Origin of the sequence: Burkholderia diffusa, from assembly GCF_902499115.1 — a bacterium.
GTDB classification, from domain to species: domain Bacteria; phylum Pseudomonadota; class Gammaproteobacteria; order Burkholderiales; family Burkholderiaceae; genus Burkholderia; species Burkholderia diffusa.
The window spans coordinates 1-227253 of the sequence record NZ_CABVPN010000001.1; the positions used below are offsets into that span (position 1 = coordinate 1).

Annotated in this window: 208 protein-coding genes, 1 tRNA gene, 1 pseudogene and 1 riboswitch (1 of these 211 only partly in view); of the genes and pseudogenes, 99 read left to right on the top strand and 111 right to left on the bottom strand. The window is 67.4% G+C overall.

From position 1 onward, the window contains the following. From BTE28158_RS00005 to queG, 4 genes are all read right to left on the bottom strand, one after another. A partial coding sequence (locus tag BTE28158_RS00005; RefSeq protein WP_174919598.1) for a helix-turn-helix domain-containing protein occupies positions 1–314 on the bottom strand: 314 nt, incomplete at its 3' end. A gap of 71 nt (positions 315–385) precedes the next feature. Continuing rightward, complete coding sequence (xerD, locus tag BTE28158_RS00010) at positions 386–1348, bottom strand: site-specific tyrosine recombinase XerD (RefSeq protein WP_151050075.1); 963 nt, start codon at positions 1346–1348, stop codon at positions 386–388. Next, positions 1348–1815 (bottom strand): methylated-DNA--[protein]-cysteine S-methyltransferase, encoded by a 468-nt coding sequence (locus tag BTE28158_RS00015; RefSeq protein ID WP_059608017.1) that lies wholly within the window; start codon positions 1813–1815, stop codon positions 1348–1350. Before BTE28158_RS00015 ends, xerD begins: the two co-directional genes overlap by 1 nt. Positions 1816–1878: 63 nt before the next feature. Next, the gene (gene queG, locus BTE28158_RS00020; RefSeq protein ID WP_151050077.1) at positions 1879–3114 is read right to left on the bottom strand and encodes a tRNA epoxyqueuosine(34) reductase QueG; all 1236 of its coding nucleotides are present in this window, start codon (positions 3112–3114) and stop codon (positions 1879–1881) included. A 17-nt stretch (positions 3115–3131) separates the two neighbouring features. On the opposite strand from queG, the gene tsaE reads away from it, so the two are divergent. After that, on the top strand, positions 3132–3683 hold the full coding sequence (tsaE, locus tag BTE28158_RS00025) for a tRNA (adenosine(37)-N6)-threonylcarbamoyltransferase complex ATPase subunit type 1 TsaE (RefSeq protein ID WP_151050079.1): 552 nt from the start codon (positions 3132–3134) through the stop codon (positions 3681–3683). Next, complete coding sequence (locus BTE28158_RS00030; protein ID WP_124621478.1) at positions 3665–5191, top strand: N-acetylmuramoyl-L-alanine amidase; 1527 nt, start codon at positions 3665–3667, stop codon at positions 5189–5191. Before tsaE ends, BTE28158_RS00030 begins: the two co-directional genes overlap by 19 nt. A 44-nt stretch (positions 5192–5235) precedes the next feature. Here BTE28158_RS00030 and BTE28158_RS00035 read toward each other — a convergent pair whose 3' ends face one another. Next, positions 5236–6114, bottom strand: a complete 879-nt coding sequence (locus tag BTE28158_RS00035) for an EamA family transporter (protein WP_174906360.1) — start codon at positions 6112–6114, stop codon at positions 5236–5238. A gap of 248 nt (positions 6115–6362) precedes the next feature. On the opposite strand from BTE28158_RS00035, the gene BTE28158_RS00040 reads away from it, so the two are divergent. Beyond that, entirely contained in the window at positions 6363–7244 is an 882-nt protein-coding gene (locus BTE28158_RS00040) for a pirin family protein (protein ID WP_151050081.1), read from the top strand. 52 nt (positions 7245–7296) lie between these two features. Next, on the top strand, positions 7297–8145 hold the full coding sequence (trxA, locus tag BTE28158_RS00045; protein WP_124621474.1) for a thioredoxin: 849 nt from the start codon (positions 7297–7299) through the stop codon (positions 8143–8145). 102 nt (positions 8146–8247) lie between these two features. On the opposite strand, the gene tcdA is transcribed toward trxA, so the two are convergent. Beyond that, positions 8248–9105, bottom strand: coding sequence for a tRNA cyclic N6-threonylcarbamoyladenosine(37) synthase TcdA (gene tcdA / locus BTE28158_RS00050; protein WP_124900993.1), 858 nt, complete (start codon positions 9103–9105; stop codon positions 8248–8250). A 128-nt stretch (positions 9106–9233) separates the two neighbouring features. Here tcdA and pdxH point away from each other — a divergent pair, with 128 nt between their 5' ends. The 3 genes from pdxH (at position 9234) to BTE28158_RS00065 (ending at position 12572) form a co-directional block, all read left to right on the top strand. After that, positions 9234–9878 carry a pyridoxamine 5'-phosphate oxidase gene (gene pdxH / locus BTE28158_RS00055; protein ID WP_059607983.1) on the top strand — a complete coding sequence of 215 codons (645 nt, stop codon included), beginning with the start codon at positions 9234–9236 and terminating at the stop codon, positions 9876–9878. A gap of 130 nt (positions 9879–10008) precedes the next feature. Continuing rightward, positions 10009–11229, top strand: coding sequence for a class I SAM-dependent methyltransferase (locus BTE28158_RS00060; RefSeq protein ID WP_124621470.1), 1221 nt, complete (start codon positions 10009–10011; stop codon positions 11227–11229). Between the two features lie 23 nt (positions 11230–11252). Continuing rightward, positions 11253–12572, top strand: coding sequence for a DUF72 domain-containing protein (locus BTE28158_RS00065; protein WP_151050083.1), 1320 nt, complete (start codon positions 11253–11255; stop codon positions 12570–12572). A gap of 40 nt (positions 12573–12612) precedes the next feature. Here BTE28158_RS00065 and msrA read toward each other — a convergent pair whose 3' ends face one another. Then, positions 12613–13173, bottom strand: coding sequence for a peptide-methionine (S)-S-oxide reductase MsrA (msrA, locus tag BTE28158_RS00070; RefSeq protein WP_151050084.1), 561 nt, complete (start codon positions 13171–13173; stop codon positions 12613–12615). Positions 13174–13718: 545 nt separating this feature from the next. Between msrA and BTE28158_RS00075 the strand changes: the two genes are divergently transcribed. From BTE28158_RS00075 to BTE28158_RS00085, 3 genes are all read left to right on the top strand, one after another. Further along, positions 13719–15125, top strand: a complete 1407-nt coding sequence (locus tag BTE28158_RS00075; RefSeq protein ID WP_124900991.1) for a selenium-binding protein SBP56-related protein — start codon at positions 13719–13721, stop codon at positions 15123–15125. After that, a complete protein-coding gene (locus BTE28158_RS00080; protein WP_151050086.1) occupies positions 15122–15787 on the top strand; it encodes a hypothetical protein in 666 nt (221 codons plus the stop codon). Before BTE28158_RS00075 ends, BTE28158_RS00080 begins: the two co-directional genes overlap by 4 nt. Positions 15788–16061: 274 nt before the next feature. Continuing rightward, the gene (locus tag BTE28158_RS00085) at positions 16062–16571 is read left to right on the top strand and encodes a flavin reductase family protein (RefSeq protein WP_059465659.1); all 510 of its coding nucleotides are present in this window, start codon (positions 16062–16064) and stop codon (positions 16569–16571) included. Here BTE28158_RS00085 and BTE28158_RS00090 read toward each other — a convergent pair. Continuing rightward, positions 16558–17058 (bottom strand): Lrp/AsnC family transcriptional regulator, encoded by a 501-nt coding sequence (locus tag BTE28158_RS00090; protein WP_059607977.1) that lies wholly within the window; start codon positions 17056–17058, stop codon positions 16558–16560. The genes BTE28158_RS00085 and BTE28158_RS00090 overlap by 14 nt on opposite strands. Before the next feature lie 130 nt (positions 17059–17188). Here BTE28158_RS00090 and kynB point away from each other — a divergent pair, with 130 nt between their 5' ends. The 3 genes from kynB (at position 17189) to kynA (ending at position 20145) form a co-directional block, all read left to right on the top strand. Further along, the gene (gene kynB, locus BTE28158_RS00095; RefSeq protein ID WP_151050088.1) at positions 17189–17830 is read left to right on the top strand and encodes an arylformamidase; all 642 of its coding nucleotides are present in this window, start codon (positions 17189–17191) and stop codon (positions 17828–17830) included. Between the two features lie 40 nt (positions 17831–17870). Beyond that, positions 17871–19124 (top strand): kynureninase, encoded by a 1254-nt coding sequence (gene kynU, locus BTE28158_RS00100; protein WP_059607975.1) that lies wholly within the window; start codon positions 17871–17873, stop codon positions 19122–19124. A 94-nt stretch (positions 19125–19218) separates the two neighbouring features. Further along, positions 19219–20145 carry a tryptophan 2,3-dioxygenase gene (gene kynA / locus BTE28158_RS00105; protein ID WP_151050096.1) on the top strand — a complete coding sequence of 309 codons (927 nt, stop codon included), beginning with the start codon at positions 19219–19221 and terminating at the stop codon, positions 20143–20145. Positions 20146–20172: 27 nt separating this feature from the next. Here kynA and BTE28158_RS00110 read toward each other — a convergent pair whose 3' ends face one another. From BTE28158_RS00110 to mdlC, 4 genes are all read right to left on the bottom strand, one after another. Then, positions 20173–21570 (bottom strand): MFS transporter, encoded by a 1398-nt coding sequence (locus BTE28158_RS00110; RefSeq protein ID WP_151050090.1) that lies wholly within the window; start codon positions 21568–21570, stop codon positions 20173–20175. A 262-nt stretch (positions 21571–21832) separates the two neighbouring features. Continuing rightward, positions 21833–22777, bottom strand: coding sequence for a ketopantoate reductase family protein (locus tag BTE28158_RS00115; protein WP_151050092.1), 945 nt, complete (start codon positions 22775–22777; stop codon positions 21833–21835). A gap of 13 nt (positions 22778–22790) precedes the next feature. Next, complete coding sequence (locus BTE28158_RS00120; protein ID WP_174919600.1) at positions 22791–24242, bottom strand: aldehyde dehydrogenase family protein; 1452 nt, start codon at positions 24240–24242, stop codon at positions 22791–22793. Positions 24243–24271: 29 nt separating this feature from the next. Continuing rightward, entirely contained in the window at positions 24272–25888 is a 1617-nt protein-coding gene (gene mdlC, locus BTE28158_RS00125; RefSeq protein WP_174919602.1) for a benzoylformate decarboxylase, read from the bottom strand. Between the two features lie 99 nt (positions 25889–25987). On the opposite strand from mdlC, the gene BTE28158_RS00130 reads away from it, so the two are divergent. The 5 genes and pseudogenes from BTE28158_RS00130 to BTE28158_RS00150 all read left to right on the top strand — a co-directional run. Beyond that, positions 25988–26899: a LysR family transcriptional regulator gene (locus BTE28158_RS00130; RefSeq protein ID WP_059607970.1), complete on the top strand. Its 912-nt coding sequence runs from the start codon at positions 25988–25990 to the stop codon at positions 26897–26899. A gap of 157 nt (positions 26900–27056) precedes the next feature. Further along, entirely contained in the window at positions 27057–28451 is a 1395-nt protein-coding gene (dalD, locus tag BTE28158_RS00135; protein ID WP_059607969.1) for a D-arabinitol 4-dehydrogenase, read from the top strand. 101 nt (positions 28452–28552) lie between these two features. Further along, on the top strand, positions 28553–30034 hold the full coding sequence (xylB, locus tag BTE28158_RS00140) for a xylulokinase (RefSeq protein WP_124621446.1): 1482 nt from the start codon (positions 28553–28555) through the stop codon (positions 30032–30034). A gap of 37 nt (positions 30035–30071) precedes the next feature. Beyond that, positions 30072–31094, top strand: a complete 1023-nt coding sequence (locus BTE28158_RS00145; protein WP_174919604.1) for a sugar-binding transcriptional regulator — start codon at positions 30072–30074, stop codon at positions 31092–31094. Positions 31095–31114: 20 nt separating this feature from the next. Next, a pseudogene (locus BTE28158_RS00150) lies at positions 31115–31308 on the top strand (LysR substrate-binding domain-containing protein); the annotation flags it as partial. 13 nt (positions 31309–31321) lie between these two features. On the opposite strand, the gene BTE28158_RS00155 reads toward BTE28158_RS00150, so the two are convergent. The 8 genes from BTE28158_RS00155 to BTE28158_RS00190 form a co-directional block, all read right to left on the bottom strand. Further along, entirely contained in the window at positions 31322–32431 is a 1110-nt protein-coding gene (locus tag BTE28158_RS00155) for an ABC transporter ATP-binding protein (RefSeq protein WP_151052022.1), read from the bottom strand. Positions 32432–32490: 59 nt separating this feature from the next. After that, complete coding sequence (locus tag BTE28158_RS00160) at positions 32491–33219, bottom strand: HAD family hydrolase (RefSeq protein WP_124900984.1); 729 nt, start codon at positions 33217–33219, stop codon at positions 32491–32493. After that, a complete protein-coding gene (locus tag BTE28158_RS00165) occupies positions 33216–34067 on the bottom strand; it encodes a carbohydrate ABC transporter permease (RefSeq protein ID WP_151051482.1) in 852 nt (283 codons plus the stop codon). Before BTE28158_RS00165 ends, BTE28158_RS00160 begins: the two co-directional genes overlap by 4 nt. Next, complete coding sequence (locus tag BTE28158_RS00170; RefSeq protein ID WP_059607960.1) at positions 34064–35011, bottom strand: carbohydrate ABC transporter permease; 948 nt, start codon at positions 35009–35011, stop codon at positions 34064–34066. Before BTE28158_RS00170 ends, BTE28158_RS00165 begins: the two co-directional genes overlap by 4 nt. A 102-nt stretch (positions 35012–35113) precedes the next feature. Further along, complete coding sequence (locus BTE28158_RS00175; RefSeq protein WP_124621435.1) at positions 35114–36439, bottom strand: ABC transporter substrate-binding protein; 1326 nt, start codon at positions 36437–36439, stop codon at positions 35114–35116. A gap of 89 nt (positions 36440–36528) precedes the next feature. Continuing rightward, a complete protein-coding gene (locus tag BTE28158_RS00180) occupies positions 36529–37881 on the bottom strand; it encodes a D-tagatose-bisphosphate aldolase, class II, non-catalytic subunit (RefSeq protein WP_059607958.1) in 1353 nt (450 codons plus the stop codon). Beyond that, positions 37869–38825: a sugar kinase gene (locus tag BTE28158_RS00185; protein WP_151051488.1), complete on the bottom strand. Its 957-nt coding sequence runs from the start codon at positions 38823–38825 to the stop codon at positions 37869–37871. The genes BTE28158_RS00180 and BTE28158_RS00185 overlap by 13 nt, the downstream gene beginning before the upstream one ends. Before the next feature lie 72 nt (positions 38826–38897). Further along, positions 38898–39674, bottom strand: a complete 777-nt coding sequence (locus BTE28158_RS00190) for an L-iditol 2-dehydrogenase (RefSeq protein ID WP_059607957.1) — start codon at positions 39672–39674, stop codon at positions 38898–38900. Here BTE28158_RS00190 and BTE28158_RS00195 point away from each other — a divergent pair. The 5 genes from BTE28158_RS00195 to BTE28158_RS00215 all read left to right on the top strand — a co-directional run bounded on the left by BTE28158_RS00195 (position 39658) and on the right by BTE28158_RS00215 (position 43115). Continuing rightward, positions 39658–39894, top strand: a complete 237-nt coding sequence (locus BTE28158_RS00195; RefSeq protein WP_151051484.1) for a hypothetical protein — start codon at positions 39658–39660, stop codon at positions 39892–39894. The genes BTE28158_RS00190 and BTE28158_RS00195 overlap by 17 nt on opposite strands. A 108-nt stretch (positions 39895–40002) precedes the next feature. Further along, entirely contained in the window at positions 40003–40464 is a 462-nt protein-coding gene (locus BTE28158_RS00200) for a Fur family transcriptional regulator (RefSeq protein WP_059607956.1), read from the top strand. Positions 40465–40512: 48 nt separating this feature from the next. Then, positions 40513–41436, top strand: coding sequence for a metal ABC transporter solute-binding protein, Zn/Mn family (locus BTE28158_RS00205; protein ID WP_059607955.1), 924 nt, complete (start codon positions 40513–40515; stop codon positions 41434–41436). Positions 41437–41449: 13 nt separating this feature from the next. Next, positions 41450–42340 carry an ABC transporter ATP-binding protein gene (locus BTE28158_RS33180; RefSeq protein ID WP_059607954.1) on the top strand — a complete coding sequence of 297 codons (891 nt, stop codon included), beginning with the start codon at positions 41450–41452 and terminating at the stop codon, positions 42338–42340. Continuing rightward, entirely contained in the window at positions 42333–43115 is a 783-nt protein-coding gene (locus tag BTE28158_RS00215; RefSeq protein WP_059607953.1) for a metal ABC transporter permease, read from the top strand. Before BTE28158_RS33180 ends, BTE28158_RS00215 begins: the two co-directional genes overlap by 8 nt. A gap of 110 nt (positions 43116–43225) precedes the next feature. Here the strand turns inward: BTE28158_RS00215 and fghA are convergent, their stop codons facing one another. The 3 genes from fghA to BTE28158_RS00230 are packed head-to-tail and all read right to left on the bottom strand — an operon-like array spanning position 43226 to position 45758. Beyond that, positions 43226–44074: an S-formylglutathione hydrolase gene (fghA, locus tag BTE28158_RS00220; RefSeq protein ID WP_151051486.1), complete on the bottom strand. Its 849-nt coding sequence runs from the start codon at positions 44072–44074 to the stop codon at positions 43226–43228. 15 nt (positions 44075–44089) lie between these two features. Continuing rightward, positions 44090–44311: a hypothetical protein gene (locus BTE28158_RS33045; protein WP_170296474.1), complete on the bottom strand. Its 222-nt coding sequence runs from the start codon at positions 44309–44311 to the stop codon at positions 44090–44092. Between the two features lie 10 nt (positions 44312–44321). Continuing rightward, complete coding sequence (locus BTE28158_RS00230) at positions 44322–45758, bottom strand: xylulokinase (RefSeq protein WP_174919606.1); 1437 nt, start codon at positions 45756–45758, stop codon at positions 44322–44324. Between the two features lie 450 nt (positions 45759–46208). Between BTE28158_RS00230 and BTE28158_RS00235 the strand changes: the two genes are divergently transcribed. Next, positions 46209–47585, top strand: a complete 1377-nt coding sequence (locus BTE28158_RS00235) for a nucleobase:cation symporter-2 family protein (protein WP_170296486.1) — start codon at positions 46209–46211, stop codon at positions 47583–47585. Between the two features lie 255 nt (positions 47586–47840). On the opposite strand, the gene BTE28158_RS00240 is transcribed toward BTE28158_RS00235, so the two are convergent. The 3 genes from BTE28158_RS00240 to BTE28158_RS00250 are packed head-to-tail and all read right to left on the bottom strand — an operon-like array spanning position 47841 to position 53857. Next, on the bottom strand, positions 47841–49364 hold the full coding sequence (locus BTE28158_RS00240) for an efflux transporter outer membrane subunit (RefSeq protein ID WP_059607948.1): 1524 nt from the start codon (positions 49362–49364) through the stop codon (positions 47841–47843). Beyond that, positions 49364–52564, bottom strand: coding sequence for an efflux RND transporter permease BpeB (gene bpeB / locus BTE28158_RS00245; protein WP_151052135.1), 3201 nt, complete (start codon positions 52562–52564; stop codon positions 49364–49366). The genes BTE28158_RS00240 and bpeB overlap by 1 nt, the downstream gene beginning before the upstream one ends. 15 nt (positions 52565–52579) lie before the next feature. Continuing rightward, positions 52580–53857, bottom strand: a complete 1278-nt coding sequence (locus BTE28158_RS00250; protein ID WP_124621422.1) for an efflux RND transporter periplasmic adaptor subunit — start codon at positions 53855–53857, stop codon at positions 52580–52582. Positions 53858–54255: 398 nt separating this feature from the next. Here BTE28158_RS00250 and BTE28158_RS00255 point away from each other — a divergent pair, with 398 nt between their 5' ends. Beyond that, the gene (locus tag BTE28158_RS00255; protein ID WP_059607945.1) at positions 54256–54897 is read left to right on the top strand and encodes a TetR family transcriptional regulator; all 642 of its coding nucleotides are present in this window, start codon (positions 54256–54258) and stop codon (positions 54895–54897) included. A gap of 117 nt (positions 54898–55014) precedes the next feature. On the opposite strand, the gene BTE28158_RS00260 is transcribed toward BTE28158_RS00255, so the two are convergent. Beyond that, positions 55015–55668 (bottom strand): cysteine hydrolase family protein, encoded by a 654-nt coding sequence (locus BTE28158_RS00260; RefSeq protein WP_151051269.1) that lies wholly within the window; start codon positions 55666–55668, stop codon positions 55015–55017. A 152-nt stretch (positions 55669–55820) separates the two neighbouring features. Between BTE28158_RS00260 and BTE28158_RS00265 the strand changes: the two genes are divergently transcribed. Further along, positions 55821–56822, top strand: coding sequence for a helix-turn-helix domain-containing protein (locus BTE28158_RS00265; RefSeq protein WP_151051267.1), 1002 nt, complete (start codon positions 55821–55823; stop codon positions 56820–56822). 53 nt (positions 56823–56875) lie between these two features. On the opposite strand, the gene BTE28158_RS00270 is transcribed toward BTE28158_RS00265, so the two are convergent. The 6 genes from BTE28158_RS00270 to BTE28158_RS00295 all read right to left on the bottom strand — a co-directional run bounded on the left by BTE28158_RS00270 (position 56876) and on the right by BTE28158_RS00295 (position 62241). Then, positions 56876–57586, bottom strand: a complete 711-nt coding sequence (locus tag BTE28158_RS00270; protein ID WP_151051265.1) for an SRPBCC family protein — start codon at positions 57584–57586, stop codon at positions 56876–56878. A 28-nt stretch (positions 57587–57614) separates the two neighbouring features. Continuing rightward, positions 57615–57974, bottom strand: a complete 360-nt coding sequence (locus BTE28158_RS00275) for a DUF427 domain-containing protein (protein ID WP_124900972.1) — start codon at positions 57972–57974, stop codon at positions 57615–57617. A gap of 138 nt (positions 57975–58112) precedes the next feature. After that, a complete protein-coding gene (locus BTE28158_RS00280) occupies positions 58113–58550 on the bottom strand; it encodes a carboxypeptidase-like regulatory domain-containing protein (RefSeq protein WP_124900971.1) in 438 nt (145 codons plus the stop codon). Between the two features lie 93 nt (positions 58551–58643). Continuing rightward, a complete protein-coding gene (locus BTE28158_RS00285; protein WP_151051253.1) occupies positions 58644–60128 on the bottom strand; it encodes a DegQ family serine endoprotease in 1485 nt (494 codons plus the stop codon). 100 nt (positions 60129–60228) lie between these two features. Next, positions 60229–61575 (bottom strand): ATP-binding protein, encoded by a 1347-nt coding sequence (locus tag BTE28158_RS00290; RefSeq protein ID WP_151051251.1) that lies wholly within the window; start codon positions 61573–61575, stop codon positions 60229–60231. 3 nt (positions 61576–61578) lie between these two features. After that, entirely contained in the window at positions 61579–62241 is a 663-nt protein-coding gene (locus BTE28158_RS00295; protein WP_059506787.1) for a response regulator, read from the bottom strand. A gap of 183 nt (positions 62242–62424) precedes the next feature. Between BTE28158_RS00295 and dacB the strand changes: the two genes are divergently transcribed. The 3 genes from dacB (at position 62425) to BTE28158_RS00310 (ending at position 66463) form a co-directional block, all read left to right on the top strand. Next, a complete protein-coding gene (gene dacB / locus BTE28158_RS00300) occupies positions 62425–63957 on the top strand; it encodes a D-alanyl-D-alanine carboxypeptidase/D-alanyl-D-alanine endopeptidase (RefSeq protein ID WP_151051249.1) in 1533 nt (510 codons plus the stop codon). A 354-nt stretch (positions 63958–64311) separates the two neighbouring features. Further along, complete coding sequence (locus BTE28158_RS00305) at positions 64312–65226, top strand: sterol desaturase family protein (protein ID WP_151051247.1); 915 nt, start codon at positions 64312–64314, stop codon at positions 65224–65226. A gap of 94 nt (positions 65227–65320) precedes the next feature. Further along, positions 65321–66463: an SGNH/GDSL hydrolase family protein gene (locus tag BTE28158_RS00310; protein WP_151051245.1), complete on the top strand. Its 1143-nt coding sequence runs from the start codon at positions 65321–65323 to the stop codon at positions 66461–66463. Between the two features lie 87 nt (positions 66464–66550). On the opposite strand, the gene BTE28158_RS00315 is transcribed toward BTE28158_RS00310, so the two are convergent. The 6 genes from BTE28158_RS00315 to pyk all read right to left on the bottom strand — a co-directional run bounded on the left by BTE28158_RS00315 (position 66551) and on the right by pyk (position 73347). After that, on the bottom strand, positions 66551–67579 hold the full coding sequence (locus BTE28158_RS00315) for an L-threonylcarbamoyladenylate synthase (RefSeq protein ID WP_174906197.1): 1029 nt from the start codon (positions 67577–67579) through the stop codon (positions 66551–66553). A gap of 11 nt (positions 67580–67590) precedes the next feature. Next, positions 67591–68787: a 5-(carboxyamino)imidazole ribonucleotide synthase gene (locus BTE28158_RS00320; protein ID WP_151052182.1), complete on the bottom strand. Its 1197-nt coding sequence runs from the start codon at positions 68785–68787 to the stop codon at positions 67591–67593. An 88-nt stretch (positions 68788–68875) separates the two neighbouring features. Then, complete coding sequence (purE, locus tag BTE28158_RS00325; protein ID WP_012364611.1) at positions 68876–69397, bottom strand: 5-(carboxyamino)imidazole ribonucleotide mutase; 522 nt, start codon at positions 69395–69397, stop codon at positions 68876–68878. Between the two features lie 17 nt (positions 69398–69414). After that, a complete protein-coding gene (locus BTE28158_RS00330) occupies positions 69415–70305 on the bottom strand; it encodes a phosphoribosylaminoimidazolesuccinocarboxamide synthase (protein ID WP_059607933.1) in 891 nt (296 codons plus the stop codon). A 219-nt stretch (positions 70306–70524) separates the two neighbouring features. After that, positions 70525–71589, bottom strand: a complete 1065-nt coding sequence (gene fba / locus BTE28158_RS00335; protein ID WP_014896168.1) for a class II fructose-bisphosphate aldolase — start codon at positions 71587–71589, stop codon at positions 70525–70527. 321 nt (positions 71590–71910) lie between these two features. Next, the gene (gene pyk, locus BTE28158_RS00340) at positions 71911–73347 is read right to left on the bottom strand and encodes a pyruvate kinase (protein ID WP_059607932.1); all 1437 of its coding nucleotides are present in this window, start codon (positions 73345–73347) and stop codon (positions 71911–71913) included. Here pyk and BTE28158_RS32755 point away from each other — a divergent pair. Next, entirely contained in the window at positions 73346–73474 is a 129-nt protein-coding gene (locus tag BTE28158_RS32755) for a hypothetical protein (protein ID WP_256097633.1), read from the top strand. The genes pyk and BTE28158_RS32755 overlap by 2 nt on opposite strands. 157 nt (positions 73475–73631) lie before the next feature. On the opposite strand, the gene BTE28158_RS00345 is transcribed toward BTE28158_RS32755, so the two are convergent. From BTE28158_RS00345 to BTE28158_RS00355, 3 genes are all read right to left on the bottom strand, one after another. Beyond that, a complete protein-coding gene (locus BTE28158_RS00345) occupies positions 73632–74828 on the bottom strand; it encodes a phosphoglycerate kinase (protein WP_006481732.1) in 1197 nt (398 codons plus the stop codon). A 280-nt stretch (positions 74829–75108) separates the two neighbouring features. After that, the gene (locus BTE28158_RS00350) at positions 75109–75432 is read right to left on the bottom strand and encodes an AzlD domain-containing protein (protein WP_014896165.1); all 324 of its coding nucleotides are present in this window, start codon (positions 75430–75432) and stop codon (positions 75109–75111) included. Then, positions 75429–76184 (bottom strand): AzlC family ABC transporter permease, encoded by a 756-nt coding sequence (locus tag BTE28158_RS00355; RefSeq protein WP_059690615.1) that lies wholly within the window; start codon positions 76182–76184, stop codon positions 75429–75431. The genes BTE28158_RS00350 and BTE28158_RS00355 overlap by 4 nt, the downstream gene beginning before the upstream one ends. A 205-nt stretch (positions 76185–76389) precedes the next feature. Between BTE28158_RS00355 and BTE28158_RS00360 the strand changes: the two genes are divergently transcribed. The 6 genes from BTE28158_RS00360 (at position 76390) to BTE28158_RS00385 (ending at position 80985) form a co-directional block, all read left to right on the top strand. Further along, positions 76390–77313 carry a branched-chain amino acid transaminase gene (locus tag BTE28158_RS00360; protein WP_059447778.1) on the top strand — a complete coding sequence of 308 codons (924 nt, stop codon included), beginning with the start codon at positions 76390–76392 and terminating at the stop codon, positions 77311–77313. A gap of 50 nt (positions 77314–77363) precedes the next feature. Next, positions 77364–77558 (top strand): zinc-finger domain-containing protein, encoded by a 195-nt coding sequence (locus BTE28158_RS00365; RefSeq protein WP_006749970.1) that lies wholly within the window; start codon positions 77364–77366, stop codon positions 77556–77558. Positions 77559–77698: 140 nt separating this feature from the next. After that, positions 77699–78736, top strand: a complete 1038-nt coding sequence (gene waaF, locus BTE28158_RS00370; RefSeq protein WP_151052092.1) for a lipopolysaccharide heptosyltransferase II — start codon at positions 77699–77701, stop codon at positions 78734–78736. A 115-nt stretch (positions 78737–78851) separates the two neighbouring features. Next, positions 78852–79298: a nuclear transport factor 2 family protein gene (locus BTE28158_RS00375; protein WP_006749968.1), complete on the top strand. Its 447-nt coding sequence runs from the start codon at positions 78852–78854 to the stop codon at positions 79296–79298. Positions 79299–79331: 33 nt separating this feature from the next. Beyond that, entirely contained in the window at positions 79332–80369 is a 1038-nt protein-coding gene (locus BTE28158_RS00380) for a hydrolase (protein WP_059607929.1), read from the top strand. Then, entirely contained in the window at positions 80362–80985 is a 624-nt protein-coding gene (locus tag BTE28158_RS00385; RefSeq protein WP_151052095.1) for a DUF2946 family protein, read from the top strand. Before BTE28158_RS00380 ends, BTE28158_RS00385 begins: the two co-directional genes overlap by 8 nt. Positions 80986–81015: 30 nt before the next feature. On the opposite strand, the gene BTE28158_RS00390 is transcribed toward BTE28158_RS00385, so the two are convergent. Further along, on the bottom strand, positions 81016–82710 hold the full coding sequence (locus BTE28158_RS00390) for a M48 family metalloprotease (RefSeq protein WP_138847217.1): 1695 nt from the start codon (positions 82708–82710) through the stop codon (positions 81016–81018). Positions 82711–82950: 240 nt separating this feature from the next. On the opposite strand from BTE28158_RS00390, the gene moaC reads away from it, so the two are divergent. The 6 genes from moaC (at position 82951) to BTE28158_RS00420 (ending at position 90953) form a co-directional block, all read left to right on the top strand. After that, complete coding sequence (gene moaC / locus BTE28158_RS00395; protein ID WP_011657821.1) at positions 82951–83439, top strand: cyclic pyranopterin monophosphate synthase MoaC; 489 nt, start codon at positions 82951–82953, stop codon at positions 83437–83439. A 115-nt stretch (positions 83440–83554) separates the two neighbouring features. Beyond that, positions 83555–86242 carry a type VI secretion system Vgr family protein gene (locus tag BTE28158_RS00400; RefSeq protein WP_151051451.1) on the top strand — a complete coding sequence of 896 codons (2688 nt, stop codon included), beginning with the start codon at positions 83555–83557 and terminating at the stop codon, positions 86240–86242. Further along, on the top strand, positions 86235–87104 hold the full coding sequence (locus BTE28158_RS00405) for a hypothetical protein (protein ID WP_012364620.1): 870 nt from the start codon (positions 86235–86237) through the stop codon (positions 87102–87104). Before BTE28158_RS00400 ends, BTE28158_RS00405 begins: the two co-directional genes overlap by 8 nt. Positions 87105–87183: 79 nt before the next feature. Next, positions 87184–88335: a beta propeller repeat protein gene (locus BTE28158_RS00410; RefSeq protein WP_151051453.1), complete on the top strand. Its 1152-nt coding sequence runs from the start codon at positions 87184–87186 to the stop codon at positions 88333–88335. A gap of 100 nt (positions 88336–88435) precedes the next feature. Continuing rightward, the gene (locus BTE28158_RS00415) at positions 88436–89713 is read left to right on the top strand and encodes a WD40/YVTN/BNR-like repeat-containing protein (RefSeq protein ID WP_059607924.1); all 1278 of its coding nucleotides are present in this window, start codon (positions 88436–88438) and stop codon (positions 89711–89713) included. Positions 89714–89744: 31 nt separating this feature from the next. Further along, entirely contained in the window at positions 89745–90953 is a 1209-nt protein-coding gene (locus BTE28158_RS00420; protein WP_151051455.1) for a hypothetical protein, read from the top strand. Between the two features lie 75 nt (positions 90954–91028). Here BTE28158_RS00420 and BTE28158_RS00425 read toward each other — a convergent pair whose 3' ends face one another. The 9 genes from BTE28158_RS00425 to recA form a co-directional block, all read right to left on the bottom strand. Beyond that, a complete protein-coding gene (locus BTE28158_RS00425) occupies positions 91029–91379 on the bottom strand; it encodes a TonB family protein (RefSeq protein WP_006749941.1) in 351 nt (116 codons plus the stop codon). 415 nt (positions 91380–91794) lie between these two features. Beyond that, positions 91795–93573: a PglL family O-oligosaccharyltransferase gene (locus BTE28158_RS00430; RefSeq protein ID WP_151051457.1), complete on the bottom strand. Its 1779-nt coding sequence runs from the start codon at positions 93571–93573 to the stop codon at positions 91795–91797. 156 nt (positions 93574–93729) lie between these two features. Further along, complete coding sequence (locus BTE28158_RS00435) at positions 93730–94326, bottom strand: pilin (protein ID WP_059607921.1); 597 nt, start codon at positions 94324–94326, stop codon at positions 93730–93732. A gap of 97 nt (positions 94327–94423) precedes the next feature. Then, the gene (locus BTE28158_RS00440; RefSeq protein ID WP_124621384.1) at positions 94424–95125 is read right to left on the bottom strand and encodes a TerC family protein; all 702 of its coding nucleotides are present in this window, start codon (positions 95123–95125) and stop codon (positions 94424–94426) included. 158 nt (positions 95126–95283) lie between these two features. Next, entirely contained in the window at positions 95284–96165 is an 882-nt protein-coding gene (gene sucD / locus BTE28158_RS00445; RefSeq protein WP_010090788.1) for a succinate--CoA ligase subunit alpha, read from the bottom strand. A 64-nt stretch (positions 96166–96229) separates the two neighbouring features. Beyond that, entirely contained in the window at positions 96230–97396 is a 1167-nt protein-coding gene (sucC, locus tag BTE28158_RS00450; protein ID WP_059528034.1) for an ADP-forming succinate--CoA ligase subunit beta, read from the bottom strand. Positions 97397–97464: 68 nt separating this feature from the next. Next, entirely contained in the window at positions 97465–98073 is a 609-nt protein-coding gene (locus tag BTE28158_RS00455; protein ID WP_059528036.1) for a DUF2889 domain-containing protein, read from the bottom strand. A 146-nt stretch (positions 98074–98219) separates the two neighbouring features. Then, complete coding sequence (gene recX / locus BTE28158_RS00460) at positions 98220–99089, bottom strand: recombination regulator RecX (RefSeq protein WP_151052115.1); 870 nt, start codon at positions 99087–99089, stop codon at positions 98220–98222. Next, the gene (gene recA / locus BTE28158_RS00465; protein WP_059607555.1) at positions 99089–100162 is read right to left on the bottom strand and encodes a recombinase RecA; all 1074 of its coding nucleotides are present in this window, start codon (positions 100160–100162) and stop codon (positions 99089–99091) included. Before recA ends, recX begins: the two co-directional genes overlap by 1 nt. Positions 100163–100352: 190 nt before the next feature. Here recA and BTE28158_RS00470 point away from each other — a divergent pair, with 190 nt between their 5' ends. The 5 genes from BTE28158_RS00470 to BTE28158_RS00490 all read left to right on the top strand — a co-directional run bounded on the left by BTE28158_RS00470 (position 100353) and on the right by BTE28158_RS00490 (position 105930). Then, a complete protein-coding gene (locus BTE28158_RS00470) occupies positions 100353–101081 on the top strand; it encodes a response regulator transcription factor (RefSeq protein ID WP_059607556.1) in 729 nt (242 codons plus the stop codon). A 17-nt stretch (positions 101082–101098) separates the two neighbouring features. Beyond that, complete coding sequence (locus BTE28158_RS00475) at positions 101099–102652, top strand: sensor histidine kinase (RefSeq protein WP_059607557.1); 1554 nt, start codon at positions 101099–101101, stop codon at positions 102650–102652. A 222-nt stretch (positions 102653–102874) separates the two neighbouring features. Continuing rightward, positions 102875–104533 carry an MFS transporter gene (locus BTE28158_RS00480; RefSeq protein ID WP_059607559.1) on the top strand — a complete coding sequence of 553 codons (1659 nt, stop codon included), beginning with the start codon at positions 102875–102877 and terminating at the stop codon, positions 104531–104533. Between the two features lie 126 nt (positions 104534–104659). Next, positions 104660–104736, top strand: a tRNA-Met gene (locus BTE28158_RS00485). 144 nt (positions 104737–104880) lie between these two features. Beyond that, entirely contained in the window at positions 104881–105930 is a 1050-nt protein-coding gene (locus BTE28158_RS00490) for a tyrosine-type recombinase/integrase (RefSeq protein ID WP_151049616.1), read from the top strand. Here BTE28158_RS00490 and BTE28158_RS00495 read toward each other — a convergent pair. Next, positions 105901–106881, bottom strand: a complete 981-nt coding sequence (locus BTE28158_RS00495) for a hypothetical protein (RefSeq protein WP_151049615.1) — start codon at positions 106879–106881, stop codon at positions 105901–105903. The two genes, BTE28158_RS00490 and BTE28158_RS00495, sit on opposite strands and share 30 nt — an antisense overlap. A 97-nt stretch (positions 106882–106978) precedes the next feature. Between BTE28158_RS00495 and BTE28158_RS00500 the strand changes: the two genes are divergently transcribed. From BTE28158_RS00500 to BTE28158_RS00520, 5 genes are all read left to right on the top strand, one after another. Then, positions 106979–107215 (top strand): hypothetical protein, encoded by a 237-nt coding sequence (locus tag BTE28158_RS00500; protein WP_151049613.1) that lies wholly within the window; start codon positions 106979–106981, stop codon positions 107213–107215. Positions 107216–107223: 8 nt separating this feature from the next. After that, positions 107224–107826, top strand: coding sequence for a helix-turn-helix domain-containing protein (locus BTE28158_RS00505; RefSeq protein WP_151049611.1), 603 nt, complete (start codon positions 107224–107226; stop codon positions 107824–107826). Between the two features lie 250 nt (positions 107827–108076). Continuing rightward, positions 108077–108463 (top strand): hypothetical protein, encoded by a 387-nt coding sequence (locus BTE28158_RS00510; protein ID WP_151049609.1) that lies wholly within the window; start codon positions 108077–108079, stop codon positions 108461–108463. 629 nt (positions 108464–109092) lie between these two features. After that, positions 109093–109746, top strand: coding sequence for an HAD family hydrolase (locus BTE28158_RS00515; protein ID WP_151049607.1), 654 nt, complete (start codon positions 109093–109095; stop codon positions 109744–109746). 491 nt (positions 109747–110237) lie between these two features. Next, positions 110238–110822: a sce7726 family protein gene (locus tag BTE28158_RS00520; RefSeq protein WP_151049605.1), complete on the top strand. Its 585-nt coding sequence runs from the start codon at positions 110238–110240 to the stop codon at positions 110820–110822. Here BTE28158_RS00520 and BTE28158_RS00525 read toward each other — a convergent pair. From BTE28158_RS00525 to BTE28158_RS00545, 5 genes are all read right to left on the bottom strand, one after another. After that, positions 110788–111861, bottom strand: a complete 1074-nt coding sequence (locus tag BTE28158_RS00525; RefSeq protein WP_151049603.1) for a beta family protein — start codon at positions 111859–111861, stop codon at positions 110788–110790. The two genes, BTE28158_RS00520 and BTE28158_RS00525, sit on opposite strands and share 35 nt — an antisense overlap. Then, positions 111861–112721, bottom strand: a complete 861-nt coding sequence (locus BTE28158_RS00530) for an ImmA/IrrE family metallo-endopeptidase (protein ID WP_151049601.1) — start codon at positions 112719–112721, stop codon at positions 111861–111863. Before BTE28158_RS00530 ends, BTE28158_RS00525 begins: the two co-directional genes overlap by 1 nt. Continuing rightward, a complete protein-coding gene (locus BTE28158_RS00535) occupies positions 112714–113448 on the bottom strand; it encodes a GNAT family N-acetyltransferase (protein ID WP_203249518.1) in 735 nt (244 codons plus the stop codon). The genes BTE28158_RS00530 and BTE28158_RS00535 overlap by 8 nt, the downstream gene beginning before the upstream one ends. 625 nt (positions 113449–114073) lie before the next feature. Continuing rightward, the gene (locus tag BTE28158_RS00540; protein WP_151049599.1) at positions 114074–115045 is read right to left on the bottom strand and encodes a LysR family transcriptional regulator; all 972 of its coding nucleotides are present in this window, start codon (positions 115043–115045) and stop codon (positions 114074–114076) included. A 259-nt stretch (positions 115046–115304) separates the two neighbouring features. Further along, positions 115305–116273, bottom strand: a complete 969-nt coding sequence (locus tag BTE28158_RS00545; protein ID WP_151049595.1) for a GlxA family transcriptional regulator — start codon at positions 116271–116273, stop codon at positions 115305–115307. Positions 116274–116389: 116 nt separating this feature from the next. Between BTE28158_RS00545 and BTE28158_RS00550 the strand changes: the two genes are divergently transcribed. Together BTE28158_RS00550 and BTE28158_RS00555 are read left to right on the top strand one after the other, a co-directional pair. Then, positions 116390–117073: a DJ-1/PfpI family protein gene (locus BTE28158_RS00550; RefSeq protein WP_124621372.1), complete on the top strand. Its 684-nt coding sequence runs from the start codon at positions 116390–116392 to the stop codon at positions 117071–117073. 91 nt (positions 117074–117164) lie between these two features. After that, entirely contained in the window at positions 117165–117476 is a 312-nt protein-coding gene (locus tag BTE28158_RS00555) for a cupin domain-containing protein (RefSeq protein ID WP_124900951.1), read from the top strand. A gap of 9 nt (positions 117477–117485) precedes the next feature. Here the strand turns inward: BTE28158_RS00555 and BTE28158_RS00560 are convergent, their stop codons facing one another. The 3 genes from BTE28158_RS00560 to BTE28158_RS00570 all read right to left on the bottom strand — a co-directional run bounded on the left by BTE28158_RS00560 (position 117486) and on the right by BTE28158_RS00570 (position 118546). Continuing rightward, on the bottom strand, positions 117486–117770 hold the full coding sequence (locus BTE28158_RS00560; protein ID WP_011657840.1) for a PAAR domain-containing protein: 285 nt from the start codon (positions 117768–117770) through the stop codon (positions 117486–117488). Next, positions 117767–118066, bottom strand: coding sequence for a hypothetical protein (locus tag BTE28158_RS00565; protein ID WP_170296437.1), 300 nt, complete (start codon positions 118064–118066; stop codon positions 117767–117769). The genes BTE28158_RS00560 and BTE28158_RS00565 overlap by 4 nt, the downstream gene beginning before the upstream one ends. 87 nt (positions 118067–118153) lie before the next feature. Further along, positions 118154–118546, bottom strand: a complete 393-nt coding sequence (locus BTE28158_RS00570) for an MAPEG family protein (protein ID WP_151049593.1) — start codon at positions 118544–118546, stop codon at positions 118154–118156. Between the two features lie 396 nt (positions 118547–118942). On the opposite strand from BTE28158_RS00570, the gene BTE28158_RS00575 reads away from it, so the two are divergent. Together BTE28158_RS00575 and BTE28158_RS00580 are read left to right on the top strand one after the other, a co-directional pair. After that, the gene (locus BTE28158_RS00575) at positions 118943–122032 is read left to right on the top strand and encodes a biosynthetic peptidoglycan transglycosylase (protein ID WP_151049591.1); all 3090 of its coding nucleotides are present in this window, start codon (positions 118943–118945) and stop codon (positions 122030–122032) included. A 139-nt stretch (positions 122033–122171) separates the two neighbouring features. Beyond that, positions 122172–122417, top strand: coding sequence for a DUF1272 domain-containing protein (locus BTE28158_RS00580; protein WP_059607579.1), 246 nt, complete (start codon positions 122172–122174; stop codon positions 122415–122417). Between the two features lie 21 nt (positions 122418–122438). Here BTE28158_RS00580 and BTE28158_RS00585 read toward each other — a convergent pair whose 3' ends face one another. After that, entirely contained in the window at positions 122439–123122 is a 684-nt protein-coding gene (locus BTE28158_RS00585) for a FadR/GntR family transcriptional regulator (protein WP_059607581.1), read from the bottom strand. Between the two features lie 156 nt (positions 123123–123278). Between BTE28158_RS00585 and dgoD the strand changes: the two genes are divergently transcribed. Continuing rightward, positions 123279–124427, top strand: coding sequence for a galactonate dehydratase (gene dgoD / locus BTE28158_RS00590; protein WP_040144789.1), 1149 nt, complete (start codon positions 123279–123281; stop codon positions 124425–124427). 138 nt (positions 124428–124565) lie between these two features. On the opposite strand, the gene BTE28158_RS00595 is transcribed toward dgoD, so the two are convergent. Next, complete coding sequence (locus BTE28158_RS00595) at positions 124566–125498, bottom strand: CopD family protein (RefSeq protein WP_059607583.1); 933 nt, start codon at positions 125496–125498, stop codon at positions 124566–124568. Positions 125499–125874: 376 nt separating this feature from the next. Between BTE28158_RS00595 and BTE28158_RS00600 the strand changes: the two genes are divergently transcribed. The 3 genes from BTE28158_RS00600 (at position 125875) to BTE28158_RS00610 (ending at position 129524) form a co-directional block, all read left to right on the top strand. Then, a complete protein-coding gene (locus BTE28158_RS00600) occupies positions 125875–126639 on the top strand; it encodes a c-type cytochrome (protein WP_059528087.1) in 765 nt (254 codons plus the stop codon). Positions 126640–126658: 19 nt separating this feature from the next. Then, positions 126659–127957: a c-type cytochrome gene (locus BTE28158_RS00605; protein WP_059528091.1), complete on the top strand. Its 1299-nt coding sequence runs from the start codon at positions 126659–126661 to the stop codon at positions 127955–127957. 127 nt (positions 127958–128084) lie between these two features. Next, positions 128085–129524 carry a DEAD/DEAH box helicase gene (locus tag BTE28158_RS00610; protein ID WP_124621363.1) on the top strand — a complete coding sequence of 480 codons (1440 nt, stop codon included), beginning with the start codon at positions 128085–128087 and terminating at the stop codon, positions 129522–129524. Here the strand turns inward: BTE28158_RS00610 and BTE28158_RS00615 are convergent. From BTE28158_RS00615 to BTE28158_RS00625, 3 genes are all read right to left on the bottom strand, one after another. Further along, positions 129518–130027, bottom strand: a complete 510-nt coding sequence (locus BTE28158_RS00615) for a hypothetical protein (RefSeq protein WP_151048835.1) — start codon at positions 130025–130027, stop codon at positions 129518–129520. The two genes, BTE28158_RS00610 and BTE28158_RS00615, sit on opposite strands and share 7 nt — an antisense overlap. A gap of 71 nt (positions 130028–130098) precedes the next feature. Next, a complete protein-coding gene (locus tag BTE28158_RS00620; protein WP_059684382.1) occupies positions 130099–130926 on the bottom strand; it encodes a ferritin-like domain-containing protein in 828 nt (275 codons plus the stop codon). 312 nt (positions 130927–131238) lie between these two features. After that, positions 131239–132879 (bottom strand): gamma-glutamyltransferase family protein, encoded by a 1641-nt coding sequence (locus BTE28158_RS00625; RefSeq protein ID WP_151048836.1) that lies wholly within the window; start codon positions 132877–132879, stop codon positions 131239–131241. 221 nt (positions 132880–133100) lie between these two features. Between BTE28158_RS00625 and BTE28158_RS00630 the strand changes: the two genes are divergently transcribed. Together BTE28158_RS00630 and BTE28158_RS00635 are read left to right on the top strand one after the other, a co-directional pair. Then, positions 133101–133880, top strand: a complete 780-nt coding sequence (locus tag BTE28158_RS00630) for a DeoR/GlpR family DNA-binding transcription regulator (protein ID WP_040141834.1) — start codon at positions 133101–133103, stop codon at positions 133878–133880. Positions 133881–134182: 302 nt separating this feature from the next. Further along, the gene (locus BTE28158_RS00635) at positions 134183–134380 is read left to right on the top strand and encodes a hypothetical protein (protein WP_059607743.1); all 198 of its coding nucleotides are present in this window, start codon (positions 134183–134185) and stop codon (positions 134378–134380) included. 89 nt (positions 134381–134469) lie between these two features. On the opposite strand, the gene BTE28158_RS00640 is transcribed toward BTE28158_RS00635, so the two are convergent. After that, positions 134470–134838: a hypothetical protein gene (locus BTE28158_RS00640; RefSeq protein ID WP_151048837.1), complete on the bottom strand. Its 369-nt coding sequence runs from the start codon at positions 134836–134838 to the stop codon at positions 134470–134472. A 162-nt stretch (positions 134839–135000) separates the two neighbouring features. Between BTE28158_RS00640 and glpD the strand changes: the two genes are divergently transcribed. From glpD to BTE28158_RS00660, 4 genes are all read left to right on the top strand, one after another. Then, positions 135001–136524 carry a glycerol-3-phosphate dehydrogenase gene (gene glpD / locus BTE28158_RS00645; protein ID WP_151048838.1) on the top strand — a complete coding sequence of 508 codons (1524 nt, stop codon included), beginning with the start codon at positions 135001–135003 and terminating at the stop codon, positions 136522–136524. Positions 136525–136629: 105 nt separating this feature from the next. Next, positions 136630–138132 carry a glycerol kinase GlpK gene (gene glpK / locus BTE28158_RS00650; protein WP_151048839.1) on the top strand — a complete coding sequence of 501 codons (1503 nt, stop codon included), beginning with the start codon at positions 136630–136632 and terminating at the stop codon, positions 138130–138132. Between the two features lie 90 nt (positions 138133–138222). Next, complete coding sequence (locus tag BTE28158_RS00655; RefSeq protein WP_151048840.1) at positions 138223–138939, top strand: MIP/aquaporin family protein; 717 nt, start codon at positions 138223–138225, stop codon at positions 138937–138939. Between the two features lie 261 nt (positions 138940–139200). Next, a complete protein-coding gene (locus BTE28158_RS00660) occupies positions 139201–139887 on the top strand; it encodes an HAD family hydrolase (protein ID WP_059607745.1) in 687 nt (228 codons plus the stop codon). Between the two features lie 90 nt (positions 139888–139977). On the opposite strand, the gene ribB is transcribed toward BTE28158_RS00660, so the two are convergent. The 3 genes from ribB to BTE28158_RS00675 all read right to left on the bottom strand — a co-directional run bounded on the left by ribB (position 139978) and on the right by BTE28158_RS00675 (position 143211). Next, entirely contained in the window at positions 139978–140688 is a 711-nt protein-coding gene (gene ribB, locus BTE28158_RS00665) for a 3,4-dihydroxy-2-butanone-4-phosphate synthase (protein ID WP_124621335.1), read from the bottom strand. Positions 140689–140806: 118 nt separating this feature from the next. Continuing rightward, a riboswitch (FMN riboswitch) is annotated at positions 140807–140955 on the bottom strand. Positions 140956–141139: 184 nt separating this feature from the next. Further along, entirely contained in the window at positions 141140–141823 is a 684-nt protein-coding gene (locus BTE28158_RS00670; protein ID WP_151048841.1) for a helix-turn-helix domain-containing protein, read from the bottom strand. A gap of 212 nt (positions 141824–142035) precedes the next feature. Further along, complete coding sequence (locus BTE28158_RS00675; RefSeq protein ID WP_124621331.1) at positions 142036–143211, bottom strand: MFS transporter; 1176 nt, start codon at positions 143209–143211, stop codon at positions 142036–142038. Between BTE28158_RS00675 and BTE28158_RS00680 the strand changes: the two genes are divergently transcribed. From BTE28158_RS00680 to lnt, 9 genes are all read left to right on the top strand, one after another. Beyond that, entirely contained in the window at positions 143144–143329 is a 186-nt protein-coding gene (locus BTE28158_RS00680; protein WP_170296421.1) for a hypothetical protein, read from the top strand. The genes BTE28158_RS00675 and BTE28158_RS00680 overlap by 68 nt on opposite strands. Positions 143330–143358: 29 nt before the next feature. After that, a complete protein-coding gene (locus tag BTE28158_RS00685) occupies positions 143359–144291 on the top strand; it encodes a LysR family transcriptional regulator (RefSeq protein WP_059607610.1) in 933 nt (310 codons plus the stop codon). A 257-nt stretch (positions 144292–144548) separates the two neighbouring features. Further along, positions 144549–145922 (top strand): tRNA (N6-isopentenyl adenosine(37)-C2)-methylthiotransferase MiaB, encoded by a 1374-nt coding sequence (gene miaB / locus BTE28158_RS00690; protein WP_059528119.1) that lies wholly within the window; start codon positions 144549–144551, stop codon positions 145920–145922. A 38-nt stretch (positions 145923–145960) separates the two neighbouring features. Then, entirely contained in the window at positions 145961–147007 is a 1047-nt protein-coding gene (locus BTE28158_RS00695; protein WP_059607614.1) for a PhoH family protein, read from the top strand. Positions 147008–147156: 149 nt separating this feature from the next. Then, positions 147157–147942: an rRNA maturation RNase YbeY gene (gene ybeY / locus BTE28158_RS00700; RefSeq protein ID WP_059607616.1), complete on the top strand. Its 786-nt coding sequence runs from the start codon at positions 147157–147159 to the stop codon at positions 147940–147942. Between the two features lie 13 nt (positions 147943–147955). Then, the gene (locus BTE28158_RS00705; protein ID WP_059607618.1) at positions 147956–148588 is read left to right on the top strand and encodes a gamma-glutamylcyclotransferase; all 633 of its coding nucleotides are present in this window, start codon (positions 147956–147958) and stop codon (positions 148586–148588) included. Positions 148589–148641: 53 nt separating this feature from the next. After that, the gene (locus BTE28158_RS00710; RefSeq protein WP_170296422.1) at positions 148642–148791 is read left to right on the top strand and encodes a hypothetical protein; all 150 of its coding nucleotides are present in this window, start codon (positions 148642–148644) and stop codon (positions 148789–148791) included. A gap of 285 nt (positions 148792–149076) precedes the next feature. Next, positions 149077–149964, top strand: a complete 888-nt coding sequence (locus BTE28158_RS00715; RefSeq protein WP_059607622.1) for a CorC family transporter — start codon at positions 149077–149079, stop codon at positions 149962–149964. A 52-nt stretch (positions 149965–150016) separates the two neighbouring features. Continuing rightward, a complete protein-coding gene (gene lnt, locus BTE28158_RS00720; RefSeq protein ID WP_151048842.1) occupies positions 150017–151714 on the top strand; it encodes an apolipoprotein N-acyltransferase in 1698 nt (565 codons plus the stop codon). Positions 151715–151751: 37 nt separating this feature from the next. On the opposite strand, the gene BTE28158_RS00725 is transcribed toward lnt, so the two are convergent. Continuing rightward, complete coding sequence (locus BTE28158_RS00725; RefSeq protein WP_151048843.1) at positions 151752–153389, bottom strand: tetratricopeptide repeat protein; 1638 nt, start codon at positions 153387–153389, stop codon at positions 151752–151754. 345 nt (positions 153390–153734) lie between these two features. On the opposite strand from BTE28158_RS00725, the gene glyQ reads away from it, so the two are divergent. The 5 genes from glyQ to BTE28158_RS00750 are packed head-to-tail and all read left to right on the top strand — an operon-like array spanning position 153735 to position 159198. Further along, positions 153735–154739 carry a glycine--tRNA ligase subunit alpha gene (gene glyQ / locus BTE28158_RS00730; RefSeq protein ID WP_082729061.1) on the top strand — a complete coding sequence of 335 codons (1005 nt, stop codon included), beginning with the start codon at positions 153735–153737 and terminating at the stop codon, positions 154737–154739. A 22-nt stretch (positions 154740–154761) separates the two neighbouring features. Continuing rightward, positions 154762–156861 (top strand): glycine--tRNA ligase subunit beta, encoded by a 2100-nt coding sequence (gene glyS / locus BTE28158_RS00735; protein ID WP_124621323.1) that lies wholly within the window; start codon positions 154762–154764, stop codon positions 156859–156861. A 10-nt stretch (positions 156862–156871) separates the two neighbouring features. Beyond that, positions 156872–157435 (top strand): D-glycero-beta-D-manno-heptose 1,7-bisphosphate 7-phosphatase, encoded by a 564-nt coding sequence (gene gmhB / locus BTE28158_RS00740; protein WP_059528142.1) that lies wholly within the window; start codon positions 156872–156874, stop codon positions 157433–157435. A gap of 43 nt (positions 157436–157478) precedes the next feature. After that, positions 157479–158243, top strand: a complete 765-nt coding sequence (locus tag BTE28158_RS00745) for a lysophospholipid acyltransferase family protein (protein ID WP_124621319.1) — start codon at positions 157479–157481, stop codon at positions 158241–158243. A gap of 46 nt (positions 158244–158289) precedes the next feature. Then, positions 158290–159198, top strand: coding sequence for a M48 family metallopeptidase (locus BTE28158_RS00750; protein WP_151048844.1), 909 nt, complete (start codon positions 158290–158292; stop codon positions 159196–159198). A gap of 108 nt (positions 159199–159306) precedes the next feature. Here BTE28158_RS00750 and gloA read toward each other — a convergent pair whose 3' ends face one another. Beyond that, a complete protein-coding gene (gloA, locus tag BTE28158_RS00755) occupies positions 159307–159696 on the bottom strand; it encodes a lactoylglutathione lyase (protein ID WP_011657880.1) in 390 nt (129 codons plus the stop codon). A 360-nt stretch (positions 159697–160056) separates the two neighbouring features. Between gloA and BTE28158_RS00760 the strand changes: the two genes are divergently transcribed. Continuing rightward, positions 160057–160992 carry a DMT family transporter gene (locus tag BTE28158_RS00760; RefSeq protein WP_151048845.1) on the top strand — a complete coding sequence of 312 codons (936 nt, stop codon included), beginning with the start codon at positions 160057–160059 and terminating at the stop codon, positions 160990–160992. A 122-nt stretch (positions 160993–161114) separates the two neighbouring features. Here the strand turns inward: BTE28158_RS00760 and rsmA are convergent, their stop codons facing one another. From rsmA to BTE28158_RS00780, 4 genes are read right to left on the bottom strand one after another with little or no spacing between them, the layout of a single operon-like run. Further along, positions 161115–161945 carry a 16S rRNA (adenine(1518)-N(6)/adenine(1519)-N(6))-dimethyltransferase RsmA gene (gene rsmA / locus BTE28158_RS00765; protein WP_059607632.1) on the bottom strand — a complete coding sequence of 277 codons (831 nt, stop codon included), beginning with the start codon at positions 161943–161945 and terminating at the stop codon, positions 161115–161117. A gap of 55 nt (positions 161946–162000) precedes the next feature. Continuing rightward, positions 162001–162990: a 4-hydroxythreonine-4-phosphate dehydrogenase PdxA gene (gene pdxA / locus BTE28158_RS00770; protein ID WP_151048846.1), complete on the bottom strand. Its 990-nt coding sequence runs from the start codon at positions 162988–162990 to the stop codon at positions 162001–162003. A gap of 11 nt (positions 162991–163001) precedes the next feature. After that, positions 163002–164360 carry a peptidylprolyl isomerase gene (locus BTE28158_RS00775; RefSeq protein WP_151048847.1) on the bottom strand — a complete coding sequence of 453 codons (1359 nt, stop codon included), beginning with the start codon at positions 164358–164360 and terminating at the stop codon, positions 163002–163004. Between the two features lie 51 nt (positions 164361–164411). Continuing rightward, on the bottom strand, positions 164412–166772 hold the full coding sequence (locus BTE28158_RS00780; RefSeq protein ID WP_151048848.1) for an LPS-assembly protein LptD: 2361 nt from the start codon (positions 166770–166772) through the stop codon (positions 164412–164414). Between the two features lie 223 nt (positions 166773–166995). On the opposite strand from BTE28158_RS00780, the gene BTE28158_RS00785 reads away from it, so the two are divergent. Both BTE28158_RS00785 and murU read left to right on the top strand, forming a co-directional pair. Next, positions 166996–168045 (top strand): aminoglycoside phosphotransferase family protein, encoded by a 1050-nt coding sequence (locus tag BTE28158_RS00785; protein ID WP_151048849.1) that lies wholly within the window; start codon positions 166996–166998, stop codon positions 168043–168045. 22 nt (positions 168046–168067) lie between these two features. After that, positions 168068–168790 carry an N-acetylmuramate alpha-1-phosphate uridylyltransferase MurU gene (murU, locus tag BTE28158_RS00790; protein ID WP_151048850.1) on the top strand — a complete coding sequence of 241 codons (723 nt, stop codon included), beginning with the start codon at positions 168068–168070 and terminating at the stop codon, positions 168788–168790. 218 nt (positions 168791–169008) lie between these two features. Here the strand turns inward: murU and BTE28158_RS00795 are convergent, their stop codons facing one another. After that, a complete protein-coding gene (locus BTE28158_RS00795) occupies positions 169009–170880 on the bottom strand; it encodes an ABCB family ABC transporter ATP-binding protein/permease (RefSeq protein WP_151051018.1) in 1872 nt (623 codons plus the stop codon). Positions 170881–171055: 175 nt separating this feature from the next. Here BTE28158_RS00795 and BTE28158_RS00800 point away from each other — a divergent pair, with 175 nt between their 5' ends. After that, complete coding sequence (locus tag BTE28158_RS00800; protein WP_059607646.1) at positions 171056–171451, top strand: acyl-CoA thioesterase; 396 nt, start codon at positions 171056–171058, stop codon at positions 171449–171451. Positions 171452–171497: 46 nt separating this feature from the next. On the opposite strand, the gene BTE28158_RS00805 is transcribed toward BTE28158_RS00800, so the two are convergent. Next, positions 171498–171980 (bottom strand): nitrate reductase associated protein, encoded by a 483-nt coding sequence (locus tag BTE28158_RS00805; RefSeq protein WP_059528173.1) that lies wholly within the window; start codon positions 171978–171980, stop codon positions 171498–171500. Positions 171981–172093: 113 nt separating this feature from the next. Between BTE28158_RS00805 and fdhD the strand changes: the two genes are divergently transcribed. Next, positions 172094–172924 (top strand): formate dehydrogenase accessory sulfurtransferase FdhD, encoded by an 831-nt coding sequence (fdhD, locus tag BTE28158_RS00810; protein ID WP_151051016.1) that lies wholly within the window; start codon positions 172094–172096, stop codon positions 172922–172924. Positions 172925–172942: 18 nt separating this feature from the next. Here the strand turns inward: fdhD and BTE28158_RS00815 are convergent, their stop codons facing one another. The 18 genes from BTE28158_RS00815 to BTE28158_RS00900 form a co-directional block, all read right to left on the bottom strand. Beyond that, positions 172943–173710 (bottom strand): enoyl-CoA hydratase, encoded by a 768-nt coding sequence (locus BTE28158_RS00815; RefSeq protein ID WP_151051014.1) that lies wholly within the window; start codon positions 173708–173710, stop codon positions 172943–172945. 91 nt (positions 173711–173801) lie between these two features. Continuing rightward, positions 173802–175001 carry an acetyl-CoA C-acyltransferase gene (locus BTE28158_RS00820; protein WP_059607650.1) on the bottom strand — a complete coding sequence of 400 codons (1200 nt, stop codon included), beginning with the start codon at positions 174999–175001 and terminating at the stop codon, positions 173802–173804. A gap of 26 nt (positions 175002–175027) precedes the next feature. Continuing rightward, positions 175028–177463 (bottom strand): 3-hydroxyacyl-CoA dehydrogenase/enoyl-CoA hydratase family protein, encoded by a 2436-nt coding sequence (locus BTE28158_RS00825; protein WP_124900921.1) that lies wholly within the window; start codon positions 177461–177463, stop codon positions 175028–175030. Positions 177464–177576: 113 nt separating this feature from the next. Further along, positions 177577–179364, bottom strand: a complete 1788-nt coding sequence (locus tag BTE28158_RS00830; RefSeq protein WP_059607654.1) for an acyl-CoA dehydrogenase C-terminal domain-containing protein — start codon at positions 179362–179364, stop codon at positions 177577–177579. 58 nt (positions 179365–179422) lie between these two features. After that, on the bottom strand, positions 179423–180022 hold the full coding sequence (locus BTE28158_RS00835; protein ID WP_006751498.1) for a TetR/AcrR family transcriptional regulator: 600 nt from the start codon (positions 180020–180022) through the stop codon (positions 179423–179425). 199 nt (positions 180023–180221) lie between these two features. Then, on the bottom strand, positions 180222–181496 hold the full coding sequence (gene clsB, locus BTE28158_RS00840) for a cardiolipin synthase ClsB (protein ID WP_059607656.1): 1275 nt from the start codon (positions 181494–181496) through the stop codon (positions 180222–180224). Continuing rightward, entirely contained in the window at positions 181493–181987 is a 495-nt protein-coding gene (nudB, locus tag BTE28158_RS00845) for a dihydroneopterin triphosphate diphosphatase (RefSeq protein ID WP_124900920.1), read from the bottom strand. Before nudB ends, clsB begins: the two co-directional genes overlap by 4 nt. A gap of 156 nt (positions 181988–182143) precedes the next feature. Beyond that, positions 182144–183946: an aspartate--tRNA ligase gene (aspS, locus tag BTE28158_RS00850; RefSeq protein ID WP_059607657.1), complete on the bottom strand. Its 1803-nt coding sequence runs from the start codon at positions 183944–183946 to the stop codon at positions 182144–182146. A 67-nt stretch (positions 183947–184013) separates the two neighbouring features. Next, entirely contained in the window at positions 184014–184664 is a 651-nt protein-coding gene (locus BTE28158_RS00855; RefSeq protein WP_006477842.1) for a DUF502 domain-containing protein, read from the bottom strand. 61 nt (positions 184665–184725) lie between these two features. Beyond that, the gene (locus BTE28158_RS00860) at positions 184726–185067 is read right to left on the bottom strand and encodes an FmdB family zinc ribbon protein (protein ID WP_174919609.1); all 342 of its coding nucleotides are present in this window, start codon (positions 185065–185067) and stop codon (positions 184726–184728) included. A 95-nt stretch (positions 185068–185162) separates the two neighbouring features. After that, on the bottom strand, positions 185163–185789 hold the full coding sequence (locus BTE28158_RS00865; protein WP_151052460.1) for a class I SAM-dependent methyltransferase: 627 nt from the start codon (positions 185787–185789) through the stop codon (positions 185163–185165). Positions 185790–185806: 17 nt separating this feature from the next. After that, positions 185807–187384: a ubiquinone biosynthesis regulatory protein kinase UbiB gene (ubiB, locus tag BTE28158_RS00870; RefSeq protein ID WP_124621295.1), complete on the bottom strand. Its 1578-nt coding sequence runs from the start codon at positions 187382–187384 to the stop codon at positions 185807–185809. Between the two features lie 12 nt (positions 187385–187396). Next, the gene (locus tag BTE28158_RS00875; RefSeq protein ID WP_151052462.1) at positions 187397–188023 is read right to left on the bottom strand and encodes a ubiquinone biosynthesis accessory factor UbiJ; all 627 of its coding nucleotides are present in this window, start codon (positions 188021–188023) and stop codon (positions 187397–187399) included. 164 nt (positions 188024–188187) lie between these two features. Beyond that, positions 188188–189207 (bottom strand): Tim44 domain-containing protein, encoded by a 1020-nt coding sequence (locus tag BTE28158_RS00880; RefSeq protein WP_174919611.1) that lies wholly within the window; start codon positions 189205–189207, stop codon positions 188188–188190. Between the two features lie 41 nt (positions 189208–189248). Continuing rightward, the gene (gene ubiE / locus BTE28158_RS00885; RefSeq protein WP_059607669.1) at positions 189249–189980 is read right to left on the bottom strand and encodes a bifunctional demethylmenaquinone methyltransferase/2-methoxy-6-polyprenyl-1,4-benzoquinol methylase UbiE; all 732 of its coding nucleotides are present in this window, start codon (positions 189978–189980) and stop codon (positions 189249–189251) included. A gap of 52 nt (positions 189981–190032) precedes the next feature. Then, positions 190033–190446 (bottom strand): gamma-butyrobetaine hydroxylase family protein, encoded by a 414-nt coding sequence (locus tag BTE28158_RS00890; RefSeq protein WP_011886002.1) that lies wholly within the window; start codon positions 190444–190446, stop codon positions 190033–190035. Next, complete coding sequence (locus BTE28158_RS00895; RefSeq protein ID WP_059607671.1) at positions 190443–190886, bottom strand: HIT family protein; 444 nt, start codon at positions 190884–190886, stop codon at positions 190443–190445. The genes BTE28158_RS00890 and BTE28158_RS00895 overlap by 4 nt, the downstream gene beginning before the upstream one ends. 87 nt (positions 190887–190973) lie before the next feature. Then, positions 190974–194999 carry a DUF3683 domain-containing protein gene (locus tag BTE28158_RS00900; RefSeq protein ID WP_059607673.1) on the bottom strand — a complete coding sequence of 1342 codons (4026 nt, stop codon included), beginning with the start codon at positions 194997–194999 and terminating at the stop codon, positions 190974–190976. 575 nt (positions 195000–195574) lie between these two features. On the opposite strand from BTE28158_RS00900, the gene ilvA reads away from it, so the two are divergent. Continuing rightward, complete coding sequence (gene ilvA, locus BTE28158_RS00905; RefSeq protein WP_059607674.1) at positions 195575–197098, top strand: threonine ammonia-lyase, biosynthetic; 1524 nt, start codon at positions 195575–195577, stop codon at positions 197096–197098. A gap of 12 nt (positions 197099–197110) precedes the next feature. After that, positions 197111–197935, top strand: coding sequence for an NADPH-dependent 7-cyano-7-deazaguanine reductase QueF (queF, locus tag BTE28158_RS00910; RefSeq protein ID WP_059607677.1), 825 nt, complete (start codon positions 197111–197113; stop codon positions 197933–197935). 84 nt (positions 197936–198019) lie between these two features. On the opposite strand, the gene BTE28158_RS00915 is transcribed toward queF, so the two are convergent. From BTE28158_RS00915 to BTE28158_RS00925, 3 genes are all read right to left on the bottom strand, one after another. Beyond that, on the bottom strand, positions 198020–198406 hold the full coding sequence (locus tag BTE28158_RS00915) for a RidA family protein (RefSeq protein ID WP_006751946.1): 387 nt from the start codon (positions 198404–198406) through the stop codon (positions 198020–198022). A gap of 124 nt (positions 198407–198530) precedes the next feature. Continuing rightward, positions 198531–200012 carry an N-acyl-D-amino-acid deacylase family protein gene (locus BTE28158_RS00920; RefSeq protein ID WP_059607679.1) on the bottom strand — a complete coding sequence of 494 codons (1482 nt, stop codon included), beginning with the start codon at positions 200010–200012 and terminating at the stop codon, positions 198531–198533. Between the two features lie 2 nt (positions 200013–200014). Continuing rightward, positions 200015–200950, bottom strand: coding sequence for a MurR/RpiR family transcriptional regulator (locus tag BTE28158_RS00925; RefSeq protein ID WP_124900915.1), 936 nt, complete (start codon positions 200948–200950; stop codon positions 200015–200017). A gap of 119 nt (positions 200951–201069) precedes the next feature. Here BTE28158_RS00925 and BTE28158_RS00930 point away from each other — a divergent pair, with 119 nt between their 5' ends. After that, complete coding sequence (locus BTE28158_RS00930) at positions 201070–202350, top strand: amino acid deaminase (RefSeq protein ID WP_059607683.1); 1281 nt, start codon at positions 201070–201072, stop codon at positions 202348–202350. A 156-nt stretch (positions 202351–202506) separates the two neighbouring features. Beyond that, complete coding sequence (locus BTE28158_RS00935) at positions 202507–203088, top strand: DJ-1/PfpI family protein (protein ID WP_059607685.1); 582 nt, start codon at positions 202507–202509, stop codon at positions 203086–203088. Between the two features lie 120 nt (positions 203089–203208). Here the strand turns inward: BTE28158_RS00935 and BTE28158_RS00940 are convergent, their stop codons facing one another. Continuing rightward, on the bottom strand, positions 203209–203655 hold the full coding sequence (locus BTE28158_RS00940; RefSeq protein WP_059607688.1) for a MarR family winged helix-turn-helix transcriptional regulator: 447 nt from the start codon (positions 203653–203655) through the stop codon (positions 203209–203211). Between the two features lie 34 nt (positions 203656–203689). Then, the gene (locus tag BTE28158_RS00945) at positions 203690–205285 is read right to left on the bottom strand and encodes an MDR family MFS transporter (protein WP_059607690.1); all 1596 of its coding nucleotides are present in this window, start codon (positions 205283–205285) and stop codon (positions 203690–203692) included. Positions 205286–205392: 107 nt separating this feature from the next. On the opposite strand from BTE28158_RS00945, the gene BTE28158_RS00950 reads away from it, so the two are divergent. After that, complete coding sequence (locus BTE28158_RS00950; RefSeq protein ID WP_151050401.1) at positions 205393–206235, top strand: EcsC family protein; 843 nt, start codon at positions 205393–205395, stop codon at positions 206233–206235. Here the strand turns inward: BTE28158_RS00950 and BTE28158_RS00955 are convergent. The 5 genes from BTE28158_RS00955 to BTE28158_RS00975 all read right to left on the bottom strand — a co-directional run bounded on the left by BTE28158_RS00955 (position 206205) and on the right by BTE28158_RS00975 (position 211645). After that, positions 206205–207167 carry an alpha/beta hydrolase gene (locus tag BTE28158_RS00955; protein WP_151050403.1) on the bottom strand — a complete coding sequence of 321 codons (963 nt, stop codon included), beginning with the start codon at positions 207165–207167 and terminating at the stop codon, positions 206205–206207. The genes BTE28158_RS00950 and BTE28158_RS00955 overlap by 31 nt on opposite strands. 90 nt (positions 207168–207257) lie before the next feature. Next, entirely contained in the window at positions 207258–207692 is a 435-nt protein-coding gene (locus BTE28158_RS00960) for a CHRD domain-containing protein (RefSeq protein ID WP_059607696.1), read from the bottom strand. Positions 207693–208051: 359 nt separating this feature from the next. After that, a complete protein-coding gene (locus BTE28158_RS00965) occupies positions 208052–208825 on the bottom strand; it encodes a class II aldolase/adducin family protein (protein WP_059607698.1) in 774 nt (257 codons plus the stop codon). Between the two features lie 251 nt (positions 208826–209076). Continuing rightward, the gene (locus tag BTE28158_RS00970; protein ID WP_174919613.1) at positions 209077–210702 is read right to left on the bottom strand and encodes a phospholipase D family protein; all 1626 of its coding nucleotides are present in this window, start codon (positions 210700–210702) and stop codon (positions 209077–209079) included. 226 nt (positions 210703–210928) lie between these two features. After that, the gene (locus BTE28158_RS00975) at positions 210929–211645 is read right to left on the bottom strand and encodes a FadR/GntR family transcriptional regulator (RefSeq protein WP_059607701.1); all 717 of its coding nucleotides are present in this window, start codon (positions 211643–211645) and stop codon (positions 210929–210931) included. 132 nt (positions 211646–211777) lie between these two features. Between BTE28158_RS00975 and BTE28158_RS00980 the strand changes: the two genes are divergently transcribed. From BTE28158_RS00980 to BTE28158_RS00995, 4 genes are read left to right on the top strand one after another with little or no spacing between them, the layout of a single operon-like run. Continuing rightward, positions 211778–212578 carry a (Fe-S)-binding protein gene (locus BTE28158_RS00980; RefSeq protein WP_059607703.1) on the top strand — a complete coding sequence of 267 codons (801 nt, stop codon included), beginning with the start codon at positions 211778–211780 and terminating at the stop codon, positions 212576–212578. Next, positions 212575–213288, top strand: coding sequence for a LutC/YkgG family protein (locus tag BTE28158_RS00985; protein ID WP_151051637.1), 714 nt, complete (start codon positions 212575–212577; stop codon positions 213286–213288). The genes BTE28158_RS00980 and BTE28158_RS00985 overlap by 4 nt, the downstream gene beginning before the upstream one ends. Continuing rightward, positions 213285–214730 carry a LutB/LldF family L-lactate oxidation iron-sulfur protein gene (locus tag BTE28158_RS00990; protein ID WP_124621277.1) on the top strand — a complete coding sequence of 482 codons (1446 nt, stop codon included), beginning with the start codon at positions 213285–213287 and terminating at the stop codon, positions 214728–214730. Before BTE28158_RS00985 ends, BTE28158_RS00990 begins: the two co-directional genes overlap by 4 nt. Positions 214731–214781: 51 nt before the next feature. After that, the gene (locus tag BTE28158_RS00995) at positions 214782–216491 is read left to right on the top strand and encodes a lactate permease LctP family transporter (RefSeq protein ID WP_151051635.1); all 1710 of its coding nucleotides are present in this window, start codon (positions 214782–214784) and stop codon (positions 216489–216491) included. Between the two features lie 113 nt (positions 216492–216604). Here the strand turns inward: BTE28158_RS00995 and loiP are convergent, their stop codons facing one another. The 5 genes from loiP to BTE28158_RS01020 all read right to left on the bottom strand — a co-directional run bounded on the left by loiP (position 216605) and on the right by BTE28158_RS01020 (position 220937). Further along, positions 216605–217366, bottom strand: a complete 762-nt coding sequence (gene loiP / locus BTE28158_RS01000) for a metalloprotease LoiP (RefSeq protein ID WP_059607712.1) — start codon at positions 217364–217366, stop codon at positions 216605–216607. A gap of 150 nt (positions 217367–217516) precedes the next feature. After that, positions 217517–218323: a glycosyltransferase family 2 protein gene (locus BTE28158_RS01005; RefSeq protein WP_059607714.1), complete on the bottom strand. Its 807-nt coding sequence runs from the start codon at positions 218321–218323 to the stop codon at positions 217517–217519. A gap of 110 nt (positions 218324–218433) precedes the next feature. Further along, positions 218434–219723, bottom strand: a complete 1290-nt coding sequence (locus tag BTE28158_RS01010; RefSeq protein ID WP_151051633.1) for a chorismate transformation FkbO/Hyg5 family protein — start codon at positions 219721–219723, stop codon at positions 218434–218436. 97 nt (positions 219724–219820) lie between these two features. Next, positions 219821–220537, bottom strand: a complete 717-nt coding sequence (gene fabG, locus BTE28158_RS01015; RefSeq protein ID WP_124621271.1) for a 3-oxoacyl-ACP reductase FabG — start codon at positions 220535–220537, stop codon at positions 219821–219823. Positions 220538–220652: 115 nt separating this feature from the next. Continuing rightward, complete coding sequence (locus tag BTE28158_RS01020; RefSeq protein WP_082722004.1) at positions 220653–220937, bottom strand: phosphopantetheine-binding protein; 285 nt, start codon at positions 220935–220937, stop codon at positions 220653–220655. A 564-nt stretch (positions 220938–221501) separates the two neighbouring features. On the opposite strand from BTE28158_RS01020, the gene BTE28158_RS01025 reads away from it, so the two are divergent. The 5 genes from BTE28158_RS01025 to BTE28158_RS01045 form a co-directional block, all read left to right on the top strand. After that, entirely contained in the window at positions 221502–222146 is a 645-nt protein-coding gene (locus BTE28158_RS01025; protein WP_174919616.1) for a COG4648 family protein, read from the top strand. Positions 222147–222211: 65 nt separating this feature from the next. Beyond that, positions 222212–223972: an AMP-binding protein gene (locus tag BTE28158_RS01030; protein WP_151052336.1), complete on the top strand. Its 1761-nt coding sequence runs from the start codon at positions 222212–222214 to the stop codon at positions 223970–223972. Then, positions 223969–224943 (top strand): lysophospholipid acyltransferase family protein, encoded by a 975-nt coding sequence (locus BTE28158_RS01035; protein WP_151052338.1) that lies wholly within the window; start codon positions 223969–223971, stop codon positions 224941–224943. Before BTE28158_RS01030 ends, BTE28158_RS01035 begins: the two co-directional genes overlap by 4 nt. Then, positions 224940–225584 carry a LolA-related protein gene (locus BTE28158_RS01040; protein WP_124621261.1) on the top strand — a complete coding sequence of 215 codons (645 nt, stop codon included), beginning with the start codon at positions 224940–224942 and terminating at the stop codon, positions 225582–225584. The genes BTE28158_RS01035 and BTE28158_RS01040 overlap by 4 nt, the downstream gene beginning before the upstream one ends. Next, positions 225584–227253, top strand: the 5' portion of a protein-coding gene (locus tag BTE28158_RS01045; protein ID WP_174919618.1) for an MMPL family transporter. Its footprint extends 811 nt past the window's final position; the window shows 1670 of its 2481 coding nt (coding positions 1–1670); the start codon lies at positions 225584–225586; its stop codon lies off the right edge, out of view. Before BTE28158_RS01040 ends, BTE28158_RS01045 begins: the two co-directional genes overlap by 1 nt.

Here is a 227253-nt window from a genome sequence, read left to right on the forward strand (position 1 = left end):
GTGTGCAGGGTCTTGTGAATCAGTTGGGCCAGCCGTTCGTCGTCGATGGTGCGTGGCTTGCCGGGACGTACTTCGTCATAGAGTCCGTTGATTCGCTGATCCAGAAACCGCAGACGCCACTTGCCCACCGTGGCACGCGTGAGTTGCAGGCGTTGCGCGATCGCGCTATTGGGCTCGCCGTCAGCCGCCGCCAGCACGATGCGCGCCCGCGAGACCAGCGCAGCCGAAATCGAGCGAGAGCGCGCTATCGACATCAGTTGCGAACGCTCGTCTTCGCTCAGCACCAGTTCCGCCTTCGGTCGTCCCATCACCATGCTGACGTCTCCCGTTCCGTTGACGTCAACATGCTACGTGAACATAGACCAGTTAACAACGGAACAGGACACTAGCCGCGCGGGTGGTGCTGCGCGTGCAGCGTCTTCAGCCGCTCGCGCGCGACGTGCGTGTAGATCTGCGTGGTCGAGATGTCGCTGTGGCCGAGCAGCAATTGCACGACGCGCAGGTCGGCGCCGTGGTTCAGCAGATGCGTCGCGAACGCGTGCCGCAGCGTATGCGGCGACAGGTGCGCGCGCACGTCGGCCTGCTGCGCGTGGCGCTTGATGATGTTCCAGAACTGCTGGCGCGTCATCCCGTCGCCGCGTCCGGTCACGAACAGCGCGTCGGCCGCGCGCGCGCCGAGCAGCGCGGGCCGCGCGTCGCGCAGGTAACGCTCGATCCAGCCGTGCGCAACTTCGCCGAACGGCACGAGCCGTTCCTTCGAGCCCTTGCCCATCACGCGCACGACACCCTCGTTGAGCCCGACCTCGACGGTCTTCAGCGTGACGAGTTCGCTCACGCGCAGGCCGCTCGCGTACATCAGCTCCAGCATCGTGCGATCGCGCAGGCCGAGCGGCGTGCCGATATCGGGCGCGCCGAGCAGCGCTTCGACCTGCGCCTCGGACAGCGTCGACGGAAACCGTGCGGCCTGTTTCGCCGACGTGATGCGCAGCGTCGGGTCCGCGCTCGCGCGATGCTCGCGCACGGCCCAGCCGTAATAGCGACGGAACACCGACAACCGCCGGTTCGACGATGTCGCCTTGCCGTCGCTGCGCGCGGCGATGTAGCCGGTCACCATCGCTTCGTCGACCGAGTCGAGCGACGCGTCGTGCGTCGCCGCCAGCCATTGCGAAAACAGCATCAGATCGCGCCGGTACGCATCGAGCGTGTTGCGCGCGAGCCCGTGCTCGAGCCACAGCGCGTCGCAAAACACGTCGATCGACGCGCGGCTCGCGAGCAGCGCGGGCGATGCCGGGGCCTCGTCGCTGTCAGCGCCGGGCGCGGGGTCGGGGGAAAGCAAGGGTTCACTCATCAGTACGGCACGCCTTCGTGCGCCAGCAGCCAGCGCTTCACTTTCTGGTAATAGCCATTGTCGTCGTGGTTCGCGAAGCCGCCGAGGCCGCCTGCCGCCACGACGCGATGACACGGAATCACGAGCGGGAAATAGTTCGCGCCGCACGCCTGACCGACCGCGCGTGGCGCGCTGCCGATCCGCTTCGCGACCTGCCCGTAGGTCAACACCGCGCCCGGCGGAATGTCGCTGATCACGTTCCACACGCGATGCTGGAAGGCACTGCCGACGTCGGCGAGCGGCAGGTCGAAACGCGCCGACGCGCGCTCGAAATAACGTTCGATCTGCTCGACCGCGCGCTTCGCGAGTGGCGAGTCCGGATCGACCGATCTGACCGACTCGGGCAGATAGACGATCTCGCGCACCACCGCGGCATCGGTGCGAATGCCGACCTTGCCGAACGGTGCGTCGATGACTGCGTTGAACATGAGCTTCTCCTCACCGGTGAAACGCGCGGCGCCGCCGCGCGCCGCCGACACTTTACGCCGCCTTCATGCGGCACGCAGCGCCCATTCGACATGCTCGCGCACGACCGGCGACGGATCGCCGGCCCGTGCACGCAACGCGGCGACGATCGCGTCGCGCGCATCGGGCGTGAGCCGGTCGGCCGGCGCGCGCAACGCATTGCCGAGCCCGACCGCGAGATTGCGCAGCCAGCTTTCGTAACCGATGCGCCGGATCGCGCTCCCCTGCATCCGCGTGTCGAACGATTCGGCATCCCAGCCGAACAGCTCGACGAGCGTCGCGCGGTCGAGACCGTGCCGCACGTCGAAATCGGCGACGGGTGCGGCCTGCGCGAACTTGTTCCACGGGCACACGAGCTGGCAGTCGTCGCAGCCGTATACGCGGTTGCCGATCATCGGCCTCAGCGGCTCCGGAATGCTGCCTTTCAGTTCGATCGTCAGGTAAGAAATGCAACGGCGCGCGTCGACGCGATACGGTTCCACGATCGCGCCGGTCGGGCACGCGCCGATGCAGCGCGTGCAACTGCCGCAGTGCGCGCCGGGCGTCTCGGGCGCGACGTCGGGCGCGGTTTGCGCGTCGGTCGGCAGCGGAACGTCGACATAGATCTCGCCGAGGAAGAACAGTGAACCCGCGTCGCGCTGCAGCAGCAGCGTGTGCTTGCCGCGCCAGCCGACGCCGGCCTTCTGCGCGAGCTCGACCTCGAGTACCGGCGCCGAATCGGTGAACACGCGGTAGCCGAACGCGCCGATCTCCTGCTCGATGCGCTCCGCGAGCGTCTGCAGCCGGTTGCGCAGCACCTTGTGATAGTCGCGGCCGCGTGCATAGATGGACACGACGGCCGCCTGCGGATCGTCGAGACGCGCACGCTCGCGAGCGCGCCAGTCGTGCGGCACGAGCGCGCCAGATGACGCATCGGGCGCGTCGGCGGCAAGCGTTTCGGCCGGCAGATAGGCGAGCCGCGCGGAGATCACGCGTCGCGTACCGGCCACAAGTTCGGCCGGCCGCGCGCGTTTCATCCCGTGTTTCGCCATATAATCCATTTCGCCGTGGCACCCGGCTTCCAGCCAGGCGGCGAGGCCTGCTTCGGCATCCGAGAGATCGGTATCGCTGATGCCGATCGCCCCGAAACCCAATTCGCGCCCCCACGCCCTGATGCGAGCGGCGAGCGCTGTCAACGTCGCATCATCGAGCGCGCACGGTGCCGCGCCTTCGGCATGTGTCGAAGGCCTGTCGGATGCGGCGAGTTCCGGTAATCGGTTCATCGCACTATTTTACGAGAATGCCAGCCACGTCCCATACGCCTCATGCCGACACGCTGCCCGCCCCGCTCGCGGAGCGCGTGATCGCACTCGCCGACGAAGCGGCGACCGAGGCCTTCGGCACCCGCTTCGCGCACGCGCTCGACGCGGCACGCAGCGAACTTGCCCATGCACACGCGTTCGACGGGCTGCAAATCCAGCTGATCGGCGACCTCGGCGCGGGCAAAACGACCCTCGTGCGCGCGATCCTGCGCGGCCTCGGCCACCCGGGGCGCGTGCGCAGCCCGACCTACACGCTCGTCGAACCTTACGCATTCGCACGCGACGATGGGGAACTTGAGGTCTATCACTTCGATCTGTATCGATTCAACGATCCGGCCGAATGGTCCGACGCCGGCTTTCGCGAGTATTTCAATTCCAGCGCGATTTGCCTCGTCGAATGGCCGCAACAGGCGGGCACCCTGCTCGGCGTGCCCGATCTGGTTTTCTCGCTCGACGTGGATGGCGACGGCCGCGCCCTCACCGTCCGGGCGTTCAGCGCTTCAGGAAAGGCATGTCTCGAAAGATGTTGATCAAACCGTTCCGCTCGATCGAATCGGCGGCCACCGCGACGCACAACTGGCGGCGCCGCCAGATCCTGCGCGCGGGTGCGTCGACGCTCGTGCTCGGTCTCGTCGCGCCGCGGCTCGCGCACGCATCGTCGGTGCTCGGCGTGCGCGTGTGGCCCGCGCGCGATTACACGCGCGTCACGATCGAATCCGACCAGCCGCTGCAGAATAGCCAACAACTGCTGCAGGGTCCCGACCGGCTGGTCGTCGACCTGAACGGGCTCGATCTCGACCAGGCGCTGCGCGACCTCGTGTCGAAGATCGCGCCGAACGATCCGCAGATCCAGTCGGTGCGCGTCGGCCAGTATCAGCCGCACGTCGTGCGGATGGTGTTCGACCTGAAAGGTTCGGTGAAGCCGCAGGTGTTCACGCTGCCGCCGGTCGGCACCTACAAGTACCGGCTCGTGTTCGACCTGTATCCGGCCGTCGCGCCCGATCCGCTGACCGACCTGATCGCGCAGACGGAGCGCAAGGAGCAGGCGCTCAACGACACGGCGCGCGCGCAGCAGATGCAGCCGCCAAGCGCGCTGAACGGGCCGGCGACGCCGCCCGTCGCGGGCAACGACAACAGCGACGCGTTCTTCCAGCGCTTCGCGCAGAACACGCCGGCCACGCCGCGCACGCCGCCGGCCGCCGCGACGCCTTCCACGCCCGCGAAGCCGGCCACCAAGCCGCCGCCCGTCATCGCACGCCGCGACGACAGCGAAGACGACGGCGACACCTACAAGTTCACCGCGCCGAAATCGGGCAAGGGCGGCACCGTGCGCCTGCTGACGGTCGCGATCGATCCGGGCCACGGCGGCGAGGATCCGGGCGCGATCGGCGGCGGTGGCACGTACGAGAAACACATCGCGCTCGACATCGCGAAGAAGCTGCGCGCGAAGATCGACGGCGCGCCGAACATGCGCGCGATGATGACGCGCGACGCCGACTTCTTCGTGCCGCTGAACGTGCGCGTGCAGAAGGCGCGCCGCGTCGGCGCCGACCTGTTCGTGTCGATCCACGCGGATGCGTTCACGACGCCGTCCGCGCGCGGCTCGTCGGTGTTCGCGCTGTCCGACCACGGCGCGTCGAGCGCCGCGGCACGCTGGCTCGCGAACAAGGAGAACTCGTCCGACCTGATCGGCGGCATCAACATCAAGACACAGGACGCGGCCGTCAGCCGCGCGCTGTTCGACATGTCGACGACCGCGCAGATCCGCGATTCGCTGCGCTACGGCAATTACGTGCTGAAGGAAGTCGGCGGCATCAACAAGCTGCACAAGGGCTCGGTCGAGCAGGCCGGGTTCGCGGTGCTGAAGGCGCCCGACATTCCGTCGATCCTTGTCGAGACCGCGTTCATCAGCAACCCTGACGAAGAACGCAGGCTCAACGACGACAGCTATCGCGACGAGATGGCCGACGCGATCTTCCGCGGCATCAAACGCTACTTCGCCGCGAATCCGCCGCTCGCGAAGAACCGGATGGCCTGACCCGGCTGCCTTCCCGCCGCCGGCACGCGCTGCGTGCCGGCGCGTCACGACGCCGCGAAGCGGCGCACCAGCTTTGCCCCGAACACGTTCACCGCGAGCCCGCCCATCACGAGCGCGGCGCCGATCAGTTGCGCGTGCGTCAGATGCTCGTCGAGCAGCAGCGCCGACGACGCCAGCCCGACGATCGGCACCAGCAGCGAGAACTGCGCGACCTGCGCGGCCGGATAGCGCGACATCAGGCGGCTCCACAAGCCGTAGCCGACGAGCGTCGCGACGAACGCGAGATAGACGACCGCGAAGATCGACGCGCCGTCGAGCCCGGCCAGCGCGGCCCCGATCCGCTGCGGCCCCTCGAACCAGAGCGACAGCAGGAAGAACGGCACGGGCGGCACGAGGCTCGCCCACACGACGAGCGACACCAGATTGGCCTTGCCGACTTTCTTCGTGACGATATTGCCGAACGCCCACATCGCGGCCGAGCAGATGGTCAGCAGGAAGCCCGCGAGCGTCATCGCGCGGCCGCCCTGCGCCGCGATCACGACGAGCCCGCCCGCGGCGATCGCGAGCCCGATCAGGTTCTGCACACGCAGCCGCTCGCCGAGGAACAGCATCGCGAACACGAGCGTGAAGAACGCCTGCGACTGCAGCACGAGCGACGCGAGGCCGGCCGGCATACCGACGTACATGCCGGTAAACAGGAACACGAACTGGCCGAGCTGGATCGTCGCGCCATACAGGATCAGCATCCGCCACGGAATCTGCGGCCGGCGCACGAAGAACACCGCGGGCACCGCCGCGAGCGTGAAGCGCAGCGCGCCGAGCAGCATCGGCGGCATGCCGTGCAGGCCGACCTTGATCACGACGAAGTTCACGCCCCATGCCACGATCACGACCAGCGCGAGCAGCAAGTCCTTCGTGGCCATCATCGGCGTCTCCTCAATTGTCGGATGGTTTCCTGAAGCCGATCAGTCTACCGAATTTCGCCGTGCGGCCCGATACCCGCGCGGCGCGCATGGAATCGGCGACGGGCACAACGACATGGCGCTCGCACGACTCGCGCCCGCACGTCCGCAACACCCGGGAATCAGTTTGCACGCGCCCCCGACACGCGCGTCGCCACCGCGCCGCCAGTACAATGACCGGCATTCCAGCCGTTGCCCACGAGGCCGCCATGACCGATTCGATCAAAGCCCTGCTCAAGCCGCACATCCGCGACATCGGCAACCTGCAGGTGCGCCGCACGCTGCCCGCGCTCGCCGCACGCCTCGTCGGTCCGTTCATCTTCTTCGATCACATGGGGCCCGCGACGCTGCCGGCCGGCACCGGGCTCGACGTGCGCCCGCACCCGCACATCGGGCTCGCCACCGTCACCTACCTGTTCGACGGCGCGATCCTGCACCGCGACAGCCTCGGCTCGCTGCAGGAAATCGTGCCGGGCGACGTGAACTGGATGACGGCCGGTCGCGGCATCGTCCATTCGGAGCGCACGCCCGACGCTCAGCGTGCGAGCGGCCACACGGTACACGGGATCCAGACCTGGGTCGCGCTGCCCGTCGCCCACGAGACCACCGAGCCGTCGTTCGAGCACCATGCGGCCGACACGCTGCCCAAGCGCGACGAGAACGGCGTGTCGCTGACGGTGATCGCCGGCGACGCGTTCGGCCTGCGCTCGCCCGTCAAGACGTTCTCGCGCACACTGTACGTGGCCGCCGAATTCGCGGCCGGCGGCCGCCTCGAACTCGACGCGTCGCACGAGGAGCGCGCGGTCTACGTGGTCGACGGCGACCTCTCGATCGACGGCACGCCGGTGCCGGCCGAGCAGATGGCCGTGCTCGCGCCCGGCGCCACCGTCACGCTCGCGAGCGGCAGCGGCGCGCGCGCGATGCTGCTGGGCGGCGAGAAGATCGACGGCGAGCGCTTCATCGAATGGAACTTCGTCGCCAGCAGCCGCGACGCGATCGAGCGCGCGAAACGGGCGTGGACGAACCAGGAAATGGGCAAGGTGCCCGGCGAAACCGAGTGGATTCCGCTGCCCGAATCGAAGCCGCGTTGAAAAAGGGGCACGCTGCCCCCATCCTGACGACATTCGAACGGAAGAGAACGACATGGACACCACGCTTGCCACTTTCGAGAAAGACGTCATCGAGGCGTCGCTGGACACGCCCGTGCTGGTCGACTTCTGGGCGCCGTGGTGCGGCCCCTGCAAGACGCTCGGTCCGTTGCTCGAAAAGCTCGAAGCCGACTATGAAGGCCGCTGGAAGCTCGTGAAGGTAAACGTCGACGAAAACCAGGAACTCGCCGCGCACTTCCAGACGCGCAGCATCCCGCACGTGATCGCGTTCGCCGACGGGCGTCCCGTCGACCAGTTCATCGGCGTGCTGCCGGAAGGCCAGTTGCGCGCGTTCCTCGACCGGCTGCTGCCGGCGCCCGACGAAGCCGAACGCCGCGCCGCGCAATATGCAATCGCCGAATCGCGCTACGACGATGCGCTCACCCACCTCGAAGCGGCGCTCGCGCTGAACCCCGGCTTCGACGACGCACGGCTCGACCTGATCGAACTGCTCCTCGCGAACAACCAGGTGGACACCGCGCGCGCCGAGGCCGAGCGCCTGTCGCCGCAGACGGTACAAAGCGCCGATCCGCGCTATCAGGCGATCAAGACCCGTTTCGATGCGCTTGACGCGACGGCCGACCTGCCGCCGACCGACGCGCTCGAAGCGCGCATCGCGGCGGACCCCGCCGATCTCGAGGCACGCTTCGACCTCGCGCAGAGCCTGATCGCGCGACGCGCATACGAAGGTGCGCTCGAGCAGTTGCTGGAAATCGTGTTGCGCGACCGCGCGTATGGCGACGACCTCGGCCGCCGCACGATGATCTCGGTGTTCGAGCTGGCGGGCGATCGCCCCGAACTCGTCGCCGCATGGCGGCGGAAGCTGAGCATGGCGCTCAACTGACGAACGACCGGCCGGGCCGCGATGGCCTGGCCGAATCGCGTTGCCGCGCGCGGCAGGTCTGCCGCGCCGCGACATTGCCTTGCGCGTCGACCGGTTCCCCGATCAGCCCGCGGCCCGCGCCGCGATCGCGCGCAGCGCATGCGCGGCGGCCGCGAAGCCGAAGCTCGCGGTCACGCATACGCTCGAACCGAACCCCGCGCAGTTGAGCCCCGCGACATGCGCGGCGGCGGACGGCTCCGCGCCGTCCTCGATGTCGCACGCGGCCGCTTCCGGATAGATCAGCGGCTCGTCCGAATACACGGCGCTGACCTTGAAGCGCGCCTTCGGCCCGCGCGGAAAGCCGTGCTGCTTGCGCAGCTGCGCGCGCACCTTCGACAACAGCGGATCCTGGATCGTCAGCGCGAGATCGTCGATGCGGATGCGTGTCGGGTCGAGCTGCCCGCCCGCGCCGCCGACCGTGACGAGCGGCTGCCCTTTTGCGATGCACCACGCGATCAGCGCGACCTTCGTGCGTACGCTGTCGATCGCGTCGACCACGTAGTCGAAGCCGCCGCCGAGCAGTGCGTCGAAGTTGTCGGGTTCCGCGAAATCCTCGATCCGGTTCACACGGCAAGCAGGATCGATCAGCGCGATCCGCTCGGCCATCGCGTCGACCTTCGGCTTGCCGTAATTGCCGTCGAGCGCGTGGATCTGCCTGTTCGTATTGCTTTCCGCGACGTTGTCGAGATCGATCAGCGTCAGCGTGCCGATCGCGCTGCGTGCGAGCGCCTCGGCCGTCCACGACCCGACGCCGCCGATGCCGATCACGGCGACGTGCGCGCGTTCGAACGCCGCGAGCGCGGGGGCGCCGTACAGGCGCGCGATGCCGCCGAAGCGGCGCTCGCGATCCACGTCAAGCTGGATTGTCGGGCTCGGGGTAAGATCAGAAGAACTGTGCGGGGCAGTGTCGGCAGCGGGCATGGCAGCAAGGAAAACGTAAGTCGTGCAGCCCTCTATTTTGCCTGAACTCCCCGCCGGCACGCGCCCCTGTGCACGCACGATTCTCGCGCGTTCGCTATACTGGCCCCAGATTGAAGCGTTTGCATAACATGACGACTCTCGCCGATCTCCGCATCAATTACTCGCGTGCTTCGCTCGACGAAGCCGACGCCGCCCCGAACCCCTTCGCCCAGTTCGATCGCTGGTTCAAGGAGGCGCTCGCCGCCAAGCTCCCCGAGCCCAACACGATGACGCTCGCCACCGTCGGCGACGACGGCCGGCCGTCGGCCCGCATCGTGCTCATCAAGGGTGTCGACGAACGCGGGTTCGTCTTCTTTACCAATTACGAAAGCCGCAAGGGCCGCGATCTCGCCGCCAATCCGCACGCGGCGCTGCTGTTCTACTGGATCGAGCTGGAGCGCCAGGTGCGCATCGAAGGCCGGATCGAGAAAACCAGCGCCGACGAAAGCGACCGCTATTTCGCGTCGCGCCCGCTCGGCTCGCGCATCGGCGCGTGGGCGTCCGATCAGAGCGCCGTGATCGACAGCCGCGCGACGCTCGAAGCGCGTGAAAAGGCCGTGACCGAACGCTACGGCGAGAACCCGCCACGCCCGCCGCACTGGGGCGGTTATCGCGTCGTGCCCGACGCGATCGAGTTCTGGCAGGGCCGCCCGTCGCGGCTGCACGACCGCCTGCTCTATACGCGCGACGACGCGGCAGGGTCGGGCTGGACGATCTCGCGCCTGTCGCCGTAAGCGCGTCTGCCGTGGTGCCGGCGCGCGTCGGCCGTGTCTCGTGTTGCATCCGGGCGCCCGCCTCGCAAGGGGCGTGCGCCGGTCAAGATACTTGGCTGTATTCGATTCAACGAACAAACGGAGAATCCAAATGTTCTGGGAAAAGAAGCTGGCACAGTGGGCGGACGAAGTACGGGCGAAAGCGAACATACCGGCGCGACTCGTGCTGTGGAACGGCGATCAACTCGATTTCGGCACCTTCAGCGCGCCGCAGGTCACGCTCAAGGTCAACAGCGCGTCGGCATTGCCGCTTCTGCTCGAACCGAGCCTCGACAATCTCGGCGAGGCGTACGTGAAGGGCAAGATCGACATCGAGGGCAGGCTGTCGGACATCATCAACATCAGCTACTCGCTCGCGCGCAGCACGGTCACCAGCGCGAGCAAGCTCGCGCGCGTGAAGCGCTACTTCAATCACACGAAAAACACCGACAAGAAGGCGATCCAGTATCACTACGACGTCTCGAACGCGTTCTACCAGCTGTGGCTGGACGAAAACATGGTGTACTCGTGCGCGTACTTCGAGAACGGCGACGAGGATCTCGCGACCGCACAGATCAAGAAGATCGACCATATCCTGACCAAGATCCGGCTCGAGCCCGGCCAGCGCCTGCTCGACATCGGTTGCGGCTGGGGCGCGCTCGTGCTGCGCGCCGCGCAGAAGTTCGGCGCGACGTGCCTGGGCGTGACGCTGTCGCAGAACCAGTTCGATCTCGCGACCGCGCGCGTGAAAGCCGCCGGGCTCGAGGACAAGATCGAGATCCGCCTGCAGGACTACCGCGAGATCGAGGGACAGTTCGACCGAATCACGAGCGTCGGGATGTTCGAGCACGTCGGCCGCAAGAACCTGCCCCTCTATTTCTCGCGCGTGCGCGACCTGCTGACCGACGACGGCATCGCGATGAACCACGGGATCACGTCGACCGACGCGGAAAGCGGCGAAACGGCGCTCGGCGGCGGCGAATTCATCGACCGCTATGTGTTCCCGGACGGCGAGCTGCCGCACATCAGCCTCGCGCTCGAAGCGGCGCAGCGCGGCGGGCTCGAGGCGATTGACGTCGAAAGCCTGCGGCGGCACTATGCGCGCACGCTCGAAATCTGGACCGAGAACTTCGAGGCGAAGGCGGAAGAGGCGCGCACGCTCGTCGACGACGAAAAATTCCGCATCTGGCGCGTGTATCTCGCCGGTTGCGCGTATGCGTTCGAGCACGACGACGTGTCGATCTTTCAGATCGTGTGCCGCAAGGCCGGACGCAGCGCGAAAACACTGCCGTGGTCGAGGCGCTACATGTACGAACACACGCTGCCGCGCTAGGCGGCACTTCACGCTGGGCATGCATGGGTGACGGCAGGACGCGGCGCAGCACGCCGCCGCAACGACAGCAGCGCGACGAAGCGGACGGGTCGCACGCCGAGGGGCAGTTCGACCTGTTCGGCGCGTCGCCCGACGACGCGCGCACGGCCGCGCCTGCAAACGACGACAACCCTGCAGGCGCCGGCGAACGCGCGACGCCGGACGAACACGACGCTGCGCGACCGGCAAAGTCGCCCGCGCGCACCGGCCGCGCATCGCCCGGCGCGTGCGCCGACCAGGAACCGGAACCGTCCCCTGCTTCCGGCCTGCTGTGGGACGAACCGTCGCCGCCGACCGCGCCGCCGAAGAAGGTCCGGCGTCGGCGCGGCGTGCCGCCAGCACCGGTTTCCGCGGAAGTCGCCGACGCGGCGGCCGCGCTGCCGCCGAACGTGCGCCTCGGCACATCGTCGTGGTATTTCCCCGGCTGGGACGGCATCGTCTACGACGGCGATTTTGCGCAAACGAAGCTGTCTCGCGAGGGGCTCGAGGCGTACGGCGCGCATCCGCTGCTGAAGAGCGTGAGCCTCGACCGGTCGTTCTACGGGCCGCTGTCGGTGGCCGACTACCTGCGCTACGCGCAACAGGTGCCGGACGATTTCCGCTTCGTCGTGAAGGCGCCGGCGTCCGTCACCGATGCGGTCGTGCGCGGCCGGCGCGGCGAGCCGTCGGGCCCGAACCCGACCTTTCTCGACGCGCAGCTCGCCACTCGCGAATTCGTGCAGCCGTGCCTCGAAGGGCTCGGCAGGAAGGCCGGCGTGCTGGTGTTCCAGTTTTCTCCGATGCCCGATCAACTGCTCGCCGAACCGGCCGCGCTGATCGACCGGCTGTCGGCATTCTTCGCGGCGCTGCCGACGCTGCCGCCGGACGCCGACGGCACGCGCTACGCGATCGAGATCCGCGACGCGAGCCTGCTCACGCCGCGCTTCATCCGCGCGCTCGCGACGCTCGGCGTGCGCTACTGCGTCGGCCTGCATGCGCGGATGCCCGACCCGCTGCGCCAGGCAGCCGCGCTCGCGCTGCTCGACGGCGATGCACCGGGCCCGCTGATCGTGCGCTGGAGCCTGCATGGCGGCTTCAAGTACGAACAGGCAAAAGCGAAATACGAGCCGTTCGACAAGCTCGTCGACGAAGATCCGGCCACACGCTCGGCGCTCGCCGAACTGGCCGCGCGCTACGCGCTGGCCGGACAGCCCGTGATCATCACGATCAACAACAAGGCGGAAGGCTCCGCGCCGCTGTCGTGCCTCGCGCTCGCGCGCGAGATCGCCGCAGCGTGCGCGCAGTGGCGCAGCGAGGCGGCGTAAGCATCGCGGCGCGGGCGCCGCTTGCGCATCGGCGAACCGGTTACGCGCCGCGCAGCGACTTCAGCCGGTGCGAGAACTTCTGGCGGAATTTCGCGAGCTTCGGCCCGATCACGACCGAGCAGTAGCCCTGCCCCGGATTGCGCGCGTAATAGTTCTGGTGATAGTCCTCCGCCGGCCAGTAGTTGCCGTCGAGCGGCACGACCTGCGTGACGATCGGCTGCCCGAACACCTGCTCGCGCTCCAGTTCGCGGATCACATCGAGCGCGACGTTGCGCTGCGCGTCCGAATGCGTGAACACGACCGAACGGTATTGCGTGCCGACGTCGTTGCCCTGCCGGTTCAGCTGGGTCGGATCGTGCGTTGCGAAGAAGATCTCGAGGATCTCGCGATAACCGATGCGCGCCGGATCGAACGTCACGTTCACGACCTCCGCGTGACCGGTATCGCCGTCGCATACGTCGCGATAGCCGGGATTGCGCGTGTGGCCGCCTGCATAGCCCGACTGGACGGCCGTCACGCCGTCGACGTCGAGAAACACGGCCTCCGTGCACCAGAAGCACCCGCCGCCTACAGTCGCGGTTTCAAGCATCTCGTTCACCATGAAATCATTACCTCGTTGATGACAACGGCCGGCACGCGGGCGCGCGCCGGCGTCGCCGGTCCGTATCGCCGCGGCCCGGTTGCCCGGCGCGCAGCGGCAGCGTCCAAGTATCTCACTCGTGCGCAAATCCGGCAGAACCGCATGCGTGCCGCGCACCACCGGCCGCGCGTTTCTCGTCTACACTTAGGCACGCCTCGCCGCAACGGCACACCGTCCGGCTGCGCGCAGCGTCCGATGCATGCCCGTCCTGATGCCAACATCATCTGCCGGAACATCGATATGCACGCCTCAGCAGACAGCGCCCGCATTGCGGGCCCGACCGCCGTCGCTTTCACCGCACCCTCGCGCCGCCGTGCGCCCGCTGCGCCGCATGCGCGGCGATCCGGCGCACCGCGTTTCCCTGCTTTCCCGACCTGATGCACCGCACCGCGCGTCCTCCATCGCGCGGCCGCCGGAGCATTGCCGTCACGCAACCTGTTCGACCCGCACGTTCGCAGCGAACGTCCGTGCACCCGTGATCCGATACGACCGAGAGAGGCACCACGATGAGCATGCGGCCTGACCCGACATTTCACGCTTCGCCGGAACTTGCGATGCAGGCGCCGGCGGAGGAATTTGCCTATACGTTGTTGCTGAGCCCCGATTTTTCCAGACCCGACGCGCTCGCCGTGATCGACGTGAAACCCGGCTCGGCGACCTACGGCAAGATCGTGCACACGGTGACGATGCCGAACACCGGAGACGAATTCCACCACTTCGGCTGGAATGCGTGTTCGTCGTCGCTGTCGCCGCTGACCGGCCACGCATTCCTCGAACGCCGCTTCCTGATCATCCCGGGCCTGCGTTCGTCGCGGATCTACGTGATCGACACGAAGCCGCACCCGACTCAGGCGCGCATCCACAAGATCATCGAGCCCGACGAGGTGTTCGCCAAGACCGGCTATTCGCGGCCGCATACGGTTCATTGCGGCCCCGAAGGCATCTACGTGAGCACGCTCGGCGGCGCGGGCAAGGACGGCACCGACGGCGCGCCCGGCATCTTCATCATGGACTGCGAGACCTTCGACGTGCTCGGCCGCTGGGAGATCGACCGCGGCTCGCAGGACAAGCATTACGACTTCTGGTGGAACCTGCCGCGCGACTACATGGTGTCGAGCGAATGGGCGCTGCCGCCGCAATTCGAGAACGGCATCGTGCCGGAGGACTTGCTCGCGAACAAGTACGGGCACCGGCTGCATTTCTGGGACCTGCGCGCGCGGCGCAACGTGCAGACGATCGATCTCGGCGCGCAGCACCAGATGGCGCTCGAGGTGCGGCCCGCGCACGATCCGGTGCGCGAATACGGGTTCGTCGGCGTCGTGGTCGACACGACCAATCTCGAAGGCTCGATCTGGACCTGGTGGCGCGAAGGCGGCCAGTTTCATGTGAAGAAGACCGCGACGATTCCGCCCGAGCCGGCCGCGGCCGACGAACTGCCGCCGCTGCTCCAGGGTTTCGGCGCGGTGCCGCCGCTCGTGACCGACATCGACCTGTCGCTCGACGACCGCTTTCTGTACGTGTCGTGCTGGGGCACCGGCGAGATGCGCCAGTACGACGTGTCGGATCCGCATCATCCGGTGCTCGCGGGGTCGGTGCGTATCGGCGGGATCGTGCGCCGCGCGCCGCACACGAACGGCCGCGCGTTCGCCGGCGGCCCGCAGATGGTGGAAATCAGCCGCGACGGCCGGCGCGTGTACTGGACCAACTCGCTTTACTCGACGTGGGACGACCAGTTCTATCCGGACGGCGTGCCGGCCGCGCAGGTGCTCGCGCATGCGGGGCCGGACGGCGGGCTGACGCTCGCCGACGACTACTGGGTCGACTTCCCCGACGGCTATCGCGCGCACCAGATCCGGCTCGATGGCGGCGACTGCTCGACCGACTCGTTCTGCTATCCGTCGGTCAAGCGTTGAGCGCCGGCCTCTCCGCGCCGCTCGCGCTGTGGGCGGCCGTGCTCGCGAGCGGCGTCTATCACGGGCTCAATCCGGCGATGGGCTGGCCGCTCGCGGTGTCGAACGCGCTGATGACGCGCCGCGGCGGCGCGCTCGTCGCGGCGCTCGGCTATCTCGCGCTCGGCCATGCGCTCGCGGTATTCATGGTGATGCTGCCGTTCGGGCTGCTTGCCGCGCTGCTCGCGTGGCAGTCGGCGATCCGGATCGGCGCGAGCGTGCTCGTGATCGGCTTCGGCGTGGTGCTGCTGATCCGGCGGCGGCATCCGCGTGCGCTCGCGCGGATACCGCCCACGCGGCTCGGACTGTGGTCGTTCGCGGTTGCGCTCGCGCACGGCGCGGGGCTGATGCTGGTGCCGATCTACCTCGGGCTCTGCGGGTTCGACCGGGACGCCGGCCATCGCGCGGCGGCCACGCTCGTCGATGCGCATCTCGGGATCGCACTCGTCGTCGCAGCCGTGCACGCAGCCGCGATGTTCGGCACAGGCGGCGTGCTCGCGTGGCTCGTGTACCGCTATCTCGGGCTGAAGTTCGTCGCGCGGAGCTGGTTCAATCTCGATGCGGTGTGGGCGTCCAGCCTGATCCTGACGGGCGCGCTGTCGCTCAGGCTGGCGGCGGCGCGATAGCGCCCGGCTCGCGGAGCGGCCTCGGACGGCGCGCAACGAAAGGCGCGAGAACGACCGTTCCAGCACGACGCTGGCGCCACGCGACAGTGTTCGCTACCTCACGCTAGCCCCGCGATGCGCCGTCCGCACGGGTCCGGCGGTCGCGATTCCGCTAAAATCGGGCCATGCGCACCACTTCCCAATCGACCGCCCTGGCCTTGTCGCCTTTCGTCCGCCGCGCCCGTTGCAGCCGCCGCGCGCCGCGCCCGTCCGTTTCGTTCCGGATGGCCGCCCGATGAACCACGCCACCCCGCCGGATTTCGACTCGGCCGCCTTTCGCCAGGCGCTCGGGCAGTTCGCGACCGGCGTCACGGTCATCACGACGCGTGCGCCGTCCGGGCAGCTGATCGGCATCACCGCGAGCTCGTTCAACTCGGTGTCGCTCGACCCGCCGCTCGTGCTGTGGAGCCTCGCGCACAAATCGGCGTCGACCCCGGTGTTCCGCAACAACAGCCATTACGTGGTGAACGTGCTCGCGGCGTCGCAGCTCGACCTGTGCAAGCGCTTCTCGACCTACAAGGGCGACCGCTTCGAAGGGATCGCGCACGCGGCCGGCAACTCGGGCATGCCGGTGCTCGACGGCGCACTCGCGTGGTTCGAATGCCACAACCGCAGCCGCTACGACGAAGGCGACCATGTGATCTTCGTCGGCGAAGTGGAACGCTGCGGTGTGCGTGCCGCGTCGGATGCCGCAGCGCCGCTCGTGTTCCACGGCGGCGGCTTCCACGGCCTCACACCGCTTTGATCGACCCCATGCGCGCCAGCCCGACCGGCGCGCCCGCTTCGTCCTTCAGCGTCTGCAGCACGATGTTCGAACGGATGTCCATCACGCCCGGCGCCTTGTAGAGCCGGTTCAGCACGAAATCCGAATAGTGCTTGAGGTTGTGCGCCAGCACCCGGAGCAGATAGTGGCTCTCGCCCGTCACGACGAACGCGCCGACCACCTCCGGCCATTCGCGCAGCGCTTCCGCGAAGCGCTCGTGCCATTGATTCTCTTCGTTGCGCATCGACACCTGCACGAACGCCTCGAGCTCGAAGCCAAGCTTCTCGCGACTCAGGCACGCGCGATAGTGCTCGATCACGCCCTGCTCCTCGAGCAGGCGCATCCGGCGCAGACAGGCGGACGGCGAAAGCGAGATCCGTTCCGCCAGGTCGAGATTGCTGATTCTGCCCTCCTCCTGCAGTACCGCCAGAATCCGGCAGTCGGTGGCATCAAGCGTGATCGCGTGCATTTTTGGTCCCCGTTTTCCCTCTGAGTCGAATTATCTGCCAATCCGGCGGATTGTCCATGTTTATTTCGCAAGCACTTTCTGCGAGCGTCCGCCTATCATTCGAAGCATCGATTCACCGATTCGTCATGCCATGGACACACTCTGGGACATCTCGCCGCCCGTCAGCCCCGCCACCCCCGTATGGCCGGGCGACACGGTCGTTTCCGTCGAACGCGTCTGGCGGATGGAGGCCGGCTCGCCGGTCAACGTCGCGCGCCTGACGCTGTCGCCGCACACGGGCGCGCATTGCGACGCGCCGCTCCACTATGACGCCGACGGCGCGCCGATCGGCGCGGTGCCGCTCGACACCTATCTCGGCCCGTGCCGCGTGATCCACTGCATCGGCGCCTCGCCGGTCGTGCGCCCGGCCGACATCGAGGCCGCGCTGGACGGCGTGCCACCGCGCGTGCTGCTGCGCACCTATGCGCGTGCCAGCGTCGAGCAATGGGACAGCGGCTTCTGCGCGGTCGCGCCCGAAACCGTCGACCTGCTCGCCGCGCGCGGCGTGAAGCTGATCGGCATCGACACGCCGTCGCTCGACCCGCAGGAATCGAAGACCATGGATGCGCATCACCGCGTGCGCGCGCACCGGATGGCGATCCTCGAAGGGATCGTGCTCGACGACGTGCCGCCCGGCGACTACGAACTGATCGCGCTGCCGCTGAAGTTCGCGACGCTCGACGCGAGCCCCGTGCGTGCGGTGCTGCGCGCGCTGCCCGGCCGATCCTCCTGATTCACCGAACCACTGACCCGAGAACCACTGACCCGACATCATGATCAAGACCCGTGAAGACGCGCTCGCCCTCGACCGCGACGACCCGCTCGCCCTGCTGCGCGACCAGTTCGCGCTGCCCGACGGCGTGATCTATCTCGACGGCAACTCGCTCGGCGCGCAGCCGCGCGCGTCGGCCGCCCGCGCGCAACAGGTGATCGGCGCCGAATGGGGCGAAGGTCTGATCCGCAGCTGGAACACCGCCGGCTGGTTCGCGCTGCCGCGCCGCCTCGGCGACAAGCTCGCGACGCTGATCGGCGGCGCCCCCGGCGAGACCGTCGTGACCGACACCATCTCGATCAACCTGTTCAAGCTGCTGTCGGCGATGCTGCGCCATCAGGCCGAGCGCGCGCCGGAACGCCGCGTGATCGTGTCGGAGCGCTCGAACTTCCCGACCGACCTGTACATCGCGCAAGGGCTGATCGAACAGCTCGGCGGCGGCTATGAGCTGCGCCTGATCGACGATCCGGCGGACCTGCCCGACGCGCTCGGCGCGGACACGGCCGTCGCGATGATCACGCACGTGAACTACCGCACCGGCTACATGCACGACATGCCGGCCGTCACGCAGCTCGCGCACGACGCGGGCGCGCTGATGCTGTGGGATCTCGCGCATTCGGCCGGCGCGGTGCCGGTCGACCTGAACGGCGCGCATGCGGACGGCGCGGTCGGCTGCACGTACAAGTACCTGAACGGCGGCCCCGGTTCGCCGGCGTTCGTGTGGGTGCCACACCGTCATCACGCGCACTTCTCCCAGCCGCTGTCGGGCTGGTGGGGCCACCGCGCGCCGTTCGCGATGCAGCCGGGCTTCGCGCCCGATCCGGGCATCGCGCGCTTCCTGTGCGGCACGCAGCCGATCGTGTCGATGTCGATGGTCGAATGCGGGCTCGACGTGTTCCTGCAGACCGACATGCACGCGATCCGCCGCAAGTCGCTCGCGCTGACCGATGCGTTCATCGCACTCGTCGAGGCGCGCTGCGCGGGCCTGTCGCTGAAGCTCGTCACGCCGCGCGCGCATCACCAGCGCGGCTCGCAAGCGAGCTTCGAGCACCCGCACGGCTACGAGGTGATGCAGGCGCTGATCGCGCGCGGCGTGATCGGCGACTACCGCGAGCCGTACGTGCTGCGCTTCGGCTTCACGCCGCTCTATACGCGCTTCGTCGACGTGTGGGATGCCGTCGAGACGCTGCGCGACATCCTGGCCACCGATGCGTGGAAGGCACCCGAGTTCGCCGAGCGCGGTGCGGTGACCTGATCGGCTTTTTGCCCGGCGCGCGCCGCGGTTCCGTGCGGATTGCGCGCCGCGCCCCCGTCATTCAATTCTGGAGAGAGTCGTGAATTCTGGTCACATGCAGCCACCCGGCGACGATGCGCCGGCGGGCTGCCCGTTCTCGGGCGCGCGCACGGCCCAATCGGCACACGAAGCACCGCACGTGCCGGGCGATGCCTCGGGCGATGCCGGCTGGCACAACGCGCAGCTCGATTTTTCGAAGTCGATGAGCTACGGCGACTACCTGTCGCTGAATTCGATCCTCGACGCGCAGCATCCGCTGTCGCCCGATCACAACGAGATGCTGTTCATCATCCAGCATCAGACGAGCGAGCTGTGGATGAAGCTCGCGCTGTTCGAATTGCGCGGCGCGCTCGACGCGGTGCGTGGCGACGCGCTGCCGCCCGCATTCAAGATGCTCGCGCGCGTGTCGCGCATTCTCGAGCAACTCGTGCAGGCGTGGAACGTGCTGTCGACGATGACGCCGTCCGAGTATTCGGCGATGCGGCCGTACCTCGGCCAGTCGTCGGGCTTCCAGTCGTATCAGTACCGGCAGCTCGAATTCCTGCTCGGCAACAAGAACGTGCAGATGCTGCAGCCGCATGCGCACCGGCCCGACATCCTCGAACAGGTGCGCGCGACGCTTGAGGCGCCGTCGTTCTATGACGAGGTCGTGCGCCTGCTCGCGCGGCGCGGTTTCCCGATTGCACCCGAGCGGCTCGAGCGCGACTGGACGCAGCCGATGCGGCACGACGAGACCGTCGAGGCTGCGTGGCTCGAAGTCTACCGTCACCCGCAGCAGCACTGGGAGCTCTACGAGATGGCCGAGGAACTCGTCGATCTCGAGGACGCGTTCCGCCAGTGGCGCTTCCGTCACGTGACGACCGTCGAGCGCATCATCGGCTTCAAGCAGGGCACCGGCGGCACGAGCGGCGCGCCGTACCTGCGCAAGATGCTCGACGTCGTGCTGTTCCCCGAGCTCTGGCACGTACGCACCACGCTGTAACGTACGCGTGCGTCATGCGCCCGCGCGTCACGACGACGTGCGGGCCAGTTCCTCCCCTTCGCGCGGCAACGCGCGTTCGCGCGTGAGCCGCGGAATGTGCCGCCGCATCGCGAGCAGCGCGACGCACACCACACTCATCGCGGCGGCCAGCATCGTCAGGTACGCCGTCGCACCGCCTGCGGTGATCACCATCGCGCCCGCGAACGCGCTGAGGATCGCGCCAAGCCGGCCGAATGCGAGCGCGCTCGCGGTGCCGGTCGCGCGAACCGCCGTCGGGTAGATGTACGCGCACAGCGCATACATCGTCGACTGCACCGCGTTGACGAACAGCCCGTGCAGACCGAGCCCGACGATCAGCCAGCCCGTGTGGCGCCCCGCATCGACCCCCATCAGCCACACCGCGCTCGCCGCGCCGCCGATGCTGCAGAGCGCGAGCGGCCAGCGCGAACCCGCATGCGTGATCGCCCATGCGCACAGCAGCGCGCCGATCACGCCGCCAAGGTTGTACGCGGTGAGCCCGGAGCCCGCGACCGACACGCTCAGCCCGCTCGCGGCCAGCATCGTCGGCAGCCAGCTGAACGCCGCATACACGGCGAGCAGGCACATGAAGAACGCGCACCACAGCGCGATCGTGTCGCGCGCCTGGCCGGTGGCGAACAGCGCGCCGAACCCGCCTCGTGCGCCGGGCGCGCGTGCATCGCGCAGATCGGTGAACGTGGCGTCGGGCGCGACCGGCCGCTGCATGCGCGCGAGCAGCGCGCCGAGTTCCGGCCAGCGCGCGGGGCGGCGTGCCAGGAAGCGCGGCGATTCGGGCAACGCACGCACGAGCACGAAGCCGAGCACGAGCGGCAGCGCGCCGCCGGCGAAGAACAGCCCGCGCCAGCCATAGCGCGGCAGCACCTCGTGCGCGAACAGCCCGGCCAGCATGCCGCCGAGCGGCACGCAGACGATCGTCGCCGTCACCATCATCGTGCGGCGCCGCGCAGGCGTGTATTCGGCCGTCATCGTCGTGGCCGTCGGCAGCGCGCCGCCGATCCCGAGCCCCGCGCAGAAGCGCAACATCGCGATCGTCGCGACATCCGGCGCGAAGCCGATCGCGCAGGTCGCGATGCCGAACAGGAACACGCTGCCGATCACGGCCTGGCGGCGCCCGAAACGGTCCGCGACGATGCCCGCGCACGCGCTGCCGATGCCCATCCCGATCAGCCCTGCGGCCACCGCCGGCGCGAACGCGCCGCGCGTGATCCCCCATTCGCGGATCAGCACCGGAATAGCGAAACCGATCAACTGCCCGTCGAAGCCGTCGAGCACGATCGCAAGCGCGGCAAGCAGCACCACGCAACGCTGCATCGTCGTGAACGGTCCGTCGTCAAGCGTCGCGCCGATGTCGACCGGGGGCGGCTGCAATCCGTCGCGCATGCTCATGCGACCTCCCGTGCGCCACGCGTCGGCGGCAAGGTGCGCGCACGGCGCGCGGCAAGGCAACGGCATTCGATGACTTTCATGGCGTCTCCAGTTGCCCGGGCTGGCGCTTGCGCGTGCCCGGATCTCGTACTGCAGGGTCGGTCGGCGTCCGTGCATCGGCGCCGCCCCCGCGTCTTGTCCAATCCAACCCGATCCGGCGACATCGGCTGCATGCGGCGCGGCCGTATCGTCATGCGGCGCAAGCCCGCCGCCGGCGTGATGCTCAGTCGCGCCGCGCGTCGATCAGCCTGACGAGTGCGAGCAGCGTATCGGTATGCGGCACCGCGATACCCATCTCACGCGCGGCCGCGACGACCTTGCCGCTGATCGCGTCGATCTCGGTGCGGCGGCCCGCGAGCACGTCCTGCAGCATCGACGGTCGATGGCCGCGATGCGCGTGGATCGCATGCTCGACGTTGCGCGCGATGCGTTCGCCGTCCACCGCGATGCCTTTCGCGCGCGCGACGGCGGCCGTCTCCGCCGCGATCGCGAGCGCGAGCCGTGGGCCGTCAGGTTCGCGGCCGAGCTGGTCGACCGTGCAGCCCGTCGCCGCACACAGCGTGTTGAGCGCCGCGTTGAACGCGACCTTTTCCCAGATCGCGGCCCACACGTCGGCATCGAGCGAACACGCGAGCCCGGCGCGCGACAGCGTGTCGGCCACGGCCGCCGCGAACGGGCGCGCCGCGCCGTCGGCCGTCATCATGCGGATCGCGCCGGCACCGTGCGAGCGCACGTGTCCGGCGCCGGCGAAGTCGGCCGGCCACGTCGTGACGCCGACCAGAATCCGTTCGAGCGGCACGAACGCGTTCAGCGTCTCGACGTTGCCGAGGCCGTTCTGCAGCGTCAGCACGTACGTACGTGAGGTCAGTAATGCGCGCACGCCTTCGAGCGCCGCACGCGTGTGCAGCGATTTCGTGAAAACGATCAGCAGATCGAACGGTATGTCGGGCGATGCACTTGCCTGCGCATTCGCCGTTTCTGGCCGGACGGCCTGCAGCGCGCGGATGCGGCGTTCGCCGCGATCGTCGTCGATGCGCAGCCCGTCGCGCCGGATCGCATCGAGATGCGCATCGTTCACGTCGATCAGCGTGACGGCCTCGCCGTGCTCCGCCAGCAGCGCCCCGAACAGCGAGCCCATCGCACCGGCACCGAGAATCGCAATCTTCATCGTCGGCGGCCTCTTAGAATGGATACTGGCGCGGCGCGGTCTGCACGGTGATCCAGCGCAGGTCCGTGAACGCGGCAATGCCGGCCTTGCCGCCGAAGTGGCCGAAGCCGCTGTCCTTCACGCCGCCGAACGGCATTTGCGCCTCGTCGTGCACGGTCGGGCCGTTCACGTGGCAGATGCCCGATTCGATGCGCGCCGCGACCCGCATCGCGCGGGCGACGTCGCGGCTGAACACGGCCGAAGCCAGCCCGAACGCGTTGTCGTTCGCGCAGCGGATCGCGGCCGCCTCGCCGTCGACCCGCACGATGCCCTTCACCGGCCCGAACGACTCCTCCGCGTAGATCAGCATCGCGGGCGTCACGTGATCGAGCAGCGTCGCCGGGAACAGCGTGCTGTCCGACTTGCCGCCGCACAGCAGCGTCGCGCCGTGCGCGAGCGCGTCGTCGATGAGCGCGTTGCAGCGCTCGACGGCCTTCATGTCGATCAGCGAACCGAGCACGACCGGCCCTTGGCGCGGATCGCCGAGCGGCAGCGACGCGGCCTTGGCGGCGAGCTTCGCGACGAATGCGTCGGCGATCGACGCATCGACGACGATCCGCTCGGTCGACATGCAGATCTGTCCGGAATTCGCGAATGCGCCGAATGCGGCCGCCGCGACCGCCGCATCGAGATCCGCATCGTCGAGCACGACGAACGGCGCCTTGCCGCCGAGTTCGAGCACCGACGGTTTCAGATGACGCGCGCACGCTTCGGCGACGATTCGCCCGACGCGCGTCGAGCCGGTGAAATTCACGCGGCGCACGGCCGGATGTGCGATCAGCGCATCGACGACGGCACCCGCGTCTTCAGGCGCGTTCGTCACGAAGTTGACGACGCCCGGCGGCAGCCCGGCCTCCTGCAGCGCCTCGACGATCAGCCCGTGCGTGACGGGGCACAGCTCGGAGCCCTTCAGCACGACCGTGTTGCCGCAAGCGAGCGGCAGCGCGAGCGCACGGGCCGCGAGGATCACCGGCGCGTTCCACGGTGCGATGCCGAGCACCACGCCGGCCGGCTGCCGCACGCCCATCGCCAGCGAGCCGGGCACGTCGGACGGGATCAGCTCGCCGCCGGTCTGCGTGGTCAGCGACGCGGCCTCGACGAGCCCGCTCGCGGCAAGGTGCACGTTGAAGCCTGCCCACAGCGCCGACGCGCCGGTTTCCGCCGCCATCGCGGCGACGAACTGCTCGTGCTTCGCCTCGAGCGCGGCGGCAGCCTTCAGCAGCAGCGCGCGGCGCGCGCCGGGGCCGAGCGCGGCCCATTCAGGAAACGCGCGAGCGGCCGCGTCGGCCGCCGCGCGCGCATCGTCGACCGTGCCCGCGGGCGCGACCGACGCGACTTCGCCGTCGAGTGGGTTACGGCGCACGAAGGTCGCGCCGCTGGACGACTGGCGGCGTTCGCCGCCGATCAGCATCGATACGGTTTGCATGGATTCTCCGGAAGGACGCGCAACGCGCGTCAGGCAACTTCGATGTCGACGACGACCGGCGTATCGGCGCGCAGCGCGTCGGTCAGCGTTTCGTGCAGGCGAGCGGCATCGGCGACGCGGATGCCGCGGCACCCCATCCCTTGCGCGAGCGCGACGAAATCCAGGTCGGGCAGATCGGTGCCCTGCACCGGATCGTCAGGACCGAAGCCGAACACCGGCGCGAAATCCTGCAGCGCCGCATAGCGCCGATTATTCAGGATCACGAACGTGATCGGCAGCTTCAGCTGCGCGGCGCTCCACAATGCCTGGATCGAATAGAGGCTCGACCCGTCGCCGATCAGCCCGATCACGCGCCGTCCCGGCCGCGCGAGCGCGACGCCAACCGCGGCCGGCATCCCGTAGCCGAGCCCGCCGCTGTCCATCGTGTAGAACGTGCCGCTGCGCGTGAATGGCAGGTGCGCCTGCATCACCGGTCGCGCGCTCGGCGCTTCCTCGACGACGATGTCGTGTGCGTCGCGCACGTCGTCGAGCGTCTGCAGCGCGAATGCCACCGACATCCGTTCGCCGGCGGCCGGCGCTTCGGCGCGCGGGCGCATCGGCCGCGGCGCGGGCATCGGCCGCTCGCGCGGCGCCGGCCGGGCCAGCAGATCGCGTGCCGCGAGCCGCAGGTTGCCAACGACCGCGTCGCCCGACGGCGTCCATGCGGCGATGCCGGGATCGTCGACGAGCTGCACGAGCTTGGCGCCCGGCGGCACGTGCGGGCCGCAGCCCTCGATGTGATAGGTGAACGCGGGCGCGCCGAACGCGAACACGAGGTCGTGCCCGTCGAGCCGCGCGACGATCTTCTCGCGGATCGCGGGCAGGAAGCCGGCGAACAGCGGATGATCCTCGGGAAAGCTGCAGCGCCCCGACATCGGCGCGACGTACACGCTGACCCGGTGCCGCTCGGCGAGCCGCACGACGTCGTCCCACGCACCGGCCCGATCGACGGCCGCGCCGACCACCAGCGCGGGACGCCGCGCGGCATCGAGCGCGTCGCCGAGCCGCGCGAGCGCATCGGGATCGGGCCGCACGACGCTGCTCACGTCACGGCGCGGCAGCAGCTCGGCCGGTTGGTCCCAGTCGTCGACCGGGATCGACACGAACACCGGCCCGCGCGGCTCCTGCATCGCGATCCGGTACGCCCGCGCGATCGCGGCCGGCACGTCCTGCGCACGCGCGGGCTCGATGCTCCATTTCACGTACGGCTTCGGCAGCTCGGCGGCCTGCGTCGCGCCGAGAAACGGATCGAACGGCAGGATCGCGCGTGCCTGCTGGCCCGCGGTGACGATCAGCGGCGTGCGGTTCCTGAACGCGGTGAACAGGTTGCCCATCGCGTTGCCGACGCCGGCCGCCGAATGCAGGTTGACGACCGCCGCATTGCCGGTGGCCTGCGCATGACCGTCCGCCATCCCGACCACGACGGCCTCCTGCAAGCCGAGCACGTAGCGGAAATCGGCGGGGAAATCGCGGAACATCGGCAGCTCGGTCGAGCCAGGATTGCCGAACACGCAATCGATGCCGAACTGGCGAAACAGGTCGATGACGGCATCGCGGACGGTGATCGGGGCGGCCGGTGTGGCGGAATGGGACGGGGTGCCGGACATGCTCGGGCGTCTCCTCGGTGGCTTGGCGGTTTCCACAGTATCGAAGCGCGAGCCATTCACGGATACTGTATTTTTTGCGAAAAGCCATTACGGTTCGGCATGACTTTCGATCTCCGGCAATTGCGGGCATTCACGACCATCGTCGCGTGCGGCAGCCTCGGCCGCGCGGCCGACGCGCTGCACGTGACCCAGCCGGCGCTGAGCCGGATCCTGAAGCGGCTCGAGGACCAGGTCGGCGCGCCCCTGTTCGAGCGCCATTCGAAAGGCGTGCAGTTGACGGCGTTCGGCGAGGCGCTGCTGCCGCACGCGACGCTGCTCCAGCACGAGGCCGAGCATGCGCGCGAGGAGCTCGACGCGATGCGCGGCTTCGCGAAGGGCACGATCAAGGTCGGCGCGGTGGGCAGCATCGCGAGCCTCGTGCTGCCGGTCGCGGTCGGCCGCGTGCTCGACCGCTGGCCGAACCTGCGTGTCGAGATTCTCGAAGGCGTGTGGGATCGGCTCGCGGAAGGGCTGAACAAGCATGAGATCGATCTCGCGCTGTCCGCGCACGGGCCCGACACCGACGAGATCGTCGCGATTCCCGAGTGCCGCTGGGAAGATCGCAGCCATATCGTTGCGGCGCCGCACCATCCGCTGCGCGCGCTCGGCCGCGCGCCGACGCTCGCCGACACGCTGCACGCGCGCTGGGCGATTCCGCCGCGCGGCACCGCGCCGTTCGACCACATGCGCGCAACCTTCGACGCGCACGGGCTTGCCCTGCCCGACATCGCGGTCGAGACACGCTCGGTCACGACGCTGAAGAGCCTCGTCGCGCATGCGGGCTTCCTGAGCTGGATGGCCGAACCGATGTACGGCGCCGAACAGCGCGCCGGCACAATCGACACGCTGCCGGTGCGCGAGGTCGTCGCGGTGCGCACGCTCACCGCGTTCCGGCGCCGCCACGGGATCCTGCCGGGGCCGGCCGGCAAGCTGCTCGACGAACTCGTCGCGCTCACACGCGAAGGCCGCTGATACCGCTCCCCTTTCGCGCCGCGCGCGCCGCCGCAGCGCACCATCGAAATGCCGTGTCCCGCCTTGACTTTCGTTCGCCCGAATACGATCATTCGCTCACACGAAGAGCAAATGATCGTATTCAACAGGAAAGACTGGCACGAACAGGAGACACCGGATGAGCGAATCGTCCTCCGCCCGCGCGCCCGTGCTGCTGCACATCGGCGCGGGCTCTTTCCACCGCGCGCACCAGGCGTGGTATCTGCATCGCGTGAACGCGGCCGTGCCGGCCGACGAACGCTGGTCGCTGACCGTCGGCAACATCCGCGACGACATGCGCGCGACGATGGACGCGCTCGCCGCGCAGCACGGCGAATACACGCTCGAGACCGTCACGCCGCAGGGCGAGCGCGCATACGAGACGGTCCGCGCGATCTCGCGCGTGCTGCCGTGGTCGATCGACCTCGCCGCGCTGATCGACGCCGGCGCCGACCCGGCATGCCGGATCGTGTCGTTCACCGTGACCGAAGGCGGCTACTACCTCGACGAACACAACCGGCTCGACCTCGCGAACGCCGATCTCGCGGCCGACCTGCAGGGCGCGCGCACGACGCTGTACGGCGCGCTCGCGGCGCTGCTTGCCGAGCGCGTGAAGCGCGGCGCGGGCCCGCTCACGCTGCAGAGCTGCGACAACCTGCGCAACAACGGCGCGCGCTTTCGCGCGGGCATGCGCGAATTCCTCGAACGGCGCGGCGAGGACGGCCTGCTCGCGTGGTTCGATGCGCACGTCGCGACGCCGAGTGCGATGGTCGACCGCATCACGCCGCGCCCGACCGCCGACGTGCGCGAGCGCGTGCGCGCGGCCACCGGCGTCGACGACGCATGCCCGGTGATGGGCGAATCGTTCATCCAGTGGGTGATCGAGGACCGCTTCGCGGCCGGCCGGCCGCGCTGGGAGCTGGCCGGCGCGGAGCTGGTGGACGACGTGCACCCGTACGAGGAAGCGAAGATCCGCATCCTCAACGCGACGCACAGTTGCATCGCGTGGGCCGGCACGCTCGCGGGCTACACATACATCCACGAGGGCACGCACGACGCGGCGATCCGCCGGTTCGCGCACGACTACGTGACGCAGGACGTGATCCCGTGTCTCAGCCCGAGCCCGCTCGATCTCGAACGCTACCGCGACGTCGTGCTCGAACGCTTCGGCAACCCGTACGTGCTCGACACGAACCAGCGCGTCGCGGCCGACGGCTTCTCGAAGATTCCCGGCTTCATCGCGCCGACGTTCGTCGAATCGCTCGCACGCGGCGCGGCGCCGGTCGCCACCGCCGTGTTGCCGGCGCTGTTCCTGCGCTTTCTCGAACGCTGGGCGCGAGGCTTGCTGCCGTATGCGTACCAGGACGGCGTGATGGACGACGGTGCCGCGCGCGCGATCGTCGAAGCCGACGACCCGGTCGTCGCGCTGTGCGCAAGCCGCGCGCTGTGGGGCTCGCTCGCCGGCAACGCGGCGCTGTTCGAAGCACTGCGCGCCGGGCTCGCCCGCGTCGACGCATGGCTCGCGCAGCGCTGAAGCGGGACGGCCCGTGGCCGCGCATCCGGGCGAACCTGCGTTGGCAGGTGCGCATGCGTGCGGCTAAAGTAGCGGCTCCCCACTGACGGAACGGATCGCTCATGTATCTCGGCATCGACCTCGGCACCTCGGAAGTGAAGGTGCTGCTGCTTGCCCCGGACGGTACGGTGGTCGGCACCGCGGGCACGCCGTTCAGCGTGTCGCGGCCGCACCCGCGCTGGGCGGAACAGCATCCGGAGGACTGGTGGCGAGGCACGCTCGCCGCGCTCGCGGCGCTGCGCGAACGGCATCCGCAGGCATTCGCGCAGGTGCGCGGGATCGGCCTGTCGGGCCAGATGCACGGCGCGGTGCTGCTCGGCCGCGACGACCGCGTGCTGCGCCCCGCGATCCTGTGGAACGACATGCGCAGCGCCGACGAATGCGCGCTGCTCACCGAACGCGCCCCCGATCTGCATGCACTGGCCGGCAACCTGGCGATGCCCGGCTTCACCGCGCCGAAACTGCTGTGGGTCGCGAAGCACGAGCCCGACGTGTTCGCGGCGACCGCGTGCGTGCTGATGCCGAAGGACTACCTGCGTTTCCGTCTGACCGGCGCGAAGGTGTCCGACCCGTCCGACGCGGCCGGCACGCTGTGGCTCGACGTCGCGCGCCGCGACTGGTCCGACGCGCTGCTCGCCGCGTGCGACATGACGCGCGGGCAGATGCCGCGCATCGTGGAAGGCAACGCGCCGTCCGGCACGCTGCGCGCGGATCTCGCGCGCGAGCTTGGGCTGTCGGAGGCCGTCGTGGTGGCAGGCGGCGGCGGCGACAACGCGACCAGCGCGCTCGGCATCGGCGCGATCCACGCGGGCGACGGCTTCGTGTCGCTCGGCACGTCGGGCGTGCTGAGCGTGGTCGGCGACCGCTTCATGCCGAACTCCGCATCGGCCGTGCATGCGTTCTGCCACGCGATTCCCGATCGCTGGCAACTGATGAGCGTCGTGCTGTCGGCCGCGAGCTGCCTGCGCTGGGTCTGCAAGCTGACGGGCACGGACGAGCCGGCGCTGCTCGCCGAAATCGAGGCGCTCGACGCGGACGCGCTCGCGACGGCGCCGCTGTTCCTGCCCTACCTGTCCGGCGAACGCACGCCGCACAACGATCCTTATGCGCAGGGCGTGTTCTTCGGGATGACGCATGCGACCGAACGCGCGCACCTCGGCTACGCGGTGCTCGAAGGCGTGACGCTCGGCCTCGCGGACGGCCTCGACGCGCTGCATGCGGCCGGCGTCGAAACCGACCGTCTGTCGCTGATCGGCGGCGGCGCGCGCAGCGCGTTCTGGGCGCAGCTGATCGCCGATGCACTGAACGTACGCACGTGCCAGCATGGTGGCGGTGAAACCGGTGCGGCGCTCGGCGCCGCACGCCTGGGCTGGCTCGCCGTCGGCGGCGATCCGCATGCCGTGCTGACCAAGCCGCCGGTGCGCGCCGAATACGCGCCCGATGCCGGCCGTCATACGCTGCTGCGCGAGCGCCTCGACGCGTTCCGCGCGCTGTATCGCCACGTGCGCCCGCTTTACGAACCGTCGCGCGCGCGGCTCGCGTAAGCGGCGACGCGCAGCGGCCGTCGGCCGCTCACCCGGCATGCGTTACAGTGGATGCCCGTTGGGCCGCCCGACGGCCGGCCCAGATCCGAACCAAACCGCTATCGTGTCCAAGTCCTCAGAAAAACTCGATCTCGCCACGCGTGCCGCGTGGCTCTACTACGTCGCGGGCGACACGCAGAACGAAATCGCCGAGAAGCTGCAGGTGTCGCGCCCGGTCGCGCAGCGCCTCGTCGCGTTCGCGGTCGAGAAAAATCTGATCCGCGTGCGCGTCGATCATCAGCTCGCCGACTGTCTCGACCTCGGCGCGCAGCTGTCGAAGCGCTACGGGCTCGCGATGTGCGAAGTCGTGCCCGTCGATGCCGACGCGCCGGAAGCGATCGACCGCAAGCTCGCAGTCGCCGGCGCGCAGGTGATGGAGCGCTACCTGAACGAGACGCGACCGATGGTGATCGCCGTCAGCAGCGGCCGGACGCTGAAGGCCGTGGTCGCGCAGATCGCGCAGATCGAGCGGCCGCAGCACCGGCTCGTGTCGATGGTCGGCGCGATCGCGGCCGACGGTTCGTCGAACCGCTACGACGTCGCGCAGTACATTTCCGAAAAAACCGGCGGCAAGCACTTCCTGCTGCCCGCGCCGCTGTTCGCCGACAGCGACGCCGAGCGCGCGCAATGGTGCAATCATCGGCTGTACCGGATCGTCGACGCGCTGTCGGCGCAGGCCGACGTCGCGTTCGTCGGGATCGGCAACATCGGCCCGCACTGCCCGCTCTACGAGGACGGCTTCATCACCGAACAGGAACGCGACGAGATGACCGCGCGCGGCGCGGTGGCCGAACTGCTCGGCGTGCCGATCGATGCGCAGGGCAAGCTGGTCGACGTGTCGACCAGCGCGCGCGTCACGAGCGTCGCGCTCGACACGCCGCCGAAGCGCCCGACGATCGCGTTCGCCGGCGGCCCGAAGAAGCGCGACGCCGTGATCGCCGCGTTGCGCGGCGGCTGGCTGTCGGGGCTCGTCACCGACGAGACCTGCGCGCGCGCCGCGCTCGACGCGAAGGCGGACTGACGCCGCAGTCGAACATTCAGGCCGCGCGCGGCGCCGGAAACGCATGCCTGCCCGAATTCTTCGTGCGCAGTTTGACGACGGCGCGCTGCGCGCGGTGCTCGACGAACACGTCGCGAGCCGCACGCCGTTCTACGCGCTGTGGCCGTCAGGCCGCCATCCGACGCCGAAGCTGCGCGCATTCGTCGATTACATGGCCGCGCACCTGCACCTCTGACCGAAGTCGACCGTCACGCCGCCTTCGCGTGCGCGCTCAGCCGGCGCAACGCCTGCCCGTGCTCGTCGAACAGATGGCAGTGCTCGGCCTGCGCGTGCACGTGCAGCGCCTCGCCGGTGCGATACGTGTCGAGCGGCGGAATCCGCGCGATCAGGCCGTCGGGCGCGACCGCCGACTCCGCATACAGATACGCGGCATCGCCGAGCGACTCGACGGCCATCGTCCGCGCGGCAACGCCCGCGGCCGCCGTGTCCACCAGAAGGTGCTCGGGCCGCACGCCGACCGTCACTGCCGCACCGCGCTGCAACCCGGCCGCCTCGACCGCGACGCGCTGCGTCTCGCCGCTGTCGAAACGCACGAGCACGCCAGTCGCATCGACCGACTCGACGGTGCCCTTCAGGAAGTTCATCTTCGGCGAGCCGATGAAGCCTGCGACGAACAGGTTCGCCGGCGCGTGGTACAGCGCGTTCGGCGTGCCGACCTGCTGCACCGCGCCGCCCGACAGCACGACGATCTTGTCGGCGAGCGTCATCGCCTCGACCTGGTCGTGCGTCACGTAGATCATCGTCGTCTTCAGCTCGTCGTGCAGCCGCGCGAATTCCAGCCGCATCTTCACGCGCAGCGCCGCGTCGAGGTTCGACAACGGCTCGTCGAACAGGAACACCTTCGGTTTGCGCGTGATCGCGCGGCCGATCGCGACGCGCTGTCGCTGGCCGCCCGACAGCTGCTTCGGCTTGCGGTCGAGCAGGTGATCGATGTGCAGGATCTTCGCGGCCTGCTTCACCGCCTGGTCGATCTCGGGCTTCTTCGCGCCGGCGAGCTTCAGGCCGAACGCCATGTTGTCGTATAGCGTCATGTGCGGGTACAGCGCATACGACTGGAACACCATCGCGATGCCGCGCTTCGCGCTCGGCACGTCGTTGACCTTCGCGCCGTCGATCAGCAGGTCGCCGCCCGAGATGTCCTCGAGGCCGGCGATCATCCGCATCAGCGTGGATTTGCCGCAGCCGCTCGGCCCGACGAACACGACGAATTCGCCGTCGGCGATGTCGAGGTTCACGTTGCGCAGCACTTCGGTGTCGTCGTAGCGCTTCGCGATGTTGCGCAGGAGCACGCTTGCCATGATCTGTCTCCGTTCGTTCGTGATGCGCCGCGTTCGACGCGGCGCGCAATCTTGCCAGGTTAGTTCGGCAGCACGGCACCCGTCGCCTGCCAGCGCGCGACGTAGCCGGGCAGCTCGTGCATGTCGTCGAATACGTGACGCGCGCCGATCCCGCGCAGCGCGTCGATCTGCGCGGCCGACGCATGCCCGCCGCCGATGAAGCCGAGCACGGTCATGCCGGCCGCGGCGGCCGCGGTGATGCCGGTCACGCTGTCCTCGACGACGAGGCATTGCGCGGGCACCGCGCCGAGCGCGTGTGCGGCCGCGAGATACACGTCGGGCGCGGGCTTCGGCCTGGCGACGGCGTCCGCGCAGAACAGCCGGTCGCCGAAGAAGCGCGCGAGGCCGGTGCGGGTGAGCGCCGCCTCGACGTATGCGCGGTAGCTGTTGCTCGCGCATGCCGTCGTCAGACCGATCGCGGCGAGTGCCGCATCGATGCCGTCGACCATCGGCGCGTTGACGGCCGCCGCCTCGACCGCGCGGCGGATCGCGTCGACGTCGCCCGCCGTCAGCGTGCGGCCGACCGCCTCGCTCGCGCCGGCCAGCACGCGCTCGATGCGCAGCCCGAGCAGCGGCATCACGGCCGGCCGCGCGTCGACGCCCGGCCAGCGCGCGTCCAGCTCGCGCACGATCACGTCGGCGGCGACGGCCTCGCTGTCGATCAGCACGCCGTCGCAATCGCAGATCAGCACGTTCATCCCGTGGCCGACCGCGCCTTTTCCGCCCATGCCTTCGCCGGCCGCGCTCATTTGACCGCCCCGAACGTGAGCCCGCGCACGAGCTGCTTCTGCGACAGCCAGCCGACGATCAGGATCGGCGCGACGGCCAGCAACGAAGCTGCGGACAGCTTCGCCCAGAACAGCCCCTCCGGACTCGAGTACGACGCGATGAACACGGTCAGCGGCGCGGCGTTCGAGCTCGACAGGTTGATGCTCCAGAACGCCTCGTTCCACGACAGGATCACGAGCAGGAGCGAGGTGGACGCGAGACCCGGCAGCGCCATCGGCATCAGCAGGTAGACGATCTCCTGCCACGTCGACGCGCCGTCGATGCGCCCCGCTTCGAGGATGTCCTTGGGGATTTCGTTGAAGTACGTGAAGGTCATCCAGACCGCGATCGGCAGGTTGATCAGCGTGTAGACGATCACCAGGCCCGACACGGTATCGAGCAGCCCCGCGTTCTTCCACAGCAGGTAGATCGGCACGAGCACGCCGACCGACGGCATCATCTTCGTCGACAGCATCCACAGCAGCACCTTCTGCGTGCGGTGGTTCGGGAAGAACGCCATCGCGTAGGCCGCCGGCACCGCGAACAGCAGCGAGATCACCGTGACGCCAGCCGAAATCAGCACCGAATTCCACGCGAACGCGAAGTAGTTGCTGCGCGCGAACACCTCGCGGAAGCTGTCGAGCGTCGGCATGAAGAACAGCGTCGACGCATACGCCTGCTGCTCGGTCTTGAATGCGGTGATCGCCATCCAGAAGATCGGGAAGAACAGCAGCAGCGCGAGCAGCCATGCGAGCGTGCCGGGCAGCGCGCGCCGCACGCGGTCGAACGGGGCCGGCGCGCGCCGGCCTTCGAAGGTCAGGTCGCTCATTTCTCGTACTCTCCCTTCAGGTTGCGCGCGAGCATCCGCACCAGGAAGAACGACACGACGTTCGCAACCACGACGGCGATGATCCCGCCCGCGGATGCGAGGCCGACGTCGAACTGCTGCAGGCCAAGCGCATAGATCAGGTACGACAGGTTGGTCGTCGCGTTGCCGGGGCCGCCGCCCGTCGTCGTGTAGATCTCCGCGAAGATCGACAGCAGGAAGATCGTCTCCATCATCACGACCACGGCGATCGCGCGCTTCAGGTGCGGCAGCGTGATGTAGAAGAACATCGCGATCGGGCCCGCGCCGTCGATGCGCGCGGCTTCCTTCTGCTCCTGGTCGAGCGACTGGATCGCGGTGAACAGGATCAGGAACGCGAACGGCAGCCACTGCCAGGCGACGATGATGATCACGGCGGTGAGCGGGTAGTCGGCGAACCAGTCGATCGGCGTCATCCCGAACGCACGCATCGCGTTCGCGACGAGCCCGTACACCGGATGAAGGATCATGTTCTTCCAGATCAACGCGGCGACCGTTGGCATCACGAAGAACGGCGCGATCACGAGCAGGCGCGCCACGCCCTGCCCGTAGAACTTGCGGTCGAACAGCACGGCCATCAGCACGCCGCCGACCACGGTGATCGCGAGCACAGCGCCGATCAGCACGAGCGTGTGCCAGATCGCGGGCAGGAACGACGGATCGGTCGCGAGGAAGCGGTAGTTGTCGAACCCGGCGAAGCCCTTCACGTCCGGGTTCAGCAGGTTGTAGCGCGAGAACGAATACCAGATCGTCATCGCGAGCGGGATCGACATCCACAGCAGCAGCACCGCGACGGACGGTGACACCAGCCAGCTGGCGCCGCCGCGCGCGCGGCGCGGCGCGCCCGGCGGCGACGACGCATCGCCGACCGACGGCGCGTGGCTCAGGGGAAGACGCAAATGACGCATGATCGGAGTCCCTCCGGTTGAGGCGCGGGCGCGAATGGCCGCCCGCCCTGTCTGCTTCGGCGACGTGCACCGTGCGCGGCAGCGCGCACGGCGGGGGCCGCGTTACTTCTTGTAGCCGGCCTGGCGCACCGCGCGATCGGCGGCGGCCTGCCCGGCGGCGAGCGCCTGGTCGACCGTCATCTGGCCGGCCACCGCACCCGCGATCGCCTGCCCGACCACCGTGCCGAACGACTGGAATTCAGGAATCCCGACGTACTGCACGCCCGTGTACGGCACCTTCTTCAGCGACGGATCGTTCGGGTCGGCCGTCTCGATCGCCTTCAGCACGAAGTCCGAGAACGGCGCGGCGGCCTTGTACTCGGGGCGCTGGTAGGTCGACGCGCGCGTACCCGGCGGCACCGACGCCCAGCCTTCGTCCTTGCCGACCATCTCGATGTACTGCTTCGACGTCGCCCATGCGATGAACTTGCGCGCGGCATCTTGCTGCTTCGACGTCTTCGGCACGGCCAGTGCCCACGCCCACAGCCAGTGCGAGCCCTTCGGCGTGGCGGCGACCGGCGCGGCCGCGAAGCCGACCTTGTCGGCGACCTGCGACTGCTGTTTGTTATAGAGCATCCCGGCCGCGACCGTCGCGTCGATCCACATCGCGCACTTGCCCGATGCGGTCAGGGTCAGGTTCTCGTTGAAGCCGTTCGAGCTCGCTCCCGGCGGGCCGTCCTTCTTCAGCAGGTTCACGTAGAAATTGATCGCCTTCTTCCATTCCGGCGACGTCAGCTGCGCGTTCCAGTTCTCGTCGAACCAGCGCCCGCCGAACGTGTTCACGACCGTCGACACGTACGCCATGTTCTCGCCCCACCCGGCCTTGCCGCGCAGGCAGATGCCGTAGGTGCCCTTCGACTTGTCGGTGAGCTTGTCCGCGAATTCGGCGATCTGGTCGTAGGTCGGCTGGTCGGGCATCTTCAGCCCCTTCGCCGCGAACAAGTCCTTGCGGTAGAACGTCATCGAGCTTTCGACGTAGAACGGCAGCGCATACAGCTGGCCGTTGTACGACAGGCTGTCGCGCGCGGTCTTCACGATGTCGTTCAGGTCGTAGTCGGCGGGCAGTCCGGTCATCGGCGCGAGCCAGCCGCGCTTGCCCCACTGCGGCGTTTCATACGTGCCGATCGCCATCACGTCGAACTGGCCGCTGCCGGTCGTGATGTCGGTGGTCGCGCGCTGGCGCAGCACGTTTTCCTCGAGGATCACCCAGTTCAGCTTGATGTCCGGGTTCGCCTTCTCGAACGCCGGCGACAGCTTCTTCAACTCGATCATGTCCGGGTTGTTCAGCGTCGCGATCGTCAGCGTGCCGGCCGACGCCGCGCACGCAGCCGTCGCGAGCGCGGCTCCGGCGAAGCAGCGTGCGGCGGCATCGAGCATCTTTCGTTGCATGGCATGTCTCCTGTGATTGTTCGAACTGTCGTCGGTGTTGCGTATTGCGTGTTGCTTGTTTCGTGTTGCCGTGTTTCCTTCGCGACCCGTCACGACGGCCGCTGCATCCCGCACGCGCGCGCATAGTGCGCGATCACGTCGCGTATCCGGTGGCGCACCCATGCGCGCGGCTCTCTCGCGAGGCCGCCCGCGCGGCAAGCCGCGTACACGTCCGGCAGCCACTGCGCGACGAGCGTCTCGGGCACGGGCTGCCGCGCAAGGTTGTCGAACAACTGCTCGACCGCCGCCGCGACGGCCGGCTGCAGCCAGTAGTAGCGGATCCGGTCGCTGTAGCTGAACTGGCGCGCGAGCCGCTGCTCGGTTTCGTCGCCGCGGTAATACGGCGCCCAGTGCTCGGGTTGCGCGCGCATCGCGGCGTCGACCACGTCGCGCAACCGCGAGCGCTGCGCGACGTCGACGATCAGCGCGTCCTCGATGAAGGTGAGCGCGAACAGCGCCTCGCGCAACGCGAAGGTCAGCGCGGGCCCAACCTTCAGCACCGCGAAGTGGTCGCGCACGAGCGCGGCGAGTGCGCCTTCGGTCTGGTAGTCGGTCGAATGCGCTTCGAACACGAGGCGCGGCGTGCGCAGGATGCTCGCACCAAGCGACGCGGCCTTCGCGCTGTCGTAGTCGAGCACGTGGCGATCGTCGAAATCGACGCCCGGCTGCGCGACAATCGCGACCACGCGCGTCCATGCGTCGTCGAGCCCCGCAGCCGCGAATGCGGCGCGATGCGCGTCCAGCGTCGCGGCGATGCTGTCGCTGCGCGTGACCGCGATCCGCGCGATCCCATCGCCGCCCGTGTCGCCTGCCACTTCGCCGCCCGGCGTCGGCACCTCGGTGCCGATCACGTAGACGGGCGCAAGGCCGGCGCGCGCCGCCGCGTCTTCGGCCGCGCGGCACAGCTCGGCCGCGCGGGCGGCAATCGTCCGGTCGTCGAGCCGCTCCGGATCGTCCGCGCACGCCATGCTCGCGTCCAGGTGGATCTTCTCGAACCCGGCTTCGACATACGCGGCGACCATCGCGGCCGCTTCGCGCATCGCATCGGCCGCGCGACGGTGCCGCCACGGGTTCGGGCCCAGATGGTCGCCGCCGAGCACGAGCGCCGACGGCGCGAGCCCGCAGCGCTGCGCGATCGCATCGACGTCGCGCCGGAAATCGGCGGGCGTCATGCCCGTGTAGCCGCCGAGATGGTTCACCTGGTTACAGGTCGCCTCGATCAGGAGCGGCGAGCCGTCCGCGCGCGCGGCCTCGCATGCGGCCTCCAGCACGAGCCGGTGCGCGCTGCAGATCGAATAGATGCCGCGCTGCGCATCCGCGCGGTTCGCATCGAAGATCATCCGCAGCACGGCGTCGGCGTGCGCGTTGCGCGGGCGCTCGGCGACGGGGGTCAGGCCGGACATGCGATACCTCGTTCGGTCAGGAAGCGGTCGATTTCAGTCGCGCTGCTGTTGCCCTCCATCGGGCCGCGCCGCGTGACCGCGATCGCGCCGGCCGCGTTCGCGCGGCGCAGCGCGACGTCGATCGGCAGGCCGGCGACGAGGCTCGCGACCAACGTGCCACCGAAGCAGTCGCCGGCACCGGTCGGATCGAGTTCGTCGACCGGCCAGGCCGGCACGTCCACACGGCTCGCACGGTCGAACGCGGCGCTGCCGGCCGCGCCGCGCTTGAGCACGACGCGCTCGAGCAGCGGATGCGTCGCGAGCAGCCCGGCGATCGCGCGCTCGGCCGGCTGCGGCCCGCAGAAGTACGGCAGGTCGGCCTCGCTCGGCAGAAACAGATGGCAAGCGGCGAGCATCGTGTCGAGCGCCGCGCGCATCGGACGGAAGCTCAGCATCTCGGGCCGCACGTTCGGGTCGAACGACACCTTCGCGCCGACGCGCGCCGCTTCGATCACGCCGCGCTGGACGGCCGCGATCGCCGATTCGCTCGTCAGCGACGAGCCCATCACATGGAAGTAGCGGCAACCGTCGAACATCGCGGTGTCGACGTCGGATGCGTCGACGCACGCGGCCGCGCTGGTCGACAGGCTGAACACGAAGCTGCGCGAACCGTCGTCGCGATACGCGACGAACGCGGTGCCGGTCGGACGCGCGACACGACGGATGCGCGCGACGTCGACGCCGTCGCGCTCGAGCCGCGCGACGATCGCGTCGCCGAACGCATCGCGGCCGACGCAGCCCGCATACGCGACGCGCGCGCCGAGCCGCGCGGCCTGGTCGGCGAAGATCGCCGGCGCACCGCTCGGAAACGGGCCCGCGAACAGGCCCGGCGTGTCGAAACCCTGGCCACGCTCGGCGGCGACGAATTCGGCCAGCAGTTCGCCGGCCACGACGATTTCGGCCATCATGCGTGCCCTCGTGCGGCGGCGGCCGCACGCGGCGCGGACGCCCGGGTTGCGCGTGCGAGCGGCGTCATGTCAGCTCATCCAGTTGCCGCCGTCGACGTTCAGCGTCTGGGCGGTGATGTAGTCGGCGTCGGCCGACGCGAGGAACAGCGCGGCGCCCGTCAGGTCGCCCGGCACGCCCATCCGGCCGAGCGGCACGGCTTCGCCAACGAGCCGCTTCTTCTCGCCGAGCGGCCGGTTCTCATAGCGCGCGAACAGCGCATCGACCTGCTCCCACATCGGCGTGTCGACCACGCCAGGCGCGATGCCGTTCACGTTGATCCGGTGCGGCGCGAGCGCGAGCGCGGCCGACTGCGTGTAGCTGATCACCGCGGCCTTGGTCGCGCAGTAGTGCGAAACGAGCGCCTCGCCGCGACGCCCGGCCTGCGACGACATGTTGACGATCTTGCCGCCGCGCCCCTGTTCGACCATCCGCTGCGCGACGGCCTGCATCAGGAAGAACAGCCCTTTCACGTTGACTGCGAACAGCCGGTCGAACACGTCCCAGGATTCGTCGAGTATCGGGCGCATGTCGAACAGCGCCGCGTTGTTGAACAGGATGTCGACGCCGCCGAACCGCTCGACGGCGGTGGCGACGATCCGCGCGATATCGTCGCGTCGCGTGACGTCCGCGGTGACGGCCACCGCGCGGCCGGGGTTCGCCTCGATCAGCCGTGCGAGCGAACCGCCCGCGGGCTTCACGTCGACCAGCACGCAGCGCGCGCCCTCGTCCAGATAGCGTTGCGCGACCGCTTCGCCGATGCCGCTGGCCGCACCCGTCAGGATCGCGACCTTGTCTTCCAGTCTCACTGGTTGTCTCCGGTTCGTTCTGCTGTACGAAGGCCGCGAGGTGAGCGAACGCTCGCCGACCGATCAATTGCTCTCTTGTTGGTCGAATGATCGGATACGCGATTCACGCTGTCAAGGCGACACGGCGGCTTTCGATGATGCGCTGCGGCACGACTGCGCCTTGCCGGGCGCGGAGAACCGCGCCCGGCAAGGCGCGGCGCGCTGGGTGCGGCGCGGCTGAAACGGCGATGAAGGGGACACAGCCGGTGCGCGGGGCAGAATTCGGGCTGCACGATGAGAAGATACGTTATATCATCGCGATACTTCGTCTCATTGCCAGCTCCACGCCATGGCCACCTCATCGCACATCGACGCCCGGCTGTCCCGGGCCGACGCATTCGCCGCCGAGCACGGGCTCGCGTGGACGCCGCTGCGCCGCCAGGTCTACGAACGCGTGCTGGCCGCGCAGCGCCCGATCGGCGCGTACGACCTGCTCGCCGAGCTCGAGCCGCAGCGCGGCCGCGTGCCGCCGACGACCGTCTATCGCGCGCTGGATTTCCTCGTCGAGCACGGCTTCATCCACCGGATCGAATCGAAGAACGCGTTCTTCGCGTGCTGCGAGATCGGCGTGCCGCACGAAGGCCAGTTCCTGATCTGCGACTCGTGCGGCGAGACCGTCGAGATTCCGGGCAGCGACCTCGCGAAACAGCTGTCCGCGAGCGCGCCCGCGCACGGGTTCGAAGTCCACCACCAGGTCGTCGAGCTGAACGGCCTGTGCGGGCACTGCAAGGGCAAGCCCGCGCAACGCTGACACCGCACACGCGCGGCGCACGCGCCGCCCCTTCCAACGAGGAGTTTCATGTCCATTGCCCTGAAGCGCGCGCCGCGGCGTGCCCTGCCGCTTGCTCGTCTGTTCGCCGCCGCGGCCGCCGCGGCCGCTGCGCTGTCGATCGCCTCACCCGCCTTCGCGCAGGCCGCGACCGTCAATGTGGTCGCCGCCGAGAATTTCTATGGCGACGTCGCATCGCAGATCGGCGGCCGCCATGTCGCGGTGACCAGCATCCTCAGCAATCCCGACCAGGATCCGCACCTGTTCGAAGCGAGCCCGAAGACCGCACGCGCGCTGCAGCACGCGCAGGTCGTGATCTACAACGGCGCGGACTACGATCCGTGGATGGGCAAACTGCTCGGCGCATCGAAGCAGGCGAAGCGCGCGACGATCGTCGTGGCGGATCTCGTCGGCAAGAAGGCCGGCGACAACCCGCACCTGTGGTACGACCCGGCGACCATGCCGGCCGCCGCGCGCGCGATCGCGGCCGAGCTCGGCCGTGCCGATCCGGCGAACAAGGCCGACTACGACGCGAACCTGCAGAAGTTCGTCGCGTCGCTGAAGCCCGTCGACGACAAGGTCGCCGCGCTGCGCGCGCAATACAAGGGCGTGCCGGTGACGGCCACCGAGCCGGTGTTCGGCTACATGTCCGACGCGATCGGCCTCGACATGCGCAACCAGCGCTTCCAGCTTGCGACGATGAACGACACCGAAGCGAGCGCGCAGGACGTCGCCGCGTTCGAGAACGACCTGCGCAAGAAACAGGTGCGCGTGCTGATCTACAACAGCCAGGCCGAAGCGCCGATGACCAAGCGCCTGCTGAAGATCGCGCGCGACAGCGGTGTGCCGGGCGTGAGCGTCACCGAGACGCAGCCGGCCGGCAAGACCTTCCAGCAATGGATGGCCGGCCAGCTCGACGCGCTCGCTGCCGCGCTTTCCGCCAGCAAGAAGTGACCCAGTCAACACCATGACCGACACTCCCCACGCACTCGCACTCGATCGCGTCACGCTCGAACTGGGCGGACGCACGATCCTTCGCGACGTGAGTTTCTCGATCGAGCCCGGCGAATTCGTCGGCGTGCTCGGGCCGAACGGCGCGGGCAAGACGACGCTGATGCGCGCGGTGCTCGGTCTCGTGCCCGTCACGGGCGGCACGCTGTCGGTCGGCGGCGTGCCGGTCGCGCGCGGCAACGCGTCGATCGGCTACATGCCGCAGATCAGAAGCGGCCTCGCGAATCGCCGGATGCGCGGCTACGACTTCGTCGCGATGGCCGCCGACGGCCACCGCTGGGGGCTGCCGCACACGAACGCCGCGACGCGGCGCGACGTCGACCGCGTGCTCGACCTCGTCGGCGGCCAGACGCTCGCGCGCCGGCCGCTGTCGGAGCTGTCGGGCGGCGAGCGGCAGCGCCTGCTGCTCGCGCAATGCCTGCTCGGCAATCCGCAGCTGCTGCTGCTCGACGAACCGCTGATCAGCCTCGACCCGAACCACCAGCGCGGCGTCGTCGAACTCGTGCGCAACGTGCAGCGCGAGCTCGGCATCACCGTGCTGTTCTCCGCGCACGAACTGAATCCGCTGCTGAACGCGCTCGACCGCGTGCTGTATCTCGGCAACGGCGTCGCGGCGCTCGGCACCGTCGACGAGGTCATCACCAGGCCTGTGCTGTCGCGGCTCTACGGCTCGCCGATCGACGTGATGCGCGTGAACGGCAAGATCTTCGTGATGTCGGGCGACGTCGAGATCGAGAAGCACGACCACGAACACGAGGACGACGACGGCCACTCGCACGGCGGTGGCGGCGGACACGGCCATCACCACCACGGACACGCTCACCCCGGGCATTCGCACGATGTTTGAATACGACTTCATGATCAACGCGTTCGCCGCGTCGGGAATCGTCGCGGTGCTCGCGGGCATCGTCGGCTACTTCCTGGTGCTGCGCGGACAAACCTTCGCCGGCCATGCGCTGTCGCACGTCGGCTTTACCGGCGCGACGGGTGCGGTGCTGCTCGGCATCTCGCCGATCTGGGGGATGGTCGGCTTCACGCTTGCGGCCGGGATCGGCATGGGCGCGCTCGGCGAAAAACTCGCGGGCCGCGACGTCGCGATCGGCGTGATCCTGTCCGGCGCGCTCGGCTTCGGTTTGTTGTTCCTGCACTTCTATACGTCGTTCGCGACGCAGGTCACCGCATTGCTGTTCGGCAACGTGCTCGCGGTCAGCCGCGACACGCTCGCGGTGCTGGCCGGCATCGGCGCGGTGAGCCTCGTCGCGCTCGCGCTGATCGCGCGGCCGCTGCTGTTCGCGTCGCTGCAGCCTGAGCTGGCCGAAGCCAAAGGCGTGTCGCTGCGCACGGTGTCGGTGCTGTTCCTCGCGGTGTGCGCGCTCGCGGTGGCGGCGGCAACGCAGATCGTCGGCGTGCTGCTCGTGTTCACGCTGCTGGTCGGGCCGGCCGCGGCCGCGCAAAACGTGTCGACGCGGCTGTCGACCGGCGTGCTGCTCGCCGCGCTGTTCGCGCTGTTCGAGGCGTGGGCCGGGATCGCGCTCGCGTATCACACCGACTGGCCGACGAGCTTCTGGATCACCGCGCTGTCCGCGCTCGTGTATGGCGCGAGCCTGTTGCGGCGCCACTGATCGTCGAGCGACGAAAACCAAAACGCCGGCGTAGCCGAAAGGCCGCCGGCGTTTTTGCATGCGCGCGCGACGTGCGGCGCGCACCGCGGGTCACGCGTGCCGCACCCCGCTCACAGTACGAGCACGCGTGCGTGATGCGCGATGTGATCGGCGATGAACGTCGAGATGAAGTAGTAACCGTGGTCGTAGCCTGCATGGCGGCGCAGCGTCAGCGGCTGGCCGGCCTTCGCGCACGCGGCTTCGAATACGTCCGGGCTCAGCTGGTTCGCGAGGAATTGATCGGCGAGGCCCTGGTCGACGAGGATGCCGTCCGCGAACTTCGGCGCATCCGCGCGCGCGACGAGTTCGCTCGCGTCGTGCTGCTTCCACGCGTCGCGATCGTCGCCGAGGTAGCCCGAGAACGCCTTCTCGCCCCACGGGCAACGCGTCGGCGCGGCAATCGGCGCGAACGCCGACACCGATCGGTACAGGTCGGGGTGACGCAGCGCGAGCGTCAGCGCACCGTGCCCGCCCATCGAGTGGCCGAAGATCCCGAGCCGCGTGCCGTCGATCGGCAACTCGGCCGCGACAAGCTCGCGCAACTCGCCCGTCACGTAGGACTCCATCCGGTAATGCGTCGACCACGGAGCTTGCGTCGCGTCGACATAGAAACCCGCGCCGACGCCGAAATCCCATGCATCGGTCTCGCCCGGCACGCCCGCGCCGCGCGGGCTCGTATCGGGCATCACGAGCGCGAGGCCGTGCTGCGCCGCGTACTGCTGCGCGCCGCCCTTGATCGCGAACGTCTCCTCGGTGCACGTGAGCCCCGCGAGATAGAACAGCGTCGGCACGCGACCGTGCGCGGCCTGCGGCGGCAGGTACACCGAGAACTTCATCGGCAGGCCGATCGCCTTCGAATCGTGGCGATAGAAGCGTTGCTCGCCACCGTGGCAAGCATGCGAAGTAACGAGTTCGAGCATGGAGTTCCCTTCCGTTCAATACAGCACGATCGGGCGAATCGATTCGCCCGTCTTCATCGTGTCGGCGCCGCCGGGGAGCGTCTCGAGCGGCAGCGCGTGCGTGATCAGGTCGGGCCGTGCCGCGCGACACGGCGATACCGGAGCGTGCCCGTCATGATCCCCGATCCCGCCGCCCGTCGCGTGCGGGAAACAGCCGCCGGCTTGCCGCGACGCGTCACCGCTGGCGCGACAGGACAAGTGCCCGAGTTTAAACGCCGGTCGTGAACCACGCATCCGTTCGCGCATACAGATCGACGAAACGCGCATGGCGTGCGGCCAGCGCGCGATCGTCGTGCGGTGCGGCGACCGGCGACGCGGTCGGCGCCAGCGTGCGCAGCGCGTCTTCGCGCCAGTGTCCGATCGCGACGCCCGCGAGCAGCGCGGCGCCGCGCGTCGCGGCGTTCGGGCAATCGACCGCGTCGAGCGACGCGCCGAGCGCATCCGCGAGCAACTGACGCCAGCGCGGATCGACCGAGCCACCACCGGCGAGGCGCAGCGTCGTCACCGGATCGACCCGGTTCGCATCGCGAATCGCATCGAGCCCCGCGCGCAACGCGAATGCGACGCCCTCGAACGCGGCGCGCATCATCGCGCCGCGCGTGTCGCCGAGCCCGAGACCGAGCCAGCCGCCGCGCGCGTCGGGATTCATCCACGGCGAACGCTCGCCCGTCAGGTACGGCAGGAAGCAGAGCCGCTCCGACGCCGGCCGGGCGAACGCGTCGTCGTACGCATCCGGCCAGCCCGGATAGCCGAGCCAGCCGCGCACGGCTTCGAGCGCGAGCCCGACGTTCTGCATCGCGGCCATCGTGTAATAGCCGCCGCCCGCCGCCGTGCGATAACGATGCAGCCCGCGCCGTGCGGGCGGCAACCTGTCCGCGAGGACGACGATCTGGCCACCGCTGCCGGTGGTCAGCAGCGCGTCGCCGGCCGCGACGAGTCCGCTGCCGAGCGCCGCGCACGCCGTATCGGCCGCCCCCGTCGCGAGCGGCACGCCGGCCGGCAGCCCGAGTGCCGCCGCCGCCGTCGCATCGAGCACACCGCAGCGCGCACCCGACGCCCGCTCAGGTGCGAACCGGTCGACGGGCAAGCCCAGCGCGTCGATCAGCGCCGAATCCCACGCGCCGTCCGGCGTCGCGAGCGCCGTCGCGCATGCATCGCTCGGATCGGCCGCGATCTCGCCGCCCAGCGCGACGCGCAGCCAGTCCTTCGGCTGCACGGCCCAGCGTGCGTCCCGCAACGCGTGCGGTTCGTGTGCGGCCAGCCAGCGCAACAGGGGGCCCGCCATGCCGGGCGCGACGGGATTCGGCGCGTCCGGCCAGTCGGCCGCGTCCGCTTCGCGCACCGCGCGCGTATCGGGCCACAACAGCGCGGGCCGCACCGGCTGCCCGGCCGCGTCGATCAGCACGACGCCATGCATCTGGCCGGAGAAGCCGATCGCCGCGACCTGCGCGCGCTCACCGGCCGGCAGCCGCGCAGCGGCGCGCACGAGCGCCTGCCACCACACGTCGGGGGCAATTTCCGCCCAGCCCGGCTGCGGCGACGACAACGCATAGGGTTGGCTCGCAACCGCGCGCTCGACGCCATCGGCATCAAGCGTGACGAGTTTGACGGAGCCGGTACCGAGGTCGATTCCGAGCAGGCGCATGACGGGTTGGCGTATTCGAGTGAACGGATATCGATGATAGCGGGATCGCGACATGCGGCCCGACTTGCTCGGCGTTTTTGACACCCTGGCGACGTGAAAAACGCAGCCGCGCACCATCGGTTTCACCCGGCCACGCGTTACGCGCCAGAACGGCCGCCAGCGGGTTAACCCGGCGCGATTTTCCACCGGTCGTTTTTTCCACTATGCCACGGTCGCGATACACACCATAAAGCCGCCGATATTTGACATGGCGGCATGCACTATTTTGAAGGGCTATAAAACCGGGGAACCTCACTCCCGCGGCAGTTTCCCGATGATCGACACCCTGTTTCATGCCGAAATGGCATATCGAACCAGCAAAGAACGGAATAGAACCCAGTGCTCTTGTTGCAATGTTCCATTCCGCATAACTTCGTATCACCCCGAAAACAAGATCATGGAGTGAGACAGATGCAATCGAACACGGTCCATCCGTGCGATGAGGTGCTGCCGACCGGCAAGCTTGTAACGCTTGGTCTGCAGCACGTCCTCGTCATGTACGCCGGCGCCGTAGCCGTGCCGCTTATCGTCGGCGGCGCGCTGAAGCTGCCGAAAGACCAGATCGCGTTCCTGATCAGCGCCGATCTGTTTTCGTGCGGCATCGCCACGCTGATCCAGACGCTCGGCCTGTGGATCTTCGGGATCCGCCTGCCCGTCATCATGGGCTGCACGTTCGCGGCCGTCGGCCCGATGATCGCGATCGGCACCAACCCCGGCCTCGGCATTCTCGACATCTTCGGCTCGACCATTGCCGCCGGCATCATCGGCATCGTGCTCGCGCCGATGATCGGCAAGCTGTTGCGATTCTTTCCGCCGGTCGTCGTCGGCACCGTGATCGCGGTGATCGGGCTGTCGCTGATGGAAGTCGGGATCAACTGGGCAGCGGGCGGCGTCGGCAACCCCGAATACGGCAGCCCCGTCTACCTCGGCCTGTCGCTGCTCGTGCTCACGCTGATCCTGCTGATCAACAAGTTCGGCCGCGGCTTCATCGCGAACATCTCGGTGCTGCTCGGCATCGTCGCCGGCTTCGTGATCGCGTTCGCGATCGGTCGCGTGAATACCGACGGCGTCGCGCACGCACCGTGGGTCGGTTTCGTGATGCCGTTCCACTTCGGCCTGCCGCATTTCGACCCGCTGTCGATCGCGACGATGGTCACGGTGATGTTCGTCACGTTCATCGAATCGACCGGCATGTTCCTCGCGGTCGGCGACATGGTCGATCGCCCGGTCAACCAGGAGCGCCTCGTGCGCGGCCTGCGCGTCGACGGCCTCGGCACGCTGATCGGCGGCATCTTCAACTCGTTTCCGCATACGTCGTTCTCGCAGAACGTCGGCCTGATCGGCGTGACGGGCGTGAAGAGCCGGTTCGTCTGCGCGACGGGCGGCGTGATCCTGGTGCTGCTCGGCCTGTTCCCGAAGATGGCGCAGGTCGTCGCATCGGTGCCGCCGTTCGTGCTCGGTGGCGCGGGTATCGTGATGTTCGGGATGGTGGCCGCGAACGGCATCAAGGTGCTGTCGAAGGTCGACTTCGTCGACAACTCGCACAACCTGTTCATCGTCGCCGTCAGCGTCGGGATGGGCCTCGTGCCGGTCGTGTCGCCGCACTTCTTCTCGAAGCTGCCGCCCGCGCTCGCGCCGATCCTGCACAGCGGTATCCTGCTCGCGTCCGCCACCGCCGTGATCCTGAACGTCGTGTTCAACGGCGTGAAGGCAGAGAAGGACGCACGTTGCGAGATTCGCCGCGCAGGGCACGACTTCGACGGACGCCCGGCCGACGTGCACCACTGATCGATCCGCCCCGGATGCGCCGGAGCATGGCGCGATACGGTAGAGGAAAAACGCCACGGCTTGCCGTGGCGTTTTGCTTTGTGGCGAGTGGTTGGGCGGCGATAGCAGTGGTGCCGGTGATGACGATCCGCGGTCGCTGCAAACCAAACTGGCCGCAAAAAAACGCCACGGACTTTCGTCCGTGGCGTTGTCGTATCCCGGGAACCGCGACCTCGGCGAACCGGAGCGGTCGCCCGCCCCTGCCCGCCTTCGTGCTTACCCGTTCGTCGCCGCTGCCGACGCAGGCGCCGGTGCGGCCGCCTTGTCGTAGTCGACCGTTTCGTCCGGTGCGCGCGGCGTCTCGCCGGCGCGCTGGATCCAGCCGCCGCCCAATGCGCGGTAAAGCGTGACCAGGTTCGTCCAGCGTGCCAGACGCGCGCTGATCAGCGACTGCTGCGCCGAGTACAGGTCGGTCTGCGCAGTCAGCACCGACAGGTAGCTGTCGACACCATTCTTGTAGCGCAGGTCCGACAGGTCGAAGCGACGCTGCTGCGCGTGCTCGTTTCGCTCGAGCGCGGCGATCTGCTGATCGTACGTGCCGCGTGCAGCCAGCCCGTCCGACACTTCGCGGAACGCCGACTGGATCGCCTTCTCGTAGTTGGCGATCTCGATACGCTTCTGCACGTTCGCGAGGTTCAGGTTCGCGATGTTCTGCCCGCCTTCGAAGATCGGCATCGTGATCTGCGGCGCGAACGACCACGCCGCCGTGCCGGCCTTGAACAGGCCGCCGAGCGTCGGGCTGCCGGTGCCGAACGCGCCCGTCAGCGAGATACGCGGGAAGAACGCCGCGCGTGCCGCGCCGATGTTCGCGTTCGCGGCCAGGAGCGTCTGCTCGGCCTGCATCACGTCAGGACGACGCGTCAGCAGGTCGGACGGCAGACCGGCCGGCACGTCCGTCAGCAGGTTCTGCGCATCGAGCGGCATGCCCGCCGGCAGATCGTCCGGCAGCGGCTCGCCGATCAGCAGCACCAGCGCGTTCAGCGCCTGCGCACGCGCACGCGCCTGCGCCTGCTGGTTCGCGAGCGCCGTCTCGACGACCGTCTGCGCCTGACGCAGCTCGAGCTCGGAGCCCGTGCCGTTGTCGAACTGCAGCTTCGTCAGGTCGTACGACGCCTGTGCCGTCTTCAGCGTGTTCTCCGTGACCTGCAACAGGTCATCGGTGGACAGCAGCGTCAGGTACTGGTCCGCGACCTGCGACACGAGCGAGATCTCGGCAGCCTGCCGCGCATACGACGTCGACAGGTACTGCGCGAGCGCCTGGTCCTTCAGGCTCTGCACGCGGCCGAACAGGTCGAGTTCCCACGACGCCGAAACGCCGACGTTGTAGGCGCGCGAGATATACGGCGCACCCGTCTGCGACAGGCCCTGCGGCACGCGCTGGATGCTGCCCGTGCCCGTGCCGTCGAGCGTCGGGAACAGGCCCGCGCGCGTGATCTGGTACTGCGCGCGCGCGGCCTCGATGTTCAGCACCGACACGCGCAGGTCGCGGTTGTTCTTCAGCGCGATCTCGATCAGCCGCTGCAGGCGCGGATCGACGAAGAATTCGCGCCAGCCGATGGCGGTCGCCGCCTGGCCGTTCGCGCTGCGCGCGCCGGCAGCGCCCGGCTGCGTCGCATAGACGCCGCCGGCCGGGTACGCCTGCGCAACGGGCGCGTCGGGCCGCTTGTAATGCGGCGCCATCGTGCAGCCCGTGGCAAAGAGCGCGACCGCGATTGCAGTCAAAGCGTGTTTTTGCATCATCACTGTCCCTTGTTGCCTTCGTCGCCGTTGCCCGGCTTCTCTTCGTGGTGCGAGTGCTCCTGAGCGAGGCGCAGCGCCTGGTCGACGTCTTCCTTCTCGCCGCTGAAGATCGCGCGGATCTTCACGAAGAACATCGGGATCATGAAGATCGCGAGGAACGTCGCCGTGATCATCCCGCCGATCACGCCCGTGCCGATCGCGTGCTGGCTCGCCGAACCCGCGCCGTTGCTGATCGCGAGCGGCATCACGCCGAGAATGAACGCGAGCGACGTCATCAGGATCGGACGCAGCCGCAGGCGCGCTGCTTCCAGCGCGGCCTCGATCGGCCCCATCTTCTCCGTCATCTGCAGTTCGCGCGCGAATTCCACGATCAGGATCGCGTTCTTCGCGGACAAGCCCACGGTGGTCAGCAGGCCAACCTGGAAGAACACGTCGTTCTCAAGGCCGCGCATCGTCGCCGCGAGCAGTGCACCGATCACGCCGAGCGGCACCACCATGATCACCGAGAACGGGATCGACCAGCTTTCATACAGCGCCGCGAGACACAGGAACACGACGAGGATCGAGATTGCGTACAGAATCGGCGCCTGCGAACCCGACTGGATTTCCTGGAACGACAGACCGGTCCACGAATAGCCGATACCGACCGGCAGCTTCTTCGCGAGCCCTTCCATCGCGGCCATCGCCTGGCCGGTCGACTTGCCCGGCGCGGCCTGACCCTGGATTTCCATCGCCGACACGCCGTTGTAGCGCTCGAGCTTCGGCGAACCGTACGTCCAGTGACCGGTCGCGAACGCGCTGAACGGCACCATCCCGCCCGACCCGTTGCGCACGTACCAGATGTTCATGTCCTCCGGCGTCATCCGGAACGGCGCGTCGGCCTGCACGTAGACCTTCTTGATCCGGCCGTCGGTGTCGAGGAAGTTGTTCACGTACTTCGACGCCCACGCGATCGAGAACGTCTGGTCGATCGCATCCGCCGTCACGCCGAGCGCATTCGCCTTCTCGCGGTCAATGTCGACCTTGTACTGCGGCGTGTCGTTCAGGCCGTTCGGGCGCACGCCCTGCAGCGTCGGATCCTTCGAGGCCATCCCGAGAAGCTGGTTACGCGCGGCCATCAGCGCGTCGTGGCCAAGACCGGCGTTGTCCGTCAGCTCGAAGTCGAAGCCCGCGGCCGTACCGAGTTCGGGAATCGACGGCGGGTTGAACGGGATCACGATCGCGTCCTTGTAGCCCGCGTAGCGCCCGAACATCCGGCCGATCAGCGCCTGCACCTTCTGGTTCGCATGCTGACGCTGCGAGTAGTCCTTCAGTCGCACGAACACGAGACCCGAGTTCTGGCCGCGACCCGCGAAGCTGAAGCCGTTGACCGTGAACGCCGATTCGACGATTTCCTTCTCGTCCTTCAGCAGGTAGTCGGAAATGTTCGCGAGCGTCTTCGCGGTCGTTTCCTGCGTCGAGCCCGACGGCGTCTGCACGATCACGAACATCAGGCCCTGGTCTTCATCCGGCAGGAACGACTTCGGCAGGCGCACGAACAGCAGGCCGACCGCGACGATCACGACCAGGTAGATGATGAGCCAGCGGCCCGAACGCTTGATCACGTGGTGCACGCCGACGTGGTACTTGTCGCGGCTGTTGTTGAACGTGCGGTTGAACCAGCCGAAGAAGCCCTTCTTCTCTTCGTGATGCCCTTGCGGGATCGGCTTCAGGATCGTCGCGCACAGTGCGGGCGTCAGAATCAACGCGACCAGCACCGACAGCACCATCGCCGACACGATCGTCAGCGAGAACTGACGATAGATCGCGCCGACCGAACCGCCGGAGAACGCGACCGGCACGAACACCGCCGACAGCACCAGCGCCACGCCGACGAGTGCGCCGGTGATCTGGCCCATCGCCTTGCGGGTCGCCTCCTTCGGTGACAGGCCCTCTTCCGCCATCACGCGCTCGACGTTCTCGACCACCACGATCGCATCGTCCACCAGCAGGCCGATCGCGAGCACGAGGCCGAACATCGACAGCGTGTTGATCGAGAAGCCCACGAGCGACATGATCGCGAACGTGCCGAGCAGCACCACCGGCACCGCAATCGTCGGGATGATCGTCGCCCGCAGGTTCTGCAGGAACAGATACATCACGAGGAACACGAGCACGATACCTTCGAGCAGCGTCTTGACCACTTCCTCGATCGACAGCTTCACGAACGGCGTCGTGTCGTACGGATACTTCACGACGAGGCCGTGCGGGAAGAACGGTGCGAGCTCGTCGATCTTCGCGCGCACGGCCTTCGCGGTCGCGAGCGCGTTCGCGTTGGTCGCGAGCTGGATACCGAGTGCCGCGGTCGGCTGACCGTTGTACTTCGTGTCGAAGTTGTAGTTTTCGCCGCCGAGCTCGATCTTCGAGACGTCCTTCAGGCGAACCTGCGAGCCGTCCTGGTTGACCTTCAGCAGGATGTTGCCGAACTGCTCGGGCGTCTGCAGCAGCGTCGATTCGGTGATCGTCGCCTGCAGCATGGTGCCCGGCTTGGCCGGCGTGCCGCCGATCTGACCGCCCGCGATCTGCACGTTCTGCGCGGTGATCGCCGAGCTCACGTCGACCGGCGTGAGGCCGTAGTTCGTCAGGCGGGTCGGGTCGAGCCAGATCCGCATCGCGTACTGCGAGCCGAACAGCGTGACGGTGCCGACGCCGTTCAGCCGGCTGATCGGATCCTTCACGTGCGACGCCACGAAGTTCGCGAGGTCGTACTTGTTCATGCTGCCGTCTTCGGAGTTGAAGGCGAGCACCAGCAGGAAGCTGCTGCTCGACTTCGTCACCGACAGGCCGAGCTGCTGCACGACCTGGGGCAGAACCGGCGTCGCGAGCGACAGCTTGTTCTGCACCTGGACCTGCGCGATGTCGGCGTTGGTGCCCGGCGCGAACGTCAGCGTGATCGTCGCGTTGCCCGAGTCGTCACTGGTCGACGACATGTACAGGAAGTTGTCGAGACCGCTCATCTGCTGCTCGATCACCTGCGTCACCGTGTCTTCCACCGTCTTCGCGGAAGCGCCCGGGTAGTTCGCGGTGATCTGGATCGATGGCGGCGCGATCGTCGGATACTGCGAGATCGGCAGCGTGAAGATCGCCGCGACCCCGGCCAGCATCAGGATGATGGCGATCACCCACGCGAAGATCGGGCGATCGATAAAAAACTTTGCCATGAAACAGGCTCCCTGTTATTGCGCGCTCGAAGCAGCGGCGGCACTCGCCGGCGCGGCGCCCGATGCGGCGGCACCGGACGCGGCGGCGGCGCCGGAACCGGCGGCAGCCGGCGCGGCGGTGGCAGCGGCGACACCCGATGCGGCACCGGCCGCCGGGGCGAGTTGTGCCGCCACCGACTTCACGGTCGCGCCCGGACGCACCTTCTCGCCGCCCTGCACGATCACGTGGTCGCCCGCCTGCAGACCGCCTTCGACGATCCAGTCCTGGCCGCGCATGCCCGACGTCTTCAGCGTACGCGGCTCGACCTTGTTGCTCGCGTTCACCACCATCGCGATCGCCTGGCCCTTCTGGTCATGCGTGACGCCGATCTGCGGCACCAGGAACGCATTCTCGTTCACGCCTTCCTCGATACGCGCACGCACGAACATCCCCGGCAGCAGCACGCGGCCCGGGTTCGGGAAGACCGCGCGGATCGTCACCGAGCCGGTTGCCTGGTCGACCGTCACGTCGGAAAACTGCAGCTTGCCGACTTCCGAATACGTCTTGCCGTCCTCGAGGATCAGCGACACCTTCGCCGCGCCCGGGCCGCTCGTCTTCAGGCGGCCGCTCTGCACGTCCTGGCGCAGCTTCAGGCCCTCGAGGCTCGATTGCGTGAGGTCCACGTACACGGGGTCGAGCTGCTGCACCGTCGACATCAGCGTCGCCTGGCTCGCCTGCACGTAGGCGCCCGGCGTCACTTGCGAAATGCCGACGCGGCCCGTGATCGGCGAGACCACGTCCGTGTAGCCGAGGTTGATCTGTGCGGTATCGACCGCCGCCTTGCCGGCCGCGACGTCCGCCGCGGCCTGCCCCTGGGTGGCCACCGCGTTGTCGTAGTCCTGCTTGCTGACCGCGTTCGCGGCCACGAGCACCTTGTAGCGCGCGACCAGCGCGTTCTGCGTGACGAGGTTCGCCTGCGCCTTCGCGAGCGTCGCCTTCGCGCTGTTCAATGCCGCGATGTACGGCGCCGGATCGATCTTGTACAGACGCTGGCCAGCCTTGACGTCGGTGCCTTCGGTGAACTCACGACGCAGCACGATGCCGTCGACCCGCGCGCGGACCTGCGCGACGAGGAATGCGCTGGTGCGGCCCGGCAGTTCGCTGAAGACCGGCACGGCTTGCGGCTGGACGGTGACGACGCCGACTTCCGGCGTTTGCGGCGGCGGTGCCGATTCTTTTTTTCCGCATGCAGCCAGAAAAACCGCGGCTGCCGCGACAGTGATCAAGCGGTATGGAACCCGTTCGACGCGCATGGAGCGACCTCTGTGTATAACCAATGGAATAAGTGCAGCACCCGACGGGAGCGCAACACGGATGCGCCTCGCGGCGCAGATCGAACACCTGAATTACTGGACTACTGGATACAGCAAGTCGGCACGAGACCTCCATGCCGACGAGATGCCGCGAACTGCGGACTGGTACTTTGGCGGGAATCAGCAGAGTGGGATATTAACTGATTGCCACTTTGGTCATTCGATCGTAGGGTGGTATTGTATATACATTCACGAATGTATGTAAAAAGCCCGCTCGCCCGTCGCCAACCGCTAGGTCTTACGAATTATTACCAGTCGCAAGCATAGCCCGTCCGCACAGCGACGACGAGGGTTGCCGACCCTATATTCACCTACGATCGATCCATTCAGGCCTGCACATGGTCAGACGCACCAAGGAGGAGGCGCTCGAGACGCGCAACCGCATTCTCGACGCCGCCGAACACGTGTTCTTCGAGAAGGGCGTGTCGCACACGTCGCTCGCCGACATCGCCCAGCACGCCGGCGTGACGCGCGGCGCGATCTACTGGCATTTCGCGAACAAGAGTGAGCTGTTCGACGCGATGTTCGACCGCGTGTTCCTGCCGATCGACGAGCTCAAGCGGATGCCGCTCGACGCACCCGGCGGCAATCCGCTGGAGAAAATCCGCAAGATCCTGATCTGGTGCCTGCTCGGTGTACAGCGCGACTCGCAGTTGCGGCGCGTGTTCAGCATCCTGTTCATGAAGTGCGAGTACGTCGCGGACATGGAGCCGCTGCTGCAGCGCAACCGTGCGGGGATGAGCGAGGCGCTGCACGCGATCGATGCCGATCTCGCGGGCGCCGTGCGGCTCAAGCTGCTGCCCGAGCGGCTCGACACATGGCGCGCGACGCTGATGCTGCACACGCTCGTCAGCGGTTTCGTGCGTGACATGCTGATGCTGCCCGACGAGATCGATGCCGAGCAGCATGCGGAACAGCTCGTCGACGGCTGCTTCGACATGATGCGTTACAGCCCGGCGATGCTGAAGACGAGCGACTGACCGACGGCCCCTCCGCCGGCGCGCCGCAGGCCGTGTCATCGCGACCGGCCGGTCGAACCGGCCACGCGCAGACGGCGGCACCGCTCCGCCCGGTCGCCCCTGCCCTCCCCGATTCGCTCAGGCGGCCTTCGCGCGTTGCGCGCGGGCCCGCCGGTTCGACGCGGCCACCGAATCGCGCGCCGGCATCGCCGCGCCGCCGAGCCCCGCGATCCATTCATCGGTCGACATCACGGCCGCGAAATTAGACTGAAACACGACCGTGTACGCGCGGTGAATCTCTTCAGCACTCGCCGCACCCGCGCCATTCACGTACGGCAACGCGCCGGTCGCGTCCGCCAGATACTCGACGGCGAGCCCCGCGTGCGCCGCGTGATAGACCGTCGATGCATTGCAGTTGTGCGTCATGTAGCCGGCGACCGCGAGCGTGTCGATGCCGTGCGCGTCGAGCCATGCGGCAAGATCGGTGCCGGCGAACGAACTGGCCTGCGCCTTCACGATCAGGTGCGCATACGGCCGGTCGGCGACGACCGGATGCAGCGCGACGCCGTCCGTCCCCGGCGCGAAGATCGGCGCACCCGCCGGCGCGACGTGCTGGACGACGATCACGGGCACGCCCGCCGCGTGCGCGGCGTCGATCGCACGGCCGATGTTCGCCAGCGATGCGTCGGCGGGCGGATACTCTATCGGCAGGTTGCCCGTTACGTATTCGTTCTGGACATCGATCACGATCAGCGCGCGGCGGGAAGCGGAAGGCAATATGGCATTCGACATGGCAGGCTCCGGTTTCGGCAGCGCCGCCCCGCTCCGGAACGGGGCGGCCAGCAGCGCGATGCGATGCATTGTCGGATCGCATCGCGCAGACGGACAGTGGCCCGATAGCCATTCTTCGATAGAATCGGGCCATCGCCATTCCGGAGCCCGTCATGCGCGCCGCCGCGTCGTCCGTTGCCCCTGCCCCGACCGTCGTCGCCGTGATCGCGTACGACGGCATCAGCCCGTTCCACCTGTCGGTGCCATCCGTCGTGTTCGGCAAGGAACGCGATGCGGCCGCGATGCCCACGTTCGAGTTTCGCGTGTGCTCGGCCGAGCGCGGCCCGCTGTCGACGACGGGCGGCTTCACGATCACCGCGCCGTACGGGCTCGATGCGCTCGACGACGCGGACATCGTCATCGTGCCGGCATGGCGCGATCCCGACGAACCGCCGCCTGACGTGCTGGTCGATGCAGTGCGCGCGGCCGCCGCGCGCGGCGCGCAGGTCGTCGGCCTGTGCCTCGGCGCGTACGTGCTCGCCGCGGCCGGGCTGCTCGACGGACGCCCGGCCACGACGCACTGGGCATGGGCCGACGACTTCGCCCAGCGCTTTCCGCGCGTGAAGCTCGACCCCGATGTGCTGTACGTCGACGACGGCAACCTGATGACGTCGGCCGGCACGGCCGCGGGGCTCGACTGCTGCCTGCACGTCGTGCGGCGGCGCTTCGGCTCGGACGCCGCGAACCGGATCGCGCGCCGCCTCGTGATCCCGCCGCACCGCCAGGGCGGGCAGGCGCAATACGTGCCGCAGCCGGTTGCCGCGCACCCGCGCGATGCGCGGCTCGCGGGCCTGCTCGACTGGGTGCGCGCGCATCTGGACATCGCGCACAGTGTGGATTCGCTCGCCGAACGCGTGCTGATGAGCCGGCGCACGTTCACGCGCCACTTCCGCCAGGCGACGGGCACGACCGTCACCGCGTGGCTGCAGGCCGAGCGGCTCACGCGCGCGCAGCATCTACTGGAAACTACGGGACAATCGATCGACGCGATCGCGCAGGCGGCCGGCTACGGCTCGAGCGTATCGCTGCGCCAGCATTTCGCGGGCTCGCTCGGCACGTCGCCATCGGCCTATCGGAGGGAATTTCGCGGCGCCGGGCCCGATGCGCGGCGCTAATGGCCGCCGCGCCGCCGGCGTCCGGCCGGGTAACGCGGTGGCACGCCGGCCGCTCAGACGCCGTTGATCCAGCGCGCCGCATACAGCAGCAGCGCGACGAACACGACGATCGCCGCCCACGCCCAGACGGGCAGCGGGCCGGATTCGCGATGATGCACGGCGCTCGCGACGCGGCCGCTCAGCGCGCCGCCAAGGTGCGGCGGCAGCGGACGCTTCGCCGCGGCCATCAGCGACGCGGGCCGCAGGAACACATGCTGGCGACGTTGCGGGCGCGAACGCGCGCGGTTCGGCACGAGACCGTGCTTCGCCTGCACGACCGCGCAGAATTCGCGGAAGAAATCGTCGGTCCACGCGAACAGCGCATTCTCGATCTGCCGCGCCGGCAGTTCGGCAAGCGGGCCGCTCGCCGTCGCCCACACCACATATTCGATACGTGTCGCGGCCGCGTCGTCATCGTCCGGCCGCAGCACCAGCTCGACCTGCCCGCGCACCGCGCCGAGGCCGTCGGCCCGCGCCTTGAAGTTGAGCACGCGGCGCGGCTGGCCTTCCGCGTCGCCCTGCTCGCTCGCCAGATGCGCACGCACGTCGTAGCGGGCACGCAGCGGGCCGAGCGGCACCGTGATGGTCAGCGCGAACTCGCCGTGCGCGTGCTTCACGAACGATTCGCAATGGTCGAAGCTCGCCCGCAGCAACGCGAGATCCTCGAGTGCCTCCCGCACGACGGCCGGCGCGAGCGGTACGCGTAACGTGTCGTTCAGTTCCATGATGCCTCCCCGATGAACACGCGCCGCATCAGGACGTCTCGATGAGACTGTCGACCCGCGCGACATCGAAGGCGACGTAGTGCGCAAGCGCGGACGCGGTCTCCCCCGGTTCCTCGTAACTCCATGCGGCGTTCTCGATCACGCCGTCTTCCGTCTGCAGGTTGAAATACACGGCACGGCCCCTCAGCGGACAATCCGTCGTGACGCTCGACATCACGAGCCTGTGCATGTTGACGTCGCCGCGCGGCAGGTAATGGATGTCCGGCAGGCCCGTTTCGCGCACGGTCAGCGCGCCGTGTGAATCGGCATACGTGATGCCGCGATGGATCACGCGCACGCGATGGCGGTTCGGTACGATTTCCAGGCGAGGGTCGGCAGCATCGGACATCGTTTCTCCTCCGGACGGCGGCCCCGGCGGGCAAGCCGGGCGCAGGAAACGAAAAAGCCACGGCACAGGTGCCGTGGCTCTCATTATGGGCGAAACCGCCTCCGATTGCGCGGCCTGACCGCGCCCGCGCGCGATGCGCTACTGCGCACTCCACTGGAACGCGGCCTTCGCCCCGCCCTTCGCACCGACCGTGACCGCGCGCGATTCGTCGCTGCCCTGGTACGCCGCATGCACCGTGTAGCGCCCAGGCGGCAGCTTGACGAGCATGTACGGCCCGCGCGCGTCCGTCGTCAGCAGCTCGGTGCCCTTGCTGTCGACGATCCGCACATGGACGTCGGCCAGGTATTCGCCGCCCTTGCCGGTGAAGCGCAGTGCGAGCGGCCACGCCGCCTCGTTCTGCTCGAATGCCGTCGATTGATCCTTGCCGATGCCGCCTGACACGTAGCTGACATCGCCCTGCTGGCTCGCCGCGGGCAAGCCGTCCGATTGTGCGTACGCGCCGGACGCGGCGACGGCGCAGCCGGCAGCCAGCGCCGCGGCGGCGGCAAATCGGGACACGTTGCGTAGATATTGCATGGCTCCCTCCTTTCGGGTCGGAACACGGCACCACGGGTCGAACGCCGGCGGCGCCCGCCAAGGCCGGCGAGGCCGGCCCGCAGCGGCCGCCGGTCAGCTCAGGTCGACCGGCACGAAGATCTGTGCATTATCGCGCTGGATCAGGAGAGCAAGACTGTTGCCCGCTCCCTTGACCGCGTCGCGCAACTGCTCGGGGCTCGTGACCGGGCGGCCGTTCACCGCGAGGATGACGTCGCCGGGCTGGATGCCCGCGCTGGCCGCCGGGCCGCCGGCCTGCTGCACGATCAGCCCGTGCGACAAGCTGGTTGCGCTGCGCTCCTGCGGCGTGAGCGGACGCACCGCGACGCCGAGGCGCCCCTGCTCGACGGGGCCGCCGTCGTTCGAGGCCAGCTTCGCATCGGTCATCGCGCCGAGCGTCACGCTGATCGACTTCCTCGACTTGTCGCGCCACACCTGCAGATCGACCATCGAGCCCGGCTTCAGGTTCGCGATCTGCGCGGGCAGCGACGTGGAGTCGGCGACCGGCGAGCCGTTGACCGCGAGGATCACGTCGCCCGGCTGCAAGCCCGCCTTCGCGGCCGGGCCGTTCGGGTCGACCGAACTGACGAGCGCGCCGTCCGGCTTCTGCAGTCCGAACGAGCTCGCGAGCGTCTGGTTCAGCCCCTGCACGGCGACGCCGAGGCGGCCGCGGCTCACGTGCCCCGTCTTCACGAGCTCGTCCTTGACCTTGATCGCCTCGTTGATCGGAATCGCGAACGACAGGCCCTGGAAGCCACCCGTCTGCGAGTAGATCATCGAGTTGATGCCGATCACCTCGCCCTGCAGGTTGAACAGCGGGCCGCCCGAGTTGCCGGGGTTCACCGGCACGTCGGTCTGGATGAACGGCGTGTAGTTCTCGTCGGGCAGCGAACGCGATTTCGCGCTGATGATGCCGGACGTGACCGTGTTGTCGAAGCCGTACGGCGAACCGATCGCGACGACCCACTGGCCGACCTTGCTCTGCGCCGGGTCGCCGATCTTCACGGTCGGCAGGCCGCTCGCGTCGATCTTCAGCACCGCGACGTCGGATTGCTTGTCGGCGCCGACGACCTTCGCCTTGTACTCGCGCTTGTCGGTCAGCTTGACCGTGACGACGTTCGCGCCGTCGATCACGTGCGCGTTGGTGAGGATGTACCCGTCCGCGCTGACGATGAATCCCGAACCGAGGCTCGCGCTCGGCTGGTCGTCCGGCTGCGTGTCGCCGCCCATGCCCGGCACCTGGCCGTAGAAGTGCTTGAAGAACTGGTAGAACGGATCGCTCGGATCGATCGGCAGCTGCGGCTGTGGCACACGCCGCGACACCTGCTTCACGACGTGCTTCGCGCTGATGTTCACGACGGCCGGGCCGTAAGTTTCGACCAGCCCGGAGAAATCGGGAATGCCGGTCTTCGCCGCGGCCTCGGCCGGCATGAGCGCGGCGGCCTGCGCGGGCGTGATGATCTGCGGATCGGCGCGGCGGGTGCCTGCGACATAGCCGGCTGACAGGGCAGCCGCCACGGCGACCGCGACGGCGCCGCGCGCAAGGAATCGGGTGTTCATCGTAGGACCTCCTCGTTGTTAGGACGCAGCGTAACGACCCTGACTTAAAGGAGGCTTAATCGACCTTAAACGGGGCTTAGGCCGCCACCCGCGTGGTTCGTCATACGGATTCGGACACCTGCGGCGCCTGCGCCGGCATCTCGGCGTCTCGGAACACGACGCTCACGAGCAGGCCGCCCGCGGCCGCGTCGCCGAGCGTCACCGTCGCGCCCTGCTGCGCCGCGACGCGCTTGACGATCGCCAGCCCGAGCCCGCTGCCCGACACGTCGGCGCGCGCCCGCGCGGAGCTGTCCCGGTAGAAGCGGTCGAACACGCGCTCGCGCTCGTCCGCCGGGATGCCGGGGCCGCTGTCGCCGATCTGCACACATACGCGGCCGGCCGCGTCGCGGGTCAGCGACACGTCGATGCGGCCGCCGTCCGGCGTGTACTTCACCGCGTTGTCGAGCAGGTTGCCGAACATCACGCGCAGCGCGCCGACATCCGCGACGACGGTCGCCGCGCAGCTCTCCTCGAAGCCGAGATCGATGCTGTGCCGTTGCGCGAGCGGTGCATGCGCGGCCACGCATTCGACGAGCAGCGCCTGCAGGTCGACCGGCTCGCGCATCGTGGCGCCGTCCGGTTCGGCTCGCGCCAGCGCGAGCAACTGCTCGGCGAGGCGCGTCGCGCGCGTGACGCCGTCCTGCAGATCGGCGACCGCCTCGCGGCGCGACGTATCGTCCTTCGCGCGCGCGACGAGCTGCGCCTGGATCTGCACGGCCGCGAGCGGCGTGCGCAGTTCGTGCGCGGCATCGGCGACGAAGGCCTTCTGCGTGTCGAGCGCCGCCGACAGCCGCGCAAGCAGCCCGTTCAGCGCACGCACGAGCGGCTGCACCTCGAGCGGCAGACGCGAATCGGGTAGCGGATCGAGCGCTTCGGGCCGGCGCGTCTCGACCGCGCGCGTCACGCGGCCGAGCGGCGCGAGCCCGCGCCCGACGATCACCCAGACCGCCGCGCCGAGGAACGGCAGCAGCACGATCAGCGGCCACAGCGTGCGCAGCGCCACGTTCGCCGCGAGCCGGTTGCGCACCGACAGCGGCTGCGCGAGCTGCACGACGTTGTCGCCGACGATCGCGCCGTACACGCGCCATTCGCCGCGATCGGTGCGCTCGGTCGAGAAGCCGAGCTCCGCGCGCGGCGCGATCGGCGCACGTGGATGCGAGAAGTACATCAGCACGCCGTTGCGGTTCCAGATCTGGATCACGATGCCTTCGTCGCCGTTGGTGCGCGAACCGAACACCTGCGAGAACGGCTCGGACGGCAGCGCCGCGGCGATTTCCTGCAGCTGGTAGTCGAACAATTCGTTCGCCTCGGCGAGCGCCTGCCGGTAGATGAGCCAGCCCGCGGCGCCCACGCCCGCGACGACGATCGCGAGCAGCCAGATCAGCAATTGATGACGAATCGACCTCACGCGTCAGCTTTCCTTGACGACCATGTAGCCGAGCCCGCGCACGTTGCGGATCAGGTCCGAGCCGAGCTTCTTGCGCAGCGCGTGGATGTAGACCTCGACCGTGTTGCTGCCGATCTCCTCGCCCCAGCCGTACATCTTTTCCTCGAGCTGACTCTTCGACAGCACCGCACCGGGCCGCGCGAGCAGCGCCTCGAGCAGCGCGAACTCGCGCGCGGACAGCGCGACGGGCGCGCCGTCGAGCGTCACCTGGTGCGCCGCGGGATCGAGCGTCAGCGCGCCGTGACGGATCAGCGACTCGCTGCGCCCTGCCTGGCGGCGGATCAGCGCGCGCATCCGCGCGCCCAGTTCGTCGAGGTCGAACGGCTTGACGAGGTAGTCGTCGGCGCCCGCGTCGAGCCCCTTCACGCGATCGGCCACCGCATCGCGCGCGGTGACGATCAGCACCGGCAGCGACAGCCCGCGCGCGCGCAGCGTGCGCAGCACGTCGATGCCGTCGCGCTTCGGCAGGCCGAGGTCGAGCAGCAGCAGGTCGTACGTCTCGCCGCCGAGCGCCGTGAGCGCGGCGTCGCCGTCCTGCACCCAGTCGACTGCGAAGCCGTCGGCGCGCAACGCTTTGCGTACGCCCTCGGCAATCATTCGATCGTCTTCAACAAGCAGAATCCGCATCGGAGCTGGAACCCATCGGGCGAGTGAAACATGGCGACCATTGTAGCGCCGCGAATCGCGTGCGCCCCGTGCAATGCAACAGAAAGGCGGATCGCCGGGAGCGTGTCCGCACTTGTCTCTACAATGTGCGCTCCGGCGCCGCGCGCGCTCTGCCCGAATCCCGTGCTTTTCCCGTATTCGCCCATGCCGATTTCCGAACTTTCCGCCCGGTTCGCCCCCCGCGCCCGCCCCTTCCTGCGCGCGGCCGCCGTCGTCGCCACCTGCACGGCCCTTGCGTTCGCACCGCCCGCGCAGGCCCGCAAGAAGTCCCACAAGGAGGCGCGCAAGACCGCCGTCGTGTCGCCCGCCGCGCGGGCGGCCGGCCTGCCGGCGTCCGTGCTCGTCGCGCTGCAGCGCGCGAAGGTGCCGGCCTCGGCGATGAGCGTTGTGGTCGAGCGCGTCGGCGATCCCGAGCCGCTGATCGCATGGAATGCGAACCGGCCGATGATGCCGGCGTCGACTATGAAGCTCGTCACGACCTTCTCGGGCCTGTCGATCCTCGGCCCCGACTACCGCTGGCGCACCACCGCGTACGCGGACGGCCCGGTCGATCCGGACGGTACGCTGCAGGGCAACCTGTACATCAAGGGCACCGGCGATCCGAAGCTCGTACCGGAGGAACTGATCGACCTCGTCGACAAGATCCGCAAGGCCGGCATCAAGCGCGTGGCCGGCGGCCTCGTGCTCGACAAGAGCTATTTCGCCGCGTCGACGCGCGACCTGCCGTCGTTCGACGACGACGCCAGCGCACCGTACAACGTCGGCCCCGATCCGCTGCTGTACGCGTTCAAGGCCGTGTCGTTCACGGTCACGCCGGGCGACGACGGCAAGGTCGCCGTCGACGTGCTGCCGCCGCTCGCGAACCTGTCGATCGACAACCAGCTGGTCGAAGGCAACGGGTCGTGCGGTGCGGCGGCGGCCGCCGCGCGTCCGACGCTGTCGGCCGGCGGCGGGATCATGACCGCGTCGTTCGCCGGCGACTATCCGCTGCGCTGCGGCGCGCACACGACCAACCTCGCGATCCTCGATCACACGACGTTCTTCGCGCGCGGCTTCCTCGCGCTGTGGCAGCAGGACGGCGGCACGATCGCGGGCCCCGTCAGCGAAGGCAAGGTGCCGACCACCGCGCGCCCGCTCGCCGTCCATCACAGCCCCGTGCTCGGCAGCATCGTCTACGACATCAACAAGTTCAGCAACAACGTGATGGCGCGCAACCTGTTCCTGACGATCGGCGCGGCCGCCGGCAAGCCGCCCGCGAGCCCCGAGCAGTCGAGCCACGCGATTCACGCGTTCCTGCAGAAGAGCGGAATCGCGATGCCCGACCTCGACCTCGAGAACGGCTCGGGCCTGTCGCGCGAGGAGCACGTCAGCGCGCAGTCGCTCGCTGCGCTGTTGCAGGCCGCGAACTCGAGCCCCGTCGCGCAGGCGTTCATCGATTCGCTGCCGATCGCCGGCATCGACGGCACGATGAAGAACCGCCTGACCAACGCCGGCGTGCTCGGCAACGCGCACATCAAGACCGGCACGCTGCGCGACGTGCGCGCGATCGCGGGCTACGTCGCGGGCGCAGACGGCCAGAGCTACGTCGTCGTCAGTTTCATCAACGACGATCACGCGGAAGCCGCGCGCGCCGCGCATGACACGCTGCTCGAATGGATCTACGCGGGCGCGCACTGACGACGCACTCGCCGCGGCGCGGCGCACGCAGGCCCCGCTGTCGGCTTGCGTAGATCGCGGGGAGACACCGTGCATCGGGCGCCCCGTCCTCGGGGATTTCGCCCTGTGCAGTTTGAAACGCCCTCGGCCGCCGGCGCGCCGCGCACGGCCCGCCAGATGTGCCCGCAAAACGGGGCCGCACCGCGAGGCCCCGTTCCGCATGACTTCCGTAGAAACCCTGTCCTCAGAGGGAACCCTCTACGCTGCCCCCTCGCCTAGCGCGTGGCGATTGCGTAGGCTGTTGGCCTGACCGATATCTACAACGGGCCGTACGCCCGGCCTCACGGCTTGCAGGGGAAAGGAGGAGACACGTCCATGCGATTCGACGTCGAATTGCTTCTGCTCGCGCTGGCGCCCGTCTTCCTGCTCTGCATCGCGTGGGAAGCCTGGCACCTCGCCCGCACGCGTGCGCAGGACCATGTCTATGCGTGGCGCGACACGCTGTGCAACGCGGCGCTCGCACTGATGCACCAGGGCGCCGACAAGCTCGCGTGGCTGTTCGTGATCCCCGTTTATGCGTACTGCTACGCACATTTCCGGCTGTTCACGTGGCACGACGGCTGGCTGTCGTTTGCCGTGCTGTTCGTCGGCCAGGACTTCCTCTACTACGTGTTCCATCGCGCGAGCCATCGCGTACGCTGGCTGTGGGCCGCGCACGTCGTGCATCACTCGTCCGAGCGGATGAATTTCTCGACCGCGTTCCGGCAGAGCCTGATGTATCCCGTCGCAGGCATGTGGGCGTTCTGGCTGCCGCTCGCGTTCGTCGGCTTTCCGCCGCAGCAGATCGTCGGCATCGTGCTGATCAACCTCGCGTTCCAGTTCTTCGTGCACACGCAGGCGATCGGCAAGCTCGGCTGGCTCGAATACGTGCTCAACACGCCGTCGATCCATCGCGCGCACCATGCGCGCAACCCCCGCTACATCGACCGCAATTACGCAGGTGTGCTCGTGATCTGGGACCGCCTGTTCGGCAGCTACGTCGAGGAGTCGTCCGACGATCCGCCGCAATACGGGATCGTCGAGCCGCTCGGCTCGAACAACCCGCTCGTCGCGACGTTTCACGAGTGGGTGTCGATGGTGGCCGACGCGTTGCGCGTCCACGGATGGCGCAACAAGCTGCGCGCGATTTTCGGCCCGCCCGAATGGGCGAGCGCTTATCATGCGCAGATTGCCGAGGCCGCAAACCACGATCCGCGCACCGTGCCGCTTGCGGCCGTGCGCGACCAATAACCGCTTCAGCCAACGGCCGCCGCGCAGCCCGGATCCGAGCAGGCGCGCGGCAGATGAGAAACACATCGGGCCATATCTACGAGGAGATCGAACGATGCAGTCACAACAACAATTCCCGTCGCGCAACCGTCAACGCCTGCTGCGCACCGTGCAGGTCGCGATCGCGGGCGCCGCGCTCGCCCTGCTCGCCGCGTGCGGCGGCGGTGACAACAACAACAGCAGCGCGTCGAACACGCCGCCGTCCGGCGTGAAGATGCAGGTCGTGTCGTTCGGCGACAGCCTGTCGGACGCCGGCACCTACTCGCAGATCAAGCTTGGCTTCGGCGGCGGCCGCTTCACGACCAACCCCGGCCAGGTGTGGACGCAGGACGTCGCGCAGTATTACGGCGACACGCTGCAGCCCGCGAACCAGGGCGGCTTCGGCATTCCGCTGCAGGCCACGGGCGGCCTCGGCTACGCACAGGGCGGCTCGCGCGTGACGCTGCAACCGGGTCTCGGCCACGCGGACTCGAGCGTGCCGAACGCCGACTACGCACAGGCCACGACGACGCCGATCGCCGACCAGGTCAAGCAGTACCTGACGCAGCGCGGCAGCTTCAACGCGGGCCAGATCGTGCTGGTCAACGGCGGCGCCAACGACATCTTCTATCAGGCACAGGTCGCGCAGGCGCAGGGCAACACGCCGGCCGCGCAGCTCGCGGCCGCGCAGGCGATCGGCCTCGCCGCGCAGCAGCTCGGTGGCATCGTCCAGCAGATCGTCGCGGCGGGCGCATCGCACGTGTTCGTCGCGACGGTGCCGGACATCGGCGGCACGCCGCTCGCGCTGCAGGGCGGCGCGCAGACGCAGGCCGCATTCACGCAACTGTCGGGGCTGTTCAACCAGACGCTGGTCGGCACGCTCGCCGCGCTGAAGGTCGACACGACGAAGTACGCCGTGGTCGACGCGTTCAAGTGGCAGGACGGCATCGCGGCCAACTACCAGGCGAACGGCTTCAGCGTGTCGAATACCGACACCGCATGCAACCTGAAGGCGATGGTCGCGGCGGCGACCCAGTACGGCGTCGCGGATGCAACCGCCTTCGGCTCGTCGCTGTTCTGCTCGCCGCAGACCTACACGACCGCCAACGCGGACCAGACTTACATGTTCGCCGACTTGGTCCACCCGACAACGCGCCTGCACGCGCTGTTCGCGCAGTACGTCGAGCAGCAGATCGCGGCCTCGGGCGTCGGCAAGTAAGCCGAGCGCCACGCGCACAAACGAAAACGCCCGACCGGTTCGCCGGTCGGGCGTTTTTCATTTCACGAGCGGATACGAACGGCTGCGTCAGTCGCGCGCTTCGAACGCGGCGGCCGCACGACCGAGGCGATCGTTGACCGCGATCCATTCGACGGTCTCGGGCAGTTTCTCGACGAGGATACGTGCGACCTGCGCGCGGTCGAGCGCCCGCAGCATGCCGTACAGGTCGCGCGCATACGCCTGCGGATCTTCCGGCGCCGCGACGAAATGCACGCCGTCGGCGTGCGCCCAGCGTCCCGCGCGCGACGCGCGTGCGACGAGCGCGACACGTTCGCCGTCGGTCTGCGCGGCCGCGAGCAGCAGCTCGAGTGCATCGAACGGCAGCAGCGCGAGCGGCGTGCGCGGCGCGTAATGGGCCTTCAGCGTGCCCGACGCGCGCGGCGCGGTCGCGTCGCTGCCGTCGGGCAGGCGCGGCGCGCGGCCGAGCACGTCGGCAATCTGCTGCGGCGTCACGTGGCCCGGGCGCAGCAGCGCCGGGAAGCCGCGCGACAGGTCGAGGATCGTCGATTCGATGCCGACTTCCGACGGGCCGCCATCGAGTACGTGCACGGTGTCGCCGAATTCGTCGCGCACGTGTTGAGCGGTGGTCGGGCTCACGTGGCCGAAGCGGTTCGCGGACGGGGCGGCGACGCCGCCGTGGCCGCCGCGCCGCGCGCTGAACGCGGCCAGCAGCGCCTGCGCGACCGGATGCGACGGACAGCGCAGGCCGACCGAATCCTGGCCGCCGCTCACGGCGTCCGGAATGCGCGCATGGCGCTTCAGGATCAGCGTCAGCGGGCCCGGCCAGAATGCATCGATCAGCGCCTGCGCATCGGCCGGCAGGTCTTCGGCCCAGTAACCGGGATCGCCGCCGGGCGGCAGGTGCACGATCACCGGATGGTTCGCCGGGCGCCCCTTCGCCGCATAGATGCGCGCGACGGCCTCGGGATTCGCCGCGTCGCCGCCGAGCCCGTACACGGTTTCGGTCGGGAATGCGACGAGTTGCCCCGCGTCGAGCAGCGCGGCAGCCGCGTCGATCTGCGCGGGCGTCACGGAGGTCGGGAGATCGATGGACATCGGCTGGCGCCTCAGTCGAGCGGCACGCGCAGCAGCTGCGCGCACGCGGTGGCGGCAGCGACGGCTTCGTCGCGCGTCTCGGCCGTGAAGTTCACGTGGCCCATCTTGCGCCCGACGCGCGCTTCTTCCTTGCCGTACAGGTGCAGGTGCGCGGCCGGCATGGCGGCGACCGTGTCCCACGGCGGCGTGACGGCCTCGGCTGCGCCACCGTTCGGGAACCACACGTCGCCGAGGATGTTCAGCATCGCGGCCGGCGAATGCTGGCGCGGGTTGCCGAGCGGCATGCGCGTCATCGCGCGCACCTGCTGCTCGAACTGGCTCGTTGCGCACGCATCGACCGTGTAGTGGCCGGAGTTGTGCGGGCGTGGCGCCATTTCGTTCGCGACGAACGAGCCGTCTTCCAGCACAAAGAATTCGACGCAGAGCACGCCGACGTAGCCGAGCGTATCGGCGATCCGGACGGCTGCCTGCTGCGCCTCCTCGACGCGTGCGGCATCGGCGGCCGGGGCCGGCACGACGGTCAGCGCGAGGATGCCGTTGTGATGCACGTTCTGCGCGAGCGGGAATGCGGCCGAGCGGCCGTCCGCGCCGCGCGCGATCAGCGCGGACACTTCGTATTTCAGCGGCAGGCGCTTTTCGAGCACGCACGGCACGCCGCCGAGCGACGCATGCGCGTCGCGCGCTTCCCGCGCGGTGCTCACGCGCACCTGGCCCTTGCCGTCGTAACCGAGGCGCGCCGTCTTCAGGATGCCCGGCAGCACCGCGTCGAGCGCGGCATCGTCGAGCGCGGCGAGCGCCGCCGCCGATTCGATCGCGACGTGCGGTGCGACCGGCACGCCCGACGCCTCGATGAAACGCTTCTCCGCGATCCGGTCCTGCGCGACCGCGACGCAGCGGCCGGCCGGCGCAACGAACGTCGTGCGCGCGAGGAAATCGAGGCTCGCGGCCGGCACGTTCTCGAATTCCGTCGACACGGCCGCGCACAGCGCGGCCAGTTCGGCGAGCGCCGCTTCGTCGTCGTAGGCCGCGCACAGGTGACGGTCGGCGACCGCGCCGGCGGGGCTCGTCGGATCGGGATCGAGCACGGCGACGCGATAGCCCATCGACTGGGCGGCAAAGCAGAACATGCGGCCGAGCTGGCCACCGCCGACCATGCCCAGCCACGCGCCGGGCAGGATCGGGGAAACGGAATCAGGAGTTGCGGTCATGTCAGTGTTCGGTCACGGCGGGCGCCGCCCGCCGCAGTGATGAGGATCAAGCGGCCGCGGGAATGGCAGTGCGGCCGCCGGTGCGCCGTCATGCGAGCGGCGGCAGCACCATCGCGTGCGCGGCTTCGTTCTGTCGCACGCGGAACGCGGCGAGCCGGTTCGCGTAGTCGACCGACGTGCCGGACAGGATCGACACCGCGAACAGAGCGGCATTCGCAGCGCCGGCCTCGCCGATCGCGAACGTCGCGACCGGCACGCCCTTCGGCATCTGCACGATCGAGTGCAGCGAATCGACGCCCTTCAGGTACTTGCTCGCGACCGGTACGCCGAGCACCGGCACCGTGGTTTTCGCGGCCAGCATGCCGGGCAGGTGCGCGGCACCGCCGGCGCCCGCGATGATCGCGCGCAGTCCGCGCTCGCGCGCCTTCTCCGCATAGTCGAACATCTCGTCGGGCATCCGGTGCGCGGACACGACCTTCGCTTCGTACGGTACGCCGAATTCCTGCAGGATCGCGACCGCGTTCTTCATCACGTCCCAGTCGGAACTCGAACCCATCAGCACGCCGACGAGCGGCGCGCTGTGCGTGTGGGCAGTCTGGACTTCACTCATTTCGTGCGTTCCTTCCTTCAGGCGAGCGGCTGGCCGGTGATGCGCTCGAGCGCTTCCTGGTACTTCGCGGCCGTCTTCTCGACGACGTCGGCCGGCAGTGCCGGTGCCGGCGCGGTCTTGCCCCACGGCTGCGCCTCGAGCCAGTCGCGCACGAACTGCTTGTCGAACGACGGCGGGTTGGTGCCGACCTGGTACTGGTCGGCCGGCCAGAAGCGCGACGAATCGGCCGTCAGCACCTCGTCCATCAGGTAGAGCTTGCCGTGATTGTCGAGGCCGAATTCGAACTTCGTGTCGGCGATGATGATGCCGCGCGTCGCCGCGTAATCGGCCGCTTCCTTGTACAGGCGGATCGAGATGTCGCGGATCGTCGCGGCCAGCTCGGTGCCGATGCGGCGCTCGGTTTCCTCGAACGTGATGTTCTCGTCGTGCTCGCCCATCTCGGCCTTCGCGGCCGGCGTGAAGATCGGCTCGGGCAGCTTCTGCGCGTTCTGCAGGCCTTCCGGCAGCTTCACGCCGCACACGGCGCCCGACGCCTGGTATTCCTTCCAGCCGCTGCCCGCCAGGTAGCCTCGCACGACCGCCTCGATCATGATCGGCTCGAGACGCTTGACGACCACGCCACGCCCCTTGACCTGCTCGACCTCGTCCGCCGAGACGACCGCTTCCGGCGCGTCGCCCGTCAGGTGGTTCGGCACGATGTGCGCGAGCTTGTCGAACCAGAAGTTCGCCATCTGGTTCAACACGCGACCCTTGTTCGGAATCGGCTCCCCCATGATCACGTCGAATGCCGACAGGCGATCCGTCGTGACGATCAGGAGCTTGTCGTTGCCGACCGCGTAGTTGTCGCGGACCTTGCCGCGACCGAGGAGCGGCAGCGAGCGGAGCGTGGATTCGTAAAGGGTAGACATCGTCTTTTCGCAGATAAGGAGCCAAACAAAAAGGGAAACGCCGTTCCCCGCGGCAGGCGGGAACGGCGGTCTTGCAATGCGTCGGCGAACCGGCGGGCGACAGCGCCCGGGCGGTTGCCGGCCGGCCCTCGTTCGGCCGGACGGAGCGGCTGCGGGGCCGGATCAAATCCGGCCGGACAGCCTTGCCTCAGCCTTTCGGCGCGGCAATCGTACTACATCTCAGCGCACGACCTGCGCGAGTGCGCCGGACTTGTACTGCTCGGCGATCTTGTCGAGCGACACCGGCTTGATCTTCGCGGCCTGGCCTTCGCAGCCGAACGCGAGGTAGCGGTCGACACACACCTGCTTCGCCGCTTCACGCGCGGGCTTCAGGTAGTCGCGCGGATCGAACTTGCCCGGGTTCTCGAACAGGTAGCGGCGGATCGCGCCGGTGATCGCGAGACGCAGGTCGGTGTCGATGTTGATCTTGCGCACGCCGTGCTTGATGCCTTCCTGGATTTCCTCGACCGGCACGCCGTAGGTTTCCTTCATGTCGCCGCCGAATTCGCGGATCTCGGCCAGCAGTTCCTGCGGCACCGACGACGAACCGTGCATCACCAGGTGCGTGTTCGGGATGCGTGCGTGAATTTCCTTGATGCGCTGGATCGACAGGATGTCGCCCGTCGGCTTCTTCGAGAACTTGTACGCGCCGTGCGACGTGCCGATCGCGATCGCGAGCGCGTCGCACTGCGTGAGCTTCACGAAGTCGGCGGCCTGCTCCGGATCGGTCAGCAGTTGCTCGCGGGTCATCGTGCCTTCCGCGCCATGGCCGTCTTCCTTGTCGCCCTTCATCGTCTCGAGCGAGCCGAGCACGCCGAGTTCGGCTTCGACCGTCACGCCGATCGAGTGCGCCATCTCGACGACCTTGCGCGACACGTCGACGTTGTATTCGTACGAGGCGACCGTCTTGCCGTCGGCTTCGAGCGAACCGTCCATCATCACGCTGGTGAAGCCGCTGCGGATCGCGCCCATGCACACGGCCGGCGACTGGCCGTGGTCCTGGTGCATCACGACCGGGATGTGCGGATACGACTCGACCGCCGCTTCGATCAGGTGGCGCAGGAACGGCTCGCCCGCGTACTTACGCGCGCCGGCCGATGCCTGCATGATCACGGGCGCGCCGACCTGATCCGCCGCCGCCATGATCGCCTGGACCTGCTCCAGGTTGTTCACGTTGAAGGCCGGCAGGCCGTAACCGTGCTCTGCCGCGTGGTCCAGCAATTGACGCATTGATACGAGAGGCATTGTGGAACTCCTTGGAATGAAAACCGGTGCGCCCTGACGCCGGCGCGGCGCTCGCTCCCCGTCGAAACCGGGGCGGCACGGCGCGGCTGAGCGTCGAATAGCCGCATTTTATCGCGAAGCGCCTCCGATTCCGACCGGCCGGTGGCGCGTACTCGCAATTTGTTACCTTCGCACGGCACAATCCAGGCAAAAAACAGAAAAAAAGCCGCGCGGGGCATCGGACCCCGCGCGGCTTTCGTCAAAAAAATGGTGCCCGATCGGCTCGGGCGGCCGGTGGACCGGCCAACGGACCGAACGGACCGGCCCGATGCATGCCGGTGCTCAATAGTGCTCGCCGACCCGCACGATCTTCAGCGTGTTGGTGCCGCCCGCTTGCCCCATCGGCTCGCCGACGGTCAGCACGACCATGTCGCCGTGCTGCACGTAGCCCTGCTTGACGACGAGCTCCAGCGCCGCCTGCAGCGCCGAATCGCGATCGCTGTTGAAGTCGACGTGCAGCGGCGTCACGTTGCGGTACAGCGCCATCGTGCGCTCGCTGCCGACGCGCGGCGTCAGCGCGAAGATCGGCACGTGCGTGTAGTGGCGCGACATCCACAGCGCGGTCGCGCCCGATTCGGTCAGCGCGATGATCGCCTTCGCGCCCAGGTGGTACGCAGTGAACAGCGCGCCCATCGCGATCGACTGGTCGATCCGCGTGAACGTGCGGTCGAGGAAATCCTTGTCCAGCTCGACGTGTTCCGACTTTTCCGCCTCGACACACACGGCCGCCATCGTCTCGATCGTGACGACCGGGTACTTGCCGGCGGCCGTCTCGGCCGACAGCATCACCGCGTCGGTGCCGTCGAGCACCGCGTTCGCGACGTCCGACACTTCCGCGCGGGTCGGCACCGGCGCGTGGATCATCGACTCCATCATTTGCGTCGCGGTGATCACGAGCTTGTTCGACTCGCGCGCCATCCGGATCATCCGCTTCTGCAGCGCCGGCACGGCCGCGTTGCCGACTTCCACCGCGAGGTCGCCGCGCGCGACCATGATGCCGTCGGACGCGTCGAGAATGCTCTGCAGCGCCGGAATCGCCTCGGCGCGCTCGATCTTAGCGATCATCTTCGGCTTGATGCCGTAAGGCGCGCCCGCGATGTTCGCGAGCTGGCGCGCCATTTCCATGTCGGTGGCGTTCTTCGGGAACGACACCGCGACCAGATCCGCGCCGAGCGACATCGCCGTGCGGATGTCCTCCATGTCCTTCGCGGTCAGCGCGGGCGCCGACAGGCCGCCGCCCTGGCGGTTGATCCCCTTGTTGTTCGACAGCTCGCCGCCCACCTTGACGATCGTGTGGATCTCTTCGCCGAGCACGCGCTCGACGGTCAGCACGATCAGGCCGTCGTTCAGCAGCAGCAGATCGCCCGGCTTCAGGTCGCGCGGCAGTTCCTTGTAGTCGAGGCCGACGCGCTCGTCGTTGCCGAGCTCACAGCCCGCGTCGAGGATGAAGGCCTGGCCCGGCACGAGGGTCGTCTTGCCGTTCTCGAACTTGCCGACGCGGATCTTCGGGCCCTGGAGGTCGGCCATGATCGCGATCTCGCGGCCGACCTTGCGGGCGGCCTCGCGCACCATCTCGGCGCGCTGGCGGTGATCGTCGGCCGTGCCGTGCGAAAAGTTGAGCCGCACGACGTCGAGGCCCGCCTGCATCATCTGCAGCAGAATCTCCGGCGAACTGGAAGCCGGGCCGATCGTGGCGACTATCTTGGTGGCGCGCTGCATGAAACTCCTCATCTGGATCAAGGTGGATGCGCTGGGTGAAACGCTGCGAGAGCCGGAATCGGCGGGCCCAGCGGCGGCCGTTCCGGGGGGCGTGCCGGTGCTTGCGCCCGGCATCGCTTTGTTCTGAATTTCGTGGTGCTGCACGGCCGCGTCGCCGGCGGCCGCCGGTGCGCGCGGGGTCGAGTTCGCCCGCGCGGGCGCGCGTTTGCGCTTGCCCGCGCCGGCCGGCTGCTCCGCTTTCGCGGAGCGCGCGGCCCTCGTCACCCCTGCGCGCGCCGCCACGCTCAGGCCGCCCGCGTTTCCAGCACTTCCACCGCCGGCAGCTTCTTCCCCTCGAGGAACTCGAGGAAGGCGCCGCCGCCCGTCGAGATGTAGCTGACCTGGTCATGGATGCCGTACTTCGCGATGGCCGCGAGCGTGTCGCCGCCGCCCGCGATCGAGAACGCGGACGATTTGGCGATCGCTTCCGCGAGCGTCTTGGTGCCGTTGCCGAACTGGTCGAACTCGAACACGCCGACCGGGCCGTTCCACACGATCGTGCCGGCCTTCTCGAGCTGGCTCGCGAGCGCCTTGGCCGTATCCGGGCCGATGTCGAGGATCATGTCGTCCGCTTCGATGTCGGCGACCTGCTTCACCGTGGCTGCGGCCGTCGGCGAGAATTCCTTGGCCGTCACGACGTCGGTCGGGATCGGCACCGACGCGCCGCGCTCGCGCGCTTCGTCGATGATCGCCTTCGCCTCGGCGACGAGATCGGCTTCCGCGAGCGACTTGCCGATCGACAGGCCGGCCGCGAGCATGAACGTGTTCGCGATGCCGCCGCCGACGATCAGCTGGTCGACCTTGCCGGCCAGCGACTTGAGAATCGTCAGCTTGGTCGACACCTTCGAACCGGCGACGATCGCCACCAGCGGGCGAGCCGGGTTGCCGAGCGCCTTGCCCAGTGCGTCGAGTTCGGCGGCCAGCAGCGGGCCCGCGCACGCGACCGGCGCGTACTTCGCGATGCCGTGGGTGGTCGCTTCCGCGCGGTGCGCGGTGCCGAACGCGTCGTTCACGTAGACGTCGCAGAGCTTCGCCATCTTTTGCGCGAGCTCGTCCGAATTCTTCTTCTCGCCCTTGTTCACGCGGCAGTTCTCGAGCAGCACGACCTGGCCCGGCGCGACGTTCACGCCGTTCTCGACCCAGTTCGAGACGAGCGGCACGTCGCGGCCGAGCAACTCGGCGAGGCGCTTCGCGACCGGCGCGAGCGAATCTTCCGGCTTGAATTCGCCTTCGGTCGGACGACCGAGGTGCGACGTGACCATCACGGCCGCGCCGGCGTCGAGCGCGGCCTGGATGGCCGGCACGGACGCGCGCACGCGCGTGTCTTCGGTGATGTTGCCGTGATCGTCCTGCGGGACGTTCAGGTCGGCGCGGATGAACACCCGCTTGCCGGCGAGCTGGCCTGCGGCGATCAGGTCGGTAAGACGCTTGACTTGGCTCATGTTGAACAGATTGAAGTAGTGGATGGGGAAAGGGGGTTCATGCTGGACGTGCGCGGGCTGCCGCGAAAGGGCGCCGGATGCGGCCGTGGCTGGCGGTTCGCATGACGCGCACGGGTAAAAAATCTCGAACGGGCATTCTAGCCGATCCACCCGGCAGACTGACCCGTGCGGCGGCGAATTCCGCCTATTTGGGATCGCGCACGGCCGTCAACACGTTTCCGCAACGCAACAATAGGTGCTCGCCAGCGGCCGGCACCCGGTGGGCGGGCACGGAGATTCGTCAGAAGATCAGCCGCAGCACGGTGAAGACGAGCATCCCGACGATGATCGTGCCGAGCATGCTGCGCCGCCACAAAAACCAGCCGAGACCCGCGAGCGCGGCGTAGAACGGATGGTTGGACAGCGCGAACGACAGCCCGGCGGGCGTTTCGAGCACGTCGGGCAGCACGACCGCGACGAGCGCGGCGGCCGGCGCGTAGCGCAGCGCGCGCTGCGCGCGCTCGGGCAGCACGGTGCGTTCGCCGCCGATCAGGAACAGCGCGCGCGTGACGGCCGTGACGATCGTCATCCCGACGATCACGATCCAGATTTCCGTCGCGCTCATTCGATTTCCTTTTCGTGCACGGTTTCGGTGCGGATGCGGCGCCAGTCGGCGCGTTCGACGAAGAAATCGGCCGTGCACCCGGCCGCAAGCGCGGCCAGCACCGCGATCGGCAGCGCGAGCCGGTACGGCAGGTCGAACGCGATCAGCGACACGATGCCCGCCACCGCGACGGCCGCGAGCGTCGAGCGGTTCGCGACCGCCGACACCATGATCGGGAGCAGCGCGAGCGTGCCGGCCAGCTCCAGCCCCCAGCTCGCGGGAAAGAAGCTCGCGAGCAGGATGCCGGCGAGCGATGACACCTGCCACGACGCCCAGCTGGCGAGCGCCATCCCCCAGAAATAGGCTTCCTTGCCCGGCACGTGGCCGTATGCGAAGCCCTGTTTCTGGAACAGCAGGTAGATCACGTCGCCGTTGAAATAGCCGATCGCGAGGCGCCGCCACAGCGGCAGGTAGGAAAAATGGGGCGCAAGCCCGGCGCTGAAGATCACGAAGCGCATGTTGACCATCGTGGCCGTGAGCAGGATCGTCCAGATCGGCAGCTTCGCGACGAGAAGCGGCAGCACCGCGAGCTGCGACGAGCCCGCATAGACGAAGATCGACATCGCGCTCGCCTGCCCGAGCGTCATCACCGACTTGCTCATCGCGACCCCGGTGACGAGCCCCCAGGACAGGATCGCCATCAGTGTCGGGGAATAGTCGCGCGCGCCCTGGATCAGCGCGAAGCGGTCGGTGGCGGAGAATCGAGCGAGCATGGGAAACGGGCCGCGGCGGGCGGTTCGTCGGGCCGCCGGCGCCTCCTGCCGGTACGACCCGTCGTTATTGGAATCGGTACCGGGCGATTATAGCGCCGGCCCTGTGCCGACCGACCGGATCGCCTTCAAATGACGCTAAAATAAGCGTCTTTCCGGCTCAATGCTGCACACAACCCGCTGTACAACCGCTTCCCAGGAGAATCCTATGTCAATGGCCGACCGCGACGGCAAGATCTGGATGGACGGCAAGCTGATCGACTGGCGCGATGCCAAGATCCACGTCCTGACCCATACGCTGCACTACGGCATGGGCGTCTTCGAGGGCGTGCGTGCGTACAAGACGGCCGACGGCAGCACCGCGATCTTCCGTCTGCGCGAGCACACCAAACGTCTGCTGAATTCGGCGAAGATCTTCCAGATGGACGTGCCGTTCGACCGCGAAACGCTCGAAGCCGCGCAGCTCGAAGTCGTGCGCGAGAACAAGCTCGAGTCGTGCTACCTGCGCCCGATCATCTGGGTCGGCTCGGAAAAACTTGGCGTGTCGGCGAAGGGCAACACGATCCACGTCGCGATCGCCGCATGGCCGTGGGGCGCATATCTCGGCGAGGACGGCCTCGCGAAGGGTATCCGCGTGAAGACGTCGTCGTTCACGCGCCACCACGTGAACGTGTCCATGGTGCGCGCGAAGGCGTCGGGCTGGTACGTGAACTCGATCCTCGCGAACCAGGAAGCGACCGCCGACGGCTACGACGAAGCGCTGCTGCTCGACGTCGACGGCTACGTGTCGGAAGGCTCCGGCGAGAATTTCTTCCTGGTGAACAACGGCAAGCTGTACACGCCCGACCTGTCGTCGTGCCTCGACGGCATCACGCGCGACACGATCATCACGCTCGCGAAGGACGCCGGCATCGAGGTGATCGAGAAGCGCATCACGCGCGACGAGGTCTACACGGCCGACGAAGCGTTCTTCACGGGCACGGCCGCCGAAGTCACGCCGATCCGCGAGCTCGACAACCGCACGATCGGCAGCGGCGCCCGCGGCCCGGTCACGGAAAAGCTCCAGTCGGCATTTTTCGATATCGTGTCGGGCAAGAACGCGAAGTACGCGCACTGGCTGACGAAAGTCTGAGCGCGCCGCGCCACCGACCGCCCCACAAAAGAGTGATAAGAGAAAGTCTCATGAGTGAAATCAAGGAAATGCCGCTGGTCGAGCTGACGGCCAAGGATCTCCCCGCCTACTGCCCGAACCCGGCCATGGCGCGCTGGAGTGCGCACCCGCGCGTCTTCATCGACGTGTCGCACGGCGAGGCACGCTGCCCGTACTGCGGCACGCGCTACAAGCTGCGCGACGGCGAGGTGGTCAAGGGCCACTGAGCCCCGGCCGGCCGGGCCCGCGGGCCCGCCGCACACGAGGCGGCGCAGCCGGAACCCGGTGCGCCGCCCTTTTCCTGTTCTGACAACCCGAACGCGGCGCATGCGCGCCGTGCTTCATTACGACATCGGAAGTCGACCTGATGCGTCGAGCGCTGGTTATCGCACCGAATTGGATCGGTGACGCATTGATGGCGCAGCCGCTTTTTGCGCTGCTGAAAAAGCTCCATCCCCGCATCGCGATCGATGCCGTCGCGCCCACCTGGGTCGCGCCCGTGCTCGAGCGGATGCCCGAGATCCACGATGTCTACGCGACCGACCTCGCGCACGGCAAGCTGCAGCTGCTGCGCCGCTGGCAGCTCGCGACCGACCTGCGTGACGTCGGCTACGACGCGGCGTACGTGCTGCCGAATTCGCTGAAGTCCGCGGTGATCCCGTGGCTCGCGAACATCCCGCTGCGGATCGGCTACACGGGCGAGCATCGCTACGGCCTGCTGAACGTGCGGCACGGGAACCCCGACAAGTCGGCCGAGCGTCCGCCGATGACGACCCACTACGCGGCGCTCGCATATGCGCCGGGCGCGAAGCTGCCCGAGTCGATGAAGACGCTGCCCGCCCCGCGCCTCGACGCCGACCTGAACGAGACGGCGCGCGTGTCCGCACGTTTCAATCTCGATACACGCAAGCCGCTCGTCGTGTTCTGCCCCGGCGCGGAATACGGCCCGGCCAAGCGCTGGCCGCCCGAGCACTTCGCGACGCTCGCGACGATCGTCCACCAGTCGTTCCCGTACACGCAGATCGTCGCGCTCGGCTCGCAGAAGGACGCCGCCGCCGCGCAGGCGATCGCCGACCACGCGCCGAACGTGCGTAACCTGTGCGGGCAGACGTCGCTGTCCGAGGCGTGCGCGCTGATCGCGCGCGCGAACGCGGTCGTGACCAACGATTCGGGGCTGATGCACGTCGCGGCCGCCTTGCGCCGGCCGCTCGTCGCGCTGTACGGCTCGACGGATCCGCGCCACACCCCTCCGCTGTCGGAGCTGGCGAAGGTACAATGGTTGCATCTCGAATGCAGTCCCTGCTTCGAACGCGAGTGCCCGCTCGGCCATCTGAACTGCCTGCGCGAACTCGGTCCCGAACAGGTATTCGGCGATTTGCGCGGCATGCTCGTCGGGCAGCGCTGACCCTGACCGGCAGCGTCGCACGACGCGCCGGGCAATCCGATTCACCGGTGTACGGCGGCTCCATCCGGGCCGCCGTGCTGAATACGGCGCGCGACGCGCGCGAGAGATAACCCCGATGCCACGTTTTGCCCGCCTTTTCGAAGCCGCTGCCGATACGCTGAACGCTTACTACCAGGCCGTCGCCGATGCCAATCTCGACGCGCTGCTGGGGTTGTGGATCGACGAGGACTTCGCCAGCTGCGTCTGGGCCGACGGTGAGCATCTGCACGGCCTCGACCAGATCCGCAGCGGGCTGGCGAACCGCCTCGCGACGCGTCCCGTGACGATCGAACCGCTCGACATTCGCGTATACGACAGTCTCGGCACCGTCGTCTACACGATCGCCGAAGCGCATCAGCAGGCCGACCTGACGGCCGAACCGGACATGGTTTTCGCCACGTACGTGATGATTCACGAACGCGGCGAGTGGCGCATCGCGCATATTCACGCGAGCCCGATTCCCGAACAAGCGGCCGGACAATTCGCCGCGAAGATCCGTCACGGGCAGGGTCCGCTGCACTGACGAAGAACGAAGCAACGCATTAGCGGGGCGATCATGAGTACGGCTTCTCCGCCCACCTCGCCGCTGACCGGGGCCCCGGCCCCCGACGACGATTCATTGCGCTATCGCGCACCGCGCTGGCTGCCGAACAGCCATGCCCAAACCATCGTGCCCGCGCTGTTCGCACGGCGTCCGGCGGTCGCGTACCGACGAGAGCGATGGGAAACCCCCGACCACGACTTCATCGATCTCGACTGGGTCGCGCATCTCGACAGTGCCGCACCGCCGCCCGACGCACCGCTTTTCGTGCTGTTCCACGGCCTCGAAGGCAGTTCCGGCTCGCATTACGCGCTGGCGATGATGGCCGCCGCGCGCGCGAAGGGCTGGCACGCGGTCGTCCCGCACTTTCGCAGTTGCAGCGGCGAGCTCAACCGGCAGCCGCGCTTCTACCATCTCGCCGACAGCGCCGAGGTCGACTGGATCCTGCGCCGGCTCGCCGCGCAGCATCGCGGGCCGGTCGTCGCGGCCGGCGTGTCGCTCGGCGGCAACGTGCTGCTGCGCTGGCTCGGCGAGCACCGCAGCGACACGTCGATCGTGCACGCGGCCGCCGCGATCTCGACGCCGATCGACGTGCATGCGGGCGGCCGCGCGCTGTCGCAGGGCTTCGCGATGGTCTACACGCGCAGCTTCCTGAAGACGCTGAAGCGCAAGGCGCTCGCGAAGCTCGACCAATATCCGGGGCTGTTCGACCGCGACGCAATGCTCCGTGCCGTGACGATGCGCGACTTCGACGAAGTCGTGACCGCGCCGCTGCACGGCTTCGCCGACGCCGACGACTACTGGACCCAGGCCACGACGCGCCCGCTGCTGCCCGCGATCGACGTGCCGACGCTGATCCTCAACGCCCGCAACGATCCGTTCCTGCCCGAATCCGCGCTGCCCAGCGCCGCCGACGTGTCGCCGGCCGTCGAGCTCGACCAGCCCGCGGACGGCGGCCACGCGGGATTCATGACCGGGCCGTTCCCCGGCCGCCTCGACTGGCTGTCGGCGCGGGTGTTCGGCTATTGCTCGAAATTCGTCGACCATGGATGACATCGTCAGGCAGGCCCTCGCCAAATGGCCGAACGTGCCGCACTGCACCGGCTGGCTGCTGCTCGACCGGCGCGGCGAGTGGCGGCTGCGCGACGAGGCCGCGCAGGCCGCGGGCGAACTCGGCTCGCCGGTCCGGCATGCGGCACTGAACGCGTTCATCGGGCGCAACTACGACTGCGACCCGCACGGCCAGTGGTTCTTCCAGAACGGGCCGCAGCGCGTGTACGTCGAGCTCGCATACACGCCGTGGGTCGTGCGCCTGGCCGAACGCGACGGGCAACTCGCGCTGGCCGACCAAACCGGCGCGCCGTTCGAGCCCGACGCCGCATGGCTCGACGATGCGGGCGGCGTGCTGTTCCGCTCGGCGGGCACGCCGCCGCGCATCGCGGCGCTGCACGACCACGACCTCGGCCTGTTCGCCGATCATGCGGACTTCGACGCGACGCCGCCCGTGCTGCGCTGGCGTGACGGGCGCACGCTGGCGCTCGGCAACCTGGCGTGTGCCGATGTGCCGGCAACGTTCGGCTTCGTCGCGAGTCCCGCGCAGCGTGCGCGGCACGACACGTCGGATGGTGGCAACGGCAACGGCAACGGCAACGACAGCGCCGCAAGCTGAAGCGCCGCCGCCCTGCCCGCCTCGCGGCCGTTATCCGCGGCCGTTCTTCTCGTCCTCGCGCTCTTCCTTGTAGCGCGCCTCGAATTCCAGCAGCCGCGCGCCGATGATCGACTGGTCGTAGAACGACACGTCCTTCGCGTCGCGCGCCTCCTTCAGCTGGCGAATCGCAGACGGCCACGCGCCGTCGAGCGCCAGCTTCTCCGCGAGCGCACGGCGCCGCGCGAGCACGTCGCCCTTGCCGTCGCTCGCCTTCGCGAGGTAGTCCCACCAGTCCGGCTGCTCCGGGTCCGCTTTCGCCTGCGTGCGTGCGAGCGTCTGCGCTTCGTCGAAGCGGCGCGCGGCGATCAGCGCCTGCAGGTGCGCGACGATCGCCGCGTGCGACGCCGGCCAGCGCCGCTGCGCGAGCGCCGCGAGCCGCACCGCGTCGTCGGTCCGGCCCGCGCGGCGGGCGAGGTCGGCGGCGAGCACGTCGAGGCTCGGCGAACTCGTCTGCGGATCGTCCGCGCGCCGCTCGCGCGCGTCGAAGGCGGCGCGGGCCGACGCGAGCGCCTTGTCGGCCGCGTCGTACTGGCCGAGCAGCGTGTTCGCGAGCGCGATCCCGTACTCGTTCGCCGCGACGTTCGGCGCCGTGCGATCGTCGATCTCGAGCTGCATCCGGCGCGCCTCGGCCGCGATGTCGTTCGGCGCACGGTTCTGCAGAATGCGCAGCCGCGCGCGCACGAAGCCGTATTCGGCCGACTGGCGCGGCTGCCGGTACGGCGCGCGGCGCGCGCGATCCTCCATGTCGGCGATCCGTTCACCCGTCAGCGGGTGCGTGCGCGCATAGGCCGGCACGCCCGCGTCGCCCATCGACGCGCGCTCGAGCCGCTCGAAGAAGCCCGGCATCCCGTACGGATCGTAGCCGGCGCCCGCGAGCAGCTGGAAACCGACGCGATCGGCCTCGCGCTCGGCCGAGCGCGAGAAGCGCAGCTGGTTGTCGACCGCAAACGCCTGCCCGCCCATCGCGATCGCGCTGCCGAGATCGCCGCTGCGCGCGAGCACGCCCGCCAGCACCCCGAGCAGCATCGTCGCGAGCGCGGTGTAGCCCGTCTTCTCGTTCGCGCCGATCATCCGCGCGATGTGCCGCTGCAGCACGTGGCCCATCTCGTGGCCGACCACCGAGGCGAGTTCGGATTCCGTTTGCGTCGTGACGACCAGGCCGCTGTTGATCCCGATGAAACCGCCCGGCATCGAGAATGCGTTGATCTGCGGATCGCGCACGGGGAACAACTCGAAGTCCGGCGTGTAGCCGCCGATGTAGCGCGCCGCGGCCGCGGCCGCGAGCCGCTTCGCGATCGCGTTCAGGTAGTCGCGCGCGAGCCAGTCGTCGAGGTAGTCCGGGTCGCGCCGCACCTCGCGCATCACGCGCTCGCCGAGACGGCGCTCGGCCTGCGGCGTAAGCGAACCGCCGGAGCCGTCGCCGAGGTCGGGCAGTTCCAGCGCGCGCAGGGGTGCACGCAGGCTCGCGACCGGCGCGGACGCGCCGTCGCCGCCGGAGAACCGGCTTTCCGCGCCGCCGTAGGTGCCGAATACGCCGGTCGCGATGCCGGAAGGCACCGTGGAAATCGACGGCGAAGCGCCGGCCGCCGGCTCGAGCGGCAGCGCGGACAGGCGCTGTGCATGGCCGCTCGGCGGCAGCACGAGCGCCGTCGACAGCAACACGGCAAGCAACTGTTTGACACGCATGGCAGGATGAAGACGACGCGTCCCGCGCGCCGGGCGCGCATCGCGGCGTTTGGTCTGAAGATCCTGGTCATTGTACCGGCGGGATCGCGACTGTTCGCTGCGGCGGATGCGCCGTCTGCACGCCCGGCGTCGTGCAGGCCGCTGCTATGATAGGCGCCCGTTGAAACGTTGCAGATGGTTGCGGCACGGTGCCCGACGCGGTGGATCGACCGGCCGCGACACAAGAGATCGGAGCAGGACATGTCAGGACTTACCCATTTCGACGCCGCCGGCCACGCGCACATGGTCGACGTCGGCGGCAAGCAGGAAACGCAACGTATCGCGATCGCGCGCGGCACGATCCGGATGCTGCCGGCGACGTTCGCGCTGATCCGCGACGGCAAGGCGAAGAAAGGCGACGTGCTCGGCGTCGCGCGCATCGCCGCGATCCAGGGTGCCAAGCGCACCGCCGACCTCATTCCGCTGTGTCATCCGCTCGCGCTGACGCGCGTGGCCGTCGACTTCGAACTCGACGACGCGCTGCCGGGCGTGCACTGCGTCGCGCAGGTCGAGACGTTCGGGCGCACCGGTGTCGAGATGGAAGCGCTGACCGCCGTGCAGGTCGGGCTGCTGACCGTGTACGACATGTGCAAGGCGGTCGACCGGGGGATGGTGATCACCGAGGTGAGCGTGAGAGAAAAGCGTGGCGGGAAGTCGGGGGACTGGAAGGCCGAGGACACCGCCGGCTGACCGGTCGGCACCCTGTCGGCCGGTAAATTCGGGATACCGCCCGTTTATCTCATACAATTACCGGATTCCGCACGGGAGAGCGTGCGACCCAGCACAAAAAAAGCGAGCACGGGTGATGAATTCGCAAGCGTTAAGAAGCGCATTGCTGGCCGGACCGGTTCAGCACGAGCGCCTTGTCAAACTGGATACGCCGGTGGGCCCCGACGTGCTGCTGCCGCATCGCGTCATCGGCCGATCGCGGCTCGGGCGTCACTTCGAGTTCACGGTCGATACCGTGTCGGTGTCCGATAACCTCGAGCTCAAGAAGCTGATCGCGCAGCCGGTGACGCTGTGGATCCTGCAGGCCGACCAGTCTTATGCGCCTCACCACGGCTACGTGCATTGCGCCCGCCGGCTCGGCTCGGACAGCGGCGTCACGCACTACCAGATCGTCTTCGCTTCGTTCCTGCACTTCCTGAAGTTTCGCCGCGACCAGCGAATCTGGCAGGACCAGTCCGCGGACGACATCATTGCCGACGTGCTGAACCAGCATCCGCAGGCCAAGGGTCGCTTCACCTTCAAGCTCCACCAGCCGCTGCCGCTCCGCTCGTTCTGCATGCAGTACGAGGATGACTGGAATTTCGTGCATCGCCTGATGGAATCGGAAGGCCTGTATGGCTTCTGGGAACAGGACCAGGACGGCAAGTCGCACCGGCTCGTCGTCGTCGACCGCGTCGACGCGTTGCCCGCGCTGTCGCCGCGAACGGTGCGCTTTCATCATGCGGGCACGGGTGACGAGGCCGACACGTTCGTCCAGTTCTCCGGCACGCGCACGCTGCGAAGTGTCGCCCGCGCCACACCCACGTTCGACTACAAGCAGCCGCCGAGCGCGGCGAATCCGAAGGCGACCCATACGCCGACGATCGCCAATCAGGGTGACCTGCCGCCGCAGCTCGAGGTCTACGAATACACCGGTGCGTACACGTACCTCGAACAGTCCCGCGGTGACCATCTGTCGAAGATATGGATGGAGGAACAGGAGTCGCGCGCGAAACGCTTTCATGGCGTCGGCGGCGTGCGGCGCATGGATGCCGGGCGGACCTTCGAGCTGGCGGATCACCCCGAACACGACAAGGACGATGCCGGGCAGCGCGAATTCGCCGTGATCGAGACGGCGTGGGTCATCGTCAACAATCTGCCCGTTGCCGACGAACAGGCGGTTTTCCCGCACAGCCTGCGCGCCGAGGTCGGCAGCATCGTGCAGGCAACCGATACGGCCCAGTCGCGCGTGCGTCATCCCGACGGCAGCGAAGGCTTCTTTCAGATCCGCGTCGAAGCCCAGCGCACGACCGTACCGTTCCGCAGCCCGTTCGAACACGCGAAGCCGCCGATGCACCTGCAATCGGCGATCGTCGTCGCACCGAAAGGCGAGGAAATCCACACCGACGCGCTCAACCGGGTCAAGGTTCGCTTCCATTGGGACCGCCTGAACGACGGCGACGAAAAGGCGTCGTGCTGGCTGCGTGCCACCGCGTCGGATTCGGGCAAGGGTTATGGGGCCGTTCACCCGCACCGCAGCGGCGAGGAGGTGCTGGTCGATTTCCTCGGCGGCGACTGCGATCGCCCGATCATCGTCGGCAAGCTGTACAACGGCGCGACGAGCCCGCAGTGGCACAGCAACGGGATCCTGTCCGGATACCGGTCCAAGGAATATGCGGGCGCCGGCTACAACCAGCTCGTGCTCGACGACGCGACCTCGCAGAACCGCGTGCACCTCTACAGCAGCGAGACCAACGCGCACTTGCATCTCGGTTACCTGATCGACCATGCGGGCAACAACCGCGGCAGCTATCTCGGCAGCGGCTTCGACCTGCGCTCGGACGCGTACGGCGCCGTACGCGCGAGCCGCGGGCTGTACGTCACGACGCACCCGAAGCAGCCGGCGAGCCAGCCGCTCGACGTTCAGGAAACGCAACAGCAGCTCGTCCGTGCAGAAGGCCTGATGGAGGCCATGTCGGAGGTCGGCGCGCAGCATCAGGCCGAACCGCTCGACCACGGCCACTCGGCGCTGAAGCAGTTCACCGACGCGACGCAGAACAGCGTGAGCGGCGGCACGTCGGGCGGCAGGACCGCGGGCGGCGGAACCGGCACGGCCAACGCGTTCAAGGAGCCGGTGATGCTGTTCGGCAGCCCGGCCGGTATCGGGATGTCCACGCAACAGTCCGTGCAGCTTGCCGCGGACCAGCACGTCAACCTCGTCAGCGGGCAAAGCACGCACGTGGCCGCCGGAAAGTCGCTGATCGCGAGCGTCCTCGACCGGATCAGCCTGTTCGCGCAGAACTCCGGGATCAAGCTATTCGCCGGCAAGGGCAAGGTCGAAGTGCAGGCGCACGCGGACAACATCGAGCTGACGGCCCAGAAGGCGCTGAAGCTGATGGCGGTAACCGAGTCGATCGAAGGCGCCGCGGCGAAGGAAATCCTGCTGACCTCCGGCGGCGCGTACATCCGCATCGCGAACGGCAACATCGAAGTGCACGCACCCGGCAAGATCGACATCAAGGGGGCGCAGCACGCGTTCAGCGGCCCCACGCACCTGTCGCAGACGATGCCGACCCTGCCGAACTCGACCGGCAACTACGATCAGGCGTTCATCGCGCACTGGGCCGGCACCGACATTCCGGTAGCGAACACGCGATACCAGATGTTCTCGAACGGCAAGCTGCTCTCGGAAGGCGTCACCAATGCGGCAGGCGAGACGGGGCTCACGCAGAGCCACGTGCCGCACGACGTCGTCGTCAAGTTTCTAGGGAAATCGAATGGCTGACGGACAACAGGACAACAACGTACTGGGCAGCGGCTCGGGGATGCTGACGCCGACGGGGTACAAGGATCGGCCGAAGGTGGCGATCAATATCTGCGACAAGCATGTGACGCCGGCACCGAAATGGATCGTCGGCACCTGTCCGTTCTACTATCGGCCGCTTCACGGGGCGTATATGGAGACGGTCGAGAAGGTCAGCATGTCGAGCATCTGGTCGACCATCAAGGGTTTCGCCCTATCGTGGGATCCGTGGACCGACTCGGACGTCGCGCACCGACTCCTGCACCGCCGTGAAGAATTGATCAAGATAGACAGCACGAATTCCGACTGGTCTCGTCATGGCAACTTCATGATGCGTCACATCGGGTGCGGACATAAGCCGCCCGATTACTACATCAGCTACGGCTACTACTACTGCTCCGACTATGGAGCGAATCTCTATCCGAGCCTCAGCCCCCAAGGGAAAGCGTGGCTGAACAAAGCGCGCAAGCTGCTCCAGGTCAACATGGAAGACGGGTTGAATCAGAACATGATGGGCAACACGATCCAGATGGCCAGCCCGACGCCGGGAAACGGTAGCGTCGATATGACGTGGCCACAGTTCGAGCTGGAAATAAACACCGAAAAGTTCAAGGAATTTGCATTCAAGACACACCCGATGGCCTACCTCGACGGAGGATTGGCCGACCTGCCGATCATGGATCTCGTCAGGATCGGGATGCGGCCGAACATTCAGGAATGGGGCGACGGAAGAACGTGGGGGCAGGCTTTCGATTCCGCCATCCCTGTTCTCCGGAAAAAAGCCGAGGAATCGGACGCCGACGATCCGGTCGGCAAGGCGCTCGGAAGGCTGCTGGCGAAGTGACATGCGAAAAGGCAAACGATGGCTTTGGGTCGCGGGATGCGTGCTTGTTCTCCCGATCGCTATTTACGGATATACGGAAATGACATCAGGGTGGGACACGGTATCGACCGAATTCATGCGCAACGACAAGCCGTACGGTGCGGGCGCATTTCGCGTGCAACGCAACGATTTCATGTCACTGAAGGTTGCGCGACCGGAACTCAAGTTCAAGCCGGAGAGCGAGCAGAAGAACCCTGACCTCGCGGAATTCACCGAACCTTGGATGGACGATTCGAACCAGCGGCTGAACCGGTCGACCGTCAGTTTCCTGCGCGGCACGCTGGACGGGAGCGCCGTGCGCCACTTCCAGCAACCGGGCCAGACCGCGTCATGGTGGTACTCGCCTGACTGGCAGATCCTGTACGTCAGTACGGGCTGGATGGATTACGCGGCGCCGCGCACCGTCGACGGTGCGTCCCCTCAGACAACCCGACTCTGGAAGTCGAGCGACGGTGGCCAGCACTGGGCCCAGCTCGAATGGCCGACGGAGCGCAACATCAACCGCTTGCTGTTCATTGATGCGCAACGGGGCTACGCCATCGGAAGGGGACCCCGCGTGTGGCGAACGGCGGACGGCGGGCAATCGTGGCAGGAAATCAAGGAACCGCCGGGTGCCGCCCTTCAGGACAAGCCACGCCGGACTTTCGACGGGACCAACCTCGGTCCCGACGGTGTATTGCGCATTGCCTATCAGGTTGAAGACGCCGAGCATCCGCAACCGGCAACGGTGGTCTGGCGGCTCGATTGGAATCAGCAGGATTTCATCCGGGAAGCGGTGCTCCCCGGACAAGTCATCGTCAGCCTCGAATCGTCGCCGGCCCCCGTCCGGAATTACGCACTGTATGCGTTGTCGCGTACAAGCGGCGAATCCGGCAGCGGTCATGGTGCGGGCGTCATTTCGACCTGGACTAGCGAGCACCCCGAACACATCCAGGAACTGCATGCGTTTGACAGCCCGCTGACGCTCAACGGACTGAGCGCGGGTCGCAACGGCGTCCTGCTGGTCCACGCGACCGACCCGAACACCGCAAACGGCGGCGGCGCACCGATCGACCTGACGATCAGCAGCACCGACGGTGGAAAGACATGGCAGCAGACCGCCGACAAGGCTTCACAGGGCGGCTACTTCGATCCACAAACGAACACGCTCTATTCGGTGTTCGCCTATACGCTGCGGAAACGGCAATTCTGATCGGCGCCCGATGCGTTTGTCGCAGGCCGTGTCCGCGGAAACGAACGACGTCCGCGGCACGGCCAGCCACGAGATTCCTCTATCGACTTCAGCCAATCCCATGCGCCATCGATCTCGACTGAAGGGGCTGGCCGTCATCGCGATCGGCGGCATCGTATTGAATCTGTTTTACGAGAGCACCGGTCCTCACTGGAAGACCGTTTCGTCGCAGATCACATGGTCCGACCCGCCAGCAGGTGTGGGTGATTTCTACATCGCCGGCAACGAAATCATGTCGCTCACGTTTGCCGATCCTGTCGTGACGCTGAAGCCGGCCGGCGAGTGGAAGGTTCCGACGGTCGCCGAACCCACCGAAGCATGGATGAACAGTGCGGGAGAAACCCTCAATCGACGAACCGTGAATTTCTTCCGCGGCACGCTCGATCACGGACTGCAGCGCTTCTTGCAAGCGCCCGGCCAACACACCGCGTGGTGGCATTCGCGAGACGGTCAGGTCCACTTGATCAGCATCGGCTGGCTGGACTATACGTCGCAGCATTCCGCGGACGACCTCGTCTCGCGGCAAACCCGTGTCTGGAAATCGCTCGACGGCGGCCGCCACTGGTCGCAGATGGCATGGCCGGAGCACGAAGATATCGACGACCTGCTCTTCATCGACGCGCAGCACGGCTATGCGATTGGCCGCGGCCCCACCGTCCGGCGAACATCCGACGGCGGCGAGTCCTGGCAACTGATCGCACTACCGCCGGATGCAGTCGTCCCCAGTGGCCGTCGGCGCAACCTCAGAGCGGTGAATCTTGGTCCCGACGGCACCCTGCGAGTGGCTTACCATGTCGATCCGTCGGCAACGGGGCCCGCTCGCAGCGTCGTATACGGGCTTCCGCCAAATCAGCAGACGTTCGTTCCCGATATCGTTCTGCCGAACCAGACCGTCATCCGACTCGCTTCGACGCCGGCCACGACCAGCGGTTACGCGCTTTACGCACTGTCTCTCCTCGACGACGAGGGCGGCAAAGATACGGCACCGGATCGCGCACGCCGGGCCGGCGTGCTTTCGACGTGGACGGACACGCAACCCGCGCGCGTCCGGCAAGTGATGACGTTTGACATGAAGCTCATCGTGAACGGCCTCGACGTGGGCCGCGACGGCCTGTTACTCGTATATGCCACCGATCCCGGGCAAGCAATCGACGATCCACCAATCCCCCTGATGATCAGCAGCACTGACGCAGGCAGGACCTGGAAACAGAATGCCGACGGGATCGTCTATCACAACCGGTACTTCGACCAGGATACGAACACGCTCTACTCGCTGCTCGATGAAAGACTGAAGAAGCTGTCATTCCCCATCCGACATTCCCCCGCCTCACAAGACTGAATCCCCTCGCTACATCCGGAGACCCTATTCGATGAAAAAAGCGCTGCATCGCGCCGCATTCGTACTGTGCGCTGCCGCGGCGGCCACCGCCTCCGCCGCCAGCCCCTGCCCCGCCGCCGACACCGCCGCACGCGCGGCGCTCGACGCGCAGCACCGCGTACAGCAAGTCCGGAATCCGCAAGGCGACGGCGGCGGCACGGTCGACGTCTCGCCGCCTTTGCGCGACGCGCTTCGCGCGTACAAGCAGGCGCTCGTCGGCGCGATCGACGCGCGGCTTGCGTGCAGCGACGAACACGTCGAGCCGGCTGCGCTGAAACGCACGCTTGCGGCCGCACTCGGCGTACCCGCCCAATCCACCCAATCCGCCCAGCCGAAAAACGCCGAATCGGCATTCGGTCGCAACCCGGACGTCGACGTCCAACGCGACGGCACGTCCCGCCCGCTCCTCTTCGTGCGCGCCGGCTTCGACATCCCATGCGGCGACGACAACCTGCTCACTGCCTACGCATGGGAAAACGGCGGCTGGCGGCGGGTGCTGCGCTGGCAGGCCGACGACTACAAGGACATCGGCGGCGCCTACGGCGGCGGCTTCTGGTTCGGCGCATTGCCCCGCGGCCAGGTGGCGGTCGTCCACGGCACGCCGTGGTGCTCGTCGCGCTGGAGCCGGTTCGGCGCGGACGTGGTCGCGCCGGCAAGCGGCGCGGCCGCGCAACACACGCTGTTCCATACGGCTCACGGCTACGTGCTCGACGACGACGCGATCCGCTTCAAGGTGCGCCCCGACGGCTTCGAACTGCGCATGACGGTCGGCTCGCGCGACAGCGACGTGATGACACGGCCGGGCATCTTCCGCTATCGCGTCGACGGCGACACCGTGCAACGCGTGCAGCCGGTCGCGGTCAACGGTCGCGATTTCGTCGATGAATGGCTGGGCGTGGACGATACGCTCGCGCGCGCCTGGAGCGAACCCGCGGCCGCTGCGGCGGCGCTGCAAGCGCGACAGGCGTTCATTGCGGAAAGCAAGGCGCCCGATACCGGGTTCGCCTACGGACCGGTACGCGGCTGCGCGGACAGCAAGGATCTCTTCCAGGTCGAACTGGATCTGACGGGCAAGGACGGAAACACGGTTGCGCGACGCTACGCGCTGATCCGCCAGGAGCGCAACGGGTTCACGATGCTCGGGCTACGCAAGGCGGCCGAGCCGGCATGCCACGGCGCGAACCTGATGCCGCGGCACTGAACGTCGGCGGCACGGCGACGCCTCACAGGAATCGACGGCAAGCGGCACGCGCGCCTCGGCGTGCCCGGCCGCCCATCATTGGGCGCGTCGCGGCTCGAACACGAACGGTTGCGTGAGCAGGAACGGATTCGCGGTGGCGCCCGTCTGCGCGCAGGTCGCGTGCGTCATCGCATCGACGGCCGCGCGGTCCGCCGCCGCATTGCGGCTGCTCGTCGTCACGGTGACGTTCTGCGCTTCGCCCGCGGTCGTCATCAGCGCGCGCACGAGCACGGTGACCGGACGCGTGAGCGGCTTCGCGCTATCCGGATAGACGGCGCGCGGAATGTGGCAGGTCAGCTTGCTTTCCTGCGACGACGACAGCATCGCGCAGCCGGAAACCAGCACGGCGACGGCAGGCAGGATCAGGAGGGTCGAGCGAAGGGCCATGGTCGAATATCGTTCTTCAGTACTGTTGCGGACGAACGCCGCGCCGGCGGACATCGCCCCGCGCCGCGGCCATCGGACCGGCGCGCCGTTACGGCCGCACGACCGGCGGCTGCCCGGTCGCGATCCTGCTTGTCGGGTTCCCGGAGATCCGGGGCGGCGTTCGCGGTAGCGGCCCGCAGCGGGCGGCCGCGCACGCGAACGCTTTGCCGCATTGTGCACGCGCCGCCTTGCGCGTGGCCGCGATTTGACAATGGTTGACGCGAATCACACCGGATTCGGCAGGCATCCATTCCGCGGGGGAAGCAATCGCCGCCCCCTTCGCCCCGCCATCGCCCACCCGCCTCACCGCAATGCGGCCAGCGCCGGGATTCCCCGCCCGGCGCCGCGCGGTGTCGGCACGGTGTTCAGCGTGGCGTCACTCGGAATCGTCGTCGGAGTCGTCCTCGTCCGCATCGGCCGGCACTTCCCCGTACTTCGCGACGACGGCCGCCTTGAACGCCTTCAGTGCCGGTTGCTGGTCGCACAGCTTGTACAGCAACGCCAACTGCTGCGGCCAGTCCTTCAATTCCTTCGCGAACACATGCAGGCGCGCGACTGTATCGAGGGCGTCGGCTTCGCGACCGGCCAGCGCCTGCAGCACCGCATAGCGGCGCAGCACCGTCTCGCCGGGCAGCAGCGCGATCGCGCGCTCATGCGCGAGGAGCTTGAGCGGCAGGTTGTCCGGCGAAATTGCCAGCAGCGTGGCCGCCCCGTAATCGCCCCACGCGCCGAACAACAGCGACGGCGCATCGCGGTACTGTGCGGCCGGATCGCTGCCGTAATACAGCACTTCCGCGCGCTGGTAGTCGCGCAGCACGGGCACCGCCGCCAGCACGCCGCCGAACGACAGCACCGCGAACAGCCCGAACGCCGCGCGCCCCGGCAGGATGCGCAACGGCTTCACCTCGAGCAGGCCGATCACGAACATCGCCGGCAGCAGGAAGAACATGTACTGCTGCGGATATTCGACGAGCGCATGCATCAACAGGATGCCGATCAGCGCGAGGCCGAACACGCGCGAGCTCGACTGCGGCGCGCGCACCGCGCGCACGAACCACGTCACGAGCGCGACGACGAGCACGCCGAGGCCGACGAGGCCGGACTTCGCGAGCAGGTCGATGAAGATGTCGTGCGAGTTGTTCGCGATCTCGACACCGCCGAGCGTGCGCACGAGCGCGAACTGGTGCGACGGGAACTCGCCCCAGCCGACGCCGAGCACCGGATGCTCGCGGAACATCGCGAGCCCGTACTTCCAGAGCGCGAGGCGCGGCGCGATCTGCCCCGCGTCGCGCATCCGGTCGGCCGCCGACTCGGCGAGCCCCAGATGGAAATGCACGTTGGCCCAGCGCACCGCAACGTTCACCGCGACGAAGGCCACCGCGAGCGCGACCGGCATCACCCATGCGCGGCGGTTGCCCGGCGCGCGGCGCGACTCGAGCCACGCCATCCAGAAGCCCGCGACGACCAGCACCGCAACCTGCAGCCACGGGCCGCGCGACACCGTCAGCGCGAGCCCGGCCGACAGCACGATCGACAGCGCGAGCCACGCCCATACCGCGAGCCGGCGCGTCTGCACCAGATACAGCGCGCCCGCGAGCGCGAACGCGATGTAGGTCGCCAGGTGGTTCGCCTGTGCCATGTTGCCGTACGGACGGCGATCGACCGCGATGTTGTACACCACGACGAACGGCGACACCGCGGATTCGAGATGGAACAACTGCACGACCTGGCTCGCGACCGCGAGCATCCCGCCGAGCAGCAGCGCGCCGGACATCATTTGCGCGGCGGCTTCGGCGAGCCCCTCGCGCGCCAGCGTGTAGCCGGCCTGCATCGCGACCAGCGCGGCGGCCAGGTAGCCGACCGCCAGCCAATTCATCGACGGCACCTTGAGCGGCATGAGCGCGACCTGCGCGATCAGCACCGCCGCGAACCCGAGCGGCGCGACGAACGCGGCCGGCGCGGCGAACGGCTCGGCCGGGCGGCCCGTGCGTGCGAGCAGCACGACGGAGAGCCCCACCAGCAGATACAGCACCAGCGCGGCAAACTCGGAATAGAAGGTCGGGATCGGATACGTGTGATTCGTGATCGAGTACGGCACGATCAGGGCGACAGCCAGCGCAACGAGCGGCAACGAACGGGAAAAAGTAGAAGGCATGAGCGAACCGGATGTCAGCAACCGGCGCACTATACAAAACTTTCCCCCCTCTGTGCGGGCCCGTCGTGCCATTGCCCACGCGCCGGGGCGGGCGCAGCCGGCCGGCGGGCGCCGCGCCGCGCACGCGGCCACGGACTTGGCGGCATGCCCCCGACACTACGCGCGGCACTCCGCGGGCGCATATTGCGCGGGCAAAGTCGCGGCCTCCGCCGGTAACGGGCCCGCGCCCGGCGCCGGAAGCGACGACGCAGACTTGCCGGCGGCAAAGCACTCCCACGCGATCGCACCCGCCTGCATCGCGCCCTTTTTCAGCGGCACGCGCGCGGTTGGCGTGTCGGCCTTGTCCGGGGCGGACGGCACCAGGACGAGCGTATTCGCGCCGGCCGCGGCGACGCGGGCGGTGAACGCCACCGTGATCTGGCCGGTGTCGCCGTCGATGGCGACGGATTCGACGTTGCGGGTAGCGGCCGGCGGGCTGTAGCCGCCGTCGAGGCCCGCGCCGCTCGCGGCGTTGTCGGCAACTGCGAGCCGTGCGGACGAAGCAAGCGCGAGCCCCTCGCCGACACGCGACCGCGCGAGGTAATCCTGGTACGCGGGAATCGCATAGGCCGCGATCACGCCGACGATCGCGAGCACGATCATCAGCTCGATCAGCGTGAAGCCGGCCGGCCGGCAGCGCGGCAACGGCCGGCTCGCGCGCCGCAGATCGGCGGCGATGCGACGGAACAGGGAAACGGAAAAGGCTTCGAACATGACTGGCTCCGGAAACGAAAAACGCCTGCCGAATCAGGCAGGCGTTTCGATCGTAGCCAGCGGGCCGCGGCCCCGGCAGTCGGCCGGACGGCCAACGTCACGCGTGCGTGGCGCTGCGGCGTCGCCGGAGCGCGTAACCGGTGGCGACGACGAACAGCGCGCCGGCGATGCTCGCGCCGTAGATCGCCGCCGGCGTATCGAGCACCGGCCAGCGGTCGCCGACCGGGTCGTGCACCATCAGCCCGCCGGCGATCCAGCCCAGCAACCCGGCGCCGAGCGCCACGACGATCGGGAACCGATCGAGCAGCTTCAGCACCAGCGTGCTGCCCCACACGATGATCGGCACGCTGACGACGAGCCCGAAGATCACCAGCGCCAGCCGGTGCGACGGATCGGCCTGCTCGGCCGCGCCGGCGATCGCGATCACGTTGTCGAGGCTCATCACGGCGTCGGCGATCACGATCGTCTTCACCGCGTCCCACAGCCGGTCGGCCGGCTTCACGTTGTCGTGCGCGTCGGCGTCGGGCGCCATCAGCTTGACGCCGATCCACAACAGCAGCAGGCCGCCGCCGAACTTCAGGAACGGGACGTCGAGCAGCACGACCGCGAACGCGATCAGCGCGACCCGCAGCAGGATCGCGCCGGCCGTGCCCCACACGACGCCGCGCAGCCGCTGGTTGGCCGGCAGGTTGCGGCACGCGAGCGCGATCACGACCGCGTTGTCGCCGCCGAGGAGGATGTCGATGATGACGATCTGAAACACCGCGCCCCAGTGGAGCGAGGTCAGGAATTCAAGCATGAGCGGTATCGGGTGCGGGGTAACGGCCGTCGGACAGACGTGCCGGGTGAACGCCGGGACATGCATCGCGCATGCCGGGTGCTTACAAATTCATTGCGAGAGCATAACAAAAAACGCCGGCAAGGCCGGCGTTTTTTGCAGGACGAACCACGCGGAAATTACAGCGCCTTCTTCAGCAGGCGACCCATTTCCGACGGGTTGCGCGTGACGGTGATGCCGCACGCTTCCATGATTTCCAGCTTCGCTTCGGCCGTATCCGCACCGCCCGAGATCAGCGCGCCGGCGTGGCCCATGCGCTTGCCCGGAGGCGCCGTGACGCCAGCGATGAAGCCGACGACCGGCTTCTTCATGTTGTCCTTGATCCACTGAGCGGCGTTGGCTTCGTCCGGACCGCCGATCTCGCCGATCATCACGACCGCGTCCGTATCCGGATCGTCGTTGAACATCTTCATCACGTCGATGTGCTTCAGACCGTTGATCGGGTCGCCGCCGATGCCGACTGCCGACGACTGGCCGAGGCCCAGCGCCGTCAGCTGTGCAACGGCTTCATACGTCAGCGTGCCCGAACGCGACACGACGCCGATGCGGCCCTTGCGGTGGATGTGACCCGGCATGATGCCGATCTTCAGCTCGTCCGGCGTGATCGTGCCCGGGCAGTTCGGTCCGAGCAGCAGCGTCTTGCGGCCTTCGCGGCGCATGCGGTCCTTCACTTCGATCATGTCACGGACGGGAATGCCTTCCGTGATGCAGATCGCGAGATCGAGGTCGGCTTCGACCGCTTCCCAGATCGCAGCGGCTGCGCCTGCCGGCGGAACGTAGATGACCGACACGGTCGCGCCGGTTTCTGCCTTCGCTTCCTTGACGCTCGCGTAGATCGGAATGCCTTCGAAGTCTTCGCCGGCCTTCTTCGGGTTCACGCCCGCGACGAATGCTTCGCGGCCGTTTGCATATTCACGGCAGGCGCGCGTATGGAACTGACCGGTTTTGCCGGTAATGCCCTGCGTGATGACCTTCGTGTCCTTGTTGATCAGAATCGACATGTATTTTGACCTCTGTTCGATTGGCGTCGCGTATCTGCCGCGCCGCCATGCGTATTCGATAGCGTTACTTGCCTTCGGCAGCCGCGACGACCTTCTGCGCAGCCTCTTCCATGCTGTCCGCCGAGATGATCGGCAGGCCCGAATCGGCCAGCATCTTCTTGCCGAGGTCCTCGTTCGTGCCCTTCATGCGCACGACGAGCGGCACGTTCAGGTTCACGGCCTTCGAACCGGCGATCACGCCTTCCGCGATCACGTCGCAGCGCATGATGCCGCCGAAGATGTTCACGAGGATCGCCTTCAGGTCCGGGTTCTTCAGCATCAGCTTGAACGCTTCGGTGACCTTCTCGGTCGTCGCGCCACCGCCGACGTCCAGGAAGTTCGCCGGCTCGCCGCCGAACAGCTTGATCGTGTCCATCGTCGCCATCGCGAGGCCTGCGCCGTTCACGAGACAGCCGATGTTGCCGTCGAGCGAGATGTATGCGAGGTCGAACTTCGACGCTTCGATTTCAGCCGGGTCTTCTTCGTCCAGGTCGCGGTACGCGACGATTTCCGGGTGGCGGAACAGCGCGTTCGAGTCGAAGTTGAACTTCGCGTCGAGTGCGATGACCTTGCCGTCGCCGGAGACGTTCAGCGGGTTGATTTCAGCCAGCGACGCGTCGGTTTCCCAGAATGCCTTGTACAGGCCTTGCAGGATGGCGCGCGCTTGCGGAATCGAAGCAGCCGGCACGCCGATCTTCGCGGCGAGGTCGTCGGCCTGCGCGTCGAGCAGGCCCGTCGACGGCTCGACGATGACCTTGTGGATCAGTTCCGGGTGCTTTTCGGCAACTTCTTCGATGTCCATGCCGCCTTCGCTCGAACCCATCAGAACGATCTTTTGCGACACGCGATCAACGACGAGGCTGACGTACAGTTCCTGCTTGATGTCGGCGCCTTCTTCGATCATCAGACGGTTGACCTTTTGGCCTTCCGGACCGGTCTGGTGCGTGACGAGCTGCATGCCGAGGATCTGGTTCGCGTATTCGCGAACCTGCTCGATCGACTTCGCCACCTTCACGCCGCCGCCCTTGCCACGGCCACCCGCGTGAATCTGAGCCTTCACGACCCACACCGGGCCGCCCAGCTCTTCTGCCACCTTGACGGCCTCTTCAACCGAGAACGCCGGCTTGCCGCGCGGTACCGCGACTCCGAATTTCCGCAGGATTTCCTTACCCTGGTACTCGTGAATCTTCATGCGTGATTCCCTTCAGTCTGAGAGTTGGATGAAATGTCGCTTAAGACGCTTCTTCGAATGATTTCCGTTCATTCCTTCGTGCTGCCCTCACCGGGCAAGTCCGGCCGGTTCGTGCCATACCAGCGCGGGTAGTACTGCCGCACGACCTCGCCGTCGAACCGCAATGCCCGGCAGCGACCGAGCTGGAAAGGCGGTTCGGCGTGCTCGCCGTCATGGTCCGGTCCTTCGCCTCCCTCCTCGCGCACGTTCCACACGTCACCGGCGAACGCCTGGATCGCTGCCGTCGGCAGCACGGCACACAGTTCGGTGAGATGGGAACAGCCAGCGACGCCGGCGAGCAGCCGGTTCGCGTTGCGGCGGAAATTGCGGAAGAGATTGAGCCCGATGAGGGCCCGATAGGCGGGAGGGGCGGATTGACAGTGACCGGGATAGGGAACCCACTCCGAAGACGCTTCGGCGTCGACGACGTTGAGGTCACGATCGATAGTCACGCGCAGCCAGAGTTCGTGGATCGGCAGGCCTTGGGGCCGGATGCCCGACGCAAGCGCGACATCGCGCGGCTTGTGGTCGGTCAGGCAGGCTTCGATGTCCCACAAGCCGTCGCCGCGCTCGTAGGCTTCCGCTCGGATTGCGCGTCGATGTCGCAACTGACGGGGCACGGGCTCGGATAGCGGCATGCTGGAGGTTGAGGCCGAAGAGGAAAACCCGTGGATTTTAGCATATTGGGTATTTGAGGCATCCGGCCGCGACGGCGGGTATTCCCGCCTGTCCGGAAACGGTTGCATTGCAGCAAAATCGCGCGCAGCGCGCGCGACCGGACCGGTCAGTCGTCGATCGAGAAATCGTCGCCGACCTTCAGCAACTTCACGATGGTCGAGCTCGAGAAGCCGCGCGCGGCAAGGAAGCGCGCCTGCTTCGCGCGCTCGGCGGGCGTTTGCGGCAGTGCACCGAATTTCTTGCGCCAGACGGCCTGCGCGCGTGCCCACTCGGTCTCGCGCAATTGCGCGTTCACTTCCTCGACGAGACTGTCGCCAACCGCATGACGCTTCAGTTCGCTGACGATGCGCGCGACGCCGACGCGCGATGCGCGGCGATGCACGAGGCTCTCGGCAAAGCGTGCGTCGGACAGCCAGCCTTCCTTTTCCAGTGCATCGAGCACCGGCTCGACGGATTCGTCCTCACCGACGTACGGCGCGAGCTTGCGCGCGAGTTCGGCCCGGCTGTACTCGCGCCGGGACAAATAGCCGAGCGCGCGGCCCTTCAGCGAACGCGGCGGTTTCGACGACTTGCGCTCGGTGGCACCGGATTCGTCGCCGGAAGCAGCGTCGGCTGAACCGCCGGACGCACGGCGCGTGCGACGCGGATGCTGGCTGCTGCGCGTATACACATCTTCCTTGACCGACGCAGACACATCAGCCGCGCGCTCGCCCGGAAAGTTGACACCGGACACGCGACGGCGCGACCGGTCGTGCGCGTCGAACGATTCGTCGTCGTCGAATGGATCGACCGGTACGGTCATCTCAAACGAAACGAGGGCATCCTCGGATGCCCTCGTCGCGGTACGGCTCGCGGCATGACTGCCCGCTCTCCGCCGGTTGGCCCCCGAGGATTCGGCTTGCCGGCCGGAGCGACCCGCCGTGTCGGACGCGTCGCTCGGTTCCGGTTCGCCAGCCTGACCTCGGCGCCCGACCATCACTCTTCTTCGTCCATCGCCTCGGCTTCGTCGACCCTTGCACCATCGGGCATGGCGGCAACGCCGAGCGATTCGCGAATGCGGTTTTCGATCTCGCGCGCGATTTCCGGATTCTCGCGCAGGAATTCACGCGCGTTGTCCTTGCCCTGGCCGATCTTCTCGCCGTTGTAGCTGTACCAGGCACCCGCCTTGTCGACGATCTTCGCCTGCACGCCGAGATCGATGATCTCGCCCTGACGCGAAATGCCTTCGCCGTACAGGATGTCGAAGATCGCTTCGCGGAACGGCGGCGACACCTTGTTCTTGACGACCTTCACGCGGGTTTCGTTGCCGATCACCTCGTCGTTCTTCTTGATCGAACCGATGCGGCGGATATCCAGACGCACCGACGAATAGAACTTGAGCGCGTTGCCGCCCGTCGTGGTTTCCGGGTTGCCGAACATCACGCCGATCTTCATCCGGATCTGGTTGATGAAGATCACGAGGCAGTTCGTGCGCTTGATCGTGCCCGTCAGCTTGCGCAGTGCCTGCGACATCAGGCGAGCCTGCAGGCCCGGCAGCGAATCGCCCATCTCGCCTTCGATTTCGGCCTTCGGCACGAGCGCCGCGACCGAGTCGATGACGATCATGTCGATCGAGCCCGAGCGCACCAGCGCGTCGGTGATTTCAAGCGCCTGCTCGCCGGTGTCCGGCTGCGAGATCAGCAGCTCCGGCACGTTCACGCCGAGCTTCGCTGCATATTGAACGTCGAGCGCGTGCTCGGCGTCGATGAAGGCTGCCGTGCCGCCCAGCTTCTGCAGTTCGGCGATGACCTGCAGCGTGAGCGTGGTTTTACCGGACGATTCCGGACCGTAGATCTCGACCACCCGACCGCGCGGCAGACCGCCGACGCCGAGTGCGATATCGAGACCCAGCGAGCCCGTGGAGACGACCTGGATGTCTTCGGCCGCTTCGCCGTCGCCCATCCGCATGATCGACCCCTTGCCGAACTGCTTCTCGATCTGCGCGAGCGCGGCCGCCAGCGCCTTGCTCTTCTCGGCGGTCATCCCGGAGCCCTTCTTGCTATCTTCCATGAATCGTCCTTTGCTATGATGAGCAGCGTCTGTCAGAGGCGCGCCCGCTTTCAAGCGCTGCCCACGAATGCAGACACTGTATAAAAAAACAGTGTTTTATGCAAGCCCGCAATGCAGGCTGCGTTGTACACGGATAACTTCGGAGACAGCCGCGCCGGCGCGAACGCCCCGCCGGCCATCGGTCAGCAACATGCGAATTCTCATCGCCGAAGACGACAGCATACTCGCGGACGGCCTCACCCGGTCACTCCGCCAATCGGGCTATGCCGTCGACCACGTGAAGAGCGGCGTCGAGGCCGATACCGCGCTGTCGATGCAGTCCTTCGACCTGCTGATCCTCGATCTCGGGCTGCCCAAGATGTCCGGGCTCGACGTGCTCAAGCGCCTGCGCGCGCGCAATTCCAATCTCCCCGTGCTGATCCTGACCGCCGCCGACAGCGTCGACGAGCGCGTGAAGGGGCTCGACCTCGGCGCGGACGACTACATGGCCAAGCCGTTCGCGCTCAACGAGCTCGAGGCGCGCGTGCGCGCGCTGACCCGGCGCGGCGCGGGCGGCGGCCCGACCGTCGTGCGCCACGGCTCGCTCGCGTTCGACCAGGTCGGCCGCATCGCCTATGCGAACGACCGCGTGCTCGATCTGTCCGCGCGCGAGCTCGGGCTGCTCGAAGTGCTGCTGCAGCGCATCGGCCGGCTCGTGTCGAAGGAGCAGCTCGTCGACCATCTGTGCGAATGGGGCGAGGAAGTCAGCAACAACGCGATCGAAGTGTACGTGCACCGGCTGCGCAAGAAGATCGAGCCGAGCGGTGTGCGGATTTCCACCGTGCGCGGCCTCGGCTACTGCCTCGAGAAAGTCGCGCCCGCGGCGCCGGCCGACTCGGCCGCGCCCCAGTCCGCGGCGGCCGGCACGCCGCTGCGCTGACCCCGGCCGTCGCCGCGATGGCCACGCCGGCCCATTCCCGCCATCCGACCGGCGATCAGCCGTCCGCCGCCGACGTCGCGCGCGACGCGCGCTACGAGAACCCGTTCGCGCCGCCCGACGAAACCGACACGTCCGAGGCCGCGCGTCCGCGCTCGCTGTTCGGCGAAATCCTCGACTGGATGCTCGCGCCGCTCCTGCTGCTGTGGCCGATGAGCATCGCCGTCACCTATCTCGTCGCGAAGACGATCGCGAACGGCCCGTTCGACCGCGCGCTCGAGACCAACGCGTACGTGCTCGCGCGGCAGATCCATCCGGTCAATGGCGTCGCCGAGCTGACGCTGCCGCAGCAGACGCGCGACTTCCTGCGCGCGGACAACGTCGACAGCGTTTACTTCCAGGTGCTGGGCACGCGCGGCGAGCTGGTCGCGGGCGAGGCCGACATGCCGCTGCCGCGCGACGAGGACCGCCCGCCGCCGGGCGTCGTCGTATTTCGCGACGACCTGCTGCGCGGCAACGACGTGCGCGTCGCGTATACGACCGTCGCGCTGCCCGAGTCGAACAGCGCGCAGCCCGTGCTCGTGCAGGTCGGCGAGACGCTCGACAAGCGCAACGCGCTCGCGAACGACATCATCAAGGGCGTGATCCTGCCGCAGTTCGTGATCCTGCCGCTCGCGATCCTGCTCGTCTGGTTCGGGCTGTCGCGAGGGCTCGCGCCGCTCAACGCGCTGCAGGCGCAGATCCGTGCACGGCGGCCCGACGACCTGTCGCCCGTCGAGGCGCAGCGCGCGCCGCCCGAGATCGAGCCGCTCGTCACGTCGTTCAACGACCTGCTCGCGCGTCTCGAACAGAGCATGGCGCTGCAGAAGCGCTTCATCGCCGACGCCGCGCACCAGATGAAGACGCCGCTCGCGGGGCTGCGCACCCAAGCCGAGTTCGCGTTGCGCCACCCCGTGCCGCCCGACGTGCAGCGTTCGCTCGAACAGATCGCGACGAGCTCCGAGCAGGCCGGGCGACTCGTCACGCAACTGCTCGCGCTCGCGCGCGCCGAGAACCGCGCGAGCGGGCTGACGTTCGAGCCGGTCGAGATCGCCGCGCTGGCACGCCGCACGGTGCGCGACTGGGTGCAGGCCGCGCTCGCGAAGCGCATGGACCTCGGCTACGAAGGTCCGGAGGACGACGCGCCGCTCGAGGTCGACGGCAATCCCGTGATGCTGCGCGAGATGCTCGGCAACCTGGTCGACAACGCAATCCGCTACACGCCCGAAGGCGGCCGCATCACCGTGCGCGTGCGGGCCGAGCGTGCGGCGCGACGTGTGCATCTCGAAGTCGAGGACACCGGGCCCGGCATCCCGGCCACGGAACGCGACCGCGTGGTCGAACGCTTCTACCGGATCCTCGGCCGCGAAGGCGACGGCAGCGGGCTCGGACTTGCGATCGTGCGCGAGATCGCCGCCCAGCACGGCGGCACGCTGACGCTCGACGATCACGTATACCAAAACGCACCTCGCCTCGCGGGCACGCTCGTGCGCATCAGCCTGCCGCTGTCGGACACCGCGCCGGACCAATCCTGATACGCGCGAGTCCGTACCGCGCCGCGATCGCGTCGAAACCCGCGCTTTACCACCCGATTGCGACACGATCGGAACGCGAAACGACCGATTCGGCGCGGGTTAACGCGCAGTCGATTTGTGCACGCGAGTCAGTGCGCCGTAAGTTTCCGTGCCAATAATCGTCGACAGGCCCGCCCACCCAAGGCGGCCGCATATCTATATCAAGAGACTTGGAGACGATTCATGGCAACGTTAGGCGAGCAAATTTCGCACTCGCCGATGACGGGCGAAGAGAAGAAGGTGATCTTCGCGTCGTCGCTCGGCACCGTGTTCGAGTGGTACGACTTTTACCTGGCCGGATCACTCGCGGCCTACATCAGCAAGAGCTTCTTCTCCGGGGTCAATCCGACCGCCGCATTCATCTTCACGCTGCTCGGCTTCGCGGCGGGCTTCGCCGTGCGTCCGTTCGGCGCGATCGTGTTCGGCCGACTCGGCGACCTCGTCGGCCGCAAGCACACGTTCCTCGTGACGATCGTGATCATGGGCATCTCGACCTTCGTGGTCGGCTTCCTGCCCGGCTACACATCGATCGGCATCGCGGCGCCCGTGATCTTCATCGCGATGCGGCTGCTGCAGGGCCTCGCGCTCGGCGGCGAGTACGGCGGCGCGGCGACCTACGTCGCCGAGCATGCGCCGGCGAACCGTCGCGGCTTCTATACCGCGTGGATCCAGACGACCGCGACCCTCGGCCTGTTCCTGTCGCTGCTCGTGATCCTCGGCGTGCGCACGTTCATCGGCGAGGAAGCGTTCGGCAGCTGGGGCTGGCGCGTGCCGTTCGTCGCGTCGATCCTGCTGCTCGCGGTATCGGTGTGGATCCGGATGCAGCTGAACGAATCGCCGGTGTTCCTGCGCATCAAGGCGGAAGGCAAGACGTCGAAGGCGCCGCTGACCGAAGCGTTCGGCCAGTGGAAGAACCTGAAGATCGTGATCCTCGCGCTCATCGGCCTGACGGCCGGCCAGGCCGTCGTGTGGTACACCGGCCAGTTCTACGCACTGTTCTTCCTCACGCAGACGCTGAAGGTCGACGGTGCCAGCGCGAACATCCTGATCGCGATCGCACTCCTGATCGGCACACCGTTCTTCCTGTTCTTCGGTTCGCTGTCGGACAAGATCGGCCGCAAGCCGATCATCCTCGCGGGCTGCCTGATCGCGGCGCTCACCTACTTCCCGCTGTTCAAGGCGCTCACGCACTACGCGAACCCGCAGCTCGAACTCGCGACGCAGAAGGCGCCGATCACGGTCGTCGCCGATCCGGCCACCTGCTCGTTCCAGTTCAACCCGGTGGGCACGTCGAAGTTCACGAGCTCGTGCGACATCGCGAAGAGCGCGCTCGCCAAGGCCGGCCTGAACTACGAGAACGTCGCGGCTCCGGCCGGTACGCTGGCCGAAATCAAGGTCGGCGATACGGTGATCCAGACCTACGACGGCAAGGCGGCCGACACGAAGGCGCAGGGCGCGGCGTTCGACAAGACGCTCGCGTCAACGCTGAAGGCGGCCGGCTACCCGGCGAAGGCCGACCCGGCGCAGCTCAACTGGCCGATGACGATCGTGATCCTGACGATCCTCGTGATCTACGTGACGATGGTCTACGGCCCGATCGCCGCGATGCTGGTCGAGATGTTCCCGACGCGGATCCGCTACACGTCGATGTCGCTGCCCTATCACATCGGCAACGGCTGGTTCGGCGGCTTCCTGCCGGCGACCGCGTTCGCGATCGTCGCGGCGAAGGGCGACATCTACTCGGGGCTCTGGTATCCGATCGTGATCGCGCTGGCCACGTTCGTGATCGGCCTGCTGTTCGTCAAGGAGACGAAGGACTCGAATATCTACGCGCAGGATTGAGGTAGGTCGGTTGCGGGCGGCATCCCCGCCCGCAATCGGTGCCGGCGCCGGCACCGGCACTTTTTTTCAGGAAAGTGAAAAAAGGTGTTGACAGCCCGGCGGCACATCTGCATAATTCAATTCTTCGGCGAATTAGCTCAGTCGGTTAGAGCGACGGAATCATAATCCGCAGGTCCGGGGTTCGAGTCCCTGATTCGCCACCAAATGTGGAAGCCCGGTAGATCCTTGATCTACCGGGCTTTTTCAGTTCCGGTCCCGCTGGTTCGCTACGAGCCGATTTCTTTTACGATCCTCTCGCAGTGCAATTTCGGTGCAATACGCGGTGCAGACCTCAAGGAAGGAGCACCATGGCAGCACTGACAAAGACCCCCTCTGGTACCTGGAAAGCGACCATCCGGCGCGTTGGCTGGCCGACGACCGCCAAGACGTTTCGCACGAAGCGCGATGCCGAGGATTGGGCTCGACGCACCGAGGACGAGATGGTACGAGGCGTGTTCATCCAGCGCGCACCGTCCGAGAAGACCACGGTTGCCGACGCGCTCGACCGATACGAGCGCGAAATCGTCCCTACCAAGAAAGCCAGCACGCAGCGCAGGGAAGGTGCGCGCATCCGTGAGCTGAAGGCCCACTTCGGGAAATATTCGCTTGCCGCTGTCACCCCCGACCTCGTGGCCCGCTATCGCGACGATCGACTGGCCCAAGGTAAGGCAAACAACACGGTCCGCCTTGAGCTCGCCCTGCTCGGCCACCTATTCAACGTGGCGATCAAGGAATGGCATATCGGGCTAATCTTTAACCCTGTTGCCAACATCCGTAAGCCCAGCCCCGGCGAGGGCCGAAATCGGCGCCTGTCCGGACGCGAGCAAGCGACGCTACTCACAGTCGTCGACGGGCACTCAAATCCGATGCTGGGCTGGATCGTGCGCCTGGCGATAGAAACCGGCATGCGTCAGTCCGAGATACTTGGACTGCGCCGCGGCCAGGTCGATCTGGACCGGCGTGTCGTACGCCTAACGGACACCAAGAACAACGCAGCCCGCACGGTGCCATTGACCAGGCTCGCCGCAGCGGTCCTGCAAAACGCCCTCGCCAATCCCGTCAGACCGATCGACACTGATCTCGTGTTTTTCGGCGAGCCGGGCCGCGACGGAAAGCGGCGCGCATATCAGTTCACCAAGATCTGGAACGGACTTAAAAAACGCACCGGGCTGGTGGATTTCCGCTTCCATGATCTACGGCACGAGGCCGTCAGCCGCCTAGTCGAGGCTGGGCTCACTGATCAGGAAGTGGCTTCGATCAGCGGGCACAAATCGATGCAGATGCTGCGACGGTACACCCACCTCCGTGCGGAAGACCTCGTCAGTAAGCTAGATGCCCTTGCGTCTCCCGAACGGTAAATCCCATAGACTCGCCAGCATGGCCGAGTGATCATCTTCGCTCGGCCTGTATAGAAACGGATTGCTCGCATAGACCACGGCGAAGAACTCGGGGTCGTCCCCGTGCATCGCCTCAAGGAATTTTCGATACTCGGGATACACGACCAGGTTCGCCCGCTCCCGGTTCATAAAATGCTCTCGCAGATCACCCCAAATCTGGACGATTTGTAGCCACGGCGACCATTCCACTAATGCGAGCCAGAGGAGCAAATGAATTGAAACGGCGGTCTGGAAATCTCCGCGCATAGCATCCCACTGAAGCCTATAAAGGACGATCGCTCGACCAAGATCCTCGGCTTCGATCCGCACGCCCGCTCGTGAATTCGACCACAGCTTCATCTCAAGATCGCCAACTACGTCGCCGAATTCCTCCCCCTCCCCCCAAGCGACGCCATCATCACACCCAGCATAGATATCCCACAGTGCGGAGTGGTCGTCGTTGCACCCCCAAAGGGCTCGCCACAAATGACCAGGTCCGAACTCGAACAGATCATAAGCACTCTGGTGCCGCCCCGACGCTGAGGGATAAAACAACTCGACGTCTCGCCTTCTTCGGTCCGGTTCCGGCGGATCATAGAAACGGGAGTCAGGAAAAAGCTCGTGCAGATGATCGATCGATGCTTTCGTCAAGGTCGCATCACCCGCAAAGTTCTTCGCCCACTTTCCCGACCGAGCAGTCCACCAGGAAACTAGCCGATGCCGCTTCCCCATCGTTCGGTCGAACCATAGTGCGAATTGATTGGCGTTCCCAACACTCTCTGCCCGCCACGCCAGAGCATGCATCGTGGCAATCGTGCGAATGCGATCACGAAAACGCTCATCGTCAGTTTTGGTCGGGCGACCGCGCCGCGGCCGCGCCGGATGAAGGCAAACATCCAGCTGATTCTCAATGGTCTTGGCAGCCGTCGGCATCGTTTGAAGCTGTGCATTTATTTTACGAACAAATATACCTCAACCTAGCGAAAACTACAGATACCAACCGTAATTTGTAGATGCCATCGAGCCCCCTATGACAGCCACCCTCGCGACCCTGAAGGAACGTTATTCCGTCTTGATGACGCTGGACCAACTCGCAGAGATTCTTAACCGTAGTCCGGAAGGGCTCCGCATCAGCCTGAGCACATCACGATCCAATTGGGCAGAGCACATCAACGCTACTAAGGTTCACATCGGCCGAAGGATCTACTTCCGTACGGAAGCAATTGCCCGATTGATAGACGAGCAGTTCTCCGTGCAAAAGCCGTGAGACCCGCCATGAACGAACGACAGGGGAAGTTTTTCCGCGCGGAAACGACATGGTTCCATGTGTTTCACTCCATGATCGCGACCGGGGATATCGCGCGCATCGGGCCGTACGCGGTCACGGTCTATCTGGTGATCAAGGCTCACGCAAACTTCGAAACAGGCAAGTCCTTTCCCGGCATCGAAACCTTGGTAATGGAATCCGGCATCAGCCGCAGCCAAGTCCTTCGCTCGTTGGAAGCTCTCGAGGTAAACGGATACATCACGAGAACCCGCAAGGGGCGACGCAACGAATACCGGCTCCGCGAGAAGGTTTGCATCCAAGATGGGGCTGGCCGCCCTGCGGCCGTGGCAACCTGGGACTATCTTCCCTCTTCGATCAAAGCAGCCACTGCCGACTTGAAAAACGTCCTGGTCTCCGGAGATTTCGCTGGGTCAAGAATCGTCCAGATCGAGCGGTTGCAGGTCAACGTCACGCATGCCAGTGGCAACGCTGTCGTTTTCAATGCGCAGGATATCGCGTGCCTGCCGGAGGAGATGCGCGACATGCTGCTCTCGTTGCGAACAAAGATCGAGGCTCGGCGGCAGGCGGACGTTATACACAGCTCTGACTGACACGTGTCAGGCAGACACCCGACATCTTCACATTGGTGTCCAGCGGGCATCATTTCGCAGGGAAACGGTGTCTGGGTGGCACCCTAACAAGATAGATATTTATTGTTAACAAGAGCCGCTTCACTTGCCCGACGGCTGGGGATAACTGCTCTCATCGCACCAAAAATGAACCTGCAGCAGCAGCGCTTGCTGAAGCGCACGGATGACCACCGAGTCGACTCCGACGATCCACGTGGATAGAAGGAATCCCATGAACAATTGCCGTCGCCCGCGACATATTCCGCCTACCGACCTTGCAGCACTGCATCGAGAGGTGCTTGCCCGCGGCCGGGAAGCTGCATTGCCACAAAACCTCCCCGACAGGTGGTTGCGCGCTATCGTCCGGGACATGATGGAGTGCATGTTTGACGAGACAGGCGCGTCCAGCTCCGCTGCAGGTGCGGTCTTACTGGTCCTCGCCCTTGCTCTGCCCCGTGACGCAGGAGCATCTATTGGCATACCCGATGAATGTTTGCTGCCTGACGACAAGCTGACCATCTACTTCGCGAAATATCGAGATGCTTTGATGGAGGAACTTGTGGCTCGGCAGACGGGTATCTTTCGGCTTTCGTATTCGCTCTCGGACATCTTCGATTGATTGGTCAGAGGCGACCATGTCAAGTCACAAGTCGGCACTCGTGGAATCAGCGGCGCGCCCCTGTGTTAGTGATCTTTCTGGAGCAAAGCATTTGAATTGCGCAAAGGGCCTCAGCGCGCCGGCCAGTTTACTTGCACACGCAACGCACACGGACTGCACACGGTGGTTCGGCATGCACCCGTTCTGCCCTCGAAATGCATACGGTTTGCACCTCGCACCACACCGCTTTGATGGCAATAGCCTGCTCGGGCCAACTTTTCGCAAAGTTGTCCCCTTTTCGTTCCCGGCATGTACCCGTTTTGTGCTCGGCACCCAGTCGCCGCGCCCGATTTGTACCCGCTGTGTGCCCGGGATCGGGATTTAAACCCCGAAAGTAAGGGCTAGTGGAACATAAAGGGCGTAATACGCTTGCAGTCGCATTTTTGCCCAACTCCTTGATTGACGGTCGGTTCAGCGTATTACAGCAGGCACCGTTTCAGCAGTTTTGTATGCCCATTCGGAATACACCGAGTTTGCGATCGAAAAGTGTGCAAACCGTGGGCATACGGTGGGCGCATTGTGAGCAAAAAGGTACGTGGCTGGCACAGAATCCGCGGTAACGTAAGGCACAAGCATTCCCCGAGAGATTCATGACCATCCGTGCGCTAGTGTTCGACGCCTTTGGCACGCTCGCCGAGATCCAGGACCAGCGGCGCCCGTTTGCGCGTCTTGCGCGCGTCAGCCGGGACCGCCGGCAGCGTGAGCTATTGATGACGCGTGCCATCAGTCTTAAGGAAGCGGGCCGCGCGTTAGGCGGCGATCGCATCGACATGGCCGCCCTCGATGCAGATCTGACCGCAGAACTCGCAAGCATCCGGCTATTTCCGGACGTAGTTGGAACGCTCGAAGAAGCGCGGGCGCGCGGATTGAAAGTGGGAATTGCGTCCAATCTGGCCGCACCGTACGCCGAACCGCTGTTACGCCTGCTGCCGTTCAAACCGGATGTCTGTGCCTGGTCGTTTGAAGTCGGCTACCTGAAGCCGGATCCGCGCATCTTTGCATGGCTTTGTGAGCGGCTCGACGTCGCAGCGTGTGAGGCGCTGATGGTGGGCGACACGTTTCGCGATGACTACGCCGGCGCACTGGCAAGCGGCCTCCATGCGCTGCAACTGGATCGGCGCGGGCATGTGGGCTGTCAAAAGCCTGCAGTGACCATCCGAACGCTGCACGACGTTCTCCCTGCACTTCGCCATCTGTCGGAATCCGTATCGGGCGGCCAGACCGGATCTGTTGGCTTGTCGTAACACGAGACTGTGTCATGGAGCCGCGCCAGCGGCGTCCGCGTCTCCTGGAGCGCCAAACTGTTGGGCCGTGGCGACCGGGAAACGGAGCAGGAGGTCCTTTATCCAACATAGAAGGAAGGCTGATTACGGAGCGCCATCGCAGCCAGATCCGCAAGGTCATCAACCGCAACGCCGTGGTTCGCACGGATCGATCAGCGATCTCGGGTGAACGGCCGCGAGATGGGCGTCGATGGTGCTCAGTCGCCGGGCCCGCGATGTTTACCAGTGCAGGCGAGCGGTCTACGAAAGCTGTAAAATTCGAGGGATATCCGAATGACTACTTGCTCGAACGCACCCCAACCATGTACGGTCGTGGCAAACGCCCACTTGGACGGGCCGAATGGTTACCAGCCAGAATTAGGGAAGAATCACGGCTTGTATCGATTGAAAAGATGACGTCCGAGCAACGCTGACGCTAGACCTCGCTCTTCGATCAATCCGATTTGACGCATATGCTAGACGACAAGGCAATAAGACAGGCGTTGATTTCAATGCTGAGTGCAAGGAGCCCGAGACCGCGGTTACTCGTCCAAGAATTGGGCGTTCACAACACCAACGCTATTGTGGACGTCGCGGCCATTTACTCTGAATTGCACGGCTTCGAGATAAAAGGTGAAACCGATAGCGTATCCCGCGTGTCAAAACAGTCAAAATATTATAATCTTTCGTTTCCGCGACTCACCTTGGTTACCACATCAAATCACCTAGGATGGGCCTTAAAAAATCTCCCGGATTTTTGGGGCATTATTTTAGCCAAAAACAGCCCAACCGGCGCAGTAATGAACTACATTCGACCAACCAAGAGTAACCCCGATTTTTGCAAAGAAACATCACTCTTAATGCTCTGGAAAGATGAGCTATTAAATCTAGAAGACCAAGGCTACGAAATAAGGGCGAGAAAAAGTGATACTCGAGCAGAGTTGGCATCTAAAATTGCTTCGAAGTTAACAAAGCACCAGATAATCACTCTGCTCGCGGAGTCGATCGAAAACCGTCACCGAGCTAAAGACTATCAACCACAAATGTTATGTGAGTAACGAGCGCTGCCTTTAGCCAAGAGCTAGGACTGCCGCCCCGTTTGGCGCGCACGGGAGCGAGAACGCTTCGCTCAAAAATATATTCCTCGCCAAATGAATACGTAAAACTCCTAAAGAAAGGCTTTGCGACCAACGCATCCGCTATGTCGAAATACTGACCATAACCACTCGGATGCGTCTTAAACGCCCCACCCCGCACAACAAAATGTTTCGTGTCGTATGTGTAAAAAACTTTTGGGGCAGCGACGCCCTGCACCAACCACACCTCCAATTCCAAGTCGGAATAATCCGGGCTAACAAGTCCGTAATCACCAAATCCACATTTGGGCGCAACCGACTCGGGCAACAAACCCTCTATTCGTTTCCAAAGATGCCATTCTTGGCGCTCAATAGAGACACTACTGTTTGTCGATAGTATGGAAGTTATTACCGGAGGAATCGACGATCCAGCAAAAACAATTTTGTTTACGAAAAAATCACCTGAGAATGCCGTAATGAAATTAAGCGCGACACCCTTCAGCTTTTCCAGATCCGAAGAAATAACCCTAAAATCCACTATAAGGTGAATTTCTTGAGGCTCGATATTTTCGATTTGCAACCAAAGAGCATCAATTGATGGCTTTGTAAGCTTATAGCTTTCAATGTCTTCCTGCGTTAGTCGGATTGCCAATTCGCGCCCGGAATTCTTCGCGAAGCTTAAGGCAGCGCCATTGTGACTTGCATCCCGATTTAACGCAACAACCGGTATGGCATTTAGATGCTTAACGGCATCGAGAATGTACTGATACTGCGGAGCACCATTTAACTGAATAGAATCATCGAGATCAAAATTGTCGATATAAAAACTCGACTTTGACCACTGCTTTTCGATTTGCTTAACACCAATACGAAGCCTGTCTAAGATATCCACGGCAGACATATCTTTAGGCCGCGGAACATCAAAGAATGGAATCACATCATCATCTCTCGCATTGGCAAACTCCGCCATCGCTGAAATTTCGTTTTGTTTAAATTTTAGAAACGGCGTGTACCCCGGCATCACTCAATCCCTAAAATATTTCGCACATCGAGACTATTCACCAGATCTGAAAACAACCTGTAGTTACTATTCCTCTTCCTTAGTAGTCCTGCCGCGACAGTAGGGTGAACCGCCGCCTCCTTCGCCATTACGAGAAGGTCATCAATGTCCATAGACCGGTGCACGGCCGCCTTGATCCAGATGCGACGGGGAATCAGCGAGTCGGCAGCCAGTCGATTCGCCTCCGCCTCGACATCGGAAATATCATTTTCGCCATCGAAGTCATCAAGAATCGGGTGACTCAAGTCATCATAGTGCAATAACACATGTGCCAATTCGTGCAGCAATGTGAACCAGAAATAATCGTAGCGCGCATAACGCAAGCTCAATGCAATTACGGGAATACCATTCGGCAACTTCGCCGTAGCCCCATCAAGTTTCATCGATGAAAACGACTTTTCGTATACCAATACGATTCCGTAGGTTTCAAAAATGAAATCTTGAAGACCATCAATTTCATCAACATTCAAACTTTTCTGGGCAATGCGACGAAGATCTTCTTGGGTAATTCCTCTGTACGTTACATCAGGCTGCGACAGCGACACAGCTCGCGCCTTTTTCAGTACCTCACCAAGCCAAAGGGATGTAAGCGCCTCGCTTGCGTCGTCACGCTTTCTAAACAGAACAGTCGAGTCCACTGCAGTCAACTCAGCCGCAGCATTCATTAAAAGCAAGAGATCTGGTTCGCCAGAGCCACGACTCCTTAGCTCCTTCCACGGCAAGTTTTTCCGATGTTCAAAGAGAGCACAAAGCATCTCATCGGCTCGTCGCTCTTTTTTTGGAGAAAAAGGCACCGCCATGAAATCTGAAATTTCATCCATTTGCGCCCCCCATCAGTGCTATAGCTGCGTCCTCTTTTGCCTCAAAAAACCGCAAGTTCTCCTTTTCAGGATCCAACCCAAAATCGGTCATTCCGATTTTTACATAGTAAGCTTCTGCATTCGGGAGAGAGTGAAGGCAAAAACCAGGGCGGTAGCCACGAACGTTGACAGCAAAATCTATGCAATGCGCAAGAAGCAATGACCCGACCTGCGAAAACTGCTTTTGGTAACCGGGGCGTGGGCGATTCCACCGAGCCGTAGCAAGATAATCGATATAAAATATATCATCCCCATTCACCCTACTTGGTTCTGGATGATAAATAATCGCAATACCTTGCACCCTCCCCTCTGCGATCATATAAAACCACTCATACTGCGGCCCTTTACAATCAAACGCCTTCCGAGACCACTCCCAATGCCAATCTTCCAAATTATATATTCTAAGTAGCTCTCGGAGTTTATCCAAATCGCCTTGAGCCCCCGGATTATCATCCAAAAGCTGCTGAATAATCTTTGCCTTCTCTTGCCCCCACTCGCTATCCGCTTGGAATACGTAAGCAATATTAAACCCACAGGATATTTCGCATTCGATCTCCTGTTGAGTGTGATTGCACAGAAGCTTGTTTTTGAACATCCGATAAATCCCCGCCGATGACAGGTCAATGGTCTCTACTTCCGAGCCAACCTCAACGCTTTGAATCCGGTTTTCGGGCTCGCCGATATTCACCTTGTCTCGTGACGATTTATTAGTAGGCGCCATGTTCGCAAACATACGGAAAGCAGCCCCCCCGTAAAACGATTGCCACTCGGTGATTTATAGTCGATCGATGCCCTGCTTAGGGAATGATGCCAGCTGTTCGGGTTGACTTCAAGGCGATGCTACTCGCATTGATCCGATAGCAAGGAATCGCCCCAGACTCTGGCTCAGATGGAGGAAGTATTGTGATTTCACGTGGTTTGGAGCAGGTGACCCCGTTATCGGTCGCAGTATGTGTTGTTAGAGCACGAAGCGGAGAATCAGAAGGAACCCCTGCCCGGACACCCCATGCCTCGCTTCGGTGCAGCAGAGGTGCGTGGCCAGATTCCGGGAACAGCAGCAAAATTACGCTAAGCTACTGACGCGAAACAACTTTTAGTTTCGCTTGGCTACGGTTAAATTTGCTTATTTTTCAATAGCTTATCGCGTTACGCGCCGAATCATAATCCGCAGGTCCGGGGTTCGAGTCCCTGATTCGCCACCAAATGCGAAAAGCCGCTGTTCCGAAAGGATCAGCGGCTTTTTTCATTGCATCGTCCGGGCGTGCGCGGATTCACGCGTCGCCTGTCCGTCAGGTGCGCGCGCGTTCCACTCGTTACGCCACCACCGGCCCGCGCTCCTCCATCACCTCCGCCCGCACCTTCCCTCGCCAGTTCTCCCCGCCCTCCAGCGCCGGCGTCGACTCGAACAGCTCCGCGATCCAGTCCGCGAACACGCGCACCTTCTGCGACAGATGCCGGTTGTGCGGATACACGATCGAGATCGGCTTGGGCTTCGGATTGCAGTCGGGCAGCACCTCGACCAGCGAGCCGTCGCGCAGGTGCGGCAGCACCATGAACAGCGTCGGCTGGATCATCCCGAACCCTTCGAGCCCGCACGTCACGTACGCATCCGAATCGTTGACGGTGACACTGCCGTTCATCCGCACCTCGACCGGCTTGCCCTCGATCATGAACACCCACGGAATCGCCCGTGCACCGTGGCTCGCGCGGAAATTCACCGCATGATGGTCGGCCAGGTCGGCGATCTCCTGAGGCTCGCCGTGACGCGCCAGATAGTCGGGCGACGCGCAGGTCACGCGCTTGAGCATCCCGATCCGCCGCGCGACCATCGACGAATCCTCGAGCGGTCCGACCCGGATCATGCAGTCGATGCCCTCCTCGACCGGATCCACGTAGCGGTCCGACAAGCCGAGGTCGAGCGTGATGTCCGGATAACGCTGCCGGAAGACCGACAGCGCCGGCAACACGACGCGCCGCCCGAGCGAACTCGGCATGTGGACGCGCAGCACGCCGCTCGGCTTGCGGTTGCCGGTCTGGAAACTCGCGTCGGCTTCCGCGATCTCCGAGATGATCTTCATGCAATGCTCGTAATACGCGGCGCCCTCCGGCGTCAGCGACAGCCGGCGCGTCGTCCGGTGCATCAGACGCACTCCGAGCAGCGCCTCGAGATTCTGGATGATGGTCGTCACCGACGCGCGCGGCATCGCGAGCGTGTCGGCCGCGCGCGTGAAGCTGTTCGCGTCGACCACGCGAGTGAAAACTTCCATTGCCTGAATGCGGTCCATGCTGCGCCCCCTTCGAATCGCCAACGGAACAGAATAGAGCGCGCAACCCAAGCGGCACAAGCCCCCGTCTATTGTTTGCCTTGTCTGAATAGTTTCAGCGATTCGGACTGGAAAGTGATACGGATTCGTGCAGTTCCAGACGTTGCGGCTCCGTCCCCGGTCGCCATGCGCGGCGCGTTCGCCGTTCGCCGTTCGCCGTTCGCCGTTCGCCGTTCGCCGTTCGCCGTTCGCCGTTCGCCGTTCGCCGTTCGCCGGCACGTTACCGCACGAACCGCTCGCGATAGCCCTGCGGCGACACGCCGAGCACGCGCACGAAACTGCGCCGCAGCGTCTCTTCCGAGCCGAATCCGCACCGAGTGGCGATCCGCTTGACGGGCCACGCGGTTTCGCCGAGCAGACGCTGCGCGGCCTCGACGCGAATCTGCTCGACCGCGCGCGCGGGCGTGCGGCCGGTTTCCGCACGATAGTGACGCACGAAGCTGCGCTCGCTCATGCTGACGCGCTCGGCGAGCGCCGGCACCGACAGGTCGGCCGTCAAGTGCTCGGCGATCCATGCATGGAGTTCACCGAAGCGGTCGTCGGTACGCTGCATCGATAACATCGTGCTGAACTGCGCCTGCCCGCCCGGCCGCTTCAGGAACACGACGAGCTCGCGCGCGGCGTCGAGCGCGACCGCCCGCCCGAGATCCTCCTCGACCAGCGCGAGCGCGAGATCGATGCCGGCCGTCACGCCGGCCGACGTCCACAGCGCGCCTTCGCGGATGAAGATCGGATCGGGCTCGACGCGCACGTTCGGATAGCGCGCCGAGAATTCGTCGCAGCGCGCCCAGTGCGTGACCGCGCGCCGCCCGTCGAGCAGGCCGGCCTCGGCGAGCAGGAACGCGCCGGTGCAGACCGATGCCACACGTCGCGCGCGCTGCGCCTGCTGCCGGACCCACCGCACCATCCGCGCATCCTGCGAAGCGGCGTGCACGCCCTTGCCGCCGGCCACGATCAGCGTATCGGGCCGCCCGGCCGAGCGCAGCGAGTCGGCCATCACCACGAGGCCGGAGGACGTCTCGACCGGCCCCGCCTCCGCGGCGACGACACGTGGCGCGTACGGTGCGGGCCGCCCGCGCTCCTGCGCGAGATCGTTGACGGATGCGAACACCTGCAGCGGCCCGGACACGTCGAGCAACTGCGCACGGGGAAACGCGAGGACGAGGATCGAGCGCGGAGCGGCAGGCATGGCGATTGGCTGAAAACGTGGGCGATATGGCAATTTCGCCAAACACTACGCGCCTAGAATCGATCTGTCCATCGTGCGCCGACCGTGGCGCATCCCCTTCCCTTCGGAGCGTTCGCATGACCCTGCATATCGGCCTTCTCGTGTTTCCGGGCGTCCAGCAACTCGATCTCACCGGCCCGCACGACGTGTTCGCGTCGTTGCCCGACGTGACCGTCCATCTGGTCTGGAAATCGCGCGACACCGTCGCGTCGAGCAGCGGCCTCGCGCTCGCGCCGACCTGCACGTTCGACGATTGCCCGCCGCTCGACGTGATCTGCGTGCCCGGCGGGATCGGCATCAACGACCTGCTGCTCGATGCCGAAACGATCGCGTTCGTGCAGCAGCGCGCAGCCGCCGCGCGCTACGTGACGTCGGTCTGCACGGGTGCGCTGCTGCTCGGCGTGGCCGGCCTGCTGCGCGGCCGCCGCGCGACGACGCACTGGGCATTTCATTCGCTGCTCGCGCCGCTCGGGGCGGTGCCCGTGCGCGAGCGCGTGGTACGCGACGGCAACCTGATCACCGGCGGCGGCGTGACGGCCGGCATCGACTTCGCGTTGACGATCGCCGCCGAACTCGTCGGCGACGAAGAGGCGCAGTCGATCCAGCTGGCGCTCGAATACGCGCCCGCGCCGCCGTTCGATGCGGGCTCGCCGGATACCGCGCCGGCGTCGGTGCTGAAGCGCGTGACCGAGCGCTCGGCGGCAGGGCTGGAGAAGCGCAGGCAGACGATCGACGCGGCGTTGCGCGCGATGTCGCGCTGAAAACGGGCACACGAAAACCGAAGGGTGGGCGAGCCGCACGGCCACGCAGCCTGCCCGACCTCCGTAGCGCATTGACGGACCGGACCTACCGATGAACATCATCCGCAGCACCGCATTCACCGCGCAATGCCCGTGGGGCGCGCTGGACATCGCGAACCTGAACGGCATCACGGTCCGCCTGCACTGGACCGATCGGCCATACCATTGGCATGTGAACGACGGCGAGGAAGTTTTCGCGGTGCTCGACGGCCGCGTCGAGATGCGTTACCGCGCAGCAGGCATCGAGCACGCGACGGTGCTCGAAACGGGAGACGTATTTCACGCGACGATCGGCACCGAACACGTCGCACACCCGCTCGGCGAAGCGCGCATCCTCGTGATCGAGACCGAGGGCAGCGACTGACGACGGGCCTCAGCCCGAGATGGTGCCCGTCCCCTGCGACGGGATCAGCTTCGGCTGCGGCGTGCACAGGCACTGGCACAGGTCGTGTTCGAGCGCGACGACCTTGCCCATCACGGTCATCGTCCGCTCACCGCCGTCGGACACGATCACACCCTGGGTCTTGCACGCGGCGCAGAACACCGGCGCGCCGAGATAGGCGAGTTCGCGGCCGTCGAACGACGAATTGGCGATTCCGTCGAGCACGACACCGCCATGGTCGGTCGTGTCGCCCTTCAGGATGAATTTGCGGCTCATGCTTCGGCTCTCCCTCGGAAACGCCGCGCAGCGTGGCGTCGGGCCGCGCGCGGGCAGTCGGTATCCGCCCGTCGGTCGCGGGCGTTTCGCGAGGATATCACCGCGCAGTCGATCGTCGAATGCACGTCGTTCAGCGCGGCGTTCGCACTGTCTCTATGCACCGACATCGTGTCGTGCGGACCGAAGCACTTCATGGAGATCGACTGGATGCGCAAGCGGATGGTCACGATCGACGTGAAGGAGTCGATCCCGGCGTTGTCGGCCGGCGTGCGCACGCGGCGCAATGCGCTGAACACGATCGCGTGCGACTACCGGATTCACTGCTTCATCGAAGCCGTGCGCCGGCACGATCGCGCGAAGCGGCCATGGCGACAGCGACGCGCTCAAACGAACAACGCGACGCAAAGCGCGGCGCCGCACAGATACGTGCCGAGCGCGCCGATGAAACGCAGGGGGTTCGGCCTGCCCATCGTCGGCCACGCAAGCAGTCCGATCACGAGCAGACAGCGGCACGCGGTTGCCGCGACGATCAACGAGACGATCGCGCGCGACGGGTCGTGTGCGCCGAAATAGAGAAACAGCACCGCGAGAAACGGCGCGTATTCGGCCGTGTTGCCGTGCGCGCGCACGATCTTGTGCAACCCGTCGGTCGGATCGGACGCACACCCGGAACCGGTGGTGTGCCGGAAGCGCGTAACGGACACGGTCAGGCCGAGCCCGAACAGTAGCAATCCCAGGATCGTCGTGCAAACGAGCGCGACGGGATGGATCGACATGGCACCCCCGGTGAGAGCGGTCACGCGCCGCACATCCGCCGATCGTACCTGCAGCCGGTGCACCCGGCTATCGCGGAAACCCGTACCGTCTTCACGCACCGGCCACGGCGAGGATCGGACCCGAATTGCGATCGATACGGCGGCAATGCACAAACCCGGTGCGTGAACGGCCGGCGCGGCCTGCCGCCATCGCGCGTGGCGTGCCAGCGGTGCGCGCAAACGTTAATCCACGGCGACACATGCCACCGCAACGCAACGCCGATGCCGCATGTCACGGGCATGTGCGTTGCGTCGACGCATCTCGGTATTGAACCGCCCTTGGCAGCCCGCTGCGGAGGACTACACTAATCCTTAATAAGGTGCGGCCGGAGCCTGCGCCTTCAGGGAGACGCCGCCATGAATCGGCCGCTGAATCATCGCATCCTGCCGCGTGTGACCGGGAGTGCCTCGGTCTGGACGTGGATCAAGTGGTCCTTGCTGGCCGCGCTGGTGATCGCGATCGCGATCATCGCGCGACTCGTGATGACCGAGATCGAGACGTCGCGCCTGCAGGCGCACTACCTGTCCGAGCTCACCCGAGACGTCGGCTACACCGTCGAGGCCGGCGCAAGCGACCACATCCGCTTCCCCGCCAACGGGCCGTACGACCAGCGCCTCGGCTACTCGATGATTCCCGCGTTCCAGCAGCATCTGCTCGCGCGCGGCTTCGTCGTCGGCAAGCAGGCGCGCGATTCGCAACGCATGCTGTCGCTCGCCGATCACGGCCTGTTCCTGCCTTACGAAGAGAAAGACCAGGCCGGGCTGACGCTGTTCGATTCGACCGGCGCGCCGCTGTTCGCGACCGTGTTCCCGCAGCGCGTCTATACCGACTTCGACACGGTGCCGCGCGTGATCGCGGATTCGCTGCTGTTCATCGAGGATCGCTACCTGCTCGACGCGAACCAGCCGAACCGCAACCCGGCGATCGACTGGGGACGCTTCAGCCGCGCGCTCGCCGACCAGGCGATGCACGTCGTCAACCATCACCAGGCGCGTCCGGGCGGCAGCACGCTCGCGACGCAGATCGAGAAGTTCCGCCATTCGCCCGACGGCCGCACCGCGACGCCGCCGGAGAAGCTGCGACAGATCGCGTCCGCGTCGGTCCTCGCGTACCTGAACGGTCCGCAGACGATGCTCGCGCGGCGCGCGATCCTGGTGCGCTACCTGAACTCGGTGCCGCTCGCCGCGCGGCCGCACGTGGGCGAAATCACCGGCATCGGCGACGGTCTCGCCGCGTGGTACGGCCGCGACTTCAACGACGTGAACCGGATTCTGTCCGCGCCGACGAGCGGCGACAACGTCGACGAACAGGGCAAGACGTTCCGCGAGGTGCTGTCGCTGATCATCGCGCAGCGCGCGCCATCGTACTTCCTGAATCGCGGCTATCCGGCGCTGCAGAAGCTGACCGACAGCTATCTGCGGCTCCTGTCGAACGGCGGCGTGATCTCGCCCGCGCTGCGCGATGCGGCGCTCGCCGCGCAGATCGAGCGCAGCGCGCCGCCGGCCGCCGCGCACGTGCAGTCGTTCGTGTCGCGCAAGGCCATATCGTCCGCGCGCGCGTCGCTGCTGTCGGCACTGGGGATCAGCGACCTGTACCAGCTCGACCAGCTCGACCTCGAAGCAACCAGCACGCTCGACAACGGCGTGCAGCAGGCGGTCGCCGAACGGCTCGCGCAGGCGTCGACCCGCGACGGCGCGCAGGCCGCCGGCCTGTACGGCTTCGAGATGCTCGCCCCGAAGGACGACCCGTCGCACCTCACGTACAGCTTCACGCTGTACGAGCACCGCAACGGCGCGAACATGCTGCGCGTGCAGACCGATAGCGTGAACCAGCCGTTCGACGTGAACCGCGGCGGCCGCATCAACCTCGGCTCGACCGCGAAGCTGCGCACGCTGATCACCTACCTGCAGATCGTCTCCGACCTGCATGCGCGCTACGGCGACCTGTCGAACGCGCAACTCGCGAAGGTGAAGCCCGACCCGATCGACGGGCTGTCGCGCTGGGCGCTCGATTACCTGTCGCATACGCGCGATCGCTCGCTGCAGGCGATGCTCGACGCGGCGGTCGAGCGCAAGTACTCGGCGAGCCCCGACGTGTTCTACACGGGAGGCGGCGCGCAGGTGTTCTCGAACTTCGAGAAGTCGGACAACGGCCGCATCCTGACGCTGCATGCTGCGTTCGAACACTCGGTCAACCTCGTGTTCGTGCGGCTGATGCGCGACATCGTCCATTACGAGATGCTGCAGGCAGCCGGCCCGTCGTCGTCGTGGCTCGGCGATCCGGAGCAGCGCAAGCATTACCTCGAGCAGTTCGTCGACGCCGAAAGCAAGGTCTACGTGAAGCGCTACTACACGCGCTATGCGGGCAAGGCGCCCGACGACGCGCTCGCGCTGATGCTGCAGGACGTGCGCAAGTCGCCGCCGAAGATCGCGACGGTGCTGCGCAGCGTCGCGCCGAACGAATCGCTCGCGTGGTTCAGCGCGCAGATGCGCGCGCATCTGAAGGGCACGCCGGCCGCGACGCTTTCGGACGACGATCTCGCCGCGCTCTACGCGAAGTACGCGATCGAGCGGTTCAACCTCAACGATCGCGGCTATATCGCGAGCGTCCACCCGCTCGCGCTGTGGACGCTCAACTATCTGCGCGCGCACCCGAACGCGCCGCTCGGCGAAGTTCAGCGCGAAAGCCGCGATGCGCGCTTCTACACGTACTCGTGGCTGTACAAGACGCGCTACCACGCGACCCAGGACCGGCGCATTCGCCACATGGTCGAGCTGCGCGCGTACGGGGAGATCACGAAAGCGTGGCGTGCGCTCGGCTACCCGTTCGCGGAGGTCACGCCGTCATACGCGGCCGCGATCGGCGCATCGGGCGACCAGCCCGACGCGCTCGCGAAACTGATCGGCCTGATCGCGAACGGCGGCCAGAAAGCGCCGACCGAGACGATCACGCGCCTCGACTTCGCGAAGGGCACGCCGTACGAAACGCGCTTCGTGCGCGCGGTCGCGCAGCCGCAGCCGATGCTGTCACCGGAGATCGTAAACGTGGCGCGCACGCTGCTGCGCGACGTCGTGCTCAACGGCACCGCGCGGCGTCTGGCGGGCGGCTTCACGCTGCCCGACGGCAAGACGCTCCAGGTGTACGGCAAGACCGGGACGGGCGATCAGCGCTTCAACGTCTACGCGCGCGGCGCGCGGCTGATCGAGTCGCGCAAGGTCAATCGCAGCGGCACGTTCGTGTTCATGCTCGGCGACCGCTTCTTCGGTGTGCTGACGGCGACCGCGCACGAGCCGTACGCTGCACGCTACGACTTCACGAGCGCAATGGCCGTGCAGTTGCTGAAGTCGATGGCGCCGGCGCTCGCGCCGCTGATCGAGCGTCCTGTCACGGCCGGCACGCGCACGACGGGCCCGGCGCCGCAGGCCGCGCCGGTCGAGCCGTCCTGACGGCGGCGCGCGCGTCGGCAACGTCCTGACCGGAGACCATTGGCGGGGCCGATTCAAGCGCGTACAGTAGCGCGCACCGCGTCGCGCGCATTGTGCGACAGCGCCCGCCCCACCCACGCCGACCACGAGGAAAACCGCCATGCTCGAACTGCGCCCCGGCTGCGAATGCTGCGACAAGGACCTGCCGCCCGATTCGCCGGACGCACGCATTTGCACCTTCGAATGCACGTTCTGCGCGACCTGCGCGGACGACGTGCTGAAGGGCTGCTGCCCGAACTGCGGCGGCGATCTGGTGGTGCGGCCGCGCCGCCCGGCGAGCCTGCTCGCGAAATATCCGGCGTCGACGCAACGCGTGCTGAAACCTGGCGGCTGCGCGAACCACTGAAGGCCCGCACCGCCCTCCCCGTCAAGACATCTCGATCCGCGCGCGCGTCACCGCGAGCAGCGACGCCATCGCGCGGCGCGCGCCGTCCTCGTCGCGCACGCGAATCGCGTCGCTGACGGCCACGTGCTCCGCGAGCGACGCGTTGAACACATGCGCCCGGCGCGCGTTCAGATGCAGCTGTGCCTCGAGCGTCCGATCGATCAGCGCACCGAGCGGCACCAGCAGCTCGTTGCCGCCGGCCTCCAGCACGCTCAGGTGAAAGCGCAGGTCCGCGCGCACCCATTCGTCTATGTTGCGGGCGGCGGCCATCGCGCGCACCGCGTCCTCGATCGCGTCAAAGGCGCCCGGCCCGTGTGCACGCGCGGCCAGCGCGGCCGCATGCGGCTCGATCATCTCGCGCATCTCCTGCAGCTTCAGCGCGAACGCGAGCGGCGGCGCGACGCGCGCGTACCAGTCGAGCAAGTCGGCGTCGAGCAGGTTCCATGCGCGGCGCGGCCGCACGCGCGTGCCGACCTTCGGCCGCGATTCGACCAGCCCCTTCGACGTCAGCGTGCGCAGCGCCTCGCGCATCACCGTACGGCTTACACCGAACATCTCCATCAGGTCCGGCTCCCGCGGCAGCAGCGACTCGGGCGGATAGTCGCCGCGCAGGATCGCCGTCGCCAGCCGGAAGGCCGTCTGTCCATGCAGGTCGCGTTGAATGATCGTTCTCCGGTGGCCAGGTGCGCGGGCGGCTGCCCACTATCTGCACAATAGTGCTATTAATACTATTTTTTATCGGGCTACGCTAGGATAACCGTCACGCATTCGACCGGCGCCGCATCCGCATGTCCGCGCCGGTCAACCCTGGAGACTCGCGACATGAAAATCACCCGCCTCGAAACCTTCGTCGTCCCGCCGCGCTGGCTGTTCCTCAAGATCGAAACCGACGAAGGGATTGTCGGCTGGGGCGAACCGGTCGTCGAGGGCCGCGCGCACACGGTCGAAGCCGCCGTGCACGAACTCGCCGACTATCTGGTCGGCAAGGATCCGCTGCTGATCGAGGATCACTGGCAGGTGATGTACCGCGCCGGCTTCTACCGCGGCGGCCCGATCACGATGAGCGCGATCGCGGGTGTCGACCAGGCGTTGTGGGACATCAAGGGCAAGCATCACGGCGTGCCCGTGCACGCGCTGCTCGGCGGCCAGGTGCGCGACCGCATCAAGGTGTATTCGTGGATCGGCGGCGACCGACCGAGCGACGTCGCGAACAACGCGCGCGCGGTGGTCGAGCGCGGCTTCAAGGCCGTGAAGATGAACGGCTCCGAGGAGTTGCAGATTGTCGACACGTACGACAAGGTCGAGCAGGTGATCGCGAACGTCGCGGCGGTGCGCGACGCGGTCGGCCCGCACGTCGGGATCGGCGTCGACTTCCACGGCCGCGTGCACAAGCCGATGGCGAAGGTGCTCGCGAAGGAGCTCGATCCGTACAAGCTGATGTTCATCGAGGAGCCGGTGCTGTCGGAAAACGCCGAGGCGCTGCGCGACATCGTCAACCAGACCAACACGCCGATCGCGCTCGGCGAGCGGCTGTACTCGCGCTGGGATTTCAAGCACATCCTCGCGGGCGGCTACGTCGACATCATCCAGCCCGATGCGTCGCACGCGGGTGGCATCACCGAGTGCCGCAAGATCGCGACGCTCGCGGAAAGCTACGACGTCGCGCTCGCGCTGCACTGCCCGCTCGGCCCGATCGCGCTGGCCGCGTGCCTGCAGCTCGATGCAGTCAGCTACAACGCGTTCATCCAGGAACAGAGCCTCGGCATCCACTACAACCAGGGCAACGACCTGCTCGACTACCTGCGCAACCCCGAGGTATTCCGCTACGAAGACGGCTTCGTCGCGATCCCGCAGGGCCCGGGGCTCGGCATCGACGTCAATGAGGAGAAAGTGCGCGAGATGGCGAAGACGGGACATCGCTGGCGCAACCCGGTGTGGCGTCACGCGGACGGCAGCGTCGCCGAGTGGTGATGAGGGCGTGAGATGAGGTGCGTTGCGCGGCGCGCATGCCGCGCACGGCTTCGAGACGGCCGCCCGACAGGCGGCCGTTTGTGCATCTGACGCACGCGACGCGCGGGCATCCGGCCCGGCACCGCGCCGCCCCGGCCGTCAGCCGAGCGCCGCGAACCCCGGCACGCTGAACGACAGCACGGCGGCCGCGACGAATACGCCGACCATCGTCAGCGCCTCGAGATGCAGGATGTTGCGGAACGTGTGCGCGTCTTCGGTCGACGCGGTACGGCGCAGGCGCGGCAGCGCGGAGAAGCGGTTCAACCCGCCGAGCACGAGCGCGAGCGCGACGAGCAGCAGCTTGAGCAACAGCACGCGCCCCCACGTGCTGCCGTCGAGCGGCGCGAGCGAGCCGCCGAGCCCGCGCAGCGCGTTGAGCACGCCCGTGCCGAGCACGAACACGACCGCGATCGCCGACGTGCGCGACAGTTGCTGGCCGATCCGGATCAGCGCGCCGCGCGCGACCGACGAGCCGAGCACCGGCAGCACCGCGAGCCCGCCCGCGAGCACGAGGCCGCCCCACACCGCGGTGGCGAGCAGGTGCAGCGTCTGCACCCCGACCGCCGCGGACAGCGGGCCGGTATCGGCCGCATGGCCGAGCGACGCCTTGCCGGCCGCGACCACGATCACCGCGAACCACAGCACCGCGTGCGCGACCGGGCCCTCGGGCTTCGCCAGCGCGACGATCGCGAGCACGACGGCGCCGGCGAACGCGACGCTCCACGCGAAGCCCGTGTGCGTCTGCGCGAGCATGACGGGAATCGCGGCGAACGCGCCGCCGAGCCCCGCGCCGCTCATCGACGCGGCTTCGTACACCAGCCAGCCGAGATCGGCGAGCACGAGCGCCAGCGCCGCCGCGACCAGCGAATGTTGCGCGCGCAGCCACGCGGGATGCGACGGCGCGACGACCGGCCGCGCGCCGTCCTTGCCGAGCCACGCCTTGAGCAGCGCCGAGCCGACGGCCATCGCGAAGGTCGCGTCCATCAATGCCGCCAACGCGACCTGCCCGATCCACAAGCTGTCGATCCTCATCGCGCGCGCCCTCCCGGGAACGGCCGGCCTGCGGTGCGGCGGCAAATGGAATGACAGCGGGAAGACGGCAACGGCATGGTAGGGAACGTCATCGATGAATCCGGAAACGGGAGAAATGACTGGGTCTGCGGCGAAGGCGGCGCCGCGCGACCCGCGAGTGTAGGTCTTCGATGGTCAAAGCGCACGCCGGTTCACACAACCCGCGCACAAAGCGCGTCAAATTGTCGCAAGTCGCAATCAGGCAGGAACCGATGTCCTTTTGCCAAATAGCCGTCATTACCCATCGATGATAGAATGCCGCGTCGCAGCAGCCCGGCTGTCCTGCCGTCCATGCGCCGAGCCGATCGTAGCCCGGACAGGTCCCCGACGAATAAACATGGAGTCTCGTGTGTCTTCAAGACGCCTCTTCCGTCCGTTGCTTGCCGTTCTCCTGATCGGTGGCGCGGGCCTTACGAGCGCTGCCCAAGCGCAGACCAAGCCCACGGAGCAAGCGCACGCCCAGCAGGCGCCGCTCAAGGCACCCGATACCATGGCCGAGCGTGTGCGCGGCTGTACCGCATGCCATGGCGTTCACGGCCAGGGTACGGACAACGACTATTTCCCGCGGCTTGCCGGCAAGCCGGCGGAGTACCTGTACAACCAGCTCGTCAACTTCCGTGATGGCCGGCGCAAGTACCCGCCGATGAACTATCTGCTGACGTACCTGAACGACGATTACCTGAAAGAGATCGCCGAGCACTTCTCGGCCGAGCGCCCGCCGTACCCGACGCCGGCCAAGCCGACGCTGCCGGCTGCCACGCTCGCGCGCGGCAAACAGCTCGTCACGCAAGGCGATCCGTCGCGCAAGCTGCCGGCCTGCGTGGCCTGCCACGGCGCGGGCCTGACCGGCATGCAGCCGGCGATCCCGGGCCTCGTCGGCCTGCACGCCGATTACCTGAGCGCACAGCTCGGCGCATGGCGCTCGGGCAACCGCCACGCGAAGGCACCGGATTGCATGCACGAAATCGCGTCGAAGCTGTCGGACGAAGACGTGACGGCCGTGACCGCATGGCTCGCCGCGCAACCGGCGCCCGCCAACCCCGTGCCGGCCCCGGCGCGTTCGATGAAGACTCCGCTCGCCTGCGGCAGCGAACCGCAATAAGGCAAGGGAGACAGACACAATGAAACGCAAGTCCCTGTTTGCACTCTCGGCCGTCGCGATCGTCGCGGCTGCCGCCCTCGTGCCGGTCCTGTGGCCGGGCAACGACACGCTGCACGGCAACGCTGCCGTCGCGGCCACGCCGGCCGACCAGGCCGCGCTGATCAAGAAGGGCGAATACCTCGCGCGCGTCGGCGACTGTATCGCGTGCCACACCGTGCGCGGCGGCAAGTCGTTCGCGGGCGGCCTGCCGATGGCGACGCCGTTCGGCACGATGTACACGCCGAACATCACGCCGGACGACAAGGACGGTATCGGCAAGTGGACGTCGGACGACTTCTACCGCGCGATGCACACCGGCCGTTCGAAGGACGGCAGCCTGCTCTACCCGGGCTTCCCGTTCGCGAGCTACACGAAGGTCACGCGCGCCGACTCGGACGCGATCTACGCGTACCTGCGCTCGGTCCCGCCGGTCTCGGTGCCGAGCCGTCCGCATGAACTGAAGTTCCCGTTCAACAACCGCAACCTGCTGATCGGCTGGCGCACGCTGTTCTTCAAGGAAGGCGAATACAAGCCGGATCCGACCAAGTCGGTCGAATGGAACCGCGGCGCGTACCTCGTCGAAGGCCTCGGCCACTGCTCGATGTGCCACACGTCGATCAACATGATGGGCGGCCCGGTGAGCTCGGCGGCCTTCGCGGGCGGCCTGATCCCGCTGCAGAACTGGTATGCGCCCTCGCTGACGAACGACAAGGAACTCGGCCTCGGCGACTGGCACGTGCAGGAGCTGTCGGACCTGCTGCAGGCCGGCGTGTCGAACAAGGGTGCGGTGTTCGGCCCGATGGCCGACGTCGTTCACAACAGCCTGCAGTACATGAGCGACGAAGATACGCGCGCGATGTCGACGTACCTGAAGTCGATCCCGCAGAAGGCTGAAGCGCCGAAGAACATGCAGTACGAGCCGTCGAAGCAATTCGGCAACGCGCTGTTCGACCAGGGCAAGAAGATCTACGCGGACAACTGCGCGACCTGCCACGCCGAAACCGGCGCGGGCAAGCCGCCGGCGTATCCGCCGCTCGCGGGCAACCATTCGATCGTGATGGAATCGGCAGTCAACCCGATCCGCATGGTGCTGAATGGCGGCTATCCGCCGAGCACGTTCAAGAATCCGCGCCCCTACGGCATGCCGCCGTTCGCGCAGTCGCTGTCGAACCAGGAAGTCGCAGCCGTTGTAACGTATATCCGGATGTCCTGGGGCAACAACGGTACGCCGATCTCGCCGCAACAGGTGAGTGACCTGCGTTCCGCGCCGCTTGACTAAATAACGCGTGACGCAAACGGGGCGCGGCTGCGGGAAACCGCAGCCGCGCCCCTTTGCTTTTTGCGACGCCAGTCCCCGCGCGGGCCGCGCGAGGCGTCGCCGATCATAAAACTCAAGAGTGGTATCTATGTCTTTCGAATCTCTCGGCCTGGCCGAACCGCTCGTCAGGGCAGTCAACGAGCTCGGCTACACGTCGCCGACTCCCATCCAGCAGCAGGCGATCCCGGCCGTCCTCGGCGGCGGCGACCTGCTCGCCGGCGCACAGACCGGCACAGGCAAGACCGCCGGTTTCACGCTGCCGATCCTGCAGCGCCTGCACACCTTCTACGCCGAGCATCGCGGCGCGAAGCGCGCGGTGCGTGCGCTGATCCTCACGCCGACGCGCGAACTCGCCGCCCAGGTCGAGGAAAGCGTGCGCGCGTACAGCAAGTACCTGAAGCTGCGCTCGACCGTGATGTTCGGCGGCGTCAGCATCAATCCTCAGATCGATGCGCTCAAGCGCGGCGTCGACATCGTCGTCGCGACGCCGGGCCGTCTGCTCGACCACATGCAGCAGAAGACGATCGACCTGTCGGATCTCGACATCCTCGTGCTCGACGAAGCCGACCGGATGCTCGACATGGGCTTCATCCACGACATCAAGCGCGTGCTCGCGAAGCTGCCGCCGCAACGCCAGAACCTGCTGTTCTCGGCCACCTTCTCCGACGAGATCAAGTCGCTCGCCGACAGCCTGCTCGATTCGCCGGCACTGATCGAGGTCGCGCGCCGCAATACCACCGCCGAAAGCATCGCGCAGAAGATCCACCCGGTCGACCGCGATCGCAAGCGCGAGTTGCTCACGCACCTGATCCGCGAACACAACTGGTTCCAGGTGCTCGTGTTCACGCGCACCAAGCATGGTGCGAACCGGCTCGCGGAACAGCTGACGAAGGACGGCATCAGCGCGATGGCGATCCACGGCAACAAGAGCCAGTCGGCCCGCACGCGCGCGCTTGCGGAATTCAAGAACAGCACGCTGCAGGTGCTGGTCGCGACCGACATCGCCGCACGCGGGATCGACATCGACCAGCTGCCGCACGTCGTCAACTTCGACCTGCCGAACGTGCCGGAAGATTACGTGCACCGGATCGGCCGCACGGGCCGCGCGGGCGCGACGGGCGAAGCCGTGTCGCTCGTATGCGTCGACGAGAAGCAGCTGCTGCGCGACATCGAGCGGCTGATCAAGCGCGAGATTCCGCAGGAGGTGATCGCGGGCTTCGAACCCGATCCGAACGTGAAGCCGGAGCCGATCCAGCAACGCCGCGGACAGCAGCAGCCGCGCGGCGGTGGTGGTGGCGGCAATCGCCAGCCGCGTGCAGGCGGCTCCGGCCAGCCGGCCGCGAAGCGCGAAGGCAATGCGCAGCCGAAGGCTGCGAAGGCGGCCAAGCCGCGCACGGCCGGCAGCGCGAGCGGCAACGCCGGCGCCGGCGGTCGCCCGTCAGGCGGCAACGGCGCGCGTCCAGCGACCGGCAATGCCGCGCACGCGAACCGCAACCGTTCGTCGCGCAGCGGCCAGCGCGGTCACTGAAGCCGCGCGGCCGCGCGCCGCAGGTGCTCGACCTGGCGCTGCCAGCGCGCGAACACCTCGGCGCGCGCCTCCCCTTCCAGCGCGAACGTGATACCCGTCGCGAGACGGGCATAGCCAACCCGCTGCGCATCGCCATGCGCGATCGTCGCGGCGAACCCGGCCAGTCCGCCGAAGTCTCCTTCGAGCGGCTCGATCCTCAGTTGTGCCTGAAAGAATGCGCCGTCCGCGACGAGCGTCAACGCGGCCGCGCGCCGTTGCGCCAGCGCGCGCGCCGCGCGCGATTGCGGCCATAGCGCAAGCAGCAGCGTGCGTGCGTCGCGTGCATGAATCTCGCCGACGCTGAGCAGCGTCGTGCGCAACTGGCCATCGTCGGTCGCGACGATCAGCGATGCGGCGAAGTCGGCATGGCGTTCGAGCGCGGTGCCGTCGAACAGCGCAACGACGGCCGGCGGCCACGCGTCGAACGTCCATTGTTCGAGCGCGTGGCGATGGGTATCGGTCATGATGGCGGCCCCGGTGAGAAGCAGACGATGATGCCGAAGCATACGCGCGCCGCCGGACCGCGCGGCGACATTCAGCGCATGAACACGTGCCGCGTGATCTTCGTCAGCGGATAGTGGACACTCGGCTGGATCTTCGCGGGCAGGTCGAGCGGCTTGAGCAGCATCTTCACGCACATGTCGGCCGACAGGTTGCGACGCACGAGCGAGCTGATGCGCGCAGCGCGCTCGCGGTTGTATTGATTGTCGCCGACACGATCCGGGTAGCGGATCGCGAATACGTGGCGCAGCGCGATCTCGGAATCCTCGTTCTTGATTTCCATCACACGGCGCATCAGTGCGCCGAGCACCGCGAGCCGACCGTTGCCTTCGAGCTTGTTGTACTTCTTGAAGAACTTGAAGAAGTGCTTGTAGTGACGCACTTCGTCCGTGCGGATGTTGTCGGTGATTTCCTTCAGCACCGGCTCGTCCGAGCATTCGTTGATCGCGCGATAGAGCGTGGCCGTGCCCGTCTCGACAACGCAGCGCGCGACCATCTCGAGCGCACGGGTCTTCTCGAACGCGTCGACCGAGCAGGTCTTCGAATACTCGGCGAAGAAATTCGCGAAAGCGGTATCCCAGTCGAACTCGGGCCACACGTGCGCAATGTACGCCTTCAGCGCGCGCCCGTGCTGCAGTTCCTCGTGCTCCCACGCATTGTTGAGCCACGCGGACACTTCCGGATCGTCGTTGAAGAACTCGCTCAGGTTGCTCGTGTAGAGATCCGAGCCGCTTTCGATGAACGACGACGCGCACAGCAACAGCAGCAGATCCTCATTCGCGGCGGCGCGCTGACGATCGATCCGGTTCAGGTCGATGTCCTCGATACGCCACGGCATGACATGCGTCGTTTCAGTAGGCATGGTGGTGCGCTCCCAGTCGTCGCGCGGCCGGCCGGCCCGATCTTCGGCACAGGCCCGGCGCGCCCGCAGGCGACGTTTTGCTTGCATTTTTAGTGAGTTGGTCCGGCCGAACCATCCTGGCATCTTAGCCGGACTTTTATGTTCGTGCTTCAAAGCACTGACCATAGCCGACGGGCGCAGTTCCGCCGCGCATGCTGCGGTTCGTTAGATGAGTTGTTCGAACCGGGTGCGCGCGTTCGATGAGATGCGCTGCGTCAAGCAAAACGGGCGGCCATCCGGCCGCCCGTCGAGCGCAAGACCGGAAGCGTTCCGTCAGAAACCGGCCGCGAGACCGTCGCGGCGGCTGTCGCTCGCGGCCACGTAGCCGCGCTCGGGATCGTCGCGATCGAGCCGCCACACGAACTGCCCCGAGCCGAAATCCATGTAAGGATCGTCGATCGATTTGATTGTATGACCGCGCGCGGCGAGCGCATCGACCGTCTCACGATTCATCGTCGACTCGACGTCGAGCGTGAAGTCGCGATTGACCTTCCAGCGCGGCGCGTCGCAGGCGGCCTGCGGCTGCTGCCCGTAGCCGAGCATCCGCACGACGGTCTGCAGGTGGCCCTGCGGCTGCATGTCGCCGCCCATTACGCCGAAACTCATCGCCGCCTCGGTGCGGCCATCGACTTCCTCGGTGACGAACGCCGGGATGATCGTATGAAACGGCCGCTTGCCGCCCGCGACCACGTTCGGCGACGCCGGGTCCATCGAGAAGCCGTGCCCGCGGTTCTGCAACGCAATGCCGGTACCCGGCACGACGAGCCCCGAACCGAAACCCATGTAGTTCGACTGAATGAAGCTCACCATCATCCCGCGCTCGTCCGCCGCGGACAGATAGATCGTGCCGCCCGAATGCGGCCGGCCGGCAGCGAAGTGCGTCGCGCGCGCGCGATCGATCAGCTTCGCGCGTTCCGCGAGATAGGCGTCGTCGAGCATCTGCGCGGGCGTCACGTCCATCGCGCGCGGATCGGCGACGTAGCGATAGACGTCCGCGAACGCGAGCTTCATCGCCTCGATCTGCAGGTGCTGCGAGTCGGCCGAATCGACCGGCCATTCGGCCACGCCCGCATGTTCGGCGATCCCGAGCGCGATCAGCGCCGCGATGCCCTGCCCGTTCGGCGGAATCTCGTGAATCGTGTGGCGGCCGAAGCGCTTGCCGATCGGTTCGACCCATTCCGGCCGGTACGCACGCAGGTCGGCTTCGGTCAGCGCGCCGCCGCCTTCGCGCGCGAATGCCGCGATCTGCCCGGCGAGCGCGCCCTCGTAGAACGCGCGCGGACCGTCCTTCGCGAGGGTGCGCAGCGTCCGCGCGTGGCCCGGCAGGCACATGCGCTCGCCGACGAGCGGCGCGCGCCCACGCGGCATGAAGGTATCGGCGAAGCCCGGCAGCGCGTGCAGCTCGGGCACCGCGGCCGCCCACTTGTGCGCGACGATCGGCGACACCGAATAGCCGCGCTCGGCGATCTCGATCGCCGGCTCGAGCAGGTCCGCGAACGGCAGCGAACCGAACTTCGCGTGCAGCGCTTCCCAGCCCGCGATCACGCCCGGCACGGTGACGGTGTCCCAGCCGCGCGTCGGCTTGTTCGCGATGCCGCGTGCGTCCTCGCCGTGGCGCTGGCGGAAGTATTCGGGGTTCCACGCGGCCGGCGCGACGCCCGACGCATTCAACCCCGACAGCCGCGCGCCGTCCCACACGAGCGCGAACGCATCGCCTCCGAGCCCGCACGACACGGGCTCGACCACCGTGATCGCGGCCGCCGCGGCCAGCGCCGCATCCACGGCATTGCCGCCCTTCCACAGCATCCGCAGACCGGCCTGCGCCGCGAGCGGGTGCGACGTCGACACGACGTTGCGCGCGAACACCGGAATGCGGGTCGTCGGATACGGGTTGTGCCAGTTGAAGCCAGTCATCGGTTGCACCTCGTCGAAAGCTGAATGAACGCGCCGGACGCACGACCGGTGCGCGCGGACAGTCCGCCATTGCAGCGCGATCCGCGCGATCGCACAAATTCATTTGTCACATGAATACATGTGCTTTACGCATGAATTCCGCACAGTGATATGCCGGAGGCCGGTCGAACGCGCTTCCCGCCCTTACAATACCCGCTCCGCCTCACGATGACCGCCGAGCCATGACCCGAGATCCCCGCCTCACCCTCAACGCGCGCCAGCAGGAACTGCTCGAATGGGTGCAGCGTGACGGCTTCGTGACCGTCGACGATCTCGCCGCGCACTTCGCGGTCACGCCGCAGACGATCCGCCGCGACGTGAACTGGCTCGCCGACCTGAACCTGCTGCGCCGCTACCACGGCGGCGCGAGCCTGCCGACCAGCTCGGAGAACGTGTCGTACACCGCGCGCCAGCGGATGTTCCACGACGAGAAGCGGCGCATCGCGGCGCTCGCCGCGTCGCACATACCCGACCAGGCATCGCTGTTCATCAACCTCGGCACCACGACCGAGGAAGTTGCGCGCGCGCTGAACCGCCACCATGGGCTGCACGTGATCACGAACAACCTGAACGTTGCGTCGATGATGAGCGGCTACCCCGACTGCGAGGTGCTGATCACGGGCGGCATCGTGCGGCCGTGGGACAAGGGGATCGTCGGCGAACTCGCGATCGACTTCATCCGCCAGTTCAAGGTCGACTACGCGATCATCGGCACGTCGGCGATCGAGGCCGACGGCACGCTGCGCGACTTCGACACGCGCGAGGTGCGCGTGGCCGAGGCGATCATGCAGCATGCGCGCACGGTCTACCTCGTGGCCGACCATTCGAAGGTCGGCCGGCCCGCGCTGGTGCGCCAGGGCCATCTGAGCCAGGTGCACGCGCTCTTCACCGACAAGCCGCTGCCCCCCGAGATGGCCGATACGGTGGCGGCCGCCGGCACCCAGGTCTACGTCGCGGAATGACCGCACCGATGCTGCACCGCACCCGAAACTTCAAGTGAAATCAAGAAGTTGGCGTCGCAAGCAAACCGCTTGCGCGCGGCCCGGCTGTCAAAGGGAAAATTAACGGGGCACGATTTGTCGTTGCCCGCGCGCTCGACTAGACTCCAGTTCCCCGGCCCGTTCGACCGTTCCGCCTGTGCCAGGGCGCGGACGAATGGCATGGCCGGCGAATACAGCTTTCCCCCCAAGCCATATCCCGATGGGTATCGCGCGTCGGTTTTTACGCCGGCCGCGCGGGCTGACTGGTCGCCATGGAGAGAACGATGCTGAGTCCGCATGAATTCGCCACGCTATTGCTTGTGAAAGACGCCCCCGATCAAACCAACATGGATCGGGACGAGATCGACGCACTGCTCGAACAGCAGCTCGTTCGCCTGGAAGCACTCGGATCGGGGCGCAAATACTGCGTGACCGAAACCGGCGACGCCGCGCTGCGATCCATCAAATACCGATATTCGTAAAACCACACCGTTCCTGACCTGACCGCGCGGCCCGGATTCCGGGCCGCGCGGCCGTTCCCGCACCCGCCGCCAGCCCGCCGCGGCCTGCTTCAGCCGCCGCGCAACGTCGGATCGACCGCCGCCCGCCAGCTGATGGCCTGCGCACGCGCGCCGTTGAAATACGCGATCCAGCCGGCACGCGCCGCCGCATCAGGCGCCGCATAGCGCGTCGAAAGTTCGTTTACGAACGCACAATAGTTCGCTTCGGTCAGCCCGCGATACCGTTTCGCCACATACGCGTCGTACAGCGTCGCGTAGACCGGCTGCGCGTCCGCGCCCCAGTCGCGCGCCGTGCCGCCGCACGACGTCTGCAGGTCGACGAACGACGGCGTGCGCCAGTTGCCGACGAGCGGCGGCATGCCGGCGCCGCACCCCGCCAGAAGCACGGCGCACACGCCGGCCCACATCCCAATACGCATGATTCACCTCGCGAAACGGTCGATTCCGCCAGTATCGTCCGGGATCGTGTCGCGCGCTACTGGCCCCGCTTTTTCGAACTTTACTTTTTCGATTTCGTTCGTTAAATTTCGAATTCGAACATTTTCTGTTCATCCATTTCCCTCAGACGATAAGGACAGCAGGTGACCCAACCGAATCGCTACGATCTGCTCGTCGTCGGCGGCGGCATCAACGGCGCTGGCATCGCGCGCGATGCGGCCGGCCGCGGCCTGTCGGTCATGCTCTGCGAGCAGGACGATCTCGCGTCGCACACGTCGTCGTCCAGCACGAAGCTGATTCACGGCGGCCTGCGCTACCTCGAATACAACGAGTTCGGGCTCGTGCGCAAGGCGCTGCAGGAGCGCGAGACGCTGCTGCGCGCGGCGCCGCACATCATGTGGCCGCTGCGCTTCGTGATGCCGCACATGCCGAACCTGCGTCCGGCCTGGCTGATCCGCATCGGCCTGTTCCTTTACGATCACCTCGCGAAACGCGAACTGCTGCCCGGCTCGCGCGGCATCGACATGCGCCGCCATGCGGCCGGCGCACCGCTGATCGATTCGATCAAGCGCGGCTTCGTCTATTCGGACGGCTGGGTCGACGACGCGCGCCTCGTCGTGCTGAACGCGATGGATGCGAAGGAGCGCGGCGCCGAGATCCTGACGCGCACGAAGCTGGTGTCCGCCGAACGCCGCGGCGACGAATGGGAAGCGCGGCTGCAGCACGCCGACGGGTCGATCCGCGTCGTGCATGCGCGCGCGATCGCGAACGCGGCCGGCCCGTGGGTCGGCGAAGTGCTGCACGGCGCGCTCGGCCGCGGCGCGCAGCACAGCGTGCGGCTTGTGAAGGGCAGCCACATCATCACGCGCCGCCTGTTCGATCACGACCACGCGTACATCTTCCAGAACCCGGACAAGCGGATCATCTTCGCGATTCCGTACGAACACGATTTCACGCTGATCGGCACGACCGACGTCGAATACACGAACGATCCTGCGAAGGTCGCGATCGATCGCGACGAAACGCAGTACCTGTGCGATTCGATCAACCGCTACTTCAAGCGCAAGATCTCGCCGGCCGACGTGCACTGGACCTACTCGGGCGTGCGCCCGCTGCTGGAAGACGAGAACGCCGCGAACGCATCGGCCGTCACGCGCGACTACCGTCTCGAGCTGGACGACGGCGCGGGCGCCCCGCTGCTGTCCGTGTTCGGCGGCAAGATCACGACGTTCCGCAAGCTCGCGGAAGAAGCCGGCGACATGCTGTGCCGCGCGCTCGGCCGCGACGCGAAGACCTGGACGGCCGGCGTCGCGCTGCCGGGCGGCGACATCGCCGATGCGAAGTTCGACGCGTTCGCCGCGCAGTTCGCGAAGCGCCATCCGTGGCTGCCCGCCGCACTCGCACGCCGCTACGCGCGCGCGTACGGCACGCGCGCGGAACGCGTGGTCGACGGCGCGACGTCGCTCGCCGACCTCGGCGCCGAGATCGCGCCGGGCATCCACGATGCCGAACTGCGCTACCTGCGCGACGCCGAATGGGCGACCTGCGCGCAGGACGTGCTGTGGCGCCGCTCCAAGCTCGGCCTGCACGTCGCGCCGGGCACGCTCGACGCAGTGACGGCCGCGGTCGACGCGTGGTTCGCCGCCGTACATGCGCCGCACGCATGATTCGTTTGCAGTTGCATTTGCCTGACCGATGTTGATTCACCGACGCGCCGCGTAACATGCGGCGCGCATCACAACTACGCCAATCCACGGATGGAGATGAGAGACATGCAGGATCAGTACATCCTCGCGCTTGACCAGGGCACGACGAGCTCCCGCGCGATGCTGTTCGATCGCCAGGGCAACATCGTATCGATCGCCCAGAAGGAATTCGAACAGATCTACCCGCAACCCGGCTGGGTCGAGCACGACCCGCAGGAAATCTGGTCGACGCAAGCGGGCGTCGCCGCCGAAGCGGTCACGCGCACGGGCCTGAACGGCACGTCGATCGCCGCGATCGGGATCACCAACCAGCGCGAGACGACGATCGTCTGGGATCGCGAGACGGGCCAGCCCGTCTACAACGCGATCGTGTGGCAGGACCGCCGCACCGCCGACTTCTGCGATTCGCTGAAGAAGCAGGGCCTCGAAGCCAAGGTACGCGCGAAGACCGGCCTGCCCATCGACTCGTACTTCTCCGCGACCAAGATCCGCTGGATCCTCGACAACGTGCCGGGTGCGCGCGACAAGGCGCGCCAGGGCAAGCTCGCGTTCGGCACCGTCGACAGCTGGCTCGTGTGGAACTTCACGAAGCACGAACTGCACGTGACCGACGTGACCAACGCATCGCGCACGATGCTGTTCAACATCCACACGCGCGAGTGGGACAGCGAGCTGCTGGAACTGCTCGACATCCCGCGCAGCATGCTGCCGGAAGTGAAGGCGTCGTCGGAAATCTACGGCCATACGAAAACCACGGTGTTCGCGTCTAAGATCCCGCTCGCGGGCATCGCCGGCGACCAGCACGCGGCGCTGTTCGGCCAGATGTGCACGACGTCGGGCATGGTGAAGAACACCTACGGCACCGGCTGCTTCCTGATGATGAACACCGGCGACAAGCCGATCGAGTCGAAGAACAACCTCGTCACGACGATCGCCTGGCAGATCGGCGACGACGTGCAGTACGCGCTCGAAGGCAGCATCTTCATCGCGGGCGCGGTCGTGCAGTGGCTGCGCGACGGCGTCGGCATCATCAAGTCGGCCGCCGAGATCGAAGCGCTCGCCGCGAGCGTGCCGCATACCGACGGCGTCTATCTCGTGCCGGCGTTCGCGGGCCTCGGCGCGCCGCACTGGAACGCACGGGCACGCGGTTCGGTATTCGGCGTCACGCGCGGCACGACGTCCGCGCACCTCGCGCGCGCGGCGCTCGACGCGATCGCTTACCAGTCGCTCGACGTGCTGGCCGCGATGGAAGCCGACTCCGGCATCAGCATCGGCGAGCTGCGCGTCGACGGCGGCGCGAGCGCGAACAATCTGCTGATGCAGTTCCAGGCCGACCTGCTCGGCGTCGACGCGGTGCGACCGCAGATCACCGAGACGACCGCGCTCGGCGCGGCCTATCTCGCGGGCCTCGCGATCGGCTACTGGAAGAACCTCGACGAAGTGCGCAGCCAGTGGCAGCTCGATCGCCGCTTCTCCCCGTCGATGCCGAAGGATCAGGTCGAGCGCTGCATGGCCGGCTGGCAACGCGCGGTGCGCGCCGCCAAGGCGTGGGCCGACGACACGCAGTAACCCGCGGCAACCAGAAGCAATCCGAACGAATTAAAACAACACCGGCGGACCGTGCCACGCGCGAGTCCGCCGTCATCTACGAGAGACAACATGTCACCTTATATTGCGGAATTCATCGGCACGGCGATCCTCGTGCTGCTCGGCAACGGCGCGGTCGCAAACGTGCTGCTTGCGAAGACCAAGGGCAAAGGCGCGGACCTCATCGTGATCGTCATGGGCTGGGCGATGGCGGTGTTCGTCGCCGTCTACGTGACCGCGTCATTCAGCGGCGCGCACCTGAACCCGATCGTCACGATCAGCCTCGCGCTCGCGGGCAAGTTCGCATGGTCGAAGGTCGGCGGCTACATCCTCGCGCAGATGCTCGGCGGGATGGCCGGCGCGCTGCTCGTGTGGCTCGCGTATCGCCAGCACTTCGCGAAGGAGGTCGATGCGGACCTGAAGCTCGCGGTGTTCTGCACGGCGCCCGCCATCCGCAGCACCACGCACAACGTGCTGACCGAAGCCATCTGCACGTTCGTGCTGATCCTCGGCGTGCTGTACCTCGCGTCGCCGCAGATCGGTCTCGGCGCGCTCGACGCACTGCCCGTCGGCCTGCTCGTGCTTGGCATCGGCATCTCGCTCGGCGGCCCGACCGGCTATGCGATGAGCCCGGCGCGCGACCTGTCGCCGCGCATCATGCACGCGCTGCTGCCGATTCCCGGCAAGCGCGACAGCGACTGGCGCTATGCGTGGGTGCCGGTGATCGGCCCGCTGCTCGGCGGCGCCGCGGCGGCCGGCCTGTATCTGCACCTGCACGCGATGGCCTGATCGCGGGTTCGATCGAGCTCGATCCCGAGCACGCGGCAGCAACTGCCGCGTGCTTCCGCCTCCCCCTTCCGCCCTGCTTTCGTCACACGATCGACGACGCGCCCGCCTCGCTCTCGCCGGGCAACGCCGCGGTGACGCCTCGGCCTGACGGAGTGCATAGTCGGGACGGGACGCAGGCGCCGAACGGCTCGCGGTGCAACTTCGAAAGCACGTATCATGGCGGGATGCTCGGCGTCGCCGACACCCCGCTTCTTCACCATCATGCTCGATCACCTTATCTGCGACTGCGACGGCGTCCTCGTCGACAGCGAAGTCATCGCCGACCGCGTGCTGTTCGAAACGCTGTCCGCCACCTTCCCTCACCTCGATTTCGAAGACGCCGCGAAGTCCGCCTTCGGCCAGCAGACATCGCGCTTTCTCGCCGGGCTCGAAGCGCGTTTCGGCATCCGGATGCCCGACGACTTCATCGAGACCGTCGAGCGCAACATCGAGACCGGTCTCGCACAATCGCTCGCGCCGATCAGCGGCGTGCGCGACGCGCTGCTGAAGGTCAGCCTGCCGGCCGCGGTGGTATCGAACAGCCGGCTCGTGCGCGTGCGCAGTTCGCTGAAGCGCGCATCGCTCACCGAAATCTTCGGCGATCGCGTGTTCAGCTCCGAGCAGGTCGCACGGCCGAAACCCTATCCCGACGTCTACCTGCACGCGGCGCAGACGCTCGGCGTCGCGCCGACGCGCTGCATCGTCGTGGAGGACAGCGTGTCGGGCCTGAACGCCGCGCGTGCGGCGGGGATGAAGACGATCGCGTTCGTCGGCGCGAGCCACATCCCGGACAACTACGCGGACGCGCTGCGCGCGATGGGCATCACGCGGATCATGCGCAGGATGAATGAACTGCCGGCGCTCGTCGAAGCCGGCCTGCGCGGCGAATTCGGCGACGTGCAGTCCTGACGGACGGTCGCGCCGGAGCCACATGACCGGCGTGCGGCTCGATGCGCACGCCGTCCCGCGGGCGCATCGGCGCGCCCGCTACACCGATCGTCAGGCCGGCTCGCAGCAGCGCTCGCGCGCGGCCGCCAGCGCCTCGCGGAATTCGACGAGTTCCGCGATCGTCAGCATCGGCAACCCGTGCTGCTGCGCGAAACGCTCGACGTCGTCGCCGCGCGTCATCGTGCCGTCCGGATTCATCAGCTCGCACAGCACGCCCGCCGGCTTCAGGCCAGCGAGGATCGACAGGTCGACCGTTCCTTCGGTGTGACCGCGGCGCGCAAGCACGCCGCCCGGTTGCGCACGCAGCGGAAACACGTGGCCGGGGCGCACGATGTCGTACGGCTTCGCATCGTCGGCGATCGCCGCGCGGATCGTCGTCACGCGATCGGCCGCGGACACGCCGGTATGCACGCCTTCGCGCGCCTCGATCGACACGGTGAACGCGGTGCCGTTGCGGCTCTCGTTGGTCTGCACCATCGGCGGCAGCTCGAGCGCGCGGACCTTGTCGTCGGTCAGGCACAGGCACACGATGCCGCTGCACTCGCGGATCAGGAGCGCCATCGTCTCGGGCGTGATGCGCTCGGCGGCGACGATCAGGTCGGCCTCGTTTTCACGGTCGTGATCGTCCTGCAACACGACCGCGCGGCCCGCGCGCAACGCGTCGAGCGCGGCGGCGATGCGCGGCGGCACCGGTTCGGAATCGAGCAACGGGAGATCGGCAAAGGCGTCGGCGGGTGCCGACGAAACGGACATGAAGGACATGTGAAACGCTCCTCGCAATTACGATTTGGGCGAAAAACGTTTCAGGGCATTGCAAACAGACAGAACGACAACCCGCTTCGCACGCATGGCAAAGCGGCCCTGACGGACATGACTATCTGCACATCTTCTCTCATCCGGACTGTGACCGTCGGCTCTGGTATTCGACCAGATCTGCTGACCCCGCGCGGATGCGCGAGCGCTCGCGGGCTCGCCGGCTAACGCCAGCCTACCGCCGGTGGGGAATTTCGCCCCGCCCTGAAGACGCACTGATTACCGGCCGGGGTCTACCCCGGAACCGGCGGGCCAAGCATACATCAGCTGCGCACGCGGCGCAGCGAACCACACTTAAAACCTTACTGACGACTCCGTCTAACGGCACCGTCCGAACGGCCGACACCGGGCCTGCACGCCGTCCTGAACGGAACCGGCGCCGGCCCTGCGAGCCGCGCGTTCAGCCGGCCGCGTGCGCGGCGTCGGGCACGAGCCAGCGCGGCGGCACCTCGGGGCTCACCGTCACGCGGAACGCTCGCGCCTCGCTATCGCCCGGATTGCGCAGGCTGTACGGCTGGTCGGCGTCGAACACGATCGCGTCGCCGGTCGCGAGCAGCTGGCGCCGATCGTGCACGCCGACTTCGAGCGTGCCTTCGCTGACGACCAGGTTGACCGTCGTGCCGGGCGCGCGGCGCGTGCCGGGTTCCGTGTGCAGCGGCGCGATCCGCAGCTCGTGGAATTCGGCCGCGGCAGGCTCGCCTTCCGGATACAGCGCGCGCGCCGAGAAGCGGCCGTTCGAGCTGACGACGCGCGCCGCGCGCTCGGCCGCCAGATGCTCGAAGCCGTTCACCGCATGACGGCGCAGGAACGCGGCGACCGATACCTTCAGCGCCGCGGCGATCTTGCAGAGCACCTTGATCGACGGCACGCTGCGCGCGGATTCGATCTGCGCGAGCATCGCGCGCGACACGCCGGACAGCCGCGCGAGCGCATCGAGCGACAGCTGCCGCTCGGCGCGCAAGCGCGCGAGATTCACGCCGACAACCTGCTCGAGGACGTCGAGCGACGCGGACGTCCGCGCGTCGGCGGCATTGCCGGACTCGAAGGAAGACACGTCGCGCACCAGCGCCAGGGGTGAAGACATAACATGGCCTCCGGGCCGCCGCGCGGCCCTGCGAATGGGGTTAGCCGGAATCGGGTTGCGCCACGAACGGCGCGTATCGAGACGCTATCACCCGGTCCCGACCCGGCAAACGAAGTTATCTTCACACCGTTATCAGCATCGCGGAGGAAAGCGTTTCTCGCGAACCTTTTCCTGTCGCCATAGCGCCGGCACACCGCCGCCCGGTGCACCGCTCAATGCGCGGCCGGTGCCGCGCAGCGCGCCGGTGCGCGGGCATCGAGCCGCATCGCGAGCCACGTGACGACGAGCGCCGCGAACGTCACCGCGACGGCGACCCACGGCAACGCATCGAGCGCAAAGCCGTGCCCCAGCGCGAGACCGCCGAGCCACGCGCCGCCCGCGTTGCCGACGTTGAACGCGCCGATGTTCAGTGTCGACGCGAGATGCGGCGCGCTCGCGGCCTTTTCGACTACGCGGGCCTGCAGCGGCGGCACCGTCGCGAACGCGGCGATCCCCCAGACGAATACGGTCACCGCGGCCGCGACTGGCAGGTGGCTCGTCTTCGCGAATACGGCCATCACGGCCATCAGCGCGACCAGGATCGCGATCAGCGACGGCATCAGCGCGCGGTCGGCGAGCCTGCCGCCGAGCATGTTGCCGACCGTCAGCCCCGCGCCGAACAGCACGAGGATCAACGCGACCGCACGCGGCGAATAACCGGTGACGGTTTCGAGGATCGGCGCGATGTACGTGAACACGACGAACACGCCGCCGAAACCGAGCACGGTCATCAGGAGCGCGAGCCAGACCTGCGGCTCCTTCAGCACCCGCACTTCGTGGCCGAGGCCGACGGGCCCGCTGTCGTGGCGGTTCGGCACCAGCAGGGCGACGCCGCCGAGCGACAGCACGCCGAGCGCGGCGACGATCCAGAACGATGCGCGCCAGCCGAGCAGCTGGCCGACGAACGTGCCGAACGGCACGCCGAGCACGTTCGACAGCGTGAGGCCCGTGAACATCAGCGCGATCGCGCTCGCGCGCTTGTCGGCCGGCACGAGCGACGCGGCCACCACCGCGCCGATCCCGAAGAACGAGCCGTGCGCGAACGACGTGACGACGCGCGCGACCATCAGCATCGCGTAGCCGGACGCGGTCGCGCACAACACGTTGCCGACGATGAAGATCGCCATCAGCAGCTGCAGCGCGGCCTTGCGCGGCATGCGGCTCGTCAGCACCGCGAGCAGCGGCGCGCCGACCGCGACGCCGAGCGCGTAGCCCGTGACCAGCAGGCCGGCCGACGGCAGCGACACGGCGAGGTCGTGCGCGACTTCGGGCAGGAGTCCCATGATGATGAATTCGGTGGTGCCGATGGCGAAGGCGCTGATCGCGAGCGCCAGTAACGGTATGGGCATGACGTTCTCCGAAAAGGCGGCGGACGCGGCAGCCGGTCCGTACCGCACCGCACAAAAAGCGGGATGTGCGCGCATTGTCCCGAATACGCCTATCTTTGATAATTGGCGCGGCATTTGAACCATTTTCAAAAGATTGTGGAAAATCCGATGGATCGACTGGGCGACATCCGGCTGTTTGTCGAGGCGGCGGAACTGGGCAGCCTGTCCGCGGCAGGGCGCAAGCTGAACCTCACGCCGGCCGCCGCGAGCGCGCGCCTCGCGAAGCTCGAGGCGAAAGTCGCGACGCGGCTGTTCGAGCGCTCGACGCGGCAGCTGCGCCTCACCGACGAAGGCCGGCTCTACCTGAACTGCTGCCGGCAGGCGCTGCAGGCGCTCGACGACGCACACGCGCTACTGCAGGAAGGCCGCAACGTGGTGGCCGGCAAGGTGCGGCTGTCGTCGACGTCCGATTTCGGCCGCAATCAGCTGCTCGACTGGCTCGACGAATTCACCACGCTGCATCCGGGCGTCACGTTCTCGCTGACGGCGTCCGATTCGTCGTCGAACCTGTGGCAGGACGAGATCGACCTCGCGATCCGCTTCGCCGCCCCGCCCGACGGCGCGCTGATCGCACGCCGGCTCGCCGCGAACCGGCGCGTGCTGTGCGCGGCGCCGTCGTTCGTCGAGCGCCACGGCGTGCCGGCCGATCCGCACGATCTGGCCCGCTTTCCGTGCAACGTGATCACGATCGCGTCGGGCCCGATGAACACGTGGCGCTTCACGCGCGGCGACGAGGTACAGACCCACACGGTGCCGGTGTCGACGGCTTTCGAGACCAACGACGGCGGCCTCACCCGCGAATGGACGCTGCGCGGCCACGGCATCGCGCTGAAGTCGCTCTGGGACATCGCCGACGACGTGCGCGCCGGCCGGCTGCGCGTGCTACTGCCCGACTGGCGACACCAGGACGCGCCGCTGCACGCGCTCTATCACGGCAAGCGCTACATGGCGCCGCGCGTGCGCGTGCTGCTCGACTTCCTCGCCGAACGCTTCGCGCGCGAGGAAGCGGCGCTCGACGACCTGCTGAACGCGTGCCGCTGAAGGTTGCCGCGCCGCCATATCGGGGTCGGAGTTCAATGAAAGGCGTCGCGCGGCAGCAACCTGCCGCCCGCCCGGAGCAGCGCGTAAAGCTATAATGGAAAGCTTTCCCGACGGCTTTTCATGCATGCGCGAGTATTCGCGACATGTTCGCTCGACGCGCACCGCGCGCCCCGGTCCGCCACGCTGCACCGGCAGCAGCCGTCCCGATTCACCCTTGACGACGCCCCCAGGTCAACCACTGCGAACGGCGAATCCCCATGACCAAGAAAGTTTACGTAAAGACCTTCGGCTGCCAGATGAACGAGTACGACTCGGACAAGATGGTGGACGTGCTCAATGCCGCCGAAGGCCTCGAAAAGACCGATACCCCGGAAGACGCGGACATCATCCTGTTCAACACGTGCTCGGTGCGCGAGAAGGCGCAGGAAAAGGTGTTCTCCGACCTCGGCCGCGTGCGCGAGCTGAAGGAAGCGAAGCCGGGCCTGCTGATCGGCGTCGGCGGCTGCGTCGCCAGCCAGGAAGGCGCGTCGATCGTGTCGCGCGCGCCGTACGTCGACCTCGTGTTCGGCCCGCAGACGTTGCACCGCCTGCCGCAGATGATCGATGCGCGCCGCGAAAGCGGCCGCGCGCAGGTCGACATCACGTTCCCCGAGATCGAGAAGTTCGACCACCTGCCGCCCGCGCGCGTCGAGGGGCCGAGCGCGTTCGTGTCGATCATGGAAGGCTGCTCGAAGTACTGCAGCTACTGCGTCGTGCCGTACACGCGCGGCGACGAAGTGTCGCGTCCGCTCGACGACGTGCTGACCGAAGTGGCCGGCCTCGCCGATCAGGGCGTGCGCGAAGTCACGCTGCTCGGCCAGAACGTGAACGCGTATCGCGGCGCGCTGACGGCCGGTTCGACCGAGATCGCCGATTTCGCGACGCTGATCGAATACGTCGCCGACATCCCCGGCATCGAGCGAATCCGCTACACGACGTCGCATCCGAAGGAATTCACGCAGCGCCTGATCGACACCTATGCGAAGGTGCCGAAGCTCGTGAGCCACCTGCACCTGCCGGTCCAGCACGGCTCCGACCGCATCCTGATGGCGATGAAGCGCGGCTACACCGTGCTCGAATACAAGTCGGTGATCCGCAAGCTGCGCGCGATCCGCCCGGACCTGTCGCTGTCGACCGACATGATCGTCGGCTTCCCCGGCGAGACCGAGGAAGATTTCGACAAGATGATGGCGCTCGTGCACGAGATGAGCTACGACACCAGCTTCTCGTTCATCTACAGCCCGCGCCCCGGCACGCCGGCCGCGAACCTGCACGACGACACGCCGCGCGAGGTCAAGCTCAAACGCCTGCAACATCTGCAGGCGACCATCGAGGAAAACGTCGCGCGCATCAGCCAGTCGATGGTCGGGAAGGTCGAGCGGATCCTCGTCGAGGGCCCGTCGCGCAAGGACCCGAACGAACTGTCGGGCCGCACCGAGAACAACCGGGTCGTGAACTTCCCGGCGCCGCTCGCGTCGCACCCGCGCCTGATCGGCCAGATGATCGACGTGAAGATCAATCATGCGTACCCGCACTCGCTGCGCGGCGAGCTCCTGCTCGTGAGCGACGACGCGAGCGCGGCCACCCACTGACCTGACCGACTGACGTTCAACAGGAGCCCGACGCTACTTTGAAGACCGTCCAAGCACTGGAATTCACCGCGCCGCGCGACGACAACGCGCGCCTCGCCAACCTCTGCGGCCCGCTCGACGAGAACCTGCGGCAGATCGAACAGGCGCTCGACGTCACGCTCGCGCGGCGCGGCCACCGGATCACGATCCGCGGGCGCGGCGCGAAGCTCGCGCTCGCGGCGCTCGAGAACTTCTACAACCGCGCGCGCGATCCGCTGTCGGTCGACGATATCCAGCTCGCGCTGGTCGAAGTGCGCCACACGTCCGGCAACGGCCGCCAGGACACGATCGACGTGCGCTTTCGCGGCGACCCCGACCATCCGTTCGACGAGCCCGTCGTGCAGCTCGACGCGGACACGCCGGACGAAGAGCCCGCGCCGAAGCTCTATACGCGGCGCGCCGACCTGCGCGGTCGCACGCCCGCGCAGCGCGAATACCTGAAGCAGATCCTGTCGCACGACGTGACGTTCGGCATCGGGCCGGCCGGCACCGGCAAGACCTACCTCGCGGTCGCATGCGCGGTCGACGCACTGGAGCGCGACCAGGTCAAGCGGATCGTGCTGACGCGTCCGGCCGTCGAGGCCGGCGAGCGGCTTGGCTTCCTGCCGGGCGATCTCGCGCAGAAGGTCGACCCGTACCTCCGGCCGCTGTACGACGCGCTGTACGACCTGCTCGGCTTCGACAAGACCGCGAAGATGTTCGAGCGCCAGATGATCGAGATCGCGCCGCTCGCCTATATGCGCGGCCGCACGCTGAACCACGCGTTCATCATCCTCGACGAGGCGCAGAACACGACGCCCGAGCAGATGAAGATGTTCCTCACGCGGATCGGCTTCGGCTCGAAGGCCGTCGTCACCGGCGACACGAGCCAGGTCGACCTGCCGCGCGGGCACAAGAGCGGCCTCGTCGAGGCGCAGCAGGTGCTCGGCGGCGTGCGCGGCATCGCGCTCACGCGCTTCACGAGCGCGGACGTCGTGCGCCATCCGCTCGTCGCGCGCATCGTCGAGGCGTACGACGAGTTCCACGCGCAGCATCAGGACGGCTGACTGGCGGCGCCCGCGCGCTGCCCCGGCCTGCCGGCCCGGCCCGCCCGACGGCGCGCCGGGCTTTTTTTCACCCGCGCGCGGCCGTTTCGAATTCGGGAGCGATCGGCCGTTTGGTGTATCCTCAACGCGTTCCAATCGCCGCACCCGTCATGAAATCTTCCCGTTCCCGCAAGTCCGGGCGCGACCAGTCCGCCGCGCCCGATTTCCCCCGTCTCTCGCTGTTCGATGCGAAGGGCAAGGCCCGGACCGTCAGCGCGCAAGGGCTTCGAATCGACTTCCCCGACGGCCGCAGCCTGATGTTCGACCTGTCGGGCAGTTCGGGCGAGGCGGCCGTTGCGATCGTTGCGCAGCACCACGATCCTGCGATGCGCGCGAAGCTTGCGCTGCAGCCCGAGCACTACGACAGCGTCACGCTGCACGTGGGTGCCGAACCCGCGCCGCGCGACGAGGAAATCGCGGAAATGGCGAACGAGGTGCGCGAGCTGGAGCTCGACCTGTCCGTGCAGTACGGTGACGAAATCACCGGCGACATCCGCAAGACGCTTCCCAAGCGCAAGCTGATCGCCGAATGGATCGAGCCGGCGCTGTTCGCGAGCGCGCAGCTCACCGTGCGCTTCGTCGGCGAGGAGGAAGGTCGCACGCTGAACGCCGGCTACCGCCACAAGGACTACCCGACCAACGTGCTGACCTTCGCGTACGACCCGGCGCCCGACGGCACCGTGATCGGCGACCTCGTGCTGTGCTGCCCGGTCGTCGAGAAGGAAGCGCACGACCAGGGCAAGCCGCTCGCCGCCCACTACGCGCACCTGCTGGTGCATGGCGCGCTGCACGCGCAGGGCTACGATCACGAGACGAGCGACGAGGACGCCGCCGAAATGGAAGCGCTCGAAGTCGACATCCTCGCGAAACTGGGCTTTCCGAACCCGTACCAGTAAAGCCGTCCGCACCATGCACCACGCCGCGCTGCTGCCGCCCGCCTACCCGCCGTCGATCGGCGAGGGACGGCTGCTGACGGACGATGAGCTCGCCGCGTCGCTCGCGCACACGATGCGCGACTGGGATGGCCGGCAGGATCTCTGGCTGTTCGGCTATGGCTCGCTGATCTGGAACCCCGGGCTGCCGACCGTCTCCGCCGTGCGCGGCAAGGTGCATGGCTATCATCGTGGGCTCTACCTGTGGTCCCGCGTGAACCGCGGCACGCCCGAACGTCCGGGCCTCGTGCTCGCGCTCGATCGCGGCGGCTCGTGCTCGGGCATCGCATTCCGGCTCGCGGGCCCGACGGCGCAGCCGCATCTCGAGACGTTGTGGAAACGCGAAATGCCGATGGGGTCGTACCGGCCCGCGTGGCTGCCGTGCTCGCTCGAAACCGGCGAACGCGTGCGCGCACTCGCATTCGTGATGCGCCGCGACGTGCCCACTTACACCGGCAAGCTTACCGACCCCGTCGTCAAGGAAGTGTTCAGCTGCGCGGCCGGCCGCTACGGCACGACGCTCGACTACGTGAGCCGCACCGTGGACGCGCTGCGTGCGAGCGGCATCCCCGATCGCGCGCTGGAAGGGCTGCTCGCGCGATGCCGGTGACGCTCGACAGGGCCGGCCGCACCGCCCGTGCACGCGAAGGCGGCACGACGCCCATGAAACCGGCACGCAAATCGCGCATGACGCTGGCCGCGCTGCTCGTCGCCGCGAGCGTCGCGCTGTCCGGCTGCGGCATCCTCGGCTGCGGCGGCGCGGCGACCAACGGCGCGGCTGCCGGCGGCTGCTCTGCCGGCATGCGCTTCTGAGGGCCCGAACGTGGGCTCGGCTTGTCGCGCTCGCGACGAAATGCCGCTGACACCGACTGACCGGCCGGTCGCCCCCGCTTTTTTGCCGCCGCTGCCCCGCCGCCCCTTTCTGAGATAGGATGGAGACGAAGGACGGCGCCGCGCCCGGCGCGGCTGTTCCCGAGCGGGGCTCGCGCGCCGCATGCCCTTGGCCGGACGGCCGGGGCGACACGGCCGCGCCATGTCCTTGGTGTATCCTTGCCTACTCCGTGACCGCGCGCTCCGGCATGACCCGGGCGCACCACCATGAACGATTCGTATCCCAGTCGTAAGCTCACCGACAAACCGCAAGAAAAGCGCTCGCTGCTCGAGCGCCTGACCGACTTCATCTCGCCCGAGCCGGAATCCCGGACCGAGTTGCTGGAAATTCTCCAGGACGCCCACGAACGCAACCTGATCGACGCCGATTCGCTGTCGATGATCGAAGGCGTGTTCCAGGTGTCCGACCTGTGCGCCCGCGACATCATGGTGCCGCGCGCGCAGATGGACGCGATCAACATCGCCGACAAGCCCGAAGACTTCATCCCGTTCGTCCTCGAGAAGGCGCACTCGCGCTACCCCGTGTTCGAGGAGAACCGCGACAACGTGATCGGCGTGCTGCTCGCGAAGGACCTGCTGCGCTTCTATGCCGAAGATGAATTCGACGTGCGCGGGATGCTGCGCCCCGCCGTGTTCATTCCCGAATCGAAGCGCCTGAACGTGCTGCTACACGACTTCCGCGTGAACCGCAACCACCTCGCGATCGTCGTCGACGAATACGGCGGCGTCGCTGGCCTCATCACGATCGAGGACGTGCTCGAACAGATCGTCGGCGACATCGAGGACGAATACGACTTCGATGAGGAAGCCGGCAACATCATCTCCGGGCCGGACGGCCGCTACCGCGTGCGCGCGCTCACCGAGATCCAGCAGTTCAACGAGACGTTCGGCACCGACTTCCCCGACGACGAGGTCGACACGATCGGCGGGCTGATCACCCATCACTTCGGCCGCGTGCCGCACCGCGGCGAGAAGCTGCAGCTCGGCAACCTCGTGTTCGAGATCCAGCGCGGCGATGCGCGCCAGGTCCACGTGCTGCTGGTGCGCCGCAACCCGCTCGCGAGCCGCCGCGCCGAAACCTCGCACGAGGACTGACCGTCTCGCGCCGGCCGCGTCTCCTTCAACCGCTCGCCCTCTTTCGCTTCACATGGACGATCCGATCCCGTCTCGCCCGGCTGGCGGCCTTTGCACGCCGGCCCCCGGCCGCACGCTGCCGCGCTGGCACTATCCGGCCGCATTGCTCGCCGGCGCGGCCAATACGCTCAGCTTCGCACCGACCCCGCACGGCGGCTGGCTGCAGCTCGCCGTATTCGTCTGGTTTTTCGCGCAGCTGACGCGCACGTCGAGCTGGCGCGGCGCCGCGCTCACCGGCGGCGCGTTCGGCTTCGGCAACTTCATCAGCGGCATCTGGTGGCTGTACATCAGCATGCACGTCTACGGCGAGATGGCCGCGCCGCTCGCGGGCGGCGCGCTGGTGCTGTTCTCGCTCTACCTGTCGCTGTACCCGGCGTTCTCGGCGGGGCTCTGGTCGTTCTGCGCGGGCCATGCGTGGCATCGCCGCGCACCCGATCCGCGGCCGTTCTCGCCGAGCTGGCACGGCGCGTTCGCCTTCGCGAGCGCATGGGCGCTCGGCGAATGGCTGCGCGGCACCGTGTTCACAGGCTTTCCGTGGCTCGCGAGCGGCTATCCGCAGGTCGACGGCCCGTTCGCGGGCTTCGCGCCGGTCGTCGGCGTGTACGGGGTCGCCTGGGTGCTCGCGCTGTTCGCCGCGCTGGTCGTGCAGGCGCTCGTCGCCGGCCGCCGGTCGCCCGAATTCGAATCGGAATCCGGCGGCGCCGGCAACGCGCGCGTGCGCGTCGTCGCGCCGGCCGGCATCGCCGTCGCGCTCGTCGCGGCCGGCCTCGGGCTGTCGCAGGCCACGTGGACCGTGCCCGCGAACGCGCCGCTCACGGTGCGGCTGCTGCAGGGCAACGTGAAGCAGGACATCAAGTTCGAGCAGGAAGGCATCGACGCGGCGATCAAGATGTACACGCAGATGATCGTCGAGAAGCCCGCCGACCTGATCGTCACGCCGGAGACCGCGATCGCGGTGATGATCCAGGAGCTGCCCGAGCCGTTCGCCGTCGCGATCCGCAAGTTCAGCGACACGACGGGCTCGGCCGTGCTGTTCGGCGCGGTCGGCGCGTCGGTGACGCCGGACGGTCATTACGTCGATTACACGAACAGCCTGTACGGCGTGACGCCGCATTCGCGCGACATCTATCACTACGACAAGCACCATCTCGTGCCCTTCGGCGAATTCATCCCGTGGGGCTTCCGGTGGTTCGTCGACCTGATGAAGATGCCGCTCGGCGACTTCGCGCGCGGCGCGCCGGTGCAGAAGCCGTTCCTCGTGCACAACCAGCCGGTGATGGCCGACATCTGCTACGAGGACTTGTTCGGCGAGGAAATCGCCGCGACGATCCGCGACAACCCGCAGCCGCCCGGTGTGCTCGTCAACGTGACGAACCTCGCGTGGTTCGGCGACACGATCGCGCTCGACCAGCATCTGCAGATCGCGCGGATGCGCGCGCTCGAAACGGGCCGGCCGATGCTGCGCTCGACCAACACGGGGATGACGGCCGCGATCGACGCGCACGGCCGCGTGCTCGGCCAGCTCAAGCCGTTCACGATCGGCTCGCTCGACGTGCGCATCGAAGGCACGAGCGGCTTCACGCCTTACGTGACGAGCGGCAACAACATCGTGCTCGCTGTGTCGCTGGTGCTGCTCGCGTTCGGCTTCACGTTCGGGCCGGGCCTGCGCCGCCGCAACGGCGCGAAGGCCGGCGACGACCGGAACGCCTGACGCATCGGGCGGCCGTCGCACGCGGTGCGGCGGCCGCTCAGCCCCTGCGCTTCGCGTCCGCGGCCAGGGCGCGGAGATCCCGCCCGAGTGTCTCCATCACCGGCGCCCATGCGCCGAACGTCGGCTGCCGGTACAGCGTCGCGGTCGGATACCACGGGCTGTCGGTGCGCTCGAGCAGCCACGGCCAGTGCGGATTCACGTCGAGCAACACCCAGGTGCGCGCGCCGAGCGCGCCCGACAGGTGCGCGACTGACGTGCACACCGTGATCACCAGATCCAGCGCGCCGATGAAGGCGGCCGTATCATCGAAACTCTTCAGTTCGGCGGTAAAGTCCTCGATCGCGAAACCGGCTGCGCGCGCCGCGGCGACATCCGCTTCCGCACCCGGCTGCAGCGAGTGGAACGCAACGCCGTCGATACCGCGAAACGCATCGGCATAGCGCTCGAGCCCGACGCGCCGGAACGGATTGCGCTGGTGCCCCGCGCTGCCCGTCCACACGAGCCCGACTTTCAGCCGGCCGTCGCCCGCGAGCCGCGCCCGCCATGCGTCGCGCGCGTGCGGATCGGCATGCAGGTACGGCACCGATGCGCCGAGCGTCGACGTCTCCATCCCGAGCATCAGCGGCAGGCCGATGAGCGGCACTTCATAGTCGAAGGCAGGCAGCGCGTCGACGCCGCCGCCCGCGCTGAACGCGTCCGCATGTGCGCCGAGACTGCGCCGCATCAGCGTGCCCACCTGCGGAAACGTGTTCCACGCGAGCCGGCCGCCCTCGCGGTGCACGCGCTCGGCGAGCGGCGCGACGAAGCGCGCGAACTGCAGCACGTCGCCGAGCCCCTGCTCGCCCCAGACGAGCAGCGTCTTGCCCGCGAGCGGCTCGCCCTGCCAGCGCGGGCCGGGCAGCACCGGCCGCTGGCCGCGCAGCTCGCCGGCGCCGTCCCAGCGTGCTTCGTGGCCGCGCCAGCCCGCCGCGTAATTACCGCGCACGAGCTGGATGATCGCGAGGTTGAAACGGAACGACGCGTCGTCGGGCGCCAGCTCGCACGCGCGCGCCGCGTAGCGCTCGGCGTCGTCCCAGCGCTGCGCCTCCTTCATCGCCATCGCGATGTTGTTCGACGCGAGCGCGTTGTCCGGCGCGATCTCTGCAAGCCGTGCCGCACAGGCGAGCGCGCCGTCGAGGTCGAGCGTCGCGAGCCGCGCGACGATCAGGTTGATCCACGCCTGCACGTCGTGCGGGTCGGCTTCCACGGCCGCGTCGAGCAGCGCGATTTCCTCGCGGCGGTCGCCGCCCGACAGCCGCAGCGCGATCGCCAGGTTGTTGCGCAGCGACGGCCAGCGTGGATCGAGCGCGTAGGCGGCGCGGTAAGGCGCGACGGCATCCGCGTGACGACCGAGCATCTGCAGGGCGTAGCCATGATTGAAATGGCCACCGGCGTCCGGATGAATGCGCGCCGCGCACTCGGCCAGCGCGAGCGCGTCGGCCGTGCGCTGTCGCGCCACGAGCGTCACGGTGAGCTGCGAGAGCGCTGCCATGTCGACTGCGTGCAGATGGCCGGCGGCGGCGAGCCAGCGTGCGTATGCGTCGTGCTCGCCGCGCGCTTGCGCGTCGGCGGCCTGCCCGAGCAGCGCGAGCAGCGGCGGCATCAGTGGAATGAGGAGATCGTTCGAATCGTCCATGCGGTCCGGAGTGGAAAATCGGTCGCGCGACAGGCGTCGCACGCACCGCGATACGCGCATCTTAACGCCCGCGCAAAGCGGCGCGGCACGCGGTGCAACAAGCGCATCGCGACGCCGCACGCGCGCGCGCACCGCGCATACGGGCGAGCCGCGCACAGGCTGCGCACGGCTCGCCGGAACACCGCCGGCGGCACCTTCGTCCGCGTTCCAGCCGCATCCGCCCGCCGATCCGGTAAAATTGCACGTTTCAGCACACTAACAAGCCGCGCCGCCGCGCGAGCCGACCCTCCGGGCCCCGCCCGGAGCGCCGCCCGCAACGGAGCGCCAGCGCCACGAAGGCTCTTCATGCTTACGTTTCAGCAAATCATCCTGACGCTGCAGTCCTACTGGGACAAGCAGGGTTGCGCCCTGCTCCAGCCCATCGACATGGAAGTCGGCGCGGGCACGTCGCACGTTCACACGTTCCTGCGCGCGGTCGGCCCCGAGCCGTGGCGCGCCGCTTACGTGCAGCCGTCGCGCCGCCCGAAGGACGGCCGCTATGGCGAGAACCCGAACCGCCTGCAGCATTACTACCAGTACCAGGTCGTGCTCAAGCCGGCGCCGGAAAACATCCTCGACCTGTACCTCGGCTCGCTGGAAGCGCTCGGCTTCGACCTGCAGCAGAACGACGTGCGCTTCGTCGAGGACGACTGGGAGAACCCGACGCTCGGCGCGTGGGGCCTCGGCTGGGAAGTGTGGCTGAACGGGATGGAAGTCACGCAGTTCACGTATTTCCAGCAGGTCGGCGGCCTCGACTGCAAGCCGGTGCTCGGCGAAATCACGTACGGCCTCGAGCGCCTCGCGATGTACCTGCAGAAGGTCGAGAACGTGTACGACCTCGTGTGGACCGAGTGGGAAGAGCACGGCCCGAACGGCCCCGAGCTGCGCCGCCTGTCGTACGGCGACGTCTACCACCAGAACGAGGTCGAGCAGTCGACCTACAACTTCGAGCACGCGAACGTCGACCTGCTGTTCACGTTCTTCAACAGCTACGAAGCGGAAGCGAAGAAGATGATCGACGCGCAGCTCGCGCTGCCCGCGTACGAACTCGTGCTGAAGGCCGGCCACACGTTCAACCTGCTCGATGCGCGCGGCGCGATCTCGGTCACCGAGCGCGCGGCGTACATCGGCCGCATCCGCGCGCTGTCGCGTCTCGTCGCGCAGGCTTACTACGACTCGCGCGAGAAGCTCGGCTTCCCGATGCTCGGCAACCCGCCGGGCGTGCCGGGCCTCACCACCGACGCCCAGGACGCCGCCCAGCCGGCATGGGCGCCGCCGCTCAAGGTCGAACGCAAGATCGATCAGGACTGACGAGACGAGATTTATTCCAGACATGACGCACAATCATCCCGCCCCCCTGCTCGTCGAACTGCTGACCGAAGAGCTGCCGCCGAAGGCCCTCGCGCGCCTCGGCGACGCATTCGCCGAAGGCCTCGCGCAACGCCTCGCGGCGCGCGACCTCGTCGAAGGCGAACTCGTATTCGAACGCTACGCCACGCCGCGCCGCCTCGCGGTCGTCGTGCAGAACGTGCGCGCCGTCGCGCCTGAAAAGCAGGTCCGCGAAAAGGTCCTGCCCGTGTCGGTCGCGCTCGACGCCGAAGGCAAGCCGACCGCCCCGCTCGCGAAGAAGCTCGCGGCGCTCGGCCATCCGAACCTGTCGATCGCCGATCTCGAGCGCGCGCAGGACGGCAAGGCCGAAGCGTTCTTCGTCAACTACTCGGCCGCCGGCGCGACGCTCGCCGACGGGCTGCAGGCCGCGCTCGACGAAACGCTCGAGAAGCTGCCGATCCCGAAGGTCATGACCTACCAGCGCCCGGACGGCTCCGACGTGAAGTTCGTGCGCCCGGTGCATCGCCTGACGGTGCTGCACGACGATCGCATCGTGCCCGTCACCGCGTTCGGCGTCGACGCCGGCGACACCACGCTCGGCCACCGCTTCCTGTCCGACGGCCTCGTCGCGATCCAGCATGCGCGCGCCTACGCCGACACGCTGCGCGACAAGGGCCGCGTGATCGCGCACTTCGCCGATCGCCGCGAAACGATCCGCACGCAGCTGAACGAGCACGCGAACGGCGACACCGTCGTGATGCCCGAATCGCTGCTCGACGAAGTGACGTCGCTGGTCGAATGGCCGGTCGTCTACCCGTGCCGCTTCGAGGACGAATTCCTGCAGGTTCCGCAGGAATGCCTGATCCTCACGATGCAGACGAACCAGAAGTATTTCGCGCTGACCGACATCGCCGGCAAGCTGCGCTCGCGCTTCCTGATCGTGTCGAACATCGAGACGAACACGCCGGGCGAGATCGTCGAAGGCAACGAGCGCGTCGTGCGCCCGCGCCTCGCCGACGCGAAATTCTTCTTCGAGCAGGACAAGAAGAAGCCGCTCGCCGAGCGCGTGCCGCTGCTCGCGAACGTCGTCTATCACAACAAGCTCGGTTCGGCGCTCGCGCGCGTCGAGCGCCTCGAAGTGCTGGCCGGCGAGATCGCGCCCGCGATCGGTGCCGACGCCACGCACGCGAAGCGCGCCGCGCGCCTCGCGAAGGCCGACCTGCTGACCGACATGGTCGGCGAGTTCCCGGAACTGCAGGGCACGATGGGCACGTACTACGCGCGCCACGACGGCGAAGCCGACGACGTCGCGCTCGCCTGCGCCGAGCACTACCAGCCGCGCTTCTCCGGCGACGCGCTGCCGACCACGCCGGTGTCCACCGCCGTCGCGCTGGCCGACAAGCTCGAGACGATCGTCGGCATCTGGGGCATCGGCCTCGCGCCGACCGGCGAGAAGGATCCGTTCGCGCTGCGCCGTCACGCGCTCGGCGTGCTGCGCCTGCTGGTCGAGAAGCAACTGCCGCTCGATCTCGTCTCGCTGCTGCGCACGGCGCACGCACGCTTCGAAGGCGTGCCGGGCGTCGCCGAATCGACCGATGCGATCTTCGCGTTCTTCATGGACCGGCTGCGCGGCCTGCTGCGCGAACGCGGCTACTCGGCAGGCGAAGTCGACGCGGTGCTGAGCCTGAACCCGACGCGCGTCGACGATCTCGTCGCGCGCCTCGACGCGGTGCGCGAATTCACGCGCCTCGCGGAAGCCGAAGCGCTCGCGGCCGCGAACAAGCGGATCTCGAACATCCTGAAGAAGTCGGAAGGCGGCGCGAACGGTGCGGTGCAGCCGACGCTGCTCGTCGAGGCCGCCGAAAAGGCGCTGCACGAACAGCTCGCGGCCGTGACGCCGCGCGTGCAGTCGCAGCTCGAGGCGCGTGAGTACACGGGCGCGCTGTCGGCGCTCGCGGCGCTGCGCGCGCCGGTCGACACGTTCTTCAACGACGTGATGGTCAACGCCGAGGATCCCGCGCTGCGCGCGAACCGTCTCGCGCTGCTGTCCGCGCTGCATCAGCAGATGAACTGCGTCGCCGACATCTCGAAGCTCGCCGCATAAGGGCCGCACGATGCCGACCAGCCCCAACCGCAAGCTCGTCGTCCTCGACCGGGACGGCGTGATCAACGTCGATTCGGACGCGTTCATCAAGACGCCCGACGAGTGGATCGCGCTGCCCGGCAGCCTCGAGGCAATCGCACGACTCAACCACGCAGGCTATCGCGTGGTCGTCGCGACCAACCAGTCCGGCATCGGCCGCGGGCTGTTCGACATGGCCGCGCTCAACGCGATGCACCTGAAGATGCATCGCGCGGCGGCCGCCGTCGGCGCGCGCATCGACGCGGTGTTCTTCTGCCCGCACGTGTCGGAAGACCATTGCGACTGCCGCAAGCCAAAGCCCGGCATGATGCAGATGATCGCGGAGCGCTTCGAGGTCGACCCCGGTCACACGCCGGCCGTCGGCGATTCCCTGCGCGACCTGCAGGCCGGCGTCGCGGTCGGCTTCAAGCCGCACCTCGTGCTGACCGGCAAGGGCAAGAAGACGCTCGCCGCGGGGAATCTGCCGGACGGCACGAAGGTCCACGACGACCTGCGCGCATTCGCGCTCGACTTCCTTTCACACGAACACGAGTGATGCGGCTGCCGCGCGCATCCTCCCTACTGTCAAACCCACGCCGATGCGCTTCGTCCGCTCCCTGCTGCTGCTGATCTACTTCATCGTATACACGGTGCCTTACGCCACCGCGTGCTTCATCGCGTTCCCGTTCATGCGTCCCGACGCGCGCTACTGGATGGCGGCCGGCTGGTGCAAATCGACGCTGTGGGTCGTGCGCTGGCTGAACGGCATCCGCTACCGGATCGAAGGGATGGAAAACCTGCCCGACGGCCCGGCCGTGCTGCTGTCGAAGCACCAGTCCGCGTGGGAGACGCTCGCGTTTCCGGCGCTGATGCCGAAGCCGCTCTGCTATGTGTTCAAGCGCGAACTGCTGTACGTGCCGTTCTTCGGCTGGGCGCTCGGGCTGCTGCATATGGTCAACATCAACCGCAAGGAAGGCAAGAACGCGTTCACGTCGGTGATCCGCCAGGGCAAGAAGCGCCTGTCGGAAGGCGCCTGGATGATCATGTTCCCGGAAGGCACGCGCACGCCGGTCGGCAAGCAGGGCAAGTACAAGACGGGCGGCGCGCGCTTCGCGATCGAAACCGGCACGCCGGTCGTGCCGATCGCGCACAATGCAGGTCGCGTGTGGCCGCGCAATTCGTTCACGAAATTCCCGGGCGTCGTCACCGTGTCGATCGGCAAGCCGATTCCCGTCGACGGCAAGACGCCCGACGTATTGAACTCGCAGGTGGAAGCATGGATCGAAGCGGAAATGCGCCGCATCGATCCCGAAGCCTATCGCCAGTCGGGCAGTGCCGGCGCGCGCGATGCCGCGCGCGTCTGAATCACCCGGATTGCAGCCGTTGCGAACGACGAAACGAAGCGAACTGATGAAAAAGCGTCCGCGGCCACGGCCTGCCGTCGTGGCCCTCGATCATCGCCAGATGGACCTGCCGCTCTTCGACGGGCCGGCGGCATCGCCGGCACCGTCGGCGCCCGCCGCACCACCCTCGTCGCCTGAAGCGGCTGCGGCTCCCGCGGTGCCCACGGCGCCGCTCGATCCGGGCCCCGCGCCCGATCGCTCCCGCGTCCGCACGTTCGCACTCGACAGCCGTGTGCTCGAATATCGGCTGAAACGCTCCGCGCGCCGCACGATCGGCTTCACGATCGACGGCAGCGGGCTGTCGATCACCGCGCCGCGCTGGGTCACGCTCGCCGACATCGAAGCCGCCATCGCCGAGAAGCAGCGCTGGATCTTCGCGAAGCTCGCGGAGTGGAAAACCCGCACCGAGCAGCGCGCGCTGCCGCAGATCGACTGGCGCGACGGCGCGCAACTCCCGTATCTCGGCAAGACGATCACGATCGCGCTCGGCGCCGGTGCGGCCGCATTCGATCCCGATGCGCAGCGGCTGTCGCTGCCGCTGCCCGCACAAGCCGACATGCAGCAGATCAAGGATCGCGTGCAGGGCTGGCTGCAGGGCGAAGCGAAGCGAATCTTCGGCGAGCGCCTCGTCGTCTATGCGGAAAAGCTCGGCGTCACGTATTCGATGTACGCGCTGTCGTCGGCCGCGACGCGCTGGGGCAGTTGCTCGAGCGACGGCAAGATCCGGCTGAACTGGCGGCTGATCCACTTCCCGATGTCGATCATCGACTACGTCGTCGCGCACGAGCTGTCGCACCTGCGCGAAATGAACCACAGCCCGGCCTTCTGGCACACCGTCGAATCGATCTTCCCGGAATTCCGCGAAGCGCGGCACACGCTCAAGCATCACCCGCCCGAGCTGCTGCCGTCGCTGTAACGCGATCGGCCGCACCGAAAATACGAACGGGCGATGCGGATCCCTCCGCATCGCCCGTTTTCCTTGCCCGCCACGCCCATCGTGCGTCGCGCGCCGCTCATCCCGCGCTCAGTGCGCCTTCTTCTGGATGAACTCGATCTTGTAGCCGTCCGGATCCTCGACGAATGCGATCACGGTCGTGCCGTGCTTCATCGGGCCCGCTTCGCGAGTCACCTTGCCGCCTTGCGCCTTGATCTTGTCGCAGGCCGCGTACGCGTCGTCGACTTCCACCGCCAGGTGGCCGAAGCCGTTGCCGAGATCGTAGGACGGCGTATCCCAGTTATGGGTCAGCTCGATCACGGTGCCCGTGCTTTCGGCTTCATAGCCGACGAACGCGAGCGTGAACTTGCCTTCCGGATAATCCTCGCGACGCAGCAGCTTCATGCCGAGCAATTCGGTGTAGAACTTGATCGAGCGGTCGAGATCGCCGACTCGCAGCATCGTATGCAGCAAACGCATGTGTTGTACTCCTGTGGGGACTTTCCAGAAGCGGAAATTCTACCGGAGTCGGGTGAATCCCGCCGCCGCCGGCCCCGTCCGCCCTCGGCCGATACCGGGCTTCCGGACGGCGAGCCCGATGCCCGTGCGGCGGCAGTGATCACCGGATCCCACGGCCCCCGGCAAGTCCACCGATCGGGTAACATCCTCTCACTTCGCACCAAAAGCGGGCATGCCGTCCGCCGCTTGAACGCGACCACCCCCTCATTCAGCCATACAGCCTGCCGTGCGAAACCGCCGAATCGAGCGCGCCGGACGCGACATCCGTCCGCCGCTGCCCATGCCCGTGCCCCCTTCCCGCCGCATCGGCGAGGTCCGCCGATGACCGCGCTCGCCGGCACGCACGCGCGCCGCGCGCTCGATACGCGCGCCATCGGTGTGATGCTGCTGCTGTGCGCGATCTGGGGCTTCCAGCAGGTCGCGATCAAGAGCACGAACGCTGCGATCCCGCCGATGTTCCAGGCCGGGCTGCGCTCGGTGATCGCCGCGCTCCTGCTGTGGGGCTGGGCCCGCTCGCGCGGCACGCCGCTGTTCCGCGCGGACGGCACGCTCGGCGCGGGCATCGCGGCCGGTGCGCTGTTCGCCGGCGAGTTCGTCTGCGTTTTCCTGGGGCTGACGCTGACGAGCGCGTCGCACATGGCGATCTTCCTTTACACGGCACCGTGCTTCACGGCGCTCGGCCTGCACCTGTTCGCGCCGGGCGAGCGGCTGCAGCGCGTCCAGTGGGCCGGTGTCGGCCTCGCGTTCGCCGGCATCGCGCTCGCGTTCGCGGACGGCTTCCTCAAGCCGCGCGCGCCCGGCGCATCGGTGCTGGCGGGGCTGGCCGGTGACGCGCTCGGCATCCTCGGCGGCGCGATGTGGGCTGCCACGACGGTCGTCGTGCGCTCGACGTCGCTCGCGCGGACCAGCGCGAGCAAGACGCTGTTCTACCAGCTCACAGTGTCGGCCGTCGTGCTGATCGCGCTCGCCGCGCTGCTCGGCCAGACGTCGTTCGCTCAGGTCACGCCGATCGCGCTCGCAAGCCTCGCGTATCAGTCGGTGATCGTCGCGTTCGTCAGCTATCTGTCGTGGTTCTGGCTGCTGACGCGCTACAGCGCGTCGCGGCTATCCGTGTTCACGTTCCTGTCGCCGCTGTTCGGCGTCGCGTTCGGCGTGCTGCTGCTCGGCGAGTCGGTCGGCTGGCGCTTCATGTCCGCGGCCGCGCTGGTGCTGACCGGGATCGCGCTCGTCAACGCGCCGCCGCGCAGGCGCGCGTAACGCCGCCCGGGCGCGGTCCGGCCTCGACGAGAGCGGCGCGGAAAAACAAAAAGGCTGCCCGTCAGGGCAGCCTCATGAATCTCGAGCCGGCGGGCACCACGCGCGTTGCCCGCGTGATCCTGCTACTCCGCGGCCTTGCGCACCTTCGCAAGCGCCTGCGCGACGCCGACATATTCGGCCACGCTCACATCCTCCGCGCGTCGCGCGAGGTCGAAGCCGAGTCCGTCGAAATCGATCGTCTCGCGGTAGTCGCCGAGCGTGTTGCGCAGCATCTTCCGACGCTGCGAGAACGCAGCCGTGACCACTTCGCCGAGCAGCACGGGATCGACGTCCGGCAGTTCGTGCGGCTCGTACGGAATCATCCGGACGATCGCCGAATCAACCTTCGGCGGCGGCTGGAACGACTCCGGCGGCACGTCGAGCATCTTCTCCATCACGTAGCGGTACTGCAGCATCACCGACAGCCGCGAGAACGCCTTCGTGCCCGGCTCCGCGACCATCCGTTCGACGACCTCGTTCTGCAGCATGAAATGCTGGTCGATGACCACACCGGCAAACGTCATCAGGTGAAACAGCAGCGGGCTGGAAATGTTGTACGGCAGGTTGCCGACGATCCGCAGCGACGGCTTGTCGCCGGGTGCCGCGAGCGAGCCGAAGTCGAACGCGAGCGCATCGCCCGCGTGCAGCTCCAGCAGCGCACCGAAGCGCTGCTGCAGACGACCGATCAGGTCGCGGTCGAGCTCGACCGCATGCAGCGGCGACTCGGGCGTCGCGAGACGCGCGATCAGGGGCTCGGTCAGCGCACCGAGGCCGGGGCCGATCTCGACCATTCGCTGGCCGCGCGCGGGACCGATCGTCGCGACGATCGAGTCGATCACGCCGTGATCGACGAGGAAGTTCTGCCCGAAGCGCTTGCGCGCGAAGTGGCCTTGGTGCTGTCTGCTGTTCGACATCGACTGAGAAAAACGAAAAATACGACGAATGAAGTGAGGCCTGGGGCCGTGCGCGTCAGGCCGCGCGGCGATGGCGCGCCATCGTGACGGCCGTATCGAGCGCGGCGACCATGCTGCCCGGATCCGCGCGGCCCGTGCCGGCCAGATCCAGCGCGGTGCCGTGATCGACCGACGTGCGGATGATCGGCAGCCCGAGCGTGACGTTGATGCCCTCGCCGAAGGTCGCATACTTCAGCACGGGCAAGCCCTGATCGTGGAACATCGCGAGCACGCAATCGGCATCCTCGAGATGGCGCGGCTGGAACAGCGTGTCGGCCGGATACGGGCCGCGCGCGTCGATGCCCCGCGCTTGCGCGCGCGCGAGCGCCGGCGAGATCACGTCGATCTCCTCGCGCCCGAGATAGCCGTTCTCGCCCGCGTGCGGGTTCAGCCCCGTCACAAGGATGCGCGGCGCCGCGAGGCCGAAGTCGCGCCGCAGGTCGCGATCGACGATCGCCAGCGTCTCGACGAGCCCGTCGATCGTCAGCGCGGCCGACACGTCCTTCAGCGGCAGGTGCGTGGTCGCGAGCGCGACGCGCAGCGGCCGCTCGCCCGTGCCCGCCAGCATCATCACGACGCGTGGCGTGTGCGTGCGTTCCGCAAGGTATTCGGTATGGCCGGTGAACGGCACGCCGGCATCGTTGATCGTGCTCTTCTGCAGCGGCGCGGTGACGATCGCGTCGAACCGGCCCGCCATCGCGCCGTCGATCGCGGCATCGAGCAGCGCGAGCACGTAGCGGCCGTTGGCTGCATCGAGCTTGCCGGCCCGCGCTGGCACGGCGAGCGGATGATGCTCGACCGACACCGCACCGCCGCCGGCGAGCAGCGCACGGTCGGCATTGACCGCCGCCGCGCGCGCGTCGAGCAGCGCGGCATCGCCGAGCACGGTGAAATGCGCGCCCGGCCAGCGCCGCGCGGCATCCTGCAACGCCTGCACGGTCAGCTCCGGGCCGACACCCGCGGGTTCGCCGGTCGTGATCGCGATCTGCAGCGCGGATGCCGTCATGTGAAGCTCGCTCAGTTCGCCGGTCCGACGCCGCCGATCTTATACTGCACGTACGACGAATCGCGCAATTCGCGCAGCCAGTCGGCGTACGCCTGCTCGGCCTTGCGCTGGCCGATCGCCTGGCGCGCGATATCCATCTGCTGCTGCACCGAGCCTTCCGCCTCGCGGCGCCCGATCACCTGGATCAGGTGGTAGCCGTATTCGGTACGAATCGGCTGGCTGATCTGGCCGTCCTGCAGATTGTTCATCGCGCGCTCGAATTCCGGCACGGTCTCGCCCGGGCTGATCCAGCCGAGATCGCCGCCTTGCGACGCCGAACCGTCCTGCGAGTAAGTGCGTGCGAACTTCGCGAAATCGCCGCCCGCCTCGACCTGGCGGCGGATGTCCTGCAGCTGCTGGCGCGCCTGGCCTTCCGACTTGCCTTCGCCGACGCGCAACAGGATGTGGCGCACGTGCGTCTGGACGATCTTCGGTGCCGCGGCGGTCGCGCCCTGGCTCTGGCGGCGGTCGACGAGGCGCACGATCTCGAAGCCGTCCGGCACGCGGATCAGCGTCGGGTTGACCTGGCCCGGGCGCAGCTTCGATGCGGCTTCGACGACGTCGGCCGGCAGCGCGCCCGGCGCCTTGAAGCCGAGATCGCCGCCCTTCTTCGCGTCATTCGCTTCCGAATTGTTCTTCGCGAGCTTCTCGAAATCGGCGCCCGACGTGGCCTGCTGCAGCAGCGCCTCAGCCTTCTTCTGTGCGACTTCGATGTCGGCCTGCGGCGCGTTGGTCGGTGCCTTGATGAAGATGTGCTGGAAGCGCAGGTCCTGCTGCTGCGATGCGTTCGGCCCGCGCTGGCTCGCGATGTAGTTCGCGACCTCGGCGTCCGACACGGTGATCTTGCCGTCGACCTCGCGCTCGCGCAGCTTCGACAGCATCAGCTCGGTGCGGGCGTCGCTCGTGAACACGCTCCAGGGCACGCCTTGCGCCACGATCCGCGCGCGGTACTGCTCGAGCGTCATCCCGTTCGCCTGCGCAAGGCGCTGCAACGTGGACTGCACGGTCGCGTCGTCGATGCGGATCCCGTCGTCCTTGGCCTTCTGCACCTGGATGCGTTCGAGCACCATCTGGTTCAGCACCTGCGCGCGCAGCTGGTCGGCCGGCGGCACGGGCGCGTTCTGCTGCTGCAGCCGGCGCGAGATCAGGCCGACGCGCTGGTCGAGTTCGCGGCCCGTGATCACGTCGTTGTTGACGACCGCGACGACTTCGTCGGCGAGCTGCGCACCTTGCGAACCGAGCGCCTGCGCCGCGGCCGGCGAGGCGGCGAGCAGCGCGGCGGACGCGGCGAGGCTGGACACGACTGCCGCGAAACGAAGGGTTTTCTTCATTGCCACTGATACTCCATTGAAATCGTGCTGACCGGTGCAGACAAGCCGGCGTTACTCGTAGTTGCTGAAGCGGGACATCGGCGGCGGCGTGGACGGCAGCGGCGTGTAGCCCGGCACCCCGGCGCGGAATGCGGCCACGAGACCATTGTCGACGCTCGAGAGCCCCTTCAACGTCAGTTGCATCATGACTCGCGTCGACGAATTCTGCTGCCCCGATGTGTTCACGCCGTTTGCGTACCGCTGGACACCGACCCCGAGCGCCCAGCAATCCGCGTCGTATTGTAAGCCGAGCAGACCGTCGACGATCCGGTCGGCGGCCAGGTCGTAGTTGAAGCGGCCGATCGCATACAGACGTCGCGTGAGCGGCCATTGCGCGGACACCAGGAACTGGTTGATCGGCTGGTTGTCGAGCGTCGTGTTCGCGCGCGTATAGCGGTAGCCGACGTTGATCACGCGGCGCTCGCCCGGGCTGAAACCGAAACCGACGCTCGACTTCACGAGCTGGTTGTTGTTCTGGTTGTACTGGAACGCCGTCTCCGACATGAAGCCGGAGCCGAGTTTCAGCGCGGCGCCGACGATCAAGTCCGAGTGGCGCGCCAGCACGGCGCTCTGGCCGGAGTTTAGCGTGACGCGCTGGTCGGCGAAATAGTACTGCTGCGCGACCACGAAGCGCGCGCGTTCGTCACCGGTGCGCGGATCGATGAAGCGCGACGTCAGGCCGGCCGTGATCCGGTTCGCGTCCGCGATCCGGTCGTTGCCGACGAACGTGTTCGGCTGGTAGATCTCCGCGAGGCCGAAGTCCGATTCCGCCGTGTCGAACAGCGGCGCGTTCGACTGGTCGCGATACGGCGTGTACACGTAGTACAGGCGCGGCTCGAGGGTCTGGATGAAGTCCTGGCCGAACAGGCGCACCGAGCGGTCGAAGATCAGGCCCGTGTCGAAGCTCACGGTCGGGATCGACTCGGTGAAGCGCTTCGGGTTGTTCGGCGTGCTCGACGACAGGTAGTTCAGGTCGTACGACGCGAAGTGATATTGGACCTTCGGCACGACGAAGTAGCCGGGGCCGTACACGCCGTACGCGATGTACGGGTTGAAGACGATCCGGTCGCCTTCGGTCGCATCGGCGGTCGTGATGCGGAACCGCGAATAGTCGGCTTCCGCGCCGAAGTCGAAGCCGCCGACGTTGTACTTCGTGTACTTCACGTTCAACTGCGGTTCGCGGCTGTACGGCGCGATCGACGGCGGCAGCGTCTGCCAGTGCTGGTAGCGCGCGAGCACCGACCACGGGCCGTTGTTGTACGTGAGCCCGGCTTCCTGCTGGTACAGCGTCTGCGTCCCGTTGATGAACTGGTTCATCGACCCAAGGTCTTCGGGATACGTGTTGTCCGAGACCTTGTTGAAGTAGACGTAGCCGCCGAAACCGCCGCCGAAGTTCTGCTGGTGCTGCCAGTAGATCGCGTAGCGGTCGCGGTGAGCGAGCCGGTCATCCGGCAGGTAATTGGCCGTAAACGTGCCCGAATACGTCGGCGACAGATAGCGGAACGTCGCTTCGGTCTGCACGCCGCGCCGCGAAATGATGCGCGGCGTGAGCGTCAGGTCGCGGTTCGGCGCGATGTTGAAGTAGTACGGCAGCGTCAGCTCGAACCCGTTGTTCGAGTTCATCGAGAACGTCGGCGGCAAGAGGCCGCTGCGCCGCTCGCCCGACAGCGGGAACGTCATCCACGGGCTCGCGAAGATCGGCACGCCCTGGAAGAACAGCACGCCGTTGCGCGCGGTGCCTTCGTCGGCACCCGTGTCGAAGTCGAAACGGCTGCCCTTGATGTACCACGCAGGGTTCGTCGAGCACTGGCACGCGGTGTAGGTGCCGTTGACGAACACCGAGCGCTCGCTGTCGAGCAGGTCGACGCGCTCCGCGCTGCCGGACCCACCCGTCACGTTGAAGTGGTACTTCGGCGCCGTCATGAAGCCCTGGTTCGCCTCGACCTTCAGATGCGCCTCGGGGCCCGCGAACGACGTGCCGCCGTTGATCACCTTGACCTGGCCGTACGCATCGGCCATGTCGGTATCCTGATCGTAGTGGATCGCGTCGGCCTTCACGACCGCGTCGCCGCGGCGCAGCTCGGCCGAACCCTTCGCGGCGAGGTCCTGATCGGCCGTGCCGCTCGTATGGTCGGCAATCACGAAGGTGGCCGGCTTCGCGCCGTCCTTCAGCGGATGATCCTCGAGCTGCGGGGCGAGACGCAGGTCCCACGGCGAGTCGAGCGGCTGCGGCTGCGCGGCCGCACCCGACAGCTGCGCGTACGACACGGCCGGCACGAGGCCGGGCACGGCCAGGAGCGCGAGCGCGAGCCGCCTTTTGCGCGGCGCCCCGTCACCGGGGAAGACATTCGGGAATAGCGGTTTGGGCGGCATCTATCGTTTGGCGAATCGCCCCTTGTCAACCGCACCTGCACGGCACATTCGCGCACGGCGGGCCGCGCCGTCGCACCGCGACTGCGGCTGAGCGCAAACCGGGGAGGCGATCGGGCGGACGGCGCGACAGGCGGCGGGCCTGCACGGCGGAAGCTGACGCGGGGCGCGTCAAAAAAGTCGTGGGGTATTATATGGCAAGACGTTCCCCCCTCCGCCGAGTTTCATGACACCCCCATCCGCCGCATCCCAGCCCGACGCCCGTCTCGACGCCCTGACCGCGTGGCTGCGCCCGCTCGCCGAGCGCTTCGCCCTCGACCTGTCGACCCTCGCACCCGCGTCGTCGGACGCCAGTTTCCGCCGCTATTTCCGGCTCGCATCGGCCACGAGCCCCGGCGGCTCGCTGGTCGCGGTCGACGCGCCGCCGCCCGAGAAGTGTCGCGAATTCGTTCAGGTCGCGCAGTTGCTCGCCGCGGCCGGCGACCACGTGCCGGACGTGCTGGCCCACGATTTCGACGCGGGCTTCATGCTCGTGACCGACCTCGGCCGCACGGCGTACATCTCGGTGCTCGATCCGGCCGACCCGGTCGCGGCGCGCCCGCTGATGCGCGACGCGCTCGACGCACTGATCCGCTTCCAGCTGAGCTCGAAGCCCGACGTGCTGCCGCCGTTCGACGAGGCATTCCTGCGCCGCGAGATGGAGCTGCTGCCCGAATGGTTCGTCGGCCGGCACCTCGGCAAGCCCGTCACCGACGCGATGCGCGGCACGCTCGACCGCACCTTCGCGCTGCTGGTCGCGAGCGCCCATGCGCAGCCGCAGGGCTTCATGCTGCGCGATTTCATGCCGCGCAACCTGATGGTCTGCGAGCCGAACCCCGGCGTGCTCGACTTCCAGGACGCCGTGTACGGGCCGCTGACGTACGACGTCGTGTCGCTGCTGCGCGACGCGTTCATCAGCTGGGACGAGGAGTTCGAGCTCGACTGCTTCGCGTATTACTGGGAAAAGGCGAAGAAGGCCGGCCTGCCGGTCGATCCGGACTTCGGCGAGTTCTACCGCCAGCTCGAGTGGATGGGGCTGCAGCGCCACATCAAGATCCTCGGCCTGTTCGCACGGATCAACTACCGCGACGGCAAGCCGCATTACCTGAACGACCTGCCGCGCTTCCTCGCGTATGCGCGCAAGGTCGCGCTGCGCTACCGCCCGCTCGTGCCGTTCGCGAAGCTGCTCGACGAGCTCGAGGGCAAGGGCGCGGCCGACGTCGGCTATACGTTCTGACCGCCCTCACATTCAGCCGAACATGAGCACTACCCTGACCACGGCGATGATCTTCGCCGCCGGACGCGGCGAACGGATGCGCCCGCTGACCGACACCCGCCCGAAGCCGCTGCTCGAAGTCGGCGGCAAGCCGCTGATCGTCTGGCAGATCGAGGCGCTCGCGCGCGCGGGCATCGAGACGATCGTGATCAACCACGCGTGGCTCGGCGAACAGCTCGAGGCAACGCTCGGCGACGGCTCGCGCTGGGGCGTGCGGCTCGCGTATTCGGCCGAAGGCGACGCGCTGGAAACCGCCGGCGGCATCGCGCAGGCGCTGCCGCTGCTCGAGCGCGACGGCCGGCCGACGGTGTTCGCGGCGGTCGCGGGCGATGTTTACTGCGCATTCGACTACCGGACGCTCGCCGCCCACGCTGCGAGGATGGCCGAGCTCGACGCGCCCGCGATGCATCTCGTGATGGTGCCGAACCCGCCGTTCCATCCGGACGGCGATTTCGTGCTCCGCGACGACGGCCGGCTGGCGCTCGCCGGCGCGCCGCGTGTCACGTTCGGCAGCATCGGCGTGTACGACACGCGGATGTTCCGCGACATCGTGCCCGGCACGCACCGGCCGCTGACGCCGTACTTCAAGGCGACCATCGAGGCCGGCCGCGCGAGCGGCGAATTGTATGAAGGTATCTGGGAGAACGTCGGCACGCCCGCGCAGCTCGGCGAACTGGATGCGCGGCTGCGCGCCGCCGCAGGCTGAGCTGATTCGCGGCTGACCGTCGGGCCACCCGGCGCGGCGGCCAAGGGCCCGAAAGGCCGATGACGGCCCGGTCGATCGCCGGGAGGCCGCGCCTGGATCAAACGCCGCGAACGCTGCGCCGCAGCGCCGCAGCGCCGGGCCGTGACGGCGCAACGCCGCCCGATGCCGAGCGGCCGGCGAACGGACCGTTCCAGCACCGCCCGGCGCAACATCCACGCTCACGCGGCCTCGGCCGCTTCCCCGCCCGCCGCCGCGCGCTGCTGCTGCAGCGCCCACATCTGCGCATACAGCCCGTCCGCGCGCACGAGTTCGTCGTGCGTGCCGCGCTCGACGATCCGCCCGTGGTCCATCACGAGAATCTGCTGCGCATGCACGACCGTCGACAGCCGGTGCGCGATCACGAGCGTCGTGCGGTGCCGCGCGATCTGGTCGAGTTCGTGCTGGATCGCACGCTCCGAGCGCGAATCGAGCGCCGACGTCGCCTCGTCGAACAGCAGCACAGGCGGATTCTTCAGCAGCGTGCGCGCGATCGCGACGCGCTGCTTCTCGCCGCCCGACAGCTTGAGCCCACGCTCGCCGACCGGCGTGTCATAGCCCTTCGGCAAGCTCTCGATGAAGTCGTGGATGTGCGCGGCGCGCGCGGCCGCGATCACTTCGTCTCGGCTCGCGGTCGGCCGGCCATAGGCGATGTTGTAGTAGATCGAGTCGTTGAACAGCACGGTGTCCTGCGGCACGATCCCGATCGATGCACGCAGCGAGTCCTGCGTGACGTCGCGAATGTCCTGGCCGTCGATCCGGATCGCACCGCCCGTCTGCCGGTCGAGATCGTAGAAGCGGAACAGCAGCCGCGACAGCGTCGACTTCCCGGAGCCGCTGTGGCCGACCACCGCGGTCGTCGTGCCCGCGTCGATCGTAAACGTCACGTCGTGCAGGATCTGCCGCGCCGGCTCGTACGCGAAATTCACGTGCTCGAAACGCACCTGCGCGCCGGCCACCGCGAGCGGCCGCGCATCGGGCAGGTCGGCCACTTCCTTCGCCGCCGACAGCAGCCCGAACATGCGGTCCATGTCGGTGAGGCTCTGCTTCAGTTCGCGATAGACGACGCCGAGAAAGTTCAGCGGAATGTACAGCTGCAGCATGAACGTGTTGATCAGTACGAGATCGCCGAGCGTCAGCTTGCCGGCGAGCACGCCCTGCGTCGCTCGCCACAGGATGAACACGAGCCCCGTGCCGATGATCGCCTGCTGGCCGAAGTTCAGCACCGACAGCGAATTCTGCGAACGAATCGCGGCCTTGCGGTAGCGCTTCAGGTTCTCGTCGTAGCGCTGCGCTTCCCACTCCTCGTTGCCGAAATACTTCACCGTCTCGTAGTTGATCAGCGAATCGATCGCCCGCGAGTTGGCGCGCGAATCGAGTTCGTTCATCGTGCGGCGGAAATGCGTGCGCCAGTTGGTGACCTTCACCGTGAACACGATGTAGGTGACCAGCGCCGCGAACGTCACGTAGGCGTAATACGCCTCGTACTTGACCACGAAGAAGCCGAGCACGAGCCCGACCTCGACGAGCGTCGGCAGGATGCTGTACAGCGAATACGAAATCAGCTGCTGGATGCCGCGCGTGCCGCGCTCGATGTCGCGCGACATGCCGCCCGTCTGGCGCTCGAGATGGAAGCGCAGCGACAGCCCGTGCAGATGCCGGAACACCTGCAGCGCGAGCTGGCGCACCGCGCTCTCGGTGACCTTCGAGAACAGGATCTCGCGCAGTTCGGTGAACAGCGACGTCGACAGCCGCACGAGCGCATACGCGACGACCAGCAGCCCCACGCCGCCCGCGAGCACGATGCCGGCCGACTGTTCGGCGCGGCCGAGCGCGGTGATCTGCTGGACGTAGGACAGGTGGTCGACGATGCGCTTCATCACGACCGGCACGCCGAGGTTGGCGACCTTCGCGCCGATCAGGCAGCCGAGCGCGAGCGCGACGCGCCATTTGTAGGTGGTCAGGTACGGCAGCAACGACCGGATGGTCTGCCAGTCGTTGCGAGGCCCGGTCGAAGCCGGCGCGGGCTCGCCGGAAGCAGGAAATCGGCGCATGGGGGGAAGGATCGGCGGCGGCGCCAGGCGCGTGCATCGGCGGCCGGCTTGGTCACTTTCTCGTACAATTTGCGAACGTTGTATTGTCGCAGAAGCCGCTTCGCGCCGCTGCCGGCGCCCTCGCCGGCCGGCCTGCGCGCGGCGGCATGTTTATTACAGGATGAAAGCCCCCGCCATGACCGATTCGACCCTCGAACTCCCGCAAAAGCAACCCGCGCTGCGTGTCGTCCCGCAACCGCACGACGCGAACGTCCACGGCGACGTGTTCGGCGGCTGGATCATGTCGCAGGTCGACATCGCCGGCTCGATCCCCGCGAGCCAGCGCGCGAACGGTCGCGTCGCGACGGTCGCGGTCAACTCGTTCGTGTTCAAGCAGCCTGTGTTCGTCGGCGATCTGCTCAGCTTCTACGCGACCATCATGCGCACCGGCAACACGTCGATCACGGTCGACGTCGAGGTGTACGCGCAGCGCATGCGCCTGATGGGTGAAATCGTGAAGGTCACCGAAGCAACCCTCACCTACGTCGCGACCGGCACTGACCGCAAGCCGCGCCAACTGCCGCCGCTCTGACGGGCGAGCGCCGCGCGACGGCGCCCTCCACCGGCCCGCGGCCGCCTCAGTGCGTGGCCGTCAGCCCGAACTCCCGCATCGCGGGCAGGAAATCGTGGTTCAGCTTCGGCTTGCGCGACAGCTTCATCAGCACGTAGCGCTGGAACGGCGCGAGCCGCTGCCACTGCGCGAGCGCGGGCGCCGGCAGCCCGGCCAGCGCGCTCTGCTGCACAAGCGCGTCCGGCACCGAATCGGTCGCGCGCCAGCTCGGCTGCTCGTCCGGCTGGAACCACGACGGTTCGAGGTCGGCGTGCGTGCGCAGCATTTCGAACAGCGCGTGATCGAAATTGGGCTCGATCGCGGTGTCGTCGTCGGCCGGAAAGCGCGCGAGCAGCTTGCGGTCCTCGAGCGGCAGCAGTTGCCACTGCTCCAGCGAAATCCGCAGACCGAAACGGTCGAGATTGAAACGCACGATCATCGGGATGTACGTCAGGTTTTCCGACGAATCGTGTTCGAAATTGAATAGCAGCGGTGCGTCGCTGAGTCCCATGGTCGTTACCTGAGTGGCGGATGCCGGCGCGGCCGGCCTGCCTGAGGTATTTTAGAACCTCTGCGCGCGAGCGGCGGACACGATCGTCGCCGCCCTGCCTCGAATCAACGGGAGTGCTCGTGAATCCGACTGAAACAGAAGAACCGCGCGGCGCGATCGAGCTGTCCGTGCGCCGCACGCGCGGCGGCGCCGTCGAAACCGCGCACGACTACGTCGGCCAGGAATGGCCGGTCGCACTGGTCTTCAACGGCATCTCGCACGCGGTGATGATGTGCACGCCGCGCGACCTCGAGGCGTTCGCGGTCGGCTTCGCGATCTCGGAAGGGATCGTCGAACGCGGCAGCGACATCAAGGACATCGAGGTGATCCTCCACGCCGACGCGTCGCTGCCGCACGCGGAGGTGCATCTGGAGGTCGTCCAGCAGGCGTTCGCCGCGCTGAAGGACCGCCGCCGCGCGCTCGCGGGGCGCACCGGCTGCGGCGTGTGCGGGATCGAGAGCATCGACCTGCTCGACCTCGCGCCCGAACGGGTGCCCGATACCGGCTTTCTCGCGCGCCTCGCGCCCGACGCGCTCGCGCGCGCGGCCCACGCGCTGCCGGCGCACCAGGCGCTCACGAGACTCACCGGTGGCCTGCATGCGGCCGCGTGGTGCGACGCAACAGGCGCGATCCGGATGGCGTTCGAGGATGTCGGACGCCACAACGCGCTCGACAAGCTGATCGGCTCGCTCGTGCTGTCGCGCGCCGACGCGACCGACGGCTTCGTGTTCCTGTCGAGCCGCGCGAGCTACGAGCTCGTGCGCAAGTCGGCGCGGGTCGGAATCCCGATGGTCGCGACGATCTCCGCGCCGTCGTCGCTCGCGATCGAGATCGCGAAGGCGGCCGGCCTCCGGCTGGTCTGCTTCTGCCGTGAAACCGGCCACGTCGATTACGGCACGGCCTGATGCCGTCGGGCCGCGCCGTCAGTCGAACTGACGGAAATCCGGCTTGCGCTTCTCGAAGAACGCCGTCATCGCCTCGCGTGCTTCCGGCGCGCGCAGCATCGCGGAGAAGTGGCCGGCTTCCTCGCTCATCCGCGCGGCAACGGCCACGCCTCCCGTCTCCTTCAACAGCGCCTTCGTCACGCGCAGCGACGACGCCGGCAGCGCCGAGAGTTTCGCGGCCTGCTTCGCCGCGAATGCGTCGAGCTCGGCGGCCGGCAGCACGCGATTGACGATGCCGATGCGGTGCGCTTCCAGCGCGTCGAAGGCTTCGCCGAGCAGCAGCTTTTCAGCGGCGACCTGATGGCCGGCCAGGCGCGGCAGCAGCACGCTCGACGCGGCTTCCGGGCACAGCCCGAGCTGCGCGAACGGCAGCGAGAACGCCGCGGTGTCGGCCGCGTAGACGAGATCGCAGTGCAGCAGCATCGTCACGCCGACGCCAACGGCGATGCCCGGCACCGCCGCGACGATCGGCTTGGTCGCGCTGCTGATCCGCGCGAGAAACTGGAATACCGACGCGTTTTCGTCCTTCGGCGGCGCCTTCAGGAAATCCTCGAGATCGTTCCCCGCGCTGAAGTTGCCATCGCTGCCGCGCAGCAGGATCACGCGGACCGCCTTGTCCTCCTGCGCGTCGGCGAGCGCATCGGCCATCGTCTGGTACATCGCCGCCGTCAGCGCGTTCTTTTTCGCCGGGCGCGCGATCGTGATCGTCATCACGCCATCGGCGCGTTCCACTTGAATTTCGGCCACAACCGTCTCCTTTGACTTTCCTCTATCGGAATGAAAAAACGGTGCGCGAGCTCGTGGCCCGCGCACCGTCGTCGCTCTTGTCCCGCCCCGCTTACAGGCGTTCGATGATGCCCGCGGCGCCCATGCCGGTGCCGACGCACATCGTGACCATCCCGTACTTCAGGTTACGGCGGCGCAGGCCATGCACGACGGTCGCCGCGCGGATCGCGCCGGTCGCGCCGAGCGGGTGGCCGAGTGCGATCGCACCGCCCATCGGGTTGACCTTCGACGGGTCGAGGCCGAGATCACGCATCACCGCCAGCGATTGCGCGGCGAACGCTTCGTTCAGCTCGATCCAGTCGAGATCGTCCTGCTTCAGGCCTGCGGCCTTCAGCGCGGCCGGAATCGCCTCCTTCGGACCGATGCCCATGATTTCCGGCGGCACGCCACGCACCGCGAAGCTCACGAAGCGCGCGAGCGGCGTCAGGTTGAACTCCTTGAGCACCTTCTCCGACACGACGAGCAGCGCACCCGCGCCATCCGACGTCTGCGAGCTGTTGCCGGCCGTGACCGAGCCCTTGTTCGCGAACACCGTGCGCAGCTTCGCGAGGCCTTCGATCGACGTATCCGCACGCGGGCCTTCGTCGAGCTTGATCTCGCGCGTCTTCACGTCGACTTCACCCGTCGCCAGGTTCGGGAAACGCTCGGTGATCGTGTACGCGGCGATTTCGTCGCCGAACTCGCCGGCCTGCTGGGCGGCGAGCGCCTTGCGGTGCGATTCGACCGAGAACGCGTCCTGGTCTTCGCGGCTCACCTTCCACTGCTCGGCGACGCGCTCGGCGGTCAGGCCCATCCCGTATGCAATGCCGAAATCCTCGCTGCGATCGAAGATGTGCGGCGACATCGACGGCTTGTTGCCCATCATCGGCACCATGCTCATCGATTCGCAGCCGCCCGCGAGCAGCGCGTCCGATTCGCCGACGCGGATGCGGTCCGCCGCCATCGCCAGCGCCGTGATGCCCGACGCGCAGAAGCGGTTGACCGTCACGCCGCCGACCGTCTGCGGCAGCCCCGCGAGCAGCGCGCCCATGCGGGCCACGTTCAGGCCCTGCTCGGCTTCCGGAATCGCGCAGCCGATGATCGCGTCCTCGATCACCTTCGTGTCGAGGCCGGGCACCTGCGCGACCGCCGACTTGATCGCGTGAACCAGCAGCTCGTCGGGGCGCGTGTTCTTGAAGACACCGCGCGGAGCCTTGCCGATCGGGGTGCGGCTAGCGGCGACGATGTATGCGTCTTGCAGTTGTTTGCTCATTTCAGACTCCTTGCCTTGTCGCTCGCTCAGTTACGCACCGGCTTGCCGGTCTGCAACATGCCCATGATCCGTTCCTGCGTCTTCTGCGTGCCGAGCAGCTCGACGAACGCGCGGCGCTCGAGTGCGAGCAGCCACTGCTCGTCGACGAGGCTGCCGGCTTCGACGTCGCCGCCGCACACGGCTTCGGCGATACGGCTCGCGATCAGGTAGTCGTGGTCGCTGATGAAGCGGCCGTCACGCATGTTGACGAGCGATGCCTTGATCGTCGCGATCGCCGAGCGGCCTGCGACCGGCACGTCCTTCGCGCGCAGCGGCGCACGGTAGCCGACGGCCGCCAGCGCGCGTGCTTCCTTCTTCGCTGTGTCGAGCAGCTCGAACACGTTGAAGATGATCGTGTCGGACGGCTTCAGGTAGCCCATCGCGCGTGCATCGTGCGCCGACGACGAAACCTTGGCCATCGCCGCGTTCTCGAACGACTTCGTGACGAACTTCAGGATGTCGGTGGTCGCGTTCGCGGCCGTTGCCGCATCCGCCGCGCGCAGCGCCGCTTCCTTCAGGCCGCCGCCCGCCGGCACGAGGCCGACGCCCACTTCGACGAGACCGATGTAGCTCTCGACGTGCACGACGCGCTTCGCGCTGTGCAGCATCAGTTCGCACCCGCCGCCGAGCGCGATGCCCGACACGGCCGCAACGACCGGCACGTTCGCGTACTTCACGCGCAGCATGCCTTCCTGGAACTTCTTCACGAACGGCTCGATGCCCTTCGCGCCGCCCATCATGAACGCGGGCATCGCCTCCTCGAGGTTCGCACCGGCCGAGAACGGGCCACCCGGCGTGCCGAGCTTCAGCGACGTCGGCTGCCAGATCACCACGCCCTTGTAGTCCTTCTCCGCGAGCTCGATCGCCTGCACGAGGCCGTCGATCACGCTCGGCCCGATCGTGTTCATCTTCGACTTGAACGACACGATCACGACGTCGTCCTCGCCCGCACGGTCGTCGACCCATGCACGCACCGCGTCGGTTTCGAACAGCGTCTTGCCGTACGTCTTCGGATCGGCGCCGGCTTCGCCGACGAGCGGCGCGCGGAACACCTGCTTGCCGTAGACGGCGAGGTCGGAACGCGGCACGAAGCGCTTCGAAGCAGGCGCCCACGAGCCTTCGGCCGTGTGCACGCCGCCCTTCTCGGCAACCGCGCCTTCGAGCACCCACGACGGCAGCGGCACGTTCGCGAGTGCCTTGCCGGCCGCGATGTCTTCCTGCACCCACTCGGCAACCTGCTTCCAGCCGGCAGCCTGCCAGCCTTCGAACGGGCCTTCGTTCCAGCCGAAGCCCCAGCGGATCGCGAGGTCGACGTCACGCGCATTGTCGGCGATCGACTCCAGATGCACGCCGATGTAGTGGAACACGTCGCGGAAGATCGACCACAGGAACTGCGCGTGCGGATGGTCCGTCTCGCGCAGCAGCTTCAGGCGTTCCGCCGGCGGGCGCTTCAGGATGCGGCCGACGGTTTCGTCCGCCTTCGCACCCGAATCGACGTAAGTGCCCGTCTTCGCGTCGAGCACCTTGATCGCCTTGCCTTCCTTCTTGTAGAAGCCGCCGCCCGTCTTCTGGCCGAGCGCGCCCTGCTTCACCAGTTCGGCGAGCACGGCAGGCGTCTGGTAGACCGGGAAGAACGGATCGTCGGCGAGGTTGTCCTGCATCGTCTTGATCACGTGCGCCATCGTGTCGAGGCCGACCACGTCCGCCGTGCGGAACGTCGCCGACTTCGCGCGGCCGAGGCGGCTGCCCGTCAGGTCGTCGACTTCATCGAAGCGCAGGCCGAACTTCGCAGCCTCGGTGATCACCGCGAGGATCGAGAAGATGCCGACGCGGTTCGCGATGAAGTTCGGCGTGTCCTTCGCGCGCACGACGCCCTTGCCGACGATGCTCGTCAGGAAGGTTTCGAGCTGGTCGAGGATCTCCGGGCGCGTATGCGCGGTCGGGATCAGCTCGACGAGGTGCATGTAGCGCGGCGGGTTGAAGAAGTGCACGCCGCAAAAGCGCGATTTGAGCTCGTCCGAGAAACCTTCGGACAGCTTCGTGATCGACAGGCCCGACGTGTTGGTCGCGAAAATCGCATTCGGTGCGATGTGCGGCGCGACCTTCTTGTACAGGTCGTGCTTCCAGTCCATCCGCTCGGCGATCGCCTCGATCACGACGTCGCATTCGGCGAGCTTCGCGATGTCGTCTTCATAGTTCGCGGCTTCGAGATATTTCGCATCGTCCTTCACGCCGAACGGCGCGGGCGACAGCTTCTTCAGGTTCTCGATCGCCTTCAGCGCGATCGCGTTTTTCGGGCCTTCCTTGGCCGGCAGGTCGAACAGCAGCACCGGCACGCGCGCGTTGACGAGATGCGCGGCGATCTGCGCGCCCATCACGCCGGCGCCCAGCACGGCGACCTTGCGAATCAGGAAATTGCTCACGGGATGTCTCCGGATAGTGTCGTGCAGCGCGGGTTGTGAGGGCTGCACGGCGAATTGAGTACCAGGAACCGTTGCGTTCGGGCGGCGCTCGGCGCGCACCGCCCGGACTCGCGTCAGAACAGCGATTCGTCGACTTCCATCAGCGTCTTCGAACCGGCGCGCGCGGCGCGGATCGTCGCCGCCGTTTCGGGCAGCAGGCGCGCGAAGTAGAAGCGTGCGGTCGCGAGCTTCGACTTGTAGAACGGGTCGCCCGACGCTTCCTTGTCGAGGGCGAGGCGCGCCATGCGCGCCCAGAAGTACGAGAACACCAGGTGGCCCACGGTGCGCAGGTACGGCACGGCGGCAGCGCCGACTTCGTCCGGGTTCTGCATCGCCTTCATGCCGATTTCCATCGTCAGCTTCTGCACCTTGTCGCCGATGTCGGCGAGCGGGTTGATGAACTCGGCCATTTCCGGCTTCACGCCTTCGGCTTCCGCGAATTCCGTGACGAGCTTGCCGAATTTCTTCAGCTTCGCGCCCATGTCGCCGAGTACCTTGCGACCCAGCAGGTCGAGCGACTGGATCGAGTTCGTGCCTTCGTAGATCATGTTGATCCGCGCGTCGCGCACGTACTGCTCCATGCCCCACTCGGAGATGAAGCCGTGGCCGCCGTAGATCTGCATCGCGTGGTTGGTCGACTCGAACGCGTTGTCGGTCAGGAACGCCTTGATGATCGGCGTGAGCAGCGCGACGAGATCGGCCGCTTCCTTGCGCACCGCTTCGTCAGCGTGCGACAGTTCCTTGTCGATCTGCAGCGCGGACCAGTACGTGAACGCGCGCGCGCCTTCGGCGTAGGCCTTCTGCGTGAGCAGCATGCGGCGCACGTCCGGGTGCACGATGATCGGGTCGGCCGGCTTGTCCGGTGCCTTCGGGCCCGTCAGCGAGCGCATCTGCAGGCGCTCCTTCGCGTACGTCAGCGAGTTCTGGTATGCGACTTCCGTGAGACCCAGACCCTGCATGCCGACGCCCAGACGCGCGGCGTTCATCATCACGAACATCGCGTTGAGGCCCTTGTTCGGCTCGCCGACCATCCAGCCCTTCGCGTTGTCGAGGTTCATCACGCACGTCGAGTTGCCGTGGATGCCCATCTTGTGTTCGATCGAGCCACACTTGATGCCGTTGCGCTCGCCCGGCTCGCCCGCGGCGTCCGGAATGAACTTCGGCACGATGAACAGCGAGATCCCCTTGGTACCCTGCGGTGCGTCCGGCAGGCGTGCGAGCACGAGGTGGACGATGTTCTTCGACATGTCGTGCTCGCCGCTCGAGATGAAGATCTTCGTGCCGCTGATCGAGTACGAGCCGTCGCCGTTCGGTTCGGCCTTGGTGCGCAGGATGCCGAGGTCGGTGCCGCAGTGCGGCTCGGTCAGGCACATCGTGCCCGTCCATTCGCCCGACACGAGCTTCGGCAGATACTGCTTCTGGAGTTCCGGCGCGCCGTGCGCATGCAGGCATTCGTAGGCGCCGTGCGACAGGCCCGGATACATCGTCCACGCCTGGTTCGCCGAGTTCAGCATTTCGTAGAGCGCGTTGTTCACGAACGCGGGCAGGCCCTGGCCGCCGTAGTCCGGATCGCAGCCGAGCGCCGGCCAGCCGGCCTCGACGTACTGCTGGTACGCTTCCTTGAAGCCGGTCGGGGTCTTCACGACGCCGTCGCCTTCATACGTGCAGCCTTCACGGTCGCCGACCTGGTTCAGCGGGAACAGTACCTCGGAGCAGAACTTGCCCGCCTCCTCGAGGACCTGGTTGATCGTGTCGGCGTCGAGGTCCGCATGCCGCGGCATTTGCTTGACCTCGGCTTCGACGTTCAGAAGCTCGTGCAACACGAATTGCATGTCGCGCAGCGGCGCGGCGTACTGTCCCATGACTCTCTCCAAAGGTGGGCAAAACGGCTCGAGCTCCTGGCGGGCGGATCACGCGCCGCTAACGGCTCTCGCTCTGATACGAAACGATCGTCTTTTCCAGCGCGGCCCACGTGAGGCGCACGGCATCCGGCGAATGCAGGAATCGTGCGTCGTGATGCAGGCCGAGCGTGAAGCTGTACAACTCGAAGAGCATCAGGTCCGGATCCGTATCCGCACGCAGATGGCCTTCTTCCTTCGCCTGCGAAATGGCACGCAGCATCGCGGCACGCCAGGCCGTCACGCTCGCGATCAACTGCTCGCGCACGGGGCTGTCGGGCCGGTCGTCGTACTCGACGGCGCCGCTGATGTAGATGCATCCGGTCGTCACTTCCTGGATGCGCTTCTCCGTCCAGCGGGCCAGCATCGCCCGGAGGCGCGGCAAGCCTCGCGGCTCACGCAGGCTCGGAAAGAACACCTCGTTTTCGAAACGATGGTGATACTCGCGGACGACCTCGACCTGCAGGTCCTCGCGCGATCCGAAGTGCGCGAACACACCACTCTTGCTCATCTGCATGCGCTCGGCCAGCAGGCCGATCGTCAGCCCCTCCAGCCCGTCACGGCTGGCGAGGTCCAAAGCAGCTTCGAGTATCGCGGCACGCGTCTGTTCGCCTTTTCGCATAGCTATTTCTGTAACCGTTCGGGGGTTCGAATAAAATCGAACGGCCGTACTATTATTGAGTGCGGCCGCTCGCGAAACAAGGAAATTATTAGAAACCGGTGTCTAACCGAGCCGCTATTTTGCGCGATTCCGGCGGGACCGGAGCGGCTTTTCCGCACGAACGTGCGGACAGATTTTTGAAGCGAACGCTTAGTCTTCGTCAGTCGTAACCACCGACCGTCAGCGCCTTCATCACGATGCGGTACGTGTTGTATGCGAGCCAGTTCAGCATACGCTCGATGCGCGGCCGTGCGGCATACCGGGCGGCATCAATTTCACGGCCTTCGGTGAAGGCGGCCGCGATTGCGTCGCGCAATTCGTTGGTGATCTCATCGTAGCGCACCAGCACGACGTTCGCCTCATTGTTCAGCATCAGGCTCAGCGCGTCGAGGTTCGACGAGCCGACGGTCGCCCAGTTGTCGTCGATCACCGCCACTTTGCCGTGCAGGATCGTCTTGTCGTATTCCGCCACGCGCACGCCCGCGCGCAGCAGCGCGTGATACAGGAACGGTACGGCCGTATCGAGCGCCGTGAACTCGTTACGGCCGATCAGGATCCGCACGTCGACGCCGCGGCGTGCCGCGCCCGTCAGTGCGCGGCGCAGCTTGCGGCCCGGCATGAAATACGGATTCGCGAGCAGGATCCGCTGGCGCGCCTGGCCGATCGCGGCGAGATACGCCTTCTCGATCGCGCGGCGGTTCACGACATTGTCGCGCGCGACGAACGCGACGCTCGGCTCCGTCACGACGCGCAGCGCACCGGCCTTGATCCACCGGTGGCTGCGCATCCAGCGCCGGAACATGTCCGGGAACGCCTCGCCGCCGTGCAGCCCCGCCGCGTACTGCGCATAAGGCTTGTGGCCGAACTGGATGCGGTGCCACTGCAGCTCGAACGCGGCGCGCACGTCCGACACCGCCGGCCCGGCCATCTCGACCGCGAAATCCCAGCGCGGGAACGGCAGCGTCGCGCTGCCCTGCGTGTAGTCGTCGACGATGTTGATGCCGCCGCAGAACGCGACCGCATGATCGATCACCGCGAGCTTGCGGTGCGTGCGCGAGAAGCCGAAGCGGCCGAACAGGAAGCGGTTGTAGATGCAGTGCTCGACACCGGCCTCGGCCCACGTATCGAACAGCGGCAGGCGCGCGGTGCCGACGCCGTCGGTGATCACGCGCACGCGCACGCCGCGCTGCGCCGCGCGAATCAGCGCATCCGACACCGGGCGGCCGGCCGCGTCGTCGCAGAAGATGTAGGTTTCGAGCATCACCTGCTCGCGCGCCGCATCGATCCGTTCGATCAGCGCGTGGAAGAATTCGTTGCCGGTCTCGCAAAGGCGCACCGTGTTGCCGGCCGTGAACGCGAGCCGCGACGCGGAGCCGCGCTCCTGCAGGAACATCTGCCGCAATTGCGCGAAGCGCTTGCGGGTTTCCGCATTCATGCGGAAGAGCCGTGCGGCGATTGCGCGAGCGACACGCGCACGGGCAGTTGCAGGATCGCTTCGGCATTCGATGGCGAAAAGCAGCGCGCGGCCGCTTCGCGGAACGGCAGCCATGCGTAGTCGACATGCTCGCGCGGCGACAGCGTCACGTCGACGCGGCGCGGCACGCACAGGCCGAACCAGTGCTCGATATTGCGCGTGACGCCCGGCGCATAGCGATGCAGGTATTGCGGATAGATGCTGTATTCGATCCGGTGGTGCCAGTCGATCAGCGCGGTGGCCGGCACGTCGGGCGACCCGACCGAGATGCCGGTTTCCTCGGCGACTTCGCGCGCGGCCGTGAGCGCGAGCGGCTCGTCGAGCGCGTCCTTCGATCCGGTCACCGATTGCCAGAAATCGGGCTGGTCGGCACGCTTGATCACCAGTACGTCGAGTTCGGGCGTGTAGATCACGACGAGAACGGATTCGGGGATTTTCGGCGGCTTCGTCATCTTTGTTTCATGCGGCACAGGGCCGTGCGCCGGGCCTGGGCCCGAACGTGCGGCAAGTGCTGCGACTGTACCGCAAAAAGCGAAAAAGGCGCACAACGGCGCCTTTTTCGTTGGGCGTCGTGCGCGCGTCACCGCGCACACGACCTGTGACAAGCGTTACGCCTTCGGCTGTTCCGGCTGACGCAGACGGATGTGCAGCTCGCGCAGCTGACGCTCGTCGACCGGGCTCGGCGCCTGCGTGAGCAGATCCTGCGCACGCTGCGTCTTCGGGAACGCGATCACGTCGCGGATCGAGTCGGCGCCGGCCATCATCGTGACGATGCGGTCGAGACCGAACGCGATACCGCCGTGCGGCGGCGCGCCGTACTGCAGCGCGTCCAGCAGGAAGCCGAACTTCGCCTGCGCTTCTTCCGCACCGATCTTCAGCGCGCGGAACACCTTGCTCTGCACTTCCTCGCGGTGGATACGCACCGAGCCGCCGCCGATTTCCCAGCCGTTCAGCACCATGTCGTACGCCTTCGCGAGGCAACGGCCCGGATCCGTCTCGAGGTACTCGAGGTGCTCGTCCTTCGGGCTGGTGAACGGGTGGTGCGCGGCAACGTAGCGCGCGTCTTCGTCGTCGTATTCGAACATCGGGAAGTCGACGACCCACAGCGGCTTCCAGCCGGCCTGGACGAGGCCGTTCGCCTTGCCGAATTCCGAATGGCCGATCTTCAGGCGCAGTGCGCCGAGGCTGTCGTTGACGACCTTCGCGCGGTCGGCCGCGAAGAAGATGATGTCGCCGTCTTCAGCGCCGGTGCGCTCGAGGATCGCCGCGATCGATGCGTCGTGCAGGTTCTTGACGATCGGGCTTTGCAGGCCGTCGCGGCCCTTCGCCTTCTCGTTGACCTTGATCCAGGCGAGGCCCTTCGCGCCGTAGATGCGCACGAATTCCGTGTAACCGTCGATGTCGCCGCGCGACAGCTCGCCGCCCTTCGGCACGCGCAGCGCCGCGACACGGCCGTCCTTCGCGTTGGCCGGCGTGCTGAACACCTTGAAGTCGACGTCCTTCATCGCGTCGGTCAGCTCGGTGAATTCGAGTTGCACACGCAGGTCCGGCTTGTCCGAACCGAAACGCGCCATCGCTTCCGAGTACGGCATCACCGGGAATTTCGCGTCGAGTTCGACGTCGATCGTCGTCTTGAAGATGTGACGGATCATGTCTTCGAACAGGTCGCGGATTTCCTGCTCGCCGAGGAACGACGTCTCGCAGTCGATCTGCGTGAATTCCGGCTGACGGTCGGCACGGAGGTCCTCGTCGCGGAAGCACTTGGTGATCTGGTAGTAACGGTCGAAGTTCGCGACCATCAGCAGCTGCTTGAACAGCTGCGGCGACTGCGGCAGCGCGAAGAACTGCCCCGCGTTCACGCGCGACGGCACGAGGTAGTCGCGCGCGCCTTCCGGCGTGCTCTTCGTCAGCATCGGCGTTTCGATGTCGATGAAGCCCTGCTCGTCGAGGTACTTGCGCGCTTCGATCGCGACGCGGTAGCGCAGGCGCAGGTTGTGCTGCATCTGCGGACGGCGCAGGTCGAGCACGCGGTGCGTGAGACGCGTCGTTTCCGACAGGTTGTCGTCGTCGAGCTGGAACGGCGGCGTGACCGACGCGTTCAGCACGATCAGCTCGTGGCACAGCACTTCGATCTTGCCGCTCTTCAGGCCGGCGTTGACCGTGCCTTCCGGACGGTTGCGCACGAGACCCTTGATCTGCACGCAGAACTCGTTGCGCACGCCTTCGGCGGTCGCGAACATCTCCGCGCGATCCGGATCGCACACCACCTGCACGAGGCCTTCACGATCGCGCAGGTCGATGAAGATCACACCGCCGTGATCGCGGCGGCGCTGCACCCAGCCGCACAGCGACACGGTTTGGCCCAGCAGGTGTTCGGTCACGAGACCGCAGTATTCAGTACGCATCGACATGATGTTTGCTTTCGTTCGGTTTGATCAACGGGTGCCGCAACGCGCGGCCCGGGCGATGATTCTTTACTTACAGCGGCGGCTCGACGGGACGACGGGCGGGCGCCGGAGCGGGCGCCGAAGGCGCCACGACGCCCATCGAGACGATGTACTTGAGCGCGGCATCGACCGACATGTCGAGTTCGATGACTTCGCTCTTCGGCAGCATCAGGAAGAAGCCCGACGTCGGGTTCGGCGTCGTGGGCACGTACACGCTCACGTACTCTTCCGTCAGATGGTTGACCACGTCGCCGCCGGGCGTGCCGGTCAGAAACGCAATCGTATACGAGCCGCGACGCGGGTATTCGATCAGCAGCGCCTTGCGGAACGCGTTGCCGCTGCTCGACAGCAGCGTGTCCGACACCTGCTTGACGCTCGTGTAGATCGGCCCGACGACCGGGATGTGACGCACGACCGCGTTCCACCACGTGACGAGCTTCTGGCCGATGAAGTTCTGCGTGGCCAGCCCGACGACGAAGATGAACGCGAGCGTCAGCACCGCGCCGATCCCCGGCAGGTGGAAGCCGAGCATCCGCTCCGGCTGCCACGATTCGGGCAACAGCAGCAGCGTCTGGTCCATCGTGCCGATGATGAGGCCGAGCACCCACAGCGTGATCGCGAGCGGGACGAGAACCAGCAGGCCGGTCAGGAACACCGTTTTCAGGGTCGTCTTTTTCATCATCTGCCGTCAATGAACCGCGCCGGAAGCGCGGGTTGGTCGCGGCCCGGCCGGGCCGCGACAGTCAACTGCTGGCGGCGGGCGCTGCAGCCGGGGCGGGCGCGGCGCTCGTCGTCGTACTTTCGGAGCTCGCGGCAGCGGGCGCGGCTGCCGCAGGCGCCGCGGCGGCCGGTGCTGCCGCCGTGTCGCCGGACGCCGTCGCCGGCGCGCTGGCGCCGCTCGAGCCACCGCGGAAATCGGTGACATACCAGCCGGAGCCCTTCAGCTGGAAGCCGGCGGCGGTGACCTGCTTGCGAAAAGCATCCTTCCCGCATTCGGGGCATTGCGACAGCGGCGCGTCGCTCATCTTCTGGAGCACGTCCTTCGCGAAACCGCACGCTTCGCATCGATAGGCGTAGATCGGCATGATATTTTTCCCGCAGAAACTGGAAACGGCTTGCAAAACCTTGAATTATAGCTGAAACCCCGGCGCGCTCCGGCAACGGCCGCGACGCCCGAGCTTCAGCGACGGCGCCACGTGAGCCAGCGCTCGTGCCCTTCGAACACGGCCAGCGAATCGGTCACCGGCAGATCCTCGATCAGTTCGAAGTGCGGCGCGAGCAGCGCATCGAGTTCCGCGCGCTCGATGCCGAACGGCGGCCCCTTTGGTTTCGCCGTCACGAAGAAATAACCGGCCAGCAGCGCACCGGCGGGCAGCAGTTCGGCCATCCGCGCCGCATAGCCGGCGCGCAGGCTCGGCGGCAACGCGCACAGGAACGCGCGCTCGTACACCCACTGCACATCGAACGGCGGTCGGTACGCGAAGAAATCGGCCTGCTCCACGACGTCCGCATGCGCGCCGAGCTGCGCCTTCGCCGCCGCCACCGCCTGCGCCGAGAAATCGATCGCGCGCACGGGCCAGCCGGCCTGCGCGAGCCAGCCGGCCTCCTGCGCACTGCCGCAGCCCGGAATCAGCACCGCACAAGGCTCGAGGCGCTGGGCAAACGCGCGAAACCCGTTCGGCACGCCGCCGAACTCCCACGGCGTCACGCCGCGCGCGAAACGCTCGTCCCAGAACGCGGCGTTGCCGGGGTCGCGCGTCTCGAAATCGGCGGTGCTCGGTGCGGGCGGTCGTTTCGGTTCGGACATCGCGCGGCTCCCTTCGGTCATGCGCCGTACGCGAGCGCGAGCAGCACGCGCGCGACGAGCGCCCCGACGCCGACGGCAAGGCCGAAGATCAGCAATGCCTGCAGCAGCCGGTTGGTACGTTTCTGCTCGACGAGGATCTGACGCATCAGGTCCTCGCTCGCCGCGCGCGGTGCGTCGTGGTGCGCCGCCATCGCGTGGTGGATCAGGCGCGGCAGTTGCGGCAGCGTCTTGCTCCACTGCGGCGCTTCGACCTTGAAGCGCTCGTACCAGCCGCGCAGGCCGATCTGCTCGGTCATCCAGCGCTCGAGATACGGCTTCGCCGTCTTCCACAGGTCGAGTTCAGGATCGAGGGAACGGCCGAGCCCCTCGACGTTCAGCATCGTCTTCTGCAGCAGCACGAGCTGCGGCTGGATCTCGACGTTGAAGCGGCGCGACGTCGAGAACAGACGCATCAGCACCTGACCGAGCGAGATGTCCTTCAGTGCGCGGTCGAAATACGGCTCGCACACTGCGCGGATCGCGCTTTCGAGCTCCTCGACGCGTGTCTCGGGCGGCACCCAGCCCGATTCGAGGTGCAGCGTCGCGACGCGGTGGTAGTCGCGCTTGAAGAAGGCGAGGAAGTTCTGCGCGAGGTAGTTCTTGTCGAAATCCGACAACGCGCCGACGATCCCGAAATCGAGCGCGATATAGCGGCCGAACGTGTTCGGATCGAGGCTCACCTGGATGTTGCCCGGGTGCATGTCCGCATGAAAGAAACCGTCGCGGAACACCTGCGTGAAGAAGATCTCGACGCCTTCGCGCGCGAGCTTCTTGATGTCGACGCCGGCCGAGCGCAGCGTCTCGACCTGGCTGATCGGCACGCCGGTCATGCGCTCCATCACGAGCACCTGCGACGTGGAGAAATCCCAAAACATCTCGGGCACGAGCAACAGGTCGAGGCCCGCGAAGTTGCGGCGCAGCTGGCTGCCGTTCGCGGCCTCGCGCATCAGGTCCAGTTCGTCGTGCAGATACTTGTCGAATTCGGCGACGACTTCGCGCGGCTTCAGGCGCCGGCCGTCTGCCCACATGCGCTCCGTCCACGTCGCGATGTCGCGCATCAGCGCGAGGTCCGAATCGATCACCGGCAGCATGTTCGGGCGCAGCACCTTGACCGCGACGGCCTTGCCCGCGTGCACGCCCTGCTTCAGCTTCGCGAAGTGCACCTGCGCGATCGACGCGCTCGCGACCGGCTCGCGCTCGAATTCGTCGAACAGCTCGTCGACCGGCGCGCCGAGCGACTTCTCGATGATCGCGATCGCGACCGCCGAATCGAACGGCGGCACCTGGTCCTGCAGCTTCGCGAGTTCGTTCGCGAAATCGACCGACAGCAGGTCGCGGCGTGTAGACAGCACCTGGCCGAACTTCACGAAGATCGGGCCGAGGCTTTCGAGCGCGTGACGCAGCCGCACGGCGGGCGGATCGGAATAGCGGCGGCCGATCGTCGTGATCCGCAACAGCAGCTTCACACGCCGGTCGTCGATCCGGGACAGCATCACTTCGTCGAGGCCAAAGCGGATGACGGTATAGACAATCTTGATGAAACGGAAAATGCGCATGCCCTGCGGCCCTCAGTGCGCGCCGCGCGGGCCGGAGCCCGTGCGCGCGCCGATTTTTTGTTCGAGTCGCTCGACCCGCTTTTCGACCCGCGCGAGCGCATCGCGCGCACGCGCCAGTTCGGCGTCGAAACCGCCGAGCACCGTGCGCCGGACGACTTGCGGGTTTTCATCGAGCCAGTATTCGGCGACGGAATCGAGCACGTTGCGGCCGGTGCGGCGCGCGCGCGCGCCGGCGTCGCGCACGACCGTCGCGATCCGGTGCGCCGCCGCGTCGCCGACCAGCTTCGCGAGATCTTCCTCAGGTTCCCAGCGCAGGTGCTCGGCCAGTTTCGCGATCTGCGTCGCGAACTCCGCGTCCCCCTCGATCTTCACGTGCTTCATCACGGCCGCCTGGCCGCCCTGCAGGAATGCGGCGACAGTGTCGCCCGCGAGTGCGATCGACACGTCGACGTGTTTCGCATCGTGCGCTTCCACAGCGGACAGATAGCCGTCGGGCTGCACGAGCAGCGTCAGCGTGACGGGCGGCACGTCGAGCCGGGCGGTCTTGCCCGCGTAGGGGATCAGGCGGTCGCTCGCCCACGATTCGCGCGCGAGCAGGTGATTGACAGCAGCAGCAAAAGGCTTGGCGGCAAAGGTCATCGGGCTGGGAAAGAAAAAACCCGCGCGGGCCGGGCGCCCACGCGGGTTTCTATTGTAACGTCGGATCGTCGGTAGACCGCGGCCAACCGCACACCCGGGCGGCAAGCGGTCGCAGTGCGGCAGCCGTCGCCCAGGCATCCGGCGGCGCGGGCCGCCGGTCACGCTCAATGCGTGTTGAGTTGCTGGATGCCCGCGAGCAGCCAGCCCTGACTGCCCGACTTCGACAGGTTCCACACCTCGTCGAACGGTGCGGCCGACGCATTCGCCGATTCGCGGATCAGCCCGTGGAAGCGCACGCTCGCCGACTGCTCGATGCCGCGATCCTCGATCGCGACCAGCTCCGCGTCGAGCTGCACGACGTCGGTCTGGTTCGACTCGTTGCCGCGCGAATCGAGGTCGATCTTGATCTCGGCGAACATTTCGGGCGTCGTGAACTCGCGGATGTCGGCCAGGTTGCCCTGGTCCCACGCGGCCTGCAGGCGCACGAAATAGACCTTCGCGCTGCGCAGGAACGCTTCGGTGTCGAAGCCCGCCGGCACCTGCAGCGGCGCAGCCGCCATCGCGCCCGCCGCGCCGGCGGCGGCTGCGCCGCCGCCGAACACGCCTTGCGCTTCGTTCGCATAGCTGCTGTTGTTACCGGTGCTGCCCTGCTGGAACGACGGGCTCTGCGAGTAGCCGCCCGACGACGATGCCGAACCGCCCACCGAGTACGCCGGTTCGTGCGGGCGGCGACGGTTCATGAACTTGCGGATCAGCCAGATGCCGACCATCGCGAGCAATGCGATCACGATGACGTTCGCCATCATGCTCGCGAACGCGCCGCCCAGGCCGAAGTGCGACAGCAGCGCCGCGATGCCGAGGCCGGCCGCGAGACCGGCGATCGGCCCGAGCCAGCGCGAGCGGTTCGGCTGCGCGGCCGGAGCCGGTGCGGCCGGGTTCGCGCGCTGCGCCTGCGCCGGCGCGGCCTGCTGCATCGGCTGCTGCGCAGGCGGCGTGGCCTGGCGCTGCGTGACGGTGGAGTTTTGACGGCCGATGCTGCGCCCGCCGCCCATGCGCTTGGCTTCGGCATCGAGCGATGCGAACGTGCCGGCCGTGAGCAGGCCGACCATCAGCAGCGTGCCGACCCGTCGAGCCCACGGCTTCGACGGCTTGCTACGGTTGAACAACGAACGCGATTCGGACATCACTTTCTCCAGATGTAAGGCGAATGTATGGAAAGAACCCCTTAGTACTTGGTTCCCATGTGTAAAGCTACCACGCCACCTGACAAATTGTAATATTTGACGGCGTCGAGGCCCGCTTGTTCCATCATCGTCTTCAGCGTGTCCTGATCGGGATGCATCCGGATAGATTCAGCAAGATACCTGTAACTTTCAGCATCTTTCGCGAACTTGTCGCCAAGCCACGGTAATACTTTGAAAGAATACAAATCGTACGCTTTTTTCAGCGGATCCCAGACTTTCGAGAATTCCAGCACCATCACGCGGCCGCCGGGCTTCGTCACGCGGCGCATCTCGGCGAGCGCGGCGTCCTTGTGCGTCATGTTGCGCAGCCCGAACGCGACCGTGACCACATCGAAGTAGTTGTCCGGAAAGGGGGTTTTCTCGGCGTCGCACAGCAGCGACGGCGTCACGATGCCCTTGTCGAGCAGCCGGTCGCGGCCGACGCGCAGCATCGATTCGTTGATGTCGGTGTGCCAGACCTCGCCCGTCGGGCCCGCCGCCTTCGCGAACGCCTTGGTCAGGTCGCCCGTGCCAGCCGCGATGTCGAGCACCTTGAAGCCGGGGCGCACGTTCGCCTGCGCGATCGTGAACGCCTTCCACGCGCGGTGCATGCCCGCCGACATCAGGTCGTTCATCAGATCGTAGTTGCTCGCGACCGAATGGAACACACCCGCCACTTTCTTCGCTTTTTCGGTTTCCTCGACGCTTTCGAAGCCGAAGTGGGTTTTGCTCATCGCGTTGATCCTCAGTTAATGGCAAGACGGCGCCGATCGGGCGCCGTCGATTTCAGTGGCAGTGGCCGTGCGGCGCGGGGGCCGCCTGCATCGGCGCGTCGCGCTCGACGCCCGCCGCCTTCAGTTTGTCGAAATAGTCGCGCCACAGCGCGTCCTGCTGCGTCGCCAGTTCGTACAGCAGATCCCACGAGTAGATGCCGGTCGAATGGCCGTCCGAGAACGTCGGCTGCAGCGCGTAGTTGCCCACACCCTCGAGCGCGGTGATCGTCACTTCGCGCTTGCCCGTCTGCAGCGTCTCCTGGCCTGGCCCGTGGCCGCGCACCTCGGCCGACGGCGAATAAACGCGCATCAGCTCGAACGGAATCCGGTAGCTCTCGCCGTTCGGGTACTGCAATTCAAGCACGCGCGACACCGCGTGCACGACGACGCCGGACGGAATCGGCGTCGTGGAAGTCAAACCGCTCATGGCTGCCTCGAATCTGTCATGCGTTGAATTTCCTCGCGCACCGCATTGTGCAGCAGCGAGGCCTGCGCCGCGCGCGCGCGCAGCAGCGCCTCTGACACGCTGCGCTGGCGCGGCGCCCAGACGGGCTGCGGGAAATGGGCGTCGTTGGAGAAGCGCGGGATCACGTGCCAGTGCACGTGCGGCACCATGTTGCCGAGGCTCGCGAGATTCACCTTGTTCGGCTGCATCACGCGGCGCACTGCCCGTTCGACCGCGTAGACCACGCGCATCAGGTGTGCCCGCTCGGGTTCGCCGAGATCGGAGAACTCGGCCACGTGCGCGCCCCAGATCACCCGGCAGAAACCCGGGTAGTCGTGCTCGCCCGTCGCCAGCACGACGCGCAGCGCATCGTCCTGCCAGAGCACCTCGCCGCCGTCTTCACGGCAAAACACGCATTCCATCGTCGCTCCCATGTGGACGGGCGCCGGCGCTTCAGCGCAGGCGCCCGCTCTCATCCTTGGCCCGGCCGGGCGGTCGTCATGCCCGCATTAGACCAGCACGCGCTCGATCCCGCCATTGTTCGCGTGTGCGACATAGTCGGCCATCCAGTTCTCGCCGAGCACCTGGCGCGCGATCTCGACCACGATGTAGTCGGCCTCGATGTTCGCATCCTCGTTGTAGCGCGACAGCCCCTGCAGGCACGACGGGCAGCTCGTCAGGATCTTCACGTCCGGGCCGCCGTTCGCGGCCGGCGCCGGTGCGCTCGCGCCGTCGGCGACGACCGGGATGCTGCGCAGCTTCGCGGCACCCTTGCGGATCTCTTCTTCCTTGCGGAAGCGGACCTGCGTCGACACGTCCGGGCGCGTGACCGCGAGCGTGCCCGATTCGCCGCAGCAACGGTCGTTCTTCTCGATCTTGTAGCCGTCCTTCTCCGTGCCCATCAGCTCGTTGACGAGCTTGACCGGGTCCATCGTCTTGATCGGCGTGTGGCACGGGTCGTGATACATGTAGCGCGTGCCCGTCACGCCGTCGAGCTTCATCCCCTTCTCGAGCAGGAACTCGTGGATGTCGATGATCCGGCAGCCCGGGAAGATCTTGTCGAATTCGTAGCCCGCGAGCTGGTCGTAGCAGGTGCCGCACGACACGACCACCGTCTTGATGTCGAGGTAGTTCAGCGTGTTCGCGACCCGGTGGAACAGCACGCGGTTGTCGGTGACGATCTTCTCGGCCTTGTCGTACTGGCCCGAGCCGCGCTGCGGATAGCCGCAGCACAGGTAGCCCGGCGGCAGCACGGTCTGCACGCCCGCCTCCCACAGCATCGCCTGCGTAGCCAGCCCGACCTGCGAGAACAGGCGCTCGGAGCCGCAGCCCGGGAAGTAGAACACCGCTTCCGAATCGACGGTCGTCGACTTCGGGTTGCGGATGATCGGCACGATCTTGTTGTCCTCGATGTCGAGCAGCGCGCGCGCCGTCTTCTTCGGCAGGTTGCCCGGCATCTTCTTGTTGACGAAGTGGATCACCTGCTCGACCACGGGCGGCTTGCCGACCGTCGCCGGCGGGTGCTGCGTCTGCTTCGTCACGACCTTCTTCAGCATGTCGTTCGCGAAGCGCTGCACCTTGTAGCCGACGCCCATCATCACGCTGCGCGCGGCGTTGATCGTCTGCGGATTGGTCGCGTTCAGGAAGAACATGCCCGCCGCATTGCCGGCGTTGAATTTCTTCTTGCCCATCTTGCGCAACAGGTTGCGCATGTTCATCGTGACGTCGCCGAAGTCGATCTTCACCGGGCACGGCGTCGCGCACTTGTGGCACACCGTGCAGTGGTCGGCCACGTCGTTGAACTCGTCCCAGTGCTTGATCGACACGCCGCGGCGCGTCTGTTCTTCATACAGGAACGCCTCGACCAGCAGCGAGGTCGCGAGAATCTTGTTGCGCGGGCTGTACAGCAGGTTCGCGCGCGGCACGTGCGTCGCGCACACCGGCTTGCACTTGCCGCAGCGCAGGCAGTCCTTCACCGAATCGGCGATCGCGCCGATGTCGGACTGCTGCATGATCAGCGACTCGTAGCCCATCAGCCCGAAGCTCGGCGTATAAGCGTTGCGCAGGTCGGCGCCTTCGAGCAGCTTGCCCTTGTTGAAGCGGCCGTTCGGGTCGACGCGCTGCTTGTACGCGCGGAACTCGGCGATCTCGTCGTCGGTCAGGAACTCGAGCTTCGTGATGCCGATGCCGTGTTCGCCGGAGATCACGCCGTCGAGCGAACGCGCGAGCGTCATGATGCGCGCGACCGCCGCGTGGGCGTCCTGCAGCATCTCGTAGTTGTCGGAGTTGACCGGCAGGTTCGTGTGAACGTTGCCGTCGCCTGCGTGCATGTGCAGCGCGACGAACACGCGCCCGCGCAGCACCTGCTTGTGGATCGCCTGCGCCTCGTCGAGGATCTGCTTGAACGCGCCGCCGTTGAAGATCGCGCGCAGCTCCGCGCGGATCTCCTGCTTCCACGAGATGCGCACCGTGCGGTCCTGCGTGACGTGGAACACGGTCGCGCCCGGCTGATCGTCCGCCCGATCGGCGAACTTCTCGGCGAGCGCCTCGTAGCCGAGCTGCACGAGATAGTGCTGCGCCTCGCGCAGCGGCTGGTCGAGCCGGTCGCGCACGAATTCCCAGCGCGCACGCACGCGCTTGAGCAGCTCCAGCGCCTGTTGCACGCGATCCTCGAGCAGTTCGGCGCTCGGGATTTCATTCGCGTCGTCGGTCTTGCCGAGCGGCAGGTTGCCGGCGCGGAAGAATGCTTCGAGCGCGTCGACCAGCTGCAGCTTGTTCTTCAGCGACAGCTCGATGTTGATCCGCTCGATGCCGTCGGTGTACTCGCCCATCCGGTTCAGCGGGATGACGACGTCTTCGTTGATCTTGAACGCGTTCGTGTGCTTCGCGATCGCGGCCGTGCGGCTGCGGTCGAGCCAGAAGCGCTTGCGCGCCTCCGCGCTGATCGCGACGAAGCCTTCGCCGCTCTTGCCGTTCGCCATCCGGATCACTTCGGACGTCGCGTGCGCGACCGCATCGGCGTCATCGCCGACAATGTCGCCGATCAGCACCATCTTGGGGAATGCGTTGCGCTTGCTCTTGGTCGCGTAGCCGACCGCGCGCAGATAGCGCTCGTCGAGGTGCTCGAGGCCCGCGAGAATCGCGCCGCCCTGCTTCGACGTCTCGAACAGGTAATCCTTGATCTCGACGATGCTCGGGATCGCCTCGCGCGCCTGGCCGAAGAATTCGAGACAGACGGTGCGCGTGTGCGCGGGCATCTTGTGCAGCACCCAGCGCGCGGACGTGATCAGCCCGTCGCAGCCTTCCTTCTGCACGCCCGGCAGGCCGGCCAGGAACTTGTCGGTGACGTCCTTGCCGAGGCCTTCCTTGCGGAACCGGCGGCCTTCGATCTCGAGCATCTCGCTCTTCAGCAGCTTCTCGCCCGGCGCGTACGCGCCGTCGAACCACTTCAGCTCGAAACGCGCGACCGCGATGTCGTGGATCTTGCCCTGGTTGTGCTCGTGGCGCGTGACTTCGAGCCAGTTGCCGTCCGGGTCGACCATCCGCCACCAGGCCAGGTTGTCGAGCGCGGTGCCCCACAGCACGGCCTTCTTGCCGCCGGCGTTCATCGCGACGTTGCCGCCGATGCACGATGCGTCCAGCGAGGTCGGATCGACCGCGAACACGTAGCCGGCCGCCTCGGCCGCCTCGGTCACGCGGCGCGTGACGACGCCCGCGCCGGAGAAGATCGTCGGCACCTTGTGCGCGACGCCCGGCAGCTCGGTCAGCTCGACCGCGCCGAGCTGTTCGAGCTTCTCGGTATTGATCACCGCGGAGAACGGCGTGAGCGGCACCGCGCCGCCCGTGTAGCCGGTGCCGCCGCCGCGCGGGATCACGGTGAGGCCGAGCTCGAAGCAGGCCTTGATGAGGCCGGCGATCTCGGCTTCGGTATCGGGGGTCAGCACGACGAACGGGTATTCGACGCGCCAGTCGGTCGCGTCGGTGACGTGCGACACGCGCGACAGCCCGTCGAAGCGGATGTTGTCCTTCTGCGTGCAGCGGCCGAGCGCCTTGGTCGCACGGCGGCGCAGGTCGGCCATTTTCTCGAATTCGTCGGCGAACTCGTTGACCGCGCGCTGCGCGGCGGCTTCGAGCATCTCGACGCGTCCCGCACGTTCGCGGCCCGCGTCGTCGCGGTGCTCGGTCAGGTCGGCGCGACGGCGCTTGCCGATCTCGGTCAGGCGGTGATTCAGCGCCTCGATCAGCAGCGCGCGACGCTTCGGGTTGTCGAGCAGGTCATCCTGCAAGTACGGGTTGCGGCGCACGACCCAGATATCGCCGAGCACTTCGTACAGCATCCGTGCCGAGCGGCCCGTGCGGCGTTCGGCACGCAGCTCGTCGAGCACCGACCACGCCTCCTCGCCGAGCAGACGGATCACGATCTCGCGGTCGGAGAAGGACGTGTAGTTGTAGGGAATCTCGCGCAGACGGGGCGCGGGGTCGGCGGCGACGGCGGCGGCCGCGCCATTCGGATCGAAAACTTGTGGTGCGTTCATGTTCGGACGACTCGGAGGGCCGATACCCCGTGCACGGGCGTCGGCAAGCGCGTGGGCGCAATCTTGGGGAAATCTGTTCTGGTGCCAGGCGCGCGACTATCTCGCATGGGGCCGGAGCGGGTCTGAACTCACCGTTCCGGGCCGGCGGGGCCTGGCGGCACTCGGAGCCATCAGCACGATCGCGCGCGGCGCGCATGCCGCTCCGCCGCGGGGCTGGCTGCGCGCGGCGTCGGCTTCAACGGGGCGATCCGAGGGTGCCTCTGCATCTTCCGATCCTTGATTCAAAACGGAATTCTAACCCATGATCGGCCCGCCCGTGAGACGCCGGACAGCGCGTGGGGCTTTCGCCGCAACCCGCGCCGGGCATGCTTCGGCGCGATTTCGCGCCCGCATTCGCCGCCCGTCCGGTCGGTAACCATGCGGTTAAACCGGTAAAAAAGAACATTCCGAGCGGCAAACATGCCCGCCGGCGCGGTTCCGCGACCGTACGCCCGGCATGCCGCTTGCGTGCGGACGGACCCTTGGCGCTATCATTGATCCTTTACCGTCTGCTTCCGCACTGCACGCGAGCGCCCATGGCATCCCACGATTACCTGAAGAAAATCCTTACCGCGCGCGTCTACGACGTCGCGCTCGAGACGGAACTCGAATCCGCCCGCAACCTGTCGGCCCGACTGCGCAACCCCGTCTACCTGAAGCGCGAGGACAACCAGCCGGTGTTCTCGTTCAAGCTGCGCGGCGCGTACAACAAGATGGCGCACATTCCGGCCGACGCGCTCGCGCGCGGCGTGATTACCGCGTCGGCCGGCAACCACGCACAGGGCGTCGCGTTCTCGGCGGCACGGATGGGCGTCAAGGCGGTGATCGTCGTGCCCATCACGACACCGCAGGTGAAAGTGGACGCGGTGCGCGCGCACGGCGGCCCGAGCGTCGAGGTGATCCAGGCGGGCGAGTCGTACAGCGATGCTTACGCGCACGCGGTCAAGGTGCAGGCGGAGCGCGACCTCACGTTCGTCCACCCGTTCGACGATCCGTACGTGATCGCCGGCCAGGGCACGATCGCGATGGAAATCCTGCGTCAGCACCAGGGGCCGATTCACGCGATCTTCGTGCCGATCGGCGGCGGCGGGCTCGCGGCCGGCGTGGCGGCCTACGTCAAGGCGGTGCGGCCGGAAATCAAGGTGTTCGGCGTGCAGGCCGAGGATTCGTGCGCAATGGCGCAGTCGCTGCAGAAGGGCGAGCGCGTCGAGCTGAGCGAGGTCGGCCTGTTCGCGGACGGCACCGCGGTGAAGCTCGTCGGCGAGGAAACCTTCCGGCTCTGCCGCGAATTCCTCGACGGCGTGCTGACGGTCGACACCGACGCGCTGTGCGCGGCGATCAAGGACGTGTTCCAGGATACGCGCAGCGTGCTCGAACCGTCCGGCGCGCTCGCGGTCGCGGGCGCGAAACGCTACGCGGAGCGCGAAGGCATCGAGAACCAGACGCTCGTCGCGGTCACGTCCGGCGCGAACATGAACTTCGACCGGATGCGCTTCGTTGCCGAACGCGCGGAAGTCGGCGAGGCGCGCGAAGCCGTGTTCGCGGTCACGATCCCCGAGGAGCGCGGCAGCTTCAAGCGCTTCTGCTCGCTCGTGGGCGACCGCAACGTGACCGAGTTCAACTACCGGATCGCCGATGCGCAATCCGCGCACATCTTCGTCGGCGTGCAGATCAAGCGGCGTGACGAATCGGCCGAGATCGCCGCGAACTTCGAGTCGCACGGCTTCAAGACCGTCGACCTGACGCACGACGAGTTGTCGAAGGAACACATCCGCTACATGGTGGGCGGCCGCTCGCCGCTCGCGCTCGACGAACGCCTGTTCCGCTTCGAATTCCCGGAGCGGCCGGGCGCGCTGATGAAGTTCCTGTCGTCGATGGCGCCGGACTGGAACATCAGCCTGTTCCACTACCGCAACCAGGGCGCGGACTACAGCTCGATCCTCGTCGGGCTGCAGGTGCCGCAGGCCGATCGCGCCGAATTCGAACGCTTCCTCGCGGCGCTCGGCTATCCATATGTCGAAGAGAGCGCCAATCCGGCTTACCGCCTCTTCCTGTCGTAAAGGCTTCGCGCAATGAATCCCGAACACTCCCCGCTCGGCAAGGCCACCGTCTACGCAGCCCAGTACGACGCGTCGCTGCTGTTCCCGATCCCGCGCGCGGGCGCGCGCGAGCAGCTCGGCATCACGGCCGCGCTGCCGTTCTTCGGCACCGACATCTGGAACGCCTACGAGCTGTCGTGGCTGAATGCGCGCGGCAAGCCGCAAGTCGCGGTCGCGACCTTCTACGTGCCGGCCGAATCGCCGAACATCGTCGAATCGAAGTCGTTCAAGCTGTATCTCGGCTCGTTCGCGCAGTCGAAGTTCGACTCGATCGACGCGGTGCGCGACACGCTCAAGCGCGACGTCTCGGCCGCATGCGGCGCGAGCGTCTCGGTGCAGCTCGTGTCGGCGCACGATTTCGGCAAGCTCGAGATGGAAGAGCTCGACGGGCTGTCGCTCGACCGGCTCGACCTCGACACCGACGTGTACGAACCCGATCCGTCGCTGCTGTCGGCGGCCGAGGACGAAGCGCCGGTCGAGGAAACGCTCGTGTCCGATCTGCTGCGCTCGAACTGCCCGGTCACCGGCCAGCCCGACTGGGGCAGCGTGCAAATTCACTACGTCGGGCCGCAGATCGATCACGCGGGGCTGCTGCGCTACATCATCTCGTTCCGCAACCACACGGGCTTTCACGAGCAGTGCGTCGAGCGCATCTTCCTCGACATCCTGCATGCGTGCAAACCGGTGAAGCTCGCCGTCTATGCGCGCTATACGCGCCGCGGCGGGCTCGACATCAATCCGTTCCGCACCAACTACAACCAGCCGATGCCGGACAACGCGCGGACCGCGCGGCAGTAACACCGACCCGCCGGAAACGAAACAGCCCCGCCGGCTCGCGTCGACGGGGCTGTTTCACTGTGCGCAGGGGATTGCGCGGGTGCGTTACTTCGCCGGCGCCTTGTAAGCGATGCAGTCGACTTCGACCTTGCAGTCGATGACCATGCTCGACTGCACGCATGCGCGTGCCGGCGGATGTTCGCCGAAGTACGACACGAACACCTTGTTGAACGATGCGAAATCGCGCGCGTCGTCGAGCCACACGCCGCAGCGCACGACGTGCTCGAGGCCGTAGCCGGCTTCCTTCAGGATCGCGATCACGTTCTCGATCGTCTGCTTCGACTGCGTGACGATGCCGCCTTCGACGACCTCGCCGTTCACCATCGGCGTCTGGCCCGACACGTACAGCCAGCCATCGGCCTCGACCGCACGTGCAAACGGCATCACCTGGCCGCCCGTGCCCTTCGCTTCGCCCACGCCATATCGCTTCATCGTTTCACTCCTTGTATGTCGACCGCAGCCCGCGCGTCAGCGCTGGCTCCGGCCCATGCAACGCACGGTTGCGGATGCGCGCACCGACGACGGCACGCGCGGCAGATCGGAACGACGACCGCGCTCAGAACGCGGCGTCGGCACTCGCCGGCACGCGCTCGCCGCGCGCGACGAAGCCGCCGGCGCGCTCGCCGGTCGGCTGGCCGTTTTCATACGTGAGCACGCCGTTCACCCACACCGCGTCGATCCCGTGCGCGGGCTGCTGCGGCTTCTCGAACGTCGCGGCATCGATCACACGCGCCGGATCGAACAGCACGAGATCCGCGTGGTAGCCGACATGCACTTCGCCGCGCCGCGCGATCCCGTAGCGGCGCGCGGACAGCGACGTCATCTTGCGGATCGCCTCCTCGAGCGGCAGCAGGTTCGTGTCGCGCACGTAGTGGCCGAGCACGCGCGGGAACGCGCCCCACAGCCGCGGGTGCGGCAGCGGATCGTTCGGCAGGCCGTCGGAGCCGACCATCGTCGCCGGATGCGACAGGATCCGCCGCACGTCGTCCTCGGACATGTTGTGGTACACGGCGCCCGCCGGGCGGATGCGTTGCGCGGCTTCCTGCTCGGTCACGCCCCAGTCGGCCGCGATCGCCTTCAGCAGCTTGCCCGCCACCTCCGGGTGCGGCTCCGACCACGTGATCGTGATGTCGATGTCGCCCGTCACCTGCTTCAGGTCGAGCGTCGACGAGCTGCGGCTGTACGGATAGCAGTCGCAGCCGACCGGCTGGTAGCGGCGCGCGCCTTCGAGCGACGCGAGCACTTCCGTGCTGCGCCCCCAGTTCGACGGGCCCGCGCACTTCAGGTGCGAGATCACGACCGGCACGCGCGCATGGCGGCCAACCTGGTACGCCTCTTCCATCGCGTCGAGGATCGCGTCGAACTCGGTGCGCATGTGCGTCGTGTAAAGCGCGCCCGCGTTCGCGAGCGGCTCGGCGAGCGCCATCACCTCTTCGGTCGGCGCCGCGAACGCGGAGCCGTACGCGAGGCCCGACGACAGCCCGAGCGCGCCGTTCGCGAGCGCCTCCTCGAGCTGCGCGCGCATGCCGGCGATTTCGCCGTCGGTCGCCGCGCGATCGAGGCGGTCCATCTGGTTGTTGCGCAGCGCGGTGTGCCCGACGAGCGCCGCGACGTTCACGGCCGGACGCGCGTCGTTCACGGCCGCGACATAGGCGGCGAAGGTCGGGTACTGGAACGCGCCACGCTCGCCGAGCAGGTTCATCGGGTCGGGCGGATCGCCCGCGAGCGTCACTGGCGACGCGCTGATCCCGCAGTTGCCGACGATCACCGTCGTCACACCCTGCGAGATCTTCGGCAGCATCTCCGGCGCGCGGATCACGTGCGTGTCGTCGTGCGTGTGCACGTCGACGAAGCCCGGCGCGAGCGCGCGGCCGTTCGCATCGACGACGGTCTCGGCAAGCCAGTTCGACAGGTTGCCGATCGCCGCGATCACGCCGTTGCGGATCGCGACGTCGCGCGTGACGGGCGGCGCGCCGGTGCCGTCGTACAGCTGCGCGCCGACGATCAGCGTATCGGCGGCTTCGGGATGCGAATGCATGGTCAGTCTCCTACCGGTTGACGGTCTCCGCCGCCGCGGTGCGCATCGAGCGCATGCTTGATGCGGCGCAGCGATTCTCGGCCCGCATCGCCGAGCCGCAATGCGACGCCGGTGACGAGCACGTCGATCGCCATCATCATCGCGTAGCGCGATGTCGAAGGCTTGTAAATGAAATCGGTTTCGAACGCGACGACCGGGATCAGGTGGTCGGCGAGCTTCGCGAGCGGCGAAGCCGGCGCGGTGATCGCGATCAGCTTCGCGCCGTAGCGCTTCGCGAGACGGCAGCTCTCGAGCAGCTCGGGCACGCGCCCGCTCACCGACAGCGCGACGACCACGGCGTCGCGCGACAGCGTTGCCGACACCATCCGCTGCAGCAGGCTGTCCTGGTAGGTCGCGACCGGCCGGCCGAAGCGCACGAGCCGAAAGCGCAATTCGTCAGCGAGCGCGGTCGAGCCGCCGCCCTGCCCGTACACGTAGATCATCTTCGCGCCGGCGAGCAGGTCGGCCGCCGCGTCGAACGACGTGTTGCGCAGCAACTGGTGGTTGTGCGCGAGTGCCACGCGGATTTCGTCGTAGACGACCGATGCGGGGCTCGCGTCTTCTTCCGGATGCTCATCAGCCGGCACGAGAAAGCGCTGGCCGACGGCCGCCGCCTGCGCAACGAGCACCTTCAGTTCGCGCACGTCGCGGCAGCCCACCGCCTTCGCGAAACGCGTGACCGTCGCGACACTGACTTCCGCGTCGCGCGCGAGCGCGCCGATGCTCGCATGCGCGGCGCGCGCGAGATCGGCGAGGATGAATGCGGCGACCTTGCGTTCGGCCTCGCGCAACTCGGGCGCACATTCGGCAATCCGCGCGACGATGTCGAGGACCGGCTGGGCGACCGAAGCCGGTTGCTCGGCTGCGAACGGAGCGGACGGGGTAGCGTGCGAATTCATCTGCTGAAAAGTGTGTGGCGCCTCATGTTACTAAATAACATCACCGCGCCGATGCTACTTTCTGTACCATCTGCGTGTCAACTTCAGTGCAATGCATAGTGATGATGGAGCGGGATGACATGAAAGTTACAAACTATCAGGAACCGACAATCAATCCGTTGGGCAAGGGCCTCGGCAACCTGCCGAGCGCGAGCGTGCCGCTCGACGACGCGGGCCGCCTCGAGTGGAACCTGCTTGCGGAAGACGTCAGCCTGCCGGCCGCCGTGCTGTACGCGGATCGCATCGAACACAATCTGAACTGGATGCAGGCGTTCGTCCAGCAGTACGGCGTGAAGTTCGCGCCACACGGCAAGACGACGATGGCGCCGCAACTGTTCCGCCGCCAGCTCGACGCCGGCGCATGGGGCATCACGCTCGCGACCGCGCACCAGACGCAGGCCGCGTATCACGGCGGCGTACGGCGCGTGCTGCTCGCGAACCAGCTGGTCGGCCGCCAGAACATGACGATCATCGCTCAGCTGCTGTCCGATCCCGAGTTCGAATTCTTCTGCCTCGTCGATTCGGCCGACGGCGTCGACCAGCTCGGCCGTTTCTTCGGCGACGCGAAGAAGACGCTGAACGTCCTGCTCGAGCTCGGCGTGCCAGGCGGCCGCGCGGGTGTGCGCGACGCCGCGCAACGCCAGGCCGTGCTCGACGCAATCGCGCGCTACCCGGACACGCTGAAGCTGGCCGGCATCGAACTCTACGAAGGCGTGCTGAAGGAGGAAGGCGAGATCCGCACGTTCCTGCAGGACGCGGTCGCGCTCACGCGAGAGCTGGCCGAAGCCGGCCGCTTCGCGCGCACGCCGGCGATCCTGTCGGGCGCCGGGTCGGCGTGGTACGACGTGGTCGCGGAGGAATTCGCGAAGGCATCCGACGCCGGTTTTGCGGAAGTCGTGCTGCGTCCGGGCTGCTACCTGACGCACGACGTCGGCATCTACAAGAAGGCGCAGACTGACGTGTTCGCGCGCAACCCGATCGCCCGCAGGATGGGCGAAGGGCTGCTGCCGGCGCTGCAGCTGTGGGCGTACGTGCAGTCGGTGCCCGAGCAGGATCGCGCGATCATCGCGCTCGGCAAGCGCGACGCGGCGTTCGACGCGGGCCTGCCCGAGCCGGCGCGCCACTTCCGCCCGGGCCGCGACAGCGCGCCGCGCGATGTCGCCGCGAGCGAAGGCTGGGCCGTCACCGGGATGATGGACCAGCACGCGTACCTGCAGATCCCGCCGGGCGCGGACGTGAAGGTCGGCGACATGGTCGCGTTCGACATCTCGCACCCGTGCCTGACGTTCGACAAGTGGCGCCAGCTGCTCGTCCTCGATCCGCAGTTCCGCGTGACGGAAGTCGTCGAAACCTTCTTCTGAAGCTCCGCGCACACCGCCCTGCCGCCGCGCGGGGCGGCCGTCACGCGCGCTTCAAGCGGCCGGAGTACACTGCGCTTTCGTCCTCGGGGCCGCTTCGCCGCCGCAGCGCCGTATGCGGCGCGAACGGGCCCTCAACGCTGTTGAATGGAGAAAGCCATGGCCGCGAAGAAGATCCTGTTCCTGACCGGCGATTTCGCCGAAGACTACGAAACGATGGTGCCGTTCCAGGCGCTGCAGGCCGTCGGCCATCACGTCGATGCGGTCTGCCCGGGCAAGCGCGCCGGCGACAAGGTCAAGACCGCGATCCACGATTTCGAGGGCGACCAGACCTACACCGAAAAGCCCGGCCACAACTTCACGCTGAACGCGACGTTCGACGATGTCGATGCGTCGGCCTACGACGCGCTCGCGATCGCGGGCGGCCGCGCGCCCGAGTACCTGCGTCTCGATGCGAAGGTGATCGCGCTGGTGCGCGCGTTCGCCGAAGCCGGCAAGCCGATCGCCGCGATCTGCCATGCGGCGCAGTTGCTCGCGGCCGCCGACGTGATCCGCGGCAAGCGCATCTCGGCCTACCCGGCGTGCGCGCCGGAAGTGAAGCTCGCGGGCGGCGAGTACGCGGACATCCCGGTCGATGCGGCCGTGACCGACGCGCCGTTCGTCACCGCACCCGCGTGGCCCGCGCATCCGGCATGGCTCGCGCAGTTCCTCACGTTGCTGGGCACGCGCATCGAGCTGTAGACGAAGCTGAATGAAATGAAGTGAAACGCCGGCCAGCGGCGGGTTCGCGCGACCCGCATGCCGTGCCGGTCAGGATCGGTCGACGGGGCGCGCCCCGTCGTGCCGCTTCCGCCCGGCCGTTCAGTGCTGCGCCGGCGTCGAGCCGACTTCCGCAATCCGCGACTCCAGCATCGCCAGCGCACCCGACAGCGCGGTCAGCACGTCATCCGGCAGTTGCGCCATCGTCTGGTCGAGAAACGCCTTGCGGCGCGGCAGGCACGCGTCGAACGCGGCGCGGCCGTCTTCGGTCAGCGTGACGTTGGTCACGCGGTTGTCGCGGGCGTCGGACGCGCGCTCGATCCAGCCGAGCGCATCGAGCGATTTCAGCTGGCGCGTGAGCGCGCCCGGATCGATGCGCAACACCTCGACGAGCTTCTTCTGCGACGAATGCCCGCCCATCGTGTGCAGCGCGACCATGATGCGCCAGCGCGGCATCGGCTGCCCGACGTGCGTTTCGAACGCGCTCATGAATGCGCGATACGTGCGTCCGAATTGCTGCAAGATCGCGACGCGGTCCTGTTCTTCCATGCGCTGATGTCTACTCGTTCAATCGGTGAATCGTTCAATCGGCCGCGACATGCGGTTCGATCTTGCGCCGCAGCGCGATCGGCGGCACGCGGCGACACTGCCACACCGACACCACGGCGACGACGGCCGCCATCGCGACCCCCAGGTGAATCGCGCCGACCAGCGATTCGCGGGCCGCTTCCAGCAGCAGCGCGCCATTATGCCCGGCGCGGGTCAGTTCCGCGACGAGACCACCCTGCGCGGCGCGGTCGATCAGGATCTGCGGATCGGCGAGTTGCGCGTGCCACTGCAGCGCGTGGTCGCCCGACAACGCATCGCGCACGCCGCTCGAATACATCTGATTGACCAGCGTGCCCGTCAGCGCGGTGCCGATCATCCCGCCGACCATCCGCAGCGACTGCAGCAGCGCCGTCGCGATGCCGAGGTGCTCGCGGCCGGCCGTCTGCTGCGCGAACACGGTGAGGTTCGGCAGCACGAAGCCGAGGCCGATGCCGCCGGCGACCATCAGCGCCATCAGCACCCAGGTCGGCGTCGTGTGCGTCGACACGACGATGCCCGCGCACGCGATCGCGAACAGCACGAAACCGACGTGCAGCATCGTATTCGGATTGCGGATGCGCGTGACGACGCGGCCGTTCATGATGCTGCCGATCGTGATGAACACGACGAGCGGCGTGATCACGAGCCCCGCCTCCTTCGGCGACATCCCGAAGCCGCCCTGGAACAGCAGCGGCGCGTAGAACAGCAGCGAGAACATCGAGAAGCCGGCAAGGATCGCGAGCACGAACAGCGCCGACAGCGCGCGGTTGCCGAACATGTCGAACGGCAGAATCGGCTGCGTGCAGCGCTTTTCCCAATGCCACAGGCCGACGCCGGCGCCGACCGCGACGACCAGCAGCAGCGACGCCCAGCTCATGACGCCATACTTCGGCAGCCATTCGACGAACAGCTGGAGCGCGCCGAGCGACAGCGCGATCAGCAGCGCGCCGGGCCAGTCGAGCTGCATCTTGCGGTCGTGCTCGACATGGCGCAGATGCGGCAGGTAGCGCCACACGAAGAACAGCGACAGCAGGCCGACGGGCAGGTTGACGTAGAACACCGAGCGCCAGCCGAACGACTGGGTCAGGATCCCGCCGAGCGACGGCCCGACCGCGTTCGCGATGCCGAACGCGGAGCTCATCAATACCTGCCAGCGCAGCCGCACGACGGAATCGGGAAACAGGTCCGGAATGCACGCGAACGCGGTGCCGACCAGCATCCCGCCGCCGATCCCCTGCAGGCCACGCGCCAGCACCAGGAACAGCATGTCGTTGGCCATCCCGCATAGCACCGACGCGCCGGTGAACACGACGATCGACACGATCACGAACGGCTTGCGGCCGTAATAGTCGCCGAGCCGGCCGAAGATCGGCACGGTGATCACGGAACTGAGCAGATACGAGGTCGCAACCCACGCATACAGGTCGAACCCCTTGAGCTCGGCGACGATGGTCGGCAACGCGGTGCCGACGACCGTCTGGTCGAGCGCGACGAGCATGGTGACGAACGAAATCCCGATCATCGCCAGCAGCGATTCACGGAACGGCAGGACTTGTCCGCTCGAATGGTGGGCGGCAGTATGGACGGCCATTTTTTGTTGATGCAACTTTTGACGAGTCAAACAATCTCAAAATTCTAGCACGCCGGAGTAATCTAGGCTGGCGACGGATTTGGGGCCTATGGCCGCCAGGGAGAAAGATGGAACCGATTTCAATCACGCCTGCCGCGACGCTGTCGCCGGACGACCAGGACGCCTTGCGGCGCGCGAAACAGGTGCTGGAAAGCCCGTCGCTGACGATGAAGCTGACGGGCGTGCTGGGCGCGCCAGTCGAGAAGATGATCGCACGGCTGCCCGACTTCGCGACCGGCAAGATCAACGACGCGACGCAGCTTGCGCTGCGCAAGTGCCTGAACATCGCGCTGCGCACGCTCGGCAAGCCGCAGACGCCCGATGCCGAGCCGGACAAGCCGAGCAACCTGCTGCACAAGCTCGCGGTCGCGACGACCGGCGCGGCGGGCGGCGCGTTCGGTTTCCTCGCGCTGCCGGTCGAGCTGCCGGTGACGACCACGCTGATCTTCCGCTCGGTGTGCGACATCGCGCGCAGCGAGGGCGAGGACCTGGGCTCGGTGGATACGCAGTTGCAGTGCCTGGCCGTGCTCGGCATGGGCGGCAATGCGGACAAGCGGGAAGAGGACGTCGATCTCGGCTATTTCGTGCTGCGCGGCGCGCTCGCGCAGGCGATTTCGAAGGCGTCGTCCGACATCACGACGAAAGGGATCGCCGCGCACAGCTCGGCGGCGGTGTTCAAGCTCGTGCAGACAGTGGCATCACGCTTTTCGGTACAGGTCACCGAGCAGATGGCCGCGAAGTCGATCCCGGCGATCGGCGCGGTGCTCGGCGCGACCGTCAACACGCTGTTCATCGACCACTTCCAGCAGATGGCGCACGGCCACTTCACCGTGCGCCGGCTCGAGCGCAAGTACGGCCCGGTCGCCGTGCAGGCCGCGTATCAGGCGATCGACGGCTCGCCAACGCGCTGAACCGCCCGCTCGACCGCGACGCGGCGCAGGAACGCGGCCGCACGGTCGAGCGCGTCGCGCGACTCCGGCACCATCGGCGTGTACAGCTGCCACACGTGCGGCATGTCGGGCCACACCTCGATCTCCACCGGCACGTCGGCCGCCTTCGCGTTGTCGGCGACACGGCGTGAATCGTCGAGGAGCACCTCGGTGCTGCCGGCCTGGATGAAGAGCGGCGGCAGCCCCGTGAAGTCCGCATAGAGCGGCGACGCGTACGGATGCGTCGCCGATTCGTCTCCCAGATACAGCTTCGCTGCCTTCGGCAGCGCTGCGGCCGCGAACATCGGGTCGAGGCCGTCGTTGCTGCGCATCGTGTCGCCGGTGCCGGCCAGGTCGGTCCACGGCGAGAACAGGATCGCGCCGGCCGGCAACGGCTCGCCGCGATCGCGCAGCGCGACGAGCGTCGCGAGCGCGAGGCCGCCGCCCGCCGAATCGCCGCCGAACACGATCGACTCGGGCGGCGTGCCGAGCGCGAGCAATTGCCGGTACGCGGCCAGCGCGTCGTCGAGCGCGGCCGGAAAGCGGTTCTCGGGCGCGAGCCGGTAGTCGAGCGAGAACGAGCGCACGCCCGCGCGCTTCGTGAGGCCGAACACGAGCGGCCGATGGGTCTTCGTCGAACAGAAGTAGTAGCCGCCGCCGTGGAAGTACAGCAGCGTACGGCCGGGCCCGCGAGCGGCGACCGCATCGGTGCGTTCGAGCCATTCGCCGCGCAGCGGCGCGTCGCCGGGACCGTAGCATTCGCGCAGCCGGTAGCCCGACGGCGCGCGACGCGGCACGATCATTCTCAGGTCGGTAAAGCGCCGCGCGCGGGCAGGATCGAGCACCGGGCGCGTGGTCTCGGGACGAAACTGCCAGCGCAGCAGCCAGCACGCGAACTTGCTTTGCCAACTCATCGAACACCCACTCCGTCGTCGCAGTGTGACGATGGTACGTGCGATCGTCGCCGCGCTGCTCGACGGGAGCCTCTATATCAAACGCCGGCCTCAGTTCGCCGGCATCATCTGGCCGCGGATCTCGCCGGACGGATGCTCCTTCGTGTGCACGTTGAAGTACCACTTGCCGCCCATCAGGTCGGTCACTTGCGAGTCGGTGAGCTCCTTCGAGCCCTTGATCGGGCTCGCGAGCGCGTCCTTCGGGATCGGCACCTGCACGCCGGCGTTCTGGCCGACCGGCGCGGGCCCGTGGAAATGCGCGGCGGTTGCCGGCCCCGTGAGGTGTTCGTAAGTCACCGTCCACTGCAGCATGTGGGTGGCCGTGTCGTAGGTCGCATCGACGGCGCCGGCGCCCTTGGTCGCGGTGGGCGGCACTTCGCTCGACGGCTGCAGGCTGGCGGACAAGCGCACCGTTTCGGCGGCGGCACTGCCGGCGGCCAGGACGCCCGCGAGCAACGCCACCTGGAGCAAACGCAGCTTCGGCATGAATCCTCCTTGTACGACGGGGTACGCCGCCCGGACGGGGACGTTCCATGATGGTAGTCGATCGCCGCCGATCCGGCACCGCTGCGTCGCTCGCCAGCCTGACGGAACCTGGAAGAGACCTTTGCAGCGGGAGCCCTGAATCCGCGCGCGGCCTTTCGCTACACTTCGTCTCACAGTTGCTTGTTTCCTTCGTCCGAAGGAGTCTGCGAGTATTCACGCGGCCATCCGGCCGCGTTTTTTTTGCCCGTGCCCGGGTGGCGTGCACGCATCGTCGGGCACGTTCCGCTTCGCGGGCCGTCAAGCATCACGAATCAATTGTCGCCGCGGCGATCGAGTCCGACGTCGCAGACACCGCGCCCTCACGCGCGATAGCCCGGATCGATCCGATCGACGATGCGCTGCAACGCGTCGAATGCGTCCTGCCCCGCGCCGTGCTTCGGATCGAAGTTCAGCGAATCGCGCACGCAGCCCTCGAGCACCGGCGGCGCGATCGGCAGTGCGTCGCCGATCGCGTGGGTCGCGACCTGCACCTCGCACGCGCGATTGAGCAGCCACATCAACGAGAAGGTCTGCGCAAGCGTCGCGCCGATCGTCACGGGCCCATGGTTGCGCAGCAGCAGCACGGGCCGCCCACCGGCGCTCTCGACGATGCGCCGCCCCTCCTCCAGATGCACGGTGATGCCCTCGAAGTCGTGATACGCGATCTTCCCGTACAACTGCGCCGAATAGAAGTTCGAGAACGACAGCCCGTCGCGCGAGCAGCACACGGCCATCGTCGGCGTCGTGTGCACGTGCATCACGCAGTGCGCGTCGGGCAGCGCCGCATGGATCGCGCTGTGGAACGTGAAGCCGGCCGGATTGATCGGCCAGTCGGAATGGCCGGTCACGTTGCCGTCGATGTCGATCTTCACGAGGTTCGACGCGCATACCTCGCGGTAATGGAGCCCGAACGGATTGATCAGGAAATGGCCGTCCTCACCCGGCACGCGCAGCGAGATATGGTTGTAGATCAGCTCGGTCCAGCCGAGATGGTCGAAGATCCGGTAGGCGGCCGCGAGCTGCACGCGCGCCTGCCATTCGGCTTCGGAAAAGCGGGCGGGACGCGTGAACGGCTGGTTCGGTACACGTTGCATGGGGCACTCCGGTTGCGGGCGCGGCGGCCGCGCGGGCGGCTCGCGCAACGTCCCTCGTCTCCTGGCGGCGCACGCGGCGCGCCGGTGCGTCAAGCGCAGGCGCGTGCGCTGCGTCGTTCGGCACCGCCGCGGCCCGCATTGCACGAGCCGTCCGGCGGCACCCGTCACGATACGCATATCGTTGCGCGCACAACCATATCACCTTTCCTCGCGCACCGGTATCGCGGGTTTGGCCCGAGCCGTTCCGGCCCTTACAACTGGTCGTCGAACGGCAGCAGCATGAAGAGGCCGGTCATCAGGTTGCGCATCAGCCCGGCATGCGGATCGACGTGATAGGTGGCCGGCTCGTCGTTGTCGGTGCCGGTCCACACGAGTTCGGGCGTGCCTCCGCCCGCCGGCGTCGCGAGGCTCACGCGGTAGCTTTCGTCGGGCTGCGTCACGCGCGCGAAGATCGTCGCGGCCTGCTGCGCGATCGTCGGGCTGTGGATCACGAGCGCGAGTTCCGTATTCAGGTGCGCGGAACGCGGATCGAGGTTCAACGAGCCGATCACGAGGATCTTGCGGTCGATCACGTACGCCTTCGCATGCAGGCTCGCGCGCGAGCGTGAGCCGAACAGGCCCGCACGCGGCGAGTTCGGCCGCGCCTTGAATTCGTACAGTTCGACACCGTGAAGCAGCAGCGGCACGCGGTACGGCGCGTAGCCGGCCTGTACGGCGACCGCGTCGGTCGCGGCGAGCGAATTGGTCAGGATTGCGACGCGCACGCCACGCGCGGTCGTGTCGCCGAGGATCTTCACGCCCGCGTCGTGCGGCACGAAATACGGCGAAAACGCGAGAAATTCCTGCTGCGCGCCGCGCGTCAGTTCGACGAGGCGCTGCATCGGCGGGCTCACGTACGCGTCGGTCGGCCGCATGACCTTGTCCGGTGCGTCGACCTTGAATTCGGCGGGCGCCCACACGAGCTCGAGCTCGTCGCGCGCGATCTGCTGCGCGAGCGGCGTCGCGTTCAGCGGCTTCGCGTTGTACGGATCTGCGTTCTTGCGCCAGTGGTCGCGCAGCTCGTCGCGCATCGCGTCGAGATCCTTCGGATCGAACGTCTGATGATTCAGCACCCGCAGCGGATAGCTGCTCGCGCTTGCCCAGTAGTCGTCGAAGCTCGTCGAGATGTCGTTCGTCACGGGGCCGGCCGCGAGCACGTCGAGATCGCGGAACTGCAGCGTCGGGCTCGCGCTGAAGTATTCGTCGCCGAGATTGCGGCCGCCGACGATCGCGATCTGGTTGTCCGCGATCATCGCCTTGTTGTGCATCCGCCGCGTAAACCTGTCGATTCGCGTCAGGGAGTTGGCCGTGCGCTCGATCACTCCGTACCGCGACGCGCCGAACGGGTTGAACACGCGAATCTCGATCTTCGGGTGCGTATTCAGCGCGGCCATGACGCGGTCGATGTCGCGGAAATTCAGGTCGTCGACCAGCATGCGCACACGCACGCCGCGATCGGCCGCATAAAGCGCCGCGCCGAGCAGCAGTTTGCCGGTCGTGTCCTCGGTCGCGATGTAGTACTGCATGTCGAGCGTCTTCGTCGCCGCGCGCGCGAGCGCGATGCGCATCTGCAGCGCGGTCGCGCCGTCGGGCAACAGCCGGAAGCCCGATTGCCCCGGATGCGCCGCTTCCGGCGCGGCCAGCGCGTTGCGCAGCGGCGTCGCGGTATCGGTCGGCAACGCGTGCGAGACGGGGCGATCGAGCGTGGTGGCGGGCGGATGCGTCGCGCAGGCGGCGACCAGCGACAGCAGCGCGCAGACGGCGAGCGCACGGGCCGGGCGGCAGGCGGCGCGCCACGACAGCGCGGCCGGCGCGCGCCGGATCAAAGACGTAAGCACGGAAACTTCCTCGACAGGCGGATCAACGGGTCCGCAAACGCCGCAGCGTGCGGCTGACGGGTGGCTCCGGTCGATTCTAGTGGGCGCCCGATGAACCGGTCAATCGCGCGGCTCGCGCATGCGGCGCCGTGCAACCGCTACGCGCGCCGCCGGCGAGGGCATCCAGGAACGGCAGCCCGCGGCTCGGCCGCCGGACAGGCCTGCGGCACCCATGGTCCAACCAATCTCAAGGTGTGTCGCCGCTTCGCTCGAAGTGGCTGCGCACGTAGTCGATATGGGTCTGCATCGCGGTGCGCGCCTCCTCGGGCCGGTGCGCGCAGATCGCCTCGCACACTACCCGGTGCTGCAGCAACAGCAGCTCGGACGCCTGCTCGTCGTGCGTCGTCATCCCCGCGACGTTGATCGAAATGTGCTCGCGCAGCATCCCGATCACGCTCGTGTGCAGGTGCAGGAACATCGTGTTGTGCGACGCCAGCGCGATCGCCTCGTGCAGCTTCGCGTCGGTCGATGCCTCGACGGCCGCGTCGTCGTTCGCGTGCGCGGTCTCGAGCTCGCGCAGCAGCGTACGGATCCGGCGCCGGTCGTTCGCATCCGCGCGCAGCGCGGCGAAATACGCGGTCGCGCCTTCGAGCACGCGACGGAATTCGAGTATGTCGTCGCGCAGCGCCGGGTGGTCGGCGACCAGTTGGCCCCACGGCGACGCGATGCCCGCGCGCAACTGGTCCGTCACGTACACGCCCGCGCCACGCCGGCTCTGCAGCAGCCCGCGCGCGACGAGCCGCTGGGTCGCCTCGCGCACCGTATTGCGCGCCACGCCGTACTGCTGCGCGAGCACGCGCTCGGCCGGCAGCCGCGCACCGGCCGGCCAGGTGCCGTCGAGCAGCGCCGTCTCGATCTTGCGCATCACCACTTCGGTCCGGCCCCGTGCCGTCATCGCCGCCATCGCCGTCTCTCCATCGGAATACCCGCCGTGCCGATTGGCCCAACCAATTTGAGCTACGGCGCCGTCGCGGGAATTATGCAGCGAAATCGTCGTCCCGCATTCACCTGCCGGGCCGGCCCCCTGGAGCGAGACATGAACGAAAGGCACTACCCCGCCGCCGCCCCCGCGCACGTCTATCTGTTCGCGACCTGCCTGGTCGACCTGTTCGTCCCCGAAGCCGGGCTCGACGCGGTCCGCCTGCTGGAACGCGAAGGCCTGACCGTCCACTATCCGCGCGGCCAGAGCTGCTGCGGGCAGCCGGCCTATAGCAGCGGCAATCCCGACGAGGCGCACGGCGTCGCCGCCGCGCAGCTCGATCTGTTCGCCGAGCCGTGGCCCGTGATCGTGCCGTCCGGCTCGTGCGCGGGCATGATCCGGCACCATTGGCCGGCCCTGTTCGCCGACGACCCCGTGCACGGCCCCAAGGCGCGCGCGATCGCGGAGCGCACCTACGAACTCGCCGAATTCCTCGTCCACGTGCTCGACGTGCGGCTTGACGGCATCGACACGAACGCCGGCCCGGACGAGCGCGTGGTGCTGCATACGTCGTGCGCGGCCCGCCGTGAAATGGGCACGCGCGTGCACGGCGTTGCGCTCGTCGACGCGCTGCCGGGCGTCACGCGCATCGAACACGAACGCGAATCGGAATGCTGCGGCTTTGGCGGCACGTTCTCATTGAAGCACCCCGACATCTCCGGCGCGATGGTGCACGACAAGGTCGCATCGGCCTGCGCGACGGGCTGCGACCGACTCGTGTCGGCGGACTGCGGCTGCCTGCTGAACATCGGCCACGCAGCGGCCAAGGCCGGCGCGACGCTGCCCGTCGAGCATCTCGCGAGCTTCCTGTGGCGCCGCACGGCAGGCGCCGGCTCGCTGCGCGGAGACGCGCAATGAGCGCGCGCGACACGATCCTCGCACGCCTGCGCGCCGCCGCGCCCGGCGTCGCAGCGAACGCCGCCCCCGCCCTCGATGCGCGCATCGACACGCATTACGCGGCGCGCCGCGCACCGGTCGCCCCCGATTCCCATGCGCTCGCGCAGACGATGCAGGCCGCACTCGCCGCGTCGCACGCCGACGTCTGGTGCGCCACCGCCGATGCGTGGCCCGCGCAGCTTGCCGCGCGGCTCGCCGACGCCGGCGTGCGTCGCCTGCTGCTCGACCCGGCCCGGGCCGAATCCGCTGCCCTCGCGCGCGTGCTGCCCGACGCGGTCGCGCCGGTGCCGTTCGACCGGCCGATCGACGTGTGGAAAGCCGAACTGTTCGACACGATCGACGCCGGCTTCACCGTCGCGCGCTCGGGCATCGCGGCAACCGGCACCATCGTGCTCGCGCCCGATGCCGCCACGCCGCGCACGGTGTCGCTGGTGCCGCCGCTGCACGTCGCGCTCGTCCATGCGAACACGCTGCACGCGGACCTCCACGCGGCCGTGCAGGCGGAGCGCTGGCACGCCGGCATGCCGACCAACGTCGTGCTGGTGTCGGGCCCGTCGAAGACCTCCGACATCCAGCAGACCCTCGCGTATGGCGCACACGGGCCGCGCAACCTCTGGGTCGTGATCGTCACCGAACCGACCGCAACCGCCTGCCAGGACCTGCCGCGATGAGCGACCAACCGCTGCAATTCGTCGCCCCCGGCGACTTCAAGGCCCGCGCGCGCGCCGCGCTCGACGATCCCGCACTGCGCCGCAGCTTTCGCGGCGCGATGGACTTCCTGCAGGGCAAGCGCGCGACCCAGTTCCCCGACGACACCGAGCTGCAGCAGCTGCGCGATCTCGGCGAAGCCGTGCGGCAGCACGCGCTCGCGCAACTGCCCGCGCTGCTCGAGCGGCTGGAGGCGAAGCTCACGGCAGCCGGCGTGCACGTGCACTGGGCCGAGACGGCCGCCGACGCGAACGCGATCGTGCTCGGCATCGCGCAGGCGAAGAAGGCGCGCCGCGTGATCAAGGGCAAGTCGATGGCGAGCGAGGAAATCGAGCTGAACCATTACCTCGCGGATCACGGCGTCGACTGCATCGAGTCCGACATGGGCGAGTTCATCGTGCAACTCGCGGGCGAGAAGCCGTCGCATATCGTGATGCCGGCGATCCACAAGACGCGCGGCGACATCGCCGGATTGTTCGAGAAACACATCCCCGGCACGCGCTACACGGAGGACGTCGACGAGCTGATCCAGACCGGCCGGCGCGCGCTGCGCCGCGCATTCGCGGAAGCCGACATCGGCCTGTCGGGCGTGAACTTCGCGGCGGCCGACACGGGCACGCTGTGGCTCGTCGAGAACGAAGGCAACGGCCGCCTGTCGACGACGGTGCCCGACACGCACGTCGCGATCATGGGCATCGAGAAGGTCGTCGAGAAACTCGAGCACATCGTGCCGCTGTCGAGCCTGCTCACGCGCTCGGCCACCGGCCAGGCGATCACGACCTACTTCAACCTGATCTCGGGCCCGCGCCGCGACGGCGAACGCGACGGCCCGCGCGAACTGCATCTCGTGCTGCTCGACAACGGGCGCACGCAGGCCTACGCGGACGAACAACTGCGCGCGACGCTGCAGTGCATCCGCTGCGGCGCGTGCATGAACCACTGCCCGGTCTACACGCGCATCGGCGGCCACGCGTACGGGACGACCTACCCGGGGCCGATCGGCAAGATCATCTCGCCGCACCTGCTCGGCCTCGACGCGACGGCCGACCTGCCGACCGCGTCGACGCTGTGCGGCGCATGCGGCGAGGTGTGCCCGGTCCGGATCCCGATCCCGCAACTGCTCGTGCGGCTGCGCACCGAGGCGAACCGCAAGCCCGACGAACCCGTCGCGCATCCGCTGCGCGGCCAGGGCGCGAACTACAACCGCGCGGAAGACCTCGTGTGGCGTTTCTGGTCCGGCGCATTCGCGCATCCGCGCGCGTACCGCGCGTTCCGCTGGACGGCGACACGCCTGCGCGCGCTGACGCCCGCGAAACAGATGGGCTGGACGCAGCACCGCACGCCGCTCGAACCGGCGCCGCGCAGCCTGTCCGACCTGCTGCGCGCACGCGGCCAGCCCGAATAGACCACCTCGCTTTCAAACCCGTTCCGATAGAAATCCATGGAGGAGACAACCATGCAGGTTTGGCATCAGATCTACACCCCGCTCGGCAGCCTCGGGCTGTCGGCGTTCGTCGCCGCGATCCCGATCATCTTCTTTTTCGTCGCGCTCGCCGCGTTGCGGATGAAGGGCCACGTCGCGGCCGCGATCACGCTGCTGCTGGCGCTCGGCGTCGCGATCCTCGCTTACGGCATGCCCGTGCCGCAGGCACTCGCGGCCGCCGGCTTCGGCTTCGCGTACGGCCTGTGGCCGATCGCGTGGATCATCGTCGCGGCCGTGTTCCTGTACAAGATCGTCGTGAAGACCGGCCAGTTCGACATCATCCGCGCGTCCGTGCTGTCGATCACCGACGACCAGCGCCTGCAGATGCTGCTGATCGGCTTCTCGTTCGGCGCGTTCCTCGAAGGCGCGGCAGGCTTCGGCGCGCCCGTCGCGATCACGGCCGCGCTGCTCGTCGGCCTCGGCTTCAAGCCGCTGCATGCGGCCGGACTGTGTCTGATTGCAAACACCGCACCGGTCGCGTTCGGCGCGATGGGCATCCCGATCATCGTCGCCGGGCAGGTGACGGGCATCGACCCGTTCCACATCGGCGCGATGGCCGGCCGCCAGCTGCCGCTGCTGTCGCTCGCGGTGCCGTTCTGGCTCGTGTTCATGATGGACGGGCTGCGCGGCGTGCGGCAGACCTGGCCGGCCGCGCTCGTCGCGGGCGGCAGCTTCGCGCTCACGCAGTACTTCACGTCGAACCACATCGGACCCGAGCTGCCGGACATCACGTCGTCGCTCGTCAGCCTCGTCGCGCTCGCGACGTTCCTGAAGGTGTGGCAGCCGCGCACCGCGCAGCAGCCGGCCGGCGGCGTCGTCTCGTCCGGCGGCGGCGCGGCGCTGGCCGGGTTCGGCGCGGGCAGGTTCGGCGCTAGCGGCACCGGCACGAGCCGGCAGGCGTCGCCGTACACGCTCGTACAGACCGTCCGCGCGTGGTCGCCGTTCCTGATCCTGACGGCCGTCGTCACGGTGTGGAGCATCGCGCCGTTCAAGGCGCTGTTCGCCGCGCACGGCGCGCTCGCGTCGACCGTGCTGAAGTTCCATGTGGCAGGGCTCGACCAGCTCGTCGTGAAGACCGCGCCGATCGCCGCGACGCCGAAGGCGCTCGACGCCGTGCTGAAGATCGATCTGGTGTCGGCGGTGGGCAGCGCGATCCTCGTGACCGCGCTGATCTCGATGGCGCTGTTGCGGATGAAGCCGCGCGACGCGCTCGTCACGTTCGGCGAGACGCTGAAGGAACTCACGCGCCCGATCCTGTCGATCGGCCTCGTGCTCGCGTTCGCATTCGTCGCGAATTACTCGGGGATGTCGTCGACGCTCGCGCTGATGCTGGCCGCGACCGGCGCCGCGTTCCCGTTCTTCTCGCCGTTCCTCGGCTGGCTCGGCGTGTTCCTGACCGGCTCGGACACGTCGTCGAACGCCCTCTTCTGCTCGCTGCAGCAAGCCACGGCCCATCAGCTCGGCGTGCCCGAGACGCTCGCGGTCGCCGCGAACACCACGGGCGGCGTGACCGCGAAGATGATCTCGCCGCAGTCGATCGCGGTGGCATGCGCGGCGACCGGCCTCGTCGGCAAGGAATCGGAGCTGTTCCGCTTCACGGTGCGCCACAGCCTGTTGTTCGCGGTGATCGTCGGCCTGATCACGCTCGTGCAGGCCTACGTGCTGCCGGGGATGGTGCCGTAAGCAAGAGGCACGGCTCTGTTCCGGTTCCCCGAAAAACAAAAACCCCACGCCCGCAAGAGCGTGGGGTTTCGTTCATCCCGGGCGCCGAACGCGGCCGGCGCCCCGGGCGGCGATCAGCTGCCCTTCGCGATGCGATCCTGGATGTGCTGCGCACGGCTAGCCGACGACGGGTGCGAGCTCATCATCGAGCTCTTGCCGCCATCGAGCTGCGCAAGCTTCTGGAACGCGGTGACGAGGCCCTTCTGGTTCATGTTCTTCTGCTTCATCAGGTCGAACGAGTAGTCGTCGGCCGCGCTTTCCTGCGTCTGCGAGAATTGCGCGTTGATGAACTTCTCGGTGATGTCGCCGAGCTGCGAGCTCGTCAGGGCCGCGACGCCCGGCGATGCCGCACCGGCCGCGGTGCGGGCCGCGCTGACCGCGTAGGCGGTCTGCATCGCCTTCTTCGAGTGACCCAGCGCGACGTGGCCCATTTCATGACCGATCACACCGCGCAGTTCGTCGTCGTTCATCATGTCCATCAGGCCGCTGTACACGCGCACGCAGCCGTTGCCCATCGCCCACGCGTTGACGTCCTTGGTCACGTAGACCTTGTAGTTGATTTTCTGGCCGTTCAGCGTCATGTCGCCGAAGCCCTTCATCACCTTCGTCAGGCGCTTCGAGTACGCGCTGTTCGGCGCGGCGATCTTCGATTCGGCATCGCTCGCCTTGCACGAGTCGTTCGACAGCGCCGCGATGTCGGTGTCCGACAGCGTCGCCGCCTTGAACAGGCTGGTCCCCGCCGACGTCAGGCTGTTCGCGTCGAGATTCTGCACGCCGCCGCATGCGCTCAACAGGAACGCCATGCCACACGCTGCCGCCGCTTTCTTGATATGCATCCCGGATCCCTCGGTAGTTGTATTTGGAAGCGGGGATTTTGCATAATCCGGCAGAAAATTACCAGACGTTTACATCAAATGACAGCTTGATTACTCACCAATTCGAAACGAGCGGCGCGATTGCCAAGCCATTTGATAGCAATCACGTCATCAATCGCCGTGACCGGATGACCGGCTGAACGTCGAACGCGACCGGCGCGTGAGCCGCCGCGCGACCAGCATCGGCAGCCGCACCACAAAACCGGCGAAGAGCCGCAGGTGCATCCACGCGAGCAGCGCGTTGTCGCGGCCATAGTGGAAATGCGACACGCCGCCCTCGTGCGCGCCGAAGTAGCGCACCGGCGCTTCGATGCGGATCGGTCGAACCCCCGCCCAGCACAGCCGCACGGCGGCTTCCGGATCGAAGTCGAAACCGCGCATCCACGGCTGGCGATGCATGATCGCGGCGAGCGGAGCGACGGGGTACACGCGGAAGCCGTACAGCGAATCGCCGATCCCGGCCCATAGCGTCTCGAGGTCGGCCCATCCGTTCGACAGCCGCCGGCCCTGCACGCGCAGCTGCGGCGCGCTCGCGTCGAACTTCGGCAGGCCCAGCACCATCGCATCCGGCGCCGCCTGCGACGCGGCCATGAATTCGGGAATCAGGTCGGCCGGATGCTGGCCGTCGGAGTCCATCGTCAGCACGTGCGTGAAGCCGCTTGCGGCCGCCGCGTCGAGCCCGGCCAGCACCGCGGCGCCCTTGCCGCGGTTCTCCGGCAGCACGATCACTCGCAGCCCGGGGTCGCGCTCGGCCATCGCCTGCAGCCGCTCGGCGCTGCCGTCGGTGCTGCCGTCGACGACGACCCACACCGGGTTCCACTGCGCGCGGGCGTTGCGCACGGTCGTGTCGACCTTGACGCCCGGGTTGTAGCTCGGAATCAGTACGAGATGGGTGGACGAGGCGTGCAGCTTGAACATGGGAACGGCCGATTGCGAAGACGAGGATCCTGACAAAAGTTTATGACCTGCAGGCGACTGCCGACAGGCTTCGTCGACGCCGCCTTCGCGCAGCGACAGGCCCGCGCGCTTCACGACAGGTGCTCCAGCGGATGGCCGGCGCTCGCTTCGATCTCGACCAGCAGATCGTCGCGGCACACGTCCGCGTGGACGAACAACGGCCGCACGCCGGAGCCCGCCGCATCGCGCAGCGCGCGTTCGATCGCGGCGAGCGCCACGGCATCGCCGGCGTCGCGCACGTAGACGCGGTAGTTCAGGTCGGCGAGCGCGAACGGGCCGTGCCCCTGTCGCGCGGCCTGCTCGAGCACGGCGGCCAGGTTCGCGATCGTCTCGCGTGTTTGCGCGACGATGTCGCCACGATGCACGGTGCGATGCCCGACGATGCTGGCGGTGCCCGACACGAACAGCAACGGCGCGGCATCGTCGCCCGGCCACGCGGCCGCGCGCGCGAACGTCGGCGCACGCGGGCCGTACTCCGCCGGGTAGTGATACGCGCTGACCTGGCGCGGGTTCTCGACCGGATCGGCCGGCGTGCGGGTCGCGATGAAATGGATCGCGAGCGGCGCGGCCGGCGGCGTGTCGCCCGTGACGGGCACGACCGAGCCAAGCGCGCAGGCCGCCGGCACGCTGCCCGTCAGCGCGCGACGGCACGCGTCGAACGCGCGCTGCCTGCCGATATTGAACTGACGATAGCGCTCGATCCCGAACTGCAGCGCGTTGATCGCGGGCACGGTATTCCAGATTCGCAGCGGATGCGCAATGCCGAGCGCATCGAGCACGTCGAACAGCGCGCGGTATGCATCGTATGTCGCGCGCTCGAGCGGCGTGCCGCCGTCGCGATCCGCATCGGCCGCTTCCTGCTCTTCCTGCACGACGATGCTGCCGAACACGAGCCCCGCCGTTTCGCTGTAGCGATACTGCAGTGCGCCGCGTCGCTCGCTGCGCAGATCGGGCGCGTCGCACTGCCAGATTTCGCAGACCGCACCGGGGCGTGCGTGGCCGCCGGTGTCGAGCAGCGCCATCTGCACCGGTGCGCTCGGCAGGTCGGGCGCGGCGGCGGCAAGCATGCTGGCCATCGCGTCGGTCGGCGCTCCGGCCGCACCGATGCAGACCGCACCGAGCGCACCGGGAAACACGTGGTCGAATGCGTCGCCCCGCTGCCGCGCAGCGTGCAGCAGCGCAGCCAGCCGCGCATGATCGATCTGGACGAGTCGCAGCGCGCGGTTGCCGCCGTTCGCGGCGGGCGAGATGCCCGCCCGCGATGCGACGGCTCCGCCTGTCGTGTATTCGCTGGCGACCGCGGTCGTGGCGGACGACGGGGAACACGCTCGCCGTTCGGCGTCGACTGGATACACTGACACTTCGATTTCCTCACTATGCGGTGCGGGCTCGCGGCGTCGTGGCCACGCGCCGCGTTGCGCGCCGTTGCTTCGCGTCAGGCCGACGCCGCGCGCGTCGTCATGCGAGCCCGCCGTTGACGGACAACACTTGTCCCGTCACATAAGCGGCCGCATCGGATACCAGATACGCGACCATCGCCGCGACTTCGTCGGGCCGGCCCGCGCGTTGCACCGGCACGAGCTGCTTGATCCGTTCGGCGGGAAATGCAGGGTCGGCCATCGGCGATTCGATAATGCCGGGCGCGACCGCATTCACCGTGATGCCGCGCGACGCGAGCTCCAGCGACAGCGACTTCGTCGCGCCGATCAGCCCCGCCTTCGCGGCCGCGTAGTTGACCTGCCCGCGGTTGCCGGTCACGCCGGCGACCGACGCGATGTTGACGATCCTGCCGCGCCGCGTGCGGATCATCGGCAGCAGCAACGGCTGCGTCACGTTGAAAAAACCGTTGAGCGTCACGTCGATCACGCTATGCCACTGCCGGCGCGACATGCCGGCCATCGGGGCGTCGTCGTGAATGCCCGCGTTGTTGACGAGGATCTGCACCGGTGCGTCGTCGATGAACGGCGCGAGCGCGGCGAGCGTCGCATCGGCGTCGGTCACGTCGAATGCAATCGCATGCGCGGTGCCGCCGGCCGCGACGATCTGCTGCGCGACCGCCTCCGCCTGCGCGAGATTCCGGTTCGCGTGCACCCAGACTTCGTGGCCGGCCTGCGCGAGCGCCGCGCAGATCGCCTGCCCGAGTGCGCCGCTGCCACCCGTTACGAGCGCCCGCATCGCATTGCTCCGTTCATGGCGTTTCCTCTCGATCGACGCGGCCGTGGTTCGTCCAGCGACCGCCTCCGCGTGCCGTCGTCGTCTGCGTGCCGCGTCGCGTTCGCGCGCGCCGCCGTCACTTGGTGCGATGCGCGGCGACGTACTCGGCGAGCGCGCCGAGCGTCGCGAAGATCTTCTGGTTGTCCGGATTGTCCGAGCGCAGCTCGAAGCCGTATTTCTTCGAGATCAGCAGCGCGATTTCCAGGATGTCGATGGAGTCGAGCCCGAAGCCCTCGCCATACAGCGGGGTCCCGGCCGTCACCGTTTCGAGCGGGACGTCTTCGAGATTCAGTTCGCCGATGATCAGCGTGGCGAGCTCTTGTTCCAGTGCGTTCATCATGCTTGCGGGCAGGCGGCCCATGGCAGCGGGAGGCACCCGGAAACGGCAATCGTCGTGCACGCCCGGCGCGTGCGAAGCGCGCGCGAATCTCCGTCCCTCCGGCGTCTGCCGGCTTCCCCGCCTGCGTTATTGGGGGTCGTTTGTAAAAGTTACGCGGATTCTAGACGATGGGTATCGGCACGTATACGGGGATTGGTTACAGACTGAAGGCCCCCGCCGCGGCCGGTTTCGGGCCCCGATCGCAGCAGACGCTTGAGCCGCTTCGGGCGGAAATGAATCGCCGCCGCGAAAGGTTCAGTGCGCTGCCATACATTCGGTTACAAAACCCGGCTGCGTCGACCTCGAACCGCCGCGCCGCGGCCCTAAAATGTGCATGCACGACAGCCGGCCCGGACACGCGTCCCGGCCGCCATTCATATGATGTTTGACGGCCCGACGAATGCGTCCGGCCGCGATCCGTCCGATGTTTCCAGCAGCCATGCCGCGCCCGTCCATTCGTCTCGCCCCGGTTTGCCCGCCCGTCCGCCGCCGCGCCGCGACGGACGACAGCAATGCGCGCACGCGCCGCGCGCCCGGAGCGCCGCGATGACCTCGCCGCTCGGCATCGCACGCGGCGTCGGCGCGGTCGCCGCGGTGGCGGCGTACCAGATCGGCGCGCACTACGCGGCCACGACTCCCGGCGCGCACGGCTTCGGCCTCGCGATGGCGCTCGTGCCGCCGCTGCTGCTCGCGCTCGGCGCGGCATTGCGCTCGCCGAGGCGTGGATGGCTGGTGCCCGCATGGCTGCTCGCCGCGGCCGCGCTGTGGGCCGCGCGCATTCCGCTCGCGCGCCATTTCGAATGGGGCCTGTATCTGGAGCACGCGAGCTTCAACCTCGCGCTGGCGCTGCTGTTCGGCCGCACGCTCGCGGCCGGCCAGGTGCCGCTGTGCACGCGCTTCGCGACCATGATCCACGGCACGATCACGCCGGCCGTCGCGATCTACACGCGGCGCATCACGTTCGCATGGACGCTGTTCTTCGTCGCGATCGCCGCCGTGTCGACGCTGCTGTTCGCGACCGCGCCGATCGTCGCATGGTCGACGTTCGCGAACTACCTGTCGCTGCCGCTCGTCGCGGTGATGTTCGCCGCCGAGCATGCGTGCCGGCGCTTCGCACTGCCGCACGACGCACGGCCGAGGATGATCGACGCGGTGCGCGCGTACCGCGCGTCGACGCAGCCGTCACGATGAATTCATGACCGGCGCGGCGCCGCATCGCGGCCGCGCCGGTGACCGTCTCCCGCTTTCGCCGATTTATGCCGACTTACCCGCTGGTGTTCCATTCCTCGCCGGACCAGGTGATTGCCTGGCGCGACGGCACGCCCGTCAGCGTGCGCGCGTTCGTCGCCGACGTCGCGCGCGTGGCCGCCGCGCTGCCCGCCGGCGGCCACGTGTTCAACGTGTGCCGCGATCGCTACCGCTTCGCCGTCAGCCTGTGCGCGGCGCTCGTCACCGGCAGGATCAGCCTGCTGCCGTCGACACACACGCCGGAGATGGTGCGCCAGCTCGCGTCGTTCGCACCGGACGCGTTCTGCCTGCACGACGCGCCGGACTGCACGATCGACCTGCCGCGCTTCGCCTATCCGGACGCCGCACCCGTCGACCTCCCCGACGACGCGCCGTGCGTGGTGCCGCAGATCGACGCGTCGCGAATCATGGCGTACGTGTTCACGTCGGGCTCGACCGGCGCGCCGGTACCGCATCGCAAGACCTGGGGCTTCCTGGTCGGCTGCGTGCGCGCGGCGGCCGACCGCCTCGGCCTGCTCGACGGCCGCGCGGCCACGCTGATCGGCACCGTGCCCGCGCAACACATGTACGGCTTCGAGTCGACGGTGCTGCTCGCACTGATCGGCGGCCTCGCGTTCAGCAACCGCCAGCCGTTCTACCCCGTCGACATTCGCGACGAACTCGCCGCGATCCCGCAGCCGCGCGTGCTCGTCACGTCGCCGATTCACCTGCGCGCACTGCTGTCGGCCGGCCATGCGCTGCCGCCGGCCGCGCTCGTGCTGTCCGCCACCGCGCCGCTGTCGGAAAAGCTCGCGTGCGAAGCCGAGGCCGCGCTCGATGCGCCGCTCGTCGAGATCTACGGCAGCACCGAGACCGGCCAGATCGCGACGCGCCGCACGTCGCAAGGCGCGACGTGGCAGCTGTTCCCCGGCATCCGCCTCGACGCACGCCCGGCACATGATGCGCCGGGCCGCGACACCGCAGGCGACGACAGCGGTCCGACCGTGTGGGCGTCGGGCGGACACGTCGAAACCCCCGTGCCGATGGGCGATGCGCTCGAACTGCTCGGCGACGGCCGGTTCCTGCTGCACGGCCGCAAGGCAGACCTCGTCAACATCGCGGGCAAACGCACGTCGCTCGCGTATCTGAATCACCAATTGAACGCGATCGCCGACGTCGTCGACGGCGTGTTCTTCATGCCGGACGACGCCACGCCGGCCGATGCCGATGCGACCCGCGAACCGGTCACGCGGCTCGTCGCGCTCGTGGTCGCGCCGACACTCGCCGCGGCCGACCTGCAGCGCGCGCTACGCGAACGGATCGATCCCGCGTTCATGCCGCGTCCGCTCGTGTTCGTCGACGCTTTGCCGCGCAACGAAACGGGCAAGCTGCCGCGCGACGTGCTCGCCGCGCTCGTCGCACGGCACACGCGGGCCGCAGCGGCCGAAGCGGACGAGCGCGCCGTGACGGCTGCGCCGCTCGCGTTCACGATTCCCGCCGATCACCCGGCGCTGCCCGGTCATTTCCCCGGTCATCCGATCGTGCCGGGCGTCGTGCTGCTCGATCACGCGATCGCCGCGCTCGGTGCGTCGCTGAACCGCCCGCTGCACACGTGGCGGCTGGCTTCCGCGAAATTCCTGAGCCCGGTCGCGCCCGGCGAGCCGCTCGATCTCGCGTTCGATGCAGCGGCCGGCGGCGCGATCCGCTTCACGCTGTGCGCCGGCGCACGCGACGTCGCCACCGGCGTGCTGTCCGCACCGGCCGCCGCGCCGGAGGGTGCACGGCCATGAAGCGCACCGCATGGGCCGAGCGCCAGGAACGCAGCAACGCGGCGTTGCTGCGCGCGATGACCTGGATCTCGCTGCGGTTCGGCCGGCGGCCGTCGCGTGTCGTGCTGCATGCCATCGCGACCTATTTCGTGCTGTTCTCGCCGGCCGCCTGCTCGGCGTCACGCGACTATCTGCGCCGCGTGCTCGGCCGTCCAGCGCGCTGGCGCGACGTGTACCGGCACGTGTTCACGTTCGCGGCGACGATCCACGACCGCGTCTACCTGATGAACGGCCGCTTCGACCTGTTCGACATCCGGCTGCATGGCGAAACGCGGGTCGACGATGCGCTCGCCGGCGGGCGCGGCGCATTCCTGATGGGCGCGCACCTCGGCAGCTTCGAAGTCGTGCGCGCGATCGGCCGCACGCGTCCGGACCTGCGCGTCGTCGTCACGATGTTCGAAGAGAACGCGCGCAAGATCAACGCGACGCTCGCCGCCGTGAACCCGGCCGCGAAACCGGACGTGATTCCGCTCGGGCAGGTCGACTCGATGCTGAAGGTGCGCGAGCGTCTCGACGCGAACTGCATGGTCGGCATGCTCGCCGACCGCACGCTGCTCGACGATGCAGCAACCTCGATGCGGCGGCTGCCGCTGCTCGGCGCACCGGCCTCGTTCCCGCTCGGGCCGCTGTACATGGCCGCGATGCTGCGGCGCCCGGTGCTGTTCATGACGGGCCTCTATCGCGACGGCAACCGCTATGACGTGCACTTCGAGACGCTCGCCGATTTCTCCGACGTGCGCCGCGACGCGCGCGCGGCGGCCGTCGACGCGGCGCTCGCGCGCTACGTCGCGCTGCTCGACAGGTATTGCCGCACGGCCCCGTACAACTGGTTCAACTATTTCGATTTCTGGCAGACCGGCACGGCCGCCGCGCGCCGCGACGATGCGCGCGCGTGCGCCAACCTGTCCGCCACGAGGGATTCCGACGCATGACCGCCGTTCTCCGCTTCCTGTCGCTGTTCCCGCTACCGTCCGCGCCCGCGCTGCGCCGCTCGGCGCGCACGTTCGCCATCACGGCCGCCGTCGCGCTCGCGCTGCCCGCGCACGCGGCCGACACCGGTTCGGCGTGGACCCTCGACCGGCTGATGTCGACGCTCGCGCAGCACAAGTCCGGACGCGCAACGTTCATCGAGACGAAGACGCTATCGATCGCCGCGCAACCGCTCGAATCGTCGGGCGAGCTCGTGTTCGTCGCGCCCGACCACCTCGAGAAGCACACGCTGAGCCCGAAGCCCGAACATCTCGTCGTCGACGGCGACATGCTCACCGTCGAGCGCAACAACCGCAAGTACACGCTCGCGCTCGCGCGCTATCCGGAACTCGGCGCGTTCATCGACAGCATCCGCGCGACGCTCGCCGGCAATCGTTACGCGCTCGAGCAGGTCTACAAGGTCGCACTCGCCGGTCGCGGCGACGACTGGACGCTGATGCTCACGCCGCTCGATTCGCGGATGCTGAAGGTCGTCAGCACGATCACGCTCGAGGGCTCGCGCGACGAGTTGCGCAGCGTCGCGATCCGGCAGGCCGACGGCGACCATTCGACGATGCGCCTGCAACCCGTCCCGGCGAAGTGATGGACGAGCGCACCCGGCCGACCGCCCCCGTCGCGCATCGCCCGTCCGCGTGGCGGCAGCGCGCCGTGCTCGTGTGGCTGGTTGCGCTCGTCGCATGCGGGATCGCGATCGCCCGTGCGAATTTCACGGCTGACCTGTCCGCATTCCTGCCGAGCGCGCCGAGCGCCGGGCAGCGCGTGCTCGTCGATCAACTGCGTGACGGCATCGTGTCGCGGCTGATCCTCGTCGCGATCGACGGCGGCGATGCGGCCACGCGCGCCGCGCTGTCGCGGCGCGTCGCCGGCACGCTGCGCGCCGACCGGCAATTCTCGGCGATCAACAACGGCGAAGCGGTCAACGACGTGCAAGACCGGCAGTTCGTGTTCGACCATCGTTATCTGCTGAGCCCGGCCGTCTCGCCGCAACGCTTCAGCGCGGGCGGCCTGCACCAGGCGCTCGGCGACAGCCTCGACCTGCTGAGCTCGTCGGCGGGCCTCGTCGCGAAGGCGATGTTGCCGCGCGACCCGACCGGCGAAGTGACCGCGCTCGTCGACCAGCTCGACAGCGGCGCGCAGCCCGCGATGCGCGATGGCGTGTGGACGTCGCGCGACGGCACGCGCGCGGTGCTGGTCGTGCAGACGGCCGCCGCCGGCTCCGACACCGACGCGCAGGCGCGCGCGATCGACGCGGTGCGCCACGCGTTCTCCGCCGCGACGCGGACGCTGTCGAACCGCGCCGCGTACACGCTCGCGATGACCGGCCCCGGCGTGTTCTCGGTCGACACGCGCGACACGATCCGGCACGACGTCGAGCGGCTGTCGACGGCGAGCGTCGTGCTGATCGTCGCGCTGCTGATGACGCTGTACCGCTCGCCGCGCACGCTCGCGCTGGGGCTGCTGCCGGTGCTGACAGGCATCGCGGCCGGCATCGCGGCGGTCAGCATCGTGTTCGGCACGGTCCACGGGCTGACGCTCGGCTTCGGCACGACACTGATCGGCGAAGCCGTCGACTATTCGATCTACCTGTTCGTGCAATCGGCGCAGGTCGGCGCGCGCGGCACCGCGCGGCCTGCCGACGCGACGCGCGCATGGGTCGCCGCGTACTGGCCGACGATCAGGCTCGGCGTGCTGACGTCCGTGTGCGGCTTTGCGTCGATGCTGTTCTCCGGTTTTCCGGGCCTCGTGCAGCTCGGGATGTACTCGATCGCCGGGTTGACGGCCGCCGCGCTCGTCACGCGCTTCGTGCTGCCTCACCTGCGCGGCGAGCACGTCGCGATTCGCGACGTGTCGCGCGTCGGCGCGGTGCTCGCGCGTGCGGCCGCCGCGGCGCCGCGGCTGCGCTGGCCGCTCGCCGTGCTCGTGCTCGCCGCGTGCGCGACGCTCGTGTTGCATCGCGACGGCCTGTGGAGCCGCGAGCTTGCAGCGCTGAGCCCCGTTCCCGCCCGCGCGCAGGCACTCGACGCACGCCTGCGCGCCGATGTCGGCGCGCCGGACGTGCGCTACCTCGTCATGATTTCCGCGCCGACCGAACAGGCCGCGCTCGAACGCGCGGAACAGGTCGCCGCGCAATTGCAGCCGCTCGTCGATCGCGGCACGCTCGCGGGCTTCGAAAGTCCCGCGCGCTATCTGCCGAGCGAAGCCGCGCAGCGCGCGCGCCAGGCGAGCCTGCCGGACGCGGACGTGCTTGCCAC

Excerpts from the sequence above, each read along its gene's own strand:
- BTE28158_RS00515 (WP_151049607.1), top strand. The coding sequence starts at position 109,093 with ATGACCATCCGTGCGCTAGTGTTCGACGCCTTTGGCACGCTCGCCGAG.
- BTE28158_RS00030 (WP_124621478.1), top strand. The coding sequence starts at position 3,665 with ATGTCTCGAAAGATGTTGATCAAACCGTTCCGCTCGATCGAATCGGCG.
- BTE28158_RS00805 (WP_059528173.1), bottom strand. The coding sequence starts at position 171,980 with ATGGGACTCAGCGACGCACCGCTGCTATTCAATTTCGAACACGATTCG.
- BTE28158_RS01025 (WP_174919616.1), top strand. The coding sequence starts at position 221,502 with ATGACCTCGCCGCTCGGCATCGCACGCGGCGTCGGCGCGGTCGCCGCG.
- moaC (WP_011657821.1), top strand. The coding sequence starts at position 82,951 with ATGTCAGGACTTACCCATTTCGACGCCGCCGGCCACGCGCACATGGTC.
- queF (WP_059607677.1), top strand. The coding sequence starts at position 197,111 with ATGAATCCCGAACACTCCCCGCTCGGCAAGGCCACCGTCTACGCAGCC.
- BTE28158_RS00015 (WP_059608017.1), bottom strand. The coding sequence starts at position 1,815 with ATGTTCAACGCAGTCATCGACGCACCGTTCGGCAAGGTCGGCATTCGC.
- pdxA (WP_151048846.1), bottom strand. The coding sequence starts at position 162,990 with ATGACGGCATCCGCGCTGCAGATCGCGATCACGACCGGCGAACCCGCG.
- BTE28158_RS00900 (WP_059607673.1), bottom strand. The coding sequence starts at position 194,999 with ATGAACGCACCACAAGTTTTCGATCCGAATGGCGCGGCCGCCGCCGTC.
- BTE28158_RS00965 (WP_059607698.1), bottom strand. The coding sequence starts at position 208,825 with ATGCAACGTGTACCGAACCAGCCGTTCACGCGTCCCGCCCGCTTTTCC.
- loiP (WP_059607712.1), bottom strand. The coding sequence starts at position 217,366 with ATGCATATCAAGAAAGCGGCGGCAGCGTGTGGCATGGCGTTCCTGTTG.
- bpeB (WP_151052135.1), bottom strand. The coding sequence starts at position 52,564 with ATGGCAAAGTTTTTTATCGATCGCCCGATCTTCGCGTGGGTGATCGCC.
- BTE28158_RS00980 (WP_059607703.1), top strand. The coding sequence starts at position 211,778 with ATGAACGAAAGGCACTACCCCGCCGCCGCCCCCGCGCACGTCTATCTG.
- BTE28158_RS00990 (WP_124621277.1), top strand. The coding sequence starts at position 213,285 with ATGAGCGACCAACCGCTGCAATTCGTCGCCCCCGGCGACTTCAAGGCC.
- BTE28158_RS00400 (WP_151051451.1), top strand. The coding sequence starts at position 83,555 with ATGAATTCGCAAGCGTTAAGAAGCGCATTGCTGGCCGGACCGGTTCAG.
- BTE28158_RS00410 (WP_151051453.1), top strand. The coding sequence starts at position 87,184 with ATGACATCAGGGTGGGACACGGTATCGACCGAATTCATGCGCAACGAC.
- BTE28158_RS00725 (WP_151048843.1), bottom strand. The coding sequence starts at position 153,389 with ATGGACGATTCGAACGATCTCCTCATTCCACTGATGCCGCCGCTGCTC.
- BTE28158_RS00365 (WP_006749970.1), top strand. The coding sequence starts at position 77,364 with ATGAGTGAAATCAAGGAAATGCCGCTGGTCGAGCTGACGGCCAAGGAT.
- BTE28158_RS00780 (WP_151048848.1), bottom strand. The coding sequence starts at position 166,772 with ATGCCGCCCAAACCGCTATTCCCGAATGTCTTCCCCGGTGACGGGGCG.
- BTE28158_RS00305 (WP_151051247.1), top strand. The coding sequence starts at position 64,312 with ATGCGATTCGACGTCGAATTGCTTCTGCTCGCGCTGGCGCCCGTCTTC.
- BTE28158_RS00830 (WP_059607654.1), bottom strand. The coding sequence starts at position 179,364 with ATGGGACAGTACGCCGCGCCGCTGCGCGACATGCAATTCGTGTTGCAC.
- BTE28158_RS00570 (WP_151049593.1), bottom strand. The coding sequence starts at position 118,546 with ATGTCGATCCATCCCGTCGCGCTCGTTTGCACGACGATCCTGGGATTG.
- BTE28158_RS00170 (WP_059607960.1), bottom strand. The coding sequence starts at position 35,011 with ATGCGTCATTTGCGTCTTCCCCTGAGCCACGCGCCGTCGGTCGGCGAT.
- BTE28158_RS00985 (WP_151051637.1), top strand. The coding sequence starts at position 212,575 with ATGAGCGCGCGCGACACGATCCTCGCACGCCTGCGCGCCGCCGCGCCC.
- BTE28158_RS00630 (WP_040141834.1), top strand. The coding sequence starts at position 133,101 with ATGACCCGAGATCCCCGCCTCACCCTCAACGCGCGCCAGCAGGAACTG.
- BTE28158_RS00785 (WP_151048849.1), top strand. The coding sequence starts at position 166,996 with ATGACACCCCCATCCGCCGCATCCCAGCCCGACGCCCGTCTCGACGCC.
- BTE28158_RS00385 (WP_151052095.1), top strand. The coding sequence starts at position 80,362 with ATGGATGACATCGTCAGGCAGGCCCTCGCCAAATGGCCGAACGTGCCG.
- BTE28158_RS00115 (WP_151050092.1), bottom strand. The coding sequence starts at position 22,777 with ATGAAGATTGCGATTCTCGGTGCCGGTGCGATGGGCTCGCTGTTCGGG.
- ybeY (WP_059607616.1), top strand. The coding sequence starts at position 147,157 with ATGAAATCTTCCCGTTCCCGCAAGTCCGGGCGCGACCAGTCCGCCGCG.
- BTE28158_RS00600 (WP_059528087.1), top strand. The coding sequence starts at position 125,875 with ATGGAGTCTCGTGTGTCTTCAAGACGCCTCTTCCGTCCGTTGCTTGCC.
- BTE28158_RS00425 (WP_006749941.1), bottom strand. The coding sequence starts at position 91,379 with ATGGCCCTTCGCTCGACCCTCCTGATCCTGCCTGCCGTCGCCGTGCTG.
- BTE28158_RS00255 (WP_059607945.1), top strand. The coding sequence starts at position 54,256 with ATGGTCAGACGCACCAAGGAGGAGGCGCTCGAGACGCGCAACCGCATT.
- BTE28158_RS00745 (WP_124621319.1), top strand. The coding sequence starts at position 157,479 with ATGCGCTTCGTCCGCTCCCTGCTGCTGCTGATCTACTTCATCGTATAC.
- BTE28158_RS00940 (WP_059607688.1), bottom strand. The coding sequence starts at position 203,655 with ATGGAAGAACAGGACCGCGTCGCGATCTTGCAGCAATTCGGACGCACG.
- BTE28158_RS00475 (WP_059607557.1), top strand. The coding sequence starts at position 101,099 with ATGGCCACGCCGGCCCATTCCCGCCATCCGACCGGCGATCAGCCGTCC.
- BTE28158_RS00635 (WP_059607743.1), top strand. The coding sequence starts at position 134,183 with ATGCTGAGTCCGCATGAATTCGCCACGCTATTGCTTGTGAAAGACGCC.
- msrA (WP_151050084.1), bottom strand. The coding sequence starts at position 13,173 with ATGGTGAACGAGATGCTTGAAACCGCGACTGTAGGCGGCGGGTGCTTC.
- BTE28158_RS00415 (WP_059607924.1), top strand. The coding sequence starts at position 88,436 with ATGCGCCATCGATCTCGACTGAAGGGGCTGGCCGTCATCGCGATCGGC.
- BTE28158_RS00240 (WP_059607948.1), bottom strand. The coding sequence starts at position 49,364 with ATGATGCAAAAACACGCTTTGACTGCAATCGCGGTCGCGCTCTTTGCC.
- BTE28158_RS00085 (WP_059465659.1), top strand. The coding sequence starts at position 16,062 with ATGAACCACGCCACCCCGCCGGATTTCGACTCGGCCGCCTTTCGCCAG.
- BTE28158_RS33180 (WP_059607954.1), top strand. The coding sequence starts at position 41,450 with ATGACCGACACTCCCCACGCACTCGCACTCGATCGCGTCACGCTCGAA.
- dgoD (WP_040144789.1), top strand. The coding sequence starts at position 123,279 with ATGAAAATCACCCGCCTCGAAACCTTCGTCGTCCCGCCGCGCTGGCTG.
- BTE28158_RS00800 (WP_059607646.1), top strand. The coding sequence starts at position 171,056 with ATGACCGATTCGACCCTCGAACTCCCGCAAAAGCAACCCGCGCTGCGT.
- BTE28158_RS00960 (WP_059607696.1), bottom strand. The coding sequence starts at position 207,692 with ATGCCGAAGCTGCGTTTGCTCCAGGTGGCGTTGCTCGCGGGCGTCCTG.
- BTE28158_RS00715 (WP_059607622.1), top strand. The coding sequence starts at position 149,077 with ATGAACGATTCGTATCCCAGTCGTAAGCTCACCGACAAACCGCAAGAA.
- BTE28158_RS00480 (WP_059607559.1), top strand. The coding sequence starts at position 102,875 with ATGGCAACGTTAGGCGAGCAAATTTCGCACTCGCCGATGACGGGCGAA.
- BTE28158_RS00430 (WP_151051457.1), bottom strand. The coding sequence starts at position 93,573 with ATGCCTTCTACTTTTTCCCGTTCGTTGCCGCTCGTTGCGCTGGCTGTC.
- BTE28158_RS00775 (WP_151048847.1), bottom strand. The coding sequence starts at position 164,360 with ATGAAGAAAACCCTTCGTTTCGCGGCAGTCGTGTCCAGCCTCGCCGCG.
- BTE28158_RS00555 (WP_124900951.1), top strand. The coding sequence starts at position 117,165 with ATGAACATCATCCGCAGCACCGCATTCACCGCGCAATGCCCGTGGGGC.
- murU (WP_151048850.1), top strand. The coding sequence starts at position 168,068 with ATGAGCACTACCCTGACCACGGCGATGATCTTCGCCGCCGGACGCGGC.
- BTE28158_RS00835 (WP_006751498.1), bottom strand. The coding sequence starts at position 180,022 with ATGCGAAAAGGCGAACAGACGCGTGCCGCGATACTCGAAGCTGCTTTG.
- ribB (WP_124621335.1), bottom strand. The coding sequence starts at position 140,688 with ATGTCCTTCATGTCCGTTTCGTCGGCACCCGCCGACGCCTTTGCCGAT.
- BTE28158_RS00350 (WP_014896165.1), bottom strand. The coding sequence starts at position 75,432 with ATGAGCGCGACGGAAATCTGGATCGTGATCGTCGGGATGACGATCGTC.
- mdlC (WP_174919602.1), bottom strand. The coding sequence starts at position 25,888 with ATGTCCGGCACCCCGTCCCATTCCGCCACACCGGCCGCCCCGATCACC.
- BTE28158_RS00330 (WP_059607933.1), bottom strand. The coding sequence starts at position 70,305 with ATGTCTACCCTTTACGAATCCACGCTCCGCTCGCTGCCGCTCCTCGGT.
- BTE28158_RS00250 (WP_124621422.1), bottom strand. The coding sequence starts at position 53,857 with ATGCGCGTCGAACGGGTTCCATACCGCTTGATCACTGTCGCGGCAGCC.
- BTE28158_RS00405 (WP_012364620.1), top strand. The coding sequence starts at position 86,235 with ATGGCTGACGGACAACAGGACAACAACGTACTGGGCAGCGGCTCGGGG.
- BTE28158_RS00090 (WP_059607977.1), bottom strand. The coding sequence starts at position 17,058 with ATGCACGCGATCACGCTTGATGCCACCGACTGCCGGATTCTGGCGGTA.
- gmhB (WP_059528142.1), top strand. The coding sequence starts at position 156,872 with ATGCCGACCAGCCCCAACCGCAAGCTCGTCGTCCTCGACCGGGACGGC.
- BTE28158_RS01040 (WP_124621261.1), top strand. The coding sequence starts at position 224,940 with ATGACCGCCGTTCTCCGCTTCCTGTCGCTGTTCCCGCTACCGTCCGCG.
- ilvA (WP_059607674.1), top strand. The coding sequence starts at position 195,575 with ATGGCATCCCACGATTACCTGAAGAAAATCCTTACCGCGCGCGTCTAC.
- BTE28158_RS00155 (WP_151052022.1), bottom strand. The coding sequence starts at position 32,431 with ATGGCAAGCGTGCTCCTGCGCAACATCGCGAAGCGCTACGACGACACC.
- BTE28158_RS00865 (WP_151052460.1), bottom strand. The coding sequence starts at position 185,789 with ATGTCCGAACCGAAACGACCGCCCGCACCGAGCACCGCCGATTTCGAG.
- pyk (WP_059607932.1), bottom strand. The coding sequence starts at position 73,347 with ATGCAGCGCGCCACCAAGATAGTCGCCACGATCGGCCCGGCTTCCAGT.
- glyQ (WP_082729061.1), top strand. The coding sequence starts at position 153,735 with ATGCTTACGTTTCAGCAAATCATCCTGACGCTGCAGTCCTACTGGGAC.
- BTE28158_RS00270 (WP_151051265.1), bottom strand. The coding sequence starts at position 57,586 with ATGGAACTGAACGACACGTTACGCGTACCGCTCGCGCCGGCCGTCGTG.
- kynU (WP_059607975.1), top strand. The coding sequence starts at position 17,871 with ATGATCAAGACCCGTGAAGACGCGCTCGCCCTCGACCGCGACGACCCG.
- BTE28158_RS00890 (WP_011886002.1), bottom strand. The coding sequence starts at position 190,446 with ATGAGCGGTTTGACTTCCACGACGCCGATTCCGTCCGGCGTCGTCGTG.
- BTE28158_RS00530 (WP_151049601.1), bottom strand. The coding sequence starts at position 112,721 with ATGGATGAAATTTCAGATTTCATGGCGGTGCCTTTTTCTCCAAAAAAA.
- BTE28158_RS00200 (WP_059607956.1), top strand. The coding sequence starts at position 40,003 with ATGGCCACCTCATCGCACATCGACGCCCGGCTGTCCCGGGCCGACGCA.
- xerD (WP_151050075.1), bottom strand. The coding sequence starts at position 1,348 with ATGAGTGAACCCTTGCTTTCCCCCGACCCCGCGCCCGGCGCTGACAGC.
- BTE28158_RS00490 (WP_151049616.1), top strand. The coding sequence starts at position 104,881 with ATGGCAGCACTGACAAAGACCCCCTCTGGTACCTGGAAAGCGACCATC.
- BTE28158_RS00505 (WP_151049611.1), top strand. The coding sequence starts at position 107,224 with ATGAACGAACGACAGGGGAAGTTTTTCCGCGCGGAAACGACATGGTTC.
- trxA (WP_124621474.1), top strand. The coding sequence starts at position 7,297 with ATGGACACCACGCTTGCCACTTTCGAGAAAGACGTCATCGAGGCGTCG.
- BTE28158_RS00580 (WP_059607579.1), top strand. The coding sequence starts at position 122,172 with ATGCTCGAACTGCGCCCCGGCTGCGAATGCTGCGACAAGGACCTGCCG.
- BTE28158_RS00525 (WP_151049603.1), bottom strand. The coding sequence starts at position 111,861 with ATGCCGGGGTACACGCCGTTTCTAAAATTTAAACAAAACGAAATTTCA.
- BTE28158_RS00420 (WP_151051455.1), top strand. The coding sequence starts at position 89,745 with ATGAAAAAAGCGCTGCATCGCGCCGCATTCGTACTGTGCGCTGCCGCG.
- BTE28158_RS00615 (WP_151048835.1), bottom strand. The coding sequence starts at position 130,027 with ATGACCGATACCCATCGCCACGCGCTCGAACAATGGACGTTCGACGCG.
- BTE28158_RS00435 (WP_059607921.1), bottom strand. The coding sequence starts at position 94,326 with ATGTTCGAAGCCTTTTCCGTTTCCCTGTTCCGTCGCATCGCCGCCGAT.
- BTE28158_RS01035 (WP_151052338.1), top strand. The coding sequence starts at position 223,969 with ATGAAGCGCACCGCATGGGCCGAGCGCCAGGAACGCAGCAACGCGGCG.
- purE (WP_012364611.1), bottom strand. The coding sequence starts at position 69,397 with ATGAGTGAAGTCCAGACTGCCCACACGCACAGCGCGCCGCTCGTCGGC.
- BTE28158_RS00820 (WP_059607650.1), bottom strand. The coding sequence starts at position 175,001 with ATGAGCAAACAACTGCAAGACGCATACATCGTCGCCGCTAGCCGCACC.
- BTE28158_RS00605 (WP_059528091.1), top strand. The coding sequence starts at position 126,659 with ATGAAACGCAAGTCCCTGTTTGCACTCTCGGCCGTCGCGATCGTCGCG.
- BTE28158_RS00540 (WP_151049599.1), bottom strand. The coding sequence starts at position 115,045 with ATGGACCGCATTCAGGCAATGGAAGTTTTCACTCGCGTGGTCGACGCG.
- tcdA (WP_124900993.1), bottom strand. The coding sequence starts at position 9,105 with ATGCCCGCTGCCGACACTGCCCCGCACAGTTCTTCTGATCTTACCCCG.
- BTE28158_RS00915 (WP_006751946.1), bottom strand. The coding sequence starts at position 198,406 with ATGAAGCGATATGGCGTGGGCGAAGCGAAGGGCACGGGCGGCCAGGTG.
- BTE28158_RS00680 (WP_170296421.1), top strand. The coding sequence starts at position 143,144 with ATGATGATGAATTCGGTGGTGCCGATGGCGAAGGCGCTGATCGCGAGC.
- BTE28158_RS00315 (WP_174906197.1), bottom strand. The coding sequence starts at position 67,579 with ATGTCCATCGATCTCCCGACCTCCGTGACGCCCGCGCAGATCGACGCG.
- fabG (WP_124621271.1), bottom strand. The coding sequence starts at position 220,537 with ATGCGGGCGCTCGTAACGGGTGGCAGCGGCGCACTCGGGCAGGCGATC.
- dacB (WP_151051249.1), top strand. The coding sequence starts at position 62,425 with ATGCCGATTTCCGAACTTTCCGCCCGGTTCGCCCCCCGCGCCCGCCCC.
- fghA (WP_151051486.1), bottom strand. The coding sequence starts at position 44,074 with ATGCTCGAACTCGTTACTTCGCATGCTTGCCACGGTGGCGAGCAACGC.
- BTE28158_RS00550 (WP_124621372.1), top strand. The coding sequence starts at position 116,390 with ATGACCCTGCATATCGGCCTTCTCGTGTTTCCGGGCGTCCAGCAACTC.
- BTE28158_RS00875 (WP_151052462.1), bottom strand. The coding sequence starts at position 188,023 with ATGACCTTTGCCGCCAAGCCTTTTGCTGCTGCTGTCAATCACCTGCTC.
- BTE28158_RS00670 (WP_151048841.1), bottom strand. The coding sequence starts at position 141,823 with ATGTCTTCACCCCTGGCGCTGGTGCGCGACGTGTCTTCCTTCGAGTCC.
- aspS (WP_059607657.1), bottom strand. The coding sequence starts at position 183,946 with ATGTCGATGCGTACTGAATACTGCGGTCTCGTGACCGAACACCTGCTG.
- BTE28158_RS00265 (WP_151051267.1), top strand. The coding sequence starts at position 55,821 with ATGCGCGCCGCCGCGTCGTCCGTTGCCCCTGCCCCGACCGTCGTCGCC.
- BTE28158_RS00065 (WP_151050083.1), top strand. The coding sequence starts at position 11,253 with ATGGGTGACGGCAGGACGCGGCGCAGCACGCCGCCGCAACGACAGCAG.
- BTE28158_RS00390 (WP_138847217.1), bottom strand. The coding sequence starts at position 82,710 with ATGCGTGTCAAACAGTTGCTTGCCGTGTTGCTGTCGACGGCGCTCGTG.
- BTE28158_RS00860 (WP_174919609.1), bottom strand. The coding sequence starts at position 185,067 with ATGCCGATCTACGCCTATCGATGCGAAGCGTGCGGTTTCGCGAAGGAC.
- BTE28158_RS00380 (WP_059607929.1), top strand. The coding sequence starts at position 79,332 with ATGAGTACGGCTTCTCCGCCCACCTCGCCGCTGACCGGGGCCCCGGCC.
- BTE28158_RS00545 (WP_151049595.1), bottom strand. The coding sequence starts at position 116,273 with ATGCCTGCCGCTCCGCGCTCGATCCTCGTCCTCGCGTTTCCCCGTGCG.
- BTE28158_RS00040 (WP_151050081.1), top strand. The coding sequence starts at position 6,363 with ATGACCGATTCGATCAAAGCCCTGCTCAAGCCGCACATCCGCGACATC.
- BTE28158_RS01005 (WP_059607714.1), bottom strand. The coding sequence starts at position 218,323 with ATGTTCAAGCTGCACGCCTCGTCCACCCATCTCGTACTGATTCCGAGC.
- BTE28158_RS00620 (WP_059684382.1), bottom strand. The coding sequence starts at position 130,926 with ATGCCTACTGAAACGACGCATGTCATGCCGTGGCGTATCGAGGACATC.
- BTE28158_RS00295 (WP_059506787.1), bottom strand. The coding sequence starts at position 62,241 with ATGCGGATTCTGCTTGTTGAAGACGATCGAATGATTGCCGAGGGCGTA.
- BTE28158_RS00230 (WP_174919606.1), bottom strand. The coding sequence starts at position 45,758 with ATGCGCCTGCTCGGAATCGACCTCGGTACCGGCTCCGTCAAACTCGTC.
- BTE28158_RS00180 (WP_059607958.1), bottom strand. The coding sequence starts at position 37,881 with ATGTCCGGCCTGACCCCCGTCGCCGAGCGCCCGCGCAACGCGCACGCC.
- BTE28158_RS01020 (WP_082722004.1), bottom strand. The coding sequence starts at position 220,937 with ATGGGCCGCCTGCCCGCAAGCATGATGAACGCACTGGAACAAGAGCTC.
- tsaE (WP_151050079.1), top strand. The coding sequence starts at position 3,132 with ATGCCAGCCACGTCCCATACGCCTCATGCCGACACGCTGCCCGCCCCG.
- BTE28158_RS00110 (WP_151050090.1), bottom strand. The coding sequence starts at position 21,570 with ATGAGCATGCGCGACGGATTGCAGCCGCCCCCGGTCGACATCGGCGCG.
- BTE28158_RS32755 (WP_256097633.1), top strand. The coding sequence starts at position 73,346 with ATGAAACTCCTCATCTGGATCAAGGTGGATGCGCTGGGTGAAACGCTG.
- BTE28158_RS00930 (WP_059607683.1), top strand. The coding sequence starts at position 201,070 with ATGAAAGTTACAAACTATCAGGAACCGACAATCAATCCGTTGGGCAAG.
- xylB (WP_124621446.1), top strand. The coding sequence starts at position 28,553 with ATGTATCTCGGCATCGACCTCGGCACCTCGGAAGTGAAGGTGCTGCTG.
- BTE28158_RS00235 (WP_170296486.1), top strand. The coding sequence starts at position 46,209 with ATGCAATCGAACACGGTCCATCCGTGCGATGAGGTGCTGCCGACCGGC.
- pdxH (WP_059607983.1), top strand. The coding sequence starts at position 9,234 with ATGACGACTCTCGCCGATCTCCGCATCAATTACTCGCGTGCTTCGCTC.
- recA (WP_059607555.1), bottom strand. The coding sequence starts at position 100,162 with ATGGAAGATAGCAAGAAGGGCTCCGGGATGACCGCCGAGAAGAGCAAG.
- fba (WP_014896168.1), bottom strand. The coding sequence starts at position 71,589 with ATGCCTCTCGTATCAATGCGTCAATTGCTGGACCACGCGGCAGAGCAC.
- BTE28158_RS00625 (WP_151048836.1), bottom strand. The coding sequence starts at position 132,879 with ATGACTGGCTTCAACTGGCACAACCCGTATCCGACGACCCGCATTCCG.
- waaF (WP_151052092.1), top strand. The coding sequence starts at position 77,699 with ATGCGTCGAGCGCTGGTTATCGCACCGAATTGGATCGGTGACGCATTG.
- BTE28158_RS00035 (WP_174906360.1), bottom strand. The coding sequence starts at position 6,114 with ATGGCCACGAAGGACTTGCTGCTCGCGCTGGTCGTGATCGTGGCATGG.
- BTE28158_RS00075 (WP_124900991.1), top strand. The coding sequence starts at position 13,719 with ATGAGCATGCGGCCTGACCCGACATTTCACGCTTCGCCGGAACTTGCG.
- BTE28158_RS00710 (WP_170296422.1), top strand. The coding sequence starts at position 148,642 with ATGAAACCGGCACGCAAATCGCGCATGACGCTGGCCGCGCTGCTCGTC.
- BTE28158_RS00280 (WP_124900971.1), bottom strand. The coding sequence starts at position 58,550 with ATGCAATATCTACGCAACGTGTCCCGATTTGCCGCCGCCGCGGCGCTG.
- kynA (WP_151050096.1), top strand. The coding sequence starts at position 19,219 with ATGCAGCCACCCGGCGACGATGCGCCGGCGGGCTGCCCGTTCTCGGGC.
- BTE28158_RS00455 (WP_059528036.1), bottom strand. The coding sequence starts at position 98,073 with ATGCCGCTATCCGAGCCCGTGCCCCGTCAGTTGCGACATCGACGCGCA.
- lnt (WP_151048842.1), top strand. The coding sequence starts at position 150,017 with ATGGACGATCCGATCCCGTCTCGCCCGGCTGGCGGCCTTTGCACGCCG.
- BTE28158_RS00510 (WP_151049609.1), top strand. The coding sequence starts at position 108,077 with ATGAACAATTGCCGTCGCCCGCGACATATTCCGCCTACCGACCTTGCA.
- BTE28158_RS00345 (WP_006481732.1), bottom strand. The coding sequence starts at position 74,828 with ATGAGCCAAGTCAAGCGTCTTACCGACCTGATCGCCGCAGGCCAGCTC.
- BTE28158_RS00500 (WP_151049613.1), top strand. The coding sequence starts at position 106,979 with ATGACAGCCACCCTCGCGACCCTGAAGGAACGTTATTCCGTCTTGATG.
- glpK (WP_151048839.1), top strand. The coding sequence starts at position 136,630 with ATGCAGGATCAGTACATCCTCGCGCTTGACCAGGGCACGACGAGCTCC.
- BTE28158_RS00760 (WP_151048845.1), top strand. The coding sequence starts at position 160,057 with ATGACCGCGCTCGCCGGCACGCACGCGCGCCGCGCGCTCGATACGCGC.
- BTE28158_RS00640 (WP_151048837.1), bottom strand. The coding sequence starts at position 134,838 with ATGCGTATTGGGATGTGGGCCGGCGTGTGCGCCGTGCTTCTGGCGGGG.
- BTE28158_RS00675 (WP_124621331.1), bottom strand. The coding sequence starts at position 143,211 with ATGCCCATACCGTTACTGGCGCTCGCGATCAGCGCCTTCGCCATCGGC.
- BTE28158_RS00145 (WP_174919604.1), top strand. The coding sequence starts at position 30,072 with ATGCGTTACAGTGGATGCCCGTTGGGCCGCCCGACGGCCGGCCCAGAT.
- BTE28158_RS00160 (WP_124900984.1), bottom strand. The coding sequence starts at position 33,219 with ATGAGCGCGGCCGGCGAAGGCATGGGCGGAAAAGGCGCGGTCGGCCAC.
- recX (WP_151052115.1), bottom strand. The coding sequence starts at position 99,089 with ATGGTCGGGCGCCGAGGTCAGGCTGGCGAACCGGAACCGAGCGACGCG.
- dalD (WP_059607969.1), top strand. The coding sequence starts at position 27,057 with ATGAGCGAATCGTCCTCCGCCCGCGCGCCCGTGCTGCTGCACATCGGC.
- BTE28158_RS00215 (WP_059607953.1), top strand. The coding sequence starts at position 42,333 with ATGTTTGAATACGACTTCATGATCAACGCGTTCGCCGCGTCGGGAATC.
- BTE28158_RS00795 (WP_151051018.1), bottom strand. The coding sequence starts at position 170,880 with ATGCGCCGATTTCCTGCTTCCGGCGAGCCCGCGCCGGCTTCGACCGGG.
- BTE28158_RS00655 (WP_151048840.1), top strand. The coding sequence starts at position 138,223 with ATGTCACCTTATATTGCGGAATTCATCGGCACGGCGATCCTCGTGCTG.
- BTE28158_RS00855 (WP_006477842.1), bottom strand. The coding sequence starts at position 184,664 with ATGATGAAAAAGACGACCCTGAAAACGGTGTTCCTGACCGGCCTGCTG.
- BTE28158_RS00660 (WP_059607745.1), top strand. The coding sequence starts at position 139,201 with ATGCTCGATCACCTTATCTGCGACTGCGACGGCGTCCTCGTCGACAGC.
- BTE28158_RS00375 (WP_006749968.1), top strand. The coding sequence starts at position 78,852 with ATGCCACGTTTTGCCCGCCTTTTCGAAGCCGCTGCCGATACGCTGAAC.
- glyS (WP_124621323.1), top strand. The coding sequence starts at position 154,762 with ATGACGCACAATCATCCCGCCCCCCTGCTCGTCGAACTGCTGACCGAA.
- BTE28158_RS00130 (WP_059607970.1), top strand. The coding sequence starts at position 25,988 with ATGACTTTCGATCTCCGGCAATTGCGGGCATTCACGACCATCGTCGCG.
- BTE28158_RS00925 (WP_124900915.1), bottom strand. The coding sequence starts at position 200,950 with ATGAATTCGCACGCTACCCCGTCCGCTCCGTTCGCAGCCGAGCAACCG.
- BTE28158_RS00260 (WP_151051269.1), bottom strand. The coding sequence starts at position 55,668 with ATGTCGAATGCCATATTGCCTTCCGCTTCCCGCCGCGCGCTGATCGTG.
- BTE28158_RS00750 (WP_151048844.1), top strand. The coding sequence starts at position 158,290 with ATGAAAAAGCGTCCGCGGCCACGGCCTGCCGTCGTGGCCCTCGATCAT.
- nudB (WP_124900920.1), bottom strand. The coding sequence starts at position 181,987 with ATGACGAAGCCGCCGAAAATCCCCGAATCCGTTCTCGTCGTGATCTAC.
- BTE28158_RS00945 (WP_059607690.1), bottom strand. The coding sequence starts at position 205,285 with ATGGCCGTCCATACTGCCGCCCACCATTCGAGCGGACAAGTCCTGCCG.
- BTE28158_RS00205 (WP_059607955.1), top strand. The coding sequence starts at position 40,513 with ATGTCCATTGCCCTGAAGCGCGCGCCGCGGCGTGCCCTGCCGCTTGCT.
- BTE28158_RS01030 (WP_151052336.1), top strand. The coding sequence starts at position 222,212 with ATGCCGACTTACCCGCTGGTGTTCCATTCCTCGCCGGACCAGGTGATT.
- BTE28158_RS00560 (WP_011657840.1), bottom strand. The coding sequence starts at position 117,770 with ATGAGCCGCAAATTCATCCTGAAGGGCGACACGACCGACCATGGCGGT.
- BTE28158_RS00285 (WP_151051253.1), bottom strand. The coding sequence starts at position 60,128 with ATGAACACCCGATTCCTTGCGCGCGGCGCCGTCGCGGTCGCCGTGGCG.
- gloA (WP_011657880.1), bottom strand. The coding sequence starts at position 159,696 with ATGCGTTTGCTGCATACGATGCTGCGAGTCGGCGATCTCGACCGCTCG.
- BTE28158_RS00440 (WP_124621384.1), bottom strand. The coding sequence starts at position 95,125 with ATGCTTGAATTCCTGACCTCGCTCCACTGGGGCGCGGTGTTTCAGATC.
- sucD (WP_010090788.1), bottom strand. The coding sequence starts at position 96,165 with ATGTCGATTCTGATCAACAAGGACACGAAGGTCATCACGCAGGGCATT.
- ubiE (WP_059607669.1), bottom strand. The coding sequence starts at position 189,980 with ATGAGCAAAACCCACTTCGGCTTCGAAAGCGTCGAGGAAACCGAAAAA.
- BTE28158_RS00880 (WP_174919611.1), bottom strand. The coding sequence starts at position 189,207 with ATGTCCGAATCGCGTTCGTTGTTCAACCGTAGCAAGCCGTCGAAGCCG.
- BTE28158_RS00955 (WP_151050403.1), bottom strand. The coding sequence starts at position 207,167 with ATGAGTTGGCAAAGCAAGTTCGCGTGCTGGCTGCTGCGCTGGCAGTTT.
- BTE28158_RS00275 (WP_124900972.1), bottom strand. The coding sequence starts at position 57,974 with ATGTCCGATGCTGCCGACCCTCGCCTGGAAATCGTACCGAACCGCCAT.
- rsmA (WP_059607632.1), bottom strand. The coding sequence starts at position 161,945 with ATGTCGAACAGCAGACAGCACCAAGGCCACTTCGCGCGCAAGCGCTTC.
- BTE28158_RS00355 (WP_059690615.1), bottom strand. The coding sequence starts at position 76,184 with ATGCTCGCTCGATTCTCCGCCACCGACCGCTTCGCGCTGATCCAGGGC.
- BTE28158_RS00685 (WP_059607610.1), top strand. The coding sequence starts at position 143,359 with ATGGATCGACTGGGCGACATCCGGCTGTTTGTCGAGGCGGCGGAACTG.
- BTE28158_RS00895 (WP_059607671.1), bottom strand. The coding sequence starts at position 190,886 with ATGGAATGCGTGTTTTGCCGTGAAGACGGCGGCGAGGTGCTCTGGCAG.
- BTE28158_RS00175 (WP_124621435.1), bottom strand. The coding sequence starts at position 36,439 with ATGCAACGAAAGATGCTCGATGCCGCCGCACGCTGCTTCGCCGGAGCC.
- ubiB (WP_124621295.1), bottom strand. The coding sequence starts at position 187,384 with ATGCGCATTTTCCGTTTCATCAAGATTGTCTATACCGTCATCCGCTTT.
- BTE28158_RS00185 (WP_151051488.1), bottom strand. The coding sequence starts at position 38,825 with ATGGCCGAAATCGTCGTGGCCGGCGAACTGCTGGCCGAATTCGTCGCC.
- clsB (WP_059607656.1), bottom strand. The coding sequence starts at position 181,496 with ATGAATGCGGAAACCCGCAAGCGCTTCGCGCAATTGCGGCAGATGTTC.
- BTE28158_RS00975 (WP_059607701.1), bottom strand. The coding sequence starts at position 211,645 with ATGGCGGCGATGACGGCACGGGGCCGGACCGAAGTGGTGATGCGCAAG.
- BTE28158_RS00470 (WP_059607556.1), top strand. The coding sequence starts at position 100,353 with ATGCGAATTCTCATCGCCGAAGACGACAGCATACTCGCGGACGGCCTC.
- BTE28158_RS00935 (WP_059607685.1), top strand. The coding sequence starts at position 202,507 with ATGGCCGCGAAGAAGATCCTGTTCCTGACCGGCGATTTCGCCGAAGAC.
- BTE28158_RS00995 (WP_151051635.1), top strand. The coding sequence starts at position 214,782 with ATGCAGGTTTGGCATCAGATCTACACCCCGCTCGGCAGCCTCGGGCTG.
- BTE28158_RS00360 (WP_059447778.1), top strand. The coding sequence starts at position 76,390 with ATGTCAATGGCCGACCGCGACGGCAAGATCTGGATGGACGGCAAGCTG.
- BTE28158_RS00575 (WP_151049591.1), top strand. The coding sequence starts at position 118,943 with ATGAATCGGCCGCTGAATCATCGCATCCTGCCGCGTGTGACCGGGAGT.
- BTE28158_RS00595 (WP_059607583.1), bottom strand. The coding sequence starts at position 125,498 with ATGAGGATCGACAGCTTGTGGATCGGGCAGGTCGCGTTGGCGGCATTG.
- kynB (WP_151050088.1), top strand. The coding sequence starts at position 17,189 with ATGGACACACTCTGGGACATCTCGCCGCCCGTCAGCCCCGCCACCCCC.
- BTE28158_RS00610 (WP_124621363.1), top strand. The coding sequence starts at position 128,085 with ATGTCTTTCGAATCTCTCGGCCTGGCCGAACCGCTCGTCAGGGCAGTC.
- BTE28158_RS00060 (WP_124621470.1), top strand. The coding sequence starts at position 10,009 with ATGTTCTGGGAAAAGAAGCTGGCACAGTGGGCGGACGAAGTACGGGCG.
- BTE28158_RS00120 (WP_174919600.1), bottom strand. The coding sequence starts at position 24,242 with ATGCAAACCGTATCGATGCTGATCGGCGGCGAACGCCGCCAGTCGTCC.
- BTE28158_RS00310 (WP_151051245.1), top strand. The coding sequence starts at position 65,321 with ATGCAGTCACAACAACAATTCCCGTCGCGCAACCGTCAACGCCTGCTG.
- queG (WP_151050077.1), bottom strand. The coding sequence starts at position 3,114 with ATGAACCGATTACCGGAACTCGCCGCATCCGACAGGCCTTCGACACAT.
- BTE28158_RS00705 (WP_059607618.1), top strand. The coding sequence starts at position 147,956 with ATGCACCACGCCGCGCTGCTGCCGCCCGCCTACCCGCCGTCGATCGGC.
- sucC (WP_059528034.1), bottom strand. The coding sequence starts at position 97,396 with ATGAAGATTCACGAGTACCAGGGTAAGGAAATCCTGCGGAAATTCGGA.
- BTE28158_RS00320 (WP_151052182.1), bottom strand. The coding sequence starts at position 68,787 with ATGACCGCAACTCCTGATTCCGTTTCCCCGATCCTGCCCGGCGCGTGG.
- BTE28158_RS00920 (WP_059607679.1), bottom strand. The coding sequence starts at position 200,012 with ATGCATTCGCATCCCGAAGCCGCCGATACGCTGATCGTCGGCGCGCAG.
- miaB (WP_059528119.1), top strand. The coding sequence starts at position 144,549 with ATGACCAAGAAAGTTTACGTAAAGACCTTCGGCTGCCAGATGAACGAG.
- BTE28158_RS00520 (WP_151049605.1), top strand. The coding sequence starts at position 110,238 with ATGCTAGACGACAAGGCAATAAGACAGGCGTTGATTTCAATGCTGAGT.
- BTE28158_RS00495 (WP_151049615.1), bottom strand. The coding sequence starts at position 106,881 with ATGCCGACGGCTGCCAAGACCATTGAGAATCAGCTGGATGTTTGCCTT.
- BTE28158_RS00165 (WP_151051482.1), bottom strand. The coding sequence starts at position 34,067 with ATGAGCGACCTGACCTTCGAAGGCCGGCGCGCGCCGGCCCCGTTCGAC.
- BTE28158_RS00950 (WP_151050401.1), top strand. The coding sequence starts at position 205,393 with ATGGAACCGATTTCAATCACGCCTGCCGCGACGCTGTCGCCGGACGAC.